This is a genomic window from Bradyrhizobium sp. MOS002, from assembly GCF_003020115.1.
GTDB lineage: Bacteria > Pseudomonadota > Alphaproteobacteria > Rhizobiales > Xanthobacteraceae > Bradyrhizobium.
The window spans coordinates 1-195,536 of the sequence record NZ_PYFX01000011.1; the positions used below are offsets into that span (position 1 = coordinate 1).

General features: G+C 64.8%; 186 protein-coding genes, 1 other RNA gene and 1 riboswitch. Of the genes, 96 read left to right on the forward strand and 91 right to left on the reverse strand.

What is annotated here, in order from left to right; genetic code table 11:
- Positions 1 to 109: 109 nt before the first annotated feature.
- From pip to pqqA, 6 genes are all read right to left on the reverse strand, one after another.
- Positions 110 to 1,096: a prolyl aminopeptidase gene (gene pip, locus C7G41_RS26175; protein WP_106945231.1), complete on the reverse strand. Its 987-nt coding sequence runs from the start codon at positions 1,094 to 1,096 to the stop codon at positions 110 to 112.
- On the reverse strand, positions 1,086 to 2,285 hold the full coding sequence (gene pqqE, locus C7G41_RS26180; RefSeq protein ID WP_106945232.1) for a pyrroloquinoline quinone biosynthesis protein PqqE: 1,200 nt from the start codon (positions 2,283 to 2,285) through the stop codon (positions 1,086 to 1,088). Before pqqE ends, pip begins: the two co-directional genes overlap by 11 nt.
- Complete coding sequence (gene pqqD, locus C7G41_RS26185) at positions 2,282 to 2,593, reverse strand: pyrroloquinoline quinone biosynthesis peptide chaperone PqqD (RefSeq protein ID WP_106945233.1); 312 nt, start codon at positions 2,591 to 2,593, stop codon at positions 2,282 to 2,284. Before pqqD ends, pqqE begins: the two co-directional genes overlap by 4 nt.
- Before the next feature lie 10 nt (positions 2,594 to 2,603).
- Positions 2,604 to 3,395 (reverse strand): pyrroloquinoline-quinone synthase PqqC, encoded by a 792-nt coding sequence (pqqC, locus tag C7G41_RS26190; protein WP_106945234.1) that lies wholly within the window; start codon positions 3,393 to 3,395, stop codon positions 2,604 to 2,606.
- The gene (pqqB, locus tag C7G41_RS26195) at positions 3,392 to 4,321 is read right to left on the reverse strand and encodes a pyrroloquinoline quinone biosynthesis protein PqqB (protein ID WP_106945235.1); all 930 of its coding nucleotides are present in this window, start codon (positions 4,319 to 4,321) and stop codon (positions 3,392 to 3,394) included. The genes pqqC and pqqB overlap by 4 nt, the downstream gene beginning before the upstream one ends.
- 118 nt (positions 4,322 to 4,439) lie before the next feature.
- Positions 4,440 to 4,520: a pyrroloquinoline quinone precursor peptide PqqA gene (gene pqqA / locus C7G41_RS26200; RefSeq protein WP_007595659.1), complete on the reverse strand. Its 81-nt coding sequence runs from the start codon at positions 4,518 to 4,520 to the stop codon at positions 4,440 to 4,442.
- A 248-nt stretch (positions 4,521 to 4,768) separates the two neighbouring features.
- On the opposite strand from pqqA, the gene C7G41_RS26205 reads away from it, so the two are divergent.
- The 6 genes from C7G41_RS26205 (at position 4,769) to C7G41_RS26235 (ending at position 9,190) form a co-directional block, all read left to right on the forward strand.
- Positions 4,769 to 5,026: a hypothetical protein gene (locus tag C7G41_RS26205; protein WP_007595657.1), complete on the forward strand. Its 258-nt coding sequence runs from the start codon at positions 4,769 to 4,771 to the stop codon at positions 5,024 to 5,026.
- Between the two features lie 232 nt (positions 5,027 to 5,258).
- Positions 5,259 to 6,659, forward strand: a complete 1,401-nt coding sequence (locus C7G41_RS26215; protein WP_106945237.1) for an amidase family protein — start codon at positions 5,259 to 5,261, stop codon at positions 6,657 to 6,659.
- A gap of 2 nt (positions 6,660 to 6,661) precedes the next feature.
- On the forward strand, positions 6,662 to 7,138 hold the full coding sequence (locus tag C7G41_RS26220; RefSeq protein WP_106945238.1) for a glutathione peroxidase: 477 nt from the start codon (positions 6,662 to 6,664) through the stop codon (positions 7,136 to 7,138).
- Entirely contained in the window at positions 7,135 to 7,392 is a 258-nt protein-coding gene (locus C7G41_RS26225) for a DUF3297 family protein (protein WP_018318553.1), read from the forward strand. Before C7G41_RS26220 ends, C7G41_RS26225 begins: the two co-directional genes overlap by 4 nt.
- A gap of 147 nt (positions 7,393 to 7,539) precedes the next feature.
- Positions 7,540 to 8,709: a D(-)-tartrate dehydratase gene (tarD, locus tag C7G41_RS26230; RefSeq protein WP_106945391.1), complete on the forward strand. Its 1,170-nt coding sequence runs from the start codon at positions 7,540 to 7,542 to the stop codon at positions 8,707 to 8,709.
- A 193-nt stretch (positions 8,710 to 8,902) separates the two neighbouring features.
- The gene (locus tag C7G41_RS26235) at positions 8,903 to 9,190 is read left to right on the forward strand and encodes a GIY-YIG nuclease family protein (protein ID WP_027519749.1); all 288 of its coding nucleotides are present in this window, start codon (positions 8,903 to 8,905) and stop codon (positions 9,188 to 9,190) included.
- A gap of 133 nt (positions 9,191 to 9,323) precedes the next feature.
- On the opposite strand, the gene C7G41_RS26240 is transcribed toward C7G41_RS26235, so the two are convergent.
- Positions 9,324 to 10,676, reverse strand: coding sequence for a malonyl-CoA decarboxylase (locus C7G41_RS26240; protein WP_106945239.1), 1,353 nt, complete (start codon positions 10,674 to 10,676; stop codon positions 9,324 to 9,326).
- A 256-nt stretch (positions 10,677 to 10,932) separates the two neighbouring features.
- A complete protein-coding gene (locus tag C7G41_RS26250; protein ID WP_199198616.1) occupies positions 10,933 to 11,733 on the reverse strand; it encodes a helix-turn-helix transcriptional regulator in 801 nt (266 codons plus the stop codon).
- Positions 11,734 to 11,792: 59 nt separating this feature from the next.
- Here C7G41_RS26250 and C7G41_RS26255 point away from each other — a divergent pair, with 59 nt between their 5' ends.
- Positions 11,793 to 12,965 carry an MFS transporter gene (locus C7G41_RS26255; protein WP_063995141.1) on the forward strand — a complete coding sequence of 391 codons (1,173 nt, stop codon included), beginning with the start codon at positions 11,793 to 11,795 and terminating at the stop codon, positions 12,963 to 12,965.
- Positions 12,966 to 13,401: 436 nt separating this feature from the next.
- On the opposite strand, the gene C7G41_RS26265 is transcribed toward C7G41_RS26255, so the two are convergent.
- Together C7G41_RS26265 and C7G41_RS26270 are read right to left on the reverse strand one after the other, a co-directional pair.
- On the reverse strand, positions 13,402 to 16,560 hold the full coding sequence (locus tag C7G41_RS26265) for an efflux RND transporter permease subunit (protein WP_106945243.1): 3,159 nt from the start codon (positions 16,558 to 16,560) through the stop codon (positions 13,402 to 13,404).
- Between the two features lie 15 nt (positions 16,561 to 16,575).
- Positions 16,576 to 17,769 (reverse strand): efflux RND transporter periplasmic adaptor subunit, encoded by a 1,194-nt coding sequence (locus C7G41_RS26270; RefSeq protein ID WP_106945244.1) that lies wholly within the window; start codon positions 17,767 to 17,769, stop codon positions 16,576 to 16,578.
- Positions 17,770 to 18,023: 254 nt separating this feature from the next.
- On the opposite strand from C7G41_RS26270, the gene C7G41_RS26275 reads away from it, so the two are divergent.
- Positions 18,024 to 18,827 carry an ABC transporter substrate-binding protein gene (locus tag C7G41_RS26275; protein ID WP_106945245.1) on the forward strand — a complete coding sequence of 268 codons (804 nt, stop codon included), beginning with the start codon at positions 18,024 to 18,026 and terminating at the stop codon, positions 18,825 to 18,827.
- A gap of 36 nt (positions 18,828 to 18,863) precedes the next feature.
- On the opposite strand, the gene C7G41_RS26280 is transcribed toward C7G41_RS26275, so the two are convergent.
- The 5 genes from C7G41_RS26280 to C7G41_RS26300 form a co-directional block, all read right to left on the reverse strand.
- Positions 18,864 to 20,039: a beta-propeller fold lactonase family protein gene (locus C7G41_RS26280; protein ID WP_106945246.1), complete on the reverse strand. Its 1,176-nt coding sequence runs from the start codon at positions 20,037 to 20,039 to the stop codon at positions 18,864 to 18,866.
- Between the two features lie 166 nt (positions 20,040 to 20,205).
- Positions 20,206 to 21,279 (reverse strand): hypothetical protein, encoded by a 1,074-nt coding sequence (locus tag C7G41_RS26285; RefSeq protein ID WP_106945247.1) that lies wholly within the window; start codon positions 21,277 to 21,279, stop codon positions 20,206 to 20,208.
- Between the two features lie 41 nt (positions 21,280 to 21,320).
- A complete protein-coding gene (locus C7G41_RS26290) occupies positions 21,321 to 21,770 on the reverse strand; it encodes a cupin domain-containing protein (protein WP_106945248.1) in 450 nt (149 codons plus the stop codon).
- A gap of 77 nt (positions 21,771 to 21,847) precedes the next feature.
- Positions 21,848 to 23,689, reverse strand: a complete 1,842-nt coding sequence (locus tag C7G41_RS26295) for an ATP-binding protein (protein WP_106945249.1) — start codon at positions 23,687 to 23,689, stop codon at positions 21,848 to 21,850.
- A 130-nt stretch (positions 23,690 to 23,819) separates the two neighbouring features.
- Positions 23,820 to 24,452 carry a cupin domain-containing protein gene (locus C7G41_RS26300; protein WP_106945250.1) on the reverse strand — a complete coding sequence of 211 codons (633 nt, stop codon included), beginning with the start codon at positions 24,450 to 24,452 and terminating at the stop codon, positions 23,820 to 23,822.
- A 220-nt stretch (positions 24,453 to 24,672) separates the two neighbouring features.
- Between C7G41_RS26300 and C7G41_RS26305 the strand changes: the two genes are divergently transcribed.
- From C7G41_RS26305 to C7G41_RS26335, 7 genes are all read left to right on the forward strand, one after another.
- Positions 24,673 to 26,364 (forward strand): peptide ABC transporter substrate-binding protein, encoded by a 1,692-nt coding sequence (locus C7G41_RS26305; protein ID WP_106945251.1) that lies wholly within the window; start codon positions 24,673 to 24,675, stop codon positions 26,362 to 26,364.
- 27 nt (positions 26,365 to 26,391) lie between these two features.
- Positions 26,392 to 27,342, forward strand: coding sequence for an ABC transporter permease (locus tag C7G41_RS26310; RefSeq protein ID WP_106945252.1), 951 nt, complete (start codon positions 26,392 to 26,394; stop codon positions 27,340 to 27,342).
- 2 nt (positions 27,343 to 27,344) lie between these two features.
- Positions 27,345 to 28,220, forward strand: coding sequence for an ABC transporter permease (locus C7G41_RS26315; RefSeq protein WP_106945253.1), 876 nt, complete (start codon positions 27,345 to 27,347; stop codon positions 28,218 to 28,220).
- 58 nt (positions 28,221 to 28,278) lie between these two features.
- Positions 28,279 to 29,607: an FAD-binding oxidoreductase gene (locus tag C7G41_RS26320; RefSeq protein ID WP_106945254.1), complete on the forward strand. Its 1,329-nt coding sequence runs from the start codon at positions 28,279 to 28,281 to the stop codon at positions 29,605 to 29,607.
- A gap of 12 nt (positions 29,608 to 29,619) precedes the next feature.
- Entirely contained in the window at positions 29,620 to 30,546 is a 927-nt protein-coding gene (locus tag C7G41_RS26325) for a glyoxylate/hydroxypyruvate reductase A (RefSeq protein WP_106945255.1), read from the forward strand.
- Positions 30,547 to 30,555: 9 nt separating this feature from the next.
- Positions 30,556 to 32,424, forward strand: a complete 1,869-nt coding sequence (locus C7G41_RS26330) for an ABC transporter ATP-binding protein (RefSeq protein ID WP_106945256.1) — start codon at positions 30,556 to 30,558, stop codon at positions 32,422 to 32,424.
- 288 nt (positions 32,425 to 32,712) lie between these two features.
- Complete coding sequence (locus C7G41_RS26335; RefSeq protein WP_106945257.1) at positions 32,713 to 33,639, forward strand: AraC family transcriptional regulator; 927 nt, start codon at positions 32,713 to 32,715, stop codon at positions 33,637 to 33,639.
- Position 33,640: 1 nt separating this feature from the next.
- Here C7G41_RS26335 and C7G41_RS26340 read toward each other — a convergent pair whose 3' ends face one another.
- Together C7G41_RS26340 and C7G41_RS26345 are read right to left on the reverse strand one after the other, a co-directional pair.
- Complete coding sequence (locus C7G41_RS26340; RefSeq protein WP_106945258.1) at positions 33,641 to 34,558, reverse strand: catalase family peroxidase; 918 nt, start codon at positions 34,556 to 34,558, stop codon at positions 33,641 to 33,643.
- A gap of 115 nt (positions 34,559 to 34,673) precedes the next feature.
- The gene (locus C7G41_RS26345) at positions 34,674 to 35,897 is read right to left on the reverse strand and encodes a polyhydroxyalkanoate depolymerase (RefSeq protein WP_106945259.1); all 1,224 of its coding nucleotides are present in this window, start codon (positions 35,895 to 35,897) and stop codon (positions 34,674 to 34,676) included.
- A 171-nt stretch (positions 35,898 to 36,068) separates the two neighbouring features.
- Here C7G41_RS26345 and C7G41_RS26350 point away from each other — a divergent pair, with 171 nt between their 5' ends.
- Positions 36,069 to 36,725, forward strand: a complete 657-nt coding sequence (locus tag C7G41_RS26350) for a glutathione S-transferase family protein (protein WP_106945260.1) — start codon at positions 36,069 to 36,071, stop codon at positions 36,723 to 36,725.
- Between the two features lie 279 nt (positions 36,726 to 37,004).
- Here the strand turns inward: C7G41_RS26350 and C7G41_RS26355 are convergent, their stop codons facing one another.
- Entirely contained in the window at positions 37,005 to 37,229 is a 225-nt protein-coding gene (locus C7G41_RS26355) for a hypothetical protein (protein ID WP_106945261.1), read from the reverse strand.
- Between the two features lie 181 nt (positions 37,230 to 37,410).
- Here C7G41_RS26355 and C7G41_RS26360 point away from each other — a divergent pair, with 181 nt between their 5' ends.
- Positions 37,411 to 37,767 carry a hypothetical protein gene (locus tag C7G41_RS26360; RefSeq protein ID WP_106945262.1) on the forward strand — a complete coding sequence of 119 codons (357 nt, stop codon included), beginning with the start codon at positions 37,411 to 37,413 and terminating at the stop codon, positions 37,765 to 37,767.
- A gap of 9 nt (positions 37,768 to 37,776) precedes the next feature.
- Here the strand turns inward: C7G41_RS26360 and C7G41_RS26365 are convergent, their stop codons facing one another.
- Entirely contained in the window at positions 37,777 to 38,880 is a 1,104-nt protein-coding gene (locus tag C7G41_RS26365; protein WP_106945263.1) for a mandelate racemase/muconate lactonizing enzyme family protein, read from the reverse strand.
- A gap of 176 nt (positions 38,881 to 39,056) precedes the next feature.
- Between C7G41_RS26365 and C7G41_RS26370 the strand changes: the two genes are divergently transcribed.
- The 5 genes from C7G41_RS26370 (at position 39,057) to C7G41_RS26390 (ending at position 45,773) form a co-directional block, all read left to right on the forward strand.
- Positions 39,057 to 39,890 carry an AraC family transcriptional regulator gene (locus C7G41_RS26370; RefSeq protein ID WP_106945264.1) on the forward strand — a complete coding sequence of 278 codons (834 nt, stop codon included), beginning with the start codon at positions 39,057 to 39,059 and terminating at the stop codon, positions 39,888 to 39,890.
- Between the two features lie 148 nt (positions 39,891 to 40,038).
- On the forward strand, positions 40,039 to 40,965 hold the full coding sequence (locus tag C7G41_RS26375) for an SMP-30/gluconolactonase/LRE family protein (protein ID WP_106945265.1): 927 nt from the start codon (positions 40,039 to 40,041) through the stop codon (positions 40,963 to 40,965).
- A gap of 107 nt (positions 40,966 to 41,072) precedes the next feature.
- Positions 41,073 to 41,666, forward strand: coding sequence for a GNAT family N-acetyltransferase (locus C7G41_RS26380; RefSeq protein WP_106945266.1), 594 nt, complete (start codon positions 41,073 to 41,075; stop codon positions 41,664 to 41,666).
- A 16-nt stretch (positions 41,667 to 41,682) separates the two neighbouring features.
- Positions 41,683 to 43,329: a GMC family oxidoreductase gene (locus tag C7G41_RS26385; protein WP_106945267.1), complete on the forward strand. Its 1,647-nt coding sequence runs from the start codon at positions 41,683 to 41,685 to the stop codon at positions 43,327 to 43,329.
- Positions 43,330 to 43,631: 302 nt separating this feature from the next.
- A complete protein-coding gene (locus C7G41_RS26390; RefSeq protein WP_158268032.1) occupies positions 43,632 to 45,773 on the forward strand; it encodes an ATP-binding protein in 2,142 nt (713 codons plus the stop codon).
- Between the two features lie 1,124 nt (positions 45,774 to 46,897).
- Here the strand turns inward: C7G41_RS26390 and C7G41_RS26400 are convergent.
- Positions 46,898 to 47,740 (reverse strand): MoxR family ATPase, encoded by an 843-nt coding sequence (locus tag C7G41_RS26400; protein WP_007600695.1) that lies wholly within the window; start codon positions 47,738 to 47,740, stop codon positions 46,898 to 46,900.
- Between the two features lie 94 nt (positions 47,741 to 47,834).
- Complete coding sequence (locus tag C7G41_RS26405) at positions 47,835 to 48,080, reverse strand: GlsB/YeaQ/YmgE family stress response membrane protein (RefSeq protein WP_007613712.1); 246 nt, start codon at positions 48,078 to 48,080, stop codon at positions 47,835 to 47,837.
- A 123-nt stretch (positions 48,081 to 48,203) separates the two neighbouring features.
- On the opposite strand from C7G41_RS26405, the gene C7G41_RS26410 reads away from it, so the two are divergent.
- The 3 genes from C7G41_RS26410 (at position 48,204) to sseA (ending at position 50,903) form a co-directional block, all read left to right on the forward strand.
- Positions 48,204 to 49,379, forward strand: coding sequence for a VWA domain-containing protein (locus tag C7G41_RS26410; protein ID WP_106945269.1), 1,176 nt, complete (start codon positions 48,204 to 48,206; stop codon positions 49,377 to 49,379).
- 45 nt (positions 49,380 to 49,424) lie between these two features.
- A complete protein-coding gene (locus tag C7G41_RS26415; RefSeq protein WP_106945270.1) occupies positions 49,425 to 49,838 on the forward strand; it encodes a rhodanese-like domain-containing protein in 414 nt (137 codons plus the stop codon).
- 207 nt (positions 49,839 to 50,045) lie between these two features.
- Entirely contained in the window at positions 50,046 to 50,903 is an 858-nt protein-coding gene (sseA, locus tag C7G41_RS26420) for a 3-mercaptopyruvate sulfurtransferase (protein ID WP_106945271.1), read from the forward strand.
- A gap of 2 nt (positions 50,904 to 50,905) precedes the next feature.
- On the opposite strand, the gene C7G41_RS26425 is transcribed toward sseA, so the two are convergent.
- Positions 50,906 to 51,739, reverse strand: a complete 834-nt coding sequence (locus tag C7G41_RS26425) for a hypothetical protein (protein WP_199198635.1) — start codon at positions 51,737 to 51,739, stop codon at positions 50,906 to 50,908.
- Between the two features lie 323 nt (positions 51,740 to 52,062).
- Here C7G41_RS26425 and C7G41_RS26430 point away from each other — a divergent pair, with 323 nt between their 5' ends.
- Positions 52,063 to 53,250 (forward strand): L,D-transpeptidase, encoded by a 1,188-nt coding sequence (locus tag C7G41_RS26430; protein ID WP_199198636.1) that lies wholly within the window; start codon positions 52,063 to 52,065, stop codon positions 53,248 to 53,250.
- Between the two features lie 56 nt (positions 53,251 to 53,306).
- Here C7G41_RS26430 and C7G41_RS26435 read toward each other — a convergent pair whose 3' ends face one another.
- Both C7G41_RS26435 and C7G41_RS26440 read right to left on the reverse strand, forming a co-directional pair.
- A complete protein-coding gene (locus C7G41_RS26435) occupies positions 53,307 to 54,269 on the reverse strand; it encodes a D-2-hydroxyacid dehydrogenase family protein (RefSeq protein ID WP_106945274.1) in 963 nt (320 codons plus the stop codon).
- Between the two features lie 104 nt (positions 54,270 to 54,373).
- Positions 54,374 to 54,589, reverse strand: a complete 216-nt coding sequence (locus tag C7G41_RS26440; protein ID WP_027519710.1) for a hypothetical protein — start codon at positions 54,587 to 54,589, stop codon at positions 54,374 to 54,376.
- A 232-nt stretch (positions 54,590 to 54,821) separates the two neighbouring features.
- Here C7G41_RS26440 and ettA point away from each other — a divergent pair, with 232 nt between their 5' ends.
- Together ettA and C7G41_RS26450 are read left to right on the forward strand one after the other, a co-directional pair.
- Positions 54,822 to 56,471, forward strand: coding sequence for an energy-dependent translational throttle protein EttA (gene ettA / locus C7G41_RS26445; protein WP_027519709.1), 1,650 nt, complete (start codon positions 54,822 to 54,824; stop codon positions 56,469 to 56,471).
- A gap of 7 nt (positions 56,472 to 56,478) precedes the next feature.
- Entirely contained in the window at positions 56,479 to 57,705 is a 1,227-nt protein-coding gene (locus tag C7G41_RS26450; protein WP_106945275.1) for a lytic murein transglycosylase, read from the forward strand.
- Positions 57,706 to 57,790: 85 nt separating this feature from the next.
- On the opposite strand, the gene C7G41_RS26455 is transcribed toward C7G41_RS26450, so the two are convergent.
- Both C7G41_RS26455 and C7G41_RS26460 read right to left on the reverse strand, forming a co-directional pair.
- Entirely contained in the window at positions 57,791 to 58,075 is a 285-nt protein-coding gene (locus C7G41_RS26455; RefSeq protein ID WP_007600714.1) for a hypothetical protein, read from the reverse strand.
- Positions 58,076 to 58,287: 212 nt separating this feature from the next.
- A complete protein-coding gene (locus tag C7G41_RS26460; RefSeq protein ID WP_106945276.1) occupies positions 58,288 to 58,632 on the reverse strand; it encodes a hypothetical protein in 345 nt (114 codons plus the stop codon).
- Positions 58,633 to 58,767: 135 nt separating this feature from the next.
- Here C7G41_RS26460 and C7G41_RS26465 point away from each other — a divergent pair, with 135 nt between their 5' ends.
- From C7G41_RS26465 to bfr, 3 genes are all read left to right on the forward strand, one after another.
- A complete protein-coding gene (locus C7G41_RS26465) occupies positions 58,768 to 59,064 on the forward strand; it encodes a hypothetical protein (protein ID WP_106945277.1) in 297 nt (98 codons plus the stop codon).
- Between the two features lie 164 nt (positions 59,065 to 59,228).
- Positions 59,229 to 59,501 (forward strand): bacterioferritin-associated ferredoxin, encoded by a 273-nt coding sequence (locus tag C7G41_RS26470; RefSeq protein WP_027570626.1) that lies wholly within the window; start codon positions 59,229 to 59,231, stop codon positions 59,499 to 59,501.
- A 133-nt stretch (positions 59,502 to 59,634) separates the two neighbouring features.
- Positions 59,635 to 60,123: a bacterioferritin gene (bfr, locus tag C7G41_RS26475; protein ID WP_007600720.1), complete on the forward strand. Its 489-nt coding sequence runs from the start codon at positions 59,635 to 59,637 to the stop codon at positions 60,121 to 60,123.
- Positions 60,124 to 60,201: 78 nt separating this feature from the next.
- On the opposite strand, the gene C7G41_RS26480 is transcribed toward bfr, so the two are convergent.
- The 4 genes from C7G41_RS26480 to C7G41_RS26495 all read right to left on the reverse strand — a co-directional run bounded on the left by C7G41_RS26480 (position 60,202) and on the right by C7G41_RS26495 (position 62,895).
- Positions 60,202 to 60,804 (reverse strand): MSMEG_1061 family FMN-dependent PPOX-type flavoprotein, encoded by a 603-nt coding sequence (locus C7G41_RS26480; protein WP_106945278.1) that lies wholly within the window; start codon positions 60,802 to 60,804, stop codon positions 60,202 to 60,204.
- 50 nt (positions 60,805 to 60,854) lie between these two features.
- Positions 60,855 to 61,271: a DoxX family protein gene (locus C7G41_RS26485; RefSeq protein WP_106945279.1), complete on the reverse strand. Its 417-nt coding sequence runs from the start codon at positions 61,269 to 61,271 to the stop codon at positions 60,855 to 60,857.
- Between the two features lie 41 nt (positions 61,272 to 61,312).
- Entirely contained in the window at positions 61,313 to 61,657 is a 345-nt protein-coding gene (locus C7G41_RS26490) for a hypothetical protein (protein ID WP_106945280.1), read from the reverse strand.
- Positions 61,658 to 61,803: 146 nt separating this feature from the next.
- Complete coding sequence (locus C7G41_RS26495; RefSeq protein WP_106945281.1) at positions 61,804 to 62,895, reverse strand: alpha/beta fold hydrolase; 1,092 nt, start codon at positions 62,893 to 62,895, stop codon at positions 61,804 to 61,806.
- Positions 62,896 to 63,020: 125 nt separating this feature from the next.
- On the opposite strand from C7G41_RS26495, the gene C7G41_RS26500 reads away from it, so the two are divergent.
- Positions 63,021 to 63,287, forward strand: coding sequence for a DUF2277 domain-containing protein (locus C7G41_RS26500; protein WP_106945282.1), 267 nt, complete (start codon positions 63,021 to 63,023; stop codon positions 63,285 to 63,287).
- Between the two features lie 95 nt (positions 63,288 to 63,382).
- Positions 63,383 to 63,598, forward strand: coding sequence for a hypothetical protein (locus C7G41_RS26505; protein WP_106945392.1), 216 nt, complete (start codon positions 63,383 to 63,385; stop codon positions 63,596 to 63,598).
- A gap of 9 nt (positions 63,599 to 63,607) precedes the next feature.
- Here the strand turns inward: C7G41_RS26505 and C7G41_RS26510 are convergent, their stop codons facing one another.
- The 3 genes from C7G41_RS26510 to C7G41_RS26520 form a co-directional block, all read right to left on the reverse strand.
- Positions 63,608 to 64,123: a collagen-like protein gene (locus C7G41_RS26510; RefSeq protein ID WP_106945283.1), complete on the reverse strand. Its 516-nt coding sequence runs from the start codon at positions 64,121 to 64,123 to the stop codon at positions 63,608 to 63,610.
- Between the two features lie 113 nt (positions 64,124 to 64,236).
- The gene (locus C7G41_RS26515; RefSeq protein WP_027519697.1) at positions 64,237 to 64,485 is read right to left on the reverse strand and encodes a helix-turn-helix domain-containing protein; all 249 of its coding nucleotides are present in this window, start codon (positions 64,483 to 64,485) and stop codon (positions 64,237 to 64,239) included.
- Between the two features lie 221 nt (positions 64,486 to 64,706).
- Complete coding sequence (locus tag C7G41_RS26520; RefSeq protein ID WP_106945284.1) at positions 64,707 to 65,474, reverse strand: SDR family NAD(P)-dependent oxidoreductase; 768 nt, start codon at positions 65,472 to 65,474, stop codon at positions 64,707 to 64,709.
- Between the two features lie 111 nt (positions 65,475 to 65,585).
- Here C7G41_RS26520 and C7G41_RS26525 point away from each other — a divergent pair, with 111 nt between their 5' ends.
- The gene (locus tag C7G41_RS26525) at positions 65,586 to 66,071 is read left to right on the forward strand and encodes a molecular chaperone DnaJ (RefSeq protein WP_106945285.1); all 486 of its coding nucleotides are present in this window, start codon (positions 65,586 to 65,588) and stop codon (positions 66,069 to 66,071) included.
- A gap of 4 nt (positions 66,072 to 66,075) precedes the next feature.
- On the opposite strand, the gene C7G41_RS26530 is transcribed toward C7G41_RS26525, so the two are convergent.
- From C7G41_RS26530 to C7G41_RS26545, 4 genes are all read right to left on the reverse strand, one after another.
- Positions 66,076 to 66,711: a hypothetical protein gene (locus C7G41_RS26530; RefSeq protein WP_106945286.1), complete on the reverse strand. Its 636-nt coding sequence runs from the start codon at positions 66,709 to 66,711 to the stop codon at positions 66,076 to 66,078.
- Between the two features lie 108 nt (positions 66,712 to 66,819).
- On the reverse strand, positions 66,820 to 67,071 hold the full coding sequence (locus C7G41_RS26535; protein WP_106945287.1) for a hypothetical protein: 252 nt from the start codon (positions 67,069 to 67,071) through the stop codon (positions 66,820 to 66,822).
- 238 nt (positions 67,072 to 67,309) lie between these two features.
- Positions 67,310 to 67,570, reverse strand: coding sequence for a hypothetical protein (locus C7G41_RS26540; RefSeq protein ID WP_007613673.1), 261 nt, complete (start codon positions 67,568 to 67,570; stop codon positions 67,310 to 67,312).
- Positions 67,571 to 67,723: 153 nt separating this feature from the next.
- Positions 67,724 to 68,107 (reverse strand): RidA family protein, encoded by a 384-nt coding sequence (locus C7G41_RS26545; RefSeq protein WP_106945288.1) that lies wholly within the window; start codon positions 68,105 to 68,107, stop codon positions 67,724 to 67,726.
- Between the two features lie 446 nt (positions 68,108 to 68,553).
- Here C7G41_RS26545 and C7G41_RS26550 point away from each other — a divergent pair, with 446 nt between their 5' ends.
- Entirely contained in the window at positions 68,554 to 68,988 is a 435-nt protein-coding gene (locus tag C7G41_RS26550) for a hypothetical protein (RefSeq protein WP_106945289.1), read from the forward strand.
- Between the two features lie 90 nt (positions 68,989 to 69,078).
- Here the strand turns inward: C7G41_RS26550 and C7G41_RS26555 are convergent, their stop codons facing one another.
- Positions 69,079 to 69,774, reverse strand: a complete 696-nt coding sequence (locus C7G41_RS26555; RefSeq protein ID WP_106945393.1) for a glutathione S-transferase family protein — start codon at positions 69,772 to 69,774, stop codon at positions 69,079 to 69,081.
- A 156-nt stretch (positions 69,775 to 69,930) separates the two neighbouring features.
- Here C7G41_RS26555 and C7G41_RS26560 point away from each other — a divergent pair, with 156 nt between their 5' ends.
- Both C7G41_RS26560 and C7G41_RS26565 read left to right on the forward strand, forming a co-directional pair.
- The gene (locus tag C7G41_RS26560) at positions 69,931 to 71,514 is read left to right on the forward strand and encodes an outer membrane protein (RefSeq protein ID WP_106945290.1); all 1,584 of its coding nucleotides are present in this window, start codon (positions 69,931 to 69,933) and stop codon (positions 71,512 to 71,514) included.
- 110 nt (positions 71,515 to 71,624) lie between these two features.
- Complete coding sequence (locus C7G41_RS26565; RefSeq protein ID WP_106945291.1) at positions 71,625 to 72,353, forward strand: SDR family oxidoreductase; 729 nt, start codon at positions 71,625 to 71,627, stop codon at positions 72,351 to 72,353.
- On the opposite strand, the gene C7G41_RS26570 is transcribed toward C7G41_RS26565, so the two are convergent.
- A complete protein-coding gene (locus C7G41_RS26570) occupies positions 72,350 to 73,021 on the reverse strand; it encodes a glutathione S-transferase family protein (RefSeq protein WP_106945292.1) in 672 nt (223 codons plus the stop codon). The two genes, C7G41_RS26565 and C7G41_RS26570, sit on opposite strands and share 4 nt — an antisense overlap.
- Positions 73,022 to 73,362: 341 nt before the next feature.
- On the opposite strand from C7G41_RS26570, the gene C7G41_RS26575 reads away from it, so the two are divergent.
- Positions 73,363 to 73,800, forward strand: coding sequence for a VOC family protein (locus tag C7G41_RS26575; RefSeq protein WP_106945293.1), 438 nt, complete (start codon positions 73,363 to 73,365; stop codon positions 73,798 to 73,800).
- A 192-nt stretch (positions 73,801 to 73,992) separates the two neighbouring features.
- On the opposite strand, the gene C7G41_RS26580 is transcribed toward C7G41_RS26575, so the two are convergent.
- The 8 genes from C7G41_RS26580 to C7G41_RS26615 all read right to left on the reverse strand — a co-directional run bounded on the left by C7G41_RS26580 (position 73,993) and on the right by C7G41_RS26615 (position 80,995).
- Positions 73,993 to 74,505: a mismatch-specific DNA-glycosylase gene (locus C7G41_RS26580; protein ID WP_199198617.1), complete on the reverse strand. Its 513-nt coding sequence runs from the start codon at positions 74,503 to 74,505 to the stop codon at positions 73,993 to 73,995.
- A gap of 83 nt (positions 74,506 to 74,588) precedes the next feature.
- Positions 74,589 to 75,197, reverse strand: coding sequence for a hypothetical protein (locus C7G41_RS26585; RefSeq protein ID WP_146159801.1), 609 nt, complete (start codon positions 75,195 to 75,197; stop codon positions 74,589 to 74,591).
- A gap of 69 nt (positions 75,198 to 75,266) precedes the next feature.
- Positions 75,267 to 77,165 carry a phosphomethylpyrimidine synthase ThiC gene (thiC, locus tag C7G41_RS26590; protein ID WP_106945295.1) on the reverse strand — a complete coding sequence of 633 codons (1,899 nt, stop codon included), beginning with the start codon at positions 77,163 to 77,165 and terminating at the stop codon, positions 75,267 to 75,269.
- A gap of 190 nt (positions 77,166 to 77,355) precedes the next feature.
- Positions 77,356 to 77,964, reverse strand: coding sequence for a thiamine phosphate synthase (locus tag C7G41_RS26595; RefSeq protein ID WP_106945296.1), 609 nt, complete (start codon positions 77,962 to 77,964; stop codon positions 77,356 to 77,358).
- Positions 77,951 to 78,733, reverse strand: coding sequence for a thiazole synthase (locus C7G41_RS26600; RefSeq protein ID WP_106945297.1), 783 nt, complete (start codon positions 78,731 to 78,733; stop codon positions 77,951 to 77,953). The genes C7G41_RS26595 and C7G41_RS26600 overlap by 14 nt, the downstream gene beginning before the upstream one ends.
- A 190-nt stretch (positions 78,734 to 78,923) precedes the next feature.
- Positions 78,924 to 79,121, reverse strand: coding sequence for a sulfur carrier protein ThiS (thiS, locus tag C7G41_RS26605; RefSeq protein WP_106945298.1), 198 nt, complete (start codon positions 79,119 to 79,121; stop codon positions 78,924 to 78,926).
- Positions 79,112 to 80,131, reverse strand: coding sequence for an FAD-dependent oxidoreductase (locus tag C7G41_RS26610; RefSeq protein ID WP_106945299.1), 1,020 nt, complete (start codon positions 80,129 to 80,131; stop codon positions 79,112 to 79,114). Before C7G41_RS26610 ends, thiS begins: the two co-directional genes overlap by 10 nt.
- Positions 80,119 to 80,247, reverse strand: a riboswitch (TPP riboswitch). Its footprint overlaps the gene before it by 13 nt.
- 199 nt (positions 80,248 to 80,446) lie before the next feature.
- The gene (locus C7G41_RS26615) at positions 80,447 to 80,995 is read right to left on the reverse strand and encodes a transglycosylase SLT domain-containing protein (protein ID WP_199198618.1); all 549 of its coding nucleotides are present in this window, start codon (positions 80,993 to 80,995) and stop codon (positions 80,447 to 80,449) included.
- Positions 80,996 to 81,239: 244 nt separating this feature from the next.
- Between C7G41_RS26615 and C7G41_RS26620 the strand changes: the two genes are divergently transcribed.
- Positions 81,240 to 81,470 (forward strand): hypothetical protein, encoded by a 231-nt coding sequence (locus C7G41_RS26620; protein WP_106945301.1) that lies wholly within the window; start codon positions 81,240 to 81,242, stop codon positions 81,468 to 81,470.
- Positions 81,471 to 81,530: 60 nt separating this feature from the next.
- Here the strand turns inward: C7G41_RS26620 and C7G41_RS26625 are convergent, their stop codons facing one another.
- The gene (locus tag C7G41_RS26625; RefSeq protein ID WP_106945302.1) at positions 81,531 to 82,856 is read right to left on the reverse strand and encodes an ATP-binding protein; all 1,326 of its coding nucleotides are present in this window, start codon (positions 82,854 to 82,856) and stop codon (positions 81,531 to 81,533) included.
- Position 82,857: 1 nt separating this feature from the next.
- Entirely contained in the window at positions 82,858 to 83,643 is a 786-nt protein-coding gene (locus C7G41_RS26630; protein WP_106945303.1) for a response regulator, read from the reverse strand.
- A gap of 180 nt (positions 83,644 to 83,823) precedes the next feature.
- Here C7G41_RS26630 and C7G41_RS26635 point away from each other — a divergent pair, with 180 nt between their 5' ends.
- A complete protein-coding gene (locus tag C7G41_RS26635; RefSeq protein ID WP_199198619.1) occupies positions 83,824 to 84,393 on the forward strand; it encodes a hypothetical protein in 570 nt (189 codons plus the stop codon).
- Between the two features lie 227 nt (positions 84,394 to 84,620).
- Positions 84,621 to 85,160 carry a PRC-barrel domain-containing protein gene (locus C7G41_RS26640; protein WP_106945304.1) on the forward strand — a complete coding sequence of 180 codons (540 nt, stop codon included), beginning with the start codon at positions 84,621 to 84,623 and terminating at the stop codon, positions 85,158 to 85,160.
- Positions 85,161 to 85,360: 200 nt separating this feature from the next.
- Here the strand turns inward: C7G41_RS26640 and C7G41_RS26645 are convergent, their stop codons facing one another.
- From C7G41_RS26645 to C7G41_RS26680, 8 genes are all read right to left on the reverse strand, one after another.
- Entirely contained in the window at positions 85,361 to 86,575 is a 1,215-nt protein-coding gene (locus C7G41_RS26645; RefSeq protein WP_106945305.1) for an ABC transporter substrate-binding protein, read from the reverse strand.
- Positions 86,576 to 86,861: 286 nt separating this feature from the next.
- On the reverse strand, positions 86,862 to 87,692 hold the full coding sequence (locus C7G41_RS26650; protein ID WP_199198620.1) for an ABC transporter permease: 831 nt from the start codon (positions 87,690 to 87,692) through the stop codon (positions 86,862 to 86,864).
- Positions 87,689 to 88,951, reverse strand: a complete 1,263-nt coding sequence (locus C7G41_RS26655; RefSeq protein ID WP_106945397.1) for an ABC transporter permease — start codon at positions 88,949 to 88,951, stop codon at positions 87,689 to 87,691. Before C7G41_RS26655 ends, C7G41_RS26650 begins: the two co-directional genes overlap by 4 nt.
- A 289-nt stretch (positions 88,952 to 89,240) precedes the next feature.
- Complete coding sequence (locus C7G41_RS26660; protein ID WP_106945306.1) at positions 89,241 to 90,290, reverse strand: ABC transporter substrate-binding protein; 1,050 nt, start codon at positions 90,288 to 90,290, stop codon at positions 89,241 to 89,243.
- An 86-nt stretch (positions 90,291 to 90,376) separates the two neighbouring features.
- A complete protein-coding gene (locus C7G41_RS26665; protein WP_106945307.1) occupies positions 90,377 to 91,516 on the reverse strand; it encodes an ABC transporter ATP-binding protein in 1,140 nt (379 codons plus the stop codon).
- A 134-nt stretch (positions 91,517 to 91,650) separates the two neighbouring features.
- Complete coding sequence (locus tag C7G41_RS26670) at positions 91,651 to 93,219, reverse strand: DUF4403 family protein (RefSeq protein WP_106945308.1); 1,569 nt, start codon at positions 93,217 to 93,219, stop codon at positions 91,651 to 91,653.
- A 132-nt stretch (positions 93,220 to 93,351) separates the two neighbouring features.
- On the reverse strand, positions 93,352 to 93,996 hold the full coding sequence (locus tag C7G41_RS26675; RefSeq protein WP_106945309.1) for a PQQ-binding-like beta-propeller repeat protein: 645 nt from the start codon (positions 93,994 to 93,996) through the stop codon (positions 93,352 to 93,354).
- Between the two features lie 30 nt (positions 93,997 to 94,026).
- Positions 94,027 to 95,259: a helix-turn-helix domain-containing protein gene (locus C7G41_RS26680; RefSeq protein WP_106945310.1), complete on the reverse strand. Its 1,233-nt coding sequence runs from the start codon at positions 95,257 to 95,259 to the stop codon at positions 94,027 to 94,029.
- Between the two features lie 147 nt (positions 95,260 to 95,406).
- Between C7G41_RS26680 and C7G41_RS26685 the strand changes: the two genes are divergently transcribed.
- Positions 95,407 to 96,201: a DUF899 domain-containing protein gene (locus C7G41_RS26685; RefSeq protein ID WP_106945311.1), complete on the forward strand. Its 795-nt coding sequence runs from the start codon at positions 95,407 to 95,409 to the stop codon at positions 96,199 to 96,201.
- On the forward strand, positions 96,194 to 96,472 hold the full coding sequence (locus C7G41_RS26690) for a hypothetical protein (protein WP_106945312.1): 279 nt from the start codon (positions 96,194 to 96,196) through the stop codon (positions 96,470 to 96,472). The genes C7G41_RS26685 and C7G41_RS26690 overlap by 8 nt, the downstream gene beginning before the upstream one ends.
- Before the next feature lie 26 nt (positions 96,473 to 96,498).
- On the opposite strand, the gene C7G41_RS26695 is transcribed toward C7G41_RS26690, so the two are convergent.
- Both C7G41_RS26695 and C7G41_RS26700 read right to left on the reverse strand, forming a co-directional pair.
- Positions 96,499 to 96,918, reverse strand: coding sequence for a cytochrome c family protein (locus C7G41_RS26695; protein ID WP_199198621.1), 420 nt, complete (start codon positions 96,916 to 96,918; stop codon positions 96,499 to 96,501).
- 113 nt (positions 96,919 to 97,031) lie between these two features.
- Positions 97,032 to 97,739 carry a L,D-transpeptidase gene (locus tag C7G41_RS26700; RefSeq protein WP_106945314.1) on the reverse strand — a complete coding sequence of 236 codons (708 nt, stop codon included), beginning with the start codon at positions 97,737 to 97,739 and terminating at the stop codon, positions 97,032 to 97,034.
- 274 nt (positions 97,740 to 98,013) lie between these two features.
- On the opposite strand from C7G41_RS26700, the gene C7G41_RS26705 reads away from it, so the two are divergent.
- The 3 genes from C7G41_RS26705 to C7G41_RS26715 all read left to right on the forward strand — a co-directional run bounded on the left by C7G41_RS26705 (position 98,014) and on the right by C7G41_RS26715 (position 100,576).
- Positions 98,014 to 99,066, forward strand: a complete 1,053-nt coding sequence (locus C7G41_RS26705) for a glycosyltransferase family 1 protein (RefSeq protein ID WP_106945315.1) — start codon at positions 98,014 to 98,016, stop codon at positions 99,064 to 99,066.
- Positions 99,067 to 99,101: 35 nt separating this feature from the next.
- Positions 99,102 to 99,791 carry a methyltransferase domain-containing protein gene (locus C7G41_RS26710; RefSeq protein ID WP_106945316.1) on the forward strand — a complete coding sequence of 230 codons (690 nt, stop codon included), beginning with the start codon at positions 99,102 to 99,104 and terminating at the stop codon, positions 99,789 to 99,791.
- Between the two features lie 125 nt (positions 99,792 to 99,916).
- On the forward strand, positions 99,917 to 100,576 hold the full coding sequence (locus tag C7G41_RS26715) for a hypothetical protein (protein ID WP_106945317.1): 660 nt from the start codon (positions 99,917 to 99,919) through the stop codon (positions 100,574 to 100,576).
- 311 nt (positions 100,577 to 100,887) lie between these two features.
- On the opposite strand, the gene C7G41_RS26720 is transcribed toward C7G41_RS26715, so the two are convergent.
- A complete protein-coding gene (locus tag C7G41_RS26720) occupies positions 100,888 to 102,552 on the reverse strand; it encodes an aminotransferase class III-fold pyridoxal phosphate-dependent enzyme (RefSeq protein ID WP_106945318.1) in 1,665 nt (554 codons plus the stop codon).
- Between the two features lie 35 nt (positions 102,553 to 102,587).
- Here C7G41_RS26720 and asd point away from each other — a divergent pair, with 35 nt between their 5' ends.
- Both asd and C7G41_RS26730 read left to right on the forward strand, forming a co-directional pair.
- Entirely contained in the window at positions 102,588 to 103,451 is an 864-nt protein-coding gene (gene asd, locus C7G41_RS26725; RefSeq protein ID WP_106945319.1) for an archaetidylserine decarboxylase, read from the forward strand.
- A gap of 67 nt (positions 103,452 to 103,518) precedes the next feature.
- Positions 103,519 to 104,079 (forward strand): NUDIX hydrolase, encoded by a 561-nt coding sequence (locus tag C7G41_RS26730; RefSeq protein WP_106945320.1) that lies wholly within the window; start codon positions 103,519 to 103,521, stop codon positions 104,077 to 104,079.
- A gap of 301 nt (positions 104,080 to 104,380) precedes the next feature.
- Here C7G41_RS26730 and C7G41_RS26740 read toward each other — a convergent pair whose 3' ends face one another.
- Together C7G41_RS26740 and C7G41_RS26745 are read right to left on the reverse strand one after the other, a co-directional pair.
- A complete protein-coding gene (locus C7G41_RS26740; protein WP_199198637.1) occupies positions 104,381 to 105,826 on the reverse strand; it encodes a FecR domain-containing protein in 1,446 nt (481 codons plus the stop codon).
- A gap of 322 nt (positions 105,827 to 106,148) precedes the next feature.
- Entirely contained in the window at positions 106,149 to 106,931 is a 783-nt protein-coding gene (locus C7G41_RS26745; RefSeq protein ID WP_106945323.1) for a DUF2147 domain-containing protein, read from the reverse strand.
- 194 nt (positions 106,932 to 107,125) lie between these two features.
- Between C7G41_RS26745 and C7G41_RS26750 the strand changes: the two genes are divergently transcribed.
- The 3 genes from C7G41_RS26750 to C7G41_RS26760 all read left to right on the forward strand — a co-directional run bounded on the left by C7G41_RS26750 (position 107,126) and on the right by C7G41_RS26760 (position 110,048).
- Complete coding sequence (locus C7G41_RS26750; protein ID WP_106945324.1) at positions 107,126 to 107,962, forward strand: DUF2147 domain-containing protein; 837 nt, start codon at positions 107,126 to 107,128, stop codon at positions 107,960 to 107,962.
- A 306-nt stretch (positions 107,963 to 108,268) separates the two neighbouring features.
- Positions 108,269 to 109,459, forward strand: a complete 1,191-nt coding sequence (locus C7G41_RS26755; RefSeq protein ID WP_106945325.1) for an extensin family protein — start codon at positions 108,269 to 108,271, stop codon at positions 109,457 to 109,459.
- Position 109,460: 1 nt separating this feature from the next.
- On the forward strand, positions 109,461 to 110,048 hold the full coding sequence (locus C7G41_RS26760) for a histidine phosphatase family protein (RefSeq protein ID WP_106945326.1): 588 nt from the start codon (positions 109,461 to 109,463) through the stop codon (positions 110,046 to 110,048).
- Positions 110,049 to 110,058: 10 nt separating this feature from the next.
- On the opposite strand, the gene C7G41_RS26765 is transcribed toward C7G41_RS26760, so the two are convergent.
- Both C7G41_RS26765 and C7G41_RS26770 read right to left on the reverse strand, forming a co-directional pair.
- Positions 110,059 to 110,400, reverse strand: coding sequence for a DUF6665 family protein (locus C7G41_RS26765; protein WP_106945327.1), 342 nt, complete (start codon positions 110,398 to 110,400; stop codon positions 110,059 to 110,061).
- A gap of 55 nt (positions 110,401 to 110,455) precedes the next feature.
- Positions 110,456 to 111,091 carry a TetR/AcrR family transcriptional regulator gene (locus C7G41_RS26770; protein WP_106945328.1) on the reverse strand — a complete coding sequence of 212 codons (636 nt, stop codon included), beginning with the start codon at positions 111,089 to 111,091 and terminating at the stop codon, positions 110,456 to 110,458.
- A 196-nt stretch (positions 111,092 to 111,287) separates the two neighbouring features.
- On the opposite strand from C7G41_RS26770, the gene C7G41_RS26775 reads away from it, so the two are divergent.
- From C7G41_RS26775 to C7G41_RS26795, 5 genes are all read left to right on the forward strand, one after another.
- On the forward strand, positions 111,288 to 112,607 hold the full coding sequence (locus C7G41_RS26775; protein ID WP_106945329.1) for an HlyD family secretion protein: 1,320 nt from the start codon (positions 111,288 to 111,290) through the stop codon (positions 112,605 to 112,607).
- Positions 112,608 to 112,631: 24 nt separating this feature from the next.
- A complete protein-coding gene (locus C7G41_RS26780) occupies positions 112,632 to 114,218 on the forward strand; it encodes a DHA2 family efflux MFS transporter permease subunit (RefSeq protein ID WP_106945330.1) in 1,587 nt (528 codons plus the stop codon).
- 398 nt (positions 114,219 to 114,616) lie between these two features.
- Positions 114,617 to 116,416, forward strand: a complete 1,800-nt coding sequence (locus C7G41_RS26785) for an ABC transporter ATP-binding protein (protein ID WP_199198622.1) — start codon at positions 114,617 to 114,619, stop codon at positions 116,414 to 116,416.
- Between the two features lie 79 nt (positions 116,417 to 116,495).
- Entirely contained in the window at positions 116,496 to 117,902 is a 1,407-nt protein-coding gene (locus tag C7G41_RS26790; protein ID WP_199198623.1) for an MATE family efflux transporter, read from the forward strand.
- Between the two features lie 72 nt (positions 117,903 to 117,974).
- Positions 117,975 to 119,243 (forward strand): O-antigen ligase, encoded by a 1,269-nt coding sequence (locus tag C7G41_RS26795; protein WP_106945332.1) that lies wholly within the window; start codon positions 117,975 to 117,977, stop codon positions 119,241 to 119,243.
- Here the strand turns inward: C7G41_RS26795 and C7G41_RS26800 are convergent.
- Positions 119,240 to 119,983, reverse strand: coding sequence for a sulfite exporter TauE/SafE family protein (locus tag C7G41_RS26800; RefSeq protein ID WP_106945333.1), 744 nt, complete (start codon positions 119,981 to 119,983; stop codon positions 119,240 to 119,242). The genes C7G41_RS26795 and C7G41_RS26800 overlap by 4 nt on opposite strands.
- Positions 119,984 to 120,213: 230 nt before the next feature.
- Here C7G41_RS26800 and C7G41_RS26805 point away from each other — a divergent pair, with 230 nt between their 5' ends.
- Complete coding sequence (locus tag C7G41_RS26805) at positions 120,214 to 120,471, forward strand: hypothetical protein (protein WP_199198624.1); 258 nt, start codon at positions 120,214 to 120,216, stop codon at positions 120,469 to 120,471.
- 57 nt (positions 120,472 to 120,528) lie between these two features.
- On the opposite strand, the gene C7G41_RS26810 is transcribed toward C7G41_RS26805, so the two are convergent.
- Positions 120,529 to 121,899 carry a PLP-dependent aminotransferase family protein gene (locus tag C7G41_RS26810; RefSeq protein ID WP_199198625.1) on the reverse strand — a complete coding sequence of 457 codons (1,371 nt, stop codon included), beginning with the start codon at positions 121,897 to 121,899 and terminating at the stop codon, positions 120,529 to 120,531.
- Between the two features lie 49 nt (positions 121,900 to 121,948).
- Between C7G41_RS26810 and C7G41_RS26815 the strand changes: the two genes are divergently transcribed.
- Both C7G41_RS26815 and C7G41_RS26820 read left to right on the forward strand, forming a co-directional pair.
- Entirely contained in the window at positions 121,949 to 122,413 is a 465-nt protein-coding gene (locus C7G41_RS26815) for a DUF983 domain-containing protein (RefSeq protein WP_199198626.1), read from the forward strand.
- 73 nt (positions 122,414 to 122,486) lie between these two features.
- A complete protein-coding gene (locus C7G41_RS26820) occupies positions 122,487 to 123,200 on the forward strand; it encodes an alpha/beta fold hydrolase (RefSeq protein WP_199198627.1) in 714 nt (237 codons plus the stop codon).
- Between the two features lie 115 nt (positions 123,201 to 123,315).
- On the opposite strand, the gene rnpB is transcribed toward C7G41_RS26820, so the two are convergent.
- Positions 123,316 to 123,746: RNase P RNA component class A (gene rnpB / locus C7G41_RS26825), an RNA gene on the reverse strand.
- A 148-nt stretch (positions 123,747 to 123,894) separates the two neighbouring features.
- Between rnpB and C7G41_RS26830 the strand changes: the two genes are divergently transcribed.
- Positions 123,895 to 124,248, forward strand: a complete 354-nt coding sequence (locus C7G41_RS26830) for a YciI family protein (RefSeq protein WP_106945337.1) — start codon at positions 123,895 to 123,897, stop codon at positions 124,246 to 124,248.
- A gap of 22 nt (positions 124,249 to 124,270) precedes the next feature.
- On the forward strand, positions 124,271 to 125,503 hold the full coding sequence (locus tag C7G41_RS26835) for an RNA polymerase sigma factor (RefSeq protein ID WP_106945338.1): 1,233 nt from the start codon (positions 124,271 to 124,273) through the stop codon (positions 125,501 to 125,503).
- 117 nt (positions 125,504 to 125,620) lie between these two features.
- Here the strand turns inward: C7G41_RS26835 and C7G41_RS26840 are convergent, their stop codons facing one another.
- Positions 125,621 to 126,403 (reverse strand): N-acetylmuramoyl-L-alanine amidase, encoded by a 783-nt coding sequence (locus C7G41_RS26840; protein ID WP_106945339.1) that lies wholly within the window; start codon positions 126,401 to 126,403, stop codon positions 125,621 to 125,623.
- Between the two features lie 525 nt (positions 126,404 to 126,928).
- Between C7G41_RS26840 and rsmH the strand changes: the two genes are divergently transcribed.
- The 19 genes from rsmH (at position 126,929) to ligA (ending at position 152,841) form a co-directional block, all read left to right on the forward strand.
- On the forward strand, positions 126,929 to 127,918 hold the full coding sequence (gene rsmH, locus C7G41_RS26845) for a 16S rRNA (cytosine(1402)-N(4))-methyltransferase RsmH (protein ID WP_199198629.1): 990 nt from the start codon (positions 126,929 to 126,931) through the stop codon (positions 127,916 to 127,918).
- Between the two features lie 3 nt (positions 127,919 to 127,921).
- Entirely contained in the window at positions 127,922 to 128,314 is a 393-nt protein-coding gene (locus C7G41_RS26850) for a hypothetical protein (protein WP_007600843.1), read from the forward strand.
- Complete coding sequence (locus tag C7G41_RS26855) at positions 128,311 to 130,062, forward strand: penicillin-binding protein 2 (protein ID WP_199198630.1); 1,752 nt, start codon at positions 128,311 to 128,313, stop codon at positions 130,060 to 130,062. Before C7G41_RS26850 ends, C7G41_RS26855 begins: the two co-directional genes overlap by 4 nt.
- 84 nt (positions 130,063 to 130,146) lie before the next feature.
- Positions 130,147 to 131,619, forward strand: a complete 1,473-nt coding sequence (locus tag C7G41_RS26860; protein ID WP_106945341.1) for a UDP-N-acetylmuramoyl-L-alanyl-D-glutamate--2,6-diaminopimelate ligase — start codon at positions 130,147 to 130,149, stop codon at positions 131,617 to 131,619.
- On the forward strand, positions 131,616 to 132,995 hold the full coding sequence (gene murF, locus C7G41_RS26865; RefSeq protein WP_106945342.1) for a UDP-N-acetylmuramoyl-tripeptide--D-alanyl-D-alanine ligase: 1,380 nt from the start codon (positions 131,616 to 131,618) through the stop codon (positions 132,993 to 132,995). Before C7G41_RS26860 ends, murF begins: the two co-directional genes overlap by 4 nt.
- Before the next feature lie 164 nt (positions 132,996 to 133,159).
- Complete coding sequence (gene mraY / locus C7G41_RS26870; protein ID WP_106945343.1) at positions 133,160 to 134,263, forward strand: phospho-N-acetylmuramoyl-pentapeptide-transferase; 1,104 nt, start codon at positions 133,160 to 133,162, stop codon at positions 134,261 to 134,263.
- 7 nt (positions 134,264 to 134,270) lie between these two features.
- Complete coding sequence (murD, locus tag C7G41_RS26875) at positions 134,271 to 135,671, forward strand: UDP-N-acetylmuramoyl-L-alanine--D-glutamate ligase (protein WP_106945344.1); 1,401 nt, start codon at positions 134,271 to 134,273, stop codon at positions 135,669 to 135,671.
- A 238-nt stretch (positions 135,672 to 135,909) separates the two neighbouring features.
- Complete coding sequence (gene ftsW / locus C7G41_RS26880; protein WP_106945345.1) at positions 135,910 to 137,061, forward strand: putative lipid II flippase FtsW; 1,152 nt, start codon at positions 135,910 to 135,912, stop codon at positions 137,059 to 137,061.
- 117 nt (positions 137,062 to 137,178) lie between these two features.
- Positions 137,179 to 138,279 (forward strand): undecaprenyldiphospho-muramoylpentapeptide beta-N-acetylglucosaminyltransferase, encoded by a 1,101-nt coding sequence (gene murG / locus C7G41_RS26885; RefSeq protein WP_106945346.1) that lies wholly within the window; start codon positions 137,179 to 137,181, stop codon positions 138,277 to 138,279.
- A 122-nt stretch (positions 138,280 to 138,401) separates the two neighbouring features.
- The gene (gene murC, locus C7G41_RS26890; protein ID WP_106945347.1) at positions 138,402 to 139,805 is read left to right on the forward strand and encodes a UDP-N-acetylmuramate--L-alanine ligase; all 1,404 of its coding nucleotides are present in this window, start codon (positions 138,402 to 138,404) and stop codon (positions 139,803 to 139,805) included.
- A gap of 4 nt (positions 139,806 to 139,809) precedes the next feature.
- Positions 139,810 to 140,730: a UDP-N-acetylmuramate dehydrogenase gene (gene murB, locus C7G41_RS26895; RefSeq protein WP_106945348.1), complete on the forward strand. Its 921-nt coding sequence runs from the start codon at positions 139,810 to 139,812 to the stop codon at positions 140,728 to 140,730.
- 22 nt (positions 140,731 to 140,752) lie between these two features.
- Positions 140,753 to 141,739, forward strand: coding sequence for a D-alanine--D-alanine ligase (locus C7G41_RS26900; RefSeq protein WP_106945349.1), 987 nt, complete (start codon positions 140,753 to 140,755; stop codon positions 141,737 to 141,739).
- 350 nt (positions 141,740 to 142,089) lie between these two features.
- Positions 142,090 to 143,118, forward strand: a complete 1,029-nt coding sequence (locus C7G41_RS26905; RefSeq protein ID WP_106945350.1) for a cell division protein FtsQ/DivIB — start codon at positions 142,090 to 142,092, stop codon at positions 143,116 to 143,118.
- Positions 143,115 to 144,437, forward strand: coding sequence for a cell division protein FtsA (gene ftsA / locus C7G41_RS26910; protein ID WP_106945351.1), 1,323 nt, complete (start codon positions 143,115 to 143,117; stop codon positions 144,435 to 144,437). Before C7G41_RS26905 ends, ftsA begins: the two co-directional genes overlap by 4 nt.
- A gap of 87 nt (positions 144,438 to 144,524) precedes the next feature.
- A complete protein-coding gene (gene ftsZ / locus C7G41_RS26915) occupies positions 144,525 to 146,330 on the forward strand; it encodes a cell division protein FtsZ (protein ID WP_106945352.1) in 1,806 nt (601 codons plus the stop codon).
- A 360-nt stretch (positions 146,331 to 146,690) separates the two neighbouring features.
- On the forward strand, positions 146,691 to 147,653 hold the full coding sequence (gene lpxC, locus C7G41_RS26920; protein ID WP_106945353.1) for a UDP-3-O-acyl-N-acetylglucosamine deacetylase: 963 nt from the start codon (positions 146,691 to 146,693) through the stop codon (positions 147,651 to 147,653).
- Positions 147,654 to 147,933: 280 nt separating this feature from the next.
- Complete coding sequence (locus C7G41_RS26925) at positions 147,934 to 148,839, forward strand: outer membrane protein assembly factor BamD (RefSeq protein WP_106945354.1); 906 nt, start codon at positions 147,934 to 147,936, stop codon at positions 148,837 to 148,839.
- A gap of 13 nt (positions 148,840 to 148,852) precedes the next feature.
- Complete coding sequence (gene recN / locus C7G41_RS26930; protein WP_106945355.1) at positions 148,853 to 150,526, forward strand: DNA repair protein RecN; 1,674 nt, start codon at positions 148,853 to 148,855, stop codon at positions 150,524 to 150,526.
- Positions 150,527 to 150,687: 161 nt separating this feature from the next.
- Positions 150,688 to 152,841 (forward strand): NAD-dependent DNA ligase LigA, encoded by a 2,154-nt coding sequence (ligA, locus tag C7G41_RS26935; RefSeq protein WP_106945356.1) that lies wholly within the window; start codon positions 150,688 to 150,690, stop codon positions 152,839 to 152,841.
- A 157-nt stretch (positions 152,842 to 152,998) separates the two neighbouring features.
- Here ligA and C7G41_RS26940 read toward each other — a convergent pair whose 3' ends face one another.
- Together C7G41_RS26940 and C7G41_RS26945 are read right to left on the reverse strand one after the other, a co-directional pair.
- A complete protein-coding gene (locus tag C7G41_RS26940) occupies positions 152,999 to 154,273 on the reverse strand; it encodes a multidrug effflux MFS transporter (protein WP_106945357.1) in 1,275 nt (424 codons plus the stop codon).
- A gap of 318 nt (positions 154,274 to 154,591) precedes the next feature.
- Positions 154,592 to 156,421, reverse strand: a complete 1,830-nt coding sequence (locus tag C7G41_RS26945; RefSeq protein ID WP_106945358.1) for an aminopeptidase P family protein — start codon at positions 156,419 to 156,421, stop codon at positions 154,592 to 154,594.
- A 188-nt stretch (positions 156,422 to 156,609) separates the two neighbouring features.
- On the opposite strand from C7G41_RS26945, the gene C7G41_RS26950 reads away from it, so the two are divergent.
- A complete protein-coding gene (locus C7G41_RS26950; protein WP_106945359.1) occupies positions 156,610 to 156,789 on the forward strand; it encodes a hypothetical protein in 180 nt (59 codons plus the stop codon).
- Between the two features lie 24 nt (positions 156,790 to 156,813).
- On the opposite strand, the gene C7G41_RS26955 is transcribed toward C7G41_RS26950, so the two are convergent.
- On the reverse strand, positions 156,814 to 157,698 hold the full coding sequence (locus C7G41_RS26955) for a 50S ribosomal protein L11 methyltransferase (RefSeq protein WP_106945360.1): 885 nt from the start codon (positions 157,696 to 157,698) through the stop codon (positions 156,814 to 156,816).
- 163 nt (positions 157,699 to 157,861) lie between these two features.
- Here C7G41_RS26955 and C7G41_RS26960 point away from each other — a divergent pair, with 163 nt between their 5' ends.
- Positions 157,862 to 158,017, forward strand: a complete 156-nt coding sequence (locus C7G41_RS26960) for a Flp family type IVb pilin (RefSeq protein WP_085349137.1) — start codon at positions 157,862 to 157,864, stop codon at positions 158,015 to 158,017.
- Positions 158,018 to 158,288: 271 nt separating this feature from the next.
- Here the strand turns inward: C7G41_RS26960 and C7G41_RS26965 are convergent, their stop codons facing one another.
- Positions 158,289 to 159,899, reverse strand: a complete 1,611-nt coding sequence (locus C7G41_RS26965) for an NAD(P)/FAD-dependent oxidoreductase (protein ID WP_106945361.1) — start codon at positions 159,897 to 159,899, stop codon at positions 158,289 to 158,291.
- Between the two features lie 250 nt (positions 159,900 to 160,149).
- Here C7G41_RS26965 and C7G41_RS26970 point away from each other — a divergent pair, with 250 nt between their 5' ends.
- Complete coding sequence (locus C7G41_RS26970; protein WP_106945362.1) at positions 160,150 to 162,432, forward strand: spermidine synthase; 2,283 nt, start codon at positions 160,150 to 160,152, stop codon at positions 162,430 to 162,432.
- Positions 162,433 to 162,554: 122 nt separating this feature from the next.
- On the opposite strand, the gene C7G41_RS26975 is transcribed toward C7G41_RS26970, so the two are convergent.
- Positions 162,555 to 163,562, reverse strand: coding sequence for a glycerophosphodiester phosphodiesterase (locus tag C7G41_RS26975; RefSeq protein WP_106945363.1), 1,008 nt, complete (start codon positions 163,560 to 163,562; stop codon positions 162,555 to 162,557).
- 160 nt (positions 163,563 to 163,722) lie between these two features.
- Between C7G41_RS26975 and C7G41_RS26980 the strand changes: the two genes are divergently transcribed.
- The 3 genes from C7G41_RS26980 to C7G41_RS26990 are packed head-to-tail and all read left to right on the forward strand — an operon-like array spanning position 163,723 to position 167,095.
- Entirely contained in the window at positions 163,723 to 164,682 is a 960-nt protein-coding gene (locus C7G41_RS26980) for an acyl-CoA desaturase (protein ID WP_245446693.1), read from the forward strand.
- Positions 164,683 to 164,727: 45 nt separating this feature from the next.
- Entirely contained in the window at positions 164,728 to 166,107 is a 1,380-nt protein-coding gene (locus tag C7G41_RS26985) for an MBOAT family protein (RefSeq protein ID WP_106945365.1), read from the forward strand.
- Between the two features lie 25 nt (positions 166,108 to 166,132).
- The gene (locus tag C7G41_RS26990; RefSeq protein ID WP_245446695.1) at positions 166,133 to 167,095 is read left to right on the forward strand and encodes a hypothetical protein; all 963 of its coding nucleotides are present in this window, start codon (positions 166,133 to 166,135) and stop codon (positions 167,093 to 167,095) included.
- 5 nt (positions 167,096 to 167,100) lie between these two features.
- Here C7G41_RS26990 and C7G41_RS26995 read toward each other — a convergent pair whose 3' ends face one another.
- Both C7G41_RS26995 and C7G41_RS27000 read right to left on the reverse strand, forming a co-directional pair.
- A complete protein-coding gene (locus tag C7G41_RS26995; protein ID WP_106945367.1) occupies positions 167,101 to 168,801 on the reverse strand; it encodes a fatty acyl-AMP ligase in 1,701 nt (566 codons plus the stop codon).
- A 24-nt stretch (positions 168,802 to 168,825) separates the two neighbouring features.
- Positions 168,826 to 169,080, reverse strand: coding sequence for an acyl carrier protein (locus C7G41_RS27000; protein WP_106945368.1), 255 nt, complete (start codon positions 169,078 to 169,080; stop codon positions 168,826 to 168,828).
- Between the two features lie 219 nt (positions 169,081 to 169,299).
- Here C7G41_RS27000 and C7G41_RS27005 point away from each other — a divergent pair, with 219 nt between their 5' ends.
- Both C7G41_RS27005 and C7G41_RS27010 read left to right on the forward strand, forming a co-directional pair.
- The gene (locus tag C7G41_RS27005; protein ID WP_106945369.1) at positions 169,300 to 172,488 is read left to right on the forward strand and encodes a CHAT domain-containing tetratricopeptide repeat protein; all 3,189 of its coding nucleotides are present in this window, start codon (positions 169,300 to 169,302) and stop codon (positions 172,486 to 172,488) included.
- A 60-nt stretch (positions 172,489 to 172,548) separates the two neighbouring features.
- Positions 172,549 to 173,805: a hypothetical protein gene (locus tag C7G41_RS27010; RefSeq protein WP_106945370.1), complete on the forward strand. Its 1,257-nt coding sequence runs from the start codon at positions 172,549 to 172,551 to the stop codon at positions 173,803 to 173,805.
- Between the two features lie 2 nt (positions 173,806 to 173,807).
- Here the strand turns inward: C7G41_RS27010 and C7G41_RS27015 are convergent, their stop codons facing one another.
- The gene (locus C7G41_RS27015) at positions 173,808 to 174,578 is read right to left on the reverse strand and encodes a L,D-transpeptidase (RefSeq protein WP_199198631.1); all 771 of its coding nucleotides are present in this window, start codon (positions 174,576 to 174,578) and stop codon (positions 173,808 to 173,810) included.
- Between the two features lie 318 nt (positions 174,579 to 174,896).
- On the opposite strand from C7G41_RS27015, the gene C7G41_RS27025 reads away from it, so the two are divergent.
- Entirely contained in the window at positions 174,897 to 175,220 is a 324-nt protein-coding gene (locus C7G41_RS27025; protein ID WP_027519597.1) for a hypothetical protein, read from the forward strand.
- A 108-nt stretch (positions 175,221 to 175,328) separates the two neighbouring features.
- Here the strand turns inward: C7G41_RS27025 and C7G41_RS27030 are convergent, their stop codons facing one another.
- Together C7G41_RS27030 and C7G41_RS27035 are read right to left on the reverse strand one after the other, a co-directional pair.
- Positions 175,329 to 176,090, reverse strand: coding sequence for an ABC transporter permease (locus C7G41_RS27030; RefSeq protein ID WP_018454266.1), 762 nt, complete (start codon positions 176,088 to 176,090; stop codon positions 175,329 to 175,331).
- Positions 176,087 to 177,010: an ABC transporter ATP-binding protein gene (locus C7G41_RS27035; RefSeq protein ID WP_106945372.1), complete on the reverse strand. Its 924-nt coding sequence runs from the start codon at positions 177,008 to 177,010 to the stop codon at positions 176,087 to 176,089. Before C7G41_RS27035 ends, C7G41_RS27030 begins: the two co-directional genes overlap by 4 nt.
- Positions 177,011 to 177,291: 281 nt before the next feature.
- Between C7G41_RS27035 and C7G41_RS27040 the strand changes: the two genes are divergently transcribed.
- Together C7G41_RS27040 and C7G41_RS27045 are read left to right on the forward strand one after the other, a co-directional pair.
- Positions 177,292 to 178,005: a hypothetical protein gene (locus C7G41_RS27040; protein ID WP_106945373.1), complete on the forward strand. Its 714-nt coding sequence runs from the start codon at positions 177,292 to 177,294 to the stop codon at positions 178,003 to 178,005.
- 417 nt (positions 178,006 to 178,422) lie between these two features.
- Positions 178,423 to 179,412 (forward strand): putative zinc-binding metallopeptidase, encoded by a 990-nt coding sequence (locus tag C7G41_RS27045; protein WP_106945374.1) that lies wholly within the window; start codon positions 178,423 to 178,425, stop codon positions 179,410 to 179,412.
- A gap of 21 nt (positions 179,413 to 179,433) precedes the next feature.
- On the opposite strand, the gene C7G41_RS27050 is transcribed toward C7G41_RS27045, so the two are convergent.
- Positions 179,434 to 180,285, reverse strand: coding sequence for an alpha/beta fold hydrolase (locus C7G41_RS27050; protein ID WP_106945375.1), 852 nt, complete (start codon positions 180,283 to 180,285; stop codon positions 179,434 to 179,436).
- A gap of 126 nt (positions 180,286 to 180,411) precedes the next feature.
- On the opposite strand from C7G41_RS27050, the gene C7G41_RS27055 reads away from it, so the two are divergent.
- Both C7G41_RS27055 and C7G41_RS27060 read left to right on the forward strand, forming a co-directional pair.
- A complete protein-coding gene (locus C7G41_RS27055) occupies positions 180,412 to 181,029 on the forward strand; it encodes an ABATE domain-containing protein (protein WP_106945376.1) in 618 nt (205 codons plus the stop codon).
- A 128-nt stretch (positions 181,030 to 181,157) separates the two neighbouring features.
- Positions 181,158 to 182,090, forward strand: coding sequence for a LysM peptidoglycan-binding domain-containing protein (locus tag C7G41_RS27060; RefSeq protein ID WP_199198632.1), 933 nt, complete (start codon positions 181,158 to 181,160; stop codon positions 182,088 to 182,090).
- Between the two features lie 345 nt (positions 182,091 to 182,435).
- Here C7G41_RS27060 and C7G41_RS27070 read toward each other — a convergent pair whose 3' ends face one another.
- From C7G41_RS27070 to C7G41_RS27080, 3 genes are all read right to left on the reverse strand, one after another.
- Entirely contained in the window at positions 182,436 to 182,753 is a 318-nt protein-coding gene (locus tag C7G41_RS27070) for a hypothetical protein (RefSeq protein WP_199198633.1), read from the reverse strand.
- Between the two features lie 116 nt (positions 182,754 to 182,869).
- Positions 182,870 to 183,325: an Hsp20 family protein gene (locus tag C7G41_RS27075; protein ID WP_106945380.1), complete on the reverse strand. Its 456-nt coding sequence runs from the start codon at positions 183,323 to 183,325 to the stop codon at positions 182,870 to 182,872.
- A 236-nt stretch (positions 183,326 to 183,561) separates the two neighbouring features.
- A complete protein-coding gene (locus C7G41_RS27080; protein WP_106945381.1) occupies positions 183,562 to 184,635 on the reverse strand; it encodes a tartrate dehydrogenase in 1,074 nt (357 codons plus the stop codon).
- Between the two features lie 135 nt (positions 184,636 to 184,770).
- Here C7G41_RS27080 and C7G41_RS27085 point away from each other — a divergent pair, with 135 nt between their 5' ends.
- Positions 184,771 to 185,688 carry a LysR substrate-binding domain-containing protein gene (locus C7G41_RS27085; RefSeq protein ID WP_106945382.1) on the forward strand — a complete coding sequence of 306 codons (918 nt, stop codon included), beginning with the start codon at positions 184,771 to 184,773 and terminating at the stop codon, positions 185,686 to 185,688.
- Between the two features lie 37 nt (positions 185,689 to 185,725).
- Complete coding sequence (locus tag C7G41_RS27090) at positions 185,726 to 186,550, forward strand: aspartate dehydrogenase (RefSeq protein ID WP_106945383.1); 825 nt, start codon at positions 185,726 to 185,728, stop codon at positions 186,548 to 186,550.
- Between the two features lie 4 nt (positions 186,551 to 186,554).
- On the opposite strand, the gene C7G41_RS27095 is transcribed toward C7G41_RS27090, so the two are convergent.
- The 9 genes from C7G41_RS27095 to C7G41_RS27130 all read right to left on the reverse strand — a co-directional run bounded on the left by C7G41_RS27095 (position 186,555) and on the right by C7G41_RS27130 (position 194,928).
- A complete protein-coding gene (locus C7G41_RS27095) occupies positions 186,555 to 187,859 on the reverse strand; it encodes a sorbosone dehydrogenase family protein (protein ID WP_106945384.1) in 1,305 nt (434 codons plus the stop codon).
- 141 nt (positions 187,860 to 188,000) lie between these two features.
- Complete coding sequence (locus C7G41_RS27100; protein WP_106945385.1) at positions 188,001 to 188,210, reverse strand: hypothetical protein; 210 nt, start codon at positions 188,208 to 188,210, stop codon at positions 188,001 to 188,003.
- Positions 188,211 to 188,450: 240 nt separating this feature from the next.
- Entirely contained in the window at positions 188,451 to 189,077 is a 627-nt protein-coding gene (locus tag C7G41_RS27105) for an isoprenylcysteine carboxylmethyltransferase family protein (protein ID WP_007600907.1), read from the reverse strand.
- Positions 189,078 to 189,107: 30 nt separating this feature from the next.
- Complete coding sequence (locus C7G41_RS27110; RefSeq protein WP_106945386.1) at positions 189,108 to 190,139, reverse strand: NAD-dependent epimerase/dehydratase family protein; 1,032 nt, start codon at positions 190,137 to 190,139, stop codon at positions 189,108 to 189,110.
- A 29-nt stretch (positions 190,140 to 190,168) separates the two neighbouring features.
- The gene (locus C7G41_RS27115) at positions 190,169 to 190,705 is read right to left on the reverse strand and encodes a DUF962 domain-containing protein (RefSeq protein WP_106945387.1); all 537 of its coding nucleotides are present in this window, start codon (positions 190,703 to 190,705) and stop codon (positions 190,169 to 190,171) included.
- A gap of 154 nt (positions 190,706 to 190,859) precedes the next feature.
- Positions 190,860 to 191,531 carry an OmpA family protein gene (locus C7G41_RS37945; protein WP_199198634.1) on the reverse strand — a complete coding sequence of 224 codons (672 nt, stop codon included), beginning with the start codon at positions 191,529 to 191,531 and terminating at the stop codon, positions 190,860 to 190,862.
- The gene (locus C7G41_RS37950; RefSeq protein WP_199198638.1) at positions 191,531 to 191,947 is read right to left on the reverse strand and encodes a hypothetical protein; all 417 of its coding nucleotides are present in this window, start codon (positions 191,945 to 191,947) and stop codon (positions 191,531 to 191,533) included. Before C7G41_RS37950 ends, C7G41_RS37945 begins: the two co-directional genes overlap by 1 nt.
- An 88-nt stretch (positions 191,948 to 192,035) precedes the next feature.
- On the reverse strand, positions 192,036 to 192,326 hold the full coding sequence (locus tag C7G41_RS27125; RefSeq protein ID WP_106945389.1) for a type II toxin-antitoxin system HicB family antitoxin: 291 nt from the start codon (positions 192,324 to 192,326) through the stop codon (positions 192,036 to 192,038).
- A 7-nt stretch (positions 192,327 to 192,333) separates the two neighbouring features.
- Positions 192,334 to 194,928, reverse strand: a complete 2,595-nt coding sequence (locus C7G41_RS27130) for an ATP-dependent helicase (RefSeq protein ID WP_106945390.1) — start codon at positions 194,926 to 194,928, stop codon at positions 192,334 to 192,336.
- A gap of 241 nt (positions 194,929 to 195,169) precedes the next feature.
- On the opposite strand from C7G41_RS27130, the gene C7G41_RS27135 reads away from it, so the two are divergent.
- On the forward strand, positions 195,170 to 195,343 hold the full coding sequence (locus C7G41_RS27135) for a DUF1328 domain-containing protein (protein ID WP_007613448.1): 174 nt from the start codon (positions 195,170 to 195,172) through the stop codon (positions 195,341 to 195,343).
- Positions 195,344 to 195,536 lie beyond the last annotated feature (193 nt).

Below are 195,536 nucleotides of genomic sequence, written 5' to 3' on the forward strand. Positions count from 1 at the left end.
GTCCATGGCATGGTGTCCTCCCTCGAATCTTTGCAAATCCGAAGGAATCACAGGCCAGCCAAAGCCGCTCACCCTTTTCCGGTCAGGCTCTCAGGATGAGGAGATAGATCTAGCGCGAGATCTTCGACGCGAGATCCGCGATCGACTTCATGACCGCGTCTCGCACGCCGCCATCATAGAGCGAATGGCCGGCTTCTTCCACGATGCGAATCTCGGAACCCGGCCACGCTTTCGCGAGCGCCTGCGATGTCTCGGGAGGGCACAACAGATCGTAGCGTCCCTGGACGATGATGCCGGGAATGCCGTCGAGCTTGCCGGCGTTCCGCAACAACTGGTTCTCCGTCATGAAGCTGTCGTGGATGAAATAATGCGCCTCCATGAACGGCGTCGCCGGCAATGTGCGCCACACGTTCAGCGACGCCAGGTCGATCCGCGTCTTTGCAGCCTTGTGCTCCGACAAGGCGCGCTCGGTGTCGTGCCAGGCGCGCGAGGCCGGGCCATGCACGGCCGGATCAGGATCGAGGATGCGGCGATAGTAGGCTTCCACCGGCCGCGCGCGCTCCTCGGCCGGCAGCACGCTGAGAAAATCCTCGTAGAGCGCGGGGTAGAATTGCGACAGGCGCGAGGTGAAGGCGATTTCGACTTCGGCACGCGTGCCGAGAAACGTCGCGCGGAGCGCAATTCCGGAGACCCGCTCGGGATGCGCCTGCGCATAAGCCAGCGCCAGCGTCGCGCCCCAGGAGCCGCCGACCACCATCCAGCGCTCGACGCCGAATTTCTCGCGGATCTTTTCCATGTCCGCGATCAGATGCTGCGTGGTGTTGTGCGCGCGCGATCCCTTCGGCCGGCTGCGGCCGCAGCCGCGCTGGTCGAACAGCACGGCATGGAAACGGTCGGGATCGAACAGCCGGCGATGGTCGGGCTGGCAACCGCTGCCGGGGCCGCCATGCAGATAGACCGCGGGGATTCCGCCAGTGCGGCCGACGCTCTCGACATAGAGCTCGTGGCCGTCGCCGACGTCGAGCGTTTCGGAGGTCAGCGGTGCAAAGGGATCGGCGCGCTTGACTGAGCTGGCCGCGTCGGCGTCAGGCACCATTCTCGGATTCCAGGGTGCCGCCGGCGAAATTGCGGTAGATGAAGCGGTTGGTGTCGCCCTCGGCCTCGCGCTCGGCCTGCTTGAAGATGGTCTCGTGCAGCGGCGACAGCGCACAGGCAGGATCGGTGTTGGCGGCGTCGCCGGTCAGCGCAAAGGCCTGGCAGCGGCAGCCGCCGAAATCGATCTCGCGGAATTCGCAGGTCTTGCACGGCTCCTTCATCCAGCCGGTACCGCGATAGCGGTTGAAGGCGTCCGAGTTCTGCCAGATCCAGGCGATCGAATGGTTGGAGCGCACCGATTCGAAGTCGAGCCCGGTGATGCTCTCGGCGGCGTGGCAGGGCAGCACCTTGCCGGCCGGCGAAATGTTGAAGAACTGCCGGCCCCAGCCGCCCATGCACTTCTTCGGCCGCAGCGCGTAATAATCGGGCACGACATAGTCGATCGTCAGCCGGCCCTTCAGCCGCTCGCGCGCCTCCTCGACGATGCGGGTGCACTCGTCGAGCTGCGCGACCGTCGGCATCAGTGCGGCGCGGTTCTTCAGCGCCCAGCCGTAATATTGCACATTGGCGACCTCAAGCCGGTCGGCGTCGAGATCGACCGACATCTGGATGATCTCAGGCAGCTGGTGCAGGTTCTGCCGGTGCATCACCGCATTCACGGTGAGCGGCAAATCGAGCTCGCGGGTCCATTTGGCCACTTCGAGCTTCTTGCGGTGGCCGCCTCTGTAGCCGCCAACGCGATCGGCCAGGCCCTCTTCGACGCCCTGGAAGCTGATCTGCACGTGGCAGAGCCCGGCATCGGCAAGCTCACTCAACCGCTCGCGCGTCAGCAGCACGGCCGAGGTGATGAGGTTGGTGTAGAGGCCGACGTCGCTGGCATGCTTGACCAGCTCGACGAGGTCCTTGCGCGCGGTCGGCTCGCCGCCGGAGAAATGCACCTGGAGCACGCCGATCTCGGCGAGTTCGCTCAGCACTTTCTTCCATTCCTCGGTGGTCAGCTCCTTGCCCGAGCGGTCGAGCTCGACCGGGTTGGAGCAATAGGGACATTGCAGCGGGCAGCGATGGGTGATCTCGAGCAGCACGGCGAGCGGAATGCCGAACGTCTCTGCCGTCGAGCGGCTCTTCTCCAGCACCGCGAGGCTGTCGCTGGCGTCGGGCGGGAGGGTGGGGTTGCCGAGCACATCGCTCATGACGTCTTCTCCCGGGCCTCCGTGAGAAAGCCCTTGTCGGCGAGATCCTGCAGCATGACGATGACGTCGGCCAGGATCGCCTCGCGCGGCGCGGCGTATTTTGCCGCGAGCTGGTCGGACACGTCGCCGACATTGCGCTCGCCGTCGCAGAGCTGCAAGACCTCGACCGCGATCTCGTCCGGCGCCAGCACGCGTTCGGGCGCCAGGATCACCCAGACTTTTCGCGTCTCGTCATATTTCAGCTTGGCGTGCCGCGGCAGCACCGGCCGGCTCGCCTCGCTGACGCTGATGTGACGCGGCCCGGCCATCGATTGTTCCTCAGCTCGCCTTTGAGTGTTCTTGGGGCACGAACGCGCCCGGCGGAATGTGGCCCTCGACATAGGCGTGCTGGAGCGCGTCGAGCTGCACCCACAGCACGTTAGTCTTGAAGATCAGCGCATTGCAGACGGATGCCCGTTGCTCAGGCGTCGTGGCATGCGCCTTGACATAGTCGAGTGCAAAGCCGGCATCGCGCGGCGCCTGGGCCAGGCGGCGCTTGAAGTAGCTCATGATATCAGGATTGACGAAGTCGTAGTGCTCCAGCATGCCGGCAATGCGCTCTTCGTGCAGGTTCGGCGCGAACAATTCGGTGAGCGAGGAGGCGATCGCCTCCAGCGGCGACTTCTCACGGCAATAGTGCACATAGGCTTCCACCGCAAAGCGCGTCGCGGGCAGGATGCCTTCGGTCGATTCCACATAGGCCGTGTCCAGCCCGAGGCCGTCGGTCAGCTTCAGCCAGCGCTCGATACCGCCTTCGGAGCCGATATCGCCGTCATGATCCTCGATGCGGTGCCGCCATTCCAGCCGCGTGGCGCGGTCGCGGAAGCGCGAGATCACCACCGCATCCTTGATCGGGATGGTGCTCTGGTAATAATAGCGGTTCAGCGCCCAGGCCTGGACCTGGCCCTTGTTCAGCTTGCCGCCGTGCAGCAGCTTATGGAACGGATGCAGGCTGTGATAGCGCGTCGCCCCGATATGGCGCAGCGTCGCCTCCAGCTCCTCGGCCGAGTTGAGCCTGATGTCCTTGCCGACCGAGAGCGCGGTCATTCCAGTCAGTGACGCGGCATTCACAGCACGATCTCCGTTCCGTCAGCGGGTATCTGCCAGCCCGCCGCTTCAGCGGCCTTGCGCTCGGGGGAAGCGGGCAGCAGCGCCGGGTTCGAGTTATTGATATGCAGAAATATCTTCCTGTCGAGTGCGAGGTCGGCGAGCCGCGCGATGGCGCCGTGGTCGCCGGACATCGCGACATGGCCCATGCTCTTGCCGGTCTTGTGGCCGAGGCCGGCCCTGATCATCTCGTCGTCCTGCCACACCGTGCCGTCGAAGAACACCAGCGAAGCGCCGTCGATCTCGGCCTTGAGCGCGTCGGTGACCTCGGCGCAGGCCGCGATGAAGTAGAAGCATTTGCCGGTCGATTTGTCGGTGATCTTCAGCCCCAGCGTATCGCCTTCGCCGGTGTCGCCGCCTGGATGCACCTTGCCTTCCAGGTACCAGGCCGATTTGCCCGAGACCGCGAAGGGCAGCACCTCAAGTCCTGAGCGCGTCCCGTCCGGCAGCCGCGGCTCGAACGACTCATTGATGTCGACCGGCTGGCGCTGCACGTTCTTCTCGTTCAGCACGTTGAAGATGCTGTTGGCCTTCAGGATCGCCAGCACCTTTTCATGCGCATAGATCGTGAAGGGCGATCCCTCGCGCATCGACAGCAGGCCCGCCACCGCGTCCACTTCGCTGTTGGTCAGGATCACGCCTGCGATCGGCGTATGGCGCAGCGCGCCTGCCTTCGGATGCAGCTGTGGCGTGGCATTCAATTGCTGGCGGAGGTCGGGAGAGGCGTTGATCAAGAACCAGTGCTCGCCGTCGCCACTGAAGGCGACCGAGGCTTGGGTTCGTTGCAGCTCTTGGCCGTTTTCACGGGCCGTCCGGCAGCCCTTGCAGCCGCAATTCCATTGCGGCACTCCGCCGCCGGCTGCGGCGCCCAGGACGACGACGCGAAGCATAATCCGTCTCCTGGAAGCAATGTCGCGAGGTGGACCTCACGCCAACACAAATCCTGTCTTCCGGACATGCATCGTGACCGAAAGATCCACCTGCGCAGAATGCGAATTCACCAACCGCTTACTTGCGGGTGGCGCTCACATACATGTTGATTTCCATGCCACAGGGCACTTCGACGATCTTCGGGGCTTTCCAGGCCATTTCGGCTCTCCATTTTCGAGATTTCGGACGTATCCGCCCGTGGCTAAGTTACTGCGAGCACAAAAGTTCGCCAGTGAAATTTTCCCGAGCAAGGGTATGTTGCGCCGCGAAAAAGTGCGGGGAACAGTACTTTCTGGTGATGCGGCCCTGCGCGTGGCGCATTCGGTCGCGAACCCTGTCCTGATAAAGCAGTTGTGAGTGCAGTGCAGCTTTCAATCCGGTACAGGCGACCCAACTGGAACTTCGTGATGCCCAGATATTTCTTCAACACCCGTATCGGCAACGAACTGATCGTGGATCCTGAGGGAGAGGATTTGCGCAATCCCGACCGCGCCTGGGAGGTTGCCCGCCAGATGATTCTGGAGGTGCTGAGATCGGAAGGCACCCAGCCGGCCCTGCTCGAGGCCGTCATCGAGGTCACCGACCGCGAAGGTGAGATTGTGCTCGAATTCCCCTTTACCGAGGCACTCCTGGACATCCCGGACCAGTCTGCGACGAGGCATTAGGTCCCCCAGTTCTCTCCCCGTCATTGCGAGGAGAAGTGACGCCGCAGCTCTTTCCACCGTCATTGCGAGCGCAGCGAAGCAATCCAGGCTGTCCCCGCGGAGGGACTCTGGATTGCTTCGCTGCGCTCGCAATGACGGAGAATGTGGCAATCCGGGCCCTTCGCCCTTGCGAAATCCGCATGGCTTTGCCGCGTTCCCGGGGCTAAAAGACGCCGGTTAAACGGAGCAAGCCATGCAAGATCTCTGGCGCCTGTCGGCGGCCGACCTCGCCAACCTCGTCAAAACCAAGAAGGTCTCCGCCAGGGAGGCCGCGCAGTCCGGCCTCGCCCGGCTCGACGCCGTCAATCCCAGCCTCAACGCCGTGATCGACCACCGGCCCGAGGACGTGCTCAAGCAGGCGGACGCCGTCGATGCCGCCATCGCGAAGGGGGAGGACCCCGGCGTGCTGGCCGGCGTGCCCGTCACCATCAAGGCCAATGTCGACCAGGAGGGCTTTGCCACCACCAATGGCCTCAAGCTCCAACGCGACCTGATCGCGCGCGAGGACAATCCGGTGGTCGCCAATTTCCGCAAAGCCGGCGCGGTTCTCCTTGGGCGCACCAATTGCCCGGCCTTCTCCTATCGCTGGTTCACCACCAACCTGGTCCACGGCGACACCAAGAACCCCCGCGACGCCTCGCTGACGCCGGGCGGCTCGTCCGGCGGCGCCGGTTCGGCGGTCGCGGCCGGCATCGGCCATATCGCCCACGGCACCGACATCGCCGGCTCGATCCGTTATCCCGCCTATGCCTGCGGCGTGCATGGTCTGCGCCCGACCCTGGGCCGCATCCCGGCCTTCAATCCGGCCCTGCCGGAGCGCCCGATCGGGCCGCAGATCATGGCGGTGTCGGGACCTCTGGCGCGCACCGTCAACGACATCAGGATTTCGCTCGCGGCGATGTCGGCCCGCGACATCCGCGATCCCTGGTTCGTGCCGGCGCCGCTGGAAGGCCCCGCGCGGCCCAAGCGCGCCGCGCTCTGCCTCAACCCGGATGGCCTTGCGACGGCCCCCGAGGTGAAGGCGGCCGTCGTCGATGCCGGCAAGCGGCTCGAACGGGCCGGCTGGACCGTCGAGACAATCGAGAACACCCCGCCGATGCGCGAAGCGGTCGAGTGGCAGATCAAGCTCTGGCTCGGTGATGGCTATGAGGCGCAACTCGAAATGGCCGAGCGTGAGGGGGATCCCGGCGCGCTGGCGTGCCTGCGCGGCAACCGCGCCAGGGTCACGCCGATGGACCAGGCGAACTACGCCAAGGCATTGACCCGGCGCGCCACGCTGACCCGCGAATGGATGCTGTTCTTCGAGACCTATGCCGTGCTGCTGACGCCGGTCTCCGGCGAATTGCCGTTCCCCGATCATCTCGACCGCAAGGACGACTCGTCCTTCAAACGCGTCTGGGAAGCACAGCTGCCGCAGATCGCCATTCCCTTCATGGGCCTGCCGGGCCTCGTGGTTTCCACCGGCCTCGTCGGCAAGGCCCCGGTCGGCGTGCACATCGTGTCCGGCCGCTATCGCGAGGATCTCTGCCTGCTCGCAGGCGAGGCGATCGAGGCGGGCGGCGTGCCGCCGTCGCCGATCGACCCCGTGGGTTAGCGATGTCGGTGATCTACGACTTCAAGGCCAACTCGCTTTTCGGCGAAGAAGTGCCGATGAAACGCTTCGAAGGACAAGTGCTGTTGATCGTCAACACCGCGAGCAAATGCGGCTTCACGCCGCAATATCGCGGGCTGGAGGATCTGCATCGCGATCTCAATCCGCGCGGCTTCTCGGTGCTCGGCTTTCCCTGCAACCAGTTCGGTGCGCAGGAGCCCGGAGCAGCGAGCGAAATCCAGTCGTTCTGCTCGACCAATTACGACGTCACCTTCCCCCTGTTCGAGAAGATCGACGTCAACGGCAGCAATGCGCATCCGTTGTATGAGTACCTGAAACGCCAACAATCCGGCCTGCTGGGCGCCTCCATCAAATGGAATTTCACGAAATTCCTGGTGGATCGCGCCGGCAAGGTGGTCGCGCGCCACGCGCCGACCGCCCGGCCCGAAGGATTGCGGCAGCAAATCGAGACCCTGTTATGAGCGAGACAATCATGAGCGACGAATTTCCAGACCGCCTCTCGGTCGATCCGAACAGCCCCTATTACAACGCCGATATCCTGGCGCGCGACGTCGGCATCCGCTTCAAGGGTGTCGAGAAGACAAATGTCGAGGAATACTGCATCAGCGAAGGCTGGGTTCGCGTCACCGCCGGCAACGCCAAGGACCGCCACGGCAACCCGCTGACCATCAAGGTGCACGGCCCGGTCGAGCCGTATTTCAGGGATAAGAAGTAAGAGCGCCGCGCTCCCTCCTCGTCATCGCGAGGAGCGCACTCTCTCCTCGTCATTGCGAGGAGCCCTTGCGACGAAGCAATCCAGACTATCTCCGCGGATGCATTTCTGGATTGCTTCGCTTCGCTCGCAATGACGAAAGGAAACACCATGTCCATCCGCATCGTCGACGTCCGCGAGATCACCAAGCCGATCTCTTCGCCGATCCGCAACGCCTATATCGATTTCACCAAGATGACGACGAGCCTGGTTGCCGTCGTCACCGACGTCGTCCGCGACGGCAAGCGCGTCGTCGGCTACGGCTTCAACTCCAACGGCCGCTACGGGCAGGGCGGCCTGATCCGCGAACGGTTTGCCTCGCGCATCCTGGAGGCCGACCCGAAGTCGCTCTTGAATGCGGCCGGCGACAATCTCGACCCCGACAAGGTCTGGGGCGCGATGATGACCAACGAGAAGCCGGGCGGTCATGGCGAGCGCTCCGTCGCGGTCGGCACCATCGACATGGCGGTGTGGGATGCCGTGGCGAAGATCGCGGGCCAGCCGCTGTTCCGCCTGCTGGCCGAGCGTCATGGCGTCAAAGCCAATCCACGCGTGTTCGTCTACGCGGCCGGCGGCTATTATTATCCGGGCAAGGACCTCTCGATGCTGCGCGGCGAGATGCGCGGCTATCTCGATCGCGGCTACAACGTCGTGAAGATGAAGATCGGCGGCGCTGATATTGAGGACGACCGCACCCGCATCGAAGCGGTGCTGAAGGAAATCGGCAAGGACGCGCAGCTCGCCGTCGACGCCAACGGCCGCTTCGATCTCGAGACCGGCATCGCCTATGCCAAGATGCTGCGCGACTATCCGATGTTCTGGTACGAGGAGGTCGGCGATCCCCTCGACTACGCGCTGCAAGCCGCGCTCGCCGAATTCTATCCGGGGCCAATGGCGACCGGTGAAAACCTGTTCAGCCACCAGGACGCCCGCAACCTGATCCGCTACGGCGGCATGCGGCCTGACCGCGACTGGCTGCAATTCGACTGCGCGCTGTCCTATGGCCTGTGCGAATACCAGCGCACGCTGGAAGTCCTGAAGACCCACGGCTGGTCGCCGAGCCGCTGCATCCCCCACGGCGGCCACCAGATGTCGCTCAACATCGCCGCCGGTTTAGGCCTTGGCGGCAACGAGAGCTACCCCGACCTGTTCCAGCCCTACGGCGGCTTTCCCGACGGCGTCCGCGTCGAGAACGGCCACATCACCATGCCCGATCTCCCCGGCATCGGCTTCGAAGGCAAATCGGATCTCTACAAGGAGATGAAGGCGCTGGCGGAGTAAGTAGCGCCGGGGCCGCGACGGCCGCGCCACACCCTCCGTCATTGCGAGCGCAGCGAAGCAATCCAGAGTCTTTCCGCGGAGGCAGCCTGGATTGCTTCGTCGCAAGTGCTCCTCGCAATGACGATGTGGCGAAAATCTCGCAATCATCTCTTGGTTGTGATATCATGAAAGCTCTCCTCAGCTGAGCACGATCATGAAGCAGCCTTGCGTGTACATGTTCGCCAATCGCCGCAACGGGACGATCTATACAGGCGTCACGTCCAATCCACCGCGCCGCGCGTTCGAGCACCGCGAGGGCTTGGTGAAGGGGTTCTCGTCAAAGTATGGCTGCAAACTTCTCGTCTGGTACGAGCTGCACGCGACGATGACCGACGCGATCACACGCGAGAAGCAGATCAAGGCCGGCAGCCGGGAAAAGAAGCTCGCGCTGATCGAGAGCGTCAATCCGGATTGGATGGATTTGTACGAGACGCTGATCTGATTGCACCAGGTACTACCACACGCTCCGTCATTGCGAGCGCAGCGAAGCAATCCAGAGTGTTTCCACGGAGGCAGCCTGGATTGCTTCGTCGCAAGAGCTCCTCGCAATGACGGTGTGGAACGGGCGTTTGCCGCTACGACAACCGCATATCCAGCAGCCGCCGTCCTTCGCTCTTCAGCAGCTTCTTAACCGCGCTCGAGGCCACGACCTCGCCGTCATTCGCATAAGCTTCGTGGTTCTTCTCGATGTCGTCGAGGCGGTAGAGGTAGTTGACCATCACGCCGGCGGACTCGCGCACGCCCTTTGGCGAGAGATCCCCTAACCAGTTGATGCGCTCGAGGCGGGCGCCGTTGCCGAGATGGAAGCGCGCGACGGAGTCGATCAGCTTGCCTTTCGGCGTGCGCGCCTTGAGGAAGTAGTGCGCCGCGAGCGGTTCGATCACGCCACGCAGCAGCGTCGTCGTCTCGGGGTTCTCGAACCATTTGGGATCGTCGAGGCGCTTCAGCACTTCGCGGTCCTCGTCCGACAGCGGCAAATCCTTGTCCTGCTTCACCCATTGCATGAAACCGGGCACCGGCGACAGCGTGACGAAATTGTCGAGCTTCGGCAATTCGCGGCGCAGCTCCTCCACCACCTGCTTGATCAGGAAGCTGCCGAAGGAGATGCCGCCGAGACCCCGCTGGGTGTTGGAGATCGAGTAGAACACGGCGGTGCGCGCGCGCTCGATCGGCAGGTGCTGACGATCGACGGTGAGCAGCGGCGCGATCGCGCCGGGAATGGTCTCGGTCAGCGCCACCTCGACGAAGATCAGGGGCTCGTCGACCATCGCTGGATGGAAGAAGGCGTAGCAGCGGCGGTCGACCGGATCGAGGCGGCGGCGCAGATCGTCCCAATCGCTGATCTCATGCACGGCTTCGTAGCGGATGATCTTTTCGAGGATGTTGGCCGGGGTCGACCAGTCGATCCTGCGCAGCACGAGAAACCCCCTGTTGAACCACGAAGAGAGAAGATGCGAGACGTCGCGATCGAGCGCGGCGAGATCGGTGTGCCCGTTCATCATGCCGAGCAGGTCGGCGCGCATGTTGACGAGATCGCCGGTGCCGCCGGGCGCGCGGTTGAGCCGGCGGATCAGCTCCTGCCGGCGCGGCTCGGAGGCGAAGTGCAGGGCGCTGGCATCCTCGTCGGCCGGCTTGGCACGCCATGTCTCGATCGCCTTCGACACGCGTTCCCGATCCGGGCCGAAATCGCGCACCAGTGCTTCGAAGAAGGCGCGACGTCCCGTCACATCCAACTCCTGGTAGATGTCGAGCACCTCACGCGCCATGGCGGTGCCCGAAGCTTCGCCCCGGCCCGACAGCAGCGCGCCGCAGAGCTCGATGAGCCCATCGGCGTCCTGCTTGGTGTCAGCAGAATCCCCGCGGCGAAGCAGCGTGCGGCCGCGCTCGGAGATGGTGGTGAGCAGGTCGGAGAAGAAGGCGTTGGCCATCGGGGCTTTCGTATCAGGTTTGTGCGGTGCGGGAATCTTACACGGATTTTGAGCGGAAGCCGATCACAATCAAGCGCAAGAATTTGGCAACTTTAGCTGGGGTGTGCGTTTCGAGAATGCTGTCATGCCCGGTGAGGGGCGTTTGGAGAACAAGGCGGCTGCCTCATACACCGTCATTGCGAGCGCAGCGAAGCAATCCAGAATCCCTCCGCGGTGGCAGTCTGGATTGCTTCGCTGCGCTCGCAATGACGGGCAGCTACCCCTTCCCCGCAAACTCCGTCGGGGTCCGCCCCGTTACCTGACGGAACGCCGCCGAAAACGCCGGCACGCTGGCATAGCCGAGCTGGGTCGCGAGCTGCTTCACGGACACATTGGCATCCGTGGACAGCCGCTGGATCGCCGCCGCAATTCTTGCGCGCTGGCACCAGCTCTTGAAGCTCAGCTGCGTCTCCGTCGAAAACAGCCGCGACAGCGTGCGCGCGGAGGTTCCGACCTCGCGCGCCAGCGTGTCGATGTCGTGCAGGCCGGTGGGATCGTCGAGCACCATCATGGCCGCGCGCCGGCAGCGCGGCTCGTGCGGCAGCGGCACGAAGGTCGCGGAATCCTCGGCCTGGACCAATTCCAGCATCACCAGCCGCACCAGCAGATCGGTCCGCTCCTCGGTATTGCGCGCGTCGAACAGTGCGAGGATCGCCTGATTCAGCAGCGGCGACACCCGCACCACGAATTCCCTGGTCAGTCCCTCATGGCGCTGCTCGCGTTTCAGCCAGGCGAGGTCGAAATAGAGCGTGCGCATCTCGATGTCGGCGAGCAGATCGATCGCGTGCTGGAGCCCGGCCGGCACCCAGACCGCGCGGTCCGGCGGCACCAGCCAGCGTCCGCCGGGCGTCGTCACCTGCATGGTGCCCTTGGCGGCATAGATCAGCTGCGCCTCGCGGTGCAAATGGGGATCGATCCGCATGCCCTTGGGGTAGTCGCGCGCGACCAGATGCACGCCCGCGGGCGAGCGATGATTGCTCCGGACCGCCCGGAGGATTGGCGTTTCCAAGACAGTCATTGGCAGCATCCCGTCATGGGTCCGACATATAACTCATTTTCGAGCAGGAGAGGATTCCCATGAACAGCCCCAGCCGGGTGATCAGTTTCGTCAACGCGGGCCATTTCATCGACCATTACGCGATGCTGATTTTCGCCGCCGCGGTGATCATCATGGGGCCCGCGCTCGGCATGGCCTATTCGGAACTGCTGCCTTACGCGACCCCCGGTTTCGTCGCCTTTGGCGCGGGCTCGCTGCTCACCGGCTGGCTCGGCGACCGCTGGAGCCGCCGCCACATGATGCTGATCTTCTTCGTCGGCATCGGCGCCTCCATGATCTCGGTCGGCTTCGTGCAGACGCAGGCGCAGCTCGGCGCGGCGCTGTTCGCGATCGGCATTTTTGCCTCGATCTATCATCCCGTCGGCACTGCCATGATCGTGTCCTACGCGGACAGGCTCGGCCGCGAGATGGGCATCAACGGCGTCTGGGGCAATCTCGGCGTCGCATCGTCGGCGCTGGTCACCGGCGTGATCGGCCAGTACCTCGGCTGGCGCTTCGCCTTCATCGTCCCCGGCATCGTCACCATCCTGATCGGCATCGCGTTCGCGATGATGGTCGTGCACGAAGACCGCAAGGGTTCGAAGCAGGCGGCGGCGCAAGCGCGCGTCGCCAAGCAGGACATGTGGCGCGTGATCCTGTCGCTGCTGATCGTCGTGATCGCGATTTCGACGACCTTCAATGCCGTCACCGTGGCGCTGCCAAAGCTGTTCGCGGAGCGGCTTGCCGATCTCACCAAGAGCCCGGCGCTGCTCGGCGTCATCGCGGCTTGCGTCTACGTGTTCGGCGCCATGACCCAGTACACGATCGGCCGGCTGCTCGACCGCTATTCGCTGAAGACGGTGGCGCTGCCGCTGTCTTTCATGCTGGCGCCGTTCCTGTATCTGGCCGCGAGCCTGTCCAATCTGCCGCTGATCCTGGTCTCGATCGGCATCGTCATGGGCGCGTTCGGACAGGTCACGGTCAACGACGCCATGGTCGGCAAATACACCAGCGAGGAATGGCGCTCGCGCGCCTATGCCGTGCGCTATTTCATCGGCTTCACCGCCGCCGGCGCCTCGGTCGGCCTGGTCGCCTGGCTCTACGAGCAGGGCGGCTTCGTCACCATGTTGCATGCCTTCGCCGCACTCTGCCTGCTCGCGATCGCAGCGGCGATCATTCTCCCGCGCGAGATCAGGACCCCGCAAGCAGTGTGAGGCAACGGTCTCGTGTCCCGGACGCGCTGCAACGCGTAGCGTTGCTGCGCAGAGCCGGGACCCAGAAAGCAACACGGCATGCAGAGACATGGGCCCCGGCTCTGCAGCGCACCGCCCAAGAGGCGCTGCGCTGCGTCCGGGGCACGAGAATGCGCTGTAACGTCGGCACTCTCCACGTCGTCATTGCGAGCGCAGCGAAGCAATCCAGAATCTTTCCGCCGAGGGACTCTGGATTGCTTCGCTGCGCTGGCAATGACGGGGAGGTCGTGGCACGTCACGCACACCACCCATGATGCCATTATGCCGGTGTTTTGCCCGACGAAGCAAGTATTTTCGGCAAGTCCGAAATTTTCTCCAGCCTTTTCAACCACATCTCTACTGTGCATGGGGTTGTTTTCGCGTTTTTGTCTGGCAGGGCATCCTCCGCAGACAAAGCCTAGGACTTCACCTCGGCCACCGCCACCGCCTTCGGCGTCTTCTTCGACGCGCGCCAGTTCTCGAAGCGCTGCACCACCACGAAGAACGCCGGCACGAACAGCACCGCGAGGCAGGTCGAGGCCAGCATGCCCGAGAACACCGTGATGCCGATCGACTTGCGCGCACTGGCGCCGGCGCCGGTCGCGATCACCAGCGGTACCACGCCGAGGATGAAGGCGAACGACGTCATCAGGATCGGGCGGAAGCGGGCGCGCGCAGCTTCGATCGCGGATTCCAGCACCGGCTTGCCGTCGCGGCCGTGCAGCTCGAGCCCGACCTCGACGATCAGGATGGCGTTCTTGGCCGACAGCGCGATCAGGAGGATCAGGCCGATCTGGCAGTAGAGGTTGTTGTCGATCTTCAGGCCGTTGAGGATCAGCATGGGGCCGAGCAACGACAGCGGCACCGCCAGGATCACCGAGATCGGCGCATACCAGCTCTCATACTGGCCGGCGAGCACGAGATAGACCAGCAGCATGGCGAGGCCGAACACCCAGTAGATCTGGTTGGAGACGGCCTTCTCTTGATAGGACATCGCGGTCCATTCGTAGCCGGTGCCCGGCGGCAGCGTCTTGTCCGCGATCTCCTCCATCAGCTTTAGCGACTGCCCGGAGGAGTAGCCCTGCGCGGGCAGGCCGATGACGGTCGACGACGGATAGAGATTGTAGAGGCTGATCAGCGAGGGGCCGGTGGCCGGCGTGATCGTGGCGACGGTGCCGATCGGGATCATGTCGCCGTTCGAGTTGCGCACCATCATGTTGGCGATGTCGCGCTCGGTGACGCGGAAGGCGGGATCGGCTTGGGTGTAGACCTGGAACACGCGGCCGAACTTGTTGAACTGGTTGACATAGGACGAGCCGAGATAGGTCGACAGCGCCGAGAACACCTGATCCGTCGTGACGTGCAGCGTCTGGGTCTTGATGCGGTCGATCTCGACGTTGAATTGCGGCACCGATGAGCGGAACGAGGACTGGACGCGCTGCAGCGCGCTCTGGCTCTGGCCGTTGGAGACCATCGCGCCCGTGATGGCCTGGAGCTTGGCGAAATCGCTGTTGCCGTCGCGCAGCTCGACCTGCATCGAGAATCCGGCCGCGTTGCCGATGCCCTGGATCGGCGGTGGCGGCAGCACCAGCGTGCGTGCCTCCATGATCACCGCGAGCTTGTCGTTCAGGCCGTAGACCAGCGAGCGCAGATCCTCGCCCGGTCCTTTGCGCGCGTCCCAGTCCTTCAGGATGATGTAGGCGACGCCGGCATTGGCGAGGCTGGCGCTGTTGTCGAGCGCGGAGATGCCGGCGATGGTGATGACCTGCTGGACTCCGGGCGTGTCCTTGATGATCTCGCTCGCTCTGTCGAGTACCTTCTGGGTCCGTTCCAGCGCGGCGCCATCAGGCAGTTGCACGACGGCGATCAGATAGCCCTGGTCCTCGATCGGCAGGAAGCCGGTCGGCACCCGGGACAGGCCGTAGCCGCCGATCCCGATCAGCACCAGCGCGAATGCGACCGAGACCGTGGCGTGCCCGCACAGGAAGCCGATCAGCCTCGTGTAGCCGCGCTCGACGCGGTTATAGACGTTGTTGAAGCCGCGATAGAAGAAATTGCGTTTTTCGGGCGGCACGGTCGGCCGCAGCCAGAGCGCACATTGTGTCGGCTTCAGCGTCGCCGCGTTGATGGCGGACAGAAGCGCGGTTGCCGCGATCACCAGTGCGAATTGCGAATAGATCCGGCCCGTGAGGCCCGCGAGGAACGAGGCCGGCAAGAACACCGAGATCAGCACGAGCGTGATGCCGACGATCGGCGCGAACAGCTGGTCCATCGCCTTGATCGCGGCGTCGTGGCCGTTCATGCCCTGCTCGATGTTGTGCGCAGCGCCTTCCACCACGACGATGGCGTCGTCGACGACGATGCCGATCGCGAGCACGATCGCGAACAGGGTCGACATGTTGATGGTGAAGCCGAGCGCGGCCATGGCGGCGAAAGCGCCGATGATGGTGACCGGAACCGTCGTTGCCGGCACCAGCATCGCGCGCCAGTCCTGCAGGAACACCAGGATGACGACCAGCACCAGCAGGCCGGCCTCGATCAGCGTCATGTAGACCTCGTGCACCGAGGCCTGCACGAATTTGGTGGTGTCGAACGGCGTGTCGTACTTCATGCCTTGCGGGAAGGCCTTTGCAAGCTCCGCCATCTTCTTCTCGACGGCCTGCTCGACCTGGAGTGCATTGGCGCCGGGCGACTGGAACACGCCGATGCCGGTGGCCGGCTGCTTGTTCAGGGAGAAGATCTGGCTGTAGGTCTGCGCGCCCAATTCGACCCAGCCGACGTCGCGCACCCGGGTGACGTCGCCGCTGGTGCCAGATTTGACGATGATGTTCTCGAACTCGGCGGTGTCGTCGAGCCTGCCGTTGACGTTGAGGGTGTACTGGAACGCCTGTCCCGACGGTGTCGGCGGTGCGCCGACCTGGCCGGCGGAGACCTGCTGGCTCTGCTGCTGGATCGCCTGGATAACGTCCTGCGGCACCAGACCACGGACCTGCAGCTTGTTCGGATCGAGCCACACCCGCATCGAATACTGACCGGCTCCGAACACGGTGACGTTGCCGACGCCGGGCAGGCGCGAGAGTTCGTCGCGGAGGTTGATGGTGGCGTAGTTGCTCAAATAAAGGCTGTCGAACGTCTTGTCGGGCGAGGTCAGCGTCACGAACAGCAGGATAGACGTCGACCGCTTCTGCACGGTGACGCCCTGGTTCTGCACCGACTGGGGCAGTTGCGACAGCGCGCTGGAAACGCGGTTCTGCACCAGCACCTGCGCGAAGTTGAGGTCGGTGCCGATCTTGAATGTCACGGTCAGCGTATAGGTGCCGTCGGAGCCGCTGTAGGACTGCATGTAGAGCATGTCCTCGACACCGTTGACCTGCTGCTCGATCGGCAGTGCCACGGTGTCGATCACGGTCTTGGCGCTGGCGCCTGGATAGCGCGTCGTGACCTGCACCGTCGGCGGCACCACGTCGGGATATTGCGCGATCGCGAGGTTGAACAGCGCGACGCCGCCGATCAGGATCATCAGCAGCGCGATGACGTTCGAGAGGACCGGCCGCTCGATGAAGAACTTTGAGATCATGGCTGGCGCTCCTAGTTACTTGGCAGACGCCTGCGGCTGCTCGATCTTCGTCACCTGCGGGTCGATCTTCTGGCCCGGGATCACCCGCAGCAGCCCTGCGGTCACCACGCGATCGTCCGGCTTCAAGCCGCTTTCGATCACGCGCAGGCCGTTGTCGACGGGACCGATCTGCACCTTGCGCTGCTCGACAATGTTGTCGCCGTTGACGACGAGGAGATAGCGGCCGCCCTGATCGCTGCCGAGCGCGGCGTCGGGCACGAGCAGGGCGTCCTTCTCCTGGGTGAAGGGCACGCGAACGCGGACGAAATAGCCGGGCAGCAGCACCCGCTTGTCGTTGGGCACGAGGCCGCGCACCGCGAGCGTGCCGGTCGACTGGGTGAGGGTCGGGGCGACATAGTCGAGCTTGCCCTCATGCGGATAGCCGGCCTCGGTCTGCAGGCCGACTTGAATCGGAAATTGCTTCATGTCGGCGGCGGTGAGCCCCCGGCGGGCGGCCTCGGCACGGATGCGGAGCACGTCCTGCTCGTTGACGGTGAAATTCACGTAGATCGGATCCATCGCGACGATGGAGGCGAGTTGAGTGGGCGAGGAGACCCCGACGAGCTCGCCGACCGAGACCATATGCGCGCTGACGATGCCGTCGAACGGCGCGGTTACGTTGGTGTAGCCGTAGTTGACCTGGGCGAGCTTGGTGTTGGCCTGGGCCTGCTGGAGATTGGCCTGCGCGTTGTCGCGTGTCGAGGTCGAGTTGTCCAAGGTCGCTTGCGAGACCGCTTGCCGCTGCACCAGATCGCTCTGCCGCTTGTAGTCGGCTTCCGCCTGCCGGAGCGAGGCCTGCGCGCCGGCCTCGGCCGCCTGCGCCTGGTCGAGCTTGAGCTTGTAGGTGTCGGGCTCGATCGTGAACAGCTGGGTGCCCTGCTTGACGAAGGTGCCGTCCTGGTAGTCGATCGATTGCAGGAATCCCTGCACGCGCGCGACGAGATCGACATTCTTGATCGGCGCGGTGTTGCCGGTGGCCTCGACATAGCGGGTCACCGGGCGCTGCACCGGCGCGGCGACGTCCACCTTGGGCGGCGGCGGGGCGACGAACGTGTTTTTGTCCTCGCAGCCGGTGAGTGCGGCCACGGCCATCGCGGCGGCCAGTGCCCGCCCGACATGTCTCCACGCTCCGTTGCGCCGTGCGGGAGATGCGGGATTCGCGCAGGTCATTCGGTGGCCCCCGGTTGCTGTCTGTCGGGCGGGAGGCTACCAACAAATGCCCGGACCTGAAACACCATAGCCATGGCAGTCGTCGGCCTTGCACTGCAGACTGCGCTGTGGCCTTTGGCAGTTTTGCCATCACAAACCGCTTTCCATCGCGCGCTCGATCGACCAGAATTATGTCAAAGGCCACGCGGCGGCGCGCGAAGCAGTCGGGACGAACAAGAGAAGAATAAAAGAAGAAAAGGTCGGGAGATCATGACATGCCCACGCCTCTCCGGTCGGTCCTTAAATCGGTCCTTGCCGGCCTCGTTCTCGCAGCGGCGGTTGCCATGCCCGCGCTAGCCGATGGTCTGAAGGACGAGATCGCACCGACCGGCAAGCTGCGGGTCGCGATCGCGATCAGCCCGGCGGGCGGCGCGTTCTGGTCCACCAAGACCGAAGCCGGCTATGCCGGCGTTCCGGTCGATCTCGGCAGGGAGATGGCCGCACAGCTCGGCGTGCCCGTCGAATATGTTGTGCACCAGAATTCCGGCCAGATCACCGATGTGGCGTCGAAAGGCACCTGGGACGTCACCTGGCTGCCGAAGGACCCCGAGCGCGAGACCAGGATGATGTTCGGTCCGATCTACGAGGTCGCGGACGCCACCTACATCGTGAAGGCCGGTTCGAGCGTCAGCAACTTTGCCACGCTCGACCAGGTGGGCATCAAGGTCGCGGCCGTCAACGCCACGACCACGATGCGGGGCGCGGTGGCCCATCTGAAGAATGCGAAAGTCACTGGCTACCAGACCTATGACGAGATCTTCAGCCTCCTGAAGAGCGGCGAGATCGATGCCTTCGCGCTGTCGCGCGATCAGCTCAACAAGATGGCGCAGAAGATTCCGGGCACGCGAGTGCTCGACGAGACGTTCAAGAAGACGGTCACCGCCGTCGCCGTCCCGCTCGGCCACAGCCAGGCTCTGGCGTTCGTGAGCAAGTTCATGAACGAGGCAGTGACGAATGGCACCTTGCGCAAGGCCTATGACAACAATGGCCTGAGGGACACGCCGATCCGCATTGAATAGGACGGCGGCGCAGGATGACTGCGCCGCGGTCCGGCCCTACGGCTCCGCGGTGCGAATGCCCGCGGGGCTCACCTGCATCTTGAGCGTGGATGTCCTGTTCAGCGCCTTGCCGTCGAACGAGAAGGCGATCAGCTCGTTCTCGACCATGCATTGCGCCACGACATATTTAGAATCCTTGGACCACGCCATGCCCTGACACCAGTGGCCGATCTTCGCTTCTGCCACCGGCGTAAGGTCAGTGCCTGAAATCCTGTAGACCTTGAGCAGGCCGAAATCGTTGAAGAACGGCGAGCCTGGCGCCTTGTTCGAGCCGTTCATGACGGTCACGGCAACATGGCTGCCGTCCGGGGACATCTTCACGGCTTCGGGCGTCTGGCCCACGCTCACCGTCGTGACGACGCGGATCGGCCTCGCCGTCATGTCGATCAGGCTGATCGAGTCGTTGTCGCCGCTGCTGGCGCCGACATTGCCGACTATGGCGGCGGCGCTGCCGGTGAGGTCGATGTCGTAGGGCCGGATGCCGGCGGAGAGGTCGCGCTTGGCGTACTCGACCTTGCTCCCGTCCACGGTCAGAAGCGAGATCTTGCTGTCGCCGTCGCGCGTGACCAGTGCGGTCGCGCCGTCATGGGAAAAGACGGCGTGGCTGGGGCCTGATTTGGCGTCGCCGAGCTGGATCTTGCCGGCCGGCGCCAGCGTGCCTCCGCTGATGGTGAAGACCGAGACCGTGCCTTCGCTGCGGTTCGCAACCAGCGCCAACGTGCCCGCGCGGTTGATCGAAACGCCGGCAGCGCCCGCGCCGGCTTGCAAGGTCGTCAGCACTTTGGGCGGCGTGGATTTCAGGTCGATGACCGACAGCTTGTCGTCGGGCACCGTCTTGGCCGGATCCGCAGGATCGAGCTTCATCGCGCCGGTGACGAGGGCGAACGCACCATCCGGCGCAATTGCCACGCTCGGCGGCGGGCCGACGACGCTGGCCGGGGCGGGCACTTCGCCGAGAAGTTTCAGGGCACCGTCGGTGAAGTCGATGACGCTCACCGTGTCCGGCAGCGGTTGCTTGCGTACCACGGCGCTGCCGTTCTCCAGCACCATCTTGCCGTCATTGGCAGTGACGACGATCTCTGCATGCGCGGCTAAATTGGCGAGGCTCGCAAGGGATGTTGAGATCAAAGCACATGCGGCACGGCGCGTGCGCTTGCGAAGAGCGGCTGTCATGTGTCCCCCCGAGATTTGTTCTTGTCTGGGGAAGCTAAATGCACCGGGCGCAGGACGCAACAGCCAGGCGGCGACCGTTTCGCCTTCCTGAAGACGCTCACGGACGGCTACAAGCCGGAGAACTAGCGCCTCTTGCCCGCGTGCCGCGCGGTGAGCAAGCAGCCCGTCAGCGCGGCTTGATCTCCGCATATTTCGCCATCGCGCGCTCGAACTTCCGGTTGAACAGCCACATCGCCGCGAGGATCTCGCGGAAGCTTGCCGAATTGCGCGCCCGGTCGGCCTGTCCGAATGCGAAGATGCTGTTGTTACGCAGGTGCTTCATGATCGTCGGACTGGACACCCTGTAGTTCAGGAGATCGCCGGACTTGAGCGCCGACCTCGTCGGCGTGGGAACGATCTGGATCAGCTCGAACAGCTTCATCTGGTCGATCGGGTCGGGCAGCGTCTTCACGATTCCGGGGATCTCCCGGAAAACCTCCGCATGCGCGTTCATCAGGCCGTCGCGCACGTTGGTCCAGTGATTGAAGCGATGATCGGTGCCGCGGGCGCGTGCCTCCTCCTTGTCGTCCCGCGCGCTCAACCCGGGATCGATTGCCGCGATCTCGGCCTTGATGGCTTCCCATTTCCTGCGGCCGTTGCGGTCCTCGGACGGGCCGGTCTGGAAGCTGCCCATATAGGTGTTCGAGCGCCCGTTGCGGACGTTCTGTTTGCCGTTGGTCTCGGCGAAGAACAGCCCGAGGCTGATCCGGCCCGCGGCTTCGGCGTGGTTAGGCGCAAGCCCCTTGGCGCGCGCGATCGCTGCGGCGAGATCGACCACGTCCTTGAACGGCGTCGCCGAGTTCTGCGCGTCGGCCGGCGGCGCTTCCATGATCTCGAACAGCTTCGAGTATTCGTCGACCAGCGGCTCGATGTCGGCATCGAAATAGGCCGGCGGTATCTCGAACTTGTTGGGCCTCCCGATCCGCGAGGGCATGGCGTCGGTGAGATCCTTATAAGCACTGATCACCGCGACGCGTGCCAGATACAGCGCCTGGCCCGGCAGGTTCGGCAGCGGCTGCCTGGCGTCGATCTGGCGGCGCCGCTCGGCCAGAATCGATTTGAAATCGCCGAGCGCACGCTCATAGGTCGCACCCGCCTCCGATTGCCTGGTCGTGAGCGTTTGCGCCCGGCTCGGGACGAACGTCGTAAGGAGCAGCCCAAGCGCCGCGATGATTGCGAGGAGTTGACGTCGTGCAGGCATGGCCGGTTCCCCCAACGATTCGTCGGTCGGGGGATCGTAGCCTAGTCGTTGGCTTCGGGCGGCAGGAAGTCGACCTCGTGCAGCGCCGAGATGCGCACGACCTCGGCGGGATCGGCCAGATTGTGGAGCTGGTTGAACAGCGCCTCCAGCTTCTGCATCGGCGAGACCCAGAACAACGCGCGGGCCGGTTTGTCGGACTTGTTGAAATAGCCGTGCGGCATGCCGCGCGGCAGGCGCACGAGATCACCGGCATGGGCCTTGACCCATTGGCCGTCGAGCTTGAGGTCGAGCGTGCCTTCCTGCACCAGAATGAATTCGTCCTGGGTCGGATGGATGTGCACCGGCACGAACTGGCCGGGCTCGCTGTTGGTCTCGAACGCGAAGGTGGACTCGGTGACGGCCTTGGGAAAGTAGACCTGACCCAGGATGTTCCAGGTCTTGCCGCCATAGCCCGTACCGTTCGCGGTGATGCCCTTTTCGAGTGCAGTCATGGCTCGTCTCCAATGGGATTGTAACTGAAGCGGAGTGTTGCGCAGCAGCCATGCGCTGTCCATGCGCAAGACTCACGCTAATGCCCGTCGCGTTCAGGCGCCTGCTTGCGCAGAAAGCCTTCGACATCGGCCTGCACCGAATAGGGCGTTGGGATCGGATCGCCAGCCGCGTCGACGGCGGTGTCGAGGGAGCGGCGCAGCATGCGCGCGAGCTCGGCCTTGCGGTAGGGCTTTGTCAGAAGCGGCGCACCCATGGTGGCATGTCCCGGCCCATGCGGAGCATCGTAGGCGTAGCCCGATGTGAACAGGACGCGCAACGCGGGGCGCACAGCCACCATCTCGTCAGCGAGCTCCCGTCCATTCAAGGCGCCGGCCATCACGATGTCGGTGAAAAGCAGGTCGAAGGGCGTGCCTTCGGCTGCGATGGCGAGCGCCTCGGCTGCATTGGCGGCAGGGATGACCTTGTAGCCGAGGCTTTCGAGCTGGACCGTGACGTACTGGCGGACGTCGCGGTCGTCCTCGACACAGAGGATGGTTTCCGTCCCGCCCACGACCTTGCGCTCGTCATAGCCGGTCGGGCGAAGCGTACTCGCCTCCGCCTTCGGCAGGTAGATCGTGAAAATCGTGCCGCGTCCTTCTTCGGAAGCGACCTTGATGCCGCCGCCCGACTGCTTGATGAATCCGAATACCATGCTGAGCCCGAGCCCCGTGCCTTTGCCGACGTCCTTGGTCGAGAAGAAGGGATCGAAGATCCGCTCCAGAATGGCCGGAGGAATGCCGGTGCCGGTGTCGGCGATCTCGATCTCGACATAGTCGCCGGCATAGCCGGCCCCGACCGCCATGGCCTCGCGGACGCCGAACACGACGTTGCGCGTCGTCAGCGTCAGTCTGCCGCCATCCAGCATCGCGTCGCGAGCGTTGATCGCGAGGTTGAGAAGCGCCGAGCTCAATTGGCCGCGATCGACGAGGGCGAGCCAGATGTTGCCGTCGAGCCGGGTCACGATCTCGATCTTCTTGTCGAAGGTTGCCAGCAGCAGCTTTGCGAGTTCTTCGAGCAGTTCGTTGATGTCGCTCTCGGCCGGCCTGAGCGCCTGCTTGCGGGCAAAGGACAACAGGCTCGACGTCAGCGCGGCGCCGCGGTCGGCGGCGTCGCTGATCAGCTTGGTGATGGTCGCAAGCGGCGGATTGTCCTTTACGGCGTCGGCGAGGATCTCGATCGTGCCCGTGATCACGGTGAGCATGTTGTTGAATTCGTGCGCGATGCCGCCGGTGAGCTGGCCGATCGCCTCCATCTTCTGGGCCTGAATCAGCTGCTCCGCGGCGGCGTGTTTCTGGGTGACGTCCTTGACGAAATTGTTGATGAGGGTGCGCCCCCCGATGTGGAGCGCCGTGCTGGAGGCCTCTATCAGGATCTCGTCGCCGTCCCGGTGCAGCAGGGTCGCTTCGAACCGGATGCCGATCGGCGTATCCGACAGTTCCGGCAGCAGCCGCATCATGCGTTGCCTGAAGCCGTCGCGCAGCGGCTCGGCGATGAGGAGGTTGACGACGTCGGTGCCGAGCGCCTCCTTGCGCGTCCATCCGGTCAGGGCCTCGGCCTGAAGGCTCCATTCCAGCACGATGCCGTTCTGGTCGGTCTGAATGAAGGCGTCGAGCGCGGTCTTGATGACGGCTTGCGTCATCTGTGCGCTGGCCCGCGCCTGCTCGGTCAGTAGCGCGGCGGCGCGTTTTTCCTGCGCCGTTTCGATCGCGCGCGTGCACAGACGAGCAAACAGGATGGCAATGGCGCCGCTTGCGAGCAGGGCGACAATCTGGGTAATGCCGAACCCGGCTCCGGTCGCGGCATAGGAGACGAGCAGAGCCGCCGCGGTCACGATGACCTGCGCGGCCATCGCGAGTGTCAGAAGCCCCCTGAGTTTCATGGTCTCACACCAACGCGTCAGTCGCGGACCCCCGTGTCCGCCCTGTCAATGTCCGGCTCCACGTGAGCTATAGATGTGAGCTACAGATTCCGCGCGGCGGCGTCGAGGGGCAATTTGCGGTGGTGGCGTTTCAACCTGCCGGCGAATCGGTCTGGCGCAGCGTCGTCACCCAGATCACGCGGGCCGTCTGCTGGGTCGGGTTGTCGAACATGTGCGGCACGATGCTCGGAAAGCGAAAGCTGTCGCCGGCCTCGAGCAGGTGGGCCTGGTTGTCGAGCCACAGCCGCAGGCTGCCCGAGAGGATATAACCCGCCTTCTCGCCGGTGTGCTGCAGGAAGTCGGTGCCGGACGAGGCGCCTGGATTGAGCGTGAGCTCGTAGAATTCGAGCTGGCCTTTGTCTGCCGGCGTCAGCGCCTCCTTGACGACGCCGCTGGCGGTGAGCCGCAGCAGGCGCCGGCTGTTCTTGCGCACGATATAGCGCTGCACGTCGGCGGGATCGGGGGTCTCGAAGAAATAGGAGATGGGAACGTCGAGCGCGATGCTGAGCAGGCGCAACGTGCGTATCGACGGCATGGCGCGCGCGCGTTCGAGCTGGCTGATCATGCCGTTGGAGAGGCCGGTCTTGTTGGCGACGTCCTGGATCGACAGGCCCGCACGCTGGCGCAGCAGCCGCACGGTCTCGCCGAGGCGCTGGTCGACCGCATCGTCGGCCTCGATCGCCGGGGCATCCTTCGGATCGCTGATCTCGCCGCGACCATCCATGTCGATCTCCCATGCATCATCTCGGCCCCGGACAACGACAGTCCGGGGCTTCAGTCGGAGTGAAAAGGTCGCGCATCCTAGCAATACGATTGACAGCTGTATTTAGTCGTGATGAACTTTTGATAGAAAAGTTTAGAAGCACTAAAGCCCACTCCTGTCCCTTTGCCGGGGATCTCGGGGGCGCGGGAGTCGGTGCCGCGTGCGACAACGGAGAGTGGTCATGGCGGACGACACCGGGAAGTTCGGCGTTGGGGCACTGCATCTCGGCATTCCGAATCGCCGTCAGCTCTTCCAGCTCGGGGCCGGGGCCGCGGCGGGATGGACGCTTTCAGGCAACGCATTTGCGCAGACCGAACGCCCGACCAATCCGCCGGACAAGCCGCGCGGACAGGTGATCGCGGCGCTGTCGCAGGAGCCGACGGTCTTTCATCCCCTGATGCCGGGCATCGAAGTCGATCAGGGCATCTGGTGGCAGGTGTTCTCGCCGCTCTGGTTCATCGATCCCGACGGCAAGTTCGTTCCGGACCTCGCCCGCGAAGTCCCGACCATCGAGAATGGCGGACTGTCCGCCGACGGCCTGACCTGGAAGATCAAACTCCGCAGCGACGTGAAATGGCACGACGGCACGCCGTTCACGGCCGAGGACGTGAAGTTCTCGCTCGAGCTGATCAACAATCCCGATTTCCGCGCGCGCAGCCGCGTCGGCCATAGCCTCGTGAAGGACATCAAGGTCGTCGCGGCCGATGAGATTCACTGGCGCATGGAAGCTCCCTATTCGCCCTATATGTCGATCCTGGGATCGCTGACCTTCATCGTGCCCAAGCACATCCTGGAGAAGGTGACCGATCCGAATGCCTCGCCGTTCCACAACGCGCCTGTCGGCACCGGACCGTTCCGCTGGGGCGAGCGCGTGCCGGGCGACCACATTCAGTTGAATGCCCATACCGGCTATCACGGCAAGGGACCTTACGTTGAGCGCGTGGTGTTCAAGTACATTCCCGACCTGACCGTGCTCTACACCCAGTTCCGCACCGGGCAGGTCGACTACACCGGCCTGCAAGGCATTCTGCCGAACTTCGTGCAGGAGGCGAAGACGCTGAAGGGTCGCAAGATCTTCGTCTCCTCGACGTCGTCGGTGGAGCACATCGCGCCCAATCTGGAGTTCGGCGCGTTGGCGGACCGCACCGTGCGCGAGGCGCTGTATCTCGCGATCAACAAGCAGGCGATCATCGACGCGCTGAACTACGGCTTGCCGTCGCAGACAGAAAGCTTCGTGCCGCAGCAGGCCTGGTCGTTCCAGCAGGGACTGCCGCAGCACAAATACGATCCGGCCAAGGCCAACACGCTGCTCGATGCGGCCGGTTGGGTTCGCGGCGCCGGCGGGGTGCGCGAGAAGGGCGGCGTCAAGCTCGAGTTCACCAATTCCACGACGTCGGGCAACGCGGTGCGCGAGCAGACCCAGCAGCTGCTGATCCAGGACTGGCGCGCGATCGGTGCGGCGATGCGCGTCAACAACATGCCGGCCGCCGTGATCTGGGGCGACTTCTGGCAGCAGTCGAAATTCAACTCGGTGATCGTGGGGGTGAATTTCATGCTCGGCAGCGACCCCGACGTGACGCCCCGCTTCGGCTCCGGCGCCATTCCCGCCAAGGGTGGCCGCGGCTACAACACCTATCAGTATCGCAACCCGGAGGCGGATCGGCTTCTCGCAGAAGGCGCCAAGCAGTTCGATCAGGCGCAGCGCAAGACGACCTATGGCAATCTGCAAAAGCTCATCCGCGACGACCTCGCGATCCTGCCGCTATTCCAGGGCTTCATCGCCGAAGGCGTGAAGGAAGGGCTGCAAGGCTTCCGTCCCAACATCAACATGTCGATCAACTGCTGGAACATCCGCGAATGGTATTGGGCCTGATGGTTCAGGTGCGCGAGATCGCCTGAGATGGCCCGTTACGTCGCCAATCGCCTGGCGCAGGCGATCATGTTGCTGGTGATCGTGTCCGCGATCGGCTTCGCCATCCTGCATCTGGCGCCCGGCGGCCCGCTCTCGCAATTCGCGGCGTCCGCGCAGATGACCCAGGAGGACCTCGATCGCGTCACCCGGCAGCTTGGCCTCGATCGTTCGCTGCCGATCCAGTATCTCGATTGGTTCGGCCGTATGCTGAGGGGCGATTGGGGCCGCTCGTATCGCGACGGCGAGGCGGTGCTGGCGGTGATCTCGTCGCATCTTGGCGCCACGCTGGAACTGATGGCGACGGCGACCATCATCGCCGTCCTGCTCGGCTGCTGGATCGGCGTGCTCGGTGCGCTGCGCCGCTATTCGCTGTTCGATTCGCTGGCGACCGTCGGCGCCATGATCGCATTGTCGATCCCGACCTTCTGGTTCGGCCTCGTCACCATCTACGTGTTCTCGGTGAAGCTCGGCTGGCTTCCGGCCGGCAACCGGCAGACCGTCGGCGACGGCTCCCTGCTCGATCTCCTCCATCATCTCATTGCACCGGCGCTGGTGTTGGCGCTGGTCGAGACCGCGATGTGGGGCCGCTTCATGCGCTCCTCGATGCTCGAGGTCATCAACCAGGACTACATCCGCACCGCGCGCGCCAAGGGCATGCCGGAATGGCGGATCCTTACGGTTCACGCCTTGCGGAACGCGCTGCTGCCGATGATCACGGTGGCCGGCCTTCAGTTTCCGACGCTGCTGGGTGGTGCGCTGGTCGCCGAGACCGTGTTCACCTGGCCCGGCATGGGCCGGCTGTTCCTCGATTCCATCGGCTACCGCGACTATCCCGTGGTGATGGGCATCCTGATGTTCTCGGCGATCATGGTGCTGATCGGGTCGCTGCTCGCCGACATCCTCTATGCCGTCGTCGATCCGCGCATCCGGGTGGGCTAGGCATGACGACTGCCGCTCTCTCCACCAATCAACTTGCGCCCGGCCAGGCGGCGTGGCGGCGCTTCCGCCGGCATCGCCTTGCGCTCGCGGGCGCGTTGATCATTCTTCTTCTCATCCTCGGTTCGGCATTCGGCCCGTACCTCCTGCCGTTCGACGACACCTATATCGACATCATGAAGCGGTTTGCACCGCCGCTGTCGGGCGCGCACATCCTCGGCACCGACGAGCTCGGCCGCGACGTGCTGGCGCGGCTGATGATGGGCGCGCGTGTCTCGCTGTCGATCGGCTTCGTCGCGATGGTGATCGCGATGGCGGTGGGCATCGCCGTCGGGGCCTTCGCCGGCTTCTATGGCGGCGTGGTCGGCGCGGTGCTGATGCGGCTCGTCGATGCCATGCTGTGCTTTCCGACCATCTTCCTGCTGCTTGCGCTCGCGGCGCTCATCGAGCCCGGCTTCGTCACCACCACGGTGCTGATCGCGGCAACCGCCTGGATGTGGGTGGCCCGCGTCGTCGAGGCCCAGGTGCGCTCGCTGCGGGAACGCGAGTTTGCGGTGGCTGCACTCGCGTTCGGCTCGTCGAACCTGCGGATCATGTTCCGCGAGCTCGTACCGAATGCGATTGCGCCGATCGTGGTGGCGGCGACGCTGAACGTCGCCAAGGCAATTCTGTTGGAATCCTATCTCAGCTATCTCGGTTACGGCATCCAGCCGCCGGCCGCGAGCCTCGGCAACATGCTCAACAACGCGCAGATCTATCTCACCAGCGCGCCCTGGCTCGCGATTGCGCCGGGCCTCGCCATCACGCTGGCGGTGACGAGCTTCAACTTCCTCGGCGACGGCTTGCGCGACGCGCTCGACCCGCGGATGAACATCCCATGATCTGCAAACTGGCGACGAGCCGAGCTGTCTCGATCGAACTGAATATCTGGAGTCTCCCATGTCCCCGCCGCTCACCCGTATAAACAGTGACGAGCGCCTGCCAGCGCAGGTTGATGTCGTCGTCATCGGTGGCGGCGTCATCGGCGTCTCCGCGGCCTATCATCTCGCGAAGAAGGGCCTCTCCGTCGCCCTGGTCGAGAAGGGCCATGTCGGCGGCGAGCAGTCGAGCCGCAATTGGGGCTGGTGCCGCCAGCAGGGTCGCGCGCGTGAGGAGATCCCGCTGGCCCGCGAGGCGCTGCGCCTGTGGGAGGACATGCAGAACGATGCCGGCGTCGATGCCGGCTTCCGCCGTACCGGCGTGCTGTTCCTGACCAAGAGCAAGGATGAGCTCGCCAGCTGGGAGCGATGGGCCGCAACGGCGCGCGAGATGCAGGTGCACTCGACCGTCCTGACGCCCGCCGAGGTCGCCGAGCGTCTGCCCGGCAATTCCGAGACATGGGTCGGCGGCCTGCACACGCCGAGCGACGGGCGCGCCGAGCCCTCGATGGCCGTGCCGGCGCTTGCGACCGCCGCGCGAAAACACGGCGTCACCATTCATCAGGGCTGCGCCGCGCGCGGGTTGGAGACGCAGGGCGGCCGGGTGAGCGCCGTCGTCACCGAGAAGGGCACCATTCGCACGCAATCGGTGCTGCTGTCCGGCGGAGCGTGGTCGTCGCTGTTCTGCCGACGCCACGGCATCGAGCTGCCGATCGGCCTCGTCAACGCCACCGCGTGCCGGACCACGCCGGGACCGGAGATCACCTCCGGCGCGCTCGGCACCGACTTCTATTGCATCCGCCGCCGGCTCGACGGCGGCTTTACGCTGGCGCTGCGCAATCGCGGTACGGTCGAACTGTCGCCCGATCTGTTCCGCTACGCGCGGACCTTCTGGCCGACCTATCGTCATCGCAAGAACGGGTTGAAACTGTCGTTCGGCAAATCCTTCTTCGACCAGCTCATGCGGGGCACGAGCTGGAGCTTGGACAAGCCGTCGCCGTTCGAGACCGAGCGGGTGCGCGATCCCGCGCCTGACATGTCGCTGGTCAATGCCGCGCTCGCTTCGCTGATCAAGTCGAACCCTGAATTGAAGGACATCGAGATCGCGGAAGCCTGGGGCGGGACGATCGACTGCACGCCGGATACCATTCCGGTCATCTCGCCGGTCGACGCCATGCCCGGCTTCTTCCTCGCCACCGGCTTCTCCGGCCACGGCTTTGGCATCGGTCCTGCGGCCGGCAAGCTCGCCGCCGACATCGTGACGGGCGCGACGCCGCTGGTCGATCCCGCGGCCTACAGCCACAAGCGCCTGATCGACGGCCGCCGGCTCGCGCCGGTCAGCCCGTTCTGAGGGTTTGGCGGGATGACGGTTCTCTACAAGGCCAACATTGTTCGCGGCGCGGAGTGGGCGGGCTTCTTCGCCGAGCGCGCGCCCGATGTGCCGTTCCGGCTCTGGCCCGACATCGGCGATCCCGCCGACGTCCGCTATCTCGTGGCGTGGGTGCCGCCGGACGACATCGCGACGACTTTCCCCAATCTCGAACTCGTCTTCTCGGTCGGTGCGGGTGTGGACCAGTTTGACGCGTCAAAAGTTCCGCCGCACATTCCGCTCGTGCGCATGCTAGAGCCGGGCATCGCCGAGACCATGGTCGAATACGTCACCATGGCTGTGCTGGCCCTGCATCGTGATCTCCTGCACTTCATCGCTCAGCAGAAGGCGCAGGTCTGGCGCGAGATCCGGATCACGCCGGCCAAACGTCGTCGCGTCGGCGTGATGGGGCTCGGCCAGCTCGGTCAGGCCGTGGTCGAACGCCTCACGGCATTCGGCTTTCCGCTTCTCGGCTGGAACCGCTCACCGCGCGAGATCGACGGAGTCACCTGTTACGCTGGCATGGAGACGTTGCCGGGTTTCCTTGCGCAGACCGACATTCTCGTCTGCCTGTTACCTCTGACCGACGAGACCCGCGGCATCCTGAATGCAGATCTGTTCGCGCGCCTGCCGCGCGGCGCGTCGCTCGTCAACGTCGGGCGTGGCCCGCACCTGGTCGAAGCTGATTTTCTCGCGGCGCTCGACAGTGGCGCGTTGTCGGGTGCCGTCCTCGATGTCGCCGAGCCGGAGCCGCTGCCTGCGGGGCATCCTTTCTGGAGCCACCCGCGCATCCTGGTCACGCCGCACAATGCCAGCATGACCGCGCCGGATACGGCGGTCGATTTCGTGCTGGACGTGATTGCACGCCACCGCCGCGGCGAGGATTTGCCGGGGCGTGTCGATCGTAGTCGTGGCTATTAGGACATCGGCATGAGTATGGGCGCAAGCATACCTGACCACGTCGCCGCCGGCGCGCAGGCGCCCGTGCTGTCGGTCTCAGGCCTCACCACGTGCTTCCTGCGCGAGCGGCAATGGATTCCCGTCGTTCGCGACGTGTCGTTCGATATTGCTTCGCGGGAAACCGTGGCGATCGTCGGCGAGTCCGGTTCGGGCAAGAGCGTCACCGCGCTCTCGATCATGCGGCTCATTCCGAAGGAGAACGGCCGCGTCGAAGGCAGCGTCCGGCTTGCCGGTCGCGACCTGCTGACGCTGCCCGAAGCGAGCATGAAGGATGTTCGTGGCAACGAAATCGCCATGATCTTCCAGGAGCCGATGACGAGCCTCAATCCGGTGCTGACCGTCGGCTTCCAGATTGCGGAAGCGCTGATCCAGCACCGCGGCCTGTCGCGCGCGGCGGCGGAGGTCGAGACCATTCGCCTGCTCGACCGCGTGCGGATACCTGCGGCGAAATCGCGCTTCCACGAGCATCCGCATCGTTTCTCCGGCGGCATGCGCCAGCGCGTGATGATCGCGATGGCGCTGGCCTGCAAGCCGAGGCTGCTGATCGCCGACGAGCCGACCACGGCGCTCGACGTCACGATCCAGGCCCAGATCCTGGAGCTTCTGAAGGAGCTTCAGCAGGAAGAGGAGATGTCGATCCTCTTCATCACCCACGACATGGGCGTGGTGGCCGAGATCGCGGACCGCACCGTGGTGATGTATGGCGGCCAGGCGGTGGAGACCGACCATACCGCGCGCATCTTCGCAGCCCCTTCGCATCCCTACACAAGGGCACTGCTCGCCGCCGTACCACGCCTCGGCTCGATGGACGGGCGGACGCGGCCGATGCGTTTTCCGATCGTCGACAAGCTGACGGGAACCTCGGACGAGCCGGCGGAGACGCCCGATACGGTCTCGATTGCCGAGCGACCGCTGCTCGAAGTCTCCAACCTCACCACGCGCTTTCCAATCCGCTCGGGTCTGTTCGGCAAGGTCTCGGGCCGCGTCCATGCGGTCGAGAACGTCTCCTTCACCTTGCGCGCCGGGGAGACGCTGGCGCTGGTCGGCGAATCCGGCTGCGGCAAGTCGACGACGGGCCGCTCCATTCTCAAGCTGACGGAGCCGGACAGCGGCACCGTTCTGATCGACGGGCAGGATGTGCTGGCGATGAATGCCCGCACCTTGCGTGACTTTCGCAAGCAGATGCAGATCGTGTTTCAGGATCCGTTCGCGAGCCTCAACCCGCGCATGTCGGTGGGAACGGCGATTGCGGCCCCATTGCTCGCCAACGGGCTCGCCACGGCATCGCAGGCGCGGGAGAGGGTCGCCGACCTGCTCGTTCGCGTCGGTCTCACCGCCGACATGGCCGCGCGCTTTCCGCACGAATTCTCGGGTGGCCAGCGCCAGCGCATCTGCATTGCCCGCGCGCTCGCGCTCGGACCGAAGCTGATCGTCGCGGACGAAGCAGTCTCGGCGCTCGACGTTTCGGTCAAGGCGCAGGTCGTCAATCTGATGCTGGACCTTCAGGCCAGCATGGGACTTGCCTATCTCTTCATTTCCCACGACATCGCGGTGGTCGAGCGCATGAGCCATCGCGTTGCGGTGATGTATCTCGGTGAGATCGTCGAGACCGGTCCGCGCGCGGCCCTGTTCGGCAATCCGCAGCACCCCTATACGAAGAAGCTGATGGCGGCCGTGCCGGTGCCCGATCCAGCGCGCCGCGGTACCAGGCGCGAGGTAGCGAACGACGAGATCAGAAGCCCGGTGCGCGCGCCCGACTACCAGCCGCCCGTTCGGCAATATCGCGAAGTGTCGCCGGGCCACGTCGTACAGGTCTGGGGCGAGGAATGGTCCGCCTGACGCGACGAAGGCCGAGCGCAGGCGCTGTCTGCGCAACATTTCCAAAATGCACGATGAAATTGCGCAGCCATCTGCCGGGCAGGTCAACGGTGTTGTCCTTCGCCCTGCCGGGCGTGTGACATCACGCTGAAATCACAATGAAATCATCGCGGCGCGATCCGGTGCGACGGCCGGGCGCACCAGCTTCGTGTTATGCGCTGCAGCTGGACCGTCGGCCGGCGATCTCCGATAATGCGCGGGTCTCGGGAAGGCCGGCGAAGACGTGCCTTTACGGATGGATTTACTAGAATGACACAAGCAGGCGTCTACGGGCAGAGGCTCGGGCAGGGCCTTCGCTCCGAGCAAGCACCGGTCCTGATCACGCGTTCGCTGCACAGCGCCGAGCTCGCGGTCACCGAAGTCCGCAACGACGATCCGACATCGGATATTTCCGGCTCGCTGGCTGCGGAAGATGCCTATCTCGTCAGCCTGAAACTCCGCGACTATCCGGATTGCGAATGTTGGGAGGAGGGCCGCTGTGTCACCAAGGCGGATGTTCGCGCAGGTGCGACCTATCTGTACGACCTCAAGCGCGACCCGCGCTATGTGATCGACAAGCCCTTTCACTCGCTCTTCTTCTATTTGCCGCGCTCGGCGCTCAAAGGTGTTGCCAGGCAGCCGGGCGGGCCGCGCGTTGGTGAGCTCAGCTACGAGCCCGGTGTCGGTCATGACGACGAGGTCGTTCGACATGTCGGCGCCTCGTTGCGGCAAGGACTGTGTCGGCCCGACGAGACCAACCAGCTTTTCGTCGATCACATGATGCTCGCGCTCACCGCCCATGTCGCCCAGACCTATGGCGGGCTGAAGCCGGCCGCAGAACCGAGCCGCGGCGGTCTCGCGCCATGGCAAGTGAAGCGTGCATGTGACCGGCTCGATTCCGATCTCTCGGGCAAGATCGCGCTGCAGCTGATCGCGACCGAGCTCGGCCTTTCGGTCAGCCACTTCTCACGCGCATTCCGGATCTCCACCGGCCTGCCGCCGCATCAATGGCTGCTCCAGCAGCGCGTGAAGGCGGCCAAGCAACTGATGTCGGTCCGCGACCTGCCGTTGTCCGAGATTGCCATCTCGGCTGGATTTGCCAATCAGAGCCATTTCACACGGGTGTTCTCGTCCATGGTCGGCGTCAGTCCGGGCGCGTGGCGCCGTGAAACGGATGGCGGACGGGACAAGACTTGAATTACCGGCGCTTCGCCAGCGAGATCGTGTAGGACGAGCGCCTCGCCGCAAAGATCTCGTCCGGCGGATGGCCGATGCCGTCCGCAAGATTGACCGGATTGAAGATGGCGCCGTCGCAGGCCTCATTGGCCTCGAGGCTGGTGATGACGATCGTCCCCAGCCGCACCTGCTCGCGGTTGTCTTCGTCCGGCCATCGCAGGGTCACGTCCATGATGGGATCGCCGGGACGGTCGAGCAGGGCCATCACATTGAAGCGGACATCGCCGGCTGCGATCCTCCGCGCGAGATCCTCATGCAGGAAATCAGCCGACTTCGTCCTGGCTTCGTCCTCACTCAATGAGACGTCGCAGACGACGGGCGCGACCTTGAACTTGATGAAGCGGGTTTCACCCCTGGCGTTCGTCGCGGGAAAGGCGTGCACGCCCCAATAGGTCGTGCCGGCAAGGCTGCCGGGCAGCCGGCGTGCCGCAACGTACTTCGCCTGATTCAGCGTTTCAGGGTTGGCCGCGGAAAAGGCGCGGACCTTCTCGCTGTCAGGCTTGCCGTCCGCGCCCGGAATACGCGCCTCGAGGAAGGCGAGCATCTGGTCGAGCGTCCGTGCAAAATGCACCGGCGCGGTTTCCGTCAGGATGTCCGTATCGTCGCCAAGCCTGAAGCTGAAGCCGCGCAGCACGAGATTGTTGGTGTCGGACACCCCAGGATTGCCGCCGCCGACGGAGAAGCGCGCTAGAACGCGCGACGGTTTTGTGAAGCTCAGCGATCGCGTGATCTCTGCCGCGCGGTCGGACGGGGCATAGGTGCCGCGCACGCATCGCCCCTTGGCGAAGCTCGCGCGCACCTTCGGCGGATTGCCTGCTACCGCCTTCAATGCATCGACGATCGCGGCGGGTGTTGCAGCGGGGGTGGGAAGTTCGGACATGGCTTGGCCTTCGGCGCGAGCGGCATGTCCAGGTTTTAGGTCTGGTGAAGCGCCGGCGTCTTTCCCAAAGCCGCGCTGCCTTGTCCGATCCTGCTGTGGAAATTTTGACGCCGCTTCAGGAGTTCACGTGCACGAAATCCCGCAGCAGTGGGTAGATCTCGTTGTTCCAGCGCTTGCCAGAGAACACGCCGTAATGGCCGACGCCGGCCTGCATGTGGTGGACGCGGCGATAGGCGCGCACGCCGGTGCAGAGGTCTTGCGCGGCCAGCGTCTGGCCGATCGAGCAGATGTCGTCCTTCTCGCCCTCGACCGTCATCAGCCCCATGCGGCTGACGGCCTTGGTGTTCACCGGACGCCCCCGATGCATCAGCTTGCCCTGGGGCAGAAGGTGCTCCTGGAACACGTCGCGCACGGTCTCGATGTAGAATTCCGCCGGCAGGTCCATCACGGCGAAATATTCGTCATAGAACGTCTTGATGCTGGCCGCCTTCTCCTTCTCGCCCTTCGCGATGTGATCGGCGAGATCGATGTGCTGCTTGATGTGGCGCTCGAGATTCATCGAGACGAAGGCGGTGAGCTGCACGAAGCCGGGATAGACTTTCCGAAGCGCGCCGCGGCACTGCATCGGCACGTAGTTGATCAGGTTCTGCTCGAACCAGTCGATCGGCCTGCTCTTGGCGAATTCGTTGACCCTGGTCGGCAGGATGCGCGTGTCGATCGGCCCGGCCATCAGCGTCAGCGTCGCCGGCCGCGAAGGATGGTTGCCCTCGCACATGATCGCGGCGGCCGCGAGCGCCGAGACCGAGGGCTGGCAGATCGCGACCATATGCGGGCGCGGGCCCAATTGGCCGAGGAAGTCAATGAGATGCTCGGTGTAGTCGTCGAGCCCAAAACGGCCCTCGCTGCGGGGAATGTCGCGCGGATTGTGCCAGTCGGTGATGTAGACGTCGTGATCCTGGAGCAGCGTCTTCACGGTGCCGCGCAGCAGCGTCGCGAAATGGCCGGACATCGGCGCCACCAGCAGCATGCGCGGCTGCTCGCCCACGCCCTCCTTCTTGAAACGCAGCAGCGAGCCGAACGGGGTCGCGTAAGCGATCTCCTCGGTCACGGCGACCTCGCGATTGCCGACCATGACGCTGTCGATGCCGTAGGCGGGGCGGTGATAGGTGAGGGTGGAGCGGGAGATCAGCTCCAGCGCGGCCGACAGCCGGCCGACGACCTGATCCGACAAGCCCTGCGGCACCAGATTGAGGAATTTGAGTGCTGACGAAGCCCCCGACCGCCACGGCGCCGTCAGGTCCATATGGTTCTGAAAGGCCTGATAATACATCGACATCATACTGAAACGCCCACCTGTCCCGTGTTGCTATGCAATATCGGAGCCAAATCCAGGAGGGGTCGTCCTCAAGATTGGCACGTCGCTTGCTGCTCTTTTCGCGGGAAGCACAGGCGGTGCGCACTCCCGCAGAGTCCGGGCGGGGTGCGAGTCACAGGCGTGAGGGAAGGCCACATGGCGAAGGCGACACTGACCATCAGCAGCAAGAACTATTCGTCCTGGTCGCTGCGTGGCTGGCTGCTCACGAAATTTTCCGGGCTCGATTTCGAGGAGATCGTCACCGCGCCGGACGACGCGTCGGCGCGCGCCGAAATCCTGCTGTTGTCGTCGTCGATCCTGGTGCCATGCCTGCGGCACGACGGTGCGATCGTGTGGGATACGCTGGCGATCGCCGAATATCTCAACGAGGCGATGCCGGATGCCGGGCTGTTGCCTAGGGATCGCGTTCAGCGCGCGCATTGCCGCTCGATCTGCGGCGAAATCCATTCCGGCTTCACTACCTTGCGCGCCTCGCTGCCCGTCAATTTGAAGGGGCACTTCCCCGGCTTCAAGATCTGGTCGCGCGCGCAGGCCGACATCGATCGCGTCTGGGCTATCTGGCGCGACTGCCTGGAGAAATCGGGCGGGCCCTTCCTGTTCGGCGAGACCCGCACCATGGCTGACGCGATGTATGCCCCGGTGGTGACGCGCTTCGTGACCTACAACGTCAAGCTCGATCCGCAGCTGCAGGCTTATGCCCATACCATCATGGCCATGCCGGAGATGAAGGAATGGATCGCGGCGGCAAAGGACGAGCCGGCCGAGATCGAGGAGCTCGAGGTCGAATATTAGGCAGGCCGGGTGCCATCTGCCTGTTTTGGGAGCGCGCATCCAACCGCCGCACCCCCGCAGTCATGTCGTTGAAGCCGTTAACTTTTGACGCCCGTGGCGGGCTGGGCCTGCTCGCGCGCTGCGCAGATATTGTGTGTGCGCCCTGGCTGGTTGCGACATCTAGCCGTGAACAGGCGCGTACGGGGCCCTACGGCTGATTCGGACGTGATTCGTTCGGGCCGCGTTCCGAAGGTTAAGCCGGGACGCGGCCCCGTTGCATTTTGAGACAGAAATCAGTGCTCAGGCCACGCCCGAATGCTTCATGCGCGGGACGCGCCAGCCGATGACGGTAGCTTCGACCGCGACGCCGGCCGCATGGTTCTGCCAGCGTCCCTCGACATAGCGGCAGGCGAACGGCAGCTGATACGTCCCGCTGTGGTCCTCACACAGCACTTCGACTACAAGGCCAGGCGGCGGTTCTCCGGCGCCGTCGAATTCAGCCAGTCGTCTGTCGCGCGTTGCCATCAAAAACTCCCCTAAACAAAGCCGCGGAAGGAGCGCCCATTTCCTCCGCGTGCAGATCATCGCTCCCCGTCCAAGGGAACAGCTGCAAGCTCAACGCGAGAATGCGGTACGAGTGTGGTAGCCTCGACAGGCTGCGTGCAAAAAGCGCACATTGCCGTGATTGATTTGACGAGGAACCTGCATGCTGCTTCGAAGCGCCGGCGTCTGTTTCGCGATGTCACTGCTCGCCGCGCTGGCGATTGCGCCGGTCCGCGCGCAGGACGTGCCCGGTATCGAGATCTGCACCGTCGAGAAGACCATGGAGCGCCGCACCAGCTGCCTCCAGAGCAACGTCGACTTCCTCCAGAAGACGATCACCAAGCTCAACCTCGATCACCAGCAAAAGCTGGACGCCGCTGGTCGCCAGATCGATGCGTTGAAGACGACCGTGGCCGGCTTGCAGAAGATGCTCGGCGATCTCCAGGCCGCGCAGGCGAAGATTGCGGAAGATGTGAAGAAGAAGCAGGATGCGCCGCCGCCGAAGGATGCGGCGAAATAGCCGCCGCGCTCAGGCGACGCGATATCGCTCCATCACGCTGCGGTCGGGCTCATAACCGAGTCCAGGTCCGGTCGGCACCGCGACATGGCCGGTGGCATCGACATCGGCACGGCCGCCCCAGAGGCAGGCCTCGCGCTTCAGGTAAAACATCTCGACGAACCCGTCGTCGCGTCCCGCCAGGAGATGCAAGGTCGCCAGCAGGCCGGGGCCGAAATACGGGGAGTGCGGAACGATCTTGACGCCGAGCCGATCTGCGAGCGCCGCAACCTTCAGAAATTCCGTGATGCCGCCGACCTTGATCACCGACGGCTGGGCGTGGCTGACCGCGCCCGCCTCCATCATCTGACGGAATTGATATTCCGTGCAGGCGTTCTCGCCGGCGGCGACGCCGAGTCCGCCCTTGCTGCGGACCTCGGCGAGCGCCGCAAAATCCTCCGGCGGCCAGACCGGCTCCTCCAGGAACATCGGCTGCGCGTCCCGGCATGTCCTGGCGAACGCGATCGCCTGCTCGCCTGACAGCGGACAGTTCATGTCCACCATCAGCGGAATGCCAGGTCCGATCGCCGCGCGCGCGGCAAACACCGCCGGCGCCGTGGTCTCGTGCAGCTTGATGGCGCCGTAGCCGAGCGCCAGCGCCTTCTTGCATTCGGCGGCGATGTTGTCGGGCGAACCGATCCGCAACAGGCTCGCATAGGCCGGAATGGCCGGGCGTCTGGTGCCGCCGAACAGGCGGTGCAGCGGCACGCCCTTGACCTTGGCGGCGAGGTCCCACAGCGCGATGTCGAGTCCGGAGATCGCGAACATGGTGATGCCGTAACGCCCGAACAGATGCAGATTGCGCTGGATCTGCTCCATCACCGCCGGAATCCCGGCGGCATCGGGAACCTCCAGCCCACTTGCCTGCGGTGCGATCATTTCCTCGACGGCACTGCGCGTGGTGCGGGGGCAGACATAGGCGAAAGCATCGCCCCAGCCGGTTAGCCCGGCGTCGGTGCTGACCTCGACCATCACCATGTCGAGGGCGGTGATGGCGGAGGCGCCCTGACGGAAGCTCGCGACGCCGGCGTCATAGGGGATGCGGATATGGTGCGCGCGCACATCGGTGATCTTCATGACGCGGTTCCTCCTGCTTTCTCGTGAGCGGTTTCAAGGACGTCCCGAGTGTAGCCATGAACGCCCGGACGTTGCCAGTGGCTGGTCCGGCGTTATCCTCTCGCGGGACCGCAACACCGATCAAGCGAGACCTGCGGACTTCCCTGCATCATGGTCGCGCTTCGAACGAGAACGCCATGAACCCAGCCCAACGCGCGCTCTGGTATGTCGAGAGCCATCTGGCCGAGCCGATCACGCTCGACGAGATCGCTGCGGTATCGGGCGTGTCGCGGTTCCACATCGTGCGCGCGTTTGCCGCAGCCGCCGGCCTGCCGGTGATGCGGTACGTGCGCGCGCGGCGGCTGACCGAGGCGGCGCGCAGTCTTGCGAACGGCGCGCCGGACATCCTGTCGCTGGCGCTGGATGCGGATTACGGCTCGCACGAAGCATTCACCCGCGCGTTCCGCGACCAGTTCGGCACCACGCCCGAAGCGGTGCGGGCCGCGCGATGCACCGCCCATCTCAGTCTTCAGGAGCCGATCCTCATGGACTCAACCATCTCCGACAAGCTCGCCACCCCGCGCTTCGAAACCGCAAAGGCCTTCCTCGTCGCAGGCATCAACGAGCGCATCTCCTGCGACAACGGCGCGGCCATTCCGGGACTGTGGCAGCGCTTCCATCAGGAGGTCGCCGACATTCCCGCGCGCATTGGACCGGTCGCCTATGGCGTCTGCTGCAACGGTGACGATGCCGGCAATTTCGACTACATCGCAGGCGTCGAGGTCGCCGATTTCTCCGAGCTGCCGCGCCGTTTCGGCCGTATCCGGATCCCCGAGCAGCGCTATGCGGTGTTCACCCACGCCGACCACGTCGCCTCGATCAGGCGCACCGTCAACGCGATCTGGAATCAGTGGCTGCCGGCCTCCGGCCTGAAGGCTGCCGATGCGCCGAACTTCGAACGCTACGACGAGAAATTCGATCCCGCCACCGGCAATGGCGGCCTGGAGATTTGGCTACCCGTGCGAGATTAGCGCGCAACGCTGGCATACCATCCCGCTTGCTTGGCAAGCCCCGGCGACTTTGTCATAACCGCGGGCAATCTTGCGTGTGGGGGCCCGTGCCGGACATCCCGTGCAAGTCAAAACAACAAGTCATAACAAGCAGCCGGGAGGGTCCCACATGTCCAACGTCCGCGTTCTCGCCACCGACCTCGAATTTCCCGAAGGGCCGGTCGTGATGCCGGACGGCTCGGTGGTGCTGGTGGAAATCCGCGGCCAGCGCCTGACCCGAATCCATCCCGACGGCCGCAAGGAGATCGTCGCGAAGATTCCGGGCGGTCCGAACGGCGCAGCCCTCGGCCCCGACGGCAAGATCTACATCTGCAACAATGGCGGCTTTTCCTGGATTCCGACCCGCAACATGATCATGCCCGGCCCGCAGCCGGACGATTATCTCGGCGGCTCGATCCAGCGCGTCGATCTGCAATCCGGCCAGATCGAAACCGTCGTGACCAAATGCGGCGAGCACGATCTGCGCGGGCCGAACGATCTGGTGTTCGACAAGCAGGGCGGCCTCTGGTTCTCCGATCTCGGCAAGCGCCGCGCGCGCGAGATGGACGTCGGCGGCATGTATTATCTCAAGCCCGGCATGAAGGAGATCGTCGAGGTCGTGCACGGCATATTGCCGGCTAACGGCATCGGTCTGTCGCCGGACGAGGCCACCGTCTACATCGCGGAGACGCCGACGGGTCGGCTCTGGGCCTACGAGCTCTCCGCGCCCGGCACGCTCAAGCCGCGCGACGTGATCTATCGCGGCGAGCGGGGCAAACCGATCTGCGGCCTCGGCGGCTACCAGATGTTCGACTCGCTGGCGGTCGAAGCAAACGGCAATGTCTGCGTCGCCACCCTCGTCTCCGGCTGCATCTCGGTGATCGCGCCGGATGGTACCCTGGTCGAGCAGGTCCCGACCGGCGACCGCGTCACCACCAACATCGCCTTCGGCGGCCCCGAGCTGAAGACCGCCTACATCACGCTGTCGGGCAAGGGCGAGCTGATCGCCATGGACTGGCCGCGCGGCGGTTTGCCGTTGAATTTCCTGAACAAGTGAGCCAAGCCGTCATTGCGAGCGAAGCGAAGCAATCCAGGAATGCGTCCGCGGTGACAGTCTGGATTGCTTCGCTGCTCGCAATGACGTGACGCAAGGAGAGATATTCGATGCCCTGGCCTGATCCCATCACCCTGCGCGGACAGCACGCCCGTCTCGAGCCACTGTCGAAAGAGCATCGCGAGGGGCTGGTGGAGGCCGTGAAGGACGGCAATCTCTCCACCATCTGGTACACTGCGATCCCGACGCCTGATAACATGACTAAGGAAATCGATCGCCGCCTTGGGCTTCAAGCCGCGGGCTCGATGCTGCCGTTCACGGTGTTCGACGCCGGCGGCAAGATCGTCGGACAGACCACCTACATGAACATCGATGCCGCCAATCGCCGCGTCGAGATCGGCTCGACCTGGTATGGGAAGAGCGCGCAACGCGGTCCGCTCAACACCCAGTGCAAGCTGTTACTGCTCACCCACGCCTTCGAGACCCTGGACTGCATCGCGGTGGAATTCCGCACCCACTTCTTCAACCACCAGAGCCGCAATGCCATCGAGCGCCTCGGCGCCAAGCAGGACGGCATCCTGCGCAGCCACCAGGTCGCGCCGAACGGCACGCTGCGCGACACGGTGGTCTACAGCATCACCGCCGCCGAATGGCCGACGGTGCGAACGCATTTGAATTATCAACTCAACGACAAGCCGCGCTAGAGGCGGCCGAGGCACCATGGACAGATTTGATTATGTGATCGTCGGCGCGGGCTCCGCCGGTTGCGTGCTCACCAGCCGGCTGAGCGAAGACCCCAACACCAGCGTCTGCGTGCTCGAGGCGGGCCCGAGCGACTGGCACCCCTACATCCATCTGCCGGCCGGCTTCATCAAGACCTTCCACATGAAGAGCATCAACTGGGCCTACCAGCAGGAGGTCGGGCCCTGGACCGGCGGGCGCAGCATCTACGCGCCGCGCGGCAAGACGCTCGGCGGCTCGTCCTCGATCAACGGCCACATCTACAATCGCGGCCAGCGCATGGATTTCGACACCTGGGCGCAAATGGGCAATCGCGGCTGGGGCTATGCCGACGTGCTGCCTTACTTCCGGCGGCTGGAGAAACGGGTCGGCGAGGGCGAGGACATTTATCGCGGCCGCGATGGCAATCTCACAGTCACCACCATGAACTGGCGCGATCCGCTCTGCGAAGCCTTCATGGAAGGCGCGGTCTCGCTCGGTATCCCCCGCAACCCCGATTACAACGGCGCGAAGCAGGAGGGCATCTCCTACTGCCAGCGCACCATCGACAAGGGCCTGCGCGTCTCCGGCTCGACCGCGTTCCTCAAGCCGGCGATGAAGCGGCCCAACGTGCATGTGCACACCCACGCGCACGCGACCGAGATCATCTTCGAGGGCAAGCGCGCCGTCGGCGTACGCTATATGAAGGGCGGCTCCGGCGGCACGCCGGTCGAGGTCCGCGCCAACAAGGAAGTGATCCTCTCCGGCGGCACCTATAATTCGCCGCAGCTGCTCCAGCTCTCCGGCATCGGCTCGCCCGATTTGCTGGGCGCCCACGGCATCCCAGTGCGTCACGCGCTGCCGGTCGGCGAAGGCCTGCAGGACCATTACGCCCCGCGCACGGTCGCGCGCGTGAAGGATATCAAGACCATCAACGAGCTCCGCCGCGGCTTCTCGCTATGGATCGAAGCGCTGAAATGGGCGACCGCGCGCAAAGGACTGCTCTCGCTGTCGCCGACCATGGTCTATTGCTTCTGGCATTCCGGCGAGAGCGCCGACTCGTCCGATCTCCAGCTCACCTTCACGCCGGCGAGCTACAAGGAAGGCGTGCAGGGCCAGCTCGAGGACGAGCCCGGCATGACGGTCGCCTCCTGGCAGCAGCGCCCGGAGAGCCGCGGCTATGTCCGCATTCGCTCGTCTGATCCGTTTGCGCCGCCGATCATCCAGACCAACTATCTCGACGCCGAGCTCGACCGCCGCGTCATCGTCGGCGGCATGAAGCTCGCGCGCAGGCTCTTGAAGAGCGCGCCGCTGTCGCCCTATTATGCTTACGAGGATTTCCCCGGCCCCAACATCAACACAGACGACGAATTCCTCGCAGCCGCCACCGAGCGCGGCACCACCACCTTCCACCCCGGCTGCACCTGCCGCATGGGCCCGGCAGATTCGACCTGGGCTGTGGTCGACGACCAACTGCGCGTCCACGGCCTCGAAGGCCTCCGCGTCATCGACGCCTCGGTGATGCCGCGCATGATCTCGGCGAACCTCAACGCCTCCACCATGATGATCGCGGATCGTGCCTCCGACCTCATCCGCGGCAAGCAGCCGATGGAAGCCGCGCGGGTGCCGGATGCGGCGGTGGCGTGAGGCAAACTACGCAGTTTGTGCACGTCGCCGTTCCCGCCCTTTGTCACTGCGCGAGCGCTGGTGGTAGCCGTCCCGAAGGCCGGACAGTCGATCAGATGCGGCCCCGAACTGCGAATGCCTGCTACAGCCCCTTGAGGGGACATTGCCAATGAGACCAGTCAGGTCCGAAAACGCTACAGGGAGACTAATTCAGTAGAGCCTGAGCGGAAATGCTTGCCCAATAACTGCTATAGTCGCCGCATCGGTGACGTGCGGTGGCCGCGGAAGGCTTTGCACGTCGGGGGTATTGGCCCGGACGAGTGGTGAAGACATTGGGGCTTGCTGCAAAACAGACGGTCATTTTGGCGCGCCCGCCGCTCGCAAGCGGCACAGACGGCATTTTGACTGTCGGAGTGGCGCTGGCCTATTTTCTTACCGCGAGGCTGAGCCTTGCATTGCTGGACCCGACCGATGGTGTCGCCGTATTCTGGCCAGCGGGGGGAGTGGCCTCAGGGATTTTGATTGTCCTTGGTCCTGCATCACAGCTGCCTGTCGTCTTCGGAGTGGCAGCTGCAACGATCGCGGCCAACCTGCTAGGCGATCGCAACATCTGGAGTTCGCTGTTCTTTGCTGTCACGAACGCCGGTGAAGTCGTCATCATCGCGGGCCTGATTCACCGCTTTTGTGGATCTCCATTCGAGTTGAATGAACTGCGCAGGGTACTGGCACTATTTGCCGTAACCGGTATTGCAACGAGCGTCTCCGGCCTTGGTGGTATAGCAATATTTGCGCTGTTTCACGGGTCGGCTGCGTCACCAGCGGTGATCTGGTTTCACTGGTTCTCATCTGCCGTGATTGGGGTTATTGCGGTGACGCCGCTCGCAATCGGGCTGGCGTCCTTGGCGCGCAACCCGCCGCCGCGGTGGGAGGCTGCGGAGGGCGTTTTGGCCCTAGGCGTGGTGTCCCTCGTATGCGCATTGGTGGCTTTCTTGCCCAATGAGCCCTGGACCGCGGTGCTGGCGGTGGGCGCACTCTGCCCGCTTCTGATCTGGATCGCAGCCCGCCTTCGTCCAGCGTTCACCGCGATTGCCACGTTCTTCTGTTCGACCACGGTCGTCTGGACCACAACCTTCACAATCGGCATTTTCGGGGACCCACGTCTGTCGACCGGAGAGCGTGTGCTGACGGCCCAGGCCACCATCCTCGCGATCACCCTAGGTGCTCTGGTGCTTGCGGCCCTGTTTAGCGAGCGCAGGCTTCACCATGACGCCATTCTGGAGAGGGAGTCCCGATTGCAGGACGCTTTGGAATCGGCAAAATTGGCCGATCGCGCCAAATCGAGCTTTCTTGCTGCGGCAAGCCATGACTTGCGCCAGCCATTGCAGACCCTGAAACTTCTGCAGGCAGCGCTTGAATCGCATCAGCCAATCGGTGAAGCGCGCGATCTTGTCGCTGACATCGGAAGCTCGCTGGATACCATGACCAGCATCCTCTCCAGCCTGCTCGATGTGAACAAGCTGGACTCCGGAAACCTGCGTCCATCCGTGAGCGAGTTTTCGCTAAGTGATATTTTCGAGCCGCTCGCTAAGGATTTCGCCGCATCTGTGCAGGCAAGGGGACTCCGACTGCGCGTTGCGCGTTCCGGCCTCATCATCCGCAGCGACAGCCGCATGCTTGCGGAGATGATCCGCAATCTCTTGTCGAATGCGGTCCGATACACTGACCGGGGGCGAATCCTGCTTGGATGCCGACGAGTCGGCGACAAAGTTCGCATCGAGGTCTGGGACAGCGGCGTCGGTATCACCGAAGACCAACTTCCGCACATATTCGATGAGTACTACCGAGGCACCGATGGCGCCGAGCGAGGCGGCTTTGGGCTGGGCCTTGCAATCGTCAAACGGCTTGGAGAAATCCTGGATCACAGGGTTGAAGTGCGTTCCGTGCCGGGGAAAGGTACACGGTTTTTCATCGAGGTTCCGCGCGGTCAATCCGGCGTTAATGTGCCGGAAGCGGCGTCCCCGGTGCGTCCTTGCGATGATGCCTTCCTGGGCAGCGTTCTCGTGATCGAGGACGAGGCGTCCGTGCGCTCGGCGCTCCGGAGATTGTTGAAGGCGAGAGGGATTGAAGCCACCATCGTTGCAACGGCGGGAGAGGCCTTGACACTAATCAAAGAACAGGGTCTGCGCCCGGATGTGCTTCTGTGTGACTACAATCTTCGTGGCTCGTCGGATGGCATCGAAACCGTTAGGCGCCTGCGTGTCGCCCTTGGCCGGAACCTACCGACCGTCGTGATGACGGGCGACACCAGATTGCAAACGGTGAACCTGATTTCCGCCCAAGGTATCGCTGTCCTGATCAAGCCCTTCTTGGCCGAAGAACTTCTAGACGCTCTACGAGGCCAGCAGAAGCTAGTAGCCACCGAGAGGACATCATACCATTCAGTTGCTGGGCTACCGCAGCGCTAATGATACTAAATGATATCCGCGATGTCCGTTCACGGAAGGCGAAACTCCTTGTTGGTTGGGCCCTACTGACTCTCAGACCTGCTTGATGGCGCGCATCGTGTCGCGGTGACGACATAGTGCGTCCGGGCGCTGGTGGCTGGGCCAGTTCGTGCGGGGACCGCGCGACCTGCGCAGTTTATGTAAGCAACCAGCGTGTGCTGCTGAGCCGGGGCCCCGTCGGGCAAAACACCGCCACGCCGTCAATCCCATCTCGCAAAAATATTCTACTTTACCGAAATTCGGAATTGCGGCATAAGTCGACGCAGCCCGGCCCGACGAAGAGGGGCGGTTCGCGAGTCGTTCGAAACGCGGGCCGGGTTGCGGTGGACGCGACAGCGTCGCGTACGAGAGGCCGAGGGCAGGGCGGATTGCTCTCCGTGAGCCCGGGGCTTCGTGCGGACGAGCGGCGCTGTGTGCGTACGGCAAAACCGTGTGGTCCTGGCCGTCGTTGCTACGGCCAAGTCTTGGCGGATGCGGCATTCGCGTCAACCGGCGTGGTGTCGGCAACTTTCGCTGGAGCGAGGGAGGCCAGAACGAACTCGGCTCCCGGGAGATCACGGCATAAGCCGTCCAACCATTGCGCAGGGAAGGCCGTGTGTTGGGCTTCACCTGTATGCCGCTGTGCAGTCCTTTTGCGCTACATGCGCACAGCGGACCGTGGGTGCCAGCCGGCACCCGGCCTTCCCTGCGCCCTCTTTTTTACGGGGCGACGGAGAGAGCATAGCTCGGGCGAAATGCGTCGCGAGGATGCGAAGGCGTGTCTGCGATTTGAAATGTGAGTTGGAGAATGACGTCGATGCCCCTTGCTCCGTCATTGCGAGCGCAGCGAAGCAATCCAGTCTGTCACTGCGGAGGGATTCTGGATTGCTTCGCTGCGCTCGCAATGACGAGGTAGAGAGAGTGAGAAAATGTCTCCCCAACGTCGTCCTGGCGAAAGCCAGGACCCATTACCCCAGGAAGTGGTTTGGTGGGCGGTACATGCCCCGGAGTCTTTTCGATGGATCACGCGGTATGGGTCCTGGCCTTCGCCAGGATGACACCGGTGATTTGGCCGATTGCCCGCCCGCAACTCAGAGGGGTCGAACCTACACTTCCCGTCGGCTCAGAAACGCCAGCCGCTCGAACAGATGCACGTCCTGCTCGTTCTTGAGCAGCGCGCCATGCAGCGGCGGGATCAGCTTGCGCGGGTCGCGCTCGCGCAACTGCTCCACGCTCATGTCTTCATTGAGCAGCAGCTTGAGCCAGTCGAGCAGCTCGGAGGTCGACGGCTTCTTCTTCAGGCCGGGCACTTCGCGGACCTCGAAGAAGATGCGCAGGGCTTCTTCGACCAGCCGCTTCTTGATGCCGGGGAAGTGGACGTCGACGATCCGGGTCATGGTGTCGGCGTCGGGGAATTTGATGTAGTGGAAGAAGCAGCGGCGCAGGAACGCGTCCGGCAGCTCCTTCTCGTTGTTGGAGGTGATCATCATGATCGGGCGCTGCTTGGCCTTGATCGTCTCGCCGGTCTCGTAGACATGGAATTCCATGCGGTCGAGCTCGAGCAACAGATCGTTCGGGAATTCGATGTCGGCCTTGTCGATCTCGTCGATCAGCAGCACCGGGCGCTGCTCGGCGGTGAAGGCATCCCAAAGCTTGCCGCGCTTGATGTAGTTCTTGATGTCGGACACGCGGGCATCGCCGAGCTGGCTGTCGCGCAGGCGCGACACCGCGTCGTATTCGTAGAGGCCCTGCTGCGCCTTGGTGGTGGACTTGATGTGCCAGGTCAGAAGCGGGGCGTTCAGTGCCTTCGCCACTTCCTCCGCCAGCACCGTCTTGCCGGTGCCGGGCTCGCCCTTGATGAGCAGCGGGCGCTCCAGCACGATCGAGGCGTTGACCGCGACCTTGAGATCGTCGGTCGCAACATAGTCCTTGGTGCCGGTAAATTTCATTGCGCGTCCTTGTTGGTCGTCGGCCGGGGCGCTGGCCCCGGTCGCGACATGGGAACGGCCGCGCGTGGCGGCCGTTCCTGGTTCGGTCAGGCTTTCAGACCCGTTTTATCAGCGAAAGGATGACGAGCACAATCACCGCGCCGATCGTGGCATCCACGATGGCCCCGACCGTGCCCGTTGCGAGCTGGATATGCAGTTGAGGCAGAATCCAGCTCGCCACGAGTGCACCGATGATGCCGACGACGATGTTGCCGATCAGCCCAAATCCCGCCCCATGGACAATCTTGCCGGCAAGCCAGCCTGCGATCGCGCCGATGATGAGCGCTGCGAGAATTCCCATTGCAAACGTCCCCAAAACAACCCCGCGAGACCGCCAATTCTAGAGCAAAAAGCCTCCCGGTCCGGCGCAGAGCGATGGCCTGCGCCCCTTGACGTTCGCCCCCCGACGGGCAATCTGTCACCCATGTTCCTGCAATTCTTCACTTCTCTGCGCGATGCGCAGGTCCCCGTGACGCTGCGCGAATACCTCACGCTGATGGAGGCGCTCGACGCTGACCTCGCGGACTACTCGGTCGAGAATTTCTACTATCTCTCGCGCACCTCGCTGGTGAAAGACGAGCGCAACCTCGACAAGTTCGACCGCGTCTTCGGCACCGTCTTCAAGGGGCTGGAAAGCCTGCTCGACGCCATGGAAGGGGCCGAGATCCCCGAAGAGTGGCTGAAGAAGCTCGCCGAGAAATACCTGACGGACGACGAGAAGAAGCAGATCGAGGCCATGGGCTGGGACAAGCTCATGGAGACCCTGAAGAAGCGCCTCGAGGAGCAGAAGGGCCGCCATCAGGGCGGAAGCAAGTGGATCGGCACGGCCGGCACCTCGCCGTTCGGCGCCCACGGCTACAATCCCGAAGGCATCCGCATCGGCCAGGACAAGAACCGCAACAACCGCGCCGTGAAGGTGTGGGACAAGCGCGAGTTCAAGGACCTCGACGGCAATGTCGAGCTCGGCATTCGCAACATCAAGGTGGCATTGCGCCGCCTGCGCAAGTTCGCGCGCACCGGCGCGCCTGATGAGCTCGATCTCGACACCACCATCCGCGAGACCGCCAATCACGGCTATCTCGACGTGCACATGCGGCCCGAGCGCCGCAATGCCGTGAAGCTGCTGGTGTTCTTCGACATCGGCGGCTCGATGGACGCGCATATCGAGCAGGTCGAGGAGCTGTTCTCGGCGGCGAAGAGCGAGTTCAAGCACATGGAGTATTTCTACTTCCACAACTGCCTCTATGAGGGCGTGTGGAAGCAGAACAAGCGCCGCTTCACCGACCGCACCCCGACCTGGGACGTGCTGCATAAATACCCGCACGACTACAAGATCGTGTTCGTCGGCGACGCCTCGATGAGCCCTTACGAGATCATGGTGCCCGGCGGCTCGGTCGAGCACGTCAACGAGGAGCCCGGCTCGGTCTGGCTCGACCGCATCATCCGCACCTATCCGCATTCGGTGTGGCTCAATCCTGTGCAGCAGAAGCACTGGGATTATTCGGAATCCACCACCATCATCAAACGCATCTTCGCCAACCGCATGTATCCGATCACGATCGAGGGGCTCGAGGGTGCGATGAAGGAATTGACGCACTAGCTGTTGTCATTCCGGGGCTCGCGTAGCGAAGAGAAGGGAAGACACATGGCCCAGACCATCACCCGCGGCATCAAGGCGCTGATCGACGAGGCCAATGCCGAGATCGAGACGCTCACCGCCAAGGACGCCATCGAGATCTCGAAGAACGGTGACGTCGTCATCGTCGATATCCGCGATCCCCGCGAGATCGAGCGTGACGGCCGCATCCCCGGCGCGTTCGCCTGCACCCGCGGCATGCTCGAATTCTGGATCGATCCGCAGAGCCCGTATGCGAAGCCGGTGTTCCAGGAGGACAAGAAGTTTGTGTTCCATTGCGCCGGCGGCTTGCGCTCTGCGCTCGCCGCCAAGACCGCGCAGGACATGGGCCTCAAGCCCGTCGCCCACATCGCCGGCGGCTACGCCGCCTGGCGAGACGCCGGCGGGCCGACCCAACAGTGGGAGCCGAAGAACAAGGGGTGAGGGCCTCGCTCTCTCCACTCGTCATTCCCCGCGAAAGCGGGGAATCCAGTGCGCCGCGGCCTATCGGTTGAAGCACAATCGTCTCGGCGTACTGGATCGCCCGTTCCTGGTGCGCAATTGCGCACTGCCGGGCGATGACAGCGGAATTTGCCGCGATCAACCTCTCTCGCGCCGCGCGCGCACCGTAATGACTGCAAGGAAAAGCCGATGACCACCCCCACCGATCCTCTCGTCTCCACCGAATGGCTGGCCGCCCACATCAACGATGCCAACGTCAAGGTGCTCGACGCCAGCTTCAAGCTGCCGGGCGTGCTGCCATTGCCGAAGGACGACTATCTCGCCGCGCATCTGCCGGGCGCGGTGTTCTTCGACGTCGATGCGGTCTCGGACCATTCCAACCCGCTGCCGCACATGTATCCGAGCGCCGAGCAGTTCGGCCGCGACGTCGGTCATCTCGGCATCTCCAACGCCGACACTGTCGTGATCTATGATGCCGGCGGCTGGGTCGCCGCTCCCCGCGCGTGGTGGATGTTCCTGGCTTTCGGCCATAGCAATGTCCGCATCCTCAATGGCGGCCTGAAGAAGTGGCGTGCCGAAGGGCGTGCGACCGACACTGGCGAGACGAAGCCGAAGCCGGCGACGTTCAAGGCGAGCTACGATTCAAAACGCGTGCGCAGCATGCAGCAACTGATCGCCAACGTCGAAAGCCGTGCCGAGCAGGTCATCGACGCGCGCGCCGCCGACCGGTTCGAGGGCCGCGCGCCTGAGCCGCGCGCGGGCATCCGCTCCGGCCATATCCCGGGCGCGCGCAACGTGCCCTACAATCTCCTGTTCGACGCAGCGACCGGCACGATGAGGCCGCTCGACGATCTCCGCGCCGCCTTCGCGAACGCCGGCGTCAAGCTCGATGCGCCGATCGTGACGAGCTGCGGCTCCGGCGTCTCGGCCGGCGTGCTGACGCTGGCGCTCTATCGCCTCGGCATCACCGACACCGCGCTTTACGACGGTTCATGGTCGGAATGGGGGCAGGAAAAGGGACCGCCGATCGCGACGGGGCCGGCGTAACCCTACTGGCGTGCGCGCGCGGTCGTCGTTGCGGCGAGCGTGGGTTGCGGCTGCCCGAACGGATCGAGCTGCTGAACCGGCGGCGGTGGACGCCGGACGATGCGGCGGCGCTTCTTCACCCGATGCGCCCGCGGCTTGGTCGCCTTGCTCTCCGGCGAATTGCTGTCGGCCTTAGAGTCGGCCTTGGCCTTCGCCGGCGGATCCTTCCAGGCCGTCGTCGCCGGGTCGTTCAATGCGGCGAACTTCGCGCTCGCCATGTCGAACGTGGACGAAGCCGAGGCTCCGTTGGGGGCGGCAGGTGTTGGTTTGCTCGTGAGAGCGATCGAAACGGGCTTGGCCTCGGCGATGGATGCGCTGGCGTCGGCCGGAGTGAGCGTGTTGCTTGAGGCTGGCGCCGCGGCGTCCGTCGTCGTCTCGGCCTTGGCATTGGCCGGTTCGGCCGGGACCTCAACCGAAGGTGCAACGACTTGCGGCTGACCGTCGGTCCCGGTGGTCACCGCCGCGACCTGCTCGGGCTCGCTAACCGGCAATCCGATCGTCGGCACCCGGTCACGCAGCGACGGCGCGACCTCGGTCGCCTCCGGCTCGGCGCGGAGGGCCGCGAGCACCGGCTGGGCCGGTTCGGGAGCTTGGGCAAACACCTGCTCCTGCGGACCATTCCGCCAGGAGGGGTTGCTGACATACTGTTCGTGGCTCGCCCGCAGCAGCGCGGCGGCGCCCAGGCCGAACACCAGGATGGAGGCTGACAGCAGGATCGCGGCAAACAGGAAGCGAAAGCCGGGAAGCATCGAGGGATTGCGAATTTCCGCCCCGGCGGCGAAGTGGCCAGGGCCCATGAGCCATCTGAACGCGGTGACGGTACTGCTTGCCGCGTTCGCCACGCGGGGGATCGAAGCTCAAAACGGGAGGCGAATCAGGCTGATTCGAACATACCGCAACGATTCCGCGCTGTTCCGTAAAAAACGGAGCCGGCGACTCCGGCGATCTCGGGCGTGGCCTGATTTTCGTCCCGTGATGCAAGGAGGCAACGGTAGTCTTGCGGATCACAAATCGGCAAATCAGGCACAAATCCGCCTGTCATGTCTTGAATGTGCCGCTATCTTCGGTCATCTGGCCGTTAACGGTCCGGACGGGGCCCGGGGACTATACAAGAGCGATGATGATCAAACATTTTCTGACGATATGCGCTGCCGCAACAGTCGCTGCGGCGGGAACCTCGCTCGCACAGGCCCAGAGCTATCCGGTCCAGCAGGCGCCGAGCTATGGCGCGCCGGCCGAATATCGCCCCGGCGACCGCACCCCGAATTTCGACGCACTGGATGATGAAGACGACGGGATGCCGCAGGCTGCCCTGCCGCCGCCCGGCCCGGATCCGCGCTACGGCCGTCCGCCCGGCGCTCCCCCGGTGTATTCCGCCGCGCCGCCGCAAGGTCCGGTGATGTCGCCCGATGATCCCCGTTATGGCCGTCCCGCGGGCGCTCCCGTCTACTCGGCCGCGCCGCCGCAGGGTCCCGTGACGTCACCTGACGATCCGCGCTACGGCCGCCCCGCCGGTCCGCCCGCAGTGATCTACGCCGATCGTCCGGGTCAGGCGCCCGGCAGTGACGGCCTGCGTCCGCCCGAGGCGGTCGGTGGTCCCGCCGCGACCGGAACGGTCCAGGCTGGGCAGCCGCCCGTGGGTGCCGACGGCCGACCGATGGCGATCGCGTCGCTCCCGCCCGAGGAGCAGCCCGACGCCGCTCCGGCGCAGCTGCCGCAGAACCTGCGCCGCCAGGAAGTCTCGCTTGCGACCAAGGAGCCGGCCGGAACGCTCATCGTCGATACCCCGAATACCTATCTTTATTACGTGCTCGGCAGCGGCCGTGCGATCCGCTACGGCGTCCGCGTCGGTCGCGACGGCTTCACCTGGACTGGCGTGCAGAAGATCACCCGCAAGGCCGAGTGGCCGGATTGGCATCCACCGACGGAGATGATCGAGCGCCAGCCCTATCTGCCGCGCTTCATGGCCGGCGGCCCCGGCAATCCGCTCGGCGCTCGCGCGATGTATCTCGGCTCGACCGTCTACCGCATCCACGGCACCAACCAGCCCTCGACGATCGGCAAATTCGTGTCCTCCGGCTGCATCGGCATGCTGAACGAGGACGTCTCCGACCTGTTCGATCGCGTCAAGGTCGGCACCCGCGTGGTGGTGATGCCGGGTGGTCCGCCGCCGGGAACTGCGACCGCATCCGCCGCGCCCATGCCCGGCGCTGCCGGCCCCGCGCCGATGGCCGCGCAGGCCGGCCCGGTCGGAGGCACCCAGCCGACGGTGGTGCCGCCGCTGCCCGCGCCCGTCACCGTGCGCTAAGCGCTGCGAGACAATTCAGATCGCAATGGGCGTGCCTTGGCACGCCCATTGTCGTTTCAGGCCAGTTTCCGCGGCAGCTCGCTGCCCTTGGTGAAGGCATCGATCGCCTCGACCATCTGGCCGTAATGGATGCGCAAGCCGTCCTCGGTGGCGTAGCCGAGATGTGGCGTCAGCACGAGATTGTCGAGCTTGCGGAAGGGATGGTCCGTCGGCAGCGGCTCGACCGAGAAGACGTCGATGCCGGCGCCTGCAATCTTCTTCTGCTGCAACGCCTCGAGCAGCGCCTGCTCGTCCACGATCGGCCCGCGCGCGGTGTTGACGAGGAATGCCGTCGGCTTCATGCGCGCGAGATCGGCAGCCCCGACCAGCCCGCGCGAGCGCTCGCTCAGCACCACATGGATGCTGACGATATCGGCCTTGGCGAACAGCTCCTCCTTGGTGGCGTAGCCGACACCGGCGTCCTTGCACTTCTCCGGGGTCAGGTTCGGGCTCCAGGCGATCACGTTCATGCCGAACGCCTTCGCGATATCAGCCATCTTGCTGCCGAGCTTGCCGAGCCCGACGACGCCGAACGTCAATCCCTCGATCTCGACGCCGGCAAAGGCCTGCCAGGGCTCGCCCGCATGCATGCGCGCGTTCTCGCGGCCGATGCCGCGGGTCAGTTCCAGGATCAGGCCCATGGTGAGGGGCGCGGTCGGATCGCGCGAATATTGCGTGCCGCCGATCGTGACGCCACGCGCCTTGGCGGCCTCCATGTCGATCGAGGCATTGCGCATGCCTGATGTCAGCAGCAGCTTCAGCTTCGGCAGGCTCTCGAACAGGCTCTTCGGGAACGCGGTGCGCTCGCGCATCGCGCAGACAATCTCGAAGTCGGCCAGCGCGCTCGCCGTGGCCTGCTCGGAGGCGAAGGGGTGGCTGAACACGGTGACGTCGATCCGGTCGGACAGGCTTTGCCAATCGGCGACATCGAGGGCGAGGTTGAAATAGTCGTCGAGAATTGCACAGCGCAGCCGCGTCATCAGCGTTCATCCATGGCGAGAGGTGGAACCAGGCCATGGTTGCGCGCAATCAGGACCGTGCGCAAGCCGTTCGCGTCTTCAAAAATCCGACAGGTGATAGAGGCTCAGAGGTCGCGGGGCTTGAGCCGGAACGGCGCATTCATGCCGTGCTTGGCGCGCCAGGCGGGGCCGGGGCCGCGCATATAATGCAGTTCGGGCCTGTAGGGGTTGAAAGCGGTGGCGAAGAAGCGCTTCCAGAAGCCCTTGATCTCGGAGGCGAACGCGGATGCGCTGCCGGCTTCTGCCGGAACGGGAAGGGAATGGGTCTCGATCATGGCCATGACGCTGTCTCGCTGTGCTCCCGTTCATTCTGAGCGGGTGGCGCTGTTTCCGCGCGAAACCGAGCTTTGGCCTGATTTATTAAAAGATGGTTTCAATTGTCCGGATCGGCGGCGGGATGGTGTCCGTCCCGTATTCGTCCGTGGTGAACGGAGGGAAAACATTGCCCTTTGGGGGCGGGATCGCTACATCGGCGGCAAGCAAATTTCCTCAAATCGAAGGTTTTCGGGACCGATGGCGCGCCAGTTCATCTATTTCATGCAGGGCCTGACCAAGAGCTACCCGACCCGGAAGGTGCTCGATAACATCCATCTGAGCTTCTACCCGGACGCCAAGATCGGCGTGCTCGGTGTCAACGGCTCGGGCAAGTCGACGCTGCTCAAGATCATGGCCGGCCTCGACAAGGAGTATAACGGCGAGGCCTGGGTCGCCCAGGGCGCCCGCGTCGGCTATCTCGAGCAGGAGCCGCATCTCGATCCGGCACTCAGCGTGCGCGAGAACGTCATGCTCGGCGTCGCCAAGCAGAAGGCTATCCTCGATCGCTACAACGAGCTGGCGATGAACTATTCCGAGGAGACCGCCGACGAGATGACCAAGCTGCAGGATGAGATCGAGGCCCAGGGCCTCTGGGATCTCGACAGCAAGGTCGACCAGGCCATGGATGCGCTGCGCTGTCCGCCCGACGATGCCGACGTATCGAAACTCTCCGGCGGTGAGCGCCGCCGCGTCGCCCTGTGCAAGCTGCTGCTCGACCAGCCTGAGCTGTTGCTGCTGGACGAACCGACCAACCATCTCGACGCGGAGTCGGTGTCGTGGCTGGAAGGCCATCTGCGCAACTATCCCGGCGCGATCCTGATCGTCACCCATGACCGCTACTTCCTCGACAACGTCACGAGCTGGATCCTCGAGCTCGATCGCGGCAAGGGCATCCCCTACGAGGGCAATTACTCGTCTTGGCTGCAGCAGAAGCAGAAGCGGCTGGAGCAGGAGGGCCGCGAGGACGCTGCGCATCAGAAGACGCTGGCCCGCGAGCAGGAATGGATCGCGTCCTCGCCGAAAGCCCGCCAGGCCAAGTCCAAGGCGCGCTACCAGCGCTATGATGAACTGCTGAAACAGGCGAGCGAAAAGCAGACCCAGACCGCGCAGATCACGATTCCGGTGGCCGAGCGCCTAGGTCAGAACGTGGTCGACTTCGAAGGGCTCAGCAAAGGTTTCGGCGATCGCATGCTGATCGACGATCTCACTTTCAAGCTGCCGCCCGGCGGTATCGTCGGCGTGATCGGCGCCAACGGCGCCGGCAAGACCACGCTGTTCCGGATGATCACCAAGCAGGAACAGCCGGACAAGGGCACCATCACGGTCGGCGAGAGCGTTCATCTCGGTTACGTCGACCAGTCGCGCGACGCGCTCGATGGCAGCAAGAACGTGTGGGAGGAGATCTCCGGCGGCAACGAGCTAATCCTGCTCGGCAAGAGGGAAGTCAATTCACGCGGCTATTGTTCGTCGTTCAACTTCAAGGGCGCCGACCAGCAGAAGAAAGTCGGCGCGCTCTCCGGCGGCGAACGCAACCGCGTGCACCTTGCGAAAATGCTGAAATCCGGCGCCAACGTTCTGCTGCTCGACGAGCCGACCAACGACCTCGACGTCGACACCTTGCGTGCGCTCGAAGAGGCGCTGGAGGATTTCGCCGGCTGCGCTGTCATCATCAGCCATGATCGCTGGTTCCTCGATCGCATCGCGACCCACATCCTGGCCTTCGAAGGCGACAGCCATGTCGAATGGTTCGAGGGCAACTTCCAGGACTACGAGAAAGACAAGATGCGCCGCCTCGGCCAGGACAGCATCATTCCGCATCGCGTGAAGTACAAGAAGCTGACGCGGTGATCTCAGCATGAAGTGGCGGGTGCTCATAGCTGCGGTGATCGTGATCACCTGCGGCCTGTCGCCCGCCCGCGCTGCCGATGCCGCCTTCACACAGTTCATCGCCTCGCTCTGGCCGGAGGCGGAGGCCGCGGGCGTGTCGCGCGCGACGTTCGACCGGGAGACCCGCGGGCTCGAGCCGGATTACAAGCTGCCGGATCTGATCCTGCCGGGGCGGCCAGCGACCGGTGCGCCGTCGCAGGCCGAGTTCGTGCAGGTGCCGGCCGACTATGTCAGGGAAGCCTCGATCGCGCGGCTTGCGGGCGAGGGGCAGCGGCTGCTGCAGAAATATCGTCCCGCGCTGACCGAGATCGAGAAAAACTCCGGCGTGCCCGCCACCGTCATGCTGGCGATCTGGGGCCGCGAGACCGACTACGGCCGCTACACGCTGCCTTACGACCTCGTGCGTGTGCTGGCGACGCAGGCCTATGTCGGCCGCCGCAAGGATACCTATCGCAACGAGTTCATCCTCTCGCTGAAAATTCTCGGCGACGGCGTGGTGACACGCAAGGACATGCGCTCGTCCTGGGCCGGCGCGACCGGGCTCACGCAATTCCTGCCGTCCGAATATTACAAGCACGGCGTCGATTTCGACCGCGACGGCCGCATCGACATATGGCATTCGGTGCCCGATGCGCTGGCCTCCGCCGCGCAGCAGCTCGTCAACAAGGGCTGGCAGAGCGGCGTGCGCTGGGCTTACGAGGTGCAGGCACCGGCCAAGGTCGATTGCACTGCCGGCGTGCCCGAGGTGACGAAGCCGATCGGTCAGTGGCTGCGCGAAGGCTTTGTACCGGTGCGGGGACAAAAGCTCACTGCCGCCGAGCAGGCGCAGCCCGCCTCGCTGTTGCAACCGGAAGGTATCTACGGCCCGTCCTTCCTGACCACGAAGAACTACTTCGTCATCAAGGAATACAATTTCTCCGATCTCTACGTGCTGTTCGTGGGCCATCTCGGCGACCGCATGGCGAGCCCGCAACCGTTCGCGACGCCGTGGTCCGCCTCGAAGCAATTGCGAACCAAGGATGTCGAGGCGATGCAGCGCGGGCTCACGCGCGTTGGGCTCTACAAGGACAAGATCGACGGCAAGGCCGGCATGCAGACACGCGCTGCGCTCGGCGCCTACCAGAAGTCGGCAGGCCTCAAGGTCGATTGCTGGCCGAGCGAAGAGGTGCTGCGCTCGATCCAGGCGACGCGATAGGCGCAGGGCTGGCTAAAAGAAAAAGCCCGGCCGAGGTGCTCGGCCGGGCTTCGATCGCGGCGCTCGTGAACGCCGTGCGATCAGATCAGTAGCAAACGCGAACCGGGCGAACGGTCCAGCCGTAGCCGTCCCAGTAGCGCTGGCGCTGCCAGTAGCAGGGCGGGGGCGGCGGGCCGGGCTCTGCCACATAAACCGGTCCGCCATAGGCGGGACGGCTGGACGCGATGGCGCCGCCGACGATCGCGCCGCCGATCAGGCCGGCTGCGATGCCGGCGCCGACGCCGTCATGGGCTTGGGCGGACGGAGTGGCGGTCACCAGCGAACCGGCGATCGTCGCAACCGTGAGGGCGGCAACTAAAGTCTTCTTCATACTCTTGGCTCTCCTGAGAGATGGATGCTCCTTGTTAGGAGCGTCCGGGGTTCAAAGGTTCACGCAGACTCTGATGGAATTGGCCTTGCAGCTAGGAAGCGCGCAAATGGTCAATCCGCGGTAAACGCACACGGAGCTGTGACGAGAAAAAGCGGTCTTTTTCAGGCCCGGAGATGAACGGCGCATCCGCAATGAACCGGCTTGGAGCGACTTCAGCCACAGACTCTGGCGCGGCGGACGCGCCAGGCATAACCGTCCCAGAAGCGCTGCTTCTGCCAGACGCAGCCGTTGCCGTAATAGTCGTCGGCGACGTAGCCCGGGCCCGGTGCGTAGTAGCGCGGCGGATAGTAGCCCGGGCTATATCCCGGACCATATGCGTAGCCGGGGCCAGGGCCGGGTCCGTAGTAGTACGGAGAGGCCAGCGCCCCACCGACAATGGCGCCGCCAATGATTCCGGCTGCCACGCCCGCCGCGACGCCGCGTTGCGCCTGGGCGGGTGTAACGGCGCTAAGGGCCACGGCGGCGACGGCTGCGAGTGCCGGGAGCGACTTCTTCATTGGCTGACCTTTCGAGCAAAACACGCGGGAACTCTTTGAGGGTAAAGTTCCATACTTCGTTTGAATGATCAATGAACGGCACCTTTGCCGGGGGCGACCAATAAACATGGACCGCAGCTCAGCCAGGGGAGGGCGATGATGGGCAACGCGATGATAAACGCTCTGATTGCTGCCGGGGTCGTCTTCGCGATCGGCTACGGCTGGATCACCCATCTCCAGAACCGCGGCCAGCGGCGCTCCCGCGCCGGGACCGGCGGCGATGGCGGCGGCGACACCGTCACGGGCACGAGCGACGGCTTCTCGTTGGGGAGCTGGTTTTCCAGCGATAGTTCCGGAAGCTCGACCGACAGCGGCAGCTGTTCCAGCAGCGATGGCGGCAGCAGTGGCGGAGATTGCGGGGGCGGCGGCGATGGTGGAGGCGGCGGCGACTAGGTCCGCCGCACAATCTTGATCCAGCGCAAGCCGCTATTTTAGAGCCGATCTAGGCTGTTTCCGGGCCAGTTTGGAATAGCTTCAAATACCGCTTTTTCCTTTTGCATCCGGGCCGCCCCTTAAATATCGATGATGGCGCATCACCAAAAGGGCCTGCCGCTTCCATGATCGTTTGTTCCTGTAACGTGCTGAGCGATGACGACATCCGCGCCGCCGTCGCCGAGTCCGACGACGCCGTGCGCCATGCCAAGCAGGTCTATGGGTGTCTCGGCTGTAGCGCCGAATGCGGCCGCTGCGCTCGGACGATCAAGACCATTATCGACGAAGCGCTTGGCCCCTGTGCATCGTCCTGCTGCTCCGGCTGCCCGCACAACCACACTGTGGCTGCCAATGACGAAACGGCCCAGCCGGCCGAGTTCGCCCTCGCGGCCTGCTGAAATCTTCCGCAACCCTGGCTGAGCTTTTCCCCGGCTGCGTCCCCGTAGCCGGTTGCCCCAGTCTTTAAACTCATTTAGAAGCGTTCTAAATTCGGTTGACGGCCGATTTGGACTGCAAGAGCTGGAGTGAACCATGCAGGGCGACGCAAAAGTTATCGACTATCTCAACAAGGCACTGCGTCACGAGCTGACTGCGATCAACCAGTACTGGCTGCACTACCGCTTCCTCGACAATTGGGGCCTGCGGGACATGTCCAAGGTGTGGCGCAAGGAGTCCATCGAGGAGATGGAGCACGCCGACAAGCTCACCGAGCGGATCCTGTTCTTCGACGGCTTCCCGAACATGCAGGTGCTCGATCCCTTGCGCATCGGCCAGAACGTCAAGGAGATCATCGAGTGCGATCTCGCCGCCGAGATGAGCGCACGGGCGCTCTACCAGGAAGCGGCGACCTACTGCCATAGCGTCAAGGACTACGTGACACGCGACCTGTTCGAGAAGCTGATGAGCGACGAGGAGCACCACATCGACTTCCTCGAGACCCAGCTCGACCTGATCGGCCGCATCGGCCTCGAGCTCTATACCCAGAAGCACGTCGGCGGGCTCGAGGGCGAGGGGCACTAGGTCCCTAACTCCGCACTCTCCATTCGTCATGGCCGGGCTTGTCCCGGGCATGACGGCCGTGTGCGTTCGAAAGCCCGGCTATAGCTGCGTCTTGTAGAGCGCTTCCACCACGTCCTGACTCTGCGGCTCACCAAGGCCGGTCTGTTCGTGGACCACCTCGACGATGCTCGGCATCACCGAGCGCGGCACCTTCTCGGATGACCACAGCTTCGAGCGCATCAGTGCCTTGCCGCAGTGGAAATAGACTTCGCTGACGGCGATGTTCAGCACCGCGCGCGGCGACTTGCCAAACTCCACCATCGAGGCGAGCAGGTCCGGATCGGCGGACAGCGTGCCGCGGCCGCCGACGCGCAGCGTCTCGTCGATGCCGGGGACGAAGAACAACAGATGCACGAAGCCCGAGCCTTCGACGACATTCCGAAAACTGTCGATCCGGTTGTTGCCGGAGCGATCCGGCATCAGCAGCTGGTTGGGGCCGGCGACGTGGACGAAGCCAGTGCCGCCGCCGCGTGGTGAGGCATCGACGCTGCCGTCCGCTCCCGATGTCGCGAGCACGCAGAACGGCGACATCTCGATGAATTTCTTCGCATGCGCATCGATCGCGGGGCGCGCTTTCGCGATCACGCGCGGGCTCGGCTGGGCATAGATGGTGGCGAGGTCTTCGGCGCAAAGATCTGTCACGAAGGTCTCCCTGATTGAATGCCTGAGAATATCATCTCTCGGCCCGATCGCTATCCCCTCTTGTCGCGCCGCCACGGCCAGTCGATCACGCCAGCGCAGTACAGAGCCCACCAGATCAGGACCGGCTGAAGCGCCAGCCGCGGCCCGTGGTAGAGCCAGCTGTTGGGGAGCGGCGGAAGGTCGATGCCCTCCAAGGCATGCTTGATGTTTGCCGGCCACACGAAAAGCGCATACAGCGCGAGCGCAACGCCCGCCCACCAACGCAGCGGCTTCGTGACCAGCGCAATCGCGCCTGCCAGCTCGCAGACGCCAGTGATGAGGATGACCTGCGTTGCAAAAGGAACCCAGGCCGGCGTGATCGCAAGCAGCTTGTCGGGAACCCGGAGATGCGCGATGCCGGCCGCGATGTAGAACGCTGCCAGCACAAAGCGCATGACCGCGCGCGTTCTGTCGTTCGCAGGAGCCATCGGCCGAACTAGCACGCGCGGCGCCGAGGCGCTATCGCGGGCTACACCGCATCGGCCGGCACGAAGCAACTGATGATGATGGCGCCGCGGTGACGGACGTACCACACCACGGCCTCGCCAACCGGATTGCCGCGGTCGCGGATGATGGCGCGCTCGGGCACCTCCATCCATTGTCCCTCGATCGGCACCCAATAGGCGCCGCTGCGCACGTCGTACTCGGTGCGATGGCCGTCGGAGACGTCGCAGCAGGGCACGCCGTTCGGTGCGATCACGCTCTTGAACCAGGCGCGGATGTCGGGCGGGACGTGATCATATTGCCCGTTGTCGAACGCGAACGCGGCGCTCGTCAGCGCGGTCAACCAAACGCACAGTACGAGCCTGTGCATGCGATCCTCCTCGTCGCGTGTCGTGCCATCGGCGCGCGATTGTCCCGTGCGTCGATTCGTATCGTTGATGCGATTAAGCCCGAGCTGTCAGCGCAATGCATGCTCAAATAATATGCGGGGTAGACGGCCGCTGATGCGATGCAAAATCAGCGGCGCGCAGATTCGATCGTTTGCTGCGGTGCGGCTTGCAGAAATTGCCGGACCTGCTCGCTGTAGAATTTGGCGTTTCCGGTGGTGCCGTGGCCGCGCGTCTCGGTGCTTGCCGGGATGAGATACAGTTTGCCGTTCTTGACCCGTGTCATCGCAGCGTCCGTGATGCCGGTCTCGGGCGGGTTGCGCTCGTCATCGGCGGAATTGATCAGCAACAGCGACGCTTCGATGGCCTCCAGCTTCTCGCCGGCATTGTAGTCATGCGAAGACTCCCACTGGTAGACGAAGTCGTTGGCATCTGCGGTGATCGGCATGGCCAGCCGCTCGTCGACGATCTTGTCGGCCTTCGCCGCCGTCGGCGCCTGCGATTGATAGGCTAGCGTTCCACCGATGCTCGCGATGCCGTAGGCGGTGATGGCGTATTTCATCATGCGCGGCTGGCTGGTGTAATTGCCGCCATTGTAGTCGAGATCGCTGCGGATGGTGTCGAGCATGATCCGCCGCAGCATCCAGTTACGCGACGCCATCTCGGTCGGCTGCGAGGCCATCGGGATCAACGCGTCCATCGCCTTCGGATATTTCTCACCCCACAGCCAGGTGTGCATGCCGCCCATCGAATTGCCTATGACCAGCCGCAGGTGCTTGACCCCAAGCCCTTCCGTCACCAGGCGATACTGGGCCTCGACCATGTCGTCGTAATCGTATTTCGGGAAGCTCGTCTTCATCCCGTCAGAGGGTTTTGACGATTTGCCATGGCCGACATTGTCGGGAATGATGATGTAATATTTGGAGGCATCGAGTGGCTGCCCCGCGCCGAACAGCTCGCCGGCAAAGGCTGATGACAGCATGCTCGCGCCCGAGCCGCCGGTGCCGTGCAGCACCAGCACCGGCTGGCCGCTCGGCTCACCTACGGTGGTGTAGTGCAGCTTCAGCTCCGGCATGGTCTCGCCGGTGTGGAACTTGAAATCCCTGGCGATCCAGTCGCCCTGCTTCGGCGCCGGATAATCGGCCGCCCATGCGGATGCCGGGATGGCCGACAAACAAACGGACAACAGGATGGCTGACAGCGTCGCGCAAGAAGCTTTCATGTCGATTTTCCCCGTGCGGCTCTGGTCGGCGGCCGCGTTGCGGCGGAACTTAGCAGAACTGTCCGGAAGGATGTAGGATTTCGTTTTCGCCGATCGTCCTTGAGGGAAAGGTCAGGAGAGATTGCATGTGCCGCAACATCAAGACGCTGTTCAACTTCGAGCCGGAAGCGACGGAGGATGAGATCCACGCCAGCGCGCTCCAGTTCGTTCGAAAACTGTCCGGCTTCAACCGGCCGTCGCAGGCCAACGAGGCGGCGTTCGATCGTGCGGTGGCGGAGGTCTCGGAGGCTGCGCGAAAACTCCTGACGTCGCTGCACACCCATGCCCCGGCGCGCGATCGAGAGATCGAGGCGGAAAAGGCCAAGGAACGTTCGCGGCTGCGTTTCGGCTAGGCGGCCCGAACGTCGTTCCGTGACCTGGCTCACGGTGGCAACGGTCGCAACGCGCGATGATGTTCGCCGGGCTTTTGACACCCCGGAGCACGACCATGAGCCGCCCCCTTCTTCCGCTGAAAGCAGGTGCCATCGTCTTCACGCTGCTGTGGACCGCGTGGATGACGTGGTGGAGCGGTTCGTTCTCGAACGCGAGCGTCGTGATCCTGGCTTTGTGCGGCGCGGCAGTCGGCTATCTCTGGTACCGCGCCATGCGCTGGCAGTTCGAGCGCATGGGCATGCTGCCGCGACGCGAGAATGGGACGAAATAGAATCGTCCGTCAGTCCTTGTGGCCGTGCTTCTTCTTTTTCTTCTTTTTCCTGTGATCGCCTTCGCTGTCCTCGTCCTCGTCACCGAGGGGCAGGTCGTCGGTCTCCTGCACGGCGGCTTCCAGCGCCTCGCGCTCGGCGGCTTCACGCTCGCGCTGGCGGCGGCGCTCGTCCCATGCGTCGAACAGCTGATCGAGCCATGGCAGCACCTGCTCGATCGACGGCAATGGGCCGGGCGGACCGGCCTCGCCGCGCGGGCCTTGCGGCCCAGCCGGTCCTTGCGGTCCGACAGGTCCCTGTGCACCGGCCGCCCCGCGCGGTCCGGCTTCGCCCTGCTTGCCTTGCGGACCGGGCTTGCCCAGCGGTCCGGCTTTCCCGATAGGACCCGGCTTGCCCTGCGGACCCGGCTTGCCACGCGCGCCATCGGGCCCGCGCTTGCCCGGATGACCCTGCGGTCCCGGCCGCCCCGGTTCGCCCTGCCGTCCGCGCGGTCCCTGGGGGCCCTGCCGTTTTTGTTCGTCTGCCACGCCGCTGCTCCCTTGACCGGAAGCAAGCTAATTAGCGGTGTTTGACGACAGCGGCAATTCCGCCCGGGCTCGCGCTTGGGCCCGATCAACATCAATCGGCGGCACGTCACGCGCTAGTCGTGATAGGCCGGCACCTCGATGCCGGAGGCGGCGTAGAGCCTGATCTTGTTGCGCAGTGTGCGCACCGAGAGGCCGAGCACGCGCGAGGCCCGCGTGCGATTGCCGTCGCAGCGGGCGAGCGTCTGGAGCACGAGCTCGCGCTCGACCTCGTCGACGGTCGCGCCGATCAGCAGCGGAACGATCTGGTTCGGTGAGAGAAAATACGCGCCCGGTTCGGACGCAGCGACATGAACAGTGGTCATCGACACACTCCCCGATCAACGCCCGCTTCCATCTTTGGAAGCGGATCGAGAACAAACGACCCCCAAGCCGTAGATCTACGGTGGGCGGGTTTGGTTAACGAAAGGTTAACCGCGGGACGATCGCACGAATTGACCTTGGGAATGCCGCCGCACCGCCGCGATTGGCACGGACTGCATATCTCTGCGAGCATACTCCGACATACCGAGCGTGCATCTCCAGCTCACACCGTCCGGTATCCGCCATCCACCATCACGATCGTTCCTGTGACGTAGGCCGACATGTCCGATGCAAGGAAGATCGCTGGACCCACGATGTCCTCGGGCTTGCCGGTGCGCGCCAGCGGGGTGTGATCGACGAAGGCTTGCACCAGCGCCGGATTGGTCGCGCGCACATTGGCGTTGATGTTGGTCTCGATGAAGCCCGGCCCGATCGCATTGACGCGCACGCCCTCCTTGCCGAGTTCGACCGCGAGCGCCTTGGTGAAGCCGAGCACGCCGTGTTTCGAGGTGGTGTAGGCCGCCGAGCTCGGCGTGCGTAGGTGCACGAAGGACTGGATCGAGCCGATATTGACGATGCGGCCCTTCGCTGCGCGCAACGGGCTAAGGAACGCCTGCGTCATGTTGAAGACGCCGTTGAGGTTGAGCGAGATGATGTCGTTCCAGTCCTTCGCCACCGTCTCCGGCTCCGCGGTGAAGGCGTTGCGGCGGGTGATGCCGGCATTGTTGACGAGGATCGAGACCTGCCCGACCTTGTCGGCGACCTGCTTGGCGAGCGCAAAGCAGTCATCGCGCTTGGTCACGTCGAGCGCAAAGCTCTCGGCCTTGCCGCCGGACTTGCGGATCCCCTCGGCGGCTTCCGCGACCGTGTCGGCGTTGACGTCGAGCAGCACCACCTGCGCGCCCTCGCGGGCGTAGCCGGAAGCGATGGCCCGGCCGATGCCGGATCCGGCGCCCGTGATGACGGCGATGTGGTTCGCGAGCAACGCCATGACAATTTCCTCCCGATTTCGTTTCGAAGTTTCATGAAAGGCTAACTCGAAATTAAGGGGTCGGAAACGGCGGGCTTGGCATACTGATCTTGATTGCTAAACGTTGCACGCATGATGGAACGGCTTGAATCCTGGAAACTCGCACTCGAACGCCTGCGGTCGGCGGACGGCGCCGATTGGGCCGAGGCCGGACGGCTCGTGGCCGAGATCGCACGGATGAGCAGCGATACCATGCTGCGCCAGGCCGCCGAGCAGGCGCTTCCGGTGCTGCGCCAGGCCGTGGACAACGACGATCACAGCGTCACGCTGGCGGCCCGGCGCCGTCTCGGCGTGGTGCTCGATGTCGTTCACGATCTGACCGCGCCGCGCTTCGGCCGTCGCAATGCTGCGCCGAAGACACTGTCCAGCGAGGATCGCGCCCGCAAGGTGCTCGGCCTGCCGCTCGCGGTGCAGCTCACCTGCGAGGACATCAACCAGGCCTATCGCCGCGCCGCCAAGGGCATGCACCCCGACCGGGGCGGCAGCGCGCAAGCCTTCATCGACCTCGCCGCCGCGCGCGATGTCCTGATCCATCCCCGCGCCTACAAGGACGCGTGAGGACTCAGCTCTTGTTCACGCAGCTCGGATAGGGCGCGGCTTCGCCTGATACGATCGGGCAGAGCTCGATCGGGCTGAGCGCGCGCAAACGCGCCTGCCAGCGATCGTCGTTCACCGGCGGCTCATCGCTTTCGGGGCCGCGCTCGGCCCACTGGATCGTGTAATAGTCGGTCGTGCCCTTGAGCGTGACCAGGAGCGCTGTTTCGCTGTGCCGCGTAGGGCCGCTGTCGACGCGGCCGCAGCCGATCACGGCGACGAAACCTTCGAAGCGGCCGAACGTGCTGGCGCCGAGCGACCTTGCCGCAAAGCTGTCGGGGCAGGCGGATTTGAAACCACCTGTGATCGAGCCCGCGAATTTCTCCGGCGATGAACCTGGAGTGAGCGACATGCCCTTCTCGCCGGTCACGGTGATCATCTCGGTCCAGCGCTCGGGCGTCTCACCCTTCAGCACGGCCTCGCGGATGTAGTGGCCGCCCTTGGTGTTCTCGAACACCGCGGAAAAATTCGAAGGCATTGCGAAACTGACAAGCTGGCCGAACACCGGCGAGATCACGCGGAAGGATTGCGGGGCCTGTGCGTTCGCCGTTGCGGCGATCAGCAGCGATGCGGCCAGAACCGTTGCTTTCATCGGCGCGCGCATCGATGGGCTCCAAAGCCGCGAGGTGGAAAAACAAGCGGGCAAAAACAAGCGAGCAAGGATGCTGGCATCGCATCCTTGCCCGGACCTTGTCGTCCGCCGATCGAATTCTTACCAGGTGCAGTGGCCGTTCTTCAACGCGTGATCCTTCAGCGCGAGGGCGTCGACCAGGGTCGGCACGGTCGCGCTGACGCGGGAATAGTCGGAGGGCCACGGCGTGGTCGGGATGCTCTCGTCCCAGATCTGGCAGAAGCCGGTGTCCTGCCAGCGGATCAGGTGATAGCTGGCCTCGGCAGGGCTCGCGGCGACGAAGGCCGTAACGGCTAGGCCCGCAGCAGCGCACAGCACGGAAATACGACGCATGATCAGCTCCTCAAATGAAAGTTGTGATGCGCCTCCCGACAATGACGGGGAGGGGTGGTGCGGGACGCTTGGGGTGCGCCCCGGACAAAATGTGAGTAGGTCCGCCGACTGGCCAGGTTCAAAGCGCGTGCGCGGAAAATGCGCGATGTCGGTCGAAAAAACCAGCGGCGCGTCCAAAAAGAAAAGGGCGGACCGCTTGCGCGATCCGCCCCTTGAAATCCGGTCTGTCGCCTCACGCTTAGAGCGTGCAGCGGCGCTCCGCGCGCAGCTTGATCTGGAGCTCCGAGGCGGCCGTGAAGGTCGGCAGCGGCTTGCTGACGACCTTGTAGGTCGACACGCCCCACTGGAACGGCTTGTACTTCAGGTCCTCGTTCCAGACCTGGCAGATGCCGGTGTTGTCCCAGCGGATCACGTAATAGCCGACCGCCGCAGAGGCCGGCACGGCGAACACGGAGGTGGCGATGCCGGCAACGGCACAAAGGGCGAGAACGCGACGCATGAAATATCTCCTGATGGGGAAGGGTGACGCAAAATTCGTGCGGTAAAAGCAGGTCCTTTGCAAGCTAGGGAGCGGCAGTTCACGGATATGTCAGATGGCGTCGCGCACTTGGTTTGGCCGAGTGCCCGGCAAGTCACACGTGCAAGGCGTGGCTCACCTCGCCAGCGACGCCACCGCCTCGATCTCGATCAGCATCTTCGGATCGGGCAGCGCGTGGACCACGCAGGTGGTGCGGGCGGGGTAGGGCGGCGGGCCGAAGGCGCCGGCATAGAGCGCGTTCATGGCGGCCACGTCGGAGGCGCGGGTCAGCAGCACGTTGACCTTGACGAGATCGCGGATCTCGGCGCCGGCCTCCGCCAGCACGCGCTTGATATTGACGGCGACGTTGGCGAACTGCGCCTCGAAGCCGTCGGGCAGCGCGCCGCTCGCGTCGAAGCCGGGAATGCCGGAGACGAACAGGAGATCGCCGGCGCGCGTGGCAAAGGACAGCGGCGGCGCCTTGACGTGCGGCGGCGGCGCGAAATGCTGGATCGGCATGGATCACCTCGGATGGACGGCTGGAAGCGCAAGCGTAGCGGCAGGTCGGAGCGCCTCCAACAAAAAACGCGAAAACAACCCCATGCACAGTAGCCATCCAGCGGGAACCATTGATGTTTTTTTTGGCTTCGGGAAAAGCAAAATAATCGATTGCTCCGTCGGGCAAAACAGGGGCAGAATGGCATGATGGCAGTGGTGCCTGGTCGCGCCAAACTCCGCCGCCATGCCCCGGCTCGACCGGGGCATCCAGGACGCCGCGGCGTCTCGGTTCACCATCGCCCTCTCTGGAATACTGGATCGTCCGGTCAAGCCGGACGATGACAGTTGAGCCCGTTGCTACAGACCGCGACTCACGCCCACCCGATCATGTTGCCGCCGCGATGCATCGGATACATTCGCTGCGTCTGATTCGTTTCCCGCCTTAAGAATAGCCCCCGGAGACCCCCATGAAATTCGCATCCACCCTTCGCGCCGCGCTGGTCGGCATTGCCGCGCTGGCCGGCCTCTCGACCTCGGCGCTGGCCGACGGCGGCACCGTGGTGCTGACGATCTACAAGGCGGGCTGGATCATCGGCGGCTCCGGCGGCTCGGGCGTGATGAACTTCCGCGGCCGCGCCTATTCGCTCTCGACCGGCGGGCTCGACTACGGCCTCGTCTTCGGTGGCTCCAAGACCGTGCTGCGCGGCCGCGTCTCCAACATCAACCGGCCCTCCGACATCGCCGGCGTCTACGGCGCCGCCGGTGCCGGCATCGCGGTGGGCCGCGGCGCGCGCGCGATCGTGCTGACCAACCAGAAGGGCGCCGTGCTCGAGCTGTCCGGCACTCAGGTCGGCCTGATGGCGAATGCGGATCTGAGCGGGCTCGCGATCACGATGCGGTAGGGCGGCGATCAGCTCAATTCGTAGCCCGCATGAGCGACAGCGACATGCGGGTCAACCCTCAGCCCCGGATGTCGCTGTCGCTCATCCGGGCTACGTTCCCGTCACCGCCGCGTGAATCCGCTCGCAATGTGCGACGAGGTTTTCATGCGCATCGACAAACGCCTTCAGCGGCGTCGGGATCGGATAGTAATAGATATTCGCGATGAAGCCGTAGATGCCGGCATCGACGCTGGTAGGCCGCTCGCCGTGCACGAAGCCGGTCGCCGGCACGATCTCGGCCAGCACTTGCAGATCGGCGAGCCCCCGCGCGTAGGCCTGCTCGGGCGTGTAGCGGCCGATGCCCTGGTAGTGATAGCGCTGCGCGTTGTAGGTCTTGGCCTTCTCGAACCCTGCCGCATCGATCTGCGAATGTTGCGCGATGAAGGCGTCGCGGAACGCGGGATAGAAGCGCTCGTCCTTCCAGCGCGAATACGACATCACCCAATAGAGATCGTCGAGCATGCGCGTGACGAAATGGTTGGTGCGGCGCTGCTCCGGTGAAAGCCCCGCGTCGATAGTGAGGCGGTATTTCGTGATCGCGTGCGCGATGATGGTCTCGCTGTCGCCGATGGTCTCGCAATCATCCACGATATAGGGCAGCTGCCCGCGCGGCGCGGCGGAGGCATCGAACACGTGCTCATGCACGAACGGCACGCCGGCGAGTTTCAGGAGGGCATAGACCTTGAGGCCGTAGCCGTTGTTGTCGGCGACGCCGAACAGCTCTGGATAGGAGTAGAGGGTCAGCATGGGACGCTCCTCGCGCTGAAGTCGTATCGCCGCAGTGACGGGCTTGCAACAGTCCCGCGCTTTGTGCGCCGCCTCCTTCGATCGGAGGACGATTGCCATCGACCGTTCGCAGTATGGATGCGGGCTCGATATCCCTGCGGCGGACCAAGGCCCGACATGCGACATTCATCGACCCGCCGAACGACTGCCGTCCTGCGGTGTGGCACGGCACTTTTCGCCGGACTGGCTCTCGCAGCACCGGCGAAGGCCGCGGACATCGCGCCAAAACCGTACACGAAGGCGCCGCCGCTCGCGGCCTCGTCCTGGACCGGCTTCTACGCCGGGCTCGGCCTCGGCTTTCGATCGACCAGCGCCGATCTCACCACCACATCAGTGCTGCAAGACGGTGTTCCCCGTGACCTGACCGGAGCTGTGCTGACCCAGCCGTTCGACGGTCCCGGCTTTCGCGTCAATCCCTATGCCGGCTTCAACTGGCAGATGGCACCCAGCTGGGTCGTCGGCGTCGAAGGCGATGTCGGCTTCGGGGACAAGACCACGGCACTTCCCGGGTTTCGCGCCTCGCCCTGGGCCGGCTCGTCCACCTTTGGGGTCGACAGCGTTTCGGTCAAAGCCGGTTGGGACGCGAGCCTGCGCGGCCGCGCCGGCTATCTGCTGACGCCGGCGACGCTGGTCTATGCCACCGGCGGCCTCGCCTGGCAGCACTATGACGTCACCCTGATCTGCGTCAGCGCCAGCTGTGCCAGCAACGGCCTGGCCCCCAATGTTATCTCGAATTCCACGACCAGGACCGGCTGGACGTTAGGTGCTGGCATCGAGACCGCGCTGTGGGGCAACTGGCTCGTGCGCGCCGAATATCGCTACGCCGATTTCGGCGCCGCGCCGTTCAACTTCACGCGCACGGCGACCGCAGGCCCGGCGCTCACGATCGACAATTTCGATGCGAGCCTGCGGACCCACACCGCAAGCGTCGGCCTCGCCTGGAAGTTCGGCGAGCCCGTCATCGGCGGCCGTTCGCATCCGCTGGCCGCGCAGGCCGCGATCCTGCCGTCCTGGACCGGCGCCTATGTGGGCCTGGGTCTAGGTGCGCGCGCCACGCGCACCGATCTCATCACGGCGTCGGAATCGCGTGCCGGCTTCCCCGAGGATCTGACGCGTCGCGCCACCATTCGCCCGATGGACAACACCGCGTTCCGCGCCAACCCCTATGCCGGCTATCTCTGGCAGTTCGCCCCGCAATGGGCCGCGGGCGTCGAAGGCGATTTTGGTTTTGCCGACAGCACCACCACGCGCGAAGGCTTCACCACCATATCGCTCGCCGACTCCCAGTCGCGCGGCGAGAGCTTGACGATTCGCACCAAATGGGACGCCAGCCTGCGGGGCCGGCTCGGCTATCTCGTGACACCGCAGACGCTGCTCTACGCGACCGGAGGCGTGGCCTGGCAGAATGTTCAGCTGACCTCGAACTGCGTCAGTCTCGCCTGCGACTTTTTCGGGTTGACGCCGGCGATCATCACGGGGTCGGCCACAAAAGCAGGGTGGACGGCCGGCGGCGGCATCGAAACCGCGCTCTTCGGCCACTGGCTGGCGCGCGCCGAATACCGTTATGCCGACTACGGCAGTTCGTCCTTCACCGTCGCGAGATCCGCCACCGACGCCGGGCGCAATCCGTCCGCCAGCACCTACGACGTCGCGATGCGGACGCATCTGGCCGCGTTCGGGGTGACGTACCGGTTTGATTGAGGGGAGCGAGTGCCGCTTGCTGCGATCCCGCGGCGCTGGTTTGTCCCCGACAACGCCGCCCGAAATCGCTACACTCTGCATCCTGGTGACGTCAGCAGGATGGTGACCCCATGGCGAGAGACTTGGAAGGCAAGGTTGCGGCCGTGACCGGGGCCGCGTCGGGCATCGGATTGGCCAGCACCGAGGCGATGCTGGCCGCGGGCGCGCACGTGGTGATGGTCGATCGCGACGAGGCCGCGCTCAAGGTGCTCTGCGACAAGCACGGCGACGCCGTGATCCCGCTGCTCGTCGACCTGCTCGACCCGAAAGACTGCGCGACGCTGCTGCCGCGCGTTCTGGAGCAGGCCGGCCGGCTCGACATCCTGCATGCGAATGCGGGGACGTATGTCGGTGGCGATCTGGTCGATGCCGACACCACGGCGATCGACCGGATGCTGAACCTGAATGTCAACGTCGTGATGAAAAACGTGCACGACGTGCTGCCGCACATGATCGCGCGCGGGACCGGCGACATCATCGTCACGAGTTCGCTGGCGGCGCATTTTCCGACACCGTGGGAGCCGGTCTATGCGTCGTCGAAATGGGCGATCAACTGCTTCGTCCAGACGGTGCGGCGCCAGGTCTTCAAGCACGGCATCCGCGTCGGCTCGATCTCGCCCGGCCCGGTCGTCAGCGCGCTGCTCGCGGACTGGCCGCCGGAGAAGCTGAAGGAAGCCAGGGACTCCGGAAGCCTGCTGGAAGCCAGCGACGTGGCCGACGTGGTGATGTTCATGCTGACGCGGCCGCGCGGCATGACAATTCGCGACGTGGTGATGCTGCCGACCAATTTCGATCTCTAGGGCGCTGACCGATCCTGCGAATCCTTCGATGCGGCGGTGAAAACCGCCAATTGCACCTCGAAGGCCCGCCTGAAGGCCGGCCGCGCTTCGCCGCGGGCGACATAGGCGGCGATATCCGGATATTCGTCCAGCAGGCCCGATGCGTTCAACCGGCGCAGCACCGTCACCATCATGAGGTCGCCGGCGCTGAACGCGCCCTCGAGCCAGTCGGCATCACCGATGCGGCGGGATAATTCGCCGAGCCTGACACGGACGCGATCCTGTAGCATCGGCAGCCGCTCCGCGTACCAGCTCTTGTCCCGCTCGAACAGCATGGCCATCCCCAGCTCGACGATCGGCGGCTCCAGCGTGCTCAGCGCGGCAAACATCCATGTGATCGCGCGGCTCCTGGCGTTTGCCTCAAGCGGCAGCAGTCCGGCATGGCGCTCGGCGATATGGAGCACGATCGCGCCGGACTCAAACAGGGTGAGACCGCCGTCCTCGTAGGTGGGAATTTGGCCGAACGGATGCAGCGCGAGATGTGCCGGCGCCTTCATGTCCTCGAACGAAACCAGACGCACGTCGTAAGGCTGGCCCACCTCTTCGAGCGCCCAGCGCACCCGCATGTCGCGCGCTTGTCCGCGGCCGCGGTCGGGTGAGTTTGCGAAGGCGGTGATGGTGGGAGGCATGGGAGAGCTCCATTCGTCGTCATTGCGAGCGCAGCGAAGCAATCCAGACCGCCGCCGCTGAGATAGTCTGGATTGCTTCGTCGCAAGGGCTCCTCGCAATGACGGGGTTTGTGGCAGCGCAGCCCTCACAGGTCACGATGCCAGCGAGGTGTTCGGTTCAGCGCTTTGCGTCCAGAGGACGAACGACCGGCGCGGATTCCGACAGGCTATCTCGTTTTTTGCTGGCGCGCTGTCGGGGTTGAAAAATTCCACGTCCCATGTCGGAACGTCCCTCGCAGCCTCGTCCTTGGAACACCGGGCGCCCCGCCGCGCGCCCACCCGAGGCAAAAGGATATCCGTTCATGACCTCCATCACGCCGTTTCTCTGGTTCGACAACAATGTCCCGGAGGCCGTGGCCTTCTACAAATCGGTGTTCCCCAACGCCAAGGTCGAGACGGTCAGCGACTTCATGGCGGTGTTCGAGCTCGAGGGCCAGCGCTTCAATGCGCTCAACGGGGGCCCGCAATACAAGTTCAACGAAGCGGTGTCGTTCTTCATCAGCGTGGAGACGCAGCCGGAAGTCGATTATTTCTGGGACAGGCTCACCGCCGACGGCGGCGAGGAATCCCGCTGCGGCTGGCTCAAGGACAGGTTCGGCCTGTCCTGGCAGGTGATCCCGTCAGTGCTCGGCCGCTACCTCGGCGACTCTGATCGGACCAAGGCCAACCGTGTCATGCAGGCGATGATGCAGATGAGGAAGATCGTGATTGCGGATCTGGACAAGGCATATGCGGGGTGAACTTGTCGCGGGATGCGTTGCCAAATCGGCAGTGTCGTCCCGGCGAAGGCCGGGACCCATACCGCGGAATCCATCGATTACGAATGGTCGCTGTACCGGACCTCGAGTCTCCGCCAAACCACTCCCTGGGGTTATGGGTCCCGGCCTTCGCCGGGACGACGCCTGAGGGTGGAGCGCTATCGCAAATTCACGCTACGCCGCGATCCACTTCGCCAGCTCCCGCCACGGCTCCAGCGTCCAATGCCCGGACGCCGCGCCGGACGGCGAGGGCAGCACGAACACCTCGGGCAAACTCTCATCGCGCGGCTGCCGCCCCAGCGCAATCACGCGCGACGGCCTGCCATAAAACAAGCTCGCCGCCTTCTTGCTCGTGAACGCAATCGTCCCCGGCCGATACTTTTCCATCTGGGCACTGAAGCCGGGCACGTCGATCGTCTCCGCCGCGATCTGGTGATCCATCCCGGCGCCCGATTTGGAGAGATCGGTGAATCCGATCCCGAGCTCGATCAGCGCCGCAAACTCGCCCGGCTGATAGCGCCGCGGCGTGATGCCGGCCTCATGGATCGCGCGCCAGAAGCGGTTGCCGGGATGGGCGTAGTAATGCCCGAGCTCGGCCGAGCGCGCGCTGGCCGCGGTGCCGACGAAGACGAGGCGAAGATTGGGGCGGAGCTGGTCGGGGAGGCGGTGGAGGGATGTATCGGGCACGTCAATTATCCGCAGCTGTAGCCCGCATGAGCGGAGCGATATGCGGGACGGCAAGGACCCGGATGTCGCTGCGCTCATCCGGGCTACGCCAGCTTTCCGAACAGAGCAGTATGGACAGATCCCGTTTCCGTGTTCTGCATGCCGACATATAAGATGGTTTCGTCATCTGGAAATTTAATTAGGTGATTGTTCAAGAGGCGGATCAACCTTTCTCGCCATGAAGGAAATAAGCTCTCAAGCTCACCCAGTGACTGTGCTTCTCGATATGGATTGCTCGCATGCATCAACGCCCCAATCTTGCCATGTGCTTCGATAAGTTCATCAAGCGTTAGGAAGCCAAGAGCGATCGGCTTCCATTCGTCCTTCGCAGTTTCGTTCGCGGATGGTACTCGATCGATTGGGGTCGGAAAGAATCCGGGGTTCTTATTTTTTACGATAGCGACGATCTTGGTCACTTGCCATTCTTTGGCTAGCTTGCGTGCGATTCCTTCAAACAAATGTTGATGAGACGCCAGTGATGCCAGAATTACTAATTCAAATATTTTTCGGAATTGAAGAGCTACGAATTCGGTGTTCGTATATTTGAACGACGTTGTTTTTCTTTCATACAATATCTCGTCTATCGCGATCTGCCTGCGCTTAATCTCCTCCATGCATCGAGCGTAGTTTGCATAGTCAGGTTGGCCAGCCATTCTGCCGCCTCCAATTCAAAGGCCGGGCTTTCGCCCGGCCCTTGTTTCGATCAAGGCTCGTGAATTCTCTCACAACACCCGATTGCTCTCCTTCACCTTCTCCGCATCCAGATACAAGTTCTCGCCCATCTCCTTGAACTTCGCGCTCATCTTGGCCATGCCGTCCTCGGCCGTCCCGCTCATCGACATGCCCACGCTGTTCGGATCATTCAGCGTCGCCGCATAGTCCCGCACGTCCTGCGTGATCTTCATCGAGCAGAATTTTGGGCCGCACATCGAGCAGAAATGCGCGACCTTGTGGGCTTCCTTCGGCAGGGTCTCGTCGTGGAAGTTTTTCGCGGTCTCGGGGTCGAGGCCGAGGTTGAACTGGTCGCTCCAGCGGAAGTCGAACCTCGCGCGGGAGAGTGCGTCGTCGCGCAGCTGGGCGGCCGGGTGACCCTTGGCGAGATCGCTCGCATGGGCGGCGATCTTGTAGGTGATGACGCCGACCTTGACATCGTTGCGGTCGGGCAGGCCGAGATGCTCCTTCGGCGTGACGTAGCAGAGCATGGCGCAGCCGAACCAGCCGATCATGGCCGCACCGATGCCCGAGGTGATGTGGTCGTAGCCCGGCGCGATGTCGGTGGTCAGGGGCCCGAGGGTGTAGAACGGCGCCTCGCCGCACTCCTTGAGCTGCTTGTCCATGTTGATCTTGATCTTGTGCATCGGCACGTGGCCGGGGCCCTCGATCATGACCTGGCAACCCTTGTCCCACGCGACCTTCGTGAGTTCTCCGAGCGTCTCCAGCTCGGCGAACTGCGCGCGGTCGTTCGCGTCCGCGATCGAACCCGGGCGCAGGCCGTCGCCGAGCGAGAACGAGACGTCATACTTGCGCATGAGGTCGCAGATCTCGTCGAAATGGGTGTAGAGGAAGCTTTCCTTGTGATGCGCCAGGCACCACTTCGCCATGATCGAGCCGCCGCGTGACACGATGCCGGTGACGCGGTTGGCGGTGAGATGGATGTATTGCAGCCGCACGCCGGCGTGGATGGTGAAATAGTCGACGCCCTGCTCGCACTGCTCGATCAGCGTGTCCTTGTAGAGCTCCCAGGTCAGCTTGACCGGATCGCCGTCGCACTTCTCCAGCGCCTGATAAATCGGAACGGTGCCGATCGGCACCGGCGCGTTGCGCAAAATCCATTCGCGGGTGGTGTGGATGTTGCGGCCGGTGGAGAGGTCCATCACGGTGTCGGCGCCCCAGCGGATCGCCCACACCATCTTCTCGACCTCTTCCTCGACCGATGACGTCACCGCCGAGTTGCCGATATTGGCGTTGATCTTGGTCAGGAAGTTGCGGCCGATGATCATCGGCTCGAGCTCGGCATGGTTGATGTTGCAGGGAATGATGGCGCGGCCGCGCGCGATTTCGCTGCGCACGAACTCCGGGGTGATGAAGGCGGGGACTTCGGCGCCAAAGCTTTCGCCGTCGGCAAGCGCTGCTTCGGCGCGTTCGAGCTGCTCCTTGCGGCCGAGATTTTCGCGCGCGGCGACGTAGATCATCTCCTTGGTGATGATGCCGGCGCGGGCGAATTCGAGCTGCGTGATCTTGTGGCCGTCGAGGCCGCGCAGCGGCTGGTGATAAGCCGAGAAGGCGCGCGCGGCCTTGTCGGTGGAGACGCTGCCATTGTCCTCCGGCTTGATCTGCCGGCCCTGATATTCCTCGACGCCGCCGCGCTCCAGCACCCAGGCCTTGCGGCCGCGTGCGAGGCCGGCGTTGACGTCGATGGTCACGCTCGGGTCGGTGTAGGGACCGGAGGTGTCGTACACCGGCAGGTTCGGCTCGCCGGCGCCTTCGGACAGGATGATCTCGCGCAAGGGCACGCGGAGATCAGGCGCGGCGTCGGGCGAGGCGAAGATTTTTCGCGACGAGGGCAGCGGGCCGGTGGTGACGGCGGGGACGGTCTTGTCGGGATTGGAGCGGATGTTCATGGGATCCTCCGTTGAATATGGTTTTGCGTCGTCGCGTGCTGTTCGTCATCCTGAGGTGCGAGCACTTGCAAGCCTCGAAGGATGGAGCCGGGCCGTCGCCCTTCGAGGGCCGCTGAAGAGGCGGCCACCTCCAGCGACAACGGCTTCGCCGTTGCGCGGGGGTGACGGATTAAAGTGAGAGTAAGGCGCATCACGCCGCCTCCGCGGAGAGACCGAGCCATTGCCGCACCCGCGCATCCGGGTCGGCATTCTGCGTGACGTCGCTGACGACGGCGATGGAATCCGCGCCGGCGGCAAAGATCTCCGCGGCGTGCTCGAACTTGATGCCGCCGATCGCGACCAGCGGAATAGGACCGATGCGCTTCTTCCATTCCGTGATCTTTGGAATGCCCTGCGGTTCGAAGCGCATCGACTTCAAGGTGGTGAAGAAGACCGGGCCCAGCGCGACATAATCGGGCTCGGCGGCGAGCGCGGTGTCCAGCTCTGCATCGTCGTGGGTGGAGACGCCGAGCGACAGGCCGGCCTCGCGGATGGCACCAAGGTCGGCGTCCGCAAGATCCTCCTGGCCGAGATGGAGATATTTCGCGCCGGCGACGATCGCGGCGCGCCAATAGTCGTTCACGACGAGCTTGGCTTGCGTGCCGTTCGTGATCGCCAGCGCGTCGCTGACGATTTGCAGCGCCTGGGAGTCGTCGAGGTCCTTTGCGCGCAGCTGGATGGTGCCGACGCCGAGCCTGGTCAGGCGCTCGACCCAGGCCAGGCTGTCGACGACGGGATAAAAGCGATCAGGATACGGCATGCCAAAAAGGTGTCCCAACGACAGGGGTGGAAGGGGAGGCGAAATCGCGGGCGTTCATCAGCCCGGCCTCAAAAGCGGTGCGGCCGGCCTCGATCCCGAGGCGGAAGGCGTTGGCCATGGCGACGGGGTCGGCGGCTTTTGCGATGGCGGTGTTGAGCAGCACGGCGTCGTAGCCGAGCTCGAGCGCTTCGGCCGCATGCGACGGCGCGCCGATGCCGGCATCGACCACCAGCGTGATATCGGGCAGCCGCTCGCGCATCAGCTTGAGCGCGTCGCGGTTGGTGATGCCTTTTGCGCTGCCGATGGGAGCTGCCCACGGCATCACCACCTTGCAGCCGGCATCGACCAGGCGGTTCGCAACCGAGAGATCCTCGGTGCAATAGGGGAACACCTCGAAGCCGTCCTTGATCAGAATGGCGGCGGCTTCCACAAGGCCGACCACATCGGGCTGCAGCGTGTCGTTGTCGGCGATGACTTCGAGCTTGATCCAGGATGTCCCGAACAATTCGCGTGCGAGCTTTGCCGTCGTCACCGCCTCGCGCACGCTGCGGCAGCCGGCGGTGTTCGGCAGCACGGTGACGTCGAGCTCGCGGATCAGATTCCAGAACGCGTCCCCGGTCTTGCCGCCGGCGGATTCGCGCCGCAGCGACACCGTGACGATGTTCGAGCCCGAGGCGCGGATCGCCGACTGCATGATCGCAGGCGAGGGATAGAGCGCGCTGCCGATCAGGAGGCGGGAAGGGAATTGTTTGCCGTAGAAGGTCACCATGTGCGAGGTGTCTCCTCAATCAATGCCGTCGTCCCGGCGAAGGCCGGGACCCATACCGCGTGATCGCTCTTGGGGCAGCTTGGCAGAGACCTTCCGTCCCAATGAGGGACGGTGGCTATGGGTCCCGGCCCCCCGTGCGCAACTTGCGCACTAGGCCGGGACGACCCGGGGATAGAGTGCACCATCCCCATCACCCTCCCTGCCGCGGCGTGATGATCTCGATCTCGTCGCCGGCCTTGAGGTGGGTCTCGGCCCAGCGGCTCTTCGGCACGACGTCGTAATTGAGCGCGATCGCGAAATGGGTGCCCTCGTAGTCGAGCTCGGCGAGCAGCGCGTCCACGCTGGCCGAATTGATCTCGCGCTGCTCCCCATTTACGATCACGCGCATTGCATCACCTCATTGTCGATCTGGCCGCGCTCGACAAAGCCAAGCGTCAGCTCGGCGAGCGCTGGCGCAATCAGGAAGCCGTGGCGGTACAGGCCGTTCACGCTGATCGTGCCGCCGCGGATGCCGATGCGCGGCAGATTGTCGGGAAAGGCGGGGCGCAGGCCGGAGCCGAATTCGACGATGCGGGCCTCGCCGAAGGCGGGATGGACCGCATAGGCCGCGCCCAACAGCTCCAGCGCCGAGCGGACGCTGACGCCGGTGTCCTCGGCCTCGATCGAGGTCGCGCCCAGCATGAACAGATTGTCCTCGCGCGGGATCACATAGAGCGGCCAGCGCGGATGGATCAGCCGCACCGGGCGCGCAAGCTGCACCTCGCTGGTCTCGATCAGGATCATCTCGCCCTTGACGCCGCGAAGCTCCGGCTGCTCGTCGCGCGCGGAAAGGCCGCGGCAGTCGATCACGATGCCGTCGAGGCCTTGCAGATCCTGGGCGGTGACGTCGCTGTCGAACTTGATGGTGCCGCCGGCCGCAACGATGCGCGCGTGCAGTTTCGGCAGCACACGGCGCGGCTCGACATGGCCCTCGGTCGGGAAGAACAGCGCGTCCCGGAAGCGGCCTTCGAGCGACGGCTCGAGCTCGGCAAGACCGGCGGCATCGAGCCGGCGATGGCCTTCGGTCATCCGGGCAAAACGCTCGAAATCGTTGCGCTCGCGCGGGTGGGCGACGACCAGCGAGCCGTTGAAGGGCGTATCAGGCAGTTCGCGCCGCCAGATGTCGAGCGAGCGCAGGCCGAGCCTGGAGATGATGGGTTCGGAAACTTCCGCCTCACAATAGGGCGCGAGCATGCCGCCGGCCCAATGGCTGGTGGCATCGGTCATGTCGGCGTCACCGCGCTCGTGCAAGGTGACGGCGTGGCCGGCCTGCGCGAACAGCAAGGCCTGCCAGGCGCCTGCAATGCCTGCTCCGATGATGGATACCGGGGAATCCGGTCGCTTGGTCGTCTGCAACATCCCTGTCCCTTCGCCGGCATGACCCGGATCAGGTTCAAAGGGTCACCGCGGTCCTGGGCGGATTTGCCCATTTAGCGGTATCTCAGCTCCTCCTCGGAGCACCCCTCGGAACGGCTCTAATGTATGCCAGTAGGGCTGGGTGGTCAACGCATGTTGCCGGGAACCCACCGCCCTCGTGCCCCGGACGCGGCGCAGTGCGTCGCCTCTTGGCGACGTGATGCGCTGCTGAGCCGGGGCCCATTGCTGTGGGAGTACGCTCGGTCCCGGCTCTGCGCAGCAGCGTTGCACGCTGCAGCGCGTCCGGGACAAGGAGAGCTATTTCGGCGCCTGGGCCCGCGCGTTGCGGACGCGCTGGGCGAGCTTCCGGTGCGGTGCTGCGCCGAACATCGGCTGCGGATTGCCGTTCGGCTCGAGCCAAGAGGCGCCCATATTGGCCTCGCCCATATTGGCGACCTGGACGACCTCCTGCCGCTGCCGCTTTGCGGCGTAGTAATAGCCGCCGGCGAAATAACGAACGGCCCGGTTGTGGTCGCCATTGGCGGCGTGATAGGCACCGGCGAGATATTTCACGGCATAGGTGAGGTTGGTGTTGGGATCGCGCAGGCCGGCGGCGTCGCCGGTGTAGCCGACCCCGCGGGCGGTCGCGAGCTTGATCTGCATCAGCCCGATGGTGCCGCCATGGCCGACCAGGCCCGGCTGGTAGCGGCTTTCGCGCATGATGACGCGATGCACCAGCGCCTCTGGAACGCCGTTGGCGCGCGCATGGGCCGCGACCATCTCGGCGTACTCGGCCTGGCCCGCGAATGCGGCCTGCGGCAGCGTCAGTCCGGCCGCGAGCAGCGCGGCGACACGTAAAATTTTCATCAGATATCCCGGACGTCCCTGAGACTGATTGAAGGCCTGCGCCCGGCTGCCGTTTAGGCCCCCGAACGCGGCGATGATGTGACCAAGCGCCGCCATTAACGTTTTCGCGGCGCCGAGCCGCTGTGACGACTCACTGCTGGCGCCAGAGTTCCCTCGGGCGGACGAACTCGCGACAGCGGGCCTGTCTATTCGCATGTGCGGACGAAAGCGAGTATGTCACGGCCAGCGAAACGGGAGAGGTGCCATGACAAAATCAACCATGGTCAAAGCCCACACCGGCGACATCCCAAATCAAGACATGCCAAGAAACAACCCCTGTGCCCAATGCGGCACGTCGATCCCGCAGCCCGACTGGATCGAGCCGGGCGAGGGGCGGGTGTCCTATCTCTGGACATGCCGCGCCTGCAATTATCGCTTCGAGGCGGTGGCGATCTTCGAGGAATCCGCGCTCGAGCACCCGCCGCTCGCGGCCTGAGGTTTATTCCTTGGGCATGATCTTTTCGGAAAACCGCTGCACACTTTTCCGGATCATGCCTTAAGCCGCAAGCCGCGGCTGCTGCCATACCGGCAATTGCATCCGCACGATCAGCCCATGCGGCTCCCGGTCATGCAGCGACAGCTCGCCGCCATGGGCGATCGCGATCGCGCGCGCGATCGACAGGCCGAGGCCGAAGCCGGTGGACTCGTCCATGGTGCGCGCGTCGTCGCCGCGCACGAACGGCTCCAGCATCTCCTGCTTGCGCGCATCCGAAATCCCGGGACCGTCGTCCTCGACGTCGATGACGAGTTTGGTGGCCGAGATGTCCAGCCTGATCGTCACCTCGGCGCCGAAGCGCACCGCGTTCTCGACGAGGTTGGTGACGCCGCGATGCAAATCGTCGGGCCGCGCCGCGGCGGTCGCAGATAGCGGGCCGTCATAGCGCACGACATAGCCCATGTCGCCGAACTGGTCGGCGATCAGCTGCAGCGTGCTCGCGATGTCGACCAGCGTCACTGCCTCGACGTGGCGATCGTTGCGCAACAGCGACAAGACGGATTCCAGCATCGAGCGCATCTGGTCGAGATCGATCAGCATGCGTTTGCGGTTGCCTTCGTCCTCGACGAACTCGGCGCGCAGGCGCAGCCGCGTGATCGGTGTGCGCAGATCGTGGCTGATCGCGGCGAGCATCCGCGTGCGGTCCGACATCAGCCGCGCGATCCGCTCGTGCATGCGGTTGAGCGCGCGCGCGACCGAGCGGATCTCTTCCGGGCCGCGCTCCGGCAGCGGATCGGCGGTCCCGTCCAGGCTGAAATTCTCGGCCGCCTTTGCAAACGACGACAGCGGCGCGGCGAGCGCATGCGCGGCCCATACGCCGAGCAGCGTCACGCTGATGACGGCAGACAGCAGCGTCGAAATCCAGGGATTGCCCCAGAACCAGCCCGGCCGTCCGCGTTCAACATGGCCAGCGATGATTGTGCCGTCGGGCAGCTGGATGCCGATCCGGGACGAACCGCCGTTCGGCGCCAGCGTGACGACCTTGTAGCCCTCACCGAGATGGCGGCGCATCCCGTGCATATGGGGGCCTTCGCTGTCGCCGATGGCCGGCACGGAGCCGGGCGCGATCGCTTCGATGCGCAGATCCGGAAAGGCGCGCGCGATGTCGGCGAGAAGGCGCGGCCTCTCGCTCGCGCCGGCCGCGGACAGCAGCAGCGCGGCATTGGCCAGTTCATGCTCGCTGTCGGGCGGCGCCGCCGCGCGGTCCGGCCGCGTAATCAGAAAACCCGCCGTGATGACAAGATGAAGCGCGACGATCGACACCACGACGAGCGCGGCGATCTGGCCGCTGATGCTCCTGAGATGGAAAAATCCCAAAAGCCGCATGTCAGATGCTCGAGGCTGCCGCGACCGCTTCCGTGCTTGTAGTTTCAGTACTTGCAGCTTCAGCACTTGCCGCTTCGGTTCTTGGCGTGAACAGATAGCCACCCGAGCGCACCGTCTTGATCATGGTCGGATCGGCCGGATTGGGCTCGATCTTGCGGCGGATGCGGCTGACCAGCACGTCAATCGAGCGCTCGAACGAGCCGGTGCTGCGCCCCTGCGTGAGGTCGAGCAGGCTGTCGCGCGACAACACGCGGCCCGGCCGCTCGCAGAATGTCCGCAGCAGGTCGAACTCGGCGCTGGTCACCGCGACGCGCGCGCCTGCGGGATTGCGCAGTTCGCGCAGGCGCAGATCGATGCGCCAGCCTTCGAAGGCGAGCGTGCTTGCGCCTTCGATCGAGCTCGCCGTCTGCGCGGCCGCCTGGCGGCGCAGCACCGCGTTGATGCGGGCGAGCAGCTCGCGCGGGTTGAACGGTTTCGGCAGATAGTCGTCGGCGCCCATCTCCAGGCCAACGATGCGGTCGACGTCCTCGCCGCGCGCGGTCAGCATGATGATCGGCGTCTGCCCCTCCGCGCGCACCTTGCGGCAAAGGCTCAGGCCGTCCTCGCCCGGCAGCATGACGTCGAGGATGATGAGGTCGACGCGATGATCGGCCATCGCGCGCGACATCTCGCGTCCGTCGCTGACGGCGGTGACGTTGCAGGCGTTGTTGCGCAGGTATTTCGCAATCAACGTCCGGGTCTCACGGTCGTCTTCGACGACGAGGATGTTGGGATTGGGAATGGCCATGCGCTTTGTTTGTCCAAGATTCGGGCCAAATGGCGAAGATTTTTGTTTCAGATTGTTTCCGTGGCTTATGCCGCAACAGCAGGACATCACCGGGCCGGGAAGCGGCAAGGTCTCGTTAAACGCGCGAACCATACCGTGGCGTGGTCGGCGACGAAACCCCGCAGAACTCACGGAGCCATCATGACCTCGATTTCGGCAGCCTCGGCCGGTCACCACCAGTCGCCGTTGCAGCGGCTGCAGCAGGAATTGCAGTCGGAAGTGTCCGCCGGCACGGTCTCGTCGTCGGACCAGTCGGCGCTTTCGACGGCGCTGACCGACATCGACACGGCGCTTCAGCAGAGCCGGTCGAGCGATCAGTCGAGCGGCACGCGTCCCTCCAAGGACGACATCAAGTCGAAGATCGACGACCTCATCTCGAGCGAGGTGTCGAACGGGAAACTGACGTCGGACCAGGCCGACGCGCTGAAGAACGTATTCCAGTCCGCCTTCGCCGATGGCCCCGGCGGCGCCGGCGGTCCCGGTGCTGCAGGCGGTCCCCCGCCGGGTCCGCCACCGGACGACAGCTCCTCGGATTCGTCGTCGACGGGCTCGACCGGCAGCACGTCGACCGCGTCCACCACGGCCGAGATCCTCCAGCAATTCCTCCAGGCGCTGCAGCAGTCGCAATCGTCTTCGTCGTCCTACGGCGCCAACGGCAGCTCATCCGGCGGCCCGGACTTCGCCGCGCTTCTGATCGATTACAAGAGCTGACCTGCGCGACGCAGATCGGCGCGTTCCTCGCCGCGGTCGTGCTTCACCCAGGGCGCACGATCGTCGGCGAGGAACAGTGCGCTGCGAAATGTTCCTGAGTGACTTAGGAACAATCGCACGCAGCGCAGATACCCGCGTATTACGCGACGAAATTGCAGCAAGCGCGGAACTGGGATTGATCCGAGCTGTTTTCTCCACACAAGTTTTCTGCTGAAGGAGAGGACAATATGTTGATGAAATCGATCGCGGCCGGTCTCGCCGGTACCGCACTGCTCGCAACCGTTGCGTTCGCGCAAAATCCGACCGCCACCACCGACAAGGCGCCGGCCGCAACCACCGCCACGACGACGACCACGACCGCGTCGGGACAGTGGCGTACGTCCAAGATGGACGGCATCAAGGTCTATAACGACGCCAACGAGAACATCGGCTCGATCAATGACCTGCTGATGGACAAGAGCGGCAACGTCAAGATCGCCGTGATCGGCGTCGGCGGCTTCCTCGGCCTCGGCGAGCATCTGGTCGCCGTGCCCTATGAGAAGCTGAAGTTCGTCAACGAGGCGGTTGCCTACACCGGCGCCGGCACCAACCCGGGCGCTAAGCCCGCCGCGACCACGACGACGGGTGCTGCGACCGGCACCGACAACAAGCCCGCGACGACCACGACGACGGCCACGTCCTCGTCGAAGTGGTATCCGGACCACGCCGTGTTCAATGCGAGCAAGGACGAGCTGAAGAACATGCCCGAGTTCAAGTACTCGGAGTAACGCGGCTCTGAACGGCTAAACGAAGCGCGCCCGGTTTTTCCGGGCGCGCTGTCGTGTGCTTTTCGTCTCCAGTCATTGCGAGGAGCTCTTGCGACGAAGCAGTCAGCCTGTCAACGCAGATGCATTTCTGGATTGCTTCGCTCCCGCCTTCGCTCTTCGAGCTACGGCGGACATGTTGCTCGCAATGACGGAGAATGCCCCTAGTTTCCCTTCACCAGCGGGCAGCCGCCCTTGTCGAGCGGACGGAAGGCCTCGTCGCCGGGCACGGTGGCGATCAGCTTGTAGAGGTCCCACTCGCCCTTGGAGTCCTCGGGCTTCTTGACCTCGAACAGATACATGTCGTGGACCATGCGGCCATCGATGCGGATCTTGCCGTTCTTGGCGAAGAAGTCGTTGACCGGCGTTTTGCGCATCTGCTCCATCACCTTCGGTGCCTCGTCGGACTTGATGGCGTCGATCGCCTTCAAATAATGCATGGTCGCCGAATAGAGCCCCGCCTGGATCATGGTCGGCATGTGACCGACCTTCTCGTTGAAGCGCTTGGAGAAGGCGCGCGTCTCTTCGTTCATGTCCCAGTAGAACGCGTCGGTGACGATCAGCCCTTGCGTGGCCTTGATGCCGAGCGAATGTGTGTCGGTGACCTCCTGCAACAGCGCGATCATCTTCTGGCCGCCTTGCACGAGGCCGAACTCGGCGGCCTGCTTCAGCGCATTGGTGGTGTCGCCGCCGGCATTCGCCAGCGCGACCACCTTGGCCTTGGAGGCCTGGGCCTGGAGCAGGAAAGAGGAGAAGTCCGACGAGTTGAGCGGATGGCGGACTTCGCCGAGCACCTTGCCGCCTGTTTCCTTGACCACGTTGGCGGCGTCGCGCTGCAGCGCCATGCCGAAGGCGTAGTCGGCGGTGACGAAGAACCAGGTGTCCTCGCCGCGCTTGACCATCGCCTTGCCGGCGACGTTCGACAGCGCATAGGTGTCGTAGGTCCAGTGCACCGTGTTGGGCGAGCAGGCGACGCCCGTGATATCGGATGAGCCGCCGCCGGAATTGATGTGGATCTTGTTCTTCTCGCGCGTCAGCGCCGAGATCGGCAGCGCCACCGACGAGGTTGGCACGTCGAAGATCGCGTCGACCTTGTCGTTGTCGTACCAGTTGCGGGCAATGTTGACGCCGACGTCGGGCTTGTTCTGGTGATCGGCGGCGACCACTGCGACAGGCTTGCCCGCGACCTTGGCGCCGTAATCGGCGACCGCCATCTCGACGGCGGCAAGCGAGCCCTTGCCGGTCGCGTCCGCATAGAGGCTCGACATGTCCGTGAGCACGCCGATCTTGACGACATCATCGGAAATCTGCGCCTGCGCGGCGCCTGACGTGGCGGCGAGAGCGAGACTGGCCGCGACCGCGGCGATGAGTTTTTGCATTTTGTTTCTCCCTCAGCGTTGTTGTTTGGGTTTTGTTGCGGGGACCGTTCTAGCGACAAACGGACGCGGCAGCTAAGCCAAAGATGCGTGAGGGGGTAGAGAAATTAGCAGGGGTGCGGCGGTGTTTTTACCCTCTCCCCTTGTGGGAGAGGGTGGCTCGCCGCGCAGCGGCGAGACGGGTGAGGGGTTCTCTCAGCGAGTCATCATCTCGCAGTCATGCGCGCGGAGAGAGACCCCTCATCCGCGCTTCGCGCCACCTTCTCCCACAAGGGGAGAAGGAAGAAGCTCACGCGCTGCTGCCCTTGAGCCGTTCGTTGCGTCGGCGCAGGCCTTCCAGCGTGGCGAGGAGGATGACCGAGACCGTCGTCAGGATCACAGCCGCTGCCGTGATGGTCGGGCTGATGTTCTCGCGGATGCCGCTGAACATCTCGCGCGGCAGGGTGCGCTGTTCCGGACCTGCCATGAACAGCACGATCACCACCTCGTCGAAGCTGGTCGCGAAGGCGAACAGCGCTCCCGATGCCACGCCGGGCAGGATGAGCGGCAGGATCACGCGGCGGAACGCATCAAGCGGCGAGGCGCCGAGCGAGGCGGCGGCGCGCGCCAGATTGGTGTCGAAACTTTGCAGCGTCGCGCCGACCGTGATCACCACAAAGGGCGTCGCCAGCGCGGTATGTGCCAGGATCAAGCCGAGGTAACTGCCGGTCAGTCCGATCGGCGCGAAGAAGAAGTACAGACCGACCGCGGTGATGACCCCGGGCACGACGACCGGCGACAGCACGAAAGCCAGCACGAGCGGCTTGAACCGGCTCTTCCACTGCGCCAGCCCCAGCGCCGCCAGCGTGCCGAGCACCATCGACAGCAGGGTCGAGGCGACTCCGATGATCATGCTGTTCTTCAGCGAATTCATCCAGCGCGGGGAATTGATGAAGTCGTCGTACCAGCGCAGGGAGACGCCCGGCAGCGGATAGGTGAGGTACGAGCCCGAGCTGAAGGACAGCGGCATGATCGCAAGGATCGGCGCGATCAGGAAGATGAACACCAGCGTGGAGATAACGATGGTCGCGGTCCACGCGATACGCTGGCTCGGCGTGCGGAGGGAGGAATTGTCGCTCAATTCTTCATCCCTCCCGTGACCTGCTGTCCCTGCACCAGCTTTCCGTAGACGAGCGCGAGCAGAATAGTGGCGAGCAGCAGCACGGCCCCCAGTGCCGAAGCAAGGCCCCAATTGGCCGTCTCGGTCGTGTAGAGCGCGATGAAGTAGCTGATCATCTGATCGGCGGCGCCCCCGACGAGTGCGGGCGTGATGTAGTAACCGAGCGCCAGGATGAAGACGAGCAGGCTTCCCGCGCCGATGCCGGGCAGCGTCTGAGGCAGGTAGATCCGCAGGAAGGCGGTGAGGGGTGGCGCGCCGAGCGAGGCGGCGGCGCGCATATAAGCAGGCGAGATCGCCTTCATGCTGCTGTACAGCGGCAGGATCATGAACGGCAGGAGGACGTGGGTCATGGCCACGCAGACACCGAAGCGGTTGTAGATCAGGCGCAACGGCTCGTCGATGATGCCAAGCCAGAGCAGACTGTCGTTCACGACGCCCTTGCTCTGCAACAGAACGATCCAGGCGCAGGTGCGGACCAGCAGCGACGTCCAGAACGGCAGCAGGACGAAGATCATCAGCAGGTTCGACCGGCCGGGCGGCAGCGCCGCCAGCAAATAGGCGACCGGGAAGCCGAGGATCAGGCAGAGCACCGTGACGCTGAGGCTGATGAGGAAGGTGCGGGTAAAAATGTCGCGGTAGATGGCCTGGTCCGGCGGAGCTGCGACGATCGCGCCGTCCGCGTTCCGCGTCAGGTCGAGCGCCGACAAAAGGTAGAAGCCGGTCACTGGGCCACCGGCGTCCCTGATCGTGGTCCAGGTGGCGCGTTCGCGCCATGCGGGATTGATCTTGCCCAGCGTCTCCCTGGCCGTGCCGGGCTCGGGCGCTGCCTTCAGATTGCGTGCCGTGCTGGTCAGGATGGTACGAAAGCCGTTCTGGGCGTAGTTGAGCCGCTTGGCCGCGATGGCGATGGTGCCGGAGGCGCGCGCCGCCATGATGTCGCCCGCCAGCGCCGCGTAGGCCTTTTCATCCGGCAGGTCCTTGCCGTCCCAGTCGGCGAGAGCAGCCACGGTTTGAGGCAGAACCTGACGCACCTCCCGGTCACCGACCGAGCGCCACAGCATGCCGGCAATCGGGCCTGCGAAGGTGAAGAGCAGAAAGACGAGAAGCGGCAGAATGAGTGCCAGCGCCTTGATCTGCCGCGCGCGTTCCGCCCGCTTCAGGCGGCGCTTGAGCGGCACCTCGGTCCGGGCATCGGCGCCGGTCAGGAACGCGGCCGTCATCGGGAGCGCCATCGTGACCGGACATCTCTCGCGATTTTGGCTGGGGCAATCGCATGCGGCCTTTCAGTGCGACCTGAGCAAGCGCCTCGTCCTTCGAGACGACCGCGGAGCCTGTCATCGGGCCGCGCTTTGCGCGGACCCGGTGGCGGTCTCCTCAGTATGAGGCTCTCTGACGTCGCTGCCGCGCACTCCGTCCTCATCCTGAGGAGCCCGCCTAAGGCGGGCGTCTCGAAGGATGGCCGCGACGAAACTGCTGTCAATGCGCGCCGCACCCCAATACGGCCGCGCGCTATTTCGCTGCCCATTTGTTGAAGCGCTCGGTCAGGCGATCGATGTTCTCGAGCCAGAAGGCAACGTTGATCTCGACCGCATTCTTGATGTTATCAGGTGCCGTCGGCAGGTCCTTCAGAACAGCAGGCGCGAGCAGAGCGGCTGCGTCCTTGTTCGAGGTGCCATAGGCAATGTTCTCCGAGAGCTTCGACTGGTTCTCCGCTTTGCCTGCAAAGTCCAGAAACTTGTAGGCCGCGTCCTTGTTCGGGCTGCCTTTCAGGATCACCCACGTGTCGAGCGTGAACAGCGCCCCGTCCCACACCATGCCAAAGTTCTTCTTCTCGTTCTTGTTCGCGGTGTCGATGCGGCCATTGTAGACCGAGGTCATCGCCACCTCGCCGGAGGCGAGCAATTGCGGCGGCTGAGCGCCGGCCTTCCACCAGACGATGTCGCCCTTGATGGTGTCGAGCTTCTTGAACGCGCGCTCGATGCCTTCGTCGGTCGCCAGCAGCTTGTAGACGTCCTTTGGCGCGACGCCGTCGGCCATGAGGGCGATCTCCAGCGTGGTCTTCGGGCCCTGACGCAAGGCCCGCTTGCCGGGAATCTTCTTGGTGTCGAAGAAGTCGGCCCATCCCTTCGGGGCCTCCTTCAGCTTGTCCTTGTCGTAGCCGAGAACGAAATCGTAGAGGATGGCGCCAACGCCGCAAGGATTCACTGACGGTGGGATATAGGCGGCCTCGCCGCCGATCTTCGAATAGTCGAGCTTCTCGAACAGGCCTTCCTCGCAGCCAACCGCCAGTTCGTCGCTCTCGACCTGGACCACGTCCCAGGTGGCGGCACCACCCTGCACCTTGGCGCGCAATACACCGACGCCGCCGTCCCACGACTCGTCATTCATCGCAACACCGGCCGCTTTCTTGAACGGCTCGAAATAGACCTTCTTTTGGGCATCCTGATAGGCGCCGCCCCACGACACGACGGTGAGGTCACGCGCCTGCGCGACCGTGGCCAGCGCCGCGCTGGCGGTGAGTGCGACGGCGAAACCCAGGACAGTCTTGCGCTTCAGCATGGTCTTGTTCCTTCTTTTTCACGTGACTTGCGTTGAGCTTGGTCGGTGCAGGTCTGCCCCCGTTGGAGCGATGCTGCATGGTTGGATCAGACGGGATCGAGGGCCAGGCAGTCCTCCGGGCGGAAGGTGATGAACACGTCATCGCCAGGTCTCAGGCTGTCAGGTCTCAGGCTGCCGGCTCTCAGGCTGTCATGCGTCCCCGGCTGAAGCTTGACCATGAACTCCCTGTTGTCGGCGACGTCGAGTACGGCCAGCGCGTGGTCGCCGAGATAGATGGTGTTCTGCACCTTGGCCGGCAGTCGGTTCGGTTCGTCGCTGGAGGTGCCATCCGGGATAATGGCGATCCGCTCCGGCCGCACCGACAGGGAGGTCGATGCGCCTGCGCCTGATACGTTGACCGCTCGTGCGGTCACGGCGCCGCCGCCCGCCAAGGCAACGCGGCAATATTGTTTTTCCACCGTCTCGACGGTGCCGGACAGCACATTGTTCTCGCCGATGAAATGGGCGACGAAGCTGTTCACCGGATGCTCATACAGCGCGTCGGGCCTGTCGATCTGCTGCACGATGCCGTCGTTGAACACGGCGATGCGGTCCGACATTGTGAGCGCTTCACTCTGATCGTGGGTGACATAGACGACGGTGATGCCCATCGTCTCGTGCAGCTGCTTGATCTCCAGCTGCATCTGCTCGCGCAGGCGTTTGTCCAGGGCGCCCAGGGGCTCGTCCATCAGCACGAGTTGCGGATTGAAAACCAGCGCGCGGGCCAGCGCCACGCGCTGCTGTTGGCCGCCGGACAGCTGCCCGGGCCGCCGCTGCGCCAGGGTTTCCATCTTGATCATGCGCAACGCCGCTCTCACGCGCTCCTGCGCTTCGGCCTTGTTCGTGTTGCGGACGGATAGCGGGAAGGCGATATTCTCGGCGATCGTCAGGTGCGGAAACAAGGCATAGTTCTGGAACACCATGCCGATGTCGCGCTTGTGTGGCGGCACGTTCTTGATCGGCCGGTCCGCGAGGTAAATCTCGCCCTGGGTCGGAACCTCGAAGCCGGCCAGCATCATCAGCGTGGTCGTCTTGCCCGATCCGGACGGGCCGAGCAGGGTGACGAACTCGCCCTTCCTGATGTCGAGATCGAGGTTCTTCACCACGAGGTGCTCGCCATCGTAGGTCTTTTGAATGCCGGAAAAGCGCACCAGCGCCGGCGCAGGGGGGACCGTGCCGGCTTCCATGTTGTCCTCGCGTTATCAGCTACGATGCTGTCAGGACCTCGTCTGAGGTTGTGAAGAGCAGCTTAGCATCCTCCGACCAGAATGCCAGCGGCGCAAGCGACGACGCGAACGGATCCGTTGAGGAAGGGCGCGCGCTACATTCCCGACAGCTTGGTGACATACACATTGAGCGAGCCGCCGGCTTCGGCGACGATGCGCAGCGTCTTGGAATCAAAGGCGATGTCGGCGAGAGTGAGGCTGTCGATCTTGGCATCGACCTTGAGGCCGTCCTCGCTCTTCTGGTAGTCGGCGATCGCGGCCGCGATCTTCTCACGGGCGTTGGCGGCGATCGGCTTCAGGTCGAGAGACGCCTTCTGCACCAGCGCCTGCTGCATCTGCGGCACCACCGCGCGCGCCGCCGCGCCGAGCAGGCCGAAGGCCGCCTCGGATTCCACCGCGAGCTGGATATCGGCGAGCCGCAGCGTCTGCTGCGCCTGGTCGAGCATCGGCCGGCCCCAGATATGCACGGTCGCCTCCGCGCCGAGACCGAGCCAGCTCTTCTTCTCCTTGGCACGGACCAGGAGCGAGATCAGCAGCCGCTCGCCCGACGGGACCACGTTGACGCTTTTCACGGTGACATCGACCGGACCGGAGCCGTCCTCGGGATAGGTGTGGCCGACCATCTGCGCCGCGATCAGCTTGTTGATCTCGGTGAAGGGCACGTCGATCGGCACACCGATGTTCACGCCGGTGCCGGTAGGCGGCACGATGGAGATCTTGTCGGGGAACGGACAGTCGGGCTTGGACGGCGTCGAGATCACGCGCGTTTCGAGCTCGAGGCCAAGCAGCAGCGTCACGTTCTGTGCGTCGACGCGCGGCTGCGCCGCGATGGCGCGGGTCGGCTTCATCTCGAGCCAGAGCGGCGGCAGCGCGGCGGAAGACCCCGAACCTTGCAGCGGAATCGAGCGGCAGGCCTTGGCCCATTGCAGCTTCGCATTCTCCCGCAGCGACGGATCGTTGCGGATGCGCTCGGAGACGATGTTGATCTGCTCGCCGACGTTCTTGTCGATCAGCGGCTTCACCTGCGCCGGCACGTTGACCTTGGCGCCGGCGACGTTGAGGTTGGTGTCGCCGAGATTGACCTGGGCGCCGAGATTGGGCTCGAGATGCCAGTTCGCGGCGAGCTTCGGGCGCGAGGTGATGACCACGTTACCCTTGATCTCGGCGCTGGCATTCAGGTTCTTGATGTTGACCGCGCCGATCCGTTTCGCCGCGTCACCGCCGAGCACGCCGCTGAGCGCGTCGCCGAGCGCGCCGGTGGCCTTCGAGGACAGCGATCCCGTCACGTTCAGCTTGCCGCTGAGTGGCGTCGAGATCGTCAGTACGTCCTTGTCGCCGGCAGCCGCCATCGGCCCGCGTACGGCGGACCAGCCGATGTCGGCGTTCTCCAGGATCTGCGAGATCGGGTTATCGGCCTTGCCCGCGAAATTACGCGGCGCGGCCTTCTCGGCCTGCTCGCGGATCGCCGACACCGCGATGGCGACCGGTGCGATCACGATCGAGCTCTTGGAGGCCGGCGGCAGCGGCGGCAGTTGCGCGACCGGGGGCGCGGAATTGGTCGCGCGCGGCGACAGCCAGTCCATCGCCTTCAGGCTGATGAAGAACGACGCCGCCAGCACCGCGGCGGCGATCAGGATAGTCTTCAAGTTCAGCGTTAGTCGCATCAATCCCCCAGGCCGCCCGGGAGGGATTTTACAGGGCGGGCGAGAGAGGCGCTAGAGCGTACCGATGGGGTGGAATTGGGGCGAATGGGTTAACGGCTGTGAGCGCGCAATTGCCGTGCATTCAGGCTGCAATCACGGGGCAGCGCGTTTCGGGCGGCGCACCGCTCTCACATTGCCGCGATCTCCGCCACCGCAGAAGAAACGGTCGCCGCCGTCGGACTCCAATCCGGACACCATCGTCCCGGCGGGCAGGTCGAGCTGCTCCAGCACCTTGCCGGTATCGGGATCGATCCGCCTGATGTCGCTGTCCTCGCCTTCCCAGGTGCCGTGCCAGAGCTCGCCGTCGACCCAGGTCACGCCGGTGACGAAGCGCTTGCTTTCGATGGTGCGGAGAACTTTTCCCGTCTCGGGATCGACCTGATGGATCTTGCGCTCCCGATACTGTCCGACCCAGAGCGAGCCCTCGGCCCAGGCCAATCCGGAATCGCCGCCGCCGCCGGGTGCAGGGATGGTGGCGAGCACCTTGCCGGTCGCAGCGTCAATCTTCTGGATGCGGTCCTCGGCGATCTGAAACAGGTGACGGCCGTCGAACGCCGTTCCGGCATGCGCGGCGACATCGATGGAGCGGGCGATCTTGCCGTCGGCCGGATCGACCGCGTTCAATCTGTCGCCGGACGCGAACCAGACATGGGTGCCATCATAGGTGACGCCGTGCACGGCTTCGACGCCCGCAAAGGGCCCGTATTCCCTGACGATCTCGGCGGCTGAACGTTTCATCTGGTCGGTCCCTGTGGCGTGAATCCCACCTTACGTCTTCAGGAGCGGTCCGGGGAGTAACAAGCCTGTCGGGAAACCCGGGACGGGCGGCGTCATCCAGCGCCGCGCCCGTCCGTGTCCGAAGGACTGCACCTTGTTCGATCGCGCCAGCTCTTCGAGGGCCCGCTGCACGGTGCGCGCGCTCGTTCCCAGCGCCAGCGCGAGCGCCGAGCTCGACCAGGGCTCGCCGTCGGAGAGGAAGGCGAGCACGGTGGCGTGCTTCTCCTCGACGGGGCGTGCCAACATGAGGACGTCGCGCGTCTTGCCCGGTGTGTTGCGCGGCGTCAGCGCAAAACCTTGCCTGGTCGCGCTGACATCGGCGAGAGGCTTGAGCTTGGTGCGGAGCCGCCCGATTTCGACACGCAGCCGGGCGCGATGCGATTCATCGACGTGCCTTGCCTGAAACGCTCCCGTGATCAAGGCTTCCCGCGAGACATCCGCGGGCCAGGCCTGCGCCAGGATGCGGGCGAGCGCGAACAGCACCGGCCGCCTTCCGAGCGGCACGAGGATGCCTCGGCTGCGAACCGCGTGATGGAACGTGTCCACCACGAGCGCCTCCGATGTCGCGAGGTCCTCGACCTCGTTGAGCAGCAACTGCCGTTCGTGCCCGCGCGTGATCAGGCGCGCTGCGGGCGCGTCGAGCACGCGGCTCGTGCTCTCGACCTCGGCGGCAAGCGCGGGAATGCCGGCCTGCCGTGCGGCGCTCGCCGCGCGGTCGAGCGCCGCGCGCGCGGCTTTCGTTCTGAGCCGCCTGATGGCGATACCGGCGATCACGAGCTCGCGGGCGACCTGCGCAGCCGGGGGCAGCGGCGTGGTCTTGATCTCGGCCAGCGTGCGCTCGGCCTCGTCGAGGCGCCCGAGAAGGAGAAGTCTGCGCGCCTCGATGTGACCCGCATGGGCGGCGTTGGCGAGGTCACCGTGGCTTGCGAGCGTCGCCCGCGCCGCCGCGAGCGTCTTCGCCGGCCAATTCAGGTCGCGCGAGACGAGTGCGATCTCGGCCTCCGCCACCAGGCATCTGGCACGCGCGACCGCCTCTCTCGGGCCGAAGGCGCGTGCGGCGCTGCGCAGCAACGTCTTCGCCTTGGCGAGGTCGCCGAGCTGCGCCATCGCGATGCCGCGCAGCGCCAGCGAGGGTGCATCGTTGCGCAGCGCAACGCGGTTCAGCGCGCCGAGCGGATCGCCGGCTTGGAGCGCGCGGGCCGCGGCCGTGATCAGCGACTCCATTCAAATCCCGCCACACTTGTTACTCCCACCACGCAACCGTCCGGTGCGAGAGATCGTTGACGGCCGACAATGTGCGGCGAGGGACGAGCGGTTCCGCATCGCGCGAAGCGAGATACGGAACAGCCGCCCGGGAAAAGTTGGAGAGCCATGATGACATCAGCTGACAACGCAGGAAATAACGGACAGGCCGCCATGCAGACACCGCCGGTGGTGTCGCCGCAGGACTGGGAGGCCGCCCGTCAGCAACTGCTCGTGAAGGAAAAGGCGCATACCCGTGCCCGCGACGCCCTGGCCGCCGAGCGCCGGCGCATGCCGTGGATGGAAGTCGCCAAAACCTATGCGTTCGAGGGGCCCGGCGGCAAGGTCAGTCTGCACGACCTGTTCCAGGGCCGGCGGCAGCTGATCGTCTACCGCGCCTTCTTCGAGCCGGGCGTGTTCGGCTGGCCCGATCATGCCTGCCGCGGCTGCTCCATGGTGGCCGACCAGGTCGCCCATGTCTCGCACCTGAACGCCCGCGACACCACGCTGGTGTTCGCCTCGCGCGCGCCGCAGGCCGACATCAGCAGGCTGAAGCAGCGGATGGGCTGGACCATGCCATGGGTCACGGTCACCGACAGTTTCGATGCGGATTTCGGTGTCGACGAATGGCACGGAACGAACGTGTTCTACCGCGACGGGACGCGCATCTTCCGCACCTACTTCGTCAAGAGCCGGGGCGACGAGCAGATGGGCGGCACCTGGAATTACCTCGACATCACGCCGCTGGGACGGCAGGAGGTCTGGGAGGATTCGCCGAAAGGCTATCCGCAGACGCCGACCTACAAATGGTGGAACTGGCACGACAGCTACACCGAAGGTGCCGCGCCGGACAAGAAGTGGGTCGAGATCTCGACCGCCGGCGAGAAGGCTTTTCGCGAGGAGGCGGCTGAAGGACGTGACTAGTCCCGCCAGCGCAACTGCCGGCGCGAGCCGCAACGGCGTGGTGGCCGCGCGCCACCTCGCCAATTGGCTGGCGCTGGCGGCGACACCGACCTTCGCGATCATGGCCGTGCTGACGGTCGTGCTCGATGTCCCGGCGGACATGCTGTGCGGCTCCGGACATGGGGCGATGCTCGGAGGGATGGTGCCGATGTATCTGCTGATGAGCGCGTTTCATTCAGCGGCGTGGTTGAGGCTGATTGCGGAGGGGCGGGGTCGGCGTGCGGTGAGGTGAATACGGCTCCGCCTCAGGCGGAGCCGTTACTGCGACCCCGCCGCCTGCAGATAAGCAATCACCTTCGCCGCTTCCTCCGCCGAGACGCCGCCATAGGGCTGCATCTTGTTGCCGGATACGACCTCGTCCGGCTTGACCATGAAGCGGGTGAGTTTGTCCTGGTCCCAGACGAAGCCGGCTTCTTTCATCGACGAGGAATAATTGTAGTCCGGCAGCGCGCCGGCCTTGCGTCCGACGATCTTGTTGAGGTTGGGGCCCAGACGATTGTCGCCCTCTTTCACCGAGTGGCAGGTTCGGCAGGAATTGTTGAAGGCCTGCTGGCCCGCATCGTCGCTCGCGGGCTGCTGTGCGAGCGAGGCGGGCGCGGACAGCAGCAGCGTCAGTGCGCCGGCGCCAGCGATCGCGTGCAGCCATGTGCCTTGCGGCGTTTGCGGGCGTGATTGCATTTGCGCCTCCATCGGGGATCGCGCCGCAGCACGCGCGCGCATCGGGATGCCGAGGGCCAACGAAAACGGCCCCGGTGGGTTCCGGGGCCGTTTGCGTCACAATGTCCTGTTGCTTATCGCGTCGCGGCTCCGAGGTCGGCGCGGCGTTCCGTCATCGGCAGCACGATCACCTTGGTGCCGACGTTGACGCGGGAGTAGAGGTCCGCGACGTCGTCATTGGTCAGGCGGATGCAGCCGGAGGAGACGTGCTTGCCGATGGTCTCGGGCGCGTTGGTGCCGTGAATGCGGTAGATGGTGCCGCCGAGATACATGGCGCGGGCACCGAGCGGGTTGCCGGGACCGCCGGCCATGTGGCGCGGCAGATAGGGCTGGCGGGCGATCATCTCCGGCGGCGGGGTCCAATCCGGCCACTCGGCCTTCTTGGTCACCGACTGGGTGCCGGACCAGGTGAAGCCGTCGCGGCCAACGCCGATGCCGTAGCGCATCGCCTGGCCGTTGCCGAGCACGAGATAGAGGTAGGTGTTGGGCGTATCGATGATGATGGTGCCCGGTGCCTCACGCGTCGCATAGGAGACGGTCTGGCGGCGGAAGCGCGCCGGCGTTTCGACGGCGTCCTGGTCCTCGGACGGCGCGGCCTGATACGGCGTGGCTTGATAAGGCTGGTACGGTTGCGGCGCTGCGATCGGCGGCAGCGGCTGGAAGAAGGGGAAGAGCTGCACGGGCGCGGCCTTGGCCGGGCCGGCGAATGCGATCGCGGTCACAGCCACTGCGCCAAACGCAACGGCGCGCGAATAGTTCTTCAACGTCTCCAGATTGATCATTGGTCGCCCCTGTCTGCGCGGTGTTTCTTGGCCGCCCCGGCACCGTTTCGGTGCTCTGTTGCGTAAATCACTAACGACAAGAAGTTTCGGGACGTTTGCGCGGGAAACCGAAAACGGCTTCATGGCGGCAAGGATTGTTTCATGACGGTTTCGTGGCTGCGCGGAGCCGTCAACGAACAAAACAGCGGGCCGACACTTCCATGACGTCACACGCCTGAAATATCCGTGGTTGATGGTCCAAAGCCGAGAATCATAAAAATCTCGGGATTTCCCCATGCGGGTATTAATCGCGACTGACGCCTGGCATCCGCAGGTCAACGGTGTGGTGCGGACGCTGACCTCGCTGGCTGGCGCTGCCAAGGCATTGGATGTCGAGATCGACTTCCTGACGCCGGACGGCTTTCGGTCGTGGCCGTTGCCGACCTACCCGGGGCTGCGCATTGCGCTGCCGAGCGGCAAGGAGATTGCGCGGCGGATCGAGAAGGCGGCGCCGGAAGCCCTGCACATCGCGACCGAAGGGCCGATCGGCTGGGCGGCGCGGGCCTATTGCCGCCGCAACCGGCTCGCCTTCACCACCTCCTACACCACGCGCTTTCCCGAATACGTCTCGGTGCGGACCGGCATTCCGGCTGCCGTCGGATACGCCGTGCTGCGCCACTTCCACGATGCCGCCGCGATGACAATGGTGGCGACGCCCTCGCTGCGGCAGGAACTGTCCGAGCGCGGCTTCAAGCGGCTTGGTTTCTGGACGCGCGGCGTCAACACCGAGTTGTTCCATCCCGACTCTCCGGCCAAGCTCGACCTGCCCGGGCCGATCTTCATGACGATGGGCCGCGTGGCGGTGGAGAAGAATCTCGAGGCATTCCTCTCGCTCGACCTGCCCGGCACCAAGGTCGTCGTCGGCGACGGCCCGCAGAAGGCTGCGCTCGAAAAGAAATATCCCGATGTGGTCTTCCTCGGCGAGAAAAAGGGCGCCGATCTGACCGCGCATCTCGCCGCCGCCGACGTGTTCGTGTTTCCGAGCCTGACCGACACGTTCGGCGTGGTGCAACTCGAAGCGCTCGCCTGCGGCACGCCGGTTGCGGCGTTTCCGGTGACGGGTCCGAAGGACGTCATCGCCGATCATCCGATCGGCGCGATCGATCACGATTTGCGCGCCGCGTGCCTGCGCGCGCTCACCATGTCGCGCCAGACCTGCCGCAACTTCGCGCTGGAGCGCTCCTGGGAAAACAGCGCGCGCCAGTTCGTCGGCAATCTCACTTCACTTCAACCCAGCCGCGTCTTGCGCGCCTCGCCTCGCATGGCGCGGCGGCCGGTGCGCGGTTGACCGCAACGTTTTGAACCACAGCGAGAACCTCATCGATGGCTAAGATCATGAACCTTGACGGCACCCAGCAGCTCGACCTCACCCGTGGCACGGTCGAGCAGGCCTACGATCGGTGGGCGCCGGTCTACGACCTCGTGTTCGGAGGCGTGTTCGCCAAGGGCCGGCAGGCCGCGATCGCGGCCACCAACAAGATCGGCGGCCGGGTGCTCGAGGTCGGCGTCGGCACCGGCATCTCGCTGCCGCTCTACGCGCCCCATCTGCGCATCTTCGGCACCGACATCTCGGAGGCGATGCTCGACAAGGCGCGCCAGCGCGTCGCCGAGGGCAAGCTGAACAACGTCGAAGGCCTCGCGGTGATGGATGCCGAGAAGCTCGAATTCCCCGACAACTCCTTCGACGTCGTGATGGCGCAATACGTCGTCACGGCCGTGCCGAATCCGGAGGTCGCCCTGGACGAATTCGCCCGCGTGCTGCGCCCGGGCGGCGAGCTGATCATTCTCACCCGCGTCAGCGCCGATACCGGCATGCGCCGCTTCATCGAGCAGAAGCTGCAGCCGGTGGTGCGTCCGCTCGGCTTCCGCACCGCCGAGTTCGCCTGGTCGCGTTACGCCAAATGGCTGGCCGGTGCCGACGGCATCGAGCTCGCCGAGCGCCGTCTGATTCCGCCGCTCGGTCATTTCTCGCTGGTGCGCTTCCGCAAGCTCGACGTCGCCAAGGCGGCTTGATCCAAGCTCACGTAACCCGTGCGTCACCGCGCCGCTGTACAGCGTCACATGACAAAATGATGATGTCACACGGCGTACACCGAATCCCTGTAAATCCTGAACCCGAAAGCATTTTGGGGGAGAGCATGATCAAGAACTATCTCGAACAGCTGCGGATCCAGCGCTGGGACGACCATCGCTACTATCATCACAGCCGCATCAATCAGAGCCTACACTTCGTCAGCGCACTGAGCTTCCTGTTCGCCTATGTCTGGCTGTTCGTCGACCCCATGATCTCCGCGCTGGTGGGCTGGCTGGTCTCGATGACCTCGCGCCAGGCCGGTCACTTCTTCTTCGAGCCGCACGGCTACGACCAGATCAATCAGGCGACGCACGAGCACAAGGAAGAGATCAAGGTCGGCTACAACCTTCAGCGCAAGGTGGTGCTGATGTCGATCTGGGCGCTGTCGCCACTGGTGCTGTTGGTCGATCCCACGCTGTTCGGACTGTTCACGCCCTGGGTGGGTGCGACCGACTTCATGCGGCAGGTCGCCAAGATCTGGCTCGTCGTCGGCGGCGGCGGACTTCTGTTCCGCACCGTGCACCTGTTCTTCATCCGGGACGTCGAGACCGGCCTCGTCTGGATGACGAAGATCCTGACCGACCCCTTCCACGATCTGATGCTCTACCGCAACGCGCCGCTGGCGCTGATGCGCGGCGAGCTGATGGATCCCGGCCTGCACCTCAACCCCGAGCACACGCTGGGCCTCATCGGCGAACCCACGCTCGAAGAGCAGCACGCCTGAGCGCGCCGTTCTCACCAAGGCCTCCGATGTCTGATGGTTGCGTCATGCCCGGGCTCGTCCCGGGCATCCACGTGTTTGGAGCCGCGAGCGCGGTGCTCCTTTCACCTCTCCCCGCGTGCGGGGAGAGGTCGAATTTGCGCGTCGCGCAAATTCGGGTGAGGGGGGCTCTCCGCGAGGGTGTTGCTAGCGAATCGTCCACCAACGCTCACCGCACGCGCGGAGAGTCCCCCTCACCCCAACCCTCTCCCCGCAGGCGGGGAGAGGGGGAGGAGAAGGCAGTGTTCGTAGCGCAGTGTGGGTGTGGAAAGACCTCAGCGCCCGAAGCGCTTGGCCAGCATCTCTTTCAAAATCTGCCGCTTTATATTCTTGTTGGTGAGGACGCCATCGTGCCACCAGAAGCCGTCGGCTTTCATCTTCTCGGCCGCGCGGACGAAACGCTCGGCGACCTCAGTGAAATCGGCATCGGTGTAGTTCAGGCTGAAGATCAGCCGGCCGGTGCCGACCCAGCTCAGGGACAGGCCCTCGGCGCGCAGGTAATATTGCAGCATCCAGTTGTAGCGGGACGGCGTGGTGTATTTCACCGTCCAGATCGACGAGAAGTTTGCGAACCGCACCGGCAGGTCGGCATCGGTCATCATCCGGTTGAGCTTTTGCGCGCGGTCGTTCCACGTCTCGTCCAGCCCGTCATAGATGGCACGGAAGTTCGGGCTGGCGAGCCGGCTCAGAAACTCGTCCATCGCTGTCATGACGTAGGGGTGCGAGTTGAAAGTGCCGCGGGCGAAGCAGACGTCGGCGGGACGATCGTCGCGGAAACGGCGCATCAGCTCCTTCTTCCCGCAGACCACGCCGACCGGCAGGCCGCCGGCGAGGCTCTTGCCGTAGGTCACCATGTCGGCCCTGATGCCAAAGTATTCCTGGGCGCCGCCGGCAGCGAGACGGAAACCGACGAAGACCTCGTCGAAGATCAGCACGATGCCGCGTTGGTCGCAGACCTCGCGCAGTTGCTTCAGCCATTCTGTATAGGCGGCGCGGTCGAAATTGCCGCCGCGGGAGCTATCGACCAGCGAGGAATCGCCGGGCGCGTTGCCGTTCGGATGCAGCCCCTGCAGCGGATTGACCAGCACGCAGGCGATGTCCTTGCGCGTGCGCAGCACGTGCAGCGTCTTCTCGGACATCTCCGCGAGGGTGTAGGTCTCGTGCGCGGGAATCGGATTGCCGACGCCGGGCTGCACGTCGCCCCACCAACCGTGATAGGCGCCGGCGAAGCGGACGAGATGGGTGCGCCTGGTGTGGTAGCGCGCGAGCCGCACCGCCTGCATTACAGCTTCGGTGCCGGACATGTGGAAGGACACTTCGTCGAGGCCCGAGATCTGGCAGAGCCGCGCCACGTTCTCGAGGATGACGGGATGGTAGGGGCCGAGCACCGGGCCGAGCGCGTGCGCCCGCTTCTCGGAGCCCTCGATGCACTCCTTGTAGAAGTCGTTGCCGAAGATGTTGACGCCGTAGGACCCCGTGAGGTCGTAGGAGGTGTTGCCGTCAACATCCGTGACGGTGACGCCGCGCGACGACTCCATGAAGGTCGAGGTGCCCAAATGCTCGCGAACGAGACGCGAGAACTGGAACGGCACGCGGTAGGTCTCGGTGAAGTGCAGGTCGGAGATTTTTTCCGCCGCTTCCTTCGTCATCGCGCGGCCCTTGGGGTAGCGCTCGGCGTAGAGGCTTGCCAGGCGGAAGAAGCCGTCCTTGCGCTGGGCTGCGATGTTCGCCGGCGCGCCGTCGCAGGCGAAGTAAGCATCGCCTTCGAACTCGTAGAACGGAAGCAGTTTTGCCACCCGGCGCGACATCTTGGAGTGTCCGGCGAGCGAGCGGTGCTTGGCGCGGGACAATGCGAGCCGCGCCTTGAGCTTCGGGAAGGCGGCGGCAGCGGACGCTGCGGCGGCCACGGACAAAGAAAGAATCGGGAGTGTCGTTTCCATGACAACAAGCGCTAATACTGCGAGCTGACAGATTCATGACAGTCAAAGCCCTCATCGCCTCTTTCACCCAGCAGGAAGATCTCAACTTCCTGTTGACCAACCGCATCCCCCGCGCGGCCCTGACCCGCTTCATGGGCTGGTTCTCCAAGATCGAGAACCCGCTGGTGCGGGACGGCTCCATCGCGCTGTGGAAGCTGTTCTCCGACCTCGACCTGTCGGAGGCGCGCAAGACCCATTTCAGGAGTCTGCACGACTGCTTCACCCGGGAGCTCAAGCCCGGCTTGCGGCCCTTTGATCCCGATCCTTCCGTCGTCGCCAGTCCGTCTGACGGCATCGTCGGCGCCCATGGCCGGATCGCCGACACCGAGCTGTTCCAGGTCAAGGGCGCGCCGTACTCGCTGCTCGATTTGCTCGGCGATTCCGTGCTGGTCGACCAGCACCGCAACGGCTCCTTCGTCACGCTGCGGCTGACCTCGAGCATGTATCACCGCTTCCACGCGCCCTTTGACGCGCATATCGAGCGCGTCACGCTGATCCATGGCGATGTCTGGAACGTCAACCCGATCGCGCTGAAGCGGGTCGAGCGTCTGTTTTGCAAGAACGAGCGCGCGGTGATCCGTACGCATCTCGCGACCGGCGAAGCCGTGACGCTGGTGCCGGTCGCCGCAATCCTGGTCGCGAGCATCCGTCTGCACTTCCTCGACATGGTGCTGAATGCGCAGACCAGGGGGCCGGTCAATTTTTCCTGCGACGTCAGCGTGAGCAAGGGCGAGGAGCTCGGCTGGTTCGAGCATGGCTCGACCATCATCATCCTCGCGCCCGGCGATTTCACCTTCTGCGACGGCATCGCCGAAGGCACGCGCATCCAGGCGGGTCAAGCGCTGCTGAGAAAAAACTAGCCTTCAATCCGCCGCGTCGGCCGCCTATATCGTTCGTGGGGACGTTTCTACGACTACGGATTGGGTGATGGCGCGGGCGCCGGTCATGGCGGCGGGTGGTATTGTGCTGCGGCGAAGTGCGCCGCCGCTGATTGCCGTCGTGCGCCAGCGCAAGCGCAACGAATGGGGTTTGCCCAAGGGCAAGCTCGACGACGGCGAAACGCCGAAGCAAGCCGCGCATCGCGAGGTGCTGGAAGAGACCGGCCACGACGTCGCCATCCACGAATTCCTGGGCACGCTCGTCTATCAGTCCGGTGGCCGTTCCAAGGTCGTGCATTTCTGGCGCATGGAGGCCGGGGATGGTCCGGTCCGCAAGCTGATGAACGACATCAAGGCGGTCGACTGGCTGACGCTGGAAGACGCGCTCGCGCGCTTGTCGCGCGAATATGAGCGCGTGTTCCTGACGCAGATCGGTCCGATCGCGCTCGCGGCCGCAGGGCTTGTGCCGTTGCCCGCTCCGGAGCCGACGCCGCCATTGGCAAGCGACAACATCGACGCGGCCTTGCAAACGCTGACACCGGCCTCGGTCGACGAGCTGCGCCACGGCCTGTTGCAGAAGGTGAAGGCCTGGCTCCGTGGCGAGGCGTGAGACCTCTTCACGCCGTTCCGCTTGCGGCGAATTTGGAAACATCCCAGAGCTGGTGTGTTGGTCGGGGCTTCAGCTCCCTCCAAGTCGTCATTGCGATCGCAGCGAAACAATCCAGAGTCCCTCCGCGGAAACATTCTGGACTGCTTCGCTGCGCTCGCAATGACGGAGGAGAGGGCGCGCTCAACGTCAACCCTCATGGTGAGGAGCGCGCATCGCGCGCGTCTCGAACCATGCGGCCGACGATGGCCTCGCCCTTCGAGACGCTTGCTTCGCAAGCTCCTCAGGGTGAGGGGCGGCACTGTCACCGCCGCTCCTTCTCCTTCGGAGCTGGCACTGGCCTTCGCGGCGCTGCGGGGCGTTGCGCGGCGGGCGGGCGCTGCTGGAATCCGCCCGGGCGCTGCATGCTGCCTGGCTGCTGAGCCGCGGGCGGCTGGCCCGGTTGCGATCCGGTGCGCGGCGTTTGCGGCTGCGGCGCAGTGCCCTGCTGCTGCGGCACGACTCCGCCGGGTTGCGCCGGGATCTGTCCACCGCGCTGCGGCTGGTTTTGCGGCGTGCGGCCGGGTTGCGTACCTTGTCCGGCGCGCGGCGCACCTGCCGGCTGTCCCGCACCTTGCTGCTGCTGGCCTTGCTGTTGCCGACCTTGACCCGTGCGGGGCGTACCCGGCTGTACGGCGCCGCCTTGTCCCTGCCGCTGCTGCGGCGGCTGGGCGCCTTGCTGGCTGCCTTGGCGGCCTGGCGCGCCCGGCTGCTGCTGGCCTGGACGGTTGTTCTGACCGGGCTGGCCGTTCGGCCGCTGCGGCTGTTGTCCGGGCGCCGTGTTCGGCCGCAACTGTTGCTGTTGCGGCGGCTGGAACGGTCGTGGAATGCGCGGGCTCGCGGTCGGATTGGCGCGGCGGAAGTCGCGCTGCTCGGTGACGATCTGCCGGCCCGTGGTCTGCGCCAGATGTACCTGGCTGACGAAACCGCGGTCGCGCGCGATCTGCTGTGCGGGAATCGTGATCGGCACCGCGGCAAAGCGCATGACGCCGGCCGCGGCTGCGCCCGGCCGGATCGCAAAACCGCTCGATCCTTGCGTCAGCGCGCCGAGCCGCGTCCCGCTCGTGCGGTCGTCGACGTCGATGTGTCCGACCCGGCCGTCGGCGTCGGGATAGAGCTTGATGTTGACGTTGTTGGCGTTGTTCGCGGCCGCGCCTGCCGGCACGTCGACGACGCCGGTGGTGCCGCGGATTCCGAGCGTCGCGGTCGGTGTCGTGATCTTCATGTCGCCGGTCTTTGCCACCGCCGCCGCGACGAAGGCGACGGTGCCCTTGCCGATGTCGAAGATTCCTGCGTTGTGCTTGCCGCCGTCCTCATAGACGTAAGTGTCGATGGTGATTTTTGTGCCGGCGGAGAGGTTGAACGTGGTCGCGTCGTCGAAGGTGATGCCGAGCGAGGAGTTCGACGAAGTCTGCACGACGTCGTTGAGATAGATGTCGTCGCGCACCCGCAGCGGATAGGAATTTTTGTCGCGGATCACGGTCGCGATGCCCGTCACCGTCGCGACGTTGCCGATCGGCTCGACGGCGGCGGGCTGCGCCTCCGTCGCGGGAGCGGGTGAAGCCGATGGCGTCGGCGAGGGGGCGGGCGCCGGCTGCGCTTGTGGCTGGGCCTGCGCAAGCTCGATCGCATCGGATGCGAACGCAACGCTCGCGCCGGCCGGCAACGCCAGCAGCACAAGCGCGAACAAGAAGCGGCGCCAGGCCAAGATAAAAGTCACGAGGAGGTCCCGGTGAGAAACGCGAGGCGAGATCGACCGATATCATCCTGATACAGGTGAACGGCGGATGAATGTCTATCGCACGGGGGCGGTGAACGTTCAAACCCAACTCTTACCCCTCATGGTGAGGAGCGCGCCCTTGCGCGCGTCTCGAACCATGCAGGCCCGGCTCTCGATCCCGAGCCTCGCCCTTCGAGACGCCTGCTTCGCAGGCTCCTCAGGGTGAGGGATAAAACCGAAGCTGTCGCGCAAGATCCCGGGTCGATGCTTCGCATCGCCCGGGATGACGATAGTCGAGGACGATGGTGGTGCGTCAGCTCACGCGCTTCCAGGTCTGGCCGCCGCAGAACATGCCGCCGAAGGCGCAGCCCTGCACGCGCATTGCATTCGGGCCCTTCATCGCGATCGTCGAGTCGTAGTTGCGGCCGGAGTCGGGATCGTGGATGCGGCCGCTCCACTTGGCGCCGTCGGGCTTCATGTTGATCAGGATGCGCTCGTTGGTCTTCGCGGCGTAGCCGCAGAGATTGACGCCGCACTGTTCGACGCGGACATTGCCCTTGTTCTCTTCGGTGGCCCAAACGCCGATCGGCGTGTTGGCGGCCGGCGCGGCGGCGACCGGAGCCGGAGCGGGGGCCGGAGCAACTGCGACCGGTGCGGGCGCGACAACGGGAGCAGGAGCCGCGACGGGCGCAGTCTGCGTCGTGTTGTCGTAGCTGGCTGTCGGAGCAGCGACAACCGTCGTGGTCGGCGCAGCCGGGGCAGCAACCGCCGGTGCGGTGGTCTGCACCGGGACCTGCTGCGCGGGCTGCTGCTGCACCGAAGCCGGCGCGGGCTGCGTGGTCGTGGCCGGAGCCGGCGTGGTGTCGACGTCATCGTCCTTGGAGCCAAGGCCCTTGAGGTTGATGTTGTTCAGCTTGATCGGCTTGTCCGACAGGCCCGGCGCGACGATGGTCACGCAGTTGAGCGAGGCGCAATTGCGTGGCGTCTCGATGCGGATGTGCTGGCCTTCGATCTGGAACGAGAGCGAATTGCCGGCATGCGCGGCGGCAGTCGACGCGAGGAAGAGTGCGGTGGCGGCGATGGTGAGCTTGTTCATGACAACCTCCTAAAATGTGCGGTCCCGATATGAACTGAAGTCGCTGGTGGATGAAACGTGGTTCGACCCTACGCCCGGCTGGTCGGACGTTCTGTGATAGACGTCACAAGGGTTCGCCGCCGCTGGGTGACGCAGCGCACATTCAGCCGCGATTCCATCCGCGTAACCTCGTCGCGACACAGAGGGAGGCGACGATGATGCGGCTTGTGACTTCGCTTGGCACATTGATCGCACTGCTGGCGATTGCGCCCGCAGCCGAGGCCGGCTCCTACGCGTTCTCGATCGGCGGTCATCGATTCCAGGTCGAATCGCCCAGCCATTGCCGATCGGCTTCCTGTGTTTCGGTGTCCTCCCATCGCAGCTTTCGGCCCGATGTCGATACGACGCCGGCGCCGGTGCTTCCGCCGCCGCAGCCGCTCTATCCCGTGGCTCCGGCCAGACCGGCGCAAGCGATTGTGGTCGCGCCTGCGCCGACGCCTCCTGTCCTTGCCGCAACGACGTCGCAGCCCGCTATCCTGCCGCAGGCGGCAAGCTCCAATCCGCCACGGGTCGAGCTACCGCGGATGGATCCGCCGAAGACCGTCGCGCTCGATCCGCCGCGCATGGAGGCGCCCGTCGTCGCGCCAAGGCCGGGGCTCGAGCAGGCCGTGATGAGTCCTGAGCGCGGCGACGACGAGCAGGCCTATTTGCCGCTCGGCGAATGGGAGAGCTCAGGCGCCAAGGGCACGGTTCGCATCGAACGCTGTGGACCGGCACTGTGCGGCTTCGCGCTGACTGAAGCATCGACCAGGGGCGAGAGCGTGCTCGTCAACATGAAGCCGAAAACCCACGACGTCTGGACCGGCAATATCTACAGCCGCTCCAGCGGCAGCACCTATTATGCGACGATGACGCTGAAGAGCTCCGGCAAGCTTCACGTCGAAGCCTGCGCAGTCGGCCATTTCTGGTGTTCCGGAAACGACTGGACGCGAGCCGAAGAGCGGCCGGAGAAGTTGATCACGACGTCGCGGCAGTGGAGCGCCCGGTCGTAAGGGACGCGTTCGATACCGTCGACGGAAGCCGCTAGATCATGCCGAGCACGATGGCGCCGACGAAGGCCAAGGCGAGGTACGCGGTGATAACGCTCAGTCTCCCGGCGAACGTCATGAGGTCGCTCCCGCTGTCGCGCCGCCTTGCGCGAGAGCGTCATGGTTAACAGAGAGTCTCTTTTCGAAAAAGTCAGCCATGCTGTCGCTCGTCCCCGGCAGGAGCTCTTGCTGGCGCGGGCTCACATGGTTAAAGAATACTGAAATCAACACGTTGAAGAGTCTTTAAGTAAATTCACCGAACGTGCGTCCATGACGCGCGGAGTTCGTTTGTATCTCGTCGGCTCCATCGTCCTTGTTTCGTTAGCGGGTTGCGGACGCGGCGTCTTCCAGGCCGAACGTGAACCGTGGCGGGCCGAGGCCGAAGCCGCATGCCTGAAATCGGGCGCGGTGAAAGAGGGGCCGGATCTCGTCCGCATCGACCCGATCTCCGGGCCGGGCATGTGCGGCGCCGAGTTTCCGCTCAAGGTCGCCGCCCTCGGCGAAGGCTCGAGCAGTTACGGCTTCGCCGATGAGGAATTGCGACCGCCCGGGAGCGTCGGCAACCAGCCGCGCTGGCCGGTGACGCAGCCGCGGTCGAATTACCCGCAGAGCCAGAACTATCCGCAACGCTCGAACTATCCCGAGAGCGCGGTGCGGCAGCCGTCCGGCTATGGCGCCTCGCCTGGTCCAATGCCTCTGAACGCGCCCGGCGTGGCGCACCAGGAGGATGAGATCGACCTGCCGCCCGAGGGCACCGATGCGGCGGGCGCCTCGCGCTACATGAATGCGCCGAGCTATCCGGCGCGGCCGGCGCCGTACTCGCAGGCGCCCGCGCAGCAACCGCTGCCGCGTCTTGGTCCGGCACAGGGCAATCCCGTCACCGCCGTCGGTCCTGTCGCGATCAAGCCGGTTGCGACGCTGGCCTGTCCGATCGTGTCCGAGCTGGACCGCTGGCTCGCCGACACCGTGCAGCCCTCGGCGATGCGCTGGTTCGGCACCCGCGTCGCGGAGATCAAGCAGATCTCCGCCTATTCCTGCCGCGGCATGAACGGCAATTCGCATGCCCATATTTCCGAGCACGCTTTCGGCAACGCGCTCGACATCGCCGCCTTCGTGCTCGCCGACGGCCGCCGTGTCACCGTGAAGGATGGCTGGCGCGGCATGCCGGAAGAGCAGGGCTTCTTGCGCGACGTGCAGTCGGGCGCGTGCGTGCATTTCACCACGGTGCTGGCGCCGGGCTCGAACGTCTATCATTACGATCACATCCACGTCGATCTGATGCGTCGCGCCAGCCGCCGCCTGATCTGCCAGCCCGCCGCCGTCTCCGGCGAAGAGGTCGCCGCACGAGCGGGCGGGCGCAATCCCTATGCGAATGCGCGCGATCCCTCCGTGACCGGCTCGCTGGGTACGCGCAAAAGCACGATGCGCAAGCATGAAGAGGACGAGTACGCCGACGATTGAGATGACTGACGATGTCGTCCGCTATCTCACCCATCCGCAGGTGCAAATCGATCCCGCTGTGCCGGTGCCGCAATGGGGCCTCAGCCCGGTCGGTCGCGCGCGCACTGAGGCCGTGGCGAGTGACACCTGGCTTGCGAACACCACGCAGATCGTCTCCAGCGGCGAGCGCAAGGCGATCGAAACCGCCGAGATCATCGCAAGCCAGCTCGGTCTAATGATCGAGATCCGCGAGGCCATGCACGAGAACGACCGCTCGGCGACCGGCTTTCTGAAGCCGGCGGAGTTCGAGGGGGTCGCCGACCAGTTTTTCGCGCAGCCGCATCTCAGCGTCCGCGGCTGGGAGCGCGCGGTGGATGCGCAGGCGCGCATCGTGCGCGAGGCCGAAGAGGTGCTGGCCCGCAATCGTCCCGGCGATGTTCTGTTCGTAGGCCACGGTGTCGTCGGCACGCTGCTGTTCTGCCACCATGCCGGCCATCCCATCAATCGCGTCCACGATCAGCCGGCCGGCGGCGGCCACGTCTTTGCGTTCACGCGCGATGCGCGCCAGATCCTGCACGGCTGGCGCAGAATGGAAGAGATCGAGGCGTAGCTCGACAAGGTCATGTCGAAATCGGCTTCGACGGTGCTGGGACCAGCCCCATGCACAGTTGCACCTCGGCCGGGACATTGTAGGTCCGCATGATGTGGCGGCTGTCGCGCAGGCCGGTCGCCTCACGTTGCACCACGAACATCCAGAGCGCATGGCCTGCTTCCATCACCAGCTTGCGCCTGGCTGGTTGCATCGAGGCCGGCACCTCGGGGAGGGCATGGGCGGCGTCGAACTCGCGCAAGCGCGCCAGCGCCTGTTCGAGCGTGCGGCCCATCCGTCCAAGCGCGGAGGCTTGTTCCTGAACGATCTCGTAATGGAGGATATCGACCGGCGGCCGAAGATCACGGGACATGAGCCCAAATATAATGCTGTGAGAGCGGCCTGCGCAACGCGCGGTCCGCTTGCCGCTACTTCGCCCGGTACGCCGCCAGGAACATCCGCGTCGCGCTGTCGACGACTTCGCTCATGCGCTCTTCCGACGGCGCGGGCGCGGCCTGGAAAACGAAGGGCAAGAAGAGCGAGGCCTTGCACAGCTCCATGAACTGCGACGCCGCCAGATCGCAATCGTCGATCGCGAGATCGCCGGAGGCGACCTGGGCTTTGAGATAGTCGGAGAGCCGATTGATGGACCTGTCCAGCACCCGCGCATAGTAGCGGCGGCCGAGATCGGGCATGCGCTCGGCGATCGCCATCACGGTGCGGATCGCCGATCCGCCGCCGGGCCGGCACAGCAGACGGTTGTAGGCCCGGCCGAAATCCTTCAGCGTGGTTTCCACATCGCGTGCCGGATCGAAATTGAACGCGACCTGACCGTGCTGGAGCGCCTCCTGTTCGAGGATGGCTTCGAACAGCGCGCATTTGTCCGCGAAGTAGACGTAAAGCGTCCCCTTCGAGACCTGCGCCGCGCGGGCGATCTCGCCCATGCTGGCACCGTCAAACCCGAGATCCATGAACACCTTGCGGGCCCCGTCCAGGATCTGGCGGCGTTTGGAGCTGTCCTCCTCCTGGATGACGTGCAGATGTTCGCGGCCGGCTACAACCATTGGTTCAGGGTCTCGGCAAGTTTTTGGATCGGTTCAAGATCATGAAACCGAAATAAAGGATTCGGGCCAGTAGGGTCCAACCGGGAATATTATCTATATTGACCGAACCGTTCGGTCAATGATATTTGGGATAGGCGAGAGGGACCCGGCCGCAGGGCGGCCGTCCCCCAATCGCGCTTTTTTTGGGGAGGCCTTCATGGCCGTATTGAGAGACCAGACTGCGCGCGTCCTTCGCCCGGACGCCGTGGAGACGCCGGCGCCCGCCGGTGGTGACGCCGCCACCGAGACGTCTGTAGCTCTCGCCGAGCAGTTGCGCTCTCATGTGGCCGAGGAAACCAAGCGCCGCCCCAGCGAGGCGCCGGAGACGCCCGTGACCGACAAGCCGGCCGCAGCCCCAGACGCGCCCGCCGCCGCCGGCGCGCCGAAGTCCGGCAAGCGCAAATTCGTGATGATGGGAGTAGGGCTGGTGCTGGCGCTCGCGGCCGCGAGCTATGCCGGCTATTACACGCTGGTCGGCCGCTTCTATGTCGCGACCGACGACGCCTATGTCCGCGCCAACAACACCATGCTGGGCGCGCGCGTTGCCGGCCACGTCTCCTCGATCCTCGCCGGCGACAACACGACGGTGCGCGCCGGCGACATCGTCTTCCGCATCGACGACGGCGACTACAAGATCGCGGTCGACGCCGCCGCGACCAGGATCGCGACCCAGCAGGCCACCATCGATCGCATCGGCCGCCAGGTCGCGGCGCTCGACAGCCAGGTCGCACAGGCCAAGGCGCAGCTCGTCTCCGCCGAAGCCGGCCTCAAGCGCGCCGACCTTGATTATGAGCGCCAGCAAGCGCTGAGCAACAAGGGGTTTGCCTCGCGCGCCACCTTCGAGAGCTCCGAAGCCGGACGCGACCAAGGCGCTGCCGCGGTCAAGGCTGCGCAGGCCGCCTACGATGTCGCGCTCAGCAATGTCGACGTCGCCAAGGCGCAGCAGGCCGAAGCGCAGGCGCAGCTCGCCGAGCTCAAGACCACGCTCGCCAAGGCCGAGCGCGATCTCGCCTTCACCGCGGTGCGCGCGCCGGTCGACGGCACGTTCTCGAACCGCCTCGTCAGTGCCGGCGACTTCGTCGCGGTGGGTCAGCGGCTCGGCAACGTCGTGCCGCTCGACAACGTCTATATCGACGCCAATTTCAAGGAGACCCAGCTCAAGCGCATCCGCCCCGGCCAGCCGGTGACGATCAAGGTCGACGCCTACGGCATGCGCAAGTTCTCCGGCGTCGTCGACAGCATCGCGGCGGGCTCGGGCTCGGTGTTCACGCTGCTGCCACCCGACAACGCCACCGGCAACTTCACAAAGATCGTGCAGCGCGTGCCGGTCCGCATCCGCGTGCCGAAGTCGGTCGCGAAGCAAAACCTGCTTCGCGCCGGCATGTCGGTCACTGCGACGGTCGACACCAACAAGGGCGCGGCCGACGCCGACAGCGAGGTCGATCTCGACGACGCCACCATGATCCATCCGCAGTAGCGCGCTAGCGCCGCGAGGTCAGACATGGCGAACGCCACGACCGCTTCACCTGCCATGATGGCGGACCCCGCTTCGGAGCGCATCGCGCCGAAGCGGATGTTCGCTTTCATCATCATGGTGTTCGGGATGTTCATGTCGATCCTGGACATCCAGATCGTCTCGGCGTCCCTGAGTGAAATCCAAGCCGGCCTGTCCGCAAGCTCCAGTGAAGTCTCCTGGGTCCAGACCGCCTATCTGATCGCCGAAGTGATCGCGATCCCGCTGTCGGGATTTCTGTCGCGCGCCTTCGGCACGCGGCTGTTGTTCGCAATCTCGGCGGCGGGCTTCACAGTCTCGAGCCTGCTCTGCGGCTTCGCCACCACCATCGAGGAGATGATCCTCTGGCGCGCGCTGCAAGGGTTTCTCGGCGCTGGCATGATCCCGACGGTGTTCGCCTCGGCTTACACGGTTTTCCCGCGCACCAAATTCCACATCGTCGGTCCCATCATCGGGCTCGTCGCGACGCTCGCCCCGACCATCGGCCCGACCGTCGGCGGCTACATCACCGACCTGATGTCCTGGAACTGGCTGTTCTTCATCAACATCGTGCCCGGCATCGGGATCACCATCGGCGTGCTGGCGCTGGTCGATTTCGACGAGCCCCATTTCGAATTGCTCGATCGTTTCGACTGGTGGGGGCTGCTGTTCATGGCCGGCTTCCTTGGCACGCTGGAATATGTGCTGGAGGAAGGCCCGCAATATGAATGGATGCAGGACCCCTCAGTCGCGATCTGCGCATGGATCTGCGGCATCTCGGCGATTGCCTTCTTCTGGCGCGTCTTCACGGCGGCCGAGCCGATCGTCAACCTACGCACCTTTTCCAACCGCAATTTCGCGATCGGCTGCGTTCTTCAGTTCTGCATCGGCATCGGCCTCTACGGCCTGACCTACATCTATCCGCGCTATCTCGCCGAAGTGCGCGGCTATAGCGCGCTGATGATCGGCGAGACCATGTTCGTCTCGGGCATCACCATGTTCCTGGTCGCGCCGCTGGTCGGCCGCCTCATGGCGAAGTGCGACATGCGGTACATGATCGCGTTCGGGCTCATCGTGTTCGCGCTCGGCTCCTACCAGATGACCTGGATCACGCGCGACTACGATTTCTACGAGCTGTTGATTCCGCAGATCCTGCGCGGCATCGGCATGATGTTCGCGATGGTGCCGACCAACAACATCGCGCTCGGCACGCTCGCGCCCGACCGGGTGAAGAACGCCTCGGGCCTTTTCAACCTGATGCGCAATCTCGGCGGCGCGGTGGGTCTCGCCGTCATCAACACGGTGCTCAACGACCGTACCGACCTGCACATCACGCGCCTGCAGGAGCGCGTGACCTGGGGCAACGCGACCGCGACCGAGACCCTGACCATGTTCATGCAGAAGTTCCAGGGGCTCGGCGATTCCACGCTGATGGCGATGAAGCAGCTCAGCCAACTCGTGCATCGCCAGGCCGTGGTGATGAGCTTCGGCGATGCTTTCTTCATCCTGACGCTGTTCTATCTCGGCCTCACCCTGCTCGTCACACTGTTGAAGAGGCCGGCCTCGCCGTTCGGCGCGAGCAGCGACGCGCACTAAGCCAGCCGCTCATTCGGTGTCATCGCCAGGTCAAGCCGGGGCATGACGGCGGAGTGCGCGGTGAGGCGCACCAAATTGCAACACTCGTGCGTGATCTCGCGCGAGCCCCGTTGCAAATCACCAATGACACATCTATAAAGCGCACCTCATTCCATCGAACCGGGAGGATTTGCATGATTTCGTCGCATTCGCAGATCGCACGCCCGCGCTCGATGATGTTCTGGCTCGGTATGTGCTCGGCCTCCTAGAGGCCTCTTCCGCCAGCTTCGATTGGGTTTCCAGTCCCGATCGCTCCGCTCTCCAAGTCAAACAGCTTTAAGTGACGCCGTCTCGGCCCTCGCGGCCGGCCTGCGTCCATCAATGGAGCCGGCCCGCGTCATAAGCGGCCGGATGATGCCATGACCGCTCTGTCAAAAAGGCCCGCGGCGATACGCGTGGTGTTGCCCTTCGTGTTCCGGCACTGGCTGAAGCAGCCGGGGCGTACCCTCATCGTCGCCGGCGGCTTGCTGGGCGCGACCATCGCCGACCTGTTCATGCCGGTATTCTCCGGACATCTGGTCGACGCCCTGACGCGCGGCCCATCCGATCCCGCCGCGCGTCACGCGGCGCTGATGGCACTGGGCGGCATCGTGGCGCTGGGCGCAGCCTCCATGGTGCTGCGGCTGACGGGCCTCCAGGCCATCGTGCCTTTCTCGCTGAAGATCATGTCCGAGGTCGCGCAGGAAGCCTTCATGCGCGTGCAACGGTTCTCGACCGACTGGCACGCCAACTCCTTCGCGGGGTCCACGGTGCGCAAGGTCACCCGCGGCATGTGGGCGCTCGACCTGTTGAACGACACCATCCTGATGGCGCTGGCGCCGTCGCTGCTGGTGCTGATCGGTTCGATGATCCTGCTCGGCATGCACTGGGCCCCGCTCGGCGGGGTGATCGCGCTCGGCGCGCTGCTCTATGTCACCATGACGGTGCTGTTCTCGACGCGCTACATCGCGCCGGCCGCGCGAATCTCCAATGCCTGGGACACCAAGGTCGGCGGCACGCTGGCGGATGCGCTGACCTGCAACGCCGTGGTGAAGTCCTTCGGCGCGGAAGCGCGCGAGGATGCGCGGCTTGCCCGTGTCATCAACCGCTGGCGCGTGCGCGTGCGGCGGACCTGGCTGCGCTACAACTACACCAATCTGGCGCAGCTCTCGGTGCTGCTGGCCTTGCGCGGCTCCGTGATCGGCGGCGCCGTGCTGCTGTGGATGTCGGGGCGGGCCTCGCCCGGCGACGTCACCTATGTGCTGACCAGCTACTACGTCATCCATGCCTATTTGCGCGACGTCGGAATGCACATCAACAACCTCCAGCGCTCGGTCAACGACATGGAGGAGCTGGTGGCGATTCATGGCGAGCCGATCGGGATTGCGGATGCGACGGACGCGCGGCCGATCGCGATCGAGCGCGGCGAGCTCGTGTTCGACGACGTCACGTTCCATTATGGCGGCCATCACGCGCCGCTCTATGACGGTCTGTCGGTCACGATCCGCGCCGGCGAACGCGTCGGGCTCGTCGGCCGCTCCGGCTCCGGCAAGACCACCTTCGTCAAGCTGGTGCAGCGGCTTTACGACGTCACCGGCGGCCGCGTTCTGATCGATGGGCAAGACATCGCCAAGGCTACGCAGCATTCGCTGCGCAGCCAGATCGCGATCGTGCAGCAGGACCCGATCCTGTTCCACCGCTCGCTCGCCGAGAACATCGCCTATGGCCGGCCCGGCGCCAGCCTGGAGGCGATCGAGCAGGCGGCACGGCTGGCCAATGCGCACGACTTCATCGTGCGACTGCCCAAGGGCTACGGCACGCTGGTCGGCGAGCGCGGCGTCAAGCTCTCCGGCGGCGAGCGGCAGCGCGTGGCGCTGGCGCGCGCCTTCCTCGCCGATGCGCCGGTGCTGATCCTGGACGAAGCGACCTCGAGCCTCGATTCGGAATCCGAGGCGCTGATCCAGCAGGCGATGGAGCGGCTGATGAGAGGCCGTACCTCGATCGTGATCGCGCACCGGCTGTCGACGGTGAAGAGCCTCGATCGCATCCTGGTGTTCGACCGCGGCGAGATCGTCGAGCAAGGCACGCATGCCAAGCTCGCGGCGAAGCCCGGCGGCATCTATCGCGGGCTGTTCGAGCGCCAGGTGGTGGAGCTCGGACAGATCGCAGCAGCGGAGTGAGTGGCGCGCGGCCGGCGGAGCAATGTCGGCCGCGTCGTCAAGGAAATCCGTCAAGGAAATCGGTCAAGGATGGAATGACATGAAAGACCTGACCAACGGCTCCATCGCGAAGCACATTCTGGCAATGGCGCCGCCGATCATGGTCGGCATGGTCACGATCATGCTTTGCCAGCTGATCGACCTCTACTTCGTGTCGGGCCTGGGTGATGCGGCGGTCGCGGGTGTTGCCGCGGCCGGCAACGCCGGCTTCCTCGTCAACGGGCTGATGCAGGTGCTCGGTGTCGGCACCGTGGCGCTGATCGCGCATGCCGTGGGACGCAAGGACAGGGCGGATGCGAACCTGATTTTCAATCAGGCGATAATGCTGTCGGTGCTGTTCGGACTGTTGACTCTCGTTGCGGGTGCCGCGTTATCGCGCGCCTACATGCATGCGATTGCTGCGGACCAAGCCACGATCGAGGCGGGGACCACTTACCTGCTGTGGTTCATGCCGGCGCTCGCGCTGCAGTTCGCGACCCAGGTGATGGGATCGGCGCTTCGCGCCACCGGTATCGTTCGACCCGTCATGCTGGTGCAGACGCTTGCCGTGACCATCAATATCGCCCTGGCGCCGGTTCTGATCACGGGCTGGGGCACCGGCCATGCACTAGGGGTGGCCGGTGCGGGTCTGGCGAGCTCGATCGCGGTCGCCATCGGCGCGCTGATGCTGCTGACCTATTTCCGCAAGGTCGAGCGCTACGTCGCTTTCAACGCAGCGCAGTGGCGGCCGCAGCCGCGCCATCTGAGGCGCATCCTCAATGTCGGCCTGCCGGCCGGCGGCGAGTTCGCGATGATGTTCATCTTCATGGCGGTGGTCTATTACGTGCTGCGCGATTTCGGCGCGGCGGCGCAGGCCGGCTTTGGCATCGGGCAGCGCGTGCTCGGCCTGATCAACATGCCTGCGCTTGCCGTCGGGCTGGCGGCCGGGCCGATCGCGGGCCAGAACGTCGGCGCTGCCAACGCCGCGCGCGTGCGGGAAACGTTCGTCAAGGCCGCTTTGATCGTCACGACCGTGATGGCCGGCTTCATGATCCTGGCGCAGGTGAAGCCGGAGCTGCTGCTCGGCGGTTTCTCTAACGACCGCGAGACCATGGAGATCGCCTATCTGTTCCTGCGGATCATCTCGCTCAACATGGTCGCGCAGGGACTGATCTTCACCTGCTCGAGCATGTTTCAGGCCCTCGGCAATACCAAGCCGGTGCTTTTGACCTCGGCGTCGCGCGTGTTCACCTACTCCCTGCCGGCGATCTGGCTCTCGACGCGGCCGGGCTTCCGGATAGAGTACGTCTGGTACTTGTCGATCGCGGCGACGATGCTGCAGGCGGCGCTGAGCTTGTGGCTGCTACGGCGTGAATTCAGGAAGCGCCTGGTGGTGCTTCGGCACGAGAAGACTCCAGAACAGGCTGCGCCCGAGCCCGTGGCGTCTCCCGCACGCGCGCCCGCGTAGCGATCGCTTGTCCCCGCCCCACGGCTCCGGCTAATTTGCGGCGCCGTGGGGATGGCGGCTGCAAGGGGCCAAATGACCGGGGTGTTGAACGAGCAGCGGCCCAATTCCTGGCTCTCCGCGATCTGGGCGGCACGCTATCGCACGCCAGCCCGCTTCGTCGCGCTAATCGCGTTGCTGCTGCCGTGGACCACGACCGGGCTCACCTTTGCGCTCATCCCCTGGCTGATCGCGTTCGCGTTCGTCGACCTCCGCGAATTTCCGCGTTCGCTGCTTCGGCCGATCTGCCTGCTGCCGATTGCGCTGGTCGCACTCGCCGTCATCGGCACGCTCTGGTCGGATGCACCATGGCCGGACCGAATCCATGCGATCGGCCCGGCGGCGAAGCTGCTGGTGATTCCGCTTCTGATCTACCAGTTCGAGCGCTGGCCCTTTGGCGGCTGGGTGTTTTCCGCGTTCCTGGTGTCCTGCACGGCGCTGATGCTCTATTCCTTCGCCGTCGCCGTCGATCCCGCACTGTCGCTGAAACTCTATCTGTCGCGTGGGCCTTACAAGGTCGAAAGTGGGATCGCGGTGCGCAACTATATCGACCAGAGCCAGGAGTTCGCGCTCTGTGCGATCGCGCTGGCCTACCCGATCGTGTCGCTGCTGCGACAAGGCCGTTACCGCATCGCGGCGCTGTTCGTGGCGCTCGCGATCGGATTCCTCGCCAGCATGATGTTCGTCGTGGTCTCGCGCACGGCGCTGGTGACGCTGCCGATCCTGATCGCGGTCTTCGCGCTCTTGCATCTGCGCCGCCGCACCGCGCTGCTCGCCGCAGGCGCGATGGGGATGTTGGCCGTGCTGCTGTGGACCGTCTCGCCGCATCTGCGCGCGACTGTCGCCAAATTCAGCGGAGACTACGACGTCAGCATCGTCGGCAACGACGTCAGCGGCATGGGGTCCCGACTGGAGTTCTGGCGCAAATCGCTGGCGTTCACCGCGGACGCGCCGCTGCTTGGTCACGGCACCGGCGCGATTCGCGGGCTGTTCGCGCGCGCGGCCGCCGGCGAGAGCGGGGTTCGGGCGGAAATCGTCGGCGATCCCCACAACCAGACGCTCAATGTCGCCGTGCAGTGGGGGGCGTTGGGCGTCCTGGTCCTCTACGCGCTCTGGTTCGCGCATCTCTCGCTGTTTCGCGGCGAGGGGCTGGCCTGCTGGGTCGGCCTCCTGGTCGTGGTGCAGAACATGCTGTCCTCGCTGCTCAACTCGCATCTGTTCGATTTCGCCGAGGGCTGGATCTACGTGCTTGGTGTCGGCGTTGCCGGCGGCGTGGCGCGCGCCGCGAAGACAATACGGAGTTAGTGCGTGCCCAAGCTGTTCCAGACGAGGCCGAGGCCCGACAGGAACAAGAGACCGAGCACGACATCGCCAAAATGCTTGTCGCTCAGCGCGTGATAGACGCGCGCGCCGGCCCATGCGCCGATCAGCGTGCCCGGAAATGCGATCACGGCGAGCCAGACGACCTTGAACGCGACGAGGCCCGACGCCGTCTGCAACACCAAAGCGGCGGCGAGCACGGTGAAATTGAAGAGCTGGAAGATGCCGCGCCGCTCGTGCTTGTTCCAGCCGCGGATGTTCGCCCACAGGATCGGCAGCGGCCCCGACAGTCCGGCAAGGCCGCCAAGAATGCCGCCGGCAAAGCCGATCGCGCCATCGGCAATGCGGCCGCCGAAGCTGATGGCGAGCGGCTTCTTGTTGAGATACAGCGCGCTCGAAAAGATCAGCAGAAGCACGCCGACGCTCAGCTTGAACACTTTTGGATCGGCGGAGGCGACCAGCATGGTGCCCAGCGGCACGCCGATCAGTCCTCCAATCAGGAACGGCCAGACCAGCGAGAGATCGAAACTCTTCCACATCGACGGCAGTGTCGAGGTCTGCGCGACCACCGAGCAGATCAGCACCAGGGGCACCGCGAGCGAGGGCGGCAGCACGTAGAGCCAGATGCCGAGTGCCATCAGCGCCGTGCCGAATCCGGCAAGGCCCGAGACGAAGCCTCCGGCCAGTGCGCCGAGCAGCAGCAGCGCGTAGGTGAGCATTTCCAACAGATTGTCCCTGTCGCAAGGGCGATCCCGAACTGTTGATCGCCATCGCTCGCATAGCACAGCTGCGGCCGTGCCGGTCAATTTCAAAACCGCACGCAAGCGTGATCCCCGGCGGCGGGCGTTCGCGAAAGACAGGGCTACATGATGCTCGTACTTCAACGTGGGGGCCCGCTCGACGCCATCATGCGGTTCGATCGGCCAGTCTCCCGAATGAGCATATGGAGAGGACGATGACCCGCACGAAGATTGCCGTCGCGGCTGCGCTAGTGTCGGCGGCGACCTTGATGCCGACCATGGCGCAGGCCCAGTTTTCCGAGCCTGCGGCCTATCAGGCTGCCCATCCGGACCGCGACGTTCTGAATGGTGGCCAGCTCACGCCCGCCGCGCGCGGGGCTCTCGGCCAGCCGCGCGATGCCTACGCATCGCAGACTTATCCAACGGCTGTTGCGCCAGTCGTGCGCTCGCGGCATCGTCGTCAGCATCAATAGGCCATTTTTGGAGCATGATCTTTTCGGAAAACCGCTGCACACTTTCCGGATCATGCTCTAGACGATCTGTCTAGTGTCGGCGGGCCTGTGCAGCGCGCTGACCAGGATGCGCAGCGCTTCCGTCAATTCCGCCCTGTTGCGCGCCGCGCCAAGCGAGACGCGTGCCGCATGTGGCGGCGTTCCGTCGACGGTGAAGGCCTCGCCGGCGACGACTGCAAGTCCATTTCGCAGCAGATGCGCCGCGACGTCGGCACGGCCCTCCGGCAGCCTTAGCCACAGATGGTGAGCGGCGGACTTGGCCTGGAACTCGAAGCCCTTGAGCGCCCGTTGCGCGAGCTGCTGGCGGCCGATCGCCTCGCTCCTGATGGCTGTGATGATGCGGTCGGCGATGCCGGTCTCGATCCAGTGCGTCACCAGCGCGACCATCAGCGGCGCCGGCATCTGCACCGTCGCCTGCAAATAGTTGCGCATCTCCCGTTGCGAGCTGCTGTCGGGCGTCACCAGATAGGCAACCCGTAGCGCCGGCGCGATGCATTTTGACAGCGTGGTCGCGAGATATGTCCGTTCCGGAATGAGATTGGCGATCGGCGATGCCGACCGATCGAGGAGCCCGTAGGCGTCGTCCTCGATCAGAACCGTATCGGCATCGTTGATGATCTTGGCGATGGCGCTGCGCCGCTCGGGGAGAAGCGTCGCGGTGGTCGGATTGTGCAGCGTCGGAATGAGATAGACCGCCTTAGGCTGATGCGTGCGGCAAGCCTTCGCCAGCGCGTCGGGCAGGATGCCGCCGTCATCCATGGCGACGCCGATGAGCTTGACGCCGAGCCGCGCGGCGGCGGCCCTGATGCCGGGAAAGGTGAGGGCCTCCGTCAGTACGACGTCACCTGGACGCGCAAGATGTGCGAGCAGGTTGAACAGGATCGTCTGCGCGCCGGGAAAGATCACGAGCCTGTCGGCATGGGCATGCGGCACGCGTGCGCGCATCCATCGTGCCGCGACCTCGCGCTCGTGTGCGCTGCCGCCGGGCGGCTGGTAGTTGAGATGCGCCGTCAGGCCCGATTGCGCGCGGAGGGCTTCCATCCCGGCGATGATGCGCTCGTCGAGCTGCGCTTCGAGCGGCTGCGGCGGCACGTTCATCGAGAGGTCGATCGCGACGGGATGCGGCAGATCGACCGCGCGGCGCGCGCTGGTCTCCGACACGAACGAACCCTGGCCGACCCGGGCTTCCATGATGCCGCGGCGCCGCGCCTCGGTATAGGCGCGTGTCACCGTGGTGAGGTCGATGCCGAGCGCCTTTGCCAGCGCCCGCTGCGTCGGCAATTGCTGCCCGCGCACCAGCCGGCCGGCTGCGATATCGGCCTCCATGGCCTCGACGATGCGCTGGTAGCGCGGCCCGCTGAGCTCCGAGATTGTAGGGGTCCAATCCATGCAATTAAGGCCCATATCCTTTGAATGTATGGATGCAAGATATTATTGTATGGATCGTAGAAAAGGAAGAGGTGGGGTCATGGCAACCGGTTCAGTCTCTCTGACAAAGGCGATGTGGCGCGGATTTCGCGGGAAGTGCCCGAACTGCGGCGAAGGTCATGCGTTCGGCCGCTTCCTGAAGGTCGCCGATACCTGCGACCATTGCGGCGAGGAGCTGTTCCACCAGCGCGCCGACGATTTTCCGGCCTATCTCGTGATGGTCGTCGTGGGCCATCTGGTGGTCCCCGCGATCCTCGCGGTCGAGACCGCCTATGCGCCGGCCGTCTGGCTGCAACTGGCGGTGTGGCTGCCGGTGACGCTGTTCGCCTCGCTCGCGCTGTTGCAACCGACCAAGGGCGCCATCGTCGGGCTGCAATGGCAGATCGGCATGCACGGTTTTGAGGCGGGCAAGCTGCGGCGCGAAGCTGGTCGGCCTGCACCCGTCCTCGTGAGGGCGAACACGCGCCCGGCTTAAGAGGCCGTAGCGTTTTACATCGCGCGCTCGGCCGCTACACTCCATCGTACAAACAAGAACGATGGAAACGCCGATGGCCGCACGCTCAAAAACCTTCCTGCTTTGTCACGGCGCTTGGTCCGGCGGATGGGCCTGGAAGAAGATGCATCCGCTGATGGCGCAGGCCGGCCACCGCCTGATTGCGCCGACCTATACCGGGCTCGGCGAGCGCGCGCATCTGGCCAGTCCCGCGATCGATCTCAACACGCATATCCAGGACATTCTCAACGTCATCAAATTCGAGGATCTCGAGGATATCGTGCTGCTCGGTCACAGCTATGGCGGCATGGTCGCCACCGGTGTCGCCGATCGCGCGCGCGCGCGTGTATCGCAATTGATCTATCTCGACGCCTTCGTGCCGCGTGACGGCCAATCGCTGCTCGATCTCAACGAGAGCGGGCGCGAGCCGATGCGCAAGGCAGCAAGCTCAGGCGACGGCTACCGCATCCCGCCGAACCCGCCGCCGCCGGATACAGCGCAGGCCGATCTCGACTGGCTCAACGCACGCCGCGTCGCGATGCCGATCAAATGCTTCGAGACCAAGCTGACGCTCGAACATGGCGAGCCGGCGATGCCGCGCAGCTACATCTATTGCACGCGCATTCCGCCGGGCGACGTGTTCGGGCAGTTCGCCAAGCGCACGAAGAGCGAGGATGGCTGGCGCACTTTCGAGCTCGACGCCAGCCATGCGCCGAACGTCACCGCGCCGGAAGCGCTGATGGGCGTGTTGCAAGAGATCGTCGGATAGAGGGCCAAAATGGTGAGGGGCCCGATGCGGTCAGCATCGAACCCCTCGTTACTTCTTAGTAAGACGCGTTTTCTTCACGCGAACCGGAAAACCACTTCGCTCGAAAACGCTTTAGGATATCAGCCGGCCTGTAAGCCGGGTTCTGTAGGGCACCGCCCGCTTGCGCGAACGATACGTGACGGCCATTCCTCTGGGACCATGTTTGCACATGGCCTCGAGCAACCTACCCGGACGGCGGGCCTGACATCGCCCCGCGGCGTTATCGCTTTCGCGAACACTCCGCTATGCCGTCCCTATTCGGTTTTGCTCCCGGTGGGGTTTACCATGCCGGCTCCGTTGCCGCAGCCGCGGTGCGCTCTTACCGCACCTTTTCACCCTTACCTGCCTACGCAGCTTTCGCTGCGACGGCGGGCGGTTCGTTCTCTGTGGCACTTTCCCTGGGGTCGCCCCCGCCGGACGTTATCCGGCACCGTATGTCAAGGGAGCCCGGACTTTCCTCCCCGGCGGCCTTTCGGCACTTGCCGGAGCGGCCGTCCGGCCGACTGACGGCTTACGCATGGAGCATTTGTGTCGGTTCCGCAAGCCGATATCGCCATGCCCGCATCGCCCGATATAATTTATCCTGAAGATGTCGTTGGGAGCATGCCCCGTTCGACTGGATGTTGGCGACACAGCCGAACACAGGAGTTAAGCGATGCAGTATTTGCTGATGATCTATCAGAATGAAGCCGAGTACGCGAATATGCGTCCGGCTGCCGGCCAGCAGATGACGGCGGAATATCAGATCTTCACGCAAGGCATCATTCAGAGCGGCAATTTCAAGGCCGGCGATCGTTTGCAGCCGACCACGACCGCGACGACGGTCCGCGTGCGCGACGGCAAGACGCTGACGACCGACGGCCCATTTGCCGAAACGCGCGAGCAGCTCGGCGGCTATTACCTCGTGGAGGCCAAGGATCTCGATACCGCGATCGAGATCGCGTCGCGGATTCCGTCGGCGCGCATCGGCTCGATCGAGGTGCGGCCGATCTGGGTCTACGACAAGTGATGGCGGAGCCGCGCATCGGCGCATGACACTGTCCGAGACCGACAAGATCTTCCGCGACGAGGCGGGGCGGGCGCTGGCCACGCTGATCCGCCTCGTCGGCGATTTCGATCTTGCCGAGGACGCGCTCCAGGACGCCTTTGCGGTGGCACTCGAGCGATGGCCGGCGTGCGAGGTTCCCGACAATCCGCGTGCCTGGCTGGTCAATGTCGCCAAGCACAAGGCGATCGACCGTATCAGGCGCCAGGCCGTCTTCCGCGGCAAGGAGCAGGCGCTCGTGCACGAGCTCGAGCTGAACGCGCAGGCACCCGCCGAGCCGTCGGCGATGCTCGACGACGATATGCTGCGGCTGATCTTCACCTGCTGTCATCCCGCATTTGCGCGCGAAGTCCAGGTCGCGCTGACGCTGCGCACCGTCTGCGGGCTCTCCACGGCGCAAGTCGCGCGCGCCTTCTTGGTCAGCGAAGAGGCGATGGGGCAGCGTCTCGTCCGCGCCAAGCAGAAGATCAGGCTCGCCGGCATTCCCTATGAGGTCCCCGAGCGCGACACGCTGGTGCCGCGGCTCGACGGTGTGCTTGCCGTGATCTATCTCGTGTTCACCGAAGGCTATGTGGCGACCTCGGGTGCGGATTTGATGCGGCCCGATCTTGCGGCCGAGGCGATCCGGCTTGGACGTTTGCTCGACCGGCTGCTGCCCGATCGCGCCGGCATCAAGGGCTTGCTGGCGCTGATGCTGCTGCACGATTCGCGCCGCGCAGGGCGCCAGACCGCCGCCGGCGACATCGTGCTGCTGGAAGAGCAAGATCGTTCGCGGTGGGACCGTGCACAGATCGAGGAGGGTCTGCGTCTCGTGGACGACGCGCTGCGCATGCGCGGCCGGCCGCAGCCCTATGGCGTACAAGCCGCGATCGCCGCGCTGCATGCGCGTGCGCCGAGCTATGAGCAGACAGACTGGCCGCAGATTGCCGGGCTCTACGAAGTGCTGCTGCGCATCAGCCCGTCGCCGGTGATCGAGCTGAATCATGCAGCGGCAATGTCGATGGTCGATGGCCCCGCGCGCGCACTCGATCTCGTGGACGCGACCGCCGCACGCGGTGGGCTTCATGGCTACGAGCTGTTGCCGGCGGTGCGGGCGGATCTATTGCGGCGGCTCGGCCGGAAGGAGGAGGCGCGCGAGGCCTATCGCGCGGCGACGGAGGCGACGCAATTAGAGCCGTTGCGACGGCTGTACGCGCGAAGGATGCGGGAGATGGATTAGTCGCCACATACTCCGTCATTGCGAGGAGCACTTGCGACGAAGCAATCCAGACTGCTTCCGCGGAGGCAGTCTGGATTGCTTCGCTTCGCTCGCAATGACGGGGTGTGGCAGTCGCCGTCACTTCGTCGCGATAGTCGTTGTCTCCTGAGGGAGACTTCCCAGCAGCGCCTGCAAGGTCGACAGTGTCGAGTGATCCGCGACCCCATCCAGTCGCGCCGGGCGGAAATGGCGCTGGAACGCGGTGACGACTTCCATGGTCGCGGCGTCGTATTTGCCGGTGAGGGGAACGCCGTAGCCGTATCTGGCGAGCGCCTGCTGCAGGCTCAGCACCTCGTCGCTGATGGTGCCGAGCATCAGGCTCTCGCCGCGCACCACCGGCGCGGGGGTGACCCAGTGGCCAACGCCGGAATTGGCCAGCGAATGCCACGGAAATTTTTCACCGGGATCTTTCTTGCGCGCGGGCGCCACGTCGGAATGGCCGAGCACCCGGTGCGCGGGCACCTTGCGGCGGAGCATGATGCCGCGGCACAGCGCGATCACGGCGGCGATCTGGCGCAGCGGAAACTCCGGATAGCCCCAGTCGTGGCCGCGATTGACGATCTCGATGCCGATCGAGCAGGAATTAATGTCGTCCTCGCCGGACCAGGACGAGACGCCGGCATGCCAGGCGCGCCTGGCCTCCGGCACGCATTGCACGATGCGGCCGTCTTCCAACACGACATAATGTGCCGACACCTCGGTGCCCGCGGAGCAGAGCCGCGCCAGCGCACCCTCGACGTCGGGCATGCCGGTGTAGTGCAGCACGATCATATCGGGCTGCCGGCCCTTGTTGCGGTCGCCATGGTTCGGTGAGGGGATGATGTCGGAGACGATCGAGGAATCCGGCTCGAACGTCCGCATGTTCGCGGCGGCCTTGGGAACCGGGAGAACACGTTGACGCTTCGAATCAGATCCAGACGGCGTGGACGAACCGGACGACATAAACAGCTCGAGACAAAGAGAGTGTGTGGGCCAAGCCCTTCTCTTTACTATTCCTTTACCCTCCACCGTGCGCAACCGCGCGACGAGGTTAACGGATGCATTTTGGCGCATGTGTGTGGATGAAGCATCACCGCCGCGTCAGCTTTTCGACTTGTCGCGAGCCGATCAACGCTTTCTTAACGCTAAGGGCCGTTACTGAGAGATGAAGAGCCGACCCGCGTCCGGAGGCGGCCAAAGCGTATTTTGGCTCGAAATCCCATGGCTGCCCGACAAGTTCCAAGGGGAATACTGGGTTGGTGGCCCGGGACGACCGGGCACGGTAACCATGTTGGACGGGGGTTGGGTCGTGGAACCGCCGCGACGCGGAATCATGCGAGGCGTTATGAGCTTGTTCGTCCCCGATCTCACTTGGGAGTCCGGCGGGGCGATCGGCAGGCTTGGCGCATGAACTCGGCTCCGCACATCCCCGTTCTTGGCCGTGAGGCCATCGACCACCTCGCCCCACGCGATGGCGGCATTTACATCGACGCGACCTTTGGTGCGGGCGGCTACAGCCGTGCGATTCTCGACGTGCCGGGAACCCGGGTGATTGCCATCGATCGCGATCGTACTGCGATCGCAGGCGGTGCCGAACTGGTCGAACGCTCCGCGGGCCGGCTGACGCTGGTTGAAGATCGCTTCTCCAACCTTGCCGAGGTCTGCGCGGCTCAAGGCGTCGATGACGTCGACGGTGTCGTGATGGACGTCGGGGTGTCCTCGATGCAGCTCGACCAGGCCGGGCGCGGCTTCTCGTTCCGCCTCGACGGTCCGCTCGACATGCGGATGGGGCAGACAGGCCCGACTGCGGCCGATGTCGTGGCGCGCGCGTCGGAAGGCGATCTCGCCGACATCATCTATCTTTTCGGCGAAGAGCGGCATTCGCGCCGCATCGCCCGCGCCGTCGTCGCGGACCGTCAGGAGACGCCGTTCACGACCACGCGCGCGCTCGCCGATCTCGTCGGCAGGGTGGTTCGTTCCAAGCCTGGCGATATTCATCCGGCGACGCGGACGTTCCAGGCCCTGCGCATCTTCGTCAACGAAGAGCTCGAGGAACTCCAGAGCGCACTCATTGCTGCCGAGCGTGTGCTCAAGCCCAGTGGTCGCCTCGTGGTCGTCTCGTTCCATTCGCTGGAAGACCGCATCGTCAAGAATTTCCTCGCCGATCGATCCAAGACGAGTGGCGGTTCACGCCATCTGCCGGAAGTGTCGCAGGCGGTGCCGAGCTTCCAGCTTCTGACGCGGCGGCCGGTGATCGCAGGCGAAGACGAAGTCGCGCATAACCCGCGGGCGCGATCGGCAAAACTGCGCGCCGCCGAGCGCACCTCGGCGCCCGCGCATGACGATGGCGAGCAATCGACCTGGCCAAAACTCTCCGACGTCATGAGAGGTGGCTAGCGCATGCGCTTCATCCACCTCCTCGTCATCGGCGCGCTGATCTTCGCGGCGGCCTATGTCTACCGGATCAAGATGGACTCCACGGCGCGCACCGAAAAGGTGCTGCGGCTGCATGCGGAGATCCGCGAGCAGCGCGATGCGATCGCGGCGCTGCGCTCCGAATGGGCCAAGCTCGATGCGCCCCTGCGCCTGCAAGGCCTGTCCGACCGGCATCTGCAGCTCAAGCCGGTCAACGGCACGCAGTATGATTCACTGAAGAATTTGCCCGAGCGTCCGCCGCGGATGTTCAGGCCGGGCGAGCCGGATCCGATCGGCGCCATGCTCAACACCATCGAAGCCGCGAGCGATCCGGATAATGTGACGGGCTCCGTGCCTCAGCCCGAGGACAAGCCATGAGTGCTGTGACCCCGGCCAAACCTGAAAAGCCGACCGAGCCTTGGCGGCAGCGGCTGATCCGCAGCCTGCTTTATGGGCGCAACGTCGACCGCGCGGCCAAGGCGCGGGCGCGCGTCGGCCTGGCGATGCTCGCCTTCGGCGCGGTCTACGCCCTGATCGGCGGCCGGCTCGTGATGTTCGCGATCGGCGCCGACGCTCACGGCGCGCGCCGCGCCGCGTCGCAGGAGGTGGTCGCGACCGCGCGGCCCGACATCGTCGATCGCAACGGCGCGATCCTCGCAACCGACGTCAAGGCGTCGAGCCTGTTCGGCGAGCCGCGCCGCATCATCGACAAGGACGAGGCGATCGAGCTTCTGACCGCCACCGTGCCTGACCTCGACGAGGCCGAGGTGCGCGAGCGCCTGAAGACGCGCAAGGGCTTCGTCTGGCTCAAGCGCGAGATTACGGCGAAGCAACAGCAGGACATCCACAAGCTCGGCATTCCCGGCATCGGATTCCTGCGCGAGAACAAGCGCGTCTATCCGACCGGCAACGAGGTCGCCCACCTCATTGGTCTGGTCAACATCGACAATCAGGGCATCGCCGGCATGGAGAAGTGGCTCGACAATCAAGGGCTCGCCGATCTCCACCGCGCGGGCTTTGCCACCGACCGGCTGCAAAAACCGATCGAGCTCTCGGTCGATCTGCGCGTCGAGCATGCACTGCGCGACGAGCTCCTGAAGGCCAAGGAGAAATACCACACCAAGGCCGCCTCCGGCATCGTCTCCAACGTCAAGACCGGAGAGATCGTGGCGATGGTCTCGCTTCCGGATTTCGACCCCAACAATCCGAAGGAAGCGCACGACCCCGACCGCATCAATCGCCTGACCACCGGCGTCTACGAGATGGGCTCGACGTTCAAGGCGTTCACGCTGGCGATGGCGCTCGATTCCGGCAAGATCAATTTGAACACGATGTGGGATGCACGGGGAAACCTGCACTACGGCAAGTTCACCATCCATGACAGCCACGCGCTCGGACGTTTCATCAATACCAAGGAAGTGTTCACCTTCTCGTCCAACATCGGCGCCGCGCGGATCGCGCTCGGCCAGGGCGTCGAGGCCCACAAGGCGTTCCTCGCCAAAATGGGCCAGTTGACGCGGCTGCGCACCGAGCTGCCGGAAAGCGCGGCTCCGCTGATCCCTCGTCGCTGGGGCGAGCTGAATACGGTGACCATCGCGTTCGGCCAGGGCATGTCGGTGGCGCCGCTGCAGGCGGTGATGGGCATCAACGCGCTGGTGAACGGCGGCTATCTGATTCCGCCGACCTTCATGAAGCGCACCGAGTCCGAAGCGGCGGCCATGGCCAAGCGCGTCGTCAAGACGGAGACCAGCGACAAGATGCGGTTCCTGATGCGGCTCAATGCCGAAATCGGCACCGCCAAGACCGCCGACGTCAAGGGTTACTACGTTGGCGGCAAGACCGGCACGTCCGAGAAGGTCATCAACGGCCGCTATGCCAAGAAGCGGGTCCTCAACTCCTTCACCGCAATCATGCCCTGCGACGATCCGAAATATCAGATCCTGATCATGCTGGACGAGCCCCAGGCGATTCCCGAAACGAAGGGTTTCATCACCTCGGGCTGGAACGCGGTGCCGACCGGCGGCAAGGTGATCGAGCGGATCGCGCCGCTTTTGGGCGTCGAGCCGCGGTTCGACCTGCCGCCGTCCGAGCGCCTTATTCTTGCAGCATCCAGGACAACCCAGTAATCAACCGGGTGGGCCGTTGCCGCTGCTGAGTCGGGATTTCCCTGCAGATTCGGCGATCCGGTCCGGCATGTCGACTGGAAGACCATGAAGCTGCGCGACCTCCTCGGTCAGGACGTTCAGGGCAATGATGCCGCAATCGAGCCCGCCGTCGCGGCGCTCGACGTGAGCGGTGTTGCCCTCGACAGCCGCGCGGTCAAGCCGGGCGATCTCTTCTTCGCGCTTGCGGGCAGCAAGACCGACGGTGCGCGCTTCATCGATGCCGCGATTGCCGCAGGCGCGGTAGCGGTTGTCGGCGACCATGCGCCTGATGGCTGCAAGGTGCCGTTCATTGCGGTTGCCAATCCGCGCCGCGCGCTGGCGCTGGCCGCGGCAAGATTCTACCCCCGTCAGCCCGCGACCATTGCCGCGGTGACCGGCACCAGCGGCAAGACCTCGGTCGCAGCATTCACCCGGCAGATCTGGGAGCGGCTTGGGCATGCCTCCGCCAGCATCGGAACCATCGGCCTGGTCTCGCCGAAGCGTACCGTCTACGGCTCGCTGACGACGCCCGATCCGATCGCGCTGCACCGGCAGCTCGATGAGATCGCGCGCGAGGGCGTCACGCATCTCGCCTTCGAGGCCTCCTCGCACGGGCTCGATCAATATCGTCTCGACGGCGTGCGCGTGTCCGCCGGCGGCTTCACCAATCTCTCGCGCGACCACATGGATTATCATCCGACCGTCGCGCATTATCTCGCGGCCAAGCTCAGGCTGTTTCGCGAACTTGCCCCGCCGGGTGGCGCGGCCGTGATCTCCGCCGATCATGATTGCTCGGCGGAGGCAATCAGTGCTGCGACATCGCGCGGCTTGCGCGTGATGGCGGTCGGCCGCAACGGCGACGGGGCGGGCGAGGGCATTCGTCTCGCCGGTGCGGAGGTCGAAGGGTTTTCGCAAGTGCTTTCGCTCGAACATCGCGGCAAGCGGTATGCGATCCGGCTGCCGCTGGTCGGCGAATTCCAGATCGAGAATGCGCTGGTGTCGGCCGGCCTTGCCATCGGCACCGGCAGCGACGCCGCAAATGTATTCGCGAGCCTCGAACGTCTCGAAGGCGCCAAAGGCCGGTTGGAGCGCGTCGGCGAGCGCAACGGTGCGCCGATCTTCGTCGACTATGCGCATAAGCCCGATGCGCTGGCGAAGGCGTTGCAGGCGCTGCGTCCCTACGCCAGGCGCAGGCTGGTCGTCGTGTTCGGTGCCGGCGGCGACCGCGATGCCGGCAAGCGTCCGATCATGGGCGAGATCGCGGCTGGCAACGCCGACGGAATCATCGTCACCGACGACAATCCGCGCAGCGAGAAGCCGGAATCGATCCGCGCCGAAATCCTCGCCGCCGCCAAGGGCGCCCGCGAAATCGGCGACCGGGCCGCGGCGATCCGCACCGCGATCGCGGAATTGGAAGATGGCGATGCGCTGCTCATCGCCGGCAAGGGCCACGAGACCGGGCAGATCGTCGGCGGAGAGGTTTTGCCCTTCAGTGATCACGAGGCGGTCGCCGCCGCATTAGCGTCGAGGATTGCATGAGCGCGCCAATATGGACGGTGGCCGAAGTGGCGCGCGCGCTGGGCGCCGCCGGATCGTTCCCGGACACGCCGATCGACTTCGTCACCCAGGACAGCCGGTTGGTGAAGCCAGGCAGCCTGTTCGTCGCGCTCAGCGGCACGCCGAGCGGCGGCTTCATCTCGGCCTTTGCCAGCGCGCGTGACGGCTGGGAGTTCGCGGACAAGGCGGAAGCCTCAGGCGCGGTCGCGATGATCGTGCCGCACGAGATCGCGGGCATCCGCATTCCCCAGATCGTCGTCAAGGACACCCTGATCGACGGTCTCTGGGGCCTTGCGCGCGCGGCACGTGCGCGCTTCAACGGACCGGTGATCGGGCTCACCGGCAGTGCCGGCAAGACCAGCACCAAAGAGTTTCTGGCCGCCTACCCCGGCGCCTATGCCAGCCCGTCGAGCTTCAACAATTTCTGGGGCGTGCCGCTGACGCTGTGCAATGCGCGGCCCGATGCCAGTCTCTGGGTCGTCGAGATGGGCATGAACCAGGCCGGCGAAATCGCGCGGCTCAGCCAACTGACGCGGCCGACGGTGGCGCTGGTCGTCAACGTCCAGCCGGTGCATCTAGAGAAGCTCGGTTCGCTCGAAGCCATCCGCCGCGAGAAGGTGTCGATCGCACTCGGCCTGCCCTCGGAAGGCGTGCTGGTGCTGCCCGCCGGGATCAAGGCGCCGGACTGGAAGGGCAAGGTCATACGCTTCGGCGACAAAGCCGAGGTGCACGAGGTCGCGCACGCGCCGCACGGCGACAGCTGGCAGGTCGTGGCCGCGCTTGGCAAGAAGGAGATCGCGTTCAGCCTGACGCCGGGCGCGCCGCACCGCGTCCAGAACGCGCTCGCCGCGCTCGCATCGATCCGTGCGGCGAACCTCGATGCGGCGACGCTTGCGATCAAGCTCGACCGCGTCGGCATCATGACCGGTCGCGGCGTCGAGCAGGCGGTCGGCGGCGTCACCGTGATCGACGACAGCTTCAACGGCAATCCGGCCAGCGTGGCGGCCGCGCTGCAAAGCCTGCAGGCGCGCAACACGACCGGCGGCCGCCGCATTGCCGTGCTGGGCGACATGCTGGAGCTGGGCGACGGCGCGCCCGGCTATCACACCGACCTCGCCAGGCATCTCGACGGCATCGACGGCGTCTATTGCGTGGGGCCCCTGATGCGTCACCTGTTCGAAGTGCTTCCAGCCGGCAAGGGTCTCGGCTGGCACGACGACCCCGTCACGCTGAAGCCCGGCGAGGTCGCAAATCTGCTGAGGGCAGGCGATGTCGTGGTTGTCAAGGGCAGCAAGAAGATGTTCTGGGTCAACAAGTTTGTGCCGGGCCTAGTGGCCGCCTTGCAGGCAAGGGCGTAAACTGCTTGGAAGGCGCTGTTCCCGAATCTCACCCTTTCCGGCGCGAAGCCGTTCGTTTTCTTTAGAGGTCGCCCGACCCCATGATGAAGACCAGCGAATGCGCGCGAGGCAGGTTGATAAGGCCAAGATCAAGGCGCGTGCAAAGGCGCCATAGGACCGTCTGAATGTTTTACTGGCTGATCGAGCTCTCCAACACATTTCCGGGCTTCGGTGCCGTTCGCACCTTCCTGAACGTCTTCCGCTACATCACCTTCCGCACCGGCGGCGCCGTCGTCACCGGCGCGCTGTTCGTGTTCCTGTTCGGACCCTGGATCATCGACCATCTGCGCATCCGCCAGGGCAAGGGCCAGCCGATCCGGGCCGATGGTCCGCAATCGCATCTGGCCAAGAAAGGCACGCCGACCATGGGCGGGCTGATGATCCTGTCGGGCCTCACGGTCGGCACGGTGCTGTGGGCCAATCCGCTCAACCCTTACGTCTGGATCGTGCTCGCGGTGACGCTCGGCTTCGGCTTCGTCGGTTTCTATGACGATTACCTCAAGGTGACCAAGCAGACCACGACCGGGTTCGGCAGCAAGCTTCGCCTGCTGATCGAGGCGGCGATCGCGCTGGTTGCCTGCTACGCGCTGGTGCGGCTGAACCGCGATCCCGCGTCGACCGCGCTGACGATTCCCTTCCTGAAGGACACCGTGCTGCATTTCGGCTGGTTCTTCGTCATCTTCGGCGCCTTCGTCATCGTCGGCGCCGGCAACGCGGTGAACCTCACCGACGGTCTCGACGGCCTTGCCATCGTGCCCGTGATGATCGCAACCGCGAGCTTTGCGATGATCGCCTATCTCGCTGGCAATGCGGTGTTCGCCGACTATCTCCAGATCAAATATGTCGCCGGCACCGGCGAGCTCGCCGTGCTCTGCGGCGCGCTGCTGGGCGCAGGTCTCGGCTTCCTCTGGTTCAACGCGCCGCCGGCCTCGATCTTCATGGGCGACACCGGCTCGCTCGCGCTCGGCGGCATGCTGGGTGCGATCGCGGTGGCGGTGAAGCACGAGATCGTGCTCGCGGTGATCGGCGGCCTGTTTGTGCTGGAGGCGGTCTCCGTCATCGTGCAGGTTGTGTCGTTCAAGATGACGGGAAAGCGCATCTTCCGGATGGCGCCGATCCATCACCATTTCGAGCAGCTCGGCTGGACCGAGCCGCAGATCGTGATCCGGTTCTGGATCATCTCGGTGATGCTGGCGCTCGCCGGCCTGTCCACGCTGAAGCTGCGGTGACCGCTCGATGATCCCTGTCACGTCCTTTGCCGGCAAGACGGTCGCGGTGTTCGGCCTCGGCGGCTCTGGGCTCACGTCCTGCCATGCCTTGAAAGCTGGTGGCGCCGAGGTCATCGCCGGCGACGACAGCGCCGAGAACGTCGCAAAGGCTGCGCAAGCGGGCTTCATCACGGCTGATCTGCGCAACGTCTCCTGGGCGAATTTCGCCGCGCTGGTGCTCGCGCCCGGTGTGCCGCTGACCCATCCGGTGCCGCATTGGAGCGTGCTGAAGGCGCGCGAGGCCGCTATCGAGGTGATCGGCGACATCGAGCTGTTCTGCCGCGAGCGGCGGCGACACGCGCCGGACGCGCCGTTCGTCGCCATCACCGGCACCAATGGCAAATCGACCACAACGGCGTTGATCGCGCATCTGACCAAGGTCGCCGGCTACGATACCCAGATGGGCGGAAATATCGGCACCGCGATCCTGTCGCTGGAGCCGCCGGGCATGGGCCGCGTCCACGTCATCGAGATGTCGTCCTACCAGATCGACCTCACGCCCTCGCTCGATCCCTCCGTCGGCATTCTGCTCAATGTCAGCGAGGACCACATCGATCGCCACGGCACCATCGCGCATTACGCTGCGGTGAAGGAACGCCTCGTAGCCGGTGTGCAGGCCGGCGGCACCGCGATCGTTGGCGTCGACGACGGTTTTTGCCGCGACATCGCCGACCGGCTCGATCGCGCCGGCAAGAACGTGGTGCGGATCTCGGTCAAGAATCCGCTTGCCTCCGGCATCCATGTCGAGCACGGCACCATCGTGCGCACCGCAGGTGGCGCGCGCAGCGAAATCGCAAAGCTCGGCGGCATCGGCTCGTTGCGCGGCCAGCACAATGCGCAGAACGCGGCCTGTGCCGCCGCCGCCGCGCTCGCGATGGGCATCAGCCTGGACGTGCTTCAGGACGGCCTGCGCAGCTTTCCGGGCCTCGCGCACCGCATGGAGCAGGTTGGTCGCCGCGGCAACGTGCTGTTCGTCAACGACTCCAAGGGCACCAATGCGGACGCCACCGCGCATGCGCTGTCGTCCTTCGGCGATATCTTCTGGATCGCCGGCGGCAAGCCGAAGGCCGGCGGCATCACGGGCCTCACCGGCTACTTCCCGCGCATCCGCAAGGCCTATCTGATCGGCGAGGCCGCGCCGGAGTTTTCCGGCACGCTCGGCACCCAAGTGCCGCACGAGATCAGCCAGACCCTCGACGTCGCCGTCGAGCAAGCCGCACGCGATGCGGAAGCGTCGGGTCTCGGTGACGCGGTCGTCCTGCTGTCACCCGCCTGCGCCTCCTTCGACCAGTATCGCAACTTCGAAATTCGCGGCACCAGGTTCCGCGAATTGGTGCAGGCGCTGCCGGGCGTGAAGCCGGTGGTGTGAGGCGCGCTGCTGGTTCTTGCTCCGCTGTCGTCGCCCGGCTTGACCGGGCGACCCAGTATCCCAGAGGCGGCGCTTGAGCCGAGGGGCTGCGGCGTACTGGATGCCCCGGTCAAGCCGGGGCATGACGGTGTGTTTTGCGGCGACGGCTGAGATCATCTCCAAACACCCGCTATTCCTTAACCACCCGGTAACCAACCTCGGCGACCAATGGACCGTCCTCTGTCCGAAAGCGGCCGCCATGCTCTCCCGTGAAGAACGCACCCCCTTTTCCGAGTGGTGGTGGACCGTCGACAAGCCGCTGATGGGTGCGATCCTGGCGCTGATGCTGACCGGCGTGATCCTGTCGCTGGCGGCGAGCCCGCCGGTTGCGACCCGCATCGGGCTCGATCCCTTCCACTTTTTCAGCCGTCACGTGCTGTTCCTGGTGCCGTCCTGCATCGTGCTGCTCGGGGTCTCCTTCCTGTCGCCGCGCGCGATCCGCCGCAGCGCGCTGATCATCTTCGCGGTCAGCATCATCCTGATCGTGCTGACGCTCGCGATCGGCCCCGAAGTAAAGGGCTCGCGGCGCTGGATCACGCTGCTCGGCCTCAACATCCAGGCCTCCGAGATCGCAAAACCGTCGTTCGTCGTCATGGCCGCCTGGCTGTTCGCGGAATCCACTAGGCGGCCAGAAATGCCGGCGACCTCGATGGCGCTGGTGCTGCTCTTGATGCTGGTCTCGCTTCTCGTCATGGAGCCCGACTTCGGCCAGACCATGCTGATCCTGATGGTGTGGGGCTCCCTGTTTTTCATTGCGGGCATGCGGATGATCTGGGTGTTCGGGCTCGCCGGCCTCGGCGCCGCCGGACTGTTCAGCGCCTACCTTTTTGTTCCCCACGTCGCCGGCCGCATCAAGCGCTTCATGAATCCGGCCTCGGGCGACACCTTCCAGGTCGATACCGCCATGGAGGCTTTCTACAACGGCGGCTGGTTCGGGCTCGGACCGGGCGAGGGTATTGCCAAGCGCAGCCTGCCGGACAGCCACACCGACTTCGTGTTCGCGGTTGCCGCCGAAGAGTTCGGCATCATCCTGTGCCTCGCGATGCTGGCACTGTTTGCTTTCGTCGTGATCCGCACGCTGTCGCGCGCCTATGCCAACGAGGACATGTTCTCGCGCTTTGCGGCGTCGGGCCTTGCGATCCTGTTCGGCGTGCAGGCCGCGATCAACATGTCGGTCAATCTCCAGCTCATCCCTGCCAAGGGCATGACGCTCCCTTTCATCTCCTATGGTGGCTCCTCGATCGTGTCGCTGGCCTATGGTGTCGGCATGATGCTCGCGCTGACGCGGCTGCGCCCGCGCACCGAAGTCGAGGCGAGCGGCCACGCCGAGGCGATGCGCAGCTACGCGTAGCTTTTCGTCATTGCGAGGAGCAAAGCGACGAAGCAATCCAGGCTATTTCCATGGAGGCAGCCTGGATTGCTTCGCTTCGCTCGCAATGATGGGAGAGACATTGTAAAAGCTATCTTTATGGACACCTCCCCCCTGATTCTTCTCGCCGCGGGCGGCACCGGCGGCCATCTGTTTCCGGCCGAGGCGCTCGGGGTCGAGCTGATCCGGCGCGGATACCGCGTCCGCCTCGTCACGGACGAGCGCGCGCTGCGCTACAGCGGCCTGTTCACCAAGGACATGATCGATGTCGTCTCGAGCGAGACCGCGCGTGGACGCAATCCGCTGCAGCTCGCCTATGCCGGCCTGACGCTCGCCGCCGGCACGCTGTCCGCCTACAGCCTGATCAAGCGATTGAAGCCGGTCGCCGTCGTCGGCTTCGGCGGTTATCCGACGCTGCCGCCGCTGGTCGCGGCGAAATTCGCCGGCGTGCCCGGCATCATCCACGACGCCAATGCCGTGCTCGGCCGCGCCAACCGGTTCCTGTCGAGCCGCGTCCGCGCCATAGCGACGTCGTTGCCCGGCGTGCTCGACCGCGATCCGGCGCTATCGGGCAAGACCACGATGGTCGGCACGCCGATGCGCCCGGCGATCCTCGCGGCGGCTGGCGTGCCATATGCTGTGCCTGAAGTGAACGGCCCGCTGCGCCTGCTCGTCGTCGGCGGCAGCCAGGGCGCGCGTATCATGGCCGACATCGTGCCGGGCGCGATCGAGCGCCTCGAGCCTGCACTGTGGAGCCGGCTCGTCCTCACCCAGCAGGTGCGCGACGAGGACATGGCGCGCGTGCGTGCGGTCTACGACAGGCTGAAGATCAAGGCCGAGCTTGCGCCGTTTTTCACCGATCTGCCGGCACGGCTCGCCTCCAACCATCTGGTGGTGTCGCGCTCAGGCGCCGGCACCGTGGCCGAGCTCGCCGCGATCGGGCGGCCCTCGATCCTGGTGCCGCTGCCGGGCGCGATCGACCAGGACCAGTTCGCCAATGCCGGTGTGCTGGCCAAGGTTGACGGTGCGATCCGCATTCCGCAGACCGAGTTTTCCTCCGATCGCCTCGCCGCCGAGATCTCCGCCTTCGCCGCCGAGCCCGCGCGTCTTGCCGCCATGGCCGAGGCCGCCCGCGGCGCCGGCCGGCTCGACGCGGCTGAGCGGCTGGCCGATCTGGTGGCCAAAATCGCGGGAATCTGACGCGAAAAAGCCCTTGTCTTCGCCTTCTAAAGCGGGGCATCCAGTAGGAAAGGCGCGCGGCTGATTTGCCGTGACCTTCGCCAGATGCCGCCCTTTCCGGCGGCGAGGTCAGGGAACAGAGCATGAGACTGCCGCGCGAGATCGGACCCATCCACTTCGTCGGGATCGGCGGGATCGGCATGAGCGGCATCGCCGAGGTGCTGCTCAATCTCGGCTATTCCGTGCAGGGTTCGGACGCTTCCGACAATTACAATCTCGACCGCCTGCGCAAGAACGGTGCGAGGGTCTCGGTCGGCCACAAGGCGGAGAACGTCGACGGCGCCGAGGTCGTCGTGGTCTCCACCGCGATCAAGCGCGACAATCCGGAACTGACGGCGGCGCGCGAACGGCGCATTCCGGTGGTGCGCCGCGCCGAGATGCTGGCCGAGCTGATGCGGCTGAAGAGTTGCGTCGCCATCGCCGGCACCCACGGCAAGACCACCACGACCACGATGGTCGCGACGCTGCTCGACGCCGGCGGCCTCGATCCCACCGTGATCAATGGCGGCATCATCAATGCCTATGGCTCCAACGCGCGTCTGGGTGCGGGCGACTGGATGGTGGTCGAAGCCGACGAGAGCGACGGCACGTTCCTGAAGCTGCCGACCGAGGTCGCGATCGTCACCAATGTCGATCCCGAGCATCTCGATCACTTCAAGACCTTCGAGGCGGTGCAGGACGCCTTCCGCCATTTCGTCGAGAACCTGCCATTCTATGGCTTCGCCGTGATGTGCATCGATCATCCCGTGGTGCAGACTCTCGTCGGCAAGATCGAGGATCGGCGCATCATCACCTATGGCGAGAATCCGCAGGCCGATGTGCGCTTCGTCGACCTGACGCCGATGGGTGGCGGATCGAAGTTCAAGGTTGCGTTCCGCGATCGCAAGACGGGCGCCGTGCACGAGATCGCCGATCTCATGCTGCCGATGCCGGGACGCCACAATGCCTCCAACGCGACCGCGGCGATTGCGGTCGCGCGCGAGCTCGGCGTCTCGGACGAGGCGATCCGCAAGGCGATCGCCGGCTTCGGCGGCGTCAAGCGCCGCTTCACCAAGACCGGCGAATGGAACGGCGTCACCGTCATCGACGATTACGGCCATCATCCGGTCGAGATTGCGGCGGTGCTGAAGGCGGCGCGGGAATCCACCAACGGCAAGATCGTTGCCGTCGTGCAGCCGCATCGCTATACCCGCCTGCAGTCGCTGTTCGAGGAATTCTGCACCTGTTTCAACGATGCGGATGCGGTGATCGTCGCTGAGGTCTATGCCGCAGGCGAGACGCCGATCGAGGGCATCGACCGCGACCATTTCGCCGCGGGCCTGCGCGCCCACGGCCACCGCGAGGTGATCCCGCTGCCGGCGGCGTCCGATCTCGCCGGCATCGTCAAGGGCGTGGCGAAGTCGGGCGATCTCGTCGTGTGCCTTGGCGCCGGCAACATCACGCAATGGGCGTATGCCTTGCCGGATGAGTTGAAGGCGCTGGGGTAGGGCAGTGGGCTTCCCCGACATCACACCCGACCTCAAAGCCGCGATGCCGGATCTTCGTGGCCGGCTGCTGGCGAACCAGTCGCTGGCCGAGCTCACCTGGTTTCGCGTCGGCGGTCCCGCGCAGGTGCTGTTCACGCCGGCGGACGAGGACGATCTCGCCTACTTCCTCGCGCATCTCGCAAGCGACATTCCCGTCTATGTCGTCGGCGTCGGCTCCAACCTGATCGTGCGCGACGGCGGCATGGCGGGCGTGGTGATCCGGCTGGCGCCGCGCGCATTCGGCGAGGCGAGCGCCAGTGGTGATACCGTCACCGCCGGCGCGGCCGCGCTCGACAAGCGCGTCGCGGAAGTCGCCGCGTCGGCCAATATCGGCGGGCTCGAATTCTACTTCGGCATTCCCGGCACGATCGGCGGCGCGCTGCGCATGAATGCGGGCGCCAATGGCGGCGAGACCAAGGACGTGTTGATCGAGGCGCGAGGTGTCGGGCGCGACGGCACGAAGCACGTGTTCTCCAATGCCGACATGAAATTCGTCTACCGTAACAGCGGCGTCGATCCCTCCATCATCTTCACCTCCGCGCATTTCCGGGGCGAGATGGGGGATGCCGACACGATCCGTGCGCGCATGGCGGAAGTGCAAACCCATCGCGAGACCGCGCAGCCGATCCGGGAAAAGACCGGCGGCTCGACCTTCAAGAATCCGCCCGGCCATTCCGCCTGGAAGCTGGTCGATGCCGCCGGCTGCCGCGGCCTGCGCGTCGGCGGTGCGGAAGTCTCCGAGATGCACTGCAATTTCCTGATCAACACGGGCAATGCCACCGCGCACGACATCGAGACGCTGGGCGAGACCGTACGTGAACGGGTGAAGACGAATTCCGGAATTGAGCTACACTGGGAAATCAAGCGGATCGGAATTCCCGGCTAATTTGGACAAGCGACGAGAGAACATGCGCATCACCATCCTCTTCGGCGGCTCCAACCGCGAACGTCTGGTTTCGGTCGCGTCAGCCCAGGCGCTGCATCAGGCGCTGCCAGAGGCCGATCTCTGGTGGTGGGACGTCGAGGACAAGGTGCATGTCGTGCAGTCCAAACAGCTGCTCGAACATGCCCGCCCGTTCGAGGACGAGTTCAAGCCGGGCACGTCGGGCATCCCGCTGGCGCAGGCGCTCGACCAAGCGAGGGCGGAGAACCGCGTGCTGGTGCTCGGCCTGCACGGCGGGCGTGCCGAGAACGGCGAATTGCAGGTGATGTGCGAAGCGCGCGGCGTGCCGTTTACCGGATCGGGCTCGGCCTCCTCGCATCTTGCGTTCGACAAGATAGCGGCCAAGCATTTCGCCGCGCTTGGCGGCGTGACGCCGCCGGCCAACGTTGCGCTGGACCAGATCGATGAGGCCTTCGCCGAATACGGCCGGCTGATCGCAAAGCCCGCGAGGGATGGCTCGAGCTACGGCCTGATCTTCGTCAATGCCAAGCAGGATCTCGTCGCCGTCCGCAATGCCGCCAAGCACGAAGAGTACGTGATCGAGCCCTACATCGCCGGCGTCGAGGCGACCTGCGGCGTGCTGGAGCGGCCGGACGGCTCGATCATCTCGCTGCCGCCGATCGAGATCATTCCGGGCGAGGGCAGTTTCGACTACGCGGCGAAATATCTTTTGAAGTCGACCCAGGAGATATGTCCCGGCCGTTTCGCACCCGAAATCACCGCCGCGCTGAAGCAGCAGGCGATGCTGGCGCACCGGGCGATGTCCTGTACCGGCTATTCCCGTTCGGACTTCATCGTCTCGGACAAGGGGCTTGTCTATCTCGAAACCAACACGCTGCCCGGCCTGACCAAGTCCTCGCTCTACCCCAAGGCGCTGAAGGCCGAGGGCATCGAGTTCGTCGACTTCCTGCGCGGCCTGGTCGAGCTCGCCGCGGCCGGTGTGCGAAAATAATTAGGACTGGTTAACGGCCGAACTGGCGAAACGGGCGGTTTTGGAACCCAAAACCGGTAAAATGCCGGACATTGCGGCATAAATGCCTCACAGGCCTGGGCAAAAAGCTCATGTCGTTAACGAACTTTACCTTTTGTTTACCAGGACGTCCGAAGGTTAACGCTGGCGGCGCATATGACGCTTTGGCTGCCGGCGCGTGGACCGTTGCGGGTGTTGTCACCTTCAGCGAACGCTCTGAAGGGGAGAGGTTTTCTTCTGCTGAAGACCAGCACCCGGCCCGGTAAGTCCGAGACGTCATGTTCGCCAGGACCCGCGCGATGTCGCGGTCAAACTGTTGACGAGCTCGTGCAATGGATGGAGCAGGAAGCCTCACTCGGTCGCTTTTTAGATCGCTGAGGCCCCAAGCTGACCTGAAGGCGGCCGCTATCGGAGCGGTCGTGCTTCTGCGCGAGTGGGTGCAGGACAAGCGCCAGGAAAAGCTTGACGACGCGCGTGCTGCCGCCAAGGAAAAGACCCGGGCTAAAGCCATTATCGAGCGCGAGCCGCCGCCGCGGTTGGTCGCGCTGGTCGAGCGCTATCTGCCGCGCCGGGTCGGGATCAGCATGACGGTGCTGCTCCTGATCGGAAGCTGCGGCTTCGGTATCGTCAAGGGCGGCCATCTCCAGGATTTCATCACGGCGGTCAACGACACCCGCAACGCGCTGGCGAATTCCGCCGGCTTCCGCATCACCTCCGTCGTGATCAACGGCCGCAAGCAGCTCAGCCAGGACGAGATCCTCGCGATCGGCGGCGTCAGCGGCCGGTCCTCGCTGCTGTTCCTCGACGCCGACGCCGTGCGCGACAAGCTCAAGGCCAATCCCTGGATCGCGGATGCGACCGTGCTGAAGCTGTATCCGGGCCAGCTCATGATCGAGCTCACCGAGCGCAAGGCGTTCGCGCTGTGGCAGGAGGCCGGCCGGCTCTCCGTCATCGCCGATGACGGCGCCGTGCTCGAACCCTATGTCTCGCGCCGGTTCCTGTCGCTGCCGCTCGTGGTCGGCAAGGGCGCCGATACGCAGGCTCGCGATTTCCTCGCTCTGCTGGCACGCTATCCGCAGGTCAATTCGATCACCAAGGCCGCGATCTTCGTCGGTGAGCGGCGATGGAACCTGAGGCTCAAGGACGGCCTCGACATCCGCCTGCCCGAGCAGGACGTCGGCAACGCGCTTGCGATGCTGTCCAGGCTCGACAAGGAGGACAGGCTGTTCTCCCGCGACATCGTCGCGGTCGACCTGCGCCTGCCCGATCGGCTGGTGGTGCAGCTGTCCGAGGACGCCGCCAAGGCGCGCGACGATTTGTTCAAGGACAAGAAGAAGAAAAAGGCCGGGGACGCTGCATGACCGGTCTTGATCGCACCCAGACACCGAAGACACGCCCGATGCCGCACAAGCGCGGCGGCCTCGTCGCCTGCCTCGACATCGGCACCAGCAAGATCGCCTGCATGATCGCGCGGCTGAAGCCGTCGGCGCCGAGCGAAGCCCTGCGCGATCGGACCCATGCGGTGGAGCTGATCGGCTACAGCCAGATCCAGTCGCGCGGCATGAAGGCCGGCGCCGTGATCGATCTCGGCGAATGCGAGCAGGCGGTGCGACAGGCCGTCGGGCTTGCGGAGAAAATGGCCAAGGTGCGGGTCGAGTCCGTGCTGCTGTCGGTCTCCGGCGGCCGGCTCTCCGGTCAGCTGGTCGAAGCTGCGGCCGACATCCGCGGCGGCGCGGTGACGCCGGCCGATGTCAGCCGCGTCACCTCCACCGGCATGCGCCACGCCACCGGCGAAGGCCGCACCGTTCTGCACGCGCTGCCGGTCGGCTACACGCTCGACGGCGTCAAGGGCATCCGCGATCCCCGCGGCATGGTCGCGCATCAGTTCGGCATCGACATGAACGTCGTCACCTGCGACGCCACCGTGGCGCGGAACCTGATGCTGGCGGTGGAGCGCTGCCACATCAACGTCGAAGCCATGGCGGCAAGCCCCTATGTGGCCGGCCTGTCGGTGCTGACCGACGACGAGGCCGATCTCGGCGCCGCCGTCGTCGAGATGGGCGCGGGCACCACCACGATCGCCGTCTTTTCCGGCGGCCGCTTCGTGCATGCCGCGGGTTTTGCGGTCGGCGGGCAACACATCACGATGGATCTGGCGCGCGGACTCTCCGCGACCATTGCCGATGCCGAGCGAATCAAGACGTTATACGGGACCGTCATCACCGGCGGATCGGACTCGCGTGAGCTGATGTCTGTACCGACAGCCGGTGACGAGCAGGATCTGCCGCAGATCGTCTCCCGCGCTACCATCGCCAACATCGTCAAGCATCGTGCCGAGGAAGTCTTCGAAATGGTTCGGGACAAGCTGAAGGATTCGCCCTTCGCCTCGGAGCCCAACGGCCGCGTCGTGCTTTCGGGCGGGGCCTCGCAGCTCACCGGTCTCGTTGAGCTCGGAACGCAGATTCTCGGTCGGCCCGTGCGGATCGGACGTCCGCTCGGTTTCGGCCGGCTGCCCAACGAGGCAAAGAACGCCGCCTTCGCGGTGCCGGCCGGACTGCTCGTCTACCCGCAATATGTTCACCACGAACATGTCGAACCGCGGCATACGCGGCAGCAGGTCAGGACGGGGACCGGCGGGTATTTCGGAAAGGTCGGACGATGGCTACGCGAGGGCTTCTGATGACTCCTTCCCGCAATATTCGATTTTCACCAACTCCCGCGGCCGCCGGCCGGGGCGAACCCACGCGCGCGTGATCGAGAGGCAAACATGACCATCAGCATCAATGTTCCTGATATTCACGAACTGAAGCCCCGCATCACCGTGTTCGGCGTCGGCGGCGCCGGTGGTAACGCCGTCAACAACATGATCACGGCGGGCCTCCAGGGCGTCGACTTCGTGGTCGCCAACACCGACGCGCAGGCGCTGACGATGTCGAAGGCGCAGCGCATCGTGCAAATGGGCACGGCCGCCACGCAAGGGTTGGGCGCGGGTTCGCAGCCGGTCGTCGGCGCTGCGGCGGCCGAAGAAGTCATGGACGAGCTCCGCGACCATCTCTCGGGCGCCAACATGGTGTTCGTCACCGCCGGCATGGGCGGCGGCACCGGCACCGGTGCAGCTCCCGTGATCGCCAAGATCGCGCGCGAGATGGGCATCCTTACCGTCGGCGTCGTGACCAAGCCCTTCCACTTCGAGGGCGGCCGCCGCATGCGCACCGCGGAAGCGGGCATCAACGAGCTGCACAAGGTCGTCGATACGCTGCTGATCATCCCGAACCAGAACCTGTTCCGGGTCGCCAACGAGAAGACCACCTTCGCCGACGCCTTCGCGATGGCCGACCAGGTGCTCTATTCGGGCGTTGCCTGCATCACCGACCTGATGGTCAAGGAAGGCCTCATCAATCTCGACTTCGCCGACGTGAGAGCGGTGATGAAGGAAATGGGCAAGGCGATGATGGGCACGGGCGAAGCCTCCGGCGACAAGCGCGCGCTGACCGCCGCTGAAGCCGCGATCGCCAACCCGCTGATCGACGATAGCTCGATGAAGGGCGCCAAGGGCCTCCTGATCTCCATCACCGGTGGCAAGGATCTCACCTTGTTCGAGGTCGACGAAGCTGCGACCCGCATCCGCGAGGAAGTCGACCAGGACGCCAACATCATCGTCGGCGCCACCTTCGACGAAGCCCTCGACGGCCTGATCCGCGTCTCGGTCGTCGCCACCGGCATCGAACAGGCCGCGATCGCGCGCAACAGCCAGGCCACCAGCGCTCCCGTCGCGAACCCTGCACCGCAGGCGCAGCAGGCTCCCGCTGCTCCGGCCGCGGCCGCCGAGAGCCGTCTTGCCGATCTGACCGCGCGGCTGCGCGCCGACAATCAGCGCATGGCCGAGCGCGCCCAGAAGTTCGAAGCGCAGATCCCGGCGGCCGGATCGGGCCAGTTTGCTGCCGCTCCCACGGCTCAGCGTCCGAACGTCGAGCGCGCTGCGCTCGCCGCCATCGCCGCCGCCGTTGCGGACGTTCCGCAGGCCCCCGCGCCGATGCAGACCTATGGCGACGTCACCGTGCGCCCGATCGCGCAGAAGCCCACGCTGTTCCCGGAGCCCGAGCAGGCGCCGATGGCCATGCATGAGCCGATGACGCCGGAAACCTTCATCCCGCCGCAGGCCGAGCGTGCGCCGGTCCGCACGCCGCGGATGCCGCGTATCGAGGAACTTCCGATGCCGGCCCAGGCCGAGCTTCGTCAGGCCCGCGGCGAGGTCGAGGAAGAGACCCCGCAGAAGACCCGCCTGTCGCTGCTGCAGCGCCTCGCCAATGTCGGCCTCGGCCGTCGTGACGAGGAGAGCGAGGCGCCGATCGCGGCCCGCACCGCCGGTCCCGCGATGCCGCCGCTGCCCGATCGCCGCCCCCAGAAGACCGTGGCGCAGCAAATCGCTTCCACCGAGCCGGTGTCCGAGTATGCCCGTCGTCCCGCGCCGCAGGGCTTGGACATGCATGGCCGTCCCGCGCCTGTTGCCCCGGCGCCACAGGGAGATGACCATCTTGATATCCCGGCCTTCCTGCGGCGGCAGGCGACCTGAGGATTGTTACAATAAGGCAGACGAAAAAAGGTCCCGGCGGGAAGCTTGCCGGGACCTTTTCTTTTGCTCCGTGCATATCCGGATTGCGTGGCCAAGCAACTGATTTTAAATCATTAATTACGTATTCGATGGTTCAGTAAAACTGCCGAAAACGGTCCCAAACTCCGGTCTAATTTGGTTAAGCCTTGGCGCGAATACGGCGGGTTTGGGGTAACAATCGGTAAAAAAGCGTGAGTTGGCGCTGTTTGAGGCAGTGACTATGGTTTGCCGTGACTTGGGGATACGGATTCGGATCGAGCGGTCTAGGCCACTCAGTCAGGTTCAGTATAAGTCGCGATGGTCGTAGTGGGGCGGTTCCTGATGAAATTTAGCCGGCAAACAACGCTTCGTGCGCAAGCCAGTGTGGCAGGCGTCGGCGTTCATTCCGGTCTTCCCGTCACGCTCACGCTTGGACCCGCGCCTGTCGACGCGGGCTTCGTTTTTGTTCGTACCGGGCTTGAGGGAAGCGACCGCGAGGTCCAGGCCACCGCCGAGCAGGTGATCGCGACCGATTTCGCCACCGTCCTCGGTGATCGCAATGGCCCGCTGGTTTCCACCGCCGAGCATGTGCTTGCTGCGCTGCGGGGCATGGGTGTCGACAACGCCATCATCGAGATCGACGGGCCGGAAGTGCCGATCATGGACGGCAGCGCGGCAGCCTTCGTTGCGGCGATCGACCAGGCCGGCATCGTGACCCAGCCGGCACAGCGCCGCTTGATCCAGGTTTTGAAGCCGATCTCGGTCAAGATCGGCGACTCCTTCGGCGAGATCAGGCCCTATGCCGACGGGTTCCGCGCCGAGGTCGAGATCGACTTCACCAATCCTGTCATCGGCCAGCAGAGCTACGCCTTCGACCTCAACCCGGAGCGTTTCCGCCGCGAAGTCGGCCGGGCCCGGACTTTCGGTCTGATGTGCGACGTCGCGCGGCTCTGGAGCGCCGGCTATGCGCTCGGCGCCTCGTTCGACAACACCGTCGTGTTCGACGAGGAGCGGCTGCTCAACACCGAAGGCCTGCGCTACGCCGACGAATGCGCCCGCCACAAGGTGCTGGACGTGATCGGCGACCTCGCTTTGGCCGGTCTGCCGCTGCTCGGTGCCTACCGCTCGGTACGTGGCGGCCACAAGCTCAACCACGCCGTCCTGACCGCGCTGCTCGCCGACCGCACCGCCTGGCGGGTGGTCGAGGGCGAAGCAGCCCGCCGCACCACGCGTCCCGTGGTCGAAACCGGTCGCGGCATCGTCGGTGGCCGAATCGCCGCCGTCTACGGGCCCGACGTTTCCTGAAGAGAGACGTTTCCTTAGAGAGAGACGGGTCCTGAAGAGACCCGTTGCCATGGGTGTTTGGCGGCGGCTTTCCCCGGGAAACTCCTGGTAACGATGATCGGCTAGGATTGCGGCGCGTTCGCCTTAATCCGGGCGGAATGCCTGCCTATCCGGTTGGTTGAAGATCGTTTTTCGGTTACACCGGCGTGGTCGCACGGCAGGCACCACGGCTATATTTCGCGCCCAGGACGGGGTTCATGGGCTGGCGGACACCGCACCACAGGGCGTCAGGGCAATATTCATGTCGGCACAGCGTATGACGCGCGGATATCTTCAGGTCTTTTCTCGAGAAGTCTCGTCTCGAGCCCGTGGGCTGCTTCAGGTTGTCGCCCTCTTCGTGCTCGCGCTGCCGCTGGCCGGCTGCGGCACCGGTGCGCTTTGGGACAAGTTCACCGCCAAGGACGACACCTTCGTCGAGGAGCCCGCCGACAAGATCTACAATGAGGGCCTGTACCTCATGAACGAGAAGAAGGACATGAAGGCGGCGAACAAGAAGTTCGAAGAGGTCGACCGCCAACATCCTTATTCCGACTGGGCCCGCAAATCATTGCTGATGTCGGCCTACGCGTCCTACCAGGGCGGCGATTACGACAGCTGCATCGGCGCGGCCACCCGCTACGTCACGCTGCATCCCGGCAGCCCGGACGCGGCCTACGCGCAATATCTGATTGCCGCCTCGCATTACGACCAGATTCCGGACATCAGCCGCGACCAGACCCGCACCGAGAAGGCGATCGCCTCGCTGGAAGAGGTGGTGCGCAAATATCCGACGTCCGAATATGCGACCTCGGCCAAGGCCAAGATCGAAGGTGCGCGCGACCAGCTCGCCGGCAAGGAAATGAACGTCGGCCGCTATTACGCGCAGAAGCGCGACTACACGGCGGCGATCAACCGCTACAAGGCCGTGGTGACGCAATATCAGACCACCCGCCATGTCGAGGAGGCGCTGTACCGCCTGACCGAGGCCTATATGGCGATCGGCATCGTCGGTGAGGCCCAGACGGCCGCCGCCGTGCTCGGGCACAATTTTCCTGACAGTCGCTGGTACAAGGACGCCTATAATCTTGTAAAATCAGGCGGTCTCGAACCGAGCGAGAATCAGGGGTCCTGGATTAGCAAGACCTTCAAGAAAATGGGTCTCGGCTAGGAAATAGAATTCCATGCTGGCGCGTCTGTCGATCCGTGACATCGTCCTGATCGAACGGCTCGATATCGAATTCGCACCGGGCCTCGCGGTTTTGACCGGCGAGACCGGTGCGGGCAAATCCATCCTGCTCGATGCCTTTGCGTTGGCGCTCGGCGGCCGCGGCGATGCCGGCCTCGTGCGCCACGGCGCGGAGCAGGGGCAGGTCACCGCCGTATTCGATATCCCCAAAAATCACCCCGCAGCGAAGATCCTCGCTGAGAACGGGCTGGAGGATACCGGCGAGATGATCCTCCGCCGGGTCCAGCTCGCCGACGGCCGCACCCGCGCCTTCATCAACGACCAGGCGATCAGCGTGCAGACGCTGAAGGCGGTCGGTGCTGCCTTGGTCGAGATCCACGGCCAGCACGACGAGCGCGCGCTTGTCGATGCCGCCACCCACCGCCGCCTGCTCGACGCCTTCGCCGGGCTCGAAAAGGACGTCTCGGCGATCGAAGCGCTCTGGGACGCACGCCGCACCGCCAACACGGCGCTGGAGGAGCATCGCGCCGGCATGGAGCGCGCTGCGCGCGAAGCCGATTACCTCCGCCACGCCTCCGACGAATTGAAGCAGCTCGCGCCCAGGGATGGCGAGGAGACCTCGCTGGCGTCCCGTCGGACCACCATGATGCAGGGCGAGAAGATCGCCTCCGACCTGCGCGAGGCGCAGGAGGCGGTCGGTGGCCACCATTCGCCGGTTGCTGCACTCGCGGCCGCCGTGCGCCGGCTGGAGCGTCGCGGCGTCAATTCGCCGGCACTGGTCGAGCCCGCGGTGAAGGCGATCGACATCGCGATCAACGCGCTGGAGGAGGCCGACCAGCATCTCCAGGCGGCGCTTGCCGCGACCGATTTTGATCCCTCGGAGCTCGAACGCATCGAGGAGCGGCTGTTCGCGTTGCGCGCGGCCTCGCGCAAATATTCGACGCCAGTCGACGGGCTCGCCGCGCTGGCCGCAAAATACGCCGCCGATGTCGTTCTGATCGATGCCGGCGCCTCACGGCTGAAGAAACTGGAGCAGGCCGCGGTCGAAGCCGATGCGCGCTATGCCGCCGCCGCCGAGAAGCTGTCGATGGCGCGGCAGAAATCGGCGGAGAAGCTCAACAAGGCCGTCAATGCCGAGCTCGCGCCGCTCAAGCTCGAGCGCGCAAAGTTCATGACCCAGGTGGAGACTGACGAGGCGGCTCCAGGCCCGCAAGGCTTCGACCGCGTCGAGTTCTGGGTGCAGACCAACCCGGGCACCAAGCCGGGTCCGCTGATGAAGGTCGCCTCCGGTGGCGAGCTGTCGCGCTTCCTGCTGGCGCTGAAGGTGGTGCTGTCCGACCGCGGCTCGGCGCCGACCCTGGTCTTCGACGAGATCGACACCGGCGTCGGCGGCGCGGTCGCGGACGCCATCGGCGGACGGCTGGCCCGGCTCGCCGGCAAGGTCCAGGTGATGGCCGTAACCCACGCCCCGCAGGTCGCCGCCCGTGCCGACCAGCATCTGCTGATCTCCAAGGACGCATTGGACAAGGGCAAGCGCGTCGCCACCCGCGTCAATGCGCTCGCCGCCGACCACCGCCGCGAGGAGATCGCGCGCATGCTCGCCGGCGCCGAGATCACCGCCGAGGCGAGGGCTGCCGCAGACCGGCTGCTCAAGGCGGCGACGGCTTGATTTCGTTTCCCGGGCGCGCGCAAGCGCGAGCCGGGACCCAGAATGCCGCCCCGATGGGCCCCGGCTCCGCAGCGCACCGCTAAAGTGCGCTGCGCTGCGTCCGGGGCGCGAGACTTCAACCAGCCTTTACCCTCCCGCCCGCTCCATCGTATCCAAGCACCATGGCCAGAGCAGCAAAATCGAAACCAACACCGCTTCGCGACGTCGCCGACCTCACCAAGGCGCAGGCCAAGGTCGACCACACGCGGCTCGCGCTCGAGATCGAGGGGCATAACGAACGCTACTACCAGGACGACGCGCCCACCGTCACCGATGCCGAGTACGACGCGCTGCGCGAACGCTTCAACGCGATCGAGAAGCGATTTCCGGAGTTCGTCAGCGCGGACTCGCCGTCGCAGAAAGTCGGCGCTGCGCCGTCAGGCCGCTTCAAGAAGGTGCGGCATTCGGTCCCCATGCTGTCGCTCGACAACGCCTTTGCGGAAGAGGATCTGCGCGACTTCGTCGGCCGCATCGTGCGCTTCCTGAAGCTCGACGACGACAGGATCGATTTTTCCGCCGAGCCGAAGATCGACGGCCTCTCGATGTCGTTGCGCTATGAGGGTGGTGAACTCGTCACCGCGGCGACTCGCGGCGACGGCGCGGTCGGCGAGGACGTCACCGCCAACATCCGCACGCTCGAAGACGTGCCGCAGAAGCTTAAGGGACGCAACGTCCCCGACATCTGCGAGGTGCGCGGCGAGGTCTACATGACCAAGAAGGCCTTCCTCGCGCTCAACGAGCGGCAGAAGGCGGAAGGCAGCACCATCTTCGCCAATCCGCGCAACTCGGCCGCGGGCTCGCTCCGGCAGAAGGATCCGACCATCACGGCCTCGCGCCCCCTCGGCTTCTTCGCCTATGCCTGGGGCGAGATGAGCGCGATGCCGGACGGCACGCAGCGCGGCATGATCGGTTGGTTCGAGCGCTGCGGCTTCAAGACCAACCCGCTGACGAAGCTCTGTCACTCCGTCGAGGAGCTGCTGGCGTTTCATCATGCGATCGAGGAGCAGCGCGCAAAGCTCGACTATGACATCGACGGCGTCGTCTACAAGGTCGATCGCATCGACTGGCAGGAACGGCTCGGCTTCGTCTCGCGCACGCCGCGCTGGGCAATCGCGCACAAATTCCCCGCCGAGCGCGCCATGACGGTGTTGCGCGACATCGAGATCCAGGTCGGCCGCACCGGCTCGTTCACGCCGGTGGGCAAGCTCGAACCGGTCGGCGTCGGCGGCGTGATCGTGCAGAACGTCACGTTGCACAACGAGGACTACATCAAGGGCATCGGCAACAAGGGCGAGGTGCTGCGCGAGGGCCGCGACATCAGGATCGGCGACACCGTCGTGATCCAGCGCGCCGGCGACGTCATCCCGCAGGTGGTCGACGTCGTCCTCGATAAGCGGCCGAAGGCCGCCAGGGAATTCCAGTTTCCGAAAAAGTGCCCGTGCCCGTTGCACACCGACGTCACGCGCGAGGAGACGGCGGCGGGCGAAGAGGGCTCGCGCGCTCGCTGCACCGGCGAGTTCGCCTGTCCCTATCAGAAGATCGAGCATTTGAAGCTGTTCGTGTCGCGCCGCGCCTTCGACATCGACGGTCTTGGCGAGAAGCAGCTGCAGTACTTCTTCGACGAGGGTTTTGTGAAGGAGCCTGCCGACATCTTCACGCTGGAAAAGCGTAACGCAAAACTCAAGCTCGAGGACATCGAGGGTTATGGCGCGACCTCGGTGCGCAATCTGTTCAGCGCGATCGAGAGCCGTCGGAAGATTGCGCTGGAGCGCTTTATCTACGCGCTCGGCATGCGTCATATCGGCGAGACCACGGGGCTGGCGCTGGCACGCGGCTACGGCTCCTGGGACGCATTCCACGATGCCAGCCTCAGGGTCGCCAAGGGCGACGAGGAGGCGATGGCCGAGATGGATGCGCTCGACCAGATCGGCGAGACCGTGATCAAGAGCATCGCGGATTATTTCGGCGAGAGCCATAATCGCGGCATCGTCGAGCGGCTGACCAAGGAGGTCGAGATCATCGACGCCGAGAAGCCGAAGAGCAACTCCGCCGTCGCCGGCAAGACCGTGGTGTTCACGGGCTCGCTGGAGAAGATGACGCGCGACGAGGCCAAGGCCACCGCCGAGCGGTTGGGCGCAAAGGTGTCCGGATCGGTGTCCAAGAAAACCGATCTCGTCGTCGCCGGCCCCGGCGCGGGTTCGAAGCTCGCGGAAGCCAACAAGCATGGCGTCAAGGTGCTGACCGAGGACGAGTGGTTGGCGCTGATCGGGGAGTGAGGAGGGCGCGCTGACGCGTCTTGCTCCGCCGTCATTCCCTGCGAAGGCGGGGAATCCAACATTCCAGAGACCGTGCGAGGATACGGAAAAGCCGCGGCGTACTGGATCCCCCGCTTTCGCGGGGGGATGACACCGAGGTCGTGGCGACCGCCACCCCTCACATCATCCCGCTCTCTTCCTCTTCCGCCTGCCCGATCAGCGTCTCGCTCACCATAATCTCGCGGCGGGGTACGACGAAGATCATCGTGCAGGCGCAGAGCAGGGAGATCGCCAGCACCGCGGCGGTGAGCGGCAGCGTGGTCGTGGAATGGCCGCCGAGATAGGCGCCGAATTGCGACATCAGCGCGCCGATGCCCTGCTGGAGGAAGCCCATTGCACCTGAGGCGGTGCCGGCGGCCTCGGGACGGATGCTGATCGCGCCGGCGGCCGAGTTCGCCATCACGAAGGCATTGCCGACCATCACGATCATCTGCGTGCCGAACAGCCAGGCCGGCGCCTCGTTCCAGCCGGTGAAGCTCCAGAGCAGGTTCAACAGGCTCCCGCAAAGCTGCAGCGCGAGGCCGAACCAGATCAACTTCTCCAGCGAATGCCGGGGCGCGAAGCGCACGCAGAGCAGATTACCGACGAGATACGCAAAACCCGTCGTCGCGAACCACGCGCCGTATTCGGCGCTGGTCCTGCCCATCTGCGTCACCACGATATACGGGCCGCCGCCGGCAAAGGTGAAGATGATCTGCGAGGCCAGCACCTGGCACATCACGTAGCCGACGAAGGCGCGGTTGCGGATCAGGATGCCGACATCGCCGCGAAAGCCGCTGCCGGCGGCGCGATCTCGGCGTGTCTCGGGCAGTGCGAATGCGATACCGACGGCGACAATGATCGCTGCGATGGTGATGGCGTAGAAGATCGCGCGCCAGCCGAACGCGGTTTCGATCAGGCCGCCGGTGAGCGGGGAGACCATCTGCCCGATCATCAGCGCCGCGACGACGAGGCTGATCATCGAGGCGACGCGATCGCGCTGGTAGATGTCGCGGATGATGGCGCGGCTCACCACCATGCCGGCGGCGCCGCCCAGCGCCTGGAAGAAGCGCGCGGCGATCAGCTGCGGCAGCGTTTCCGCGAAGATGCAGGCGACGCTGGCGACGACCATCAGCGCCAGGCCTCCGAGCAGCACCGGGCGCCGCCCGAAACGATCCGACAGCGGTCCCATGATGAGTTGCGACAGCGCGATGCCGACCATGTAGAGCGACACCGTCATCTGCGCGACCGAGATGTCGCTGCCAAAGGTCGTCGCCAGCACCGGCAGCGCCGGAACCAGCATGTAAAGCGAGATCGGCGCGATGCCGGTCATGACGACGAGCAGCAGCAACACCACGCGCGAGGTCGCGAGGTTCTTCGCCGTTTCCGGCGGCTTGCTGATCATGCCGTGCATGCGTGTCCGTCTCGTAGAAATTCGAGTCGGACTGTAGCGTGCTCACACAAGACGCATATCGGCGTTTTGGAATGCGGCTATACGGATTCCGGGACGGTGATAATGGCGGCGCGATGATGAATTGGGCGCGTTGCTCGCGTCAAAAACTCGGTGTCATCGCCCGGCTTGACCGGGCGATCCAGTACGCCGCGGCTTTTCCGCATGCTTTGCTGTTTCTGGAATACTGGATTCCCCGGCTTCGCGGGGAATGACAGCGGGGTGGAAATGAGCCTTGCGCAAATCGCGTGGTGCTATGCATCGAGCCCGTGAATGGCGAACTTACACCTTCAGCTCTGCCGTGGCCTGATCTAGCCAGGCCTTCGTCGTCTCGTCCAGCGCCGGCCGCACCTCGGCCCTGACGCGCGCGTGGTAGGCGTTGAGCCAGTCGAGCTCGTCCTTGCCCAGCATGCCGACATCGATCAGCCGGCGGTCGATCGGTGCCAGGGTCAGCGTCTCGAACGCGTTCATCGATTTTTCCGCGCCCTTGATGTCGGCTGCGACCACCAGTTCGAGGTTCTCGATGCGGATGCCGAAACCGTCGGTCTTGTAGTAGCCGGGCTCGTTGGACAGGATCATGCCGCGCTTCAGCGGCGTGGTGCCGAGCTTCGATATCCGCGCCGGTCCTTCGTGCACCGAGAGGTAGCTGCCGACGCCGTGGCCGGTGCCATGCTCGAAATCGACGCCGGCGGCCCAGAGATATTGCCGTGCGAGCGTGTCGAGCTGCGCGCCGGTGGCGCCGTCGGGAAAGATCGCCCGCGCAATCGCGATGTGGCCGCGCAGCACACGCGTGAAGCGGTCGCGCATCTCGTCGGTCGGCTCGCCCACGGCCATGGTGCGGGTCACGTCGGTGGTGCCGTCTTCGTATTGCGCACCTGAATCGATCAGCAGCAGATCGCCGGGCACGATCCGCCGGTTGCTCTTGCGGGTCACGCGGTAGTGCACGATGGCGCCATTCGGGCCCGTGCCCGATATGGTCGGGAACGACACGTCCTTCAGCGCGCCGGTGTCGCGGCGGAACGTCTCCAGCGCTTCGACCGCGTCGATCTCGGTGAGCTTGCCGCTTGCCGCCTCGCGATCGATGAAGGCGAGGAAGCGCGCCAGCGCCACGGCGTCGCGCCGGTGCGCTGTTTGCGTGCCCTTGATCTCGGTCGTGTTCTTGACCGCCTTGAGCAGCGCGATCGGATCGCTGCCGCGCACCGGCTTGCCGCCGGCACCCGTGATCAGCCGGCTGAGGGCGTCGGCCGCGGTCGCATTGTCGAGCGCGATCGATCCGCCGCTCTTGGCGAGCGCCATCAGCGTCGGCGCCATCGCATCGGGCTCGCGCACGTCGGCGGCCTGCTCGAGATGGTCGCGGGTCAGATTGGAGAGCTTGCGGTGATCGATGAAGATGGTGGGACGACCTTCCTTCGGCACCAGCGCATAGGACAGCGGCAGCGGCGTATGCGCGACGTCGGCGCCGCGGATGTTAAAAGTCCAGGCCACGGCATGGCTGTCGGACAGCACCAACGCATCGACGCCGAGCTTGCCGATCTCGCTCCTGATCTGCGTCAGCTTCTCGGCTTCAGTCACGCCGGCATGTTGCATCCCGTGCACCGTGACCGGCGCAATGGGCGGCTGTGGCCGGTCTTGCCAGATCGCATCGACCGGATTGCTGTCGACGGCGACCAGCTCGGCACCGGCCTTGGTGCAGGCGGCGGACAAACGCTCGGCTGCCGCAAAAGTGTGCAGCCACGGATCAAATCCGAGGCGGTCGCCGGCCTTCAGGTGTGCCGAGATCCAGCTTTCCGGCGGGGGATCGATCAGGGATTCCACGGCCCAGGCCCTTGAATCGACCTGCTTGGCCGCCTGGATCGTGTAGCGGCCATCGACGAACACTGCGGCCTCGTGCGTCAGCACCACCGCCAGTCCCGCCGAGCCCGTAAAACCGGTCAGCCAGGCCAGGCGCTCTTCCGACGGCGGCACGTATTCATTCTGCTGCTGATCGGCGCGTGGAATCACGAAACCGGTCAGCTTGCGGCGGGCGAGTTCTTCACGGAGCGCGGCTAGCCGGGCCGTCAACGCGACGCCGGCCTCGGGCTCCTCGAATGTCTGGAAGTGCGCTTCGAACATGGTGGATCACTTTAGGATCATGCGGATCAGTCCGCAATGTAGACGCATTTGAGGTCGCATCTGGCATGGACTGTGCTTGAATAAGTTCCATTCGAATTGAGTGGAGTACAGGATGCGGCACTTGCGCTACGTCCAGATAACAGGAAAATTCGAGCAAGTTGTTCATCTCAACGACGAGGGGACACTCGATGCCAGCGTTCACGTTTGAGAAGATTACGCCGCCGGTGCGCCGCGTCCCGACTGCGCCAACACCGAAGAAACCGCGCGGCCTCATCAACCAGATGATCGACCGTTTCGCCGAACGCCGCGCGAGGCGCGCCTCGCAGGCCGAGCGCGCGATGCGCCGGGACGAGAAGGCGGCAAAGTAGCGGCATCTACGGCAGCACCCGTACTCACCCCATCTTCCGCAGCAACAGGCTGCTCCACCCCTCGATCCGCAAGTGCTTCAGAGGCACGAGGCCGCGCGCGCGGTAGGCGGCGATCACGGCGGGGACCTGATGCGTCAACAGGCCGGAGAGGATGACGCGCCCGCCGGTCGCGAGGTGCCGCGTCATCGGGCCCGCCAATTGCCGTAACGGATTGGCAAGGATGTTGGCCAGCACCAGGTCGAACGGACCGCATCTGCCAAAGTCGGCCGCAGCGAAGCCGGTGGCGCGGATCACTCGCACATGGTGACCGACCTCGTTCAACAAGGCGTTCTCGGCTGCCACCTTGACCGAGGCCGGGTCGATGTCAGAGGCCAGCACCGCGCGATGCAGCGCTTTCGCAGCCGCTATCCCCAGCACGCCGGTCCCGGTGCCGAGGTCGAGCACGCGACGGGGCCGGGTGCTTTTCAGGACATGGTCAAGCAGGAGTAAACAGCCGCGTGTGGTGCCGTGATGGCCGGTGCCGAAGGCGAGAGCCGCCTCGATCTCGATGGTGAGCTTGTTCGGCGCCACGCGATCGCGGTCATGGCTGCCGTGGACGACGAAACGCCCGGCCGGCACCGGGACCAGATCTTCCAGGCTCGACTTGACCCAGTCCCTGGCCTCGACGGTGTCGAACGCCAGCGTGTCCGCGATCTCATTTCCTGCTGAGGTTGCAACCATTTCGCGCAGCCACGCCCGGTCCGGCTCGTTCGCGAAATGCAGCGCGACGTCCCATTGTCCGTTCGGCTGCTCGAAGGCGGCGACCGCCGCATCGTCCTCGAAAAACACTTCGGTGAGGACGTCGACAAGGCGCTTGGCGGCGATCTCGCTGCCGATCGAAAAACTGGCGCGATGGGTGGAGGGCTGCATTCTCAGGGTTCCGTCCGGTTCAATTTTTGGAACTTTTGTTCCCAATTTTTCTCATAACTTGCATTAACCAGGTTAACCCGACCGCAGGTTGTACCCCGTAGATATGCGGGTGTTGGGCAGCCAACACAGCTTGAAATGGAATAGGAGGCGAGACTTGAAGCGCATGATTTTGAAGTTCTGGACCGACGATTCAGGTGCAACCGCAATCGAGTACGGCCTGATCGCAGCCGGTATCGCGCTGGCGATCATCACCGTGGTGAACGGCCTGGGCACCACGATGAACGAGAAGTTCACCTCGATTAGCAGCTCCTTGAAGTAATTTCCGCTCCCATTTCCTGGCGGGGCCATTTCTCCATACGACTGCTTTCGACCAGCGCCCGTCGGGGGAATTGCCCCTGGCGGGCGGAGTCGTTTTTGGGGATGGTTTTCACAGAATGCCCACAGGCTGTCCGCTGGTTTTTCCGGCCTGTGTCCGCGGATTATCCCGCGCTCATCCCCGGATTTTCCACCGACTTGTACCAGGCATGGAGGGGCGTAACCCACCGCCTTTCCACAGGTCTCCATCAGGCCTCCACAGCCAATCCACAGGCTTATCCACGGCTTCCGAACAGCGACCGGTGATCCCTCAGGATCGCCTGCGCGGCGTTGTGGCCGGGGGCACCGGTGACGCCGCCACCGGGATGGGCGCCGGAGCCGCAGTGATAGAGGCCCTTCACGGGCCCGCGATAATCGGCATGGCCCAGCATCGGCCGGGCCGAGAACAACTGGTTCAGCGTCAGCGCGCCGTGGAAGATGTCGCCGCCGAGCAGGCCGAACTGCCGTTCAAGATCGAGCGGTGACAGGATCTGGCGGCCGAGCACGCTCGTCGCAAAACCCGGCGCGTATTTGTCCACAGTCGCGATCATGAGGTCGGCGACCTCGTCGCGATGGTCGTCCCACGACTTTCCATCTGGAAGCTCCGGCGCGACATGCTGGCAGAACAGGCTCGCGACATGTTGTCCTGCGGGCGCGAGCGTATCGTCGAGCGTCGATGGGATCAGCATTTCCACGACGGGCTCTCGGCTCCAGCCGTGCGCCCGGGCATCGAGGAAGGCGCGGTCCATGTAGCCGAGGTCAGGGGCCAGGATAGTGCCGGAGGTGAGATGATCGCCGTCGCCTGGCAGCGCCGTGAAGGAGGGCAGGCGGTCCAGCGCTACGTTCATGCGGAAGGTGCCGGAGCCGTTCTTCCAGTGCCGGATGCGGGCGAGGAAGTTTTGGGGAAGGGCATCGGCGGCGACCAGCCGCGTATACAGCAGCTTCGGATTCACGTTGGATGCGACATATTTCGCGCGGATGGTCGTGCCGTTCTCCAGCGCCACGCCGACCGCGCGGTCGCGCTCGACGATGACCTCGCGCACGCCCGCATCGGTGTCGATCACGACGCCGCGGTCGCGTGCGGCGCGTGCCATGGCCTGCGTGATCGCGCCCATGCCGCCGATGGCGTGACCCCAGACGCCTTTCTTGCCGTTCACCTCGCCGAAGGCGTGATGCAGCATCACATAGGCCGAGCCCGCTGCGTAGGGGCTGGCATAATTGCCGACGATGGCATCGAAGCCGAACAGCGCCTTGACCAGATCATGCTCGAAACGTTCGTCCAGCATCTCGCCGGCCGAGCGGGTGAAGAGATCGAGCAGGCTGCGGCTCTGCTCCAGCGACAGCCCTCGCAGGATGTTGGCGCTCTGGAATGCGTTGACGGCCTCGCGGATCGAGGCCGTGCCGAAACCATCGAGCAGGTTCGGCGGCGCGCGCAGCACGAATTGCCGGAGCACGTCGGCGATATCTTCCAGCTCGCGCGAAAACCCGTCGAGCGCGTTTGCGTCATGCGCGCTCAGCCGTGCGACTGACGCCTGCGTTCGCCCCTCGCCGGTGAGGAGATAGCTGCCGTCGGGGGCGGGCAGAAAATTCTGCGCGCGCCGTTCGACGATGCGCAGGCCCTGTTCGGCCAGCTTCAAGTCGCGGATCACCTGCGGGTTGAGCAGGCTCACGGTGTAGGCCGCGACCGAATTGCGGAAACCCGGATGAAACTCCTCCGTGACCGCGGCCCCGCCGACCACCTTGCGGCGCTCGACCACGCGCACGCGCAAGCCGGCCATCGCGAGATAGGCCGCGCAGGTGAGGCCGTTATGGCCAGCGCCGATGATGATGACGTCGGTATCGAGCATGATTCCCTGGTGGTGTCATTCCGGGGCGCGCGAAGCGCGAACTGTGGTGCGGGCTCCGCACCGGATAATCTCGAGGTTCCGGGTTTGATGCTTCGGGCCGCGCTTCGCGGTCCCGTCGCATCGCCCCGGAACGACCGTCTTATATCAAGCATTCCCCGCTGCAACATCACGAGACCCTTTATTGCCCGTTCAGGCGCCTTGTGCTCCATTGCGCGCGCCCGGCGCCCGCCGGGGAGATGCCGGAGCTTCCATGGATTCGATCGTGCAACCCGCCGCGACGGAGCAGCCGTCCTCGTCACGCAACCGGCTGCTGCTGCTGACGGTCTACACCGCCGCGATCTTCGTCAGCGCGCTGTTGCTGTTCTCGGTGCAGCCGCTGTTTACGAAGATGGTCCTGCCGCGGCTCGGCGGCTCGCCGGCGGTGTGGTCGGTGGCGATGGTGTTCTTCCAGTCGCTGCTGCTGGCGGGCTACGCCTATGCGCATTTGTTGATGCAGGTGAAGAACCGCGTCGTTCCCGTGGTGGTGCATCTCCTGCTGCTGATGACGGCGTTCGTCACGTTGCCGCTCGGCATCGCCTCCGCCTATGGCGATCCGCCCGCTTCGGGCTACGCGATCTGGCTGCTCGGCCTGTTCGTGATCTCGATCGGGCTGCCGTTCTTCGCGCTCGCCGCCAACAATCCGTTGCTGCAGGCCTGGTTCGTCCGCACCGGGCATCCCGCCGGACATGATCCCTATTTCCTCTATGCGTCCTCCAACATCGGCAGCTTCCTCGCCCTGCTGTCCTATCCGTTCCTGCTGGAGCCGATGTTCACGCTGCACACGCAGAACCGGCTTTGGACCGGCGGTTACGGCATTCTGATCCTCCTGATCGCCGCATGCGGCGTGCTGCTGTTGCGCTCGCCGAAGCTGGCCATGGTCGATGCGCGAACCGAGGATTTGCATGCGCCGGCGCCCGGTTTCATGACGCGACTGCGCTGGATATTCCTCGCCGGAGTGCCGTCCGGCCTGCTCATCGCCGTTACCGCGCACATCTCGACCGATGTTGCGGCAGCGCCGCTGCTGTGGGTGCTGCCGCTCTCGCTGTACCTCTTGACCTGGGTGGTGGTGTTCCAGTCGCGGCCGCTGCTGCCGCACAAATGGATGCAGATGCTCCAGCCGGTCGCGATCGCGGGCGTCGTCTTCCTGCTGGCGTTCGGGGGCGAACAGAACCTGCTGCTGACGCTCGGCGGCCATCAATTGTGCTTCTTCATCATCGCGATGGCCTGCCACGGCGAATTGGCGCGGACCCGGCCGGCCGCGAAATATCTCACCGGATTCTATGTCGCGCTGTCGTTCGGCGGCATGGTCGGCGGCCTGTTCGCAGGGCTCGTCGCGCCGTTCACATTCTCCTGGATCGCCGAATATCCGATCCTGGTTGCGCTTGCCGCGCTGTGCCGGCCGCCCGCGAACGAGCGGCTGTCGGGCATCGTCAAATGGTACTGGCTGGCGCTTGCCGCGCTCGCCGTCGTGCTCGTTGTGCCGTCCACCACGACGGGCGGGCTGTCGACCTGGTTCGAGGATCACCGCGTCTGGGCGGCCGGCGGCGTCGGCGTGCTCGCCGCGCTGCTGGCGCTGGCGGTCAACGCGGGCCGCTGGAAGATATTCGCCACCGTCGCGCTCGCGCTGGCGTTGATCCGCATTTATCCGGCGGACGAAGGCCGCGTCACCACGGTGCGCAGCTTCTTCGGCGTGCACAAGATCGTGGTGACGCCCGGCGGCTATTTCCATGTGTTGATGCACGGCACCACGATCCACGGCGCCGAGCGCTTCCTCAACAATGACGGCACCCCGGTTACCGGCCGGCCCGAGCCGATCACCTACTATCACAAGGACGGCGGCATCGGTCAGGCCGTCACGGCGATCCGCGAGCGCAAGGGCGCGCCGCTGAAGGTTGCCGCAATCGGCGTCGGATCGGGCACGCTCGCCTGCGCCGCCGAGCCCGGCGAGAGCTGGACCTTCTTCGAAATCGACCAGTCCATGGTCGACGCGGCAAGCGATCCGAAAAATTTCCGCTACATTTCGAGCTGCATGCCGGGCCTGAAGCCGGTGATCGGCGATGCCCGCCTCACCTTCGCCAAGGAGCCGGACGGCGCCTATGATCTCATCATCGTCGACGCCTATTCGTCCGATGCGATCCCGATCCATCTCGCGACCGAAGAGGCGATGAAGATCTACAAGGACAAGCTCGCTCCGCACGGCGCCGTGGTGATGCACGTCTCCAACCGCCACCTCGATCTGGAGACCGTCGTCGTCGGCATCGCCGATGCCAATGATCTCAAGAGCTGGGTCTACAACGAGGATTCGGGGCGCGATGGTGACTACATCTTCTCGACCGACGTCGTCATCTCCGCCCGCGAGGATGCCGACGTCGGCAGGCTCGCATCGTCGAAATCATGGGAGCAGACCGAAGCCGACGACAGGGTGCGGGTCTGGACCGACGACTACTCCAACATTTTGGGCGCGCTGTACCGGCGTTTGAGGGACGGGGAGTAGGGATACTTCGTAGCCCGGATGGAGCGTAGCGCAATCCGGGACGTTCTTGCCTCGCCGTGATTACCGGCCCCGGATTTCGCTGCGCTCCATCCGGGCTACAGCGAAAAGCCTGCGGCTCGACCTCACGGCTCCACCGGCGTCGCCGCGGGCAACGCAATTCCCTTCTCGCCCGCGACCTGCCGCAGCAGGTCGGGCCTGTCGGAGATGATCCCGTCGACGCCGGTCTCGATCATGCGCGCCATGTCCTCACGCTTGTTGACCGTCCAGACCACGACACGCAGCCCGAGCGTATGGGCCTCGGCGATCAGTGGCGCAGTCACATCGCCGAAATAGGGCGACCAGATCGCGCCGCCCGCGGCCTTGATGGTTCGGGGCAGCGACCCGCCATGATCGGCCGGGCTCAACCCCGCCGTCCAATTGGTCGCCTTGTCCAGCGCCACCGTCTGGCCCGAGCCGCGCTGGAGTGTCAGGTACACCGTCGGCATCTTCGGTGCCCGCTGCTGGACGAGCTGCAAGGTCCGCCAGTCGAACGACTGGATCATGACGCGGTCAGAGAATTTTTCGGCTTCGATCACCCCGAGCAGACTGGTGACGAAAGATTGCGGATCGAGCGTCTCGTCCGGATGGTTCGGATCGATCTTGGTCTCGATGTTGAAGCGCACGCGCGTATTGCCGGATTTGCGCACCAGCGCGAACAGCTCACTCAAGGTCGGAATGCGGGTCCCGGGCGTGGCGCGCTGGTCGGAGAATTGCTTGGCGTAAGGGCTGTCTGGCCGGATCTCGCCGACGTCGTAGGTCCTCAGGTCTGCGAGCCGCAGCTTCACGAACGGCGTACCGGGGGCCGCGACATAGGCGCCGTTCGCATCCCGCGCGAGATCAGGATTGAGCCCGCGCTCATGCGAGACGATGACTTCGCCGTCGGCGGTGATGCCGACGTCGAGCTCCAGCGTGTCCACGCCCATCGACAGCGCGTTGGCGAAGGCCGGAAGCGAGTTTTCCGGCAGCAGTGCCCGCCCGCCGCGATGGGCTTCGAGGTCGAAAGCCGAATCAGATCCCGAATCGAATCCCATGGCCGGTCCCGCAATGAGAAGTGACAGTACGGTCAAGATGGTCGCAGCACGTGACGGCATGGCGGCTCGTGGGGCAAGCGGAAAGGGCGATATTTCAACGCATTTGGGCGCGTCCGGCCTATTGTATGGGCTTTCGCGGCTGTTGAAACCTTGGGCGGTGGCTTGGGTTGCGGCCGCCGCGGGGGTATGTACTCTTGGTCGGCGCCCTGGAACCCCGCCCGTGCAACAGCAACGCGATCATCGAATTATCCGCAGCCGGCATTTTCGCCGGATGCAGCGCCGGCATTTCATCATATTCGACGTTTTGCCCTTCCTCGGCACGCTGCTGGCGCTGGTCCTTCTGTTCTACCGCCCGATCGGCGCGATCGAGCTTGGGCTGTTCGTCGGCTTCTGGCTGGTCACCGGCCTCGGCCTCACCGTCGGCTATCACCGCCTCTTCACCCACCGCGCCTTCGCGACCTCCACAGCGATGAGTGCGATCCTGGTCGTGATGGGATCGATGGCCGGCCGCGGCCCCATGCTGTCCTGGGCGGCAATGCACCGTCGGCACCACGAATTGTCCGATCACGATGGCGATCTGCATTCGCCGCGGCTGCACGGCGACAGCACACTCGGCCGCCTGCGCGGCTTCCTGCACGCGCACCTGACCTGGATGATCGAGCACGATTATCCCAACGTCGCGCACTATGTCCCGGATCTGATGGCGGATCGCAGGCTGGTTGCCGTCAACAGCTACTATTACACTTGGGTCGGCCTCGGCCTGGTGCTGCCGGCCGCGATCGGCGGCCTCGCCACCATGAGTCTGTGGGGCGCACTGACCGGCTTGCTCTGGGGCGGCGTGGTGCGCATGTTCGTGGTCGAACAGACCATGTCCGCCATCAACTCCGTGATGCATAGCTTTGGCGCGCAGCCTTTCGTCACCCGCGACGACAACAGCAGAAATCTCGGCGTGATGGCCTGGCTTGCCTGGGGCGAGGGCTGGCACAACAACCACCATGCCTTTCCCTATTCCGCAGCCTTCGGCCTGCGCTGGTTCGAGTTCGATCCCGGCTTCATCTTCATCCCGGCGCTGGAAGCGCTGGGACTGGCCTGGGACGTCAAGGTGCCGAGCGAGGAGAAAATTGCGCGACGCATGCTGCGGCAGCCGGGCGACGCTGCGCCCGACCTCGAAACGGGCTGAGCATCATCCGCCGGCTCACGCCGGCGGTGGCGCGGCTTTGACCCGATGCTGTTCAACGACTATCCCTTTCTCCTGGTCTTCCTGCCCGCGGCGCTGCTGGTCTATCGCCTGGCCGATCCCTATCCGCAGTTGCGCATCGGGGTGCAGGTCGCGCTGTCGCTCGCCTTCTATGCCTGGGGCAGCCCGTCCTTCATCCTGCTCCTGATCGGCTCGATCGCGGTCAACTGGCTCGCCTCGGTCGCCTATGGGCGCGTGAAATGGCCGGCGTTGCTGACGCTGGTGATCGCGCTCGATCTCGCGGTGCTGGCGCTGTTCAAATACGCCAACTTCGTTCTCGCCAATCTCGGCCTTGTGCTCGGTACGACGCTGCCGGCGCTTGACATCGGGCTGCCGCTCGGCATCTCGTTCTTCACCTTCCACCACATCATGTATCTGGTCGACCTGAAGCGCGGCAAGGCGCCGCTCTATGCGCTCGACCGATACGCACTCTACATCGCCTTCTTCCCGCAGGCGATCGCCGGCCCCCTGGCGCGCTGGTCGGAGGTGATGCATCAGTTCGGCAGGCAGGTCTACGTTCCGGGCTGGCAGCGCCAGTTCTGCGTCGCGACCTGCTTCATCGCGATCGGCCTGTTCGAGAAGATCGTGATCGCCGACGGCCTCGCGCATCTGCTCGATCCCATCTACGCGCAGGCAGCGAACGGGCCGCTGCCGAGCGGCGATGCCTGGCTCGCCTTCTGCTTCTCATTCCAGATCCTGTTTGATTTCTCCGGCTATTCCGACATTGCGATCGGCCTTGGCCTGTTGTTCGGCGTGCAGCTCCCGTACAATTTCGATGCGCCGCTGCGCTCGACCAACATCCAGGATTTCTGGCAGCGCTGGCACATCACCCTGATGCTGTTCCTGCGCGACTACGTGTTTTATCCGCTGGTCAATCTCCGCCTGCTGCCGCGGCGCTGGCTGCCGGTCCAGTTCTTCGCGATGATGATCACGATGGCGCTGTGCGGCCTCTGGCACGGCGCGAGCTGGACCTTCGTGTTATGGGGTGTGCTGCACGGGCTTGCGCTGGTCATCTGCACGCTGTGGCGCCGCTATGGCCCGGATTGCCCGTCATGGCTCGGCTGGGCGCTCACCGTGTTGTTCGTGCTCGCGACCGGCGTGATTTTTCGCGCGGGGTCGGTGGAGGCGGCCTGGCATGTCTTCTGCGGACTGATTTCGCCGCTACCGCTGGATCGCGGGAAGCATTTGTGGCCGCTGATCGCAGCGCCGCTCTTCGCCTTCCTGCTGCCGGCGAGCCAGGACATCGTGGCGGTGCTCACGCGCCGTCCCAATCCGTGGCTCGCGGGTCTGCTCGGTCTTGGGCTATTCGCATTGCTGCTTCACATGGGTGGTCGGGATCTCCATGACTTCGTCTACTTCAAGTTCTGAGATCGACCCCGGCTGGGGCCGGAGCTTGCTCGCGTGTCTGGGCACGCTGATCGGCGCTGCGCTGCTGGTGCTCGCACTGATGGTGGTGGTCGATCCCTATGACAGCGGCAAGCTCGGCCTGCTTGGCATCGACGGCGTCGACAATCGTCTCACCCAGATCACGGCCGCGAGCCGCGCCAGAAACCCGGATTTCAATGCCGCGATCCTGGGCAATTCGACCGCGCAGATGATCGAGCCGACGGAATTGTCGCGCGCGACCGGCCTGCGATTCGTGCAGCTCTACATGACCGGCGCGTTTCCCCGCCAGGAGCTCGCGGTGCTGGACTTCTTCCTCAGGAATCACCGCGAGGTTGGCGCATTGGTGATCGTGACTGATCCCGGCTGGTGCACGCATGCGCGGGCGAAGGAGGAGGGCGGCGTCCCGTTCCCCGACTGGCTCTATGACAGAAGCGTCGTCACCTACGCAGCACGGCTGATCTCCTGGCAGGCGATCGAGCACGCTTTTCAGCGCATCAGTATCGGGCTTGGTCGGCGACCACGGATGAACCCGGACGGCTTTGTCAGCTATGAGGACATCTGGCCACCGGGCCAATTCAAGGAGGTCGGCTGGCCCAGGGATCCGGCGCCGTCCTTGTCCGCCGACATGCGGGGAACATTTCCCGAGATCGCTGCGCTGGCAGATATCGTCAGGACATTGCCGGCTGATGTGCCCGTCGTCATCATCGTGCCGCCGACCCTCGCGACCACCGTGCCGAAGCCCGGCACGGAAACCGCCCTGGAGCGCACCGCCTGCGATGCCGCGCTGAAAAAAGTGGTCGCGGGCCGGCCGCGCAGCAATTTCATCAGCTACCGCGTTGACAACGATCTCACGCGCGACCGCGCCAATTTTGCCGACTTCATCCACTATCGCCCAGTTCTCGCGCGCAAGATCGAGCAGGGGATCGCTGCGAGCCTGCGCGACGGGGAGAGCGCGAAGATCGATTTCTGAGCCGCTCAGCCGATCTGCTCAAAACCGCCCTCGAGCCAGAGCTTGCGTGCCAGCTTGCGCTGAATCTTGCCGCTGGTGGTCTTCGGCAGCGCGCCGGGCCGGATCAGCGCGATATGGCGCGCGGAGAGTTCGTGGTTGTTGGCGACGGCCTCGCGGATCCGGCCCTTGATCGCTTCGGGGTCGATCGCGTGGCGCGCTGTGCGCTCGATCTCCTGGACGATGACGAGCGTCTCTTCGCCGCTCTCGTCCTGCACCGAGAATGCCGCGCCGCAGTTTTCGCGCAAAGCTCCGTCGAGCGATTGCACCGTGCGCTCGACGTCCTGCGGATAATGATTGATTCCGCGGATGATGATGAGGTCCTTGATCCGTCCCGTGACGAACAATTCGCCTGTGACGTCGACGAAGCCGAGGTCGCCGGTGCGCAGCCATGGCCCGTCCTCGCCCGCAATCCGCGCATTGAGCCCCTCACGCGTCGCCTCGTCGTTGCGCCAATAGGCGCGTGCGACATTGGCGCCATTCACCCATATCTCACCGACCCGGTCGGCGGGCAGGCGTGTGTGATCGTTGGCGTCCACGATGGCGATCTGCTCGCCGGTGAGTGCGCGCCCGCAGCCGACGGCTACCTGCGTATCTTCGGCGTCGGAAGGCGCCTTCGCCGCATGCGCCTGCAGCGCCGTGCGGCTCACGCCGCGTGTGACATGGCCGCCGCCGCGGCGTCCGCCGGAAATCAGGAGCGTCGCTTCCGCCATGCCGTAGGCGGGATACATCGCGCGCGGATCGAAACCGTGCGGCGCAAATGTCTGGACGAACCGTTCGATGGTTTCAGCATGCACCGGCTCTGCGCCGTTCAGCGCGATCCTGAGCGAGGACAGGTCCACGCCGTCCATCTGGTCGGCGCGATAGCGGTTGACGCAGAGGTCGAAGCCGAAGTTCGGACTGCATGCCACTTCCGCGCGATAATGCGAGATCGCGCGCAGCCAGCCGAGCGGCCGCTGCATGAATGCGTTCGGCGCCATCAGCACGCAGGTCGCGCCGACATAGAGCGCTTGCAACGCGTTCAGGATCAGCCCCATGTCGTGATAGAGCGGCACCCAATTGACGTAAGTCGATTGCCGTGTGTTGCCGACCGCGAGCCGGATCATCTCGAGATTGGCGAGCAGATTGGCATGACTCACCATCACGCCTTTGGGCTCGGAGGTCGAGCCGGAGGTATATTGCAGGAAGGCGATGTCGTCCGGCGCCGGCTCGGGCAGTTCGATTGTCCCACCGTCGCTCGCGGCGAGATCGACCTCGATCCAGCGAATGTTCTCCTGCGCGAAGCGTGCCCGCAGATCGCCACGGAGTGCGACGGCCGAATTGGTCAGGGCCACCGCCGGCGTGCAATTGGCGAGGATCGCGGCGCTGGCGTCGCGCGCGCTGTTCCGCCGCGGCATCATCATCGGCACGGCGATGATGCCGGCCATCAGGCAGCCGAAGAACGCCACCATGAATTCGATGCCGGGCGGAAACACCAGGATGGCGCGGTCGCCGGGACGCGCGGCCGCGGTCAATCGCTGCGCGAGGGCGGATGCGGAGTGATGCAGTTGGCGGAAGGTGAGGACAGCTTCCTCCGCCCCGCGATCGGAGACGAAGACATAGGCGCGGTCGTCGGCCTGCTCCGCCGCACGCCGGGCCAGCAGTGCCACGAGCGAGCGGAAGGTTTCCATTGGCTGCGCCGGCTTCAGCCGCCCTCAGGCGGCGGGGCGGATTGCGCGCTTGTCGGTGAGAAATCGCGACAGCGCCTCAACGGTCGGATGGTCGTAAAAGTCGTCGGTCGATAGTTCGAGGTCGAGCTTCTCCTCGAGTTCCATCATCAGGTAGACCAGCATAGCCGAATCGAGCCCGAGGCGGCTGAACTTCGTGCCGATGTCGACGCGGTCCTTCGAAATCCGCAGAATATTTGCCAGGGCGGTAACGCAGAAATCCGAAATCTGCTCGCGTGTCATGTCATGTCCCAGAAACAATGGGAACGACAATACGGGTGACCCCCTGGTTGTCAATTTGGTCGGAACGCCGCTGCGTTGAAGGTTGTGGACTGTTGCTTTCCTGTCGCCCGGTTGCTTAATCCATGCCCAGAGTGGCACGATTTCCCGCGGTCGACAGCGGCCGCCGCGACCCGTATGCTCCCAAAATTGCAAGTACGACGCGCATGACGGGATTTTCGCATGAGCCGTGCCCGCTTGTTCGCCCCATTTTTCCTTGTTCTTTTGGTTCCGGGACTGGCTTCTGCACAGCGCGGCGATGATTTCGATTCGCTGCTCGCGCAGATGAACGCGGCGACGCAGACCGCGCGCTGGGCCGACGGGCTTGCGGCCGCCCAGAAGCTCGAAAACCTGGTGCGGCGCGGGCAGGGTGCCGGCAGCATGAACTATGCCGGCGTGCTGCACAACGAAGGCATGTTCCTGCACAACCTCGGCCGCTACCCTGAGGCCATCGACAAGCTGAACGCGGCGCTCGCCATCAAGCTGCGCAACAACGACGTCGCCTCGACGCTACGCACCTCGCACATCCTGGTCGGATCGCTCGGCATGCTCGAGCGTCGCGCCGAGGCGACCAATGTGGCCGAACGCGCGCTCGCGCTGGGCACAAGCGCTTTCGGCGCCAATGACGTGCGCCTCGCCGACACGCTGGCCGCGCTCGGCGGCCTGGCGATTGACAAGGAGAATTTCAAGGAAGCGACCGGCTATTTCGAGCGGGCGCTCGCCGCACTGCAAGCCGCCAATGCGCCGCCCTCCGAGGTCGCCTCGGCGATGGACCATCTCGGCGAAGTCTATGGCCTGCTGGGTCGCTTCGACGACGGGGAGCGGCTGCTGAAGCAGGGGCTCGATCTGCTGGACCGCAGCCTTGGCAGAGGCGCCGAGGCCGCGCCGAACTACGACAAGATGCTCAGCGATCTCGGCAACCTTTATTCGGACGCAGGCCGCCTGACGGAAGCCGAGGCGGTGATGCGGCGCTCGCTCGCGATCACCCGGATGCGCAGCGGGGAAGCGCATCCGAACGTCGCGGCGGCCACCGGCAATCTCGCAACTGTGCTTGAACGCGAAGCGCGCTACGCCGAGGCGGAAAAGCTCTACCAGCAAACGCTTCAGGCCTATGAGCGGATCTACGGCCCGAACCATCCGACCACTGCCGTCGGGTTGAATAATCTCGCCAATGCCTATTCGGCGCAGGGCAGGAACGAGGCGGCCGCAGGCCTTCGGGAACGTGTGCTCGCGATCTACGAAAGGGCCTTTGGCCCCGACAGCCCCGATGTCGGTCGCGCCCTGAACAATCTCGCCAACAGCTATGCCAGCCTCGGCCGCAACGATCAGGCGCTCGGTCTCTACCGCCGCTCTCTGGCCGTGATTGAGCGCAAGTTCGGCGAAGGCAGCGGCCCGACCGCGCTTGCCGCCGGATCGCTCGGACAGGCACTGATGGACGCCGGCCAGATGGACGAGGCGCGGCCATATCTGCTGCGCTGCCTCGAGATCGACGAGCGCGTGCCCGCTAGCAGACATCCACAGCTCGTCAAGGATCTGCGCGCCGTCGCGCTACTGGATCTCAAGACCGGCAATTTGATCGATGCGCGCAGCCGGCTCGCCCGCGCGCTCGCGATTGCGCAGGACAGGCTCGGGCCGCGCCACCAGGGCACCATCGCAACCCTAATCAACCTCGCCGACGTCGATCGCCGCGAAGGCAAATGGCCGGACGCCCTGGCGCGGCTGCGGTTGGCAGCCGCCGCGCTCAACGCGCAGCGGAATACGCAATTCGCCCGTTTCACCGAGCTCGATCCCTGGCTGATCGAGGCGATCTGGCGCGTTACGGACGGTAAGCCCGACGACGCGGCAAAGGACGAGGCTTTTGGCGCCGTGCAACGCGCGCATGAGACCAGCGCGGGCGCCGCACTGGCACAGATGGCGGCGCGGTTCGGCGCCGGCAATGACGCGATCGCAGGATTGGTGCGACGGCAGCAGGACCTGAAGGCGAGCCTGGAGACACTCGACAAGCGTGTGACGTCCGAACTCGGACAGGCGGACGGCAAGCGCAACGACGCACTGATCGCGAGCCTGCGTACGCAAACGGCACAGATGCAAAAATCGCTTGACGATATCACGGCCCAGCTCGATCGCAGCTTTCCGGCCTACGCCGACCTGGCGAGCCCGCAGCCGCTTCCGATTGCACAGGCGCAGAGCCTGTTGAAGCCTGACGAGGCGCTGCTGACATTCATCGCGCTCAGTGACAAGACCTACGCCTTCGCCGTGACGCGCGAGACGAGCGCGTTGCGCCAGATCGCACTCGGCAGCCGCGAGATAAGCGACCGTGTCGCGCATCTGCGCCAGGGGCTCACCGATCCGGAGGCGGCGAAGGCGTCGTTCGACCTCGATGCATCCTTCGAGCTCTATACCGCGCTGTTCGGCCCGATGTCGGTCGATATCGCGGGCAAGCCTAAACTGCTGATCGTCCCGGTCGGCGCGCTCACCAGCCTGCCGTTTCACGTGCTGGTGACGAAGAAGCCGGACACCATGTCCGCCGAACGTTACCGGCAGGCGGCGTGGCTGCTCGACGAGCGCGCCATCACGGTGCTGCCGTCGGTGCCGAGCCTGCGGGCGCTGCGGAGCTTTGCCAAGGACTCGCGTGCGCAAAAGCCGTTCATCGGGTTCGGTGATCCCGTGTTGCAGCGCTCGCCGAGTGACAAGCGTGCTGGGCGCAACGTGCAGCCGTATCAGAGCTATTATGACGGTACGGCCGTCGATCTCGATCGGCTGCGCACGGGCCTGCCGGCATTGCCGGAGACGGCGGGCGAGCTCCGGGCCGTGGCGCGCGCGCTCGGCGCTTCGCCGCAGGAGGACGTCAAGCTCGGCCCGGCGGCAACCGTGACCAATGTGAACACCTTGCCGCTCGATCAATACCGCGTCGTCGATTTCGCCACCCACGGCCTTGTCGCCGGCGAGGTCAACGGCCTCAGCGAGCCGGCGCTGGTTCTGACGCTTCCCGAAAAGCCCACCAGCGCCGACGACGGTTTGCTCACCGCGAGCCGCATAGCCAAGCTCAAGCTCGACGCTGACTGGGCGGTGCTGTCGGCCTGCAACACCGCCGCCGGCGACAGGCCGGGCGCGGAGGGTCTCTCAGGCCTTGCGCGCGCATTCTTCTATGCCGGCGCACGCGCGCTGCTGGTCTCGCACTGGCCGGTGGATTCCGATGCGGCGGTGCGCCTGACAACGGGAGCATTCTCGGAACTCACCGCGCATCCCGGCATCGGCCGCGCCGAGGCGTTGCGCCGGTCGATGAAGGCGCTGATTGCCGACCGGTCGTCGCCGCGCAATGCCGATCCGGCGGTGTGGGCGCCGTTCGTGCTGGTCGGCGAGGGTGGTTGACGGCGGCCGTGGAAGGCGGAAACTGCCCATCAAGAAGCATTGGTTCCGGGAGCCATTTGCATGCGGCTTATCTTCATCGCGACGATGGCGGTTCTCATGGTTGGTCAGGCGGCAGCCGAGGATGTGCTTTCAGGCGCGAGCCTCTACGCCGACGTCGCGCGCTACGCCTCGTTCGGCCTGCATCGCTTCGGCTCGCCCGGCGACCGCGCCACCGCCGGCTGGATCGCCGCTGAACTCAAGACCGCAGGGTTCGAGGTCAGGTCCCAGCCCGTCGTGCTTGGCCGGCAATATGTCGTCGAGCAGGCCAGCGCCGAAGTGGCCGGCACGTCTGTCGAGGCGACGCCGTTCTGGTGGCCGCCGGTGGACAAAGCGAGCTTTCATCTCGCCACGCCGCTCGCCCGCGACGGTGATGTCGCCGGGAAAATCCTTCTGCTCGATCTGCCGTTCGATCGCGGCGCCTATCTCGGCCCTGCCCATCGCGCGGCGATCGCGGAGGCCGTGGCGAAGAGGCCGGCGGCCATCCTGCTGACGATCGGCAATCCCGCGAATGACCGTTTCGCCTACAACGTCACGCAGGAAGATGCGCCCTGGCCGGTGCCGGTGATCGTGGTCGGCGCCAAGGCGCGCGGTACATTCGAGCGGGCGCTTGCGTCGGGTGCGCCGGTGACCCTGGACGTCAAGGGCCATTACGAGCGCGATGTCGCCAGCCGCAACGTCATCGCCGAGATCGGCGCGGGGCCGACCATCGTCGTCTCGACGCCGATGACCGGCTGGTACACTTGCGTGTGCGAACGTGGGCCCGGCATTGCCAACTTCCTTGCGCTGGCGCGCACGCTCGCTGCCGAAAAATGGCCGGCGCATTTCGTATTCATTGCGACCGCAGGCCATGAGATCGGCCATGGCGGCATGGAGCTGTTCCTGAAGAACGGGGCGCCGGCGCCGAAGGAAACGCTGGCGTGGATTCATTTCGGCTCCTCAAACGCCTGCTACGCATTCGCTGAGGGCGCCCGCACCGATCGGCCTGAGGAAGAGCGATATCTCGTGCTGAGCAAATCCGCCGTCGCGCTGACGGATGAGGCCTTCGCCAAGGTCGACGCAAAACGGTTGGTGACGGAGAAGCAGGCGGTCGGCGAACTACGCGACGTGCATGCGGCGGGCTACGCCAACTTCCTCGGCATGGCCGGCCGCCATCGGACTTTCCACACGCCCTTGGACGATCTCGCCGCGACCGGACCCGAGATCCTCGAGCCGGTCGCCCGTGCCTTCGTTCAGGCCGCGCGAAAAATCGTCGAGCGCGGCAACGCCGCGTTCAGATAGGGTCAGTTCTGGTAGTAATAACCGCGCGGTTGGTAAACCTGCCGGGGCTGCGGCTGATAGTAGGTTCCGTAGCCCTGATTGTAATATTGCTGCGGCTGCTGCTGATAGACCTGCGCGTCATAGAGCGGGCGGCTGCCGCGCGGGGCGGGGTAGCGTGCGCCGGTGTCGCTGCCGTCGGCCGGGTAGATGTAGTTGTCATCCTGCGGCATGTAGCGGCGGGCAGGTGCGGCCTGGGGCGTCAGGTTCACGGGATCGCCCGATGTGGCGTATTGCTCTTCGGCCGGCTGCGGCGCGCGGGCCACTGCCGTGGGGTTGCGGCCACGCGGATTGCGCGCCAGCGCCACCTGCGCCGAGCCGGTCAGCGTCACCGTGGTGTTGAGCACGCCCTGCTGCTGCACCAGCGCGTAGAGCGTCGTGGCATTCTGGCGCGACAGCCGCACGCAGCCATGCGAAGCGGGCGAACCAAGTCGGCCGACCGAGTCGGTGCCGTGGATGGCGTGCCCGACCTTGGTGAAGAAGATCGCGTGCGGCATTGGCGCGTCGTCGAATTCCTTAGAATAGTGATCCTCTTCCATGCGGAAGGTGCGGAACGCGCCGTTCGGCGTCTCCCGCGAGGGGATGCCTGTCGATACCGGCCAATGGTAACGCGCGACGCCGTCGACGGCGACGGTCATCTGCTGATTATCCTTGTCGACGGTGATCTCGACCTTGGCCTGCGCGGTGCCCGCGCTCAAAAGCATCAGGGAGGTGAAAACAATAAAAAACGAACGCATCTGACTTGTGGCCTCCGGCCTGTTCACACTAGTCGCCGCGGCTCTCCGTCCCCCGGCGTGCAATATGCCTGCAATCCGGCTTTCGTTCCAGCGGCCTGCCCGGCCATCGTTAACGGGACGCCCGGCGTAAGCAAGGCCGCTTTGTGCCGCAAAGCCAGCGGCGGTGCTGACATTTTCGCGAGCGGGAGATGCGTTCACAACGCCGACAATTCATCACAATGGCGCAACCATCCGGGGCAACCATTTGGCCGCATCGGCGTTGATGATCTCTGCCTCGACCGGCGGCTTCCGCCGCCGGTTTTACCTTTGGGAATGAAGATGAACAAAGTTTGCGTCGCCGCCGCATCCCGGCCGGCTGGTCTGCCTTTTCGTCTGCTCTTCGCTGGCGCCGCCGTTCTAGCCGCCCTGTCCTGCATCCCACAGCCTGGCCATGCCCAAGGCATCGTTCGGGGCGCTCAGGAAGGTTCTTATGAAGGCAACCGAATTGCCGGCCCCGTGGGCGGCGTGGTTGGGGGCGCGGTCGGCGCGGGTGTCGGCGGTGCCGTCGGCGCGGTCGAGGGGGTGTTCGGCATTCCCCATCGCGGCCACCGTCGCTGCCGCGGCTATTACGACGGATACAACCGCTTCCACTGCTATCGGTGATGACCTCTCGTAGCCCGGATGGAGCGAAGCGCAATCCGGGCCTCTGTCGCCTCAAAGCCGCGCCTGCTCCGGATTACGCTTGCGCTCCATCCAGGCTACGCCTCTCGGTCAGTTCTTCAACCGATACCCGGTGCGGAAAATCCACCAGATCACGACCAGACAGATCACCAGGAACGCCGTCGTCATGCCGATGCTGACGGCCATGCTGACGTCCGCGATCTCGTAGAAGCTCCAGCGGAAGCCGGAGATCAGATAGACGACCGGGTTGAGCAGCGCCACCGTTCGCCAGGCGGGCGGCAGCATGTCGATGGAATAGAAGCTGCCGCCGAGGAAGGTCAGCGGCGTCACCACCAGCATCGGGATCATCTGCAGCTTTTCGAAGCCGTCGGCCCAGATGCCGATGATGAAGCCGAACAGGCTGAACGTCACCGCCGTCAGCACCAGGAAGGCCAGCATCCAGACCGGATGATGGATGTGCAGCGGCACGAACAGGCCGGCCGTGGCGAGGATGATCAGGCCGAGGATGATCGACTTGGTCGCGGCCGCGCCGACATAGCCGAGCACGATCTCGAAATAGGAGATCGGTGCCGACAGGATCTCGTAGATCGTGCCGGTGAATTTCGGGAAGTAGATGCCGAACGAGGCGTTGGCGATGCTCTGAGTCAGCACCGAGAGCATGATCAGGCCCGGCACGATGAAGGTGCCGTAGCTGACACCCTCGACCTGGCTGATGCGCGAGCCGATCGCGGCGCCGAACACGACGAAATACAGCGAGGTCGAGACCACCGGCGAGACGATGCTTTGCAGCAGCGTACGCCAGGTGCGCGCCATTTCGAACAGATAGATGGCGCGGACGGCCCGGTAGTTCATGACGCCCTCACGAGATCGACGAAGATGTCCTCGAGCGACGATTGCGTCGTGTCGAGATCGTTGAAGCGGATGCCGGCGGTGCGGAGGTCGCCGAGCAGGCTGGTGATGCCGGTGCGCTCGCCCTTGGTGTCGTAGTCGTAGACCAGGGTCGCGCCGCCGTCGCAGAGGTCGAGCTCGTAATGCCTGAGGCTCTCCGGCAGCGCATCGAGCTTGCCTTGCAGATGCAGCGTCAGCCGCTTCTTGCCGAGCTTCTGCATCAAGGTGGCCTTGTCCTCGACCAGCACGATCTCGCCCTTGTTGATGACGCCGATGCGGTCGGCCATCTCCTCGGCTTCCTCGATGTAATGCGTGGTCAGGATGATGGTGACGCCGGATTGCTGGAGCGTGCGCACCACCTCCCACATGCCCTTGCGCAGCTCGACGTCGACGCCGGCGGTCGGCTCGTCCAGGAACAGGATCTGCGGCTCGTGCGACAGCGCTTTGGCGATCATCACGCGGCGCTTCATGCCGCCGGAGAGCGTGATGATCTTGCTGTCCTTCTTGTCCCACAGCGAGAGGTCCTTCAGCACCTTCTCGATATGATCGGGGTTCTTCGGCTTGCCGAACAGCCCGCGGGAGAAGCTCACGGTCGCCCACACGCTCTCGAAGGCATCGGTGTGCAATTCCTGCGGCACCAGCCCGATCAGCGAGCGCGCCTTGCGATAGGAGGTCTGGATGTTCTCGCCGCCGACGAGGACCTTGCCTTCGCTCGGATTGGCGATGCCGCAGATGATCGAGATCAGCGTGGTCTTGCCGGCGCCGTTGGGGCCGAGCAACGCGAAGATTTCGCCGCGATTGATGTCGAGATTGACGTTGTTGAGCGCCTTGAAGCCGGACCCATAGGTCTTCGACAAATTGGCGACGGAAATGATGGAGGACATGGATGGCCGCAAAGTCTGAGGGGCGAAGGCTGGGGAGGGAGGCTGGAACCTGCCGGGAGGGGCGGGTCAGCGGAGCCCTGAGATAGGAATGCCCTTGCGCGGCTGCAATTAGCCGGAGAAAAAAGGCCTCAAAACGGGCCCTTCCGTGGCAGGTTTCGGGCAAGTGTTGCGCGATGGTCACGGCTTGCTGCTAAGATCGCCGTTCACGCGGCTCTTTGTTGCGTCTGCGAGCAGGCCATGGCTACGATTCCGGCCGAAGCATACTCCCAGGGAAAAGATCGATGAGACCGAACGGCCGTCACACCGCCGGCGCCAGCCAGTTGTCCGTCCTCCGTGCGTGGGCGATGGGCCTGCTACTGCTGTCAGCTGTTGCCATGAGCCCGACCACCGCCAAGGCGGCGCCGAGCCAGGCTGCGGTCGCGACCACGCACGTCTATCTGCTCCGCGGCGTGCTCAACATCTTCTCGCTCGGGCTCGACACGATGGGCGCCCGCCTCCAGGCGCAGGGCATCCCGGTGACGGTCGCGAATTTCGTGTCCTGGTCCTCGCTCGCGGATGAGGCTGCTGCCGCCTACAAGGCCGGCCGTCTCAAGACCATCGTGCTAGTCGGGCACTCCTCCGGCGCGACCGCGCTGCCGGACATGATCGCAAAGCTCAACCGTCTTGGCGTTCCCGTGAAACTCGCGGTCGGTCTCGACTCCGTATTCAAGACCAGGCTGTCGACCGGCGCCGAACGCTACATCAACATCTATATCGGCGACGGCCCCGGCGAGCCGGTGAAGCGCGCGGACGGTTTTCGCGGCAAGCTCGACAATGTCGACGTCCGCGGATCCGGCGTCGGCCACATCTCGATCGACAAGAACGAGGCGATCCAGCGCCGCGTCATTGCCGAGATCGACGCCGCAATCATGCGCTCGCGCGCACCTGCTCCGGTTGCCGAATCCGGCGGGCCGAGGCCGGCGCGCTCGGCGGCGGCAACGGCTCCCCGGAATTAAGCCCTTCGCCGCAAGCCGTTGAATTGACAATGCCGCCGTCCACGCCGACGGCGGCATTGTCGTATCTGCGGCAAGCCAAGGCTTGATCTCCTGCCGGTCGAAAGAAGGGAACTCGGCACACGATCCGGTGTTGTCACACCATGACAAGGAGACGAAACGTCGGCCCCATGGCGGTTCAGCCCGAGCGGACGTGGGCCGGCCGGCCTGTTTCCGAAAACGTCGTTGAGAAAAAGCCGCAGCCTCAATCGAGTCAGTTGAGCGCGACGCGAGCCGGCCTGTTGAGACAGCACGCGCTCCGAACGCAGCGTGCGTTGCTCGCCGGCACCAGCGACGGTCGCAAGAGTACCTCGAAGGGCAAGAGTTCCTCGAATTGACAGGCCGGTTTTCCGGTGTGCCGTCTGTCTGGGACCAGTACACGTGAAGATTTTTCAGTGCCCGTCATGCCGCCATCCTGTCGCGTTCGAGCACATCGCGTGCGCGAATTGCAGCACGGAGCTGGCCTTCGATTCCTCTCGCATCGAGATGACGAAACTTGGATCTCATCAATCTTGCCGTAACCGCGAGATCATCGGCTGCAACTGGTGCGTCGACGGCGCGGACTGGTATTGCGGCTCGTGCCGCCTCACGCGCACGATTCCGAATCTCGGCAGCACCAGAAACATCATGCTCTGGCGCCGCATGGAGGAAGCCAAACGCCGTCTTCTCTATGATCTCAGTCGCCTCAGGCTTCCGCTTGTATCGCGCACCGGCGCACAATTGGCGTTCGACTTTCTCTCGGACGAGGTCAGTCCGATCCTGACGGGACATCTCTCGGGCCTCATCACGCTCAACCTTGCGGAGGCCGACGATGTCGAGCGAGAATCTCGCCGCGTGGCATTCCGGGAGCCGTACCGCACGTTGCTGGGGCATTTCCGGCACGAGATCGGTCACTTCTATTGGGACCTGCTCGTTGACGGCACGACGTTCCAGGCCCCGTTCAAGCTGATCTTCGGTGACCAGGCGCAGGACTATCAGGCGGCGATCAACACCTATTACAGCCGGGCCGATCGTTCATACGACCGAAGCGGCTTCATCAGCGAGTACGCCACGTCCCACCCCTGGGAGGATTGGGCGGAAACGTTCGCGCATTTCCTGCATATCGTATCGACGCTCGACTCGCTGGCAGGTTTGCCGTTGGCGCTGGACGAGCGCGCCCGCCAGACCCTGACGGATCCCTATCTCGAGAGCGACTTCGAGGCACTCCTGGCCCTGTGGATGCCGCTTGCTCGCAGCATCAACGAACTCAACCGCTCGCTCGGAATGAGCGACGCATATCCCTTCGACATATCGCCGGCGGTCAAAGGCAAGCTGCATCTCGTCCACATGGCGATCAGCGCATTCCGCGATCAGCAGAGCCTGGCGGCGTAAAAGTCGCGCAGGACAGCCCCGTTACGGCAGGAAGGCGCGAATGGAATCCGCGATCTCCCTTGCATGCGTCTCCAGCGCGAAATGGCCGGTGTCAAAGAACTGCACCACGGCGTTCGGATTGTCGCGCTTGAACGCTTCGGCGCCGGGCGGAATGAAGAACGGATCGTTCTCGCCCCAGACCGCGAGGAACGGCGGCTTGTGCGTGCGGAAATAATCCTGGAAGGCGGGATAAAGCCCGACGTTGCTCTTGTAGTCGCCCATGAGATCGAGCTGCACGTCATCCGCGCCCGGGCGCGCAAGGTAGAAATTGTCGAGATTCTGTCCGTCCGGTGACACGGTCGTCGGATCGGGGACGCCATGCGTGTACTGCCAGCGCGTCGCTTCCGGTGTGAGGAAGGCGCGCAGCGCATTGCGATTCGCGGGCGACGGATCCTGCCAATAGGCCTTGATCGGTGTCCAGCCGTCGCTGAGGCCGTCCTCATAGGCGTTGCCGTTCTGCGAGATGATCGCCGTGATCCGCTCGGGGTGACTGAGCGCAAGCCGGAAACCAGTCGGCGCGCCGTAGTCGAAGACGTAGACCGCGAACCGGTCGAAGCCGATCACTTCGGTGAAGCGTTCGATCACGCGCGCGAAATTGTCGAACGTGTAACGGAAGCTTTCGTGCGGAGGCATGTCGGATTGGCCGAAACCGGGAAGGTCGGGCGCCACAATATGAAACCTGTCCGCAAGCAGCGGGATGAGGTCACGAAACATGTGGCCTGCGCTGGGGAAGCCGTGCAGCAGCAGGAGTTTTGGCGCTCCGACGAGGCCGGCCTCGCGATAGGCCACCTTGAAGCCGTCGACATCCGCGCTGAGGTACGTGATTGAGGTCATGACATTCTCCGTTTGAGTAACCGTACAAGAGCTATTTTGCAGGTTACTTCCTGTCGTCGTAACTTGTCAATAGCATCTTAACTGGTTATCTAGGTCTATGTTCTCCCGACCGTCCCAGGACCGCTCATGGACCGCCCGCCCGCCATGTTCATCGCCGACTCGCTCGGCCTCGACTTCCTCAACTCGGTGGCGACGCCGGTCGATACGCCAATGGACTGGATCGACGATGGCGATGGCCTGATCGACTGGCTGGCGCAGGCGAAGCTGGTGCCGGCGGATGATCTGCACGCACTGACGGCGCGCGCCACGCCGGACGAACTGGACGAGGTCGCGGATCAGGCGCGCGCCTTGCGAGAATGGTTCAGGGGATTCGTGCGCAAGCATGCAGGCCAGCCGCTCACGACGGATGCATTGCGCGAGCTCGGTCCATTGAACAGCCTGCTGGAGCGCGACGAAGCGTTCAGCCGGATCGAGCCCGGGCATGGCGATGGCGGCGCTCTCGCATTGCGAATGAAGCGGCGCTGGCGATCGCCGGAAGCGCTATTGCTGCCGGTTGGCGAAGCCATGGCGAAGTTCGTCTGCGACGAGGACTTTTCGAACGTCAAGGCGTGCGAGGGGCACAACTGCACCATGCTGTTCGCCGACCACACGCGCAGGCGCGCGCGGCGATGGTGCATCATGGCGGTCTGCGGCAACCGCGCGAAACAGGCCGCGCACCGCAGCAGACTCAAGAGCATGCAGTGATGGGACGTCGAGATGCTCGAATGAGCGCGGATCGAGCCCCGGTTCCGTGCCCCAAATTCCACCCAATCGGCCGTCACTAAGCGCCTTTGGGGGAGGCTGCAGCCTCCCGGAGTGGGACTGCTGGACTGATGATTGATTTGAGGCGACTCCTAGCGCTGGCAGCCGTTGCGCTGCTCGCCTTTAGCACCGGGACGGCCGTTGCCTCACCTGCCAAGACGAAGCCCGCCGCGGCCGCACCGGCCGCGCCGCCGCCCCCACCGTTCGAGCCATTGCCGCCGCCGAAAATCTACCTGTTTCGTGGCGCCATGGGGCCGTTCTTCTCCACCGGCATGGACCGGCTCGAAGAGAAGCTGACGCAGGCCGGCTTTTCGGCCAACGTCTATGAATTCACCATCTGCCGATGGATCGGCGATCGTGCCATCTCCAGCTACAAGGAAACGCCGGCGCCGATCGTGCTGATCGGGCATTCGATGGGCGGGCTTTGCTCGATCGTCATCTCCGAGATGGCGGCCAAGGAGAACATCCCGATCAGCCTCGTCATCACCATCGATCCCGCGCATGCGACCGGCGACGTGCCGCTCAATGTCGAGCGCTTCATCAACATCTTCCTCTCCGACAGCGTGCTCGGCGGCGGCAACGTGGTGGCGGTGCCGGGTTATCGCGGTCATTATGCGAGCTATGACCTGAAGGAGAACGCGCGGGTCAGCCACATCAACATCGAGAAGTCCGACGACATCCACCGTCAGATCGTCGACATGGTCACGCAGCTGCCGCGCATCCCGCCCCAGACGCAGGTGGATGCCGTGCCGCTGCGCTATCTCGTGCCGGCGAATACGCTGGTCGAATTGTGGGACAGTGGCGTGCGGCTATCGGTGCGCCGGGGCGACACCATGGAGAGCATCGCGGCAGCCAATCGCGTGCCGCTGTGGTCGCTTGCGCAGAGCAACTCGCTGCCGGAGAACGCCACGCTTACCCCCGGCCAGTCCATCATCGTCCCGCGCCATTTGACGCCGCCGGAGCCGACAGCCGCCATGGCGACCCCACCGCCGGGACGGCGGTAAGCGGTCAGCAGCGGAGGTGGCCGGGATGGGCTTGGCTGATGCCAGGCACCATCCCTCGCGGCAGCTGTCATTCTCGCATCTTGTGCCGCGGCAGCCATCTTGATGCGGGTATCGCCAAGGAGGATCGAGCCGTGGCGGAAGTCCGGCCCGCCGGGCGATAGGGCGCGGCAAGAAGCATCAGAAACAATGCCCTTTCAGCCGCATATTTGGCGGCGGGCCGGCCATTTTCGAAGCCATGCATGACCAGGCGTCCTTCCGTCGTGCAGACACGCCATCGCCATGTCCTTCGACCGCATTTCTTCAGGAACACTTCGAAGGTCGGGAGGTGTTCGGGCATGTCGTTGCCTAAGCTGCGAGGCCGGTTCGCTCGACCGATCGCGTGCGGACCGGCTTGCCGCCCGGAGGCCCCTTCGGATGGTGGTCGAGGCTCGCGAGCGCTTCCAGAATTTCGTCGATGGTGACGGCCTTGCCCGAGCCGGGGAGCTCCCGCAATGCCGGACTCGAGGCGACACTGGCTGCGTCCGAAGCCCAGGACGCGAGGATCGCGCGCTTCTCGCCGATCGAAAGAGTTGCGTCGGCTATGACGTCGCGGGGATGATCATAGACCGAGCCAGGGTGCAATATCGCGTTCAGATCGATGATGTTGTCGACATGATCGAGCATGAGAGGTCCTCCTCCTTTCTCTAAACCTCTGACTTGCATTCGGGTACGCGATCGAAGGCCATGGTCGATCCCGCCCGACGATCGGGCGGGATCACCAAGTCTCCGACAGGCCGAATTCAGGCGGCTTTGCCTTCGAGTTGATGCACATTGCCGGACGGCGCGGCATTGATGGCAATTCGCCGCGGCTTCATGGCTTCAGGGATTTCCCGGACCAGTTCGATCTTGAGCAAGCCGTTCTCGAACGAGGCGCTGTGCACCTGAACATAATCGGCCAGGTTAAACTGCCGCTTGAACGGCCGCGCGGAAATGCCCCGGTAGAGATATTCGCGTTCGGTTTTGTCCGGCTTGTTTCCCTCGACGGTCACCGCATTCTGCTCGGCAGTCACCGCGATCTCGTTGGGTGCAAAGCCCGCAATCGCAAGCGAAATCTGGTAGCGATCCTCGCCGAGGCGTTCGATGTTGTAGGGGGGATAGTTGTCCTCGCCGGCACGCTGTGCCGTTTCAACGAGGTCGAAAAGGCGGTCGAAGCCAACGGTCGAACGCCACAAGGGAGAGAAGTCGTAAGTGCGCATAGCCAGATCCTCCAAGGAGCAAAATGGATACGAACGGCACCGGACACGACCGGTGCCCGTCTCAGCTTCCCGACCCAACAGGCGTCGGGAACGCCACCTCTCGGCGGCAGCGGAAAAATAAAAAAAGCCCGTTTTGGTTTCAAGAGGGGGTCCAAAATTTTTTGGAATCCCCGGCGCCTCCCACCCCCCAACCCTCTCCCCGCGGAAAACGGGGGAGGGAGGAGACGCAACTCGAACTAAACGTTCGATCCCTGGATCGCCTCGATTACGGCATCCGTCACGTCCTTCGTCGTCGCCTTGCCGCCGACATCGGGCGTCAGCACACCGGCTGCACATACTTTCTCCACCGCCGCCATCAACCGCACCGCCGCGTCCTTCTCGCCCAGATGCTCCAGCATCTGAGCGCCGGTCCAGAACGTCGCCACCGGGTTGGCGATGCCCTTGCCGGTGATGTCGAAGGCCGAGCCGTGGATCGGCTCGAACATCGAGGGGAAGCGGCGCTGCGGATCGATATTGGCGGTCGGCGCGACGCCGAGGCTGCCCGCCAGCGCGCCGGCGAGGTCGGAAAGAATGTCGGCGTGCAAATTGGTCGCGACAATGGTGTCGAGGCTCTTCGGATGCAGCGTCATGCGCACCGTCATGGCGTCAACCAGCATCTTGTCCCAGGTCACATCAGGGAATTCGGCCGCGACCTCCGCGGCGATCTCGTCCCACATCACCATGCCATGGCGTTGCGCGTTCGACTTGGTCACCACGGTCAGGAACTTGCGCGGGCGCGAGCGCGCTAGCTCGAACGCATAGCGCATGATCCGCGTCACGCCGACGCGGGTGAACACCGCGACCTCGGTCCCGACCTCTTCCGGAAGACCCCTGTGGGCGCGGCCGCCCATGCCGGCATATTCGCCCTCCGAATTCTCGCGCACGATCACCCAGTCGAGGTCGCCGACGCCGACATTGCGCAGCGGCGAGGCGACGCCCGGCAAGATCTTGGTCGGCCGTACATTGGCGTATTGGTCGAAGCCCTGGCAGATCGGCAGGCGCAGGCCCCACAGGGTGATGTGATCGGGCACGTCGGGCGCACCGACCGCGCCGAAATAGATCGCGTCGAACTTCTTGAGCTCCGCGAGGCCGTCGGCCGGCATCATCACGCCGTGCTTCTTGTAATAATCCGAACCCCAGTCGAATGTCTTGATGTTGAAGGCGAGGTCGCCGCTGCGCTTGGCCAGCGCCTCCAGCACCCGAACGCCGGCGGAGATGACCTCGGGGCCGATGCCGTCGGCGGGGATCGCTGCAATCGAATGGGTGCGCATGGGGATGCTCCGTTGAGATGTCAGTGGGATTGCGGGACGCTAGCGAGCTTAGGCGGGAGCGGCTGGGGGACTCAATCGGCACTGGTTTATACAAAAAAATGATATAATCCCGTCACAGGATCAGAGGACCGGTGAATGGAATTGCATCAGTTGCGATGCTTCGTGGCGGCGGCCGAGCAGTTGCATTTCGGCCGCGCGGCGCAGCATCTCCAGATGCTGCCCTCCGCACTCGGTCGCCAGATCAAGCTGCTGGAGGAGGATCTGGACACGCGGCTGTTCGCGCGGACGACGCGTGCGGTATCGCTGACGGAGGATGGCGCGACGCTGCTGCGCGATGCCCGCGCCATCCTCGCCCGAGTCGAGGCGGTCGAGAGCAATCTGCGCAATCGCTCGCGCCCGGGAGCTGCTCGAAAACTCCGGGTCGGCGCCATCGACAGTGCCGCGGCGGGACTCTTGCCGGCGTTGCTGCGCGATTTCCGCGCAAAGCATCCGGAGGTCGCGGTGCAGCTTCTCGAGGACAAGACCGTCCGGCTGCTGCCAAAGATCCTCACCGGCGCGCTCGATCTCGCCTTCGTGCGTCCGCCGGCTCAGCGCGACAAGCGGCTCGAATTCCGCGACCTGCTGCAGGAGACAGCCATCGTGGCGTTCCCGCGGCGCCACGCGCTGGCCCAACGCAAGTCGATCACGCTGGCGGACATCGCCGACGAAGCGATGCTGGTGCCGGACCGCCGCTCGCGGCCGCACAGCCACGACCTCACCATGAAAATGTTCGAGCAGGCGGGCCTCACGCCGCGCATCGTGCAGGTCGCCGACGAGAAGCAGACCATCATCAATCTCGTCGCAACCAGGCTCGGGGTCGCGATCGTGCCGCGCTGGACCACGCGGATGGCGGTATCAGGCGTGCGCTTCGTGCCGCTGCGGCCAAAGCAGATCGGACCCGTCGGCCGGCTGCCGCTCGCTGCCGCATGGCTGCGCGGCTCGCGCGACCCGGCCCGCGACGCGATGCTGTCCGTGCTCGAGACGCGTCTTCGCAGCTATGCGCGGGACGCCTGAGGCGCTATGACATCGACTTGGCGAGAGGGGTGATGCGATGACTGAACGGAGAGCTTCGAACCAATTGCGGGTTGCCATCGCGGGGCTCGGCTCGATCGGCACCAAGATCGCGACCGCGCTCGATCAGGGCATCGAGGGATTGACGCTCTCTGCCGTGGCGGTGCGCGATCCCGCAAAGCATCAGAAATTGCTCGGCAGCCTGCGCCGTCCGCCATCCGTACTGCCGCTCGACCAGCTCGGCGACGCCGCCGACATCGTGGTCGAATGCGCGCCGAGCAGCCAACTCCGTGCGATCGTCGAGCCGACGGTGAAACGCGGCAAGGCCGCGGTCGTCGTCAGCGTCGGCGGGCTGCTCGACAATTTCGATCTGGTCGATCTCGCCCGCGCCAATGGCGGTCGCATCCTCGTGCCGACCGGCGCGCTGATCGGGCTCGACGCCGTCAACGCCGCCGCGATCGGCACCATTCATTCGGTGAAGATGGTCACACGCAAGCCGATCGACGGCTTGAAGGGCGCGCCGTTCATCGTCCAGAACAGCATCGACATCGACAATCTGCGCGAGCCGCTCAAGCTGTTCGAAGGCACGGCGCGCGAGGCCGCAAAAGGCTTTCCGGCCAATCTCAACGTCGCAGTCGCGCTCTCGCTCGCGGGTGTCGGGCCGGATCGCACCCAGGTGCAGATCTGGGCCGACCCGACCGTGACGCGCAATGTTCATCGCATCGAGGTCGAGGCGGATTCCGCGCGCTTCTCGATGGGAATCGAGAACATCCCGTCCGAAAATCCCAAGACCGGGTTGATCACGGCGCTGTCCGTGATCGCGCTGCTCCGCAGGCAGCGCGCCACGCTCAGCGTTGGAACTTAAACCGTCAAGCCCCCGTCACGCGCCAGATCACGTTGCCGACGTCATCGGCCATCAGCAGCGATTTCTTGTCGGGACCGATCACGACGCCGACCGGGCGGCCGTAGGATTCCTTCTCATCCGGCGCCAGGAAGCCCGACAGGATGTCGCGACCTGGGCCTGAAGGTTTGCCGTTCTCGAACGGGATGAACACCAGTTTATAGCCGGACAGCGTGCTGCGATTCCACGAGCCGTGTTGGCCGATCACCATGCCGTCGGGGAAGCCCGGCAGCGTGCCCGCCGGCATCCAGCACAGGCCGAGCGAGGCCGTATGGCCGCCGAGCGCGTAGTCCGGCGTGAGCGCCTTGGCGACCATCGCCGGATCCTGCGGCACGCGATCGTCCACGGTCTTGCCCCAGTAGCAATAGGGCCAGCCGTAGAAGCCGCCGTCGCGCACCGAGGTCAGATAGTCCGGCGGCGTTTCGTCGCCGAGGCCGTCGCGCTCGTTGACGACGGTCCAGAGCACACCGGTCGTTGGCTCCCAGGCGAGACCAACCGGGTTGCGCAGGCCGGCGCCGAAGATGCGGTGCGTGCCGGCGACGAGGTCGAGCTCGTAAACCGCGGCGCGGCCTTCCTCGACCTCCATGCCCATCTCGGCGATGTTGCTGAGCGAGCCGACGCCGGCATAGAGTTTCTTGCCGTCGGGGCTTGCGAGCAGGCTGCGGGTCCAGTGGCCGCTTGGCTTGAAATGGGTGAGGCGCTTGCCCGGCGCGGTGATGCGATCGGCATTCGCCACGTACGGGAAGGCCATCACGCCGTCGGTGTTGCCGACATAGAAGGTGTCGCCGACCAGCGCCATGCCGAACGGCTGGCTGAGATTTTCCATGAACGCGCCGCGATACTCCGCGATGCCGTCGCCATCTTTGTCGCGCAAAAGCGTGATGCGGTTAGCGCTGACGCCGAGCGCGGCGGCGCGCCGCATCGTCGCCTGCATCGCGTAATGAAACACGGACCGCGGCGCCCCCGCGATTTGCGTCGCCTCCGCTATCAGCACGTCGCCATTGGGCAGCACCTCGATCCAGCGCGGATGGTCGAGGCCGGTCGCGAACGCATTGACCTTGAGCCCGGGTGCGACCGTCGGCTTCTGTCCTTCGCTCCAGCCCCGCGCCGTCGGCATCTTCAGCGTCGGGATGGCGCCTTGCGGCTTTGCTTCGGGAATGGCGGGCGACTGGCCCCAGGCCGGCGCAGGCACGGTGCCCGACAGCTTCCGCCATTGCAGCGCGATGCCACCGAGAAGCGCAACGAACTGCGCAAAGATGCTGGAAAAAGTCATGAGAGGCCCCTGTTTGCGCGCGCATCCAACGGGCTGACGGGGCCGACGTCAACCTGTGTGGAGCGCCGCGGGGCTCTATTCCCGTGGAATGGCAGCCGCTCGAATTTGCATGGGACGAAGGCCGGCAGGCTATGCCTGAGATCAGCGGCCGATCTGCCGTTCCGCCCGGCGCGCCGTGCGAAAATCATCCAGGTGATGGATGTTCGGCGCGAGCGCGGCCTTCCTAAACAGGAGATGATAGACTCGCGCCACGGTGCGCTGCTTCTGCTTCGGCCGCCCGGGCGGCAGCGCCCGCGCCTTGCGGACGGCGGCGATCGCGTGCTCGCGAAAATAATCGTAGGCGTCGGACATGGCTCGATGCTCTGCGGTGTGTGGCAGGTATCGAGGGGCTAACGGGCGAGCGGAGGGGCGGTTCCTTAGCGCGCTGCACGTGCCCCGGACGCTGCGCAATGCGTCTTCGCGGTGCGCTGCAGAGCCGGGGCCCATTTCTCCGTACTGTAGGGTGTCGCTTTCTGGGTCCCGGCTCTGCGCAGCAACGCTTGCGCGTTGCAGCGCGTCCGGGACACGAAAGGGAGAGGAAGTGCTACGCTCTCACCGCGGCGACAGGAACGGGATGATCATCGGCACGCGGCGGCAATAGGCGCCGTAGGCGTCTTCGCCGAGCTCCTTGGACAGGAACACTTCTTCCATCCGGCCCTTCTGCCACATGCCGAGCGAGATCAGGATGGCGCCGAGCATCGCCGTCACCGTGCCGACCGCGATGCCGGTCACCAGCATGCCGAGGATCAGCCCGGTGTAGATCGGATGGCGCACGATGCCGTACGGGCCGGTGTCGATGACGCGGTGGTCTTGCTTGTGAGTGATGGTGTTGGACCAGAATTGTCCGAGATGCAGCCGTCCCCACCAGGTGAAGGAGATGCCGGCCAGCACGATCAGCGCCACGACGTAGACGGCGGTATTGCTGAATACCCAGAGCGGCTTCTCGCCGAGCACCTCGGCGGTCCAGGGCGTGAACAGGATGCCGCCGACCAGGATCGGAATGCGATAGCGGCCGGACTCCAGCGTCATCACCTGCTTCTGGGTGCGGCCCTGCCAGAACGAGGCGCCGACCCAGCTTGCGAGCCAGGCGAGCCAGATCAGGGCGAGCAATTGCGTCGGCCATGTCGTGGTCCAACCACCCCAGGCGACAGAGAGAAGCTTGCTGAAATCGAAGGACATGCGGAAAGGTTCTTTGGGTTGGGCGGCAGCTCAGCTGGCGCGCGAGGAGAGCGCGTGATGCTCGATGGCGCCGGAGGCAAGCGCGCCGCCGCGGGCGAGAAGATGGGTGATGGTTTCGCGCAGGACCGGCTCGATCGGGCGCGGCGCGTAGCCGAGTTCGGTGCGCGCCTTGTCGATCGAGAGGTCGCTCGCGGCGAGCGCGATGCGCACGCCCTCGGCGGTGCCGTTGGGCGGCCGGCGCGTGACGCGATCGGAGAGATATTCGAGCATGATGCCCGACAGCTCGGCCACCTTGCCGGGAACGACGACCGGGAATTGCCGGCGGCCGCTCATCGCCGACATCATCCGCAGAATCTGGCCGAGCCTGACGCAGTCGCCGCCGAGGATGTAGCGCTGGCCGTTACGTCCGCGTTCCATGGTCAGCACCAGGCCCATGGCAACGTCGCGAACGTCGACGAGATTGACCGGGAAGTCGAGATGCGGCTGCACTTTCTTCTGCAGGAAGTACCACAGCATCGCGGTCGGCGGCGTCAGATTGTGGTCGGCAGCACCGATCGGCATGGTCGGGGTGCCGATCACCAGCGGGAAGCCCGCGGCTGCGGCCTTCGCGGCGCAATGCTCGGCCAGCGATTTCGACCGCGTGTAGGCGCCCGGCATCGCATCGGCCGGCTGCAGTGCCTCTTCGGCGGGAACACCGTTGAGGTCGGAATAGGGAAACAGGATCGATTCCGTCGAGCAGTGCAGGAAGCGCGAGACGCCACGCTTCATCGCGGCCGCGAGCACGATTTCGGTGCCGCGGCAATTGACGTCGTGAAAGGCCTGCTTGTCGGCGACCCACATGCCGGGCAGGCCGGCGAGGTGATAGACCTGATCGACACCCGCAACCGCCGCATCGACCGCGGCGCCGTCCAGCACCGAGCCATGGGCATATTCAACGTCGGCATACGGCGTGGCCGGCGCACGGACATCGAGAACACGCACCCGCTGCCCACGGGCGCGGAGCGCTTCTACGAGATGATGTCCGATGAAGCCGCTGCCACCGGTAACCAGTACGAGAGCCATGCAGAAGGTTTGCTGTTTCGCGTCTAGAACTATCGGGTTGAAAGGGAATTGGTCGGAACAGGCGCCAGAATCGCGGCAAGGTCGCGACGGAAGCCCAGTGCAATGAATAATTTTGCCATGACAAACATCGGTCCAAGCAGAAAATGCGTGGGGTGGTCGACCATCGACGGCTGCCGCTCCTCGAAAACCTTGTGGCCGACGATCTGCGCGGCGACACCAAATCCGATCAGCACCGCAAAAATCGACCACATCATGACGATCGAGACCTGATTGCCGATCGCGGTTGCGACCAAAAGCAGCACGATCATCGCGGCGAGGATGCCGAGCCCGATCCCGGCGTCCAGCATCAGCCAGTAGACCAGCACCGGCAGGGCAAGAATCACGGCCAGGCTCACCTCGATCCCGAACAGCGGGAAATGCACCAGCGTCAGCGGCAGCACGGCGCCGGTGAAGAGCAGAAGGATGCCGACCACGTGCATCGCGCAGTTCCAGGGATCGCGATGATATTCGACGTAGTCGGCCAGTTGGTGCTGAAAATAACTGGCCATCTCGGTCTCGTGCAGCATGGGGTCGGGAAGGACGAAAAAAGCCTATAGCACCTGATAGGGCGGTGCACAAACCAGTGCGATTGTCGCGCAAGACCGCGCTGTCGCGCTGTGAGACAGGTCACAAAACGATCAAGACTTCAAAGGGTTCCGTCAGGCGCCGTGGCGCGTCCGCTCAGTGCTTCTTGGCGGGCTTTTTCGCCGCAGGCGCAGGTGTCGCAGCCGGATGCGCAGGCGCTTCCTCCGGTACCTTGGCGTAGGTCAGGATTTGCAATTGGGCGTTGGCGGCCGAGGTCGGCCGGGCCCGGTCGAGAAACTGCTCCTCGCCGAGGCCGATCGGATGCAGCCGCTTGGTCGAAATCTTGAACGTGTTCACCAGCACGTCGCGAATCGCGTCGGCGCGGCGCTGGCTCAGGATCGCGTTGGCCTCGCGCGTCTTCGCGTTGGATTCGACATGGCCGACGATCAGGAACGTGTAGGGCAGCAGCGAGGCATGGACCAGCGCGTCGGCGAGGCGGCCGACGGTCTGGTAGGACGCCGGCTGGATGATCGGCGTGTCGGCATCGAACTGGATCTGCGCGGTGAAGGTCGGCAAATTGACCAGATCAGGCGCGATCAGCGGCCGGTTCACCGGACCCGGATCGTTCTTGATCCTGGCCTTGGCCCGCTCCATCACCTGCAGCTTCAGCGCGGGGAGATCGATCTCGGCGGGCTGTTCGAAATGGTTGAGCTTGCCGACGATGTCGTCGCGGGTCGGCGGCGCCGTCTGCGCTTCTGCTGTGCCCACGAGCAAGGCGAGGCCGAGCGCGATGCATATTCCGGCGGTGGAAAGCCTGTTCGCCGGCATCACCGATACCCCGCGTCGTCGACGGCCTTCAGGCAGTTGTTGCTGATGCCCTTGGGCGTCGAGATCAGGCAGGGGACCGCCTTGCTGGTCTCCTTGGTCGAGCCGCCGCAGACCTTGACGATCTCGCGCTGGCAGGCGTTCGCGACCGTGACGCGGGCTGCAACGCGCTTCTGGATGGCATCGAAGGCGCCGAAATAGTCGCTCTGGCACTGCTGAGAGAGCACGTCGCGGTTGCGCGACAGGCACTCCTTCAGGCGGGTCGAATCCGGGTTGACGCCGCGGCAATTGGCGACGATTTCCGCACCGCAACTTTTCGCCAGCAGCCCGATCGCATCGCCAAAACTCATGGTCTCCGCCGCTGCAAGCGACGGCATACCCAATGCCAGCAAGATCAGTGTGATGGAGCCCCGGACCATGGCCGCATCTGATACGGGGAAGTTCGCGGTGGTCAAGGGCTGTTCGGGCGAGAACTGTCGAAGGTCCGGCCAGTGCGGCGAACAGTCCTCACTCCGTGGCCTCAGTGAGGGGTGGCCATTCGATCAGGGCGACCGTGTGTTTCCCGAGGTCGTCGGCAAATTCGGGATCGGCCTTGAGCTCGTCCAATGTCCGCGGCAGGGGAAGCCGTCGGCCCTCTGCGATCAGCTCCTCCTCATAGAAGGCGAGCGCTTCGGGCGCATTCTCCAGGGCTTCGTCGACGTCGTCACCGCCGGAAATGCAGCCGGGCAGGTCTGGAAACCACAAGCCAACGGCTTCGTCGGGGCCGGCGTCCTCGATGATGGCGATGTAGCGCGGCATGCAGGCCTCACGCCCGCTGCACAAAACTATCCACGACCTTCTTCTCCCCGGCCTTGTCGAAGGCGATGGTGAGCTTGTTGCCGTCGATCCTGGTGACGCGGCCGTAGCCGAATTTCTGATGGAAGACGCGGTCGGAGAGTGAGAATTCGGAGGTCGTGCCGGTGGATTTGGCGACCAGCTCGCCCTCGATCGTCAGGGGCCCACGACGGCGCGAGGAGAAGCTGCCGAAATCGGGCGAGGACGACTGGGACGAAAACGACGAGGCCTGTTCCTCGAAGCTGCCGCGACCGCTATTGCCGCCCCCGCCGCCGCCGCGATTGCGATTGGCCTGGGCGCGCTGCCAGCCGGGGGTCGAATAGGTGGAGCCGAACGCTTCCATGTCGTCGAAGCGGGAGGCGCCATAGCCGCCGGTGCCGCCCCAGGCCGAGCCGCCCTTGGATTCCGTGATCTCGACATTGGCCGCCGGCAGCTCGTCGAGGAAGCGCGACGGGATCGTGGTCGTCCAGGTGCCGTGGATCCGCCGATTGGTGGCAAAATAGATCTTGGCGCGGCGGCGGGCCCGGGTCAGGCCGACATGGCCGAGGCGGCGCTCTTCCTCGAGGCCGGCACGGCCCTGTTCGTCCAGTGTACGCTGGCTCGGAAACAGGCCCTCCTCCCAGCCCGGCAGGAACACGTTGTCGAATTCCAGCCCCTTGGCCGAATGCAGCGTCATCAGGGACACCGCGTCCTCATCGGCGCCGCTGTCGCGGTCCATCACCAGCGAGATGTGCTCGAGGAACCCTTGCAGGTTCTCGAACTCCTCCATCGAGCGCACCAGCTCCTTGAGGTTCTCGAGCCGGCCCGCGGCGTCCGCCGAGCGATCCTTCTGCCACATCTCGGTATAGCCGCTCTCGTCGAGCACGATCTCGGCGAGCTCCGTGTGCGACGTGACCTCGCGCTGGGCGCGCCAGCGGTCGAACTGGGCGACGACGTCGCGCAAGGAGCCGCGCGCCTTCGGCTTCAGCTCGTCGGTCTCGACCACCGCGCGCGCCGCCTCGAACAAGGGGATGCGGCGCTTGCGGGCGTGGTCGTGCAGCATCTGCACGGTGGCATCGCCAAGGCCGCGCTTGGGCGTGTTGACGATGCGCTCGAAGGCGAGATCGTCCGCCGGTGAATTGATGACACGCAGATAAGCCAGCGCATCGCGGATTTCGGCGCGCTCGTAGAAGCGCGGGCCGCCGATGACGCGATAGGGCAGGCCGAGCGTGACGAAGCGGTCCTCGAACTCGCGCATCTGGTAGGAGGCGCGCACCAGGATCGCAATCTCGTTGAGCTTGTCGCCCTGGCGCTGGATCTGCTCGATCTCCTCGCCGATGCCGCGGGCTTCCTCTTCCGAATCCCACGAGCCTGTTACCGTGACCTTCTCGCCGTCATGGTCCTCGGTGCGCAGCGTCTTGCCGAGCCGGCCCTCGTTGTGGGCGATCAAATGCGAGGCGGCGGCGAGGATGTGGCCGGTCGAGCGGTAGTTGCGCTCGAGGCGGATGACCTTGGCGCCGGGGAAATCATGGTCGAAGCGCAGGATGTTGTCGACCTCCGCGCCGCGCCAGCCATAGATCGACTGGTCGTCATCGCCGACGCAGCAGATGTTTTTGACGGGAGTCTTCTCCCTCTCCCCGTCCTTCACGGGGAGAGGGTTGGGGTGAGGGGCTGCCTCCACGAGCTCAGCTTGCTGAGAGTCCCCCTCACCCGGATCGCTGTGCGATCCGACCTCTCCCCGCACGCGGGGAGAGGTATATGACGTCGGCGCCTGTGACAACAACCGCAGCCACAGATACTGCGCGACGTTGGTGTCTTGATACTCATCGACCAGGATGAATTTGAAGCGCTGCTGGTACTGCCGCAGAATATCCGGGTGTTCGCGGAAGATGCGGATGTCCTCGAGCAGCAGATCGCCGAAATCGGCGGCGTTCAAGATCTTCAGCCGCTCCTGGTAGCTCGCATAGAGCTTGCCGCCCTTGCCGTTGGCGAACACGGCGGCTTCGCCCGAGGGCACCTGCGACGGCGTCAGGCCGCGGTTCTTCCAGCCGTCGATCAGGCCGGCCAGCATCCGCGCGGGCCAGCGCTTGTCGTCGATGTTGTCGGCTTGCAGCAACTGCTTCAGGAGCCGGACCTGATCGTCGACGTCGAGCACGGTGAAGTTCGACTTGAGCTGCGCCAGCTCGGCGTGGGTGCGCAGGATGCGCCCGCCGATAGAGTGAAAGGTGCCGAGCCACGGCATCCCTTCCACAGCATGGCCGAGCATCTGGCCGAGCCGGTGCTTCATCTCGCGCGCGGCCTTGTTGGTGAAGGTCACCGACAGGATCTCGGCCGGACGGGCGCGGCCCTGGCTCAGGATGTGGGCGATGCGCGTGGTCAGCACGCGGGTCTTGCCGGTGCCGGCGCCGGCCAGCACCAGAACCGGGCCGTCCAGCGTCTCCACAGCCTCGCGCTGCTCCGGATTGAGCCCGGCCAGATATTGCGGGCCCACCGAGGCACGCGCACGCGCGGCGATGCCGCCGGCCGCGGGCTGGTGGTCGGGGACGCTCTGGGACGTGATCTTGCTCGGCTCGGTCATGCGAATCATTGGCCCCACGTTGGCACCGCGGGGTGGTGGAAGGGGAGCCTTCTTAACAGGGATTGGTCCCTATATGGGGCCGCGGGCGGGGGTTTTCCACGTGCGCGGAAAGCCAATTTGTTCCTGTCGGTCAGGCGAATTTCCGGCTTCAGCGGCCCGGAACCAATGTTCCGCGTTGGAGATTGGTTCTGCAAGTGAGGCGCGCCAGCCGCGCCGATCGCAGACAGACATCGAAACAGAGGTTCGGATTATGCTTAGCTGGGTTGTGACGTTTCTGGTTATCGCCCTGATCGCCGGTATCCTGGGCTTTGGCGGCCTCGCCGGCGCGTCGATCGAAATCGCCAAGATCATCTTCTTCATCGCGGTCGTGCTGTTCCTGGTCTCGGCCGTTGTCGGACTGGCCCGCGGCCGCACCAGGGTCTAGCGATGTGATCCTCACGGTGGGGAGCGCGGCACGCGCGTCTCGAATCATGAAGGCCCGGCTGTGGCCTTGCATCCTTCGAGACGCCCGCGTTGCGCGCTCCTCAGAGCCTGACCGGAAAAGGGTGAGCGGCTTTGGCTGGCCTGTGATTCCTTCGGATTTGCAAAGATTCGAGGGAGGACACCATGCCATGGAC

Excerpts from the sequence above, each read along its gene's own strand:
- pip (WP_106945231.1), bottom strand. The coding sequence starts at position 1,096 with ATGGTGCCTGACGCCGACGCGGCCAGCTCAGTCAAGCGCGCCGATCCC.
- pqqE (WP_106945232.1), bottom strand. The coding sequence starts at position 2,285 with ATGAGCGATGTGCTCGGCAACCCCACCCTCCCGCCCGACGCCAGCGAC.
- pqqD (WP_106945233.1), bottom strand. The coding sequence starts at position 2,593 with ATGGCCGGGCCGCGTCACATCAGCGTCAGCGAGGCGAGCCGGCCGGTG.
- pqqB (WP_106945235.1), bottom strand. The coding sequence starts at position 4,321 with ATGCTTCGCGTCGTCGTCCTGGGCGCCGCAGCCGGCGGCGGAGTGCCG.
- pqqA (WP_007595659.1), bottom strand. The coding sequence starts at position 4,520 with ATGGCCTGGAAAGCCCCGAAGATCGTCGAAGTGCCCTGTGGCATGGAA.
- C7G41_RS26205 (WP_007595657.1), top strand. The coding sequence starts at position 4,769 with ATGCCCAGATATTTCTTCAACACCCGTATCGGCAACGAACTGATCGTG.
- C7G41_RS26215 (WP_106945237.1), top strand. The coding sequence starts at position 5,259 with ATGCAAGATCTCTGGCGCCTGTCGGCGGCCGACCTCGCCAACCTCGTC.
- C7G41_RS26220 (WP_106945238.1), top strand. The coding sequence starts at position 6,662 with ATGTCGGTGATCTACGACTTCAAGGCCAACTCGCTTTTCGGCGAAGAA.
- C7G41_RS26225 (WP_018318553.1), top strand. The coding sequence starts at position 7,135 with ATGAGCGAGACAATCATGAGCGACGAATTTCCAGACCGCCTCTCGGTC.
- tarD (WP_106945391.1), top strand. The coding sequence starts at position 7,540 with ATGTCCATCCGCATCGTCGACGTCCGCGAGATCACCAAGCCGATCTCT.
- C7G41_RS26235 (WP_027519749.1), top strand. The coding sequence starts at position 8,903 with ATGAAGCAGCCTTGCGTGTACATGTTCGCCAATCGCCGCAACGGGACG.
- C7G41_RS26240 (WP_106945239.1), bottom strand. The coding sequence starts at position 10,676 with ATGGCCAACGCCTTCTTCTCCGACCTGCTCACCACCATCTCCGAGCGC.
- C7G41_RS26250 (WP_199198616.1), bottom strand. The coding sequence starts at position 11,733 with ATGACTGTCTTGGAAACGCCAATCCTCCGGGCGGTCCGGAGCAATCAT.
- C7G41_RS26255 (WP_063995141.1), top strand. The coding sequence starts at position 11,793 with ATGAACAGCCCCAGCCGGGTGATCAGTTTCGTCAACGCGGGCCATTTC.
- C7G41_RS26265 (WP_106945243.1), bottom strand. The coding sequence starts at position 16,560 with ATGATCTCAAAGTTCTTCATCGAGCGGCCGGTCCTCTCGAACGTCATC.
- C7G41_RS26270 (WP_106945244.1), bottom strand. The coding sequence starts at position 17,769 with ATGACCTGCGCGAATCCCGCATCTCCCGCACGGCGCAACGGAGCGTGG.
- C7G41_RS26275 (WP_106945245.1), top strand. The coding sequence starts at position 18,024 with ATGCCCACGCCTCTCCGGTCGGTCCTTAAATCGGTCCTTGCCGGCCTC.
- C7G41_RS26280 (WP_106945246.1), bottom strand. The coding sequence starts at position 20,039 with ATGACAGCCGCTCTTCGCAAGCGCACGCGCCGTGCCGCATGTGCTTTG.
- C7G41_RS26285 (WP_106945247.1), bottom strand. The coding sequence starts at position 21,279 with ATGCCTGCACGACGTCAACTCCTCGCAATCATCGCGGCGCTTGGGCTG.
- C7G41_RS26290 (WP_106945248.1), bottom strand. The coding sequence starts at position 21,770 with ATGACTGCACTCGAAAAGGGCATCACCGCGAACGGTACGGGCTATGGC.
- C7G41_RS26295 (WP_106945249.1), bottom strand. The coding sequence starts at position 23,689 with ATGAAACTCAGGGGGCTTCTGACACTCGCGATGGCCGCGCAGGTCATC.
- C7G41_RS26300 (WP_106945250.1), bottom strand. The coding sequence starts at position 24,452 with ATGGATGGTCGCGGCGAGATCAGCGATCCGAAGGATGCCCCGGCGATC.
- C7G41_RS26305 (WP_106945251.1), top strand. The coding sequence starts at position 24,673 with ATGGCGGACGACACCGGGAAGTTCGGCGTTGGGGCACTGCATCTCGGC.
- C7G41_RS26310 (WP_106945252.1), top strand. The coding sequence starts at position 26,392 with ATGGCCCGTTACGTCGCCAATCGCCTGGCGCAGGCGATCATGTTGCTG.
- C7G41_RS26315 (WP_106945253.1), top strand. The coding sequence starts at position 27,345 with ATGACGACTGCCGCTCTCTCCACCAATCAACTTGCGCCCGGCCAGGCG.
- C7G41_RS26320 (WP_106945254.1), top strand. The coding sequence starts at position 28,279 with ATGTCCCCGCCGCTCACCCGTATAAACAGTGACGAGCGCCTGCCAGCG.
- C7G41_RS26325 (WP_106945255.1), top strand. The coding sequence starts at position 29,620 with ATGACGGTTCTCTACAAGGCCAACATTGTTCGCGGCGCGGAGTGGGCG.
- C7G41_RS26330 (WP_106945256.1), top strand. The coding sequence starts at position 30,556 with ATGAGTATGGGCGCAAGCATACCTGACCACGTCGCCGCCGGCGCGCAG.
- C7G41_RS26335 (WP_106945257.1), top strand. The coding sequence starts at position 32,713 with ATGACACAAGCAGGCGTCTACGGGCAGAGGCTCGGGCAGGGCCTTCGC.
- C7G41_RS26340 (WP_106945258.1), bottom strand. The coding sequence starts at position 34,558 with ATGTCCGAACTTCCCACCCCCGCTGCAACACCCGCCGCGATCGTCGAT.
- C7G41_RS26345 (WP_106945259.1), bottom strand. The coding sequence starts at position 35,897 with ATGATGTCGATGTATTATCAGGCCTTTCAGAACCATATGGACCTGACG.
- C7G41_RS26350 (WP_106945260.1), top strand. The coding sequence starts at position 36,069 with ATGGCGAAGGCGACACTGACCATCAGCAGCAAGAACTATTCGTCCTGG.
- C7G41_RS26355 (WP_106945261.1), bottom strand. The coding sequence starts at position 37,229 with ATGGCAACGCGCGACAGACGACTGGCTGAATTCGACGGCGCCGGAGAA.
- C7G41_RS26360 (WP_106945262.1), top strand. The coding sequence starts at position 37,411 with ATGCTGCTTCGAAGCGCCGGCGTCTGTTTCGCGATGTCACTGCTCGCC.
- C7G41_RS26365 (WP_106945263.1), bottom strand. The coding sequence starts at position 38,880 with ATGAAGATCACCGATGTGCGCGCGCACCATATCCGCATCCCCTATGAC.
- C7G41_RS26370 (WP_106945264.1), top strand. The coding sequence starts at position 39,057 with ATGAACCCAGCCCAACGCGCGCTCTGGTATGTCGAGAGCCATCTGGCC.
- C7G41_RS26375 (WP_106945265.1), top strand. The coding sequence starts at position 40,039 with ATGTCCAACGTCCGCGTTCTCGCCACCGACCTCGAATTTCCCGAAGGG.
- C7G41_RS26380 (WP_106945266.1), top strand. The coding sequence starts at position 41,073 with ATGCCCTGGCCTGATCCCATCACCCTGCGCGGACAGCACGCCCGTCTC.
- C7G41_RS26385 (WP_106945267.1), top strand. The coding sequence starts at position 41,683 with ATGGACAGATTTGATTATGTGATCGTCGGCGCGGGCTCCGCCGGTTGC.
- C7G41_RS26400 (WP_007600695.1), bottom strand. The coding sequence starts at position 47,740 with ATGAAATTTACCGGCACCAAGGACTATGTTGCGACCGACGATCTCAAG.
- C7G41_RS26405 (WP_007613712.1), bottom strand. The coding sequence starts at position 48,080 with ATGGGAATTCTCGCAGCGCTCATCATCGGCGCGATCGCAGGCTGGCTT.
- C7G41_RS26410 (WP_106945269.1), top strand. The coding sequence starts at position 48,204 with ATGTTCCTGCAATTCTTCACTTCTCTGCGCGATGCGCAGGTCCCCGTG.
- C7G41_RS26415 (WP_106945270.1), top strand. The coding sequence starts at position 49,425 with ATGGCCCAGACCATCACCCGCGGCATCAAGGCGCTGATCGACGAGGCC.
- sseA (WP_106945271.1), top strand. The coding sequence starts at position 50,046 with ATGACCACCCCCACCGATCCTCTCGTCTCCACCGAATGGCTGGCCGCC.
- C7G41_RS26425 (WP_199198635.1), bottom strand. The coding sequence starts at position 51,739 with ATGGGCCCTGGCCACTTCGCCGCCGGGGCGGAAATTCGCAATCCCTCG.
- C7G41_RS26430 (WP_199198636.1), top strand. The coding sequence starts at position 52,063 with ATGATCAAACATTTTCTGACGATATGCGCTGCCGCAACAGTCGCTGCG.
- C7G41_RS26435 (WP_106945274.1), bottom strand. The coding sequence starts at position 54,269 with ATGACGCGGCTGCGCTGTGCAATTCTCGACGACTATTTCAACCTCGCC.
- C7G41_RS26440 (WP_027519710.1), bottom strand. The coding sequence starts at position 54,589 with ATGGCCATGATCGAGACCCATTCCCTTCCCGTTCCGGCAGAAGCCGGC.
- ettA (WP_027519709.1), top strand. The coding sequence starts at position 54,822 with ATGGCGCGCCAGTTCATCTATTTCATGCAGGGCCTGACCAAGAGCTAC.
- C7G41_RS26450 (WP_106945275.1), top strand. The coding sequence starts at position 56,479 with ATGAAGTGGCGGGTGCTCATAGCTGCGGTGATCGTGATCACCTGCGGC.
- C7G41_RS26455 (WP_007600714.1), bottom strand. The coding sequence starts at position 58,075 with ATGAAGAAGACTTTAGTTGCCGCCCTCACGGTTGCGACGATCGCCGGT.
- C7G41_RS26460 (WP_106945276.1), bottom strand. The coding sequence starts at position 58,632 with ATGAAGAAGTCGCTCCCGGCACTCGCAGCCGTCGCCGCCGTGGCCCTT.
- C7G41_RS26465 (WP_106945277.1), top strand. The coding sequence starts at position 58,768 with ATGATGGGCAACGCGATGATAAACGCTCTGATTGCTGCCGGGGTCGTC.
- C7G41_RS26470 (WP_027570626.1), top strand. The coding sequence starts at position 59,229 with ATGATCGTTTGTTCCTGTAACGTGCTGAGCGATGACGACATCCGCGCC.
- bfr (WP_007600720.1), top strand. The coding sequence starts at position 59,635 with ATGCAGGGCGACGCAAAAGTTATCGACTATCTCAACAAGGCACTGCGT.
- C7G41_RS26485 (WP_106945279.1), bottom strand. The coding sequence starts at position 61,271 with ATGGCTCCTGCGAACGACAGAACGCGCGCGGTCATGCGCTTTGTGCTG.
- C7G41_RS26490 (WP_106945280.1), bottom strand. The coding sequence starts at position 61,657 with ATGCACAGGCTCGTACTGTGCGTTTGGTTGACCGCGCTGACGAGCGCC.
- C7G41_RS26495 (WP_106945281.1), bottom strand. The coding sequence starts at position 62,895 with ATGAAAGCTTCTTGCGCGACGCTGTCAGCCATCCTGTTGTCCGTTTGT.
- C7G41_RS26500 (WP_106945282.1), top strand. The coding sequence starts at position 63,021 with ATGTGCCGCAACATCAAGACGCTGTTCAACTTCGAGCCGGAAGCGACG.
- C7G41_RS26505 (WP_106945392.1), top strand. The coding sequence starts at position 63,383 with ATGAGCCGCCCCCTTCTTCCGCTGAAAGCAGGTGCCATCGTCTTCACG.
- C7G41_RS26515 (WP_027519697.1), bottom strand. The coding sequence starts at position 64,485 with ATGACCACTGTTCATGTCGCTGCGTCCGAACCGGGCGCGTATTTTCTC.
- C7G41_RS26520 (WP_106945284.1), bottom strand. The coding sequence starts at position 65,474 with ATGGCGTTGCTCGCGAACCACATCGCCGTCATCACGGGCGCCGGATCC.
- C7G41_RS26525 (WP_106945285.1), top strand. The coding sequence starts at position 65,586 with ATGATGGAACGGCTTGAATCCTGGAAACTCGCACTCGAACGCCTGCGG.
- C7G41_RS26530 (WP_106945286.1), bottom strand. The coding sequence starts at position 66,711 with ATGCGCGCGCCGATGAAAGCAACGGTTCTGGCCGCATCGCTGCTGATC.
- C7G41_RS26535 (WP_106945287.1), bottom strand. The coding sequence starts at position 67,071 with ATGCGTCGTATTTCCGTGCTGTGCGCTGCTGCGGGCCTAGCCGTTACG.
- C7G41_RS26540 (WP_007613673.1), bottom strand. The coding sequence starts at position 67,570 with ATGCGTCGCGTTCTCGCCCTTTGTGCCGTTGCCGGCATCGCCACCTCC.
- C7G41_RS26545 (WP_106945288.1), bottom strand. The coding sequence starts at position 68,107 with ATGCCGATCCAGCATTTCGCGCCGCCGCCGCACGTCAAGGCGCCGCCG.
- C7G41_RS26550 (WP_106945289.1), top strand. The coding sequence starts at position 68,554 with ATGAAATTCGCATCCACCCTTCGCGCCGCGCTGGTCGGCATTGCCGCG.
- C7G41_RS26555 (WP_106945393.1), bottom strand. The coding sequence starts at position 69,774 with ATGCTGACCCTCTACTCCTATCCAGAGCTGTTCGGCGTCGCCGACAAC.
- C7G41_RS26560 (WP_106945290.1), top strand. The coding sequence starts at position 69,931 with ATGCGACATTCATCGACCCGCCGAACGACTGCCGTCCTGCGGTGTGGC.
- C7G41_RS26565 (WP_106945291.1), top strand. The coding sequence starts at position 71,625 with ATGGCGAGAGACTTGGAAGGCAAGGTTGCGGCCGTGACCGGGGCCGCG.
- C7G41_RS26570 (WP_106945292.1), bottom strand. The coding sequence starts at position 73,021 with ATGCCTCCCACCATCACCGCCTTCGCAAACTCACCCGACCGCGGCCGC.
- C7G41_RS26575 (WP_106945293.1), top strand. The coding sequence starts at position 73,363 with ATGACCTCCATCACGCCGTTTCTCTGGTTCGACAACAATGTCCCGGAG.
- C7G41_RS26585 (WP_146159801.1), bottom strand. The coding sequence starts at position 75,197 with ATGGCTGGCCAACCTGACTATGCAAACTACGCTCGATGCATGGAGGAG.
- thiC (WP_106945295.1), bottom strand. The coding sequence starts at position 77,165 with ATGAACATCCGCTCCAATCCCGACAAGACCGTCCCCGCCGTCACCACC.
- C7G41_RS26595 (WP_106945296.1), bottom strand. The coding sequence starts at position 77,964 with ATGCCGTATCCTGATCGCTTTTATCCCGTCGTCGACAGCCTGGCCTGG.
- C7G41_RS26600 (WP_106945297.1), bottom strand. The coding sequence starts at position 78,733 with ATGGTGACCTTCTACGGCAAACAATTCCCTTCCCGCCTCCTGATCGGC.
- thiS (WP_106945298.1), bottom strand. The coding sequence starts at position 79,121 with ATGCGCGTGATCGTAAATGGGGAGCAGCGCGAGATCAATTCGGCCAGC.
- C7G41_RS26610 (WP_106945299.1), bottom strand. The coding sequence starts at position 80,131 with ATGTTGCAGACGACCAAGCGACCGGATTCCCCGGTATCCATCATCGGA.
- C7G41_RS26615 (WP_199198618.1), bottom strand. The coding sequence starts at position 80,995 with ATGAAAATTTTACGTGTCGCCGCGCTGCTCGCGGCCGGACTGACGCTG.
- C7G41_RS26620 (WP_106945301.1), top strand. The coding sequence starts at position 81,240 with ATGACAAAATCAACCATGGTCAAAGCCCACACCGGCGACATCCCAAAT.
- C7G41_RS26625 (WP_106945302.1), bottom strand. The coding sequence starts at position 82,856 with ATGCGGCTTTTGGGATTTTTCCATCTCAGGAGCATCAGCGGCCAGATC.
- C7G41_RS26630 (WP_106945303.1), bottom strand. The coding sequence starts at position 83,643 with ATGGCCATTCCCAATCCCAACATCCTCGTCGTCGAAGACGACCGTGAG.
- C7G41_RS26635 (WP_199198619.1), top strand. The coding sequence starts at position 83,824 with ATGACCTCGATTTCGGCAGCCTCGGCCGGTCACCACCAGTCGCCGTTG.
- C7G41_RS26640 (WP_106945304.1), top strand. The coding sequence starts at position 84,621 with ATGTTGATGAAATCGATCGCGGCCGGTCTCGCCGGTACCGCACTGCTC.
- C7G41_RS26645 (WP_106945305.1), bottom strand. The coding sequence starts at position 86,575 with ATGCAAAAACTCATCGCCGCGGTCGCGGCCAGTCTCGCTCTCGCCGCC.
- C7G41_RS26655 (WP_106945397.1), bottom strand. The coding sequence starts at position 88,951 with ATGACGGCCGCGTTCCTGACCGGCGCCGATGCCCGGACCGAGGTGCCG.
- C7G41_RS26660 (WP_106945306.1), bottom strand. The coding sequence starts at position 90,290 with ATGCTGAAGCGCAAGACTGTCCTGGGTTTCGCCGTCGCACTCACCGCC.
- C7G41_RS26665 (WP_106945307.1), bottom strand. The coding sequence starts at position 91,516 with ATGGAAGCCGGCACGGTCCCCCCTGCGCCGGCGCTGGTGCGCTTTTCC.
- C7G41_RS26670 (WP_106945308.1), bottom strand. The coding sequence starts at position 93,219 with ATGCGACTAACGCTGAACTTGAAGACTATCCTGATCGCCGCCGCGGTG.
- C7G41_RS26675 (WP_106945309.1), bottom strand. The coding sequence starts at position 93,996 with ATGAAACGTTCAGCCGCCGAGATCGTCAGGGAATACGGGCCCTTTGCG.
- C7G41_RS26680 (WP_106945310.1), bottom strand. The coding sequence starts at position 95,259 with ATGGAGTCGCTGATCACGGCCGCGGCCCGCGCGCTCCAAGCCGGCGAT.
- C7G41_RS26685 (WP_106945311.1), top strand. The coding sequence starts at position 95,407 with ATGATGACATCAGCTGACAACGCAGGAAATAACGGACAGGCCGCCATG.
- C7G41_RS26695 (WP_199198621.1), bottom strand. The coding sequence starts at position 96,918 with ATGCAATCACGCCCGCAAACGCCGCAAGGCACATGGCTGCACGCGATC.
- C7G41_RS26700 (WP_106945314.1), bottom strand. The coding sequence starts at position 97,739 with ATGATCAATCTGGAGACGTTGAAGAACTATTCGCGCGCCGTTGCGTTT.
- C7G41_RS26705 (WP_106945315.1), top strand. The coding sequence starts at position 98,014 with ATGCGGGTATTAATCGCGACTGACGCCTGGCATCCGCAGGTCAACGGT.
- C7G41_RS26710 (WP_106945316.1), top strand. The coding sequence starts at position 99,102 with ATGGCTAAGATCATGAACCTTGACGGCACCCAGCAGCTCGACCTCACC.
- C7G41_RS26715 (WP_106945317.1), top strand. The coding sequence starts at position 99,917 with ATGATCAAGAACTATCTCGAACAGCTGCGGATCCAGCGCTGGGACGAC.
- C7G41_RS26720 (WP_106945318.1), bottom strand. The coding sequence starts at position 102,552 with ATGGAAACGACACTCCCGATTCTTTCTTTGTCCGTGGCCGCCGCAGCG.
- asd (WP_106945319.1), top strand. The coding sequence starts at position 102,588 with ATGACAGTCAAAGCCCTCATCGCCTCTTTCACCCAGCAGGAAGATCTC.
- C7G41_RS26730 (WP_106945320.1), top strand. The coding sequence starts at position 103,519 with ATGGCGCGGGCGCCGGTCATGGCGGCGGGTGGTATTGTGCTGCGGCGA.
- C7G41_RS26745 (WP_106945323.1), bottom strand. The coding sequence starts at position 106,931 with ATGAACAAGCTCACCATCGCCGCCACCGCACTCTTCCTCGCGTCGACT.
- C7G41_RS26750 (WP_106945324.1), top strand. The coding sequence starts at position 107,126 with ATGATGCGGCTTGTGACTTCGCTTGGCACATTGATCGCACTGCTGGCG.
- C7G41_RS26755 (WP_106945325.1), top strand. The coding sequence starts at position 108,269 with ATGACGCGCGGAGTTCGTTTGTATCTCGTCGGCTCCATCGTCCTTGTT.
- C7G41_RS26760 (WP_106945326.1), top strand. The coding sequence starts at position 109,461 with ATGACTGACGATGTCGTCCGCTATCTCACCCATCCGCAGGTGCAAATC.
- C7G41_RS26765 (WP_106945327.1), bottom strand. The coding sequence starts at position 110,400 with ATGTCCCGTGATCTTCGGCCGCCGGTCGATATCCTCCATTACGAGATC.
- C7G41_RS26770 (WP_106945328.1), bottom strand. The coding sequence starts at position 111,091 with ATGGTTGTAGCCGGCCGCGAACATCTGCACGTCATCCAGGAGGAGGAC.
- C7G41_RS26775 (WP_106945329.1), top strand. The coding sequence starts at position 111,288 with ATGGCCGTATTGAGAGACCAGACTGCGCGCGTCCTTCGCCCGGACGCC.
- C7G41_RS26780 (WP_106945330.1), top strand. The coding sequence starts at position 112,632 with ATGGCGAACGCCACGACCGCTTCACCTGCCATGATGGCGGACCCCGCT.
- C7G41_RS26785 (WP_199198622.1), top strand. The coding sequence starts at position 114,617 with ATGACCGCTCTGTCAAAAAGGCCCGCGGCGATACGCGTGGTGTTGCCC.
- C7G41_RS26790 (WP_199198623.1), top strand. The coding sequence starts at position 116,496 with ATGAAAGACCTGACCAACGGCTCCATCGCGAAGCACATTCTGGCAATG.
- C7G41_RS26795 (WP_106945332.1), top strand. The coding sequence starts at position 117,975 with ATGACCGGGGTGTTGAACGAGCAGCGGCCCAATTCCTGGCTCTCCGCG.
- C7G41_RS26805 (WP_199198624.1), top strand. The coding sequence starts at position 120,214 with ATGACCCGCACGAAGATTGCCGTCGCGGCTGCGCTAGTGTCGGCGGCG.
- C7G41_RS26810 (WP_199198625.1), bottom strand. The coding sequence starts at position 121,899 with ATGGATTGGACCCCTACAATCTCGGAGCTCAGCGGGCCGCGCTACCAG.
- C7G41_RS26815 (WP_199198626.1), top strand. The coding sequence starts at position 121,949 with ATGGATCGTAGAAAAGGAAGAGGTGGGGTCATGGCAACCGGTTCAGTC.
- C7G41_RS26820 (WP_199198627.1), top strand. The coding sequence starts at position 122,487 with ATGGCCGCACGCTCAAAAACCTTCCTGCTTTGTCACGGCGCTTGGTCC.
- C7G41_RS26830 (WP_106945337.1), top strand. The coding sequence starts at position 123,895 with ATGCAGTATTTGCTGATGATCTATCAGAATGAAGCCGAGTACGCGAAT.
- C7G41_RS26835 (WP_106945338.1), top strand. The coding sequence starts at position 124,271 with ATGACACTGTCCGAGACCGACAAGATCTTCCGCGACGAGGCGGGGCGG.
- C7G41_RS26840 (WP_106945339.1), bottom strand. The coding sequence starts at position 126,403 with ATGCGGACGTTCGAGCCGGATTCCTCGATCGTCTCCGACATCATCCCC.
- rsmH (WP_199198629.1), top strand. The coding sequence starts at position 126,929 with ATGAACTCGGCTCCGCACATCCCCGTTCTTGGCCGTGAGGCCATCGAC.
- C7G41_RS26850 (WP_007600843.1), top strand. The coding sequence starts at position 127,922 with ATGCGCTTCATCCACCTCCTCGTCATCGGCGCGCTGATCTTCGCGGCG.
- C7G41_RS26855 (WP_199198630.1), top strand. The coding sequence starts at position 128,311 with ATGAGTGCTGTGACCCCGGCCAAACCTGAAAAGCCGACCGAGCCTTGG.
- C7G41_RS26860 (WP_106945341.1), top strand. The coding sequence starts at position 130,147 with ATGAAGCTGCGCGACCTCCTCGGTCAGGACGTTCAGGGCAATGATGCC.
- murF (WP_106945342.1), top strand. The coding sequence starts at position 131,616 with ATGAGCGCGCCAATATGGACGGTGGCCGAAGTGGCGCGCGCGCTGGGC.
- mraY (WP_106945343.1), top strand. The coding sequence starts at position 133,160 with ATGTTTTACTGGCTGATCGAGCTCTCCAACACATTTCCGGGCTTCGGT.
- murD (WP_106945344.1), top strand. The coding sequence starts at position 134,271 with ATGATCCCTGTCACGTCCTTTGCCGGCAAGACGGTCGCGGTGTTCGGC.
- ftsW (WP_106945345.1), top strand. The coding sequence starts at position 135,910 with ATGCTCTCCCGTGAAGAACGCACCCCCTTTTCCGAGTGGTGGTGGACC.
- murG (WP_106945346.1), top strand. The coding sequence starts at position 137,179 with ATGGACACCTCCCCCCTGATTCTTCTCGCCGCGGGCGGCACCGGCGGC.
- murC (WP_106945347.1), top strand. The coding sequence starts at position 138,402 with ATGAGACTGCCGCGCGAGATCGGACCCATCCACTTCGTCGGGATCGGC.
- C7G41_RS26900 (WP_106945349.1), top strand. The coding sequence starts at position 140,753 with ATGCGCATCACCATCCTCTTCGGCGGCTCCAACCGCGAACGTCTGGTT.
- C7G41_RS26905 (WP_106945350.1), top strand. The coding sequence starts at position 142,090 with ATGGATGGAGCAGGAAGCCTCACTCGGTCGCTTTTTAGATCGCTGAGG.
- ftsA (WP_106945351.1), top strand. The coding sequence starts at position 143,115 with ATGACCGGTCTTGATCGCACCCAGACACCGAAGACACGCCCGATGCCG.
- ftsZ (WP_106945352.1), top strand. The coding sequence starts at position 144,525 with ATGACCATCAGCATCAATGTTCCTGATATTCACGAACTGAAGCCCCGC.
- lpxC (WP_106945353.1), top strand. The coding sequence starts at position 146,691 with ATGAAATTTAGCCGGCAAACAACGCTTCGTGCGCAAGCCAGTGTGGCA.
- C7G41_RS26925 (WP_106945354.1), top strand. The coding sequence starts at position 147,934 with ATGTCGGCACAGCGTATGACGCGCGGATATCTTCAGGTCTTTTCTCGA.
- recN (WP_106945355.1), top strand. The coding sequence starts at position 148,853 with ATGCTGGCGCGTCTGTCGATCCGTGACATCGTCCTGATCGAACGGCTC.
- ligA (WP_106945356.1), top strand. The coding sequence starts at position 150,688 with ATGGCCAGAGCAGCAAAATCGAAACCAACACCGCTTCGCGACGTCGCC.
- C7G41_RS26940 (WP_106945357.1), bottom strand. The coding sequence starts at position 154,273 with ATGCACGGCATGATCAGCAAGCCGCCGGAAACGGCGAAGAACCTCGCG.
- C7G41_RS26945 (WP_106945358.1), bottom strand. The coding sequence starts at position 156,421 with ATGTTCGAAGCGCACTTCCAGACATTCGAGGAGCCCGAGGCCGGCGTC.
- C7G41_RS26950 (WP_106945359.1), top strand. The coding sequence starts at position 156,610 with ATGCCAGCGTTCACGTTTGAGAAGATTACGCCGCCGGTGCGCCGCGTC.
- C7G41_RS26955 (WP_106945360.1), bottom strand. The coding sequence starts at position 157,698 with ATGCAGCCCTCCACCCATCGCGCCAGTTTTTCGATCGGCAGCGAGATC.
- C7G41_RS26960 (WP_085349137.1), top strand. The coding sequence starts at position 157,862 with ATGATTTTGAAGTTCTGGACCGACGATTCAGGTGCAACCGCAATCGAG.
- C7G41_RS26965 (WP_106945361.1), bottom strand. The coding sequence starts at position 159,899 with ATGCTCGATACCGACGTCATCATCATCGGCGCTGGCCATAACGGCCTC.
- C7G41_RS26970 (WP_106945362.1), top strand. The coding sequence starts at position 160,150 with ATGGATTCGATCGTGCAACCCGCCGCGACGGAGCAGCCGTCCTCGTCA.
- C7G41_RS26975 (WP_106945363.1), bottom strand. The coding sequence starts at position 163,562 with ATGCCGTCACGTGCTGCGACCATCTTGACCGTACTGTCACTTCTCATT.
- C7G41_RS26985 (WP_106945365.1), top strand. The coding sequence starts at position 164,728 with ATGCTGTTCAACGACTATCCCTTTCTCCTGGTCTTCCTGCCCGCGGCG.
- C7G41_RS26995 (WP_106945367.1), bottom strand. The coding sequence starts at position 168,801 with ATGGAAACCTTCCGCTCGCTCGTGGCACTGCTGGCCCGGCGTGCGGCG.
- C7G41_RS27000 (WP_106945368.1), bottom strand. The coding sequence starts at position 169,080 with ATGACACGCGAGCAGATTTCGGATTTCTGCGTTACCGCCCTGGCAAAT.
- C7G41_RS27005 (WP_106945369.1), top strand. The coding sequence starts at position 169,300 with ATGAGCCGTGCCCGCTTGTTCGCCCCATTTTTCCTTGTTCTTTTGGTT.
- C7G41_RS27010 (WP_106945370.1), top strand. The coding sequence starts at position 172,549 with ATGCGGCTTATCTTCATCGCGACGATGGCGGTTCTCATGGTTGGTCAG.
- C7G41_RS27015 (WP_199198631.1), bottom strand. The coding sequence starts at position 174,578 with ATGCGTTCGTTTTTTATTGTTTTCACCTCCCTGATGCTTTTGAGCGCG.
- C7G41_RS27025 (WP_027519597.1), top strand. The coding sequence starts at position 174,897 with ATGAACAAAGTTTGCGTCGCCGCCGCATCCCGGCCGGCTGGTCTGCCT.
- C7G41_RS27030 (WP_018454266.1), bottom strand. The coding sequence starts at position 176,090 with ATGAACTACCGGGCCGTCCGCGCCATCTATCTGTTCGAAATGGCGCGC.
- C7G41_RS27035 (WP_106945372.1), bottom strand. The coding sequence starts at position 177,010 with ATGTCCTCCATCATTTCCGTCGCCAATTTGTCGAAGACCTATGGGTCC.
- C7G41_RS27040 (WP_106945373.1), top strand. The coding sequence starts at position 177,292 with ATGAGACCGAACGGCCGTCACACCGCCGGCGCCAGCCAGTTGTCCGTC.
- C7G41_RS27050 (WP_106945375.1), bottom strand. The coding sequence starts at position 180,285 with ATGACCTCAATCACGTACCTCAGCGCGGATGTCGACGGCTTCAAGGTG.
- C7G41_RS27055 (WP_106945376.1), top strand. The coding sequence starts at position 180,412 with ATGGACCGCCCGCCCGCCATGTTCATCGCCGACTCGCTCGGCCTCGAC.
- C7G41_RS27060 (WP_199198632.1), top strand. The coding sequence starts at position 181,158 with ATGATTGATTTGAGGCGACTCCTAGCGCTGGCAGCCGTTGCGCTGCTC.
- C7G41_RS27070 (WP_199198633.1), bottom strand. The coding sequence starts at position 182,753 with ATGCTCGATCATGTCGACAACATCATCGATCTGAACGCGATATTGCAC.
- C7G41_RS27075 (WP_106945380.1), bottom strand. The coding sequence starts at position 183,325 with ATGCGCACTTACGACTTCTCTCCCTTGTGGCGTTCGACCGTTGGCTTC.
- C7G41_RS27080 (WP_106945381.1), bottom strand. The coding sequence starts at position 184,635 with ATGCGCACCCATTCGATTGCAGCGATCCCCGCCGACGGCATCGGCCCC.
- C7G41_RS27085 (WP_106945382.1), top strand. The coding sequence starts at position 184,771 with ATGGAATTGCATCAGTTGCGATGCTTCGTGGCGGCGGCCGAGCAGTTG.
- C7G41_RS27090 (WP_106945383.1), top strand. The coding sequence starts at position 185,726 with ATGACTGAACGGAGAGCTTCGAACCAATTGCGGGTTGCCATCGCGGGG.
- C7G41_RS27095 (WP_106945384.1), bottom strand. The coding sequence starts at position 187,859 with ATGACTTTTTCCAGCATCTTTGCGCAGTTCGTTGCGCTTCTCGGTGGC.
- C7G41_RS27100 (WP_106945385.1), bottom strand. The coding sequence starts at position 188,210 with ATGTCCGACGCCTACGATTATTTTCGCGAGCACGCGATCGCCGCCGTC.
- C7G41_RS27105 (WP_007600907.1), bottom strand. The coding sequence starts at position 189,077 with ATGTCCTTCGATTTCAGCAAGCTTCTCTCTGTCGCCTGGGGTGGTTGG.
- C7G41_RS27110 (WP_106945386.1), bottom strand. The coding sequence starts at position 190,139 with ATGGCTCTCGTACTGGTTACCGGTGGCAGCGGCTTCATCGGACATCAT.
- C7G41_RS27115 (WP_106945387.1), bottom strand. The coding sequence starts at position 190,705 with ATGCTGCACGAGACCGAGATGGCCAGTTATTTTCAGCACCAACTGGCC.
- C7G41_RS37945 (WP_199198634.1), bottom strand. The coding sequence starts at position 191,531 with ATGCCGGCGAACAGGCTTTCCACCGCCGGAATATGCATCGCGCTCGGC.
- C7G41_RS37950 (WP_199198638.1), bottom strand. The coding sequence starts at position 191,947 with ATGGTCCGGGGCTCCATCACACTGATCTTGCTGGCATTGGGTATGCCG.
- C7G41_RS27125 (WP_106945389.1), bottom strand. The coding sequence starts at position 192,326 with ATGCCGCGCTACATCGCCATCATCGAGGACGCCGGCCCCGACGAAGCC.
- C7G41_RS27130 (WP_106945390.1), bottom strand. The coding sequence starts at position 194,928 with ATGATTCGCATGACCGAGCCGAGCAAGATCACGTCCCAGAGCGTCCCC.
- C7G41_RS27135 (WP_007613448.1), top strand. The coding sequence starts at position 195,170 with ATGCTTAGCTGGGTTGTGACGTTTCTGGTTATCGCCCTGATCGCCGGT.